This window comes from Achromobacter spanius, from assembly GCF_029637605.1.
Classification (GTDB): domain Bacteria; phylum Pseudomonadota; class Gammaproteobacteria; order Burkholderiales; family Burkholderiaceae_B; genus Achromobacter; species Achromobacter spanius_E.
Genome location: NZ_CP121261.1, coordinates 1,711,692 through 1,942,377 on the forward strand (window position 1 = coordinate 1,711,692; position 230,686 = coordinate 1,942,377).

180 protein-coding genes (2 of these 180 only partly in view) are annotated in these 230,686 nt (G+C 64.1%); 68 read left to right on the forward strand and 112 right to left on the reverse strand.

Annotated features, from left to right (window positions below; genetic code table 11):
• Positions 1–85: the 5' end (the start) of a LysR family transcriptional regulator gene (locus P8T11_RS07515; protein WP_268077534.1), read on the reverse strand. 824 nt of this gene lie to the left of the window's left edge; the window shows 85 of its 909 coding nt (coding positions 1–85); the start codon lies at positions 83–85; the stop codon falls past the left edge of the window.
• Between the two features lie 190 nt (positions 86–275).
• On the opposite strand from P8T11_RS07515, the gene P8T11_RS07520 reads away from it, so the two are divergent.
• Together P8T11_RS07520 and P8T11_RS07525 are read left to right on the forward strand one after the other, a co-directional pair.
• Complete coding sequence (locus tag P8T11_RS07520; RefSeq protein ID WP_268077533.1) at positions 276–1,271, forward strand: Bug family tripartite tricarboxylate transporter substrate binding protein; 996 nt, start codon at positions 276–278, stop codon at positions 1,269–1,271.
• Positions 1,272–1,337: 66 nt separating this feature from the next.
• Positions 1,338–2,303, forward strand: a complete 966-nt coding sequence (locus tag P8T11_RS07525) for a 2-hydroxyacid dehydrogenase (protein WP_268077532.1) — start codon at positions 1,338–1,340, stop codon at positions 2,301–2,303.
• 54 nt (positions 2,304–2,357) lie between these two features.
• Here the strand turns inward: P8T11_RS07525 and P8T11_RS07530 are convergent, their stop codons facing one another.
• From P8T11_RS07530 to P8T11_RS07565, 8 genes are all read right to left on the reverse strand, one after another.
• The gene (locus tag P8T11_RS07530) at positions 2,358–2,759 is read right to left on the reverse strand and encodes a hypothetical protein (RefSeq protein ID WP_268077531.1); all 402 of its coding nucleotides are present in this window, start codon (positions 2,757–2,759) and stop codon (positions 2,358–2,360) included.
• A gap of 143 nt (positions 2,760–2,902) precedes the next feature.
• Positions 2,903–5,680: an efflux RND transporter periplasmic adaptor subunit gene (locus tag P8T11_RS07535; protein ID WP_278072166.1), complete on the reverse strand. Its 2,778-nt coding sequence runs from the start codon at positions 5,678–5,680 to the stop codon at positions 2,903–2,905.
• Between the two features lie 15 nt (positions 5,681–5,695).
• Positions 5,696–7,849 carry an efflux RND transporter periplasmic adaptor subunit gene (locus P8T11_RS07540; RefSeq protein WP_268077528.1) on the reverse strand — a complete coding sequence of 718 codons (2,154 nt, stop codon included), beginning with the start codon at positions 7,847–7,849 and terminating at the stop codon, positions 5,696–5,698.
• Between the two features lie 7 nt (positions 7,850–7,856).
• The gene (locus P8T11_RS07545; RefSeq protein WP_268077527.1) at positions 7,857–9,680 is read right to left on the reverse strand and encodes an efflux RND transporter periplasmic adaptor subunit; all 1,824 of its coding nucleotides are present in this window, start codon (positions 9,678–9,680) and stop codon (positions 7,857–7,859) included.
• On the reverse strand, positions 9,673–41,979 hold the full coding sequence (locus tag P8T11_RS07550; RefSeq protein ID WP_268077526.1) for a DUF4347 domain-containing protein: 32,307 nt from the start codon (positions 41,977–41,979) through the stop codon (positions 9,673–9,675). Before P8T11_RS07550 ends, P8T11_RS07545 begins: the two co-directional genes overlap by 8 nt.
• 100 nt (positions 41,980–42,079) lie before the next feature.
• Positions 42,080–43,771: a TolC family outer membrane protein gene (locus tag P8T11_RS07555; RefSeq protein WP_268077525.1), complete on the reverse strand. Its 1,692-nt coding sequence runs from the start codon at positions 43,769–43,771 to the stop codon at positions 42,080–42,082.
• Positions 43,764–44,633, reverse strand: a complete 870-nt coding sequence (locus P8T11_RS07560) for a hypothetical protein (RefSeq protein ID WP_268077524.1) — start codon at positions 44,631–44,633, stop codon at positions 43,764–43,766. The genes P8T11_RS07555 and P8T11_RS07560 overlap by 8 nt, the downstream gene beginning before the upstream one ends.
• Before the next feature lie 16 nt (positions 44,634–44,649).
• Positions 44,650–45,456 (reverse strand): SapC family protein, encoded by an 807-nt coding sequence (locus P8T11_RS07565; RefSeq protein WP_268077523.1) that lies wholly within the window; start codon positions 45,454–45,456, stop codon positions 44,650–44,652.
• A gap of 599 nt (positions 45,457–46,055) precedes the next feature.
• Here P8T11_RS07565 and P8T11_RS07570 point away from each other — a divergent pair.
• On the forward strand, positions 46,056–46,592 hold the full coding sequence (locus P8T11_RS07570; RefSeq protein WP_268077522.1) for a hypothetical protein: 537 nt from the start codon (positions 46,056–46,058) through the stop codon (positions 46,590–46,592).
• Positions 46,593–46,595: 3 nt separating this feature from the next.
• On the opposite strand, the gene P8T11_RS07575 is transcribed toward P8T11_RS07570, so the two are convergent.
• A complete protein-coding gene (locus P8T11_RS07575) occupies positions 46,596–46,832 on the reverse strand; it encodes a hypothetical protein (RefSeq protein WP_268077521.1) in 237 nt (78 codons plus the stop codon).
• Positions 46,833–47,176: 344 nt separating this feature from the next.
• The gene (locus tag P8T11_RS07580) at positions 47,177–47,356 is read right to left on the reverse strand and encodes a hypothetical protein (protein WP_268077520.1); all 180 of its coding nucleotides are present in this window, start codon (positions 47,354–47,356) and stop codon (positions 47,177–47,179) included.
• A 253-nt stretch (positions 47,357–47,609) separates the two neighbouring features.
• Between P8T11_RS07580 and P8T11_RS07585 the strand changes: the two genes are divergently transcribed.
• Entirely contained in the window at positions 47,610–47,834 is a 225-nt protein-coding gene (locus P8T11_RS07585) for a hypothetical protein (protein ID WP_268077519.1), read from the forward strand.
• A 32-nt stretch (positions 47,835–47,866) separates the two neighbouring features.
• Here P8T11_RS07585 and fdx read toward each other — a convergent pair whose 3' ends face one another.
• Positions 47,867–48,205, reverse strand: coding sequence for an ISC system 2Fe-2S type ferredoxin (fdx, locus tag P8T11_RS07590; RefSeq protein WP_268077518.1), 339 nt, complete (start codon positions 48,203–48,205; stop codon positions 47,867–47,869).
• Positions 48,206–48,404: 199 nt separating this feature from the next.
• Between fdx and P8T11_RS07595 the strand changes: the two genes are divergently transcribed.
• On the forward strand, positions 48,405–49,130 hold the full coding sequence (locus tag P8T11_RS07595) for a carbonic anhydrase (RefSeq protein WP_278072167.1): 726 nt from the start codon (positions 48,405–48,407) through the stop codon (positions 49,128–49,130).
• A 142-nt stretch (positions 49,131–49,272) separates the two neighbouring features.
• Here the strand turns inward: P8T11_RS07595 and P8T11_RS07600 are convergent, their stop codons facing one another.
• Genes P8T11_RS07600 through P8T11_RS07610 form a run of 3 tightly spaced genes read right to left on the reverse strand, consistent with a single transcriptional unit; the run spans position 49,273 to position 51,380 of the window.
• Positions 49,273–50,421, reverse strand: a complete 1,149-nt coding sequence (locus P8T11_RS07600; protein WP_268077516.1) for an extracellular catalytic domain type 1 short-chain-length polyhydroxyalkanoate depolymerase — start codon at positions 50,419–50,421, stop codon at positions 49,273–49,275.
• Between the two features lie 29 nt (positions 50,422–50,450).
• Positions 50,451–50,873, reverse strand: a complete 423-nt coding sequence (locus P8T11_RS07605; protein WP_050449717.1) for a CopG family transcriptional regulator — start codon at positions 50,871–50,873, stop codon at positions 50,451–50,453.
• A gap of 33 nt (positions 50,874–50,906) precedes the next feature.
• Entirely contained in the window at positions 50,907–51,380 is a 474-nt protein-coding gene (locus P8T11_RS07610) for a hypothetical protein (RefSeq protein WP_268077515.1), read from the reverse strand.
• Positions 51,381–51,638: 258 nt separating this feature from the next.
• Between P8T11_RS07610 and P8T11_RS07615 the strand changes: the two genes are divergently transcribed.
• From P8T11_RS07615 to P8T11_RS07665, 11 genes are all read left to right on the forward strand, one after another.
• Complete coding sequence (locus tag P8T11_RS07615) at positions 51,639–52,628, forward strand: LysR family transcriptional regulator (protein ID WP_268077514.1); 990 nt, start codon at positions 51,639–51,641, stop codon at positions 52,626–52,628.
• Positions 52,625–54,106, forward strand: a complete 1,482-nt coding sequence (locus tag P8T11_RS07620) for a flavin-containing monooxygenase (protein WP_268077513.1) — start codon at positions 52,625–52,627, stop codon at positions 54,104–54,106. The genes P8T11_RS07615 and P8T11_RS07620 overlap by 4 nt, the downstream gene beginning before the upstream one ends.
• Entirely contained in the window at positions 54,103–55,077 is a 975-nt protein-coding gene (locus P8T11_RS07625) for an ABC transporter permease (protein WP_268077512.1), read from the forward strand. The genes P8T11_RS07620 and P8T11_RS07625 overlap by 4 nt, the downstream gene beginning before the upstream one ends.
• Positions 55,074–55,991, forward strand: coding sequence for an ABC transporter permease (locus P8T11_RS07630; protein WP_050449686.1), 918 nt, complete (start codon positions 55,074–55,076; stop codon positions 55,989–55,991). The genes P8T11_RS07625 and P8T11_RS07630 overlap by 4 nt, the downstream gene beginning before the upstream one ends.
• Positions 55,988–56,998 carry an ABC transporter ATP-binding protein gene (locus P8T11_RS07635; protein WP_268077511.1) on the forward strand — a complete coding sequence of 337 codons (1,011 nt, stop codon included), beginning with the start codon at positions 55,988–55,990 and terminating at the stop codon, positions 56,996–56,998. The genes P8T11_RS07630 and P8T11_RS07635 overlap by 4 nt, the downstream gene beginning before the upstream one ends.
• A complete protein-coding gene (locus tag P8T11_RS07640) occupies positions 56,995–58,011 on the forward strand; it encodes an ABC transporter ATP-binding protein (protein WP_268077510.1) in 1,017 nt (338 codons plus the stop codon). Before P8T11_RS07635 ends, P8T11_RS07640 begins: the two co-directional genes overlap by 4 nt.
• 109 nt (positions 58,012–58,120) lie before the next feature.
• Entirely contained in the window at positions 58,121–59,704 is a 1,584-nt protein-coding gene (locus P8T11_RS07645; RefSeq protein ID WP_127184850.1) for an ABC transporter substrate-binding protein, read from the forward strand.
• A 3-nt stretch (positions 59,705–59,707) separates the two neighbouring features.
• On the forward strand, positions 59,708–61,123 hold the full coding sequence (locus tag P8T11_RS07650) for an acyl-CoA thioester hydrolase/BAAT C-terminal domain-containing protein (RefSeq protein WP_268077509.1): 1,416 nt from the start codon (positions 59,708–59,710) through the stop codon (positions 61,121–61,123).
• A gap of 24 nt (positions 61,124–61,147) precedes the next feature.
• Positions 61,148–62,323, forward strand: a complete 1,176-nt coding sequence (locus P8T11_RS07655) for a CMD domain protein (protein WP_268077508.1) — start codon at positions 61,148–61,150, stop codon at positions 62,321–62,323.
• A 106-nt stretch (positions 62,324–62,429) separates the two neighbouring features.
• Positions 62,430–63,293 (forward strand): class I SAM-dependent methyltransferase, encoded by an 864-nt coding sequence (locus P8T11_RS07660; RefSeq protein WP_268077507.1) that lies wholly within the window; start codon positions 62,430–62,432, stop codon positions 63,291–63,293.
• A gap of 272 nt (positions 63,294–63,565) precedes the next feature.
• On the forward strand, positions 63,566–63,877 hold the full coding sequence (locus P8T11_RS07665; RefSeq protein WP_268077506.1) for a hypothetical protein: 312 nt from the start codon (positions 63,566–63,568) through the stop codon (positions 63,875–63,877).
• Between the two features lie 212 nt (positions 63,878–64,089).
• On the opposite strand, the gene P8T11_RS07670 is transcribed toward P8T11_RS07665, so the two are convergent.
• The 10 genes from P8T11_RS07670 to P8T11_RS07715 all read right to left on the reverse strand — a co-directional run bounded on the left by P8T11_RS07670 (position 64,090) and on the right by P8T11_RS07715 (position 76,892).
• Complete coding sequence (locus tag P8T11_RS07670) at positions 64,090–65,070, reverse strand: DUF4917 family protein (protein ID WP_268077505.1); 981 nt, start codon at positions 65,068–65,070, stop codon at positions 64,090–64,092.
• A 110-nt stretch (positions 65,071–65,180) separates the two neighbouring features.
• The gene (locus P8T11_RS07675) at positions 65,181–66,005 is read right to left on the reverse strand and encodes a hypothetical protein (protein ID WP_268077504.1); all 825 of its coding nucleotides are present in this window, start codon (positions 66,003–66,005) and stop codon (positions 65,181–65,183) included.
• On the reverse strand, positions 65,998–67,620 hold the full coding sequence (locus tag P8T11_RS07680; protein WP_268077503.1) for an AAA family ATPase: 1,623 nt from the start codon (positions 67,618–67,620) through the stop codon (positions 65,998–66,000). Before P8T11_RS07680 ends, P8T11_RS07675 begins: the two co-directional genes overlap by 8 nt.
• A gap of 216 nt (positions 67,621–67,836) precedes the next feature.
• On the reverse strand, positions 67,837–68,451 hold the full coding sequence (locus P8T11_RS07685) for a hypothetical protein (RefSeq protein WP_268077502.1): 615 nt from the start codon (positions 68,449–68,451) through the stop codon (positions 67,837–67,839).
• A 356-nt stretch (positions 68,452–68,807) separates the two neighbouring features.
• Positions 68,808–70,778 carry a DUF3732 domain-containing protein gene (locus P8T11_RS07690; protein WP_268077501.1) on the reverse strand — a complete coding sequence of 657 codons (1,971 nt, stop codon included), beginning with the start codon at positions 70,776–70,778 and terminating at the stop codon, positions 68,808–68,810.
• Entirely contained in the window at positions 70,778–71,287 is a 510-nt protein-coding gene (locus tag P8T11_RS07695; RefSeq protein ID WP_268077500.1) for a three component ABC system middle component, read from the reverse strand. Before P8T11_RS07695 ends, P8T11_RS07690 begins: the two co-directional genes overlap by 1 nt.
• Positions 71,284–72,342 (reverse strand): ABC-three component system protein, encoded by a 1,059-nt coding sequence (locus P8T11_RS07700; protein WP_268077499.1) that lies wholly within the window; start codon positions 72,340–72,342, stop codon positions 71,284–71,286. Before P8T11_RS07700 ends, P8T11_RS07695 begins: the two co-directional genes overlap by 4 nt.
• Before the next feature lie 229 nt (positions 72,343–72,571).
• Positions 72,572–75,010 (reverse strand): hypothetical protein, encoded by a 2,439-nt coding sequence (locus P8T11_RS07705; RefSeq protein WP_268077498.1) that lies wholly within the window; start codon positions 75,008–75,010, stop codon positions 72,572–72,574.
• A 464-nt stretch (positions 75,011–75,474) separates the two neighbouring features.
• Complete coding sequence (locus tag P8T11_RS07710) at positions 75,475–76,263, reverse strand: IclR family transcriptional regulator (RefSeq protein ID WP_268077497.1); 789 nt, start codon at positions 76,261–76,263, stop codon at positions 75,475–75,477.
• Entirely contained in the window at positions 76,260–76,892 is a 633-nt protein-coding gene (locus P8T11_RS07715) for a flavin reductase family protein (RefSeq protein WP_268077496.1), read from the reverse strand. The genes P8T11_RS07710 and P8T11_RS07715 overlap by 4 nt, the downstream gene beginning before the upstream one ends.
• 248 nt (positions 76,893–77,140) lie before the next feature.
• Between P8T11_RS07715 and P8T11_RS07720 the strand changes: the two genes are divergently transcribed.
• From P8T11_RS07720 to P8T11_RS07750, 7 genes are all read left to right on the forward strand, one after another.
• Positions 77,141–78,109: a Bug family tripartite tricarboxylate transporter substrate binding protein gene (locus P8T11_RS07720; protein WP_268077495.1), complete on the forward strand. Its 969-nt coding sequence runs from the start codon at positions 77,141–77,143 to the stop codon at positions 78,107–78,109.
• Positions 78,110–78,244: 135 nt separating this feature from the next.
• Complete coding sequence (locus tag P8T11_RS07725; RefSeq protein WP_050449544.1) at positions 78,245–78,625, forward strand: RidA family protein; 381 nt, start codon at positions 78,245–78,247, stop codon at positions 78,623–78,625.
• A gap of 12 nt (positions 78,626–78,637) precedes the next feature.
• Entirely contained in the window at positions 78,638–79,570 is a 933-nt protein-coding gene (locus P8T11_RS07730) for an amidohydrolase family protein (protein WP_268077494.1), read from the forward strand.
• Positions 79,567–80,430: a fumarylacetoacetate hydrolase family protein gene (locus P8T11_RS07735; protein WP_268077493.1), complete on the forward strand. Its 864-nt coding sequence runs from the start codon at positions 79,567–79,569 to the stop codon at positions 80,428–80,430. The genes P8T11_RS07730 and P8T11_RS07735 overlap by 4 nt, the downstream gene beginning before the upstream one ends.
• 13 nt (positions 80,431–80,443) lie before the next feature.
• Positions 80,444–81,226: a 2-oxo-hept-4-ene-1,7-dioate hydratase gene (gene hpaH / locus P8T11_RS07740; RefSeq protein WP_268077492.1), complete on the forward strand. Its 783-nt coding sequence runs from the start codon at positions 80,444–80,446 to the stop codon at positions 81,224–81,226.
• A gap of 10 nt (positions 81,227–81,236) precedes the next feature.
• A complete protein-coding gene (locus P8T11_RS07745) occupies positions 81,237–82,004 on the forward strand; it encodes an aldolase/citrate lyase family protein (RefSeq protein ID WP_268077491.1) in 768 nt (255 codons plus the stop codon).
• Positions 82,005–82,191: 187 nt separating this feature from the next.
• Positions 82,192–82,980 (forward strand): DUF899 domain-containing protein, encoded by a 789-nt coding sequence (locus tag P8T11_RS07750; RefSeq protein ID WP_268077490.1) that lies wholly within the window; start codon positions 82,192–82,194, stop codon positions 82,978–82,980.
• A 542-nt stretch (positions 82,981–83,522) separates the two neighbouring features.
• Here P8T11_RS07750 and P8T11_RS07755 read toward each other — a convergent pair.
• Positions 83,523–84,323 carry a hypothetical protein gene (locus tag P8T11_RS07755; RefSeq protein ID WP_268077489.1) on the reverse strand — a complete coding sequence of 267 codons (801 nt, stop codon included), beginning with the start codon at positions 84,321–84,323 and terminating at the stop codon, positions 83,523–83,525.
• Between the two features lie 214 nt (positions 84,324–84,537).
• Between P8T11_RS07755 and P8T11_RS07760 the strand changes: the two genes are divergently transcribed.
• Positions 84,538–84,876 carry a hypothetical protein gene (locus P8T11_RS07760; RefSeq protein WP_268077488.1) on the forward strand — a complete coding sequence of 113 codons (339 nt, stop codon included), beginning with the start codon at positions 84,538–84,540 and terminating at the stop codon, positions 84,874–84,876.
• A 68-nt stretch (positions 84,877–84,944) separates the two neighbouring features.
• On the opposite strand, the gene P8T11_RS07765 is transcribed toward P8T11_RS07760, so the two are convergent.
• From P8T11_RS07765 to P8T11_RS07840, 16 genes are all read right to left on the reverse strand, one after another.
• Positions 84,945–85,586, reverse strand: a complete 642-nt coding sequence (locus P8T11_RS07765; protein ID WP_259246541.1) for a GntR family transcriptional regulator — start codon at positions 85,584–85,586, stop codon at positions 84,945–84,947.
• Positions 85,587–85,694: 108 nt separating this feature from the next.
• Positions 85,695–86,507 carry an HpcH/HpaI aldolase/citrate lyase family protein gene (locus P8T11_RS07770; protein WP_268077487.1) on the reverse strand — a complete coding sequence of 271 codons (813 nt, stop codon included), beginning with the start codon at positions 86,505–86,507 and terminating at the stop codon, positions 85,695–85,697.
• A gap of 7 nt (positions 86,508–86,514) precedes the next feature.
• Positions 86,515–87,096: a cysteine hydrolase gene (locus P8T11_RS07775; protein WP_259246537.1), complete on the reverse strand. Its 582-nt coding sequence runs from the start codon at positions 87,094–87,096 to the stop codon at positions 86,515–86,517.
• A gap of 69 nt (positions 87,097–87,165) precedes the next feature.
• On the reverse strand, positions 87,166–88,437 hold the full coding sequence (locus P8T11_RS07780) for a CaiB/BaiF CoA transferase family protein (protein WP_268077486.1): 1,272 nt from the start codon (positions 88,435–88,437) through the stop codon (positions 87,166–87,168).
• The gene (locus P8T11_RS07785) at positions 88,434–89,600 is read right to left on the reverse strand and encodes a CaiB/BaiF CoA transferase family protein (RefSeq protein ID WP_268077485.1); all 1,167 of its coding nucleotides are present in this window, start codon (positions 89,598–89,600) and stop codon (positions 88,434–88,436) included. Before P8T11_RS07785 ends, P8T11_RS07780 begins: the two co-directional genes overlap by 4 nt.
• Before the next feature lie 81 nt (positions 89,601–89,681).
• Entirely contained in the window at positions 89,682–90,884 is a 1,203-nt protein-coding gene (locus tag P8T11_RS07790; protein ID WP_259246531.1) for an FAS1-like dehydratase domain-containing protein, read from the reverse strand.
• 105 nt (positions 90,885–90,989) lie between these two features.
• Positions 90,990–91,907, reverse strand: coding sequence for a Bug family tripartite tricarboxylate transporter substrate binding protein (locus P8T11_RS07795; RefSeq protein WP_268077484.1), 918 nt, complete (start codon positions 91,905–91,907; stop codon positions 90,990–90,992).
• 200 nt (positions 91,908–92,107) lie between these two features.
• Positions 92,108–93,046 (reverse strand): SMP-30/gluconolactonase/LRE family protein, encoded by a 939-nt coding sequence (locus P8T11_RS07800; protein ID WP_268077483.1) that lies wholly within the window; start codon positions 93,044–93,046, stop codon positions 92,108–92,110.
• Between the two features lie 13 nt (positions 93,047–93,059).
• Positions 93,060–93,854, reverse strand: a complete 795-nt coding sequence (locus tag P8T11_RS07805; RefSeq protein WP_268077482.1) for an ABC transporter ATP-binding protein — start codon at positions 93,852–93,854, stop codon at positions 93,060–93,062.
• On the reverse strand, positions 93,847–94,635 hold the full coding sequence (locus P8T11_RS07810) for an ABC transporter ATP-binding protein (protein ID WP_268077481.1): 789 nt from the start codon (positions 94,633–94,635) through the stop codon (positions 93,847–93,849). The genes P8T11_RS07805 and P8T11_RS07810 overlap by 8 nt, the downstream gene beginning before the upstream one ends.
• Positions 94,632–95,630, reverse strand: a complete 999-nt coding sequence (locus P8T11_RS07815; protein WP_268077480.1) for a branched-chain amino acid ABC transporter permease — start codon at positions 95,628–95,630, stop codon at positions 94,632–94,634. Before P8T11_RS07815 ends, P8T11_RS07810 begins: the two co-directional genes overlap by 4 nt.
• Positions 95,623–96,501: a branched-chain amino acid ABC transporter permease gene (locus P8T11_RS07820; protein WP_268077479.1), complete on the reverse strand. Its 879-nt coding sequence runs from the start codon at positions 96,499–96,501 to the stop codon at positions 95,623–95,625. The genes P8T11_RS07815 and P8T11_RS07820 overlap by 8 nt, the downstream gene beginning before the upstream one ends.
• Positions 96,494–97,483, reverse strand: a complete 990-nt coding sequence (locus P8T11_RS07825) for an NAD(P)-dependent oxidoreductase (protein ID WP_268077478.1) — start codon at positions 97,481–97,483, stop codon at positions 96,494–96,496. Before P8T11_RS07825 ends, P8T11_RS07820 begins: the two co-directional genes overlap by 8 nt.
• A gap of 15 nt (positions 97,484–97,498) precedes the next feature.
• Positions 97,499–98,242, reverse strand: a complete 744-nt coding sequence (locus P8T11_RS07830) for an SDR family NAD(P)-dependent oxidoreductase (RefSeq protein WP_268077477.1) — start codon at positions 98,240–98,242, stop codon at positions 97,499–97,501.
• Positions 98,243–98,286: 44 nt separating this feature from the next.
• Entirely contained in the window at positions 98,287–99,129 is an 843-nt protein-coding gene (locus tag P8T11_RS07835; protein WP_268077476.1) for an FAS1-like dehydratase domain-containing protein, read from the reverse strand.
• A 10-nt stretch (positions 99,130–99,139) separates the two neighbouring features.
• Entirely contained in the window at positions 99,140–100,357 is a 1,218-nt protein-coding gene (locus tag P8T11_RS07840) for an ABC transporter substrate-binding protein (RefSeq protein ID WP_268077475.1), read from the reverse strand.
• Between the two features lie 172 nt (positions 100,358–100,529).
• On the opposite strand from P8T11_RS07840, the gene P8T11_RS07845 reads away from it, so the two are divergent.
• Positions 100,530–101,759 carry a CaiB/BaiF CoA transferase family protein gene (locus P8T11_RS07845; RefSeq protein ID WP_268077474.1) on the forward strand — a complete coding sequence of 410 codons (1,230 nt, stop codon included), beginning with the start codon at positions 100,530–100,532 and terminating at the stop codon, positions 101,757–101,759.
• A gap of 75 nt (positions 101,760–101,834) precedes the next feature.
• Positions 101,835–102,821, forward strand: a complete 987-nt coding sequence (locus P8T11_RS07850; protein WP_268077473.1) for a Bug family tripartite tricarboxylate transporter substrate binding protein — start codon at positions 101,835–101,837, stop codon at positions 102,819–102,821.
• Here the strand turns inward: P8T11_RS07850 and P8T11_RS07855 are convergent.
• Positions 102,818–103,087 (reverse strand): hypothetical protein, encoded by a 270-nt coding sequence (locus tag P8T11_RS07855; RefSeq protein ID WP_268077472.1) that lies wholly within the window; start codon positions 103,085–103,087, stop codon positions 102,818–102,820. The genes P8T11_RS07850 and P8T11_RS07855 overlap by 4 nt on opposite strands.
• A gap of 172 nt (positions 103,088–103,259) precedes the next feature.
• Here P8T11_RS07855 and P8T11_RS07860 point away from each other — a divergent pair, with 172 nt between their 5' ends.
• On the forward strand, positions 103,260–103,850 hold the full coding sequence (locus P8T11_RS07860; protein ID WP_268077471.1) for a BPSL1445 family SYLF domain-containing lipoprotein: 591 nt from the start codon (positions 103,260–103,262) through the stop codon (positions 103,848–103,850).
• Between the two features lie 90 nt (positions 103,851–103,940).
• On the opposite strand, the gene P8T11_RS07865 is transcribed toward P8T11_RS07860, so the two are convergent.
• The gene (locus P8T11_RS07865; protein WP_268077470.1) at positions 103,941–104,582 is read right to left on the reverse strand and encodes a glutathione S-transferase family protein; all 642 of its coding nucleotides are present in this window, start codon (positions 104,580–104,582) and stop codon (positions 103,941–103,943) included.
• Positions 104,583–104,805: 223 nt separating this feature from the next.
• On the opposite strand from P8T11_RS07865, the gene P8T11_RS07870 reads away from it, so the two are divergent.
• On the forward strand, positions 104,806–105,435 hold the full coding sequence (locus P8T11_RS07870) for a hypothetical protein (RefSeq protein ID WP_268077469.1): 630 nt from the start codon (positions 104,806–104,808) through the stop codon (positions 105,433–105,435).
• A 42-nt stretch (positions 105,436–105,477) separates the two neighbouring features.
• On the opposite strand, the gene P8T11_RS07875 is transcribed toward P8T11_RS07870, so the two are convergent.
• Complete coding sequence (locus P8T11_RS07875) at positions 105,478–105,669, reverse strand: hypothetical protein (RefSeq protein ID WP_268077468.1); 192 nt, start codon at positions 105,667–105,669, stop codon at positions 105,478–105,480.
• Positions 105,670–105,842: 173 nt separating this feature from the next.
• Between P8T11_RS07875 and P8T11_RS07880 the strand changes: the two genes are divergently transcribed.
• The 4 genes from P8T11_RS07880 to P8T11_RS07895 all read left to right on the forward strand — a co-directional run bounded on the left by P8T11_RS07880 (position 105,843) and on the right by P8T11_RS07895 (position 110,583).
• Positions 105,843–106,325, forward strand: a complete 483-nt coding sequence (locus P8T11_RS07880) for a nucleoside deaminase (RefSeq protein WP_268077467.1) — start codon at positions 105,843–105,845, stop codon at positions 106,323–106,325.
• 63 nt (positions 106,326–106,388) lie between these two features.
• Positions 106,389–106,859 (forward strand): hypothetical protein, encoded by a 471-nt coding sequence (locus tag P8T11_RS07885; protein ID WP_268077466.1) that lies wholly within the window; start codon positions 106,389–106,391, stop codon positions 106,857–106,859.
• Positions 106,860–106,955: 96 nt separating this feature from the next.
• A complete protein-coding gene (locus tag P8T11_RS07890; protein ID WP_268077465.1) occupies positions 106,956–109,076 on the forward strand; it encodes a DUF4034 domain-containing protein in 2,121 nt (706 codons plus the stop codon).
• 205 nt (positions 109,077–109,281) lie between these two features.
• Positions 109,282–110,583 carry a UDP-N-acetylglucosamine 1-carboxyvinyltransferase gene (locus P8T11_RS07895; RefSeq protein ID WP_268077464.1) on the forward strand — a complete coding sequence of 434 codons (1,302 nt, stop codon included), beginning with the start codon at positions 109,282–109,284 and terminating at the stop codon, positions 110,581–110,583.
• Between the two features lie 62 nt (positions 110,584–110,645).
• Here P8T11_RS07895 and P8T11_RS07900 read toward each other — a convergent pair whose 3' ends face one another.
• The 11 genes from P8T11_RS07900 to P8T11_RS07950 form a co-directional block, all read right to left on the reverse strand.
• The gene (locus P8T11_RS07900) at positions 110,646–112,307 is read right to left on the reverse strand and encodes a TRAP transporter large permease (protein WP_268077463.1); all 1,662 of its coding nucleotides are present in this window, start codon (positions 112,305–112,307) and stop codon (positions 110,646–110,648) included.
• Positions 112,308–112,309: 2 nt separating this feature from the next.
• A complete protein-coding gene (locus tag P8T11_RS07905) occupies positions 112,310–112,972 on the reverse strand; it encodes a TRAP transporter small permease subunit (RefSeq protein ID WP_268077462.1) in 663 nt (220 codons plus the stop codon).
• Between the two features lie 122 nt (positions 112,973–113,094).
• Complete coding sequence (locus P8T11_RS07910) at positions 113,095–114,189, reverse strand: TRAP transporter substrate-binding protein (RefSeq protein WP_268077461.1); 1,095 nt, start codon at positions 114,187–114,189, stop codon at positions 113,095–113,097.
• 320 nt (positions 114,190–114,509) lie between these two features.
• Positions 114,510–115,097: a lipocalin family protein gene (locus P8T11_RS07915; protein WP_268077460.1), complete on the reverse strand. Its 588-nt coding sequence runs from the start codon at positions 115,095–115,097 to the stop codon at positions 114,510–114,512.
• A gap of 63 nt (positions 115,098–115,160) precedes the next feature.
• Positions 115,161–116,246: an SAM-dependent methyltransferase gene (locus tag P8T11_RS07920; protein WP_268082422.1), complete on the reverse strand. Its 1,086-nt coding sequence runs from the start codon at positions 116,244–116,246 to the stop codon at positions 115,161–115,163.
• Positions 116,246–117,061: a DUF1295 domain-containing protein gene (locus tag P8T11_RS07925; protein WP_268077459.1), complete on the reverse strand. Its 816-nt coding sequence runs from the start codon at positions 117,059–117,061 to the stop codon at positions 116,246–116,248. Before P8T11_RS07925 ends, P8T11_RS07920 begins: the two co-directional genes overlap by 1 nt.
• The gene (locus P8T11_RS07930) at positions 117,058–118,401 is read right to left on the reverse strand and encodes an SAM-dependent methyltransferase (protein WP_268077458.1); all 1,344 of its coding nucleotides are present in this window, start codon (positions 118,399–118,401) and stop codon (positions 117,058–117,060) included. Before P8T11_RS07930 ends, P8T11_RS07925 begins: the two co-directional genes overlap by 4 nt.
• A gap of 214 nt (positions 118,402–118,615) precedes the next feature.
• Positions 118,616–119,497: an alpha/beta hydrolase gene (locus P8T11_RS07935; RefSeq protein WP_268077457.1), complete on the reverse strand. Its 882-nt coding sequence runs from the start codon at positions 119,495–119,497 to the stop codon at positions 118,616–118,618.
• Positions 119,498–119,690: 193 nt separating this feature from the next.
• A complete protein-coding gene (locus P8T11_RS07940) occupies positions 119,691–120,248 on the reverse strand; it encodes a DUF1415 domain-containing protein (RefSeq protein ID WP_268077456.1) in 558 nt (185 codons plus the stop codon).
• The gene (locus tag P8T11_RS07945; RefSeq protein WP_268077455.1) at positions 120,245–121,714 is read right to left on the reverse strand and encodes a M20 family metallopeptidase; all 1,470 of its coding nucleotides are present in this window, start codon (positions 121,712–121,714) and stop codon (positions 120,245–120,247) included. The genes P8T11_RS07940 and P8T11_RS07945 overlap by 4 nt, the downstream gene beginning before the upstream one ends.
• A 159-nt stretch (positions 121,715–121,873) precedes the next feature.
• Positions 121,874–122,791 (reverse strand): LysR family transcriptional regulator, encoded by a 918-nt coding sequence (locus P8T11_RS07950; RefSeq protein WP_268077454.1) that lies wholly within the window; start codon positions 122,789–122,791, stop codon positions 121,874–121,876.
• Between the two features lie 138 nt (positions 122,792–122,929).
• Between P8T11_RS07950 and P8T11_RS07955 the strand changes: the two genes are divergently transcribed.
• Positions 122,930–123,883: an alpha/beta fold hydrolase gene (locus P8T11_RS07955; RefSeq protein ID WP_268077453.1), complete on the forward strand. Its 954-nt coding sequence runs from the start codon at positions 122,930–122,932 to the stop codon at positions 123,881–123,883.
• 19 nt (positions 123,884–123,902) lie between these two features.
• Positions 123,903–124,886 (forward strand): Bug family tripartite tricarboxylate transporter substrate binding protein, encoded by a 984-nt coding sequence (locus P8T11_RS07960; protein ID WP_268077452.1) that lies wholly within the window; start codon positions 123,903–123,905, stop codon positions 124,884–124,886.
• Between the two features lie 272 nt (positions 124,887–125,158).
• Here P8T11_RS07960 and P8T11_RS07965 read toward each other — a convergent pair whose 3' ends face one another.
• Positions 125,159–126,802: a methyl-accepting chemotaxis protein gene (locus tag P8T11_RS07965; protein WP_268077451.1), complete on the reverse strand. Its 1,644-nt coding sequence runs from the start codon at positions 126,800–126,802 to the stop codon at positions 125,159–125,161.
• A gap of 291 nt (positions 126,803–127,093) precedes the next feature.
• Between P8T11_RS07965 and P8T11_RS07970 the strand changes: the two genes are divergently transcribed.
• Complete coding sequence (locus P8T11_RS07970) at positions 127,094–128,002, forward strand: LysR substrate-binding domain-containing protein (RefSeq protein WP_268077450.1); 909 nt, start codon at positions 127,094–127,096, stop codon at positions 128,000–128,002.
• Positions 128,003–128,035: 33 nt separating this feature from the next.
• Here the strand turns inward: P8T11_RS07970 and purL are convergent, their stop codons facing one another.
• Complete coding sequence (gene purL / locus P8T11_RS07975) at positions 128,036–132,085, reverse strand: phosphoribosylformylglycinamidine synthase (RefSeq protein WP_268077449.1); 4,050 nt, start codon at positions 132,083–132,085, stop codon at positions 128,036–128,038.
• Between the two features lie 353 nt (positions 132,086–132,438).
• Between purL and P8T11_RS07980 the strand changes: the two genes are divergently transcribed.
• The 3 genes from P8T11_RS07980 to P8T11_RS07990 all read left to right on the forward strand — a co-directional run bounded on the left by P8T11_RS07980 (position 132,439) and on the right by P8T11_RS07990 (position 135,386).
• Complete coding sequence (locus tag P8T11_RS07980; protein ID WP_268077448.1) at positions 132,439–132,972, forward strand: TRAP transporter small permease; 534 nt, start codon at positions 132,439–132,441, stop codon at positions 132,970–132,972.
• Positions 132,969–134,267, forward strand: coding sequence for a TRAP transporter large permease (locus P8T11_RS07985; protein WP_268077447.1), 1,299 nt, complete (start codon positions 132,969–132,971; stop codon positions 134,265–134,267). The genes P8T11_RS07980 and P8T11_RS07985 overlap by 4 nt, the downstream gene beginning before the upstream one ends.
• A gap of 90 nt (positions 134,268–134,357) precedes the next feature.
• Positions 134,358–135,386, forward strand: coding sequence for a DctP family TRAP transporter solute-binding subunit (locus tag P8T11_RS07990; RefSeq protein WP_268077446.1), 1,029 nt, complete (start codon positions 134,358–134,360; stop codon positions 135,384–135,386).
• Between the two features lie 389 nt (positions 135,387–135,775).
• Here the strand turns inward: P8T11_RS07990 and greB are convergent, their stop codons facing one another.
• The 3 genes from greB to P8T11_RS08005 form a co-directional block, all read right to left on the reverse strand.
• The gene (gene greB / locus P8T11_RS07995) at positions 135,776–136,324 is read right to left on the reverse strand and encodes a transcription elongation factor GreB (RefSeq protein ID WP_127184898.1); all 549 of its coding nucleotides are present in this window, start codon (positions 136,322–136,324) and stop codon (positions 135,776–135,778) included.
• Positions 136,325–136,394: 70 nt separating this feature from the next.
• Complete coding sequence (locus tag P8T11_RS08000) at positions 136,395–137,240, reverse strand: 3',5'-nucleoside bisphosphate phosphatase (RefSeq protein WP_268077445.1); 846 nt, start codon at positions 137,238–137,240, stop codon at positions 136,395–136,397.
• Positions 137,241–137,309: 69 nt separating this feature from the next.
• Entirely contained in the window at positions 137,310–138,242 is a 933-nt protein-coding gene (locus P8T11_RS08005; RefSeq protein ID WP_418910338.1) for an alpha/beta fold hydrolase, read from the reverse strand.
• A gap of 323 nt (positions 138,243–138,565) precedes the next feature.
• On the opposite strand from P8T11_RS08005, the gene cfa reads away from it, so the two are divergent.
• Entirely contained in the window at positions 138,566–139,753 is a 1,188-nt protein-coding gene (gene cfa / locus P8T11_RS08010; RefSeq protein ID WP_268077444.1) for a cyclopropane fatty acyl phospholipid synthase, read from the forward strand.
• Between the two features lie 97 nt (positions 139,754–139,850).
• On the opposite strand, the gene P8T11_RS08015 is transcribed toward cfa, so the two are convergent.
• Positions 139,851–141,494: a GMC family oxidoreductase gene (locus tag P8T11_RS08015; RefSeq protein WP_268077443.1), complete on the reverse strand. Its 1,644-nt coding sequence runs from the start codon at positions 141,492–141,494 to the stop codon at positions 139,851–139,853.
• Between the two features lie 187 nt (positions 141,495–141,681).
• Here P8T11_RS08015 and P8T11_RS08020 point away from each other — a divergent pair, with 187 nt between their 5' ends.
• Positions 141,682–142,569, forward strand: coding sequence for a LysR family transcriptional regulator (locus tag P8T11_RS08020; RefSeq protein WP_268077442.1), 888 nt, complete (start codon positions 141,682–141,684; stop codon positions 142,567–142,569).
• A 61-nt stretch (positions 142,570–142,630) separates the two neighbouring features.
• Here the strand turns inward: P8T11_RS08020 and P8T11_RS08025 are convergent, their stop codons facing one another.
• Together P8T11_RS08025 and P8T11_RS08030 are read right to left on the reverse strand one after the other, a co-directional pair.
• Positions 142,631–143,611 carry a Bug family tripartite tricarboxylate transporter substrate binding protein gene (locus P8T11_RS08025; RefSeq protein ID WP_268077441.1) on the reverse strand — a complete coding sequence of 327 codons (981 nt, stop codon included), beginning with the start codon at positions 143,609–143,611 and terminating at the stop codon, positions 142,631–142,633.
• 86 nt (positions 143,612–143,697) lie between these two features.
• A complete protein-coding gene (locus P8T11_RS08030; RefSeq protein ID WP_268077440.1) occupies positions 143,698–144,846 on the reverse strand; it encodes an NAD(P)/FAD-dependent oxidoreductase in 1,149 nt (382 codons plus the stop codon).
• Between the two features lie 112 nt (positions 144,847–144,958).
• Here P8T11_RS08030 and P8T11_RS08035 point away from each other — a divergent pair, with 112 nt between their 5' ends.
• The 9 genes from P8T11_RS08035 to P8T11_RS08075 all read left to right on the forward strand — a co-directional run bounded on the left by P8T11_RS08035 (position 144,959) and on the right by P8T11_RS08075 (position 155,458).
• Complete coding sequence (locus tag P8T11_RS08035; RefSeq protein ID WP_268077439.1) at positions 144,959–145,573, forward strand: helix-turn-helix domain-containing protein; 615 nt, start codon at positions 144,959–144,961, stop codon at positions 145,571–145,573.
• Between the two features lie 52 nt (positions 145,574–145,625).
• A complete protein-coding gene (locus P8T11_RS08040; RefSeq protein WP_268077438.1) occupies positions 145,626–146,708 on the forward strand; it encodes a flavodoxin family protein in 1,083 nt (360 codons plus the stop codon).
• Between the two features lie 62 nt (positions 146,709–146,770).
• The gene (locus tag P8T11_RS08045) at positions 146,771–147,358 is read left to right on the forward strand and encodes a low affinity iron permease family protein (RefSeq protein WP_268077437.1); all 588 of its coding nucleotides are present in this window, start codon (positions 146,771–146,773) and stop codon (positions 147,356–147,358) included.
• Positions 147,359–147,698: 340 nt separating this feature from the next.
• Complete coding sequence (gene nirB, locus P8T11_RS08050; RefSeq protein ID WP_268077436.1) at positions 147,699–150,272, forward strand: nitrite reductase large subunit NirB; 2,574 nt, start codon at positions 147,699–147,701, stop codon at positions 150,270–150,272.
• Entirely contained in the window at positions 150,272–150,640 is a 369-nt protein-coding gene (gene nirD, locus P8T11_RS08055; RefSeq protein WP_268077435.1) for a nitrite reductase small subunit NirD, read from the forward strand. Before nirB ends, nirD begins: the two co-directional genes overlap by 1 nt.
• Before the next feature lie 44 nt (positions 150,641–150,684).
• Positions 150,685–151,497, forward strand: coding sequence for a formate/nitrite transporter family protein (locus P8T11_RS08060; RefSeq protein WP_050450013.1), 813 nt, complete (start codon positions 150,685–150,687; stop codon positions 151,495–151,497).
• A 24-nt stretch (positions 151,498–151,521) separates the two neighbouring features.
• Positions 151,522–153,306, forward strand: coding sequence for a bifunctional protein-serine/threonine kinase/phosphatase (locus P8T11_RS08065; protein WP_268082420.1), 1,785 nt, complete (start codon positions 151,522–151,524; stop codon positions 153,304–153,306).
• A 16-nt stretch (positions 153,307–153,322) separates the two neighbouring features.
• A complete protein-coding gene (gene cobA / locus P8T11_RS08070) occupies positions 153,323–154,174 on the forward strand; it encodes a uroporphyrinogen-III C-methyltransferase (RefSeq protein WP_268077434.1) in 852 nt (283 codons plus the stop codon).
• 21 nt (positions 154,175–154,195) lie between these two features.
• Positions 154,196–155,458, forward strand: a complete 1,263-nt coding sequence (locus P8T11_RS08075) for a nitrate- and nitrite sensing domain-containing protein (RefSeq protein WP_268077433.1) — start codon at positions 154,196–154,198, stop codon at positions 155,456–155,458.
• A 54-nt stretch (positions 155,459–155,512) separates the two neighbouring features.
• On the opposite strand, the gene P8T11_RS08080 is transcribed toward P8T11_RS08075, so the two are convergent.
• From P8T11_RS08080 to P8T11_RS08090, 3 genes are all read right to left on the reverse strand, one after another.
• Positions 155,513–157,057, reverse strand: a complete 1,545-nt coding sequence (locus P8T11_RS08080; RefSeq protein ID WP_268077432.1) for an MFS transporter — start codon at positions 157,055–157,057, stop codon at positions 155,513–155,515.
• Positions 157,058–157,157: 100 nt separating this feature from the next.
• On the reverse strand, positions 157,158–157,625 hold the full coding sequence (locus P8T11_RS08085; protein ID WP_230696022.1) for a MarR family winged helix-turn-helix transcriptional regulator: 468 nt from the start codon (positions 157,623–157,625) through the stop codon (positions 157,158–157,160).
• A gap of 172 nt (positions 157,626–157,797) precedes the next feature.
• The gene (locus tag P8T11_RS08090; RefSeq protein WP_268082419.1) at positions 157,798–158,859 is read right to left on the reverse strand and encodes a LacI family DNA-binding transcriptional regulator; all 1,062 of its coding nucleotides are present in this window, start codon (positions 158,857–158,859) and stop codon (positions 157,798–157,800) included.
• Between the two features lie 112 nt (positions 158,860–158,971).
• Between P8T11_RS08090 and P8T11_RS08095 the strand changes: the two genes are divergently transcribed.
• The 5 genes from P8T11_RS08095 to P8T11_RS08115 all read left to right on the forward strand — a co-directional run bounded on the left by P8T11_RS08095 (position 158,972) and on the right by P8T11_RS08115 (position 165,281).
• Positions 158,972–159,991, forward strand: coding sequence for a TRAP transporter substrate-binding protein (locus P8T11_RS08095; protein ID WP_259246422.1), 1,020 nt, complete (start codon positions 158,972–158,974; stop codon positions 159,989–159,991).
• A 9-nt stretch (positions 159,992–160,000) separates the two neighbouring features.
• Positions 160,001–161,881 carry a TRAP transporter large permease subunit gene (locus P8T11_RS08100; RefSeq protein ID WP_268077431.1) on the forward strand — a complete coding sequence of 627 codons (1,881 nt, stop codon included), beginning with the start codon at positions 160,001–160,003 and terminating at the stop codon, positions 161,879–161,881.
• Between the two features lie 72 nt (positions 161,882–161,953).
• Positions 161,954–162,493, forward strand: coding sequence for a VOC family protein (locus P8T11_RS08105; RefSeq protein WP_268077430.1), 540 nt, complete (start codon positions 161,954–161,956; stop codon positions 162,491–162,493).
• A 128-nt stretch (positions 162,494–162,621) separates the two neighbouring features.
• Positions 162,622–163,899 carry a ribulose-bisphosphate carboxylase large subunit family protein gene (locus tag P8T11_RS08110; RefSeq protein WP_268077429.1) on the forward strand — a complete coding sequence of 426 codons (1,278 nt, stop codon included), beginning with the start codon at positions 162,622–162,624 and terminating at the stop codon, positions 163,897–163,899.
• On the forward strand, positions 163,896–165,281 hold the full coding sequence (locus P8T11_RS08115) for a four-carbon acid sugar kinase family protein (RefSeq protein WP_268077428.1): 1,386 nt from the start codon (positions 163,896–163,898) through the stop codon (positions 165,279–165,281). The genes P8T11_RS08110 and P8T11_RS08115 overlap by 4 nt, the downstream gene beginning before the upstream one ends.
• A gap of 77 nt (positions 165,282–165,358) precedes the next feature.
• Here the strand turns inward: P8T11_RS08115 and P8T11_RS08120 are convergent, their stop codons facing one another.
• The 9 genes from P8T11_RS08120 to P8T11_RS08160 all read right to left on the reverse strand — a co-directional run bounded on the left by P8T11_RS08120 (position 165,359) and on the right by P8T11_RS08160 (position 177,350).
• Positions 165,359–167,755 (reverse strand): DNA internalization-related competence protein ComEC/Rec2, encoded by a 2,397-nt coding sequence (locus P8T11_RS08120; RefSeq protein ID WP_268077427.1) that lies wholly within the window; start codon positions 167,753–167,755, stop codon positions 165,359–165,361.
• A gap of 251 nt (positions 167,756–168,006) precedes the next feature.
• Positions 168,007–169,005: a serine hydrolase domain-containing protein gene (locus P8T11_RS08125; RefSeq protein ID WP_268077426.1), complete on the reverse strand. Its 999-nt coding sequence runs from the start codon at positions 169,003–169,005 to the stop codon at positions 168,007–168,009.
• A 9-nt stretch (positions 169,006–169,014) separates the two neighbouring features.
• Positions 169,015–170,616 carry an ABC transporter substrate-binding protein gene (locus P8T11_RS08130; protein WP_268077425.1) on the reverse strand — a complete coding sequence of 534 codons (1,602 nt, stop codon included), beginning with the start codon at positions 170,614–170,616 and terminating at the stop codon, positions 169,015–169,017.
• A gap of 38 nt (positions 170,617–170,654) precedes the next feature.
• Complete coding sequence (locus tag P8T11_RS08135) at positions 170,655–172,481, reverse strand: prolyl oligopeptidase family serine peptidase (protein ID WP_268077424.1); 1,827 nt, start codon at positions 172,479–172,481, stop codon at positions 170,655–170,657.
• Between the two features lie 10 nt (positions 172,482–172,491).
• Positions 172,492–173,256 carry an ABC transporter ATP-binding protein gene (locus tag P8T11_RS08140; RefSeq protein ID WP_268077423.1) on the reverse strand — a complete coding sequence of 255 codons (765 nt, stop codon included), beginning with the start codon at positions 173,254–173,256 and terminating at the stop codon, positions 172,492–172,494.
• Positions 173,253–174,110, reverse strand: a complete 858-nt coding sequence (locus P8T11_RS08145) for an ABC transporter ATP-binding protein (RefSeq protein ID WP_268077422.1) — start codon at positions 174,108–174,110, stop codon at positions 173,253–173,255. The genes P8T11_RS08140 and P8T11_RS08145 overlap by 4 nt, the downstream gene beginning before the upstream one ends.
• A 7-nt stretch (positions 174,111–174,117) precedes the next feature.
• On the reverse strand, positions 174,118–174,936 hold the full coding sequence (locus P8T11_RS08150; RefSeq protein ID WP_268077421.1) for an ABC transporter permease: 819 nt from the start codon (positions 174,934–174,936) through the stop codon (positions 174,118–174,120).
• A gap of 93 nt (positions 174,937–175,029) precedes the next feature.
• The gene (locus P8T11_RS08155; protein ID WP_268077420.1) at positions 175,030–176,103 is read right to left on the reverse strand and encodes an ABC transporter permease; all 1,074 of its coding nucleotides are present in this window, start codon (positions 176,101–176,103) and stop codon (positions 175,030–175,032) included.
• 356 nt (positions 176,104–176,459) lie between these two features.
• Positions 176,460–177,350, reverse strand: a complete 891-nt coding sequence (locus P8T11_RS08160) for a LysR family transcriptional regulator (RefSeq protein ID WP_268077419.1) — start codon at positions 177,348–177,350, stop codon at positions 176,460–176,462.
• A gap of 237 nt (positions 177,351–177,587) precedes the next feature.
• Between P8T11_RS08160 and P8T11_RS08165 the strand changes: the two genes are divergently transcribed.
• Together P8T11_RS08165 and P8T11_RS08170 are read left to right on the forward strand one after the other, a co-directional pair.
• The gene (locus P8T11_RS08165; RefSeq protein ID WP_268077418.1) at positions 177,588–179,108 is read left to right on the forward strand and encodes a M81 family metallopeptidase; all 1,521 of its coding nucleotides are present in this window, start codon (positions 177,588–177,590) and stop codon (positions 179,106–179,108) included.
• Between the two features lie 325 nt (positions 179,109–179,433).
• Positions 179,434–181,524: a TonB-dependent siderophore receptor gene (locus P8T11_RS08170; protein ID WP_268077417.1), complete on the forward strand. Its 2,091-nt coding sequence runs from the start codon at positions 179,434–179,436 to the stop codon at positions 181,522–181,524.
• A gap of 60 nt (positions 181,525–181,584) precedes the next feature.
• Here the strand turns inward: P8T11_RS08170 and P8T11_RS08175 are convergent, their stop codons facing one another.
• The 25 genes from P8T11_RS08175 to P8T11_RS08295 form a co-directional block, all read right to left on the reverse strand.
• Positions 181,585–182,379, reverse strand: a complete 795-nt coding sequence (locus P8T11_RS08175; RefSeq protein WP_268077416.1) for an SDR family NAD(P)-dependent oxidoreductase — start codon at positions 182,377–182,379, stop codon at positions 181,585–181,587.
• 18 nt (positions 182,380–182,397) lie between these two features.
• Positions 182,398–182,904: a 2,4'-dihydroxyacetophenone dioxygenase family protein gene (locus P8T11_RS08180; protein WP_050445352.1), complete on the reverse strand. Its 507-nt coding sequence runs from the start codon at positions 182,902–182,904 to the stop codon at positions 182,398–182,400.
• A 25-nt stretch (positions 182,905–182,929) separates the two neighbouring features.
• Positions 182,930–183,958 carry a LacI family DNA-binding transcriptional regulator gene (locus P8T11_RS08185; protein ID WP_268077415.1) on the reverse strand — a complete coding sequence of 343 codons (1,029 nt, stop codon included), beginning with the start codon at positions 183,956–183,958 and terminating at the stop codon, positions 182,930–182,932.
• Between the two features lie 60 nt (positions 183,959–184,018).
• On the reverse strand, positions 184,019–184,549 hold the full coding sequence (locus P8T11_RS08190) for a VOC family protein (protein ID WP_268077413.1): 531 nt from the start codon (positions 184,547–184,549) through the stop codon (positions 184,019–184,021).
• Between the two features lie 9 nt (positions 184,550–184,558).
• Entirely contained in the window at positions 184,559–185,323 is a 765-nt protein-coding gene (locus P8T11_RS08195) for an SDR family NAD(P)-dependent oxidoreductase (protein WP_268077412.1), read from the reverse strand.
• 60 nt (positions 185,324–185,383) lie between these two features.
• Positions 185,384–186,343, reverse strand: coding sequence for a Bug family tripartite tricarboxylate transporter substrate binding protein (locus tag P8T11_RS08200; protein WP_268077411.1), 960 nt, complete (start codon positions 186,341–186,343; stop codon positions 185,384–185,386).
• Between the two features lie 73 nt (positions 186,344–186,416).
• A complete protein-coding gene (locus P8T11_RS08205; RefSeq protein WP_268077410.1) occupies positions 186,417–186,857 on the reverse strand; it encodes a nuclear transport factor 2 family protein in 441 nt (146 codons plus the stop codon).
• A 218-nt stretch (positions 186,858–187,075) separates the two neighbouring features.
• Positions 187,076–187,879 carry an N-acyl homoserine lactonase family protein gene (locus P8T11_RS08210; RefSeq protein WP_268077409.1) on the reverse strand — a complete coding sequence of 268 codons (804 nt, stop codon included), beginning with the start codon at positions 187,877–187,879 and terminating at the stop codon, positions 187,076–187,078.
• A 13-nt stretch (positions 187,880–187,892) separates the two neighbouring features.
• Positions 187,893–188,606, reverse strand: coding sequence for an ABC transporter ATP-binding protein (locus P8T11_RS08215; protein WP_268077408.1), 714 nt, complete (start codon positions 188,604–188,606; stop codon positions 187,893–187,895).
• On the reverse strand, positions 188,593–189,375 hold the full coding sequence (locus P8T11_RS08220) for an ABC transporter ATP-binding protein (RefSeq protein WP_268077407.1): 783 nt from the start codon (positions 189,373–189,375) through the stop codon (positions 188,593–188,595). Before P8T11_RS08220 ends, P8T11_RS08215 begins: the two co-directional genes overlap by 14 nt.
• Complete coding sequence (locus P8T11_RS08225; protein ID WP_268077406.1) at positions 189,372–190,346, reverse strand: branched-chain amino acid ABC transporter permease; 975 nt, start codon at positions 190,344–190,346, stop codon at positions 189,372–189,374. The genes P8T11_RS08220 and P8T11_RS08225 overlap by 4 nt, the downstream gene beginning before the upstream one ends.
• Positions 190,347–190,349: 3 nt before the next feature.
• Complete coding sequence (locus tag P8T11_RS08230) at positions 190,350–191,219, reverse strand: branched-chain amino acid ABC transporter permease (RefSeq protein WP_050445339.1); 870 nt, start codon at positions 191,217–191,219, stop codon at positions 190,350–190,352.
• An 18-nt stretch (positions 191,220–191,237) separates the two neighbouring features.
• Positions 191,238–192,401 carry an ABC transporter substrate-binding protein gene (locus tag P8T11_RS08235; RefSeq protein WP_268077405.1) on the reverse strand — a complete coding sequence of 388 codons (1,164 nt, stop codon included), beginning with the start codon at positions 192,399–192,401 and terminating at the stop codon, positions 191,238–191,240.
• Positions 192,402–192,452: 51 nt separating this feature from the next.
• On the reverse strand, positions 192,453–193,301 hold the full coding sequence (locus tag P8T11_RS08240) for an alpha/beta fold hydrolase (protein ID WP_268077404.1): 849 nt from the start codon (positions 193,299–193,301) through the stop codon (positions 192,453–192,455).
• The gene (locus tag P8T11_RS08245; protein WP_268077403.1) at positions 193,298–193,693 is read right to left on the reverse strand and encodes a hypothetical protein; all 396 of its coding nucleotides are present in this window, start codon (positions 193,691–193,693) and stop codon (positions 193,298–193,300) included. Before P8T11_RS08245 ends, P8T11_RS08240 begins: the two co-directional genes overlap by 4 nt.
• A gap of 135 nt (positions 193,694–193,828) precedes the next feature.
• On the reverse strand, positions 193,829–194,500 hold the full coding sequence (locus tag P8T11_RS08250; RefSeq protein ID WP_268077402.1) for a 3-oxoacid CoA-transferase subunit B: 672 nt from the start codon (positions 194,498–194,500) through the stop codon (positions 193,829–193,831).
• Positions 194,490–195,182 carry a 3-oxoacid CoA-transferase subunit A gene (locus tag P8T11_RS08255; protein WP_268077401.1) on the reverse strand — a complete coding sequence of 231 codons (693 nt, stop codon included), beginning with the start codon at positions 195,180–195,182 and terminating at the stop codon, positions 194,490–194,492. The genes P8T11_RS08250 and P8T11_RS08255 overlap by 11 nt, the downstream gene beginning before the upstream one ends.
• A 34-nt stretch (positions 195,183–195,216) precedes the next feature.
• A complete protein-coding gene (locus tag P8T11_RS08260) occupies positions 195,217–196,389 on the reverse strand; it encodes a thiolase (protein WP_268082418.1) in 1,173 nt (390 codons plus the stop codon).
• A complete protein-coding gene (locus tag P8T11_RS08265; RefSeq protein ID WP_268077400.1) occupies positions 196,389–196,787 on the reverse strand; it encodes a Zn-ribbon domain-containing OB-fold protein in 399 nt (132 codons plus the stop codon). The genes P8T11_RS08260 and P8T11_RS08265 overlap by 1 nt, the downstream gene beginning before the upstream one ends.
• Before the next feature lie 54 nt (positions 196,788–196,841).
• Entirely contained in the window at positions 196,842–198,929 is a 2,088-nt protein-coding gene (locus P8T11_RS08270) for a 3-hydroxyacyl-CoA dehydrogenase NAD-binding domain-containing protein (protein WP_268077399.1), read from the reverse strand.
• 7 nt (positions 198,930–198,936) lie between these two features.
• On the reverse strand, positions 198,937–199,149 hold the full coding sequence (locus P8T11_RS08275) for a biotin/lipoyl-containing protein (protein WP_268077398.1): 213 nt from the start codon (positions 199,147–199,149) through the stop codon (positions 198,937–198,939).
• Between the two features lie 62 nt (positions 199,150–199,211).
• Entirely contained in the window at positions 199,212–200,594 is a 1,383-nt protein-coding gene (locus tag P8T11_RS08280) for an acetyl-CoA carboxylase biotin carboxylase subunit (protein WP_268077397.1), read from the reverse strand.
• 20 nt (positions 200,595–200,614) lie between these two features.
• Positions 200,615–202,162: an acyl-CoA carboxylase subunit beta gene (locus tag P8T11_RS08285; RefSeq protein ID WP_268077396.1), complete on the reverse strand. Its 1,548-nt coding sequence runs from the start codon at positions 202,160–202,162 to the stop codon at positions 200,615–200,617.
• Between the two features lie 61 nt (positions 202,163–202,223).
• A complete protein-coding gene (locus P8T11_RS08290; RefSeq protein WP_268077395.1) occupies positions 202,224–203,204 on the reverse strand; it encodes a Bug family tripartite tricarboxylate transporter substrate binding protein in 981 nt (326 codons plus the stop codon).
• A gap of 84 nt (positions 203,205–203,288) precedes the next feature.
• Positions 203,289–204,257 carry a Bug family tripartite tricarboxylate transporter substrate binding protein gene (locus tag P8T11_RS08295; RefSeq protein ID WP_268077394.1) on the reverse strand — a complete coding sequence of 323 codons (969 nt, stop codon included), beginning with the start codon at positions 204,255–204,257 and terminating at the stop codon, positions 203,289–203,291.
• Between the two features lie 171 nt (positions 204,258–204,428).
• On the opposite strand from P8T11_RS08295, the gene P8T11_RS08300 reads away from it, so the two are divergent.
• The 3 genes from P8T11_RS08300 to P8T11_RS08310 are packed head-to-tail and all read left to right on the forward strand — an operon-like array spanning position 204,429 to position 207,595.
• On the forward strand, positions 204,429–205,883 hold the full coding sequence (locus tag P8T11_RS08300) for an aldehyde dehydrogenase (RefSeq protein WP_418910242.1): 1,455 nt from the start codon (positions 204,429–204,431) through the stop codon (positions 205,881–205,883).
• Between the two features lie 21 nt (positions 205,884–205,904).
• A complete protein-coding gene (locus tag P8T11_RS08305; RefSeq protein WP_268082416.1) occupies positions 205,905–206,861 on the forward strand; it encodes an NAD(P)-dependent oxidoreductase in 957 nt (318 codons plus the stop codon).
• Between the two features lie 17 nt (positions 206,862–206,878).
• Complete coding sequence (locus P8T11_RS08310; RefSeq protein ID WP_268077393.1) at positions 206,879–207,595, forward strand: IclR family transcriptional regulator; 717 nt, start codon at positions 206,879–206,881, stop codon at positions 207,593–207,595.
• Between the two features lie 46 nt (positions 207,596–207,641).
• Here the strand turns inward: P8T11_RS08310 and P8T11_RS08315 are convergent, their stop codons facing one another.
• On the reverse strand, positions 207,642–208,547 hold the full coding sequence (locus P8T11_RS08315; protein ID WP_268077392.1) for a LysR substrate-binding domain-containing protein: 906 nt from the start codon (positions 208,545–208,547) through the stop codon (positions 207,642–207,644).
• Between the two features lie 104 nt (positions 208,548–208,651).
• Here P8T11_RS08315 and P8T11_RS08320 point away from each other — a divergent pair, with 104 nt between their 5' ends.
• The 3 genes from P8T11_RS08320 to P8T11_RS08330 are packed head-to-tail and all read left to right on the forward strand — an operon-like array spanning position 208,652 to position 211,082.
• The gene (locus P8T11_RS08320) at positions 208,652–209,635 is read left to right on the forward strand and encodes a Bug family tripartite tricarboxylate transporter substrate binding protein (RefSeq protein WP_268077391.1); all 984 of its coding nucleotides are present in this window, start codon (positions 208,652–208,654) and stop codon (positions 209,633–209,635) included.
• 26 nt (positions 209,636–209,661) lie between these two features.
• Positions 209,662–210,384 (forward strand): PIG-L deacetylase family protein, encoded by a 723-nt coding sequence (locus P8T11_RS08325; RefSeq protein WP_268077390.1) that lies wholly within the window; start codon positions 209,662–209,664, stop codon positions 210,382–210,384.
• Positions 210,381–211,082 carry a 4-carboxy-4-hydroxy-2-oxoadipate aldolase/oxaloacetate decarboxylase gene (locus P8T11_RS08330; RefSeq protein WP_268077389.1) on the forward strand — a complete coding sequence of 234 codons (702 nt, stop codon included), beginning with the start codon at positions 210,381–210,383 and terminating at the stop codon, positions 211,080–211,082. Before P8T11_RS08325 ends, P8T11_RS08330 begins: the two co-directional genes overlap by 4 nt.
• A gap of 42 nt (positions 211,083–211,124) precedes the next feature.
• Here P8T11_RS08330 and P8T11_RS08335 read toward each other — a convergent pair whose 3' ends face one another.
• Entirely contained in the window at positions 211,125–212,387 is a 1,263-nt protein-coding gene (locus tag P8T11_RS08335; RefSeq protein ID WP_268077388.1) for an alpha/beta hydrolase, read from the reverse strand.
• A gap of 208 nt (positions 212,388–212,595) precedes the next feature.
• On the opposite strand from P8T11_RS08335, the gene thiM reads away from it, so the two are divergent.
• From thiM to P8T11_RS08350, 3 genes are all read left to right on the forward strand, one after another.
• Entirely contained in the window at positions 212,596–213,417 is an 822-nt protein-coding gene (gene thiM, locus P8T11_RS08340; protein WP_268077387.1) for a hydroxyethylthiazole kinase, read from the forward strand.
• 101 nt (positions 213,418–213,518) lie between these two features.
• The gene (locus tag P8T11_RS08345) at positions 213,519–215,645 is read left to right on the forward strand and encodes a 5'-nucleotidase C-terminal domain-containing protein (protein ID WP_278072168.1); all 2,127 of its coding nucleotides are present in this window, start codon (positions 213,519–213,521) and stop codon (positions 215,643–215,645) included.
• Between the two features lie 88 nt (positions 215,646–215,733).
• Positions 215,734–216,951 (forward strand): MFS transporter, encoded by a 1,218-nt coding sequence (locus tag P8T11_RS08350; RefSeq protein ID WP_268077385.1) that lies wholly within the window; start codon positions 215,734–215,736, stop codon positions 216,949–216,951.
• Between the two features lie 15 nt (positions 216,952–216,966).
• Here P8T11_RS08350 and P8T11_RS08355 read toward each other — a convergent pair whose 3' ends face one another.
• The 5 genes from P8T11_RS08355 to P8T11_RS08375 all read right to left on the reverse strand — a co-directional run bounded on the left by P8T11_RS08355 (position 216,967) and on the right by P8T11_RS08375 (position 222,802).
• Positions 216,967–217,725, reverse strand: a complete 759-nt coding sequence (locus P8T11_RS08355; RefSeq protein ID WP_268077384.1) for an iron ABC transporter ATP-binding protein — start codon at positions 217,723–217,725, stop codon at positions 216,967–216,969.
• A complete protein-coding gene (locus P8T11_RS08360) occupies positions 217,722–218,606 on the reverse strand; it encodes an iron chelate uptake ABC transporter family permease subunit (protein ID WP_268082415.1) in 885 nt (294 codons plus the stop codon). The genes P8T11_RS08355 and P8T11_RS08360 overlap by 4 nt, the downstream gene beginning before the upstream one ends.
• Positions 218,607–218,706: 100 nt before the next feature.
• Complete coding sequence (locus P8T11_RS08365; protein WP_268082414.1) at positions 218,707–219,648, reverse strand: ABC transporter permease; 942 nt, start codon at positions 219,646–219,648, stop codon at positions 218,707–218,709.
• Positions 219,649–219,775: 127 nt separating this feature from the next.
• Positions 219,776–220,726, reverse strand: coding sequence for a siderophore ABC transporter substrate-binding protein (locus P8T11_RS08370; protein WP_268077383.1), 951 nt, complete (start codon positions 220,724–220,726; stop codon positions 219,776–219,778).
• Between the two features lie 54 nt (positions 220,727–220,780).
• The gene (locus P8T11_RS08375) at positions 220,781–222,802 is read right to left on the reverse strand and encodes a ligand-gated channel protein (RefSeq protein WP_268077382.1); all 2,022 of its coding nucleotides are present in this window, start codon (positions 222,800–222,802) and stop codon (positions 220,781–220,783) included.
• Between the two features lie 210 nt (positions 222,803–223,012).
• On the opposite strand from P8T11_RS08375, the gene P8T11_RS08380 reads away from it, so the two are divergent.
• Both P8T11_RS08380 and P8T11_RS08385 read left to right on the forward strand, forming a co-directional pair.
• Positions 223,013–223,726, forward strand: coding sequence for a response regulator transcription factor (locus P8T11_RS08380; protein ID WP_268077381.1), 714 nt, complete (start codon positions 223,013–223,015; stop codon positions 223,724–223,726).
• Positions 223,726–225,159 (forward strand): HAMP domain-containing sensor histidine kinase, encoded by a 1,434-nt coding sequence (locus P8T11_RS08385; RefSeq protein WP_268077380.1) that lies wholly within the window; start codon positions 223,726–223,728, stop codon positions 225,157–225,159. The genes P8T11_RS08380 and P8T11_RS08385 overlap by 1 nt, the downstream gene beginning before the upstream one ends.
• On the opposite strand, the gene P8T11_RS08390 is transcribed toward P8T11_RS08385, so the two are convergent.
• From P8T11_RS08390 to P8T11_RS08405, 4 genes are all read right to left on the reverse strand, one after another.
• Positions 225,149–227,320, reverse strand: coding sequence for a TonB-dependent receptor domain-containing protein (locus tag P8T11_RS08390; protein WP_268077379.1), 2,172 nt, complete (start codon positions 227,318–227,320; stop codon positions 225,149–225,151). The genes P8T11_RS08385 and P8T11_RS08390 overlap by 11 nt on opposite strands.
• Before the next feature lie 290 nt (positions 227,321–227,610).
• A complete protein-coding gene (locus P8T11_RS08395) occupies positions 227,611–228,429 on the reverse strand; it encodes a TatD family hydrolase (protein WP_268077378.1) in 819 nt (272 codons plus the stop codon).
• A 41-nt stretch (positions 228,430–228,470) separates the two neighbouring features.
• A complete protein-coding gene (locus tag P8T11_RS08400) occupies positions 228,471–229,175 on the reverse strand; it encodes an ABC transporter ATP-binding protein (RefSeq protein WP_268077377.1) in 705 nt (234 codons plus the stop codon).
• A complete protein-coding gene (locus P8T11_RS08405; RefSeq protein ID WP_268082413.1) occupies positions 229,168–230,400 on the reverse strand; it encodes a lipoprotein-releasing ABC transporter permease subunit in 1,233 nt (410 codons plus the stop codon). Before P8T11_RS08405 ends, P8T11_RS08400 begins: the two co-directional genes overlap by 8 nt.
• A gap of 178 nt (positions 230,401–230,578) precedes the next feature.
• Here P8T11_RS08405 and P8T11_RS08410 point away from each other — a divergent pair, with 178 nt between their 5' ends.
• Positions 230,579–230,686, forward strand: the beginning of a protein-coding gene (locus P8T11_RS08410; protein WP_268077376.1) for a hypothetical protein. It continues 837 nt past the right edge of the window; only the first 108 of its 945 coding nucleotides appear in the window; its start codon is at positions 230,579–230,581; its stop codon lies beyond the right edge, outside the window.

The following is a 230,686-nucleotide window of genomic DNA, read 5'->3' on the forward strand; positions in this document are numbered from 1 at the left end:
GCGTCATGCATAGCCGTTCGGCGGCGCGGCCGAAGTGCAACTCTTCGGCCACCGCGATGAAACACTCCAGCTGACGGAATTCCATCGATTCAATCCTTGAATTGATCAATGCTATTTATAGCTCGAACGGCTATCCATCGAAAGCCGTTTCTATACTCCGAAAAAATGGCCGCGTACCGGCCAGCAAGACCCAAAGGAGCATCACCGCAGCACGTTGGTTTTTCGCGGCGCAAGCCGCTTGCCAACGCAAATTCACCCCAAAAAAGAGAAGAGACATGGAGACAACCCCCATCGCCCGACCGCGCGTCCGGCTCATCGCCGCGGCGCTGGCCCTGGCCGCCACCGCCGCATTGCCGTTCAGCACGCAGGCCGCCGGATACCCCGAGCGCCCCATCAACCTGATCGTGCCCTTCTCGCCGGGCGGCGGCACCGATATCTCGGCGCGCCTCTTGGCCGTGGCGCTCACCGAGAAACTGGCGGCGTCGGTGGTGGTGGACAACCGCCCCGGCGCGGGCGGGCAGATCGCCGCGGACCTGGTGGCGCGCTCGCCGGCCGACGGCTACACGCTGCTATTCGCCAATTCCGGCATGCTGGCGATCAACCCCTGGATCTACAAGCTGCATTCAGACCCGGCCACCGCGTTTGCGCCGGTGTCGCTGTTTTCGGATCTGCCCTTCGTGCTGGTCGTGCCCGCCACCCTGCCGGCCAAGAACGTGGCGGACCTGGTCACGCTGGCCAAAGCCGAGCCGGGCAAGCACACCTTTGCCAGCTCCGGCACAGGCGGCGCGCCGCATTTGTCGGGTGAGATCTTCCAGCAAGCAACCGGCGTCGACCTGATGCACGTGCCGTACAAAGGCGGCGGCCCCGCCATGACCGACCTGATGGCTGGCCGGGTCGACATGCTGTTTGCCTCCGTGCTGGAGACCATGCCCTATGTCACCGCGGGCAAGCTGCGCGCGCTGGCCGTCACGGGCGACAGTCGCTCGCCGGCCATGCCCAACGTGCCGACCATCGACGAAGCCGGCGTGAAGAACGCGCAATCCGGCTCCTGGACCGCGGTGCTGGCGCCGGCCGGCACGCCGCCCGCCGTGATCGAAAAACTATCGCAGGCCATCCGCGATGTTGCCAACGACCCGGCCATCAAGACCAAGCTGGAATCGCAAGGCGCCGTGGCGCACGGGTCCACCCCGCAGCAACTGCAGGCGCTGGCCGCCAGCGAACGCGCGCGCTACGGGCAGATCATCAAGGCCCGCAACATCCAGACCAACTGAGCTTGACCCGGCCCGGGTAACGCCGGGCCGTTTTCGATGAAACCTCCATCCCAATAAGCCGCACCCATGACCGATTCCCTGCCCTCCTCCGCCCCGCACCTGTTGATGGTCGGCCCTTTGCTGCCGGACCTGATTGCGGACCTTGAATCGCGCTATCACGTGCATCGCTTGTGGGAAGCGACCGACGCCGACGCGTTGCTGCGCGAACAGGGTGCGAACATACGCGGCATCGCCACCAGCGGCCGCTTTGGTGCGACCGCCGACTTGATCAACGCGCTGCCGGCACTGGAAGGTATCTTCAGTTTTGGCGTGGGCTACGACACCATAGCCGTAGCTGCCGCGAAGGCGCGCGGCGTGGTCGTCACCAACACACCGGGCGTGCTGGACGCCTGCGTGGCCGACACGGCGCTGGCCTTGATGCTGGCCGCGCCGCGCCGCATCGCCGAAGCCGACCGCTTCGTGCGCGCCGGCCGCTGGCCCAATGAAGGCTTTCCGCTGGGCACCCGCATGAGCGGCAAGCGCTGCGGCATCGTGGGCCTGGGCAATATCGGCTTGCAGATCGCCCGCCGCGCCGCGGCCTTCGACATGGAAATCCTGTACACCAACCGCAAGCCGCGCGCGGACGCGCCGGCGGAATATCGCTACGTGGCAGACATTGAAACGCTGGCCGCGCAGTGCGACTTCCTGGTGCTGGCCGTGCCGGGTGGCGGCGCCACGCAGCACATGGTGAACGCGCGGGTGCTGGACGCGCTGGGTCCGCAGGGCTGGCTGATCAACATTGCGCGCGGCACCGTGGTTGACGAAGCCGCGCTGGTCAGCGCTTTGGAGAACAAGCGCATCGCGGGCGCGGGGTTGGATGTGTTCGAGCACGAACCCGAGACCCCGGCCGCGCTGCACGCGATGGACAACGTGGTGCTGCTGCCGCACATCGCCAGCGGCACGCACGAAACCCGCCGCGCCATGGCCGATTTGATGGTGGCGAACCTGGACGGCTGGTTTCGGGATGAGAAAGTGCTGACGCGGGTCGTCTAGACCCTGGGCGTCAAGCCAACGGCGCCTGTCGAACAGGCAGCGCGCGCCGGCTGGCTATTCGCTGACCCACTTCAGCTCCGGCGACGGCGCGCCTTCTTGCTGAAAGTACAAAATCGCCGCCGCGGCCAGCTCGCGGCTCACGCACTGATACTGCTGATAGCTGCCCGACTGGCCGCCCACCACCACGTCTTCGTCATGGTCTTCCGACCGCGACGGATCGATCAGCGTATAGATGCGAGCGTCGTCGTCCAGCGTGATGGACACCACGAATGTATCCGCCCCGCCCCCAACCGCCATGACGGTCTCGTCTTCGGTCACAAACGCGATGGAGCTGAACTCCGCGCCGTCCAATTGGTCCAGCGCGGCAAGCGCTTCCGCGATGGACGGATCGGCGCGTTCGCTAACGGCTGCCCGGTCGCCCTGGCGACGTTCTTCAATGAGTTTTTTTATTTTCACGATCGTAAAAGCCCCTGATGATGCACGCCGGGCCTCCCGCGTGGGCCGGCGTCTGAGTGCGATCGCCCCCCGAAATTCAGAGCGATGACTTTTGCCAGTCTACCGGCTCTGCGCCGCGGGCGCTTTCGCGCCAGGAGTCGGCATCAGAACTTGACCGAGCACCGGATGCCCGAGGGGATGGCGTTGCCCTCGTTGGGCACACGCAGCAATACCGTGAAGGTCCCGCTGGCCGCGTCCATCACGCGGTCGATGCGCCACACCTTGCCTTGCAGCGGCTTGTCACTGATCGCCGTGTTCACCGTGACCTGCGCCGCCGCGTCCGCCTGGATCTGGCCGTACAAGCCTTCCGGCACCACCACCTTGACCAATAGTGGATTGATCTGCGCCAGCTTGACGATCTTGTTGTCGTTGACGCGATCGCCCGGTCCCGCATAACGCTCGGCCACAACGCCATCAAACGGACTCTTGATGCTGCGTTCAGCCAGAATCGCCTGTTGCAGGGCGACTTGCAACTGCGCCTGACGGCTGCGCGAGGTCATCTCGTCGTAGTCGCCCGCGGGCAGCAATTTGCGCTTGAAGAGATCTGCGTTGCGGTCCACGACGCGCCCCAGGTAGGCGGCTTCCGCGCGGCGCAACCCAAGCGTCGCTTCGTCGACGCTGGTGTTCAGTTCGGCCACCACCTGGCCTTTCTTCACGACGTCGCCGCGCTGAACCAGCACCTTGCTCAGCACGCCGGCCGACGCGCTGCCCAGCTCTGACACCTGAAAGGGTTCGATCAGGCAGGCCATCGGTGTTTGCAGGGTGTCGCCCTGCGAGGACAAGGCGGGTTCCGTCAGCACCGGCAGGCGCGCATCGGGCGGCAAGCCCTGCGCGGCGGCGCTGGCGATCAGGCCGCTGAATAGACCGAAGCAAAAGAAGCGTAGGCGATGTGTCATAGATTTTTGGAGATCAATCCCCTGCCCGGAAAAGGACAAGGAGTTTTCAAGTTCTTCATCCGCGGCCACCATGTGGCGGCGCTCGCGGGCCAGTTTCTTTTCCGTGCGGGCCTGGGCGTAGCGCAGCCAGCGGGCCGCCAAGCCGTGTCCGCCCATTGAACGCAGCAACTGCGCGGGCTTCGCCCACGCCTTGCCCGCCACGCTATCCAGCACCGCGTCTTCCCAAGACAGAATGGCTTCGACGTGGCCGGGGTCGCCCTGGCGGCCGCAGCGGCCTTCCAATTGGCGGTCGATGCGCGCCGACTCATGCCGTTCGGTCAGAATCACGTGCAGCCCGCCCGCCTCGCGCGCCGCATCCGACAGCGGAATATCGGTGCCGCGCCCGGCCATGTTGGTGGCGATCATGATGCTGCCGATCTGGCCGGCCTGCGCAATCATGTCGGCCTCGTCCGCGTCCTGTTTGGCGTTCAGGACCACCGCAGGCAACCCGGCCTGGAGCAATACTTGCGCCACCTGTTCCGACGCCGCCACCGAGCGCGTGCCGATCAGCACCGGCACGCCTTGCGCGTGCAACACGCGGGTGCGGTCGAGCACCGCGGCCCACTTTTCGTTCAAGGTGGCGTACACCGCATCGGGCGCATGACGACGGCGTGAGCGGCGATGCGTGGGAATGCGCACCACCGGCAGGTCATACACCCGCCCCAGTTCCGCACGGATTTCCGCCGCAGTACCCGTCATGCCCGACAAGAGCAGATAGTGTTTGAAGAAGCGCTGATAGCTGATGCTCTTTAACGTGGAACGCGGTTCGCTCAGCGCCAGCCCTTCCTTGTGTTCCAGCATCTGGTGCAAGCCCTGGCCCCAGGACCGGTCCGGCATGACGCGCCCGGTGAACTCGTCCACCACCATGATTTTCTCGTCGCGGATGATGTATTGCTCGTCCAGGCGGTACATGTGCAGCACCGTCAGCGCGCTAAGCACCAGTTCTTCACGGCGAAACGGAATGCTCCAGGGCGCGGGCAAATTGGCGCATTCGGCGCGCAGATGTTCACGGCCCAGCTCGGTCAGCGTCACCCGGCGTTCCCCGCGCAGCAGCCGGTAATGCGCGGGGTCCATCGCGCCGGCCAGGTCCATGGCCTGGCGCGTCACGTCGGTGCTGTCGTCTTCCTGCACACCGGAAATAATCAGCGGCGTGCGCGCCTCATCCACCAGCACGCTGTCGGCCTCGTCCACGATGGCAAAACACAGGCCACGCAGGTACAGCTGACTCAGCCGCCCCTGCTCGCCCCGCAGCCGCTCCAGCCGCAACGCGTCTTCGTCCTTGCCGCCGTCCAGCACAATCAGGTCACGCAGGTAGTCGAACACCAGCGTCTTGTTCGAGCAATACACCACGTTTGCCTGATACGCCTTGCGGCGCGTGGGGATGTCCATCTCCATGCTGACCCAGGCCACTGACAGGCCCAGCGCTTCGTAGATCGGCCCCATGATCTGCGCGTCGCGCTCAACCAGGTAGTCGTTGGTGGTGATCACATGCACGGGCAGCCCAGCCATGGCGACCGTGGCGGCGGGCAGCGTGGCGGTCAGCGTCTTGCCTTCGCCCGTGTTCATCTCGGCGACCATGCCTTGCAGCATGGCCCAGCCGCCCATCAACTGCACATCGAAGTGCGCCTTGCCCACCGTCAACCGCCCCGCCTGCCGGATCAGCGCAAACGCGCGCGCGGCGCTGGCGGGGGTGATGCCGTTGCAGCGCAGGTCATAGGCAATTTCATCCGCGCGCTGGCGCACGCCGGCCAAGTCGATGTCGCCCAGCGCTTTGGTCTCGCGGTGCACGCGGGCCACGATGCGGCGGGTGCGCGACAGCGGCTGGCGGCGCTTCCTGCCCAACCAGCGCAAGGCCGCCGTGCCCCAGGCTTCGAGCTTGTTCGGATGCCGCTCGCTCTCTTTTTCAGGATAGAGCGGGTCCGGGTTCAGGGTGGCAAAGGCGTGCATATCAGGGCGCGCGCATCAAAAGCGGAACTGGCGCAAGACCATCTGCCGGACGGCGTCATACGCTTGCAGCGCAATCGGCCGGGGCTCGTGAGAGAACTTCACGTAGACGCGCGCCCCCAGATACGCATGAGGCGCGTCCTCGGGCAAACGCAGGTCCATTACGAACAGGTTCTCGGACGACTTCGCCCGCCCTTCCTGGGACTTGCGCGGGTCCACGCCAATGCTGCCGCCCCCCTGCAAGCTCAGCGCCAGGCTGGGCAATTCGTCGGTGGCGGCCGGCACTTCACGCGAAATCCGCGCGGTGAATTCCTGCCCGCTGTCCTGCACCAGCCGCACGCGTACATCCTTCAGCGACCGGTGTATACGCTCCAGGCTAGACTGCGGCACCACCACGCGCACGGTCTCTGCGTCGGTCAGCACATAGCCCAGCAGCTCGCCGCGCTGCACATAGCGGCCGGTCATGTCCTCGGGCTGGGCCGACACATAGCGTCCGGCATGCGGGCTGCGCACCTGCTGCGCCTGCACCTGGTCCTGGATGGCGCGGCGCTCGGTCTGCAAGCTGGTCCATTGATGGCGCATGATGGCCGCCTGCACCTGGTTCTGCGCATAGGCCTGCACGTAACGCGCCTGGTATTCATCCACCTGCGCGGCCAGCATGGCGTCGCGACGGATCAGTTCGTCGTTTTCCAGCGCCATCAATGGCGCCCCTTGCCCCACCGGCGCATCGTCCGCCGCCTGCCGCGCGCGCACGAAACCCGCTACCGGCGCCCGCACCTGCGCCGTGGGCGGCACCCACACCACGCCTTCGGTATCGGTGGAAGACGGCATCGGCACCGCACCCACCAGCCCGACGATGCCCGCGATGCACAGCGCGCAGATGGCATAGGAACGCAAGCGATGCGCCTGAATCTGCGGGTCGGCATAGAACTGTCGGCCCAGCCGCCACAGCGGCATCACGATCGTGTTGAACAGCGCCCACATGGCCAGCAGGACGCCAAAGAAGAAGAACTGCCCCGCCATGATGAAGATGGCCAGGAACATGATGAACATGCGGTAGCAGAACGACAGCAGCGCATAGCCCACGAACCAGGCGCGTTCGCCCGGCGTGGCGCGCGGGGCTTCCACGCCGCGCAGCCCCAGCGCGTAGCGCTTGAAGAGATAGCCCAGATAGCCGTTGGCCCGCTGGCCCAGATTGGGAATTTCGATGCCGTCGGACAGCACGTAATAGCCGTCGTAGCGCAGCAACGGATTGCCGTTCATGAACAACGTCGACACCCCGCACAGGATGATGACGGTATAGGCCAGTGAGCGGCCCAGCCCTGGCTCCAGCTGCGTCCACGCGATCATCGCGACCGCCGCCAGGAACAGTTCCACCAGAATACCCGCGCCGCCCACCAGCATCCGCCAGCGCTTGTCGGCAAAGGCGGATGCCGCCGACGCATCCACATACGGAATGGGCACCAGCAGCAGGAACATCAGGCCAATCTCATGCACCTCGCCCCCGCGCGCCTTCACCGCGCAGGCGTGGCCTAGCTCGTGGATGGCCTTGACCACCGGATACACCAGCGCCATGGCCAGCACATTGCCCGTGGAAAACACCTGATCCCAGATGTTGTGGGTCAGCGTCTGCCAATGCATGGCGCCAAGCGCCGTGCCGGCCGCCACCACCGCCAGCCACAGCAGCCCGCCCACCCAGGTGAACAACCAGCGATACCAAGGCAGCGTCCGGGTCAGCCAGCGGTCGGGATCCACCAGCGGCATTTTCAGCGCGCTGGGGTTGCCGATGTATTGCTTGATCTTTTGCATGCGCTGGCGCTTGCGGCGTTCAACCAGATCACGCACGTCGGGCGCGCGGTCGGTCGTCAGCACGTCAGCGCGGTGCAGCTGCGCCATCAGCCGGATAACTTCATCTTGCGGCATGGCGTCGTCATCCAGCTGGCCGCAGGCAATCTCCCAGATCTCCTGCACCGTGCGGCGTCCGTCCATCAGGCTGATCAGCAGATTGGCCTCGGGCGTGTAACGGTGAAATTCGCCATTGCTCTGGTCCTGCATCACGTACCAGACTTCGCCGCGATACACGTGGCGATGAATATGGATGTGCGAACGCAGCCGCGGGCGCAGCGTGCTGACCCGGTGCCAGGAATTGCTATAGAGCGCGGTGCCAGACATCTTCTTATCAGCCGAACCAGCCCCACCACTTCAGGCGGAGCCAATCAAAAAACCCGTGCGTCCAGATCCAGACATAACGACGCTCGTCGATGTCGATCCGGCCCACGCCTTCCATGCCCGGTCGCAACGCCTGCGCCGCCTGCGGTTCCAGGCTGGCCTCCAGGCGGAACACGGTCTTGCCCTCCTGCACCTGTGCCAGCGGCACGATGCGCGTTACGGTAAACGGAATCTGCCGGTCCGGCATGGAGGCCAACGCCACCCGGCCGGTCTGGCCCACCGCCACGTCATCAATCAGGCGGTCTTCCACGTCCAGCCACAGCCGGTAGCCGTCGGGTGGTGACAGCTTGAACAGTTCCTGGCCGCGTTTGACGGCTTCGCCCAACTGCTGGCTCAGGTCGCCGCTGACGATGAGGCCGTCAAACGGCGCGCGCAACGTCGAACGCTGGATCTGTTCCCGATAGAACTGGATTTGCGCCATGGCCTGGCGGGCCTGGGCTTGCGCGATGGCGGAGGCCGCGCTGTCGCCACGCGCCGAGGCCTCTTCGGCTTGTCGGCGGTACTGCACTTCCAGATTGCCCGCGCGCAGCAATTCCAGTTCGGTCTCGCGCGTGTCCAAGGCGGCCAGGGCGTCGCCCTGTTTCACGGCATCGCCCGCGCGGCGCGAGGCATCGCTGATGTAGCCATCGAATGGCGCGGCCAACACACGCTGCACCACGCCTTGGACCGTGGCCGTCGCGCTGATGCGATACGGGCCGTGCGCGAAGACGGCAAACGCCACCGCTGCCACCAGGGCGACGGCCGCCAGCTTGCGGCCAATGTAACGGGGCCCAAGCAAACGGCCGGACTCACGCAATACCGCATCGCGCCACTTGCGCCAGAACGGGCGTTCCTGCTGCAAGCGCTGATGCAGCACGCGCCCGGCCAGCAGCACCACGCTTTGGCAAAGTTCGATGCTGGCTTTGTCGAACGGCAGGTCGTCCGGGCGCTCAAACACCAGCGCCCCGCGCGCATCGCCATCGGGTGCGAACGGGACCGTCAACACATTGCGGTTGCCGAATTCGCGCGCAAGCTTCTGGTGCGCGCGCAGCTGGATGGTGCGGTTTTCGTCCTGCGGCAAGCACAAGGTCGTGTTCTGGTCGATGGCTTCGTCCATGGCCTCGGCCACGCTGCGCACCAGGTTCATGTTCTGCACCAGCCGGCTGCTGTGCGACAGGGCATACACCTTGCTGCGGCCATCCTGCCTGAAACCGATGCTGACCCGGTCGCATTCCAGCCGCGTCGCCAGGTCGGTAACCAGCGTCAGCGCCACATCCTTGAACTGCCCTTCCTTCAATGAACGCGCCACGCAATTGATCACCACCATCAGGCGCTCGACCGTCTGCGCGCTATCGGTCTCCTGGCGCTGAACCAACCACAGTTCCAGCACACCCGCGCCCCAGCGCAGCGCCTGCACCAGCGGTTCGGGCGCCTGCATGGGGGTTTCGAATGCCGCCACGCCATGGATGCGGCCACCCAGCACGATGGGGTACGCCACCACCAGCCCGCTGGCATCCGCCGACACGGCCACTTCGCGGCCTTGCAAGGCTTCGTCCACGGCGCCATAGAACGCCGCCCCGGCACGGCTGCCCACCGGATACAGCGACACGGCTTCGAATGGCCCCGTGTCCGGCTCGCCCAGGATCAGCGCCGCATGGTGCACGCCCGGCAGTTGCCCCGCCTGTAAGGCAAGCCAGGCATCCAGGAAAGACTGGCGGTCGCTGGCGGTCGACAACGCCGACCACCAGGCCAGGTCCGCGCGCTTTACCTGCGCGGGCACGACAGCATCATTCATCCTTGCTTCCACTCTCCGTGAGCGCCGGCTGCCGCACGCTCAGTCCGCGCTTGCGGCTGGCCTTTGGCTCCCAGGTATTGGTTTTTGAATTGAACACGACCGTGGCGTTACCCGACTTGCCCAGCGCACCGCTCAAGCCCAGGATGCCCACCCCCGCCGCCAGGGCGACGTGCTCGGCCGTGGTGGCCTCGCGGGCGTTGTCGGCAGCCGCAACGTTGTCAGCCGCCTGATCCGCTTCCGACACCGCGTCCTGCGTTGCGGCTTCCTGGCCTGACGAATCGTCTGCCGGATTGGCCTCTTGCGGCTCCTGCTTCGGTGCCGGCTTCGGCTCCTGCTTCGATGCCGGCATCGCGCCGCTGGCGTATGCCTGGCCGCCACCATCCTGCAGCGTCTGATCCGTACGCATCGCCACCTCGTCCGGCGCGCCCGACGAAGCATAATCGGAAAGCCCGCCGTCGTGGCTTGCAATCACGATGTCCGGCACCGTCGGTCCCAGACGGATGCTGTTGACTGCATCCGACAGGCCCGGCACGTACCACGCGCCGGCGTTGGGCCGGGTCAGCAGCGGCTCGAATACCGGGCGCTGCCATTGGCCGAAATTGCCGCTCCAGGAATACAGATCCTCCAGTGCGCGGGTGATCAGGTCAGGCGTATTGCCGCCCATGCCGAAGCGGGTCAGGTTCACCACGCGGCCGCTCTCCGGTTCGATATAGATGGCGGCAAAGTCGCCCACCATCACATCTTTCGCGAAGCTGCCACGGAAGTTATCGGCCCCGATGCCGCCCAACATGTAGTTGCCGCCCGTGCCTGCCAGCAGAATGTCGTTGCCGCCAGAGGCGATATCAACCGTTTCGACTTGGCTCCAGCGGTCGTTGACGAACACCACGCGGCCGCTGTCGCCAAACATCACGTTGTTGCCCGCGCCGCTTTCCAACTGGTCGGCGCCCATGCCGCCGATCATCACGCCTTCGCCGTTGTTGTAGAGACTGTCCGAGCCACCCACCGACGGGTGGGTGGATTCGAACAAGGCGATCCGGCCGGCGGCGGTGAACACCGCCCGCGCGCCGTCGCCGGCGATCAGGTTGAAGCCACCCGCGCCCACGGCTCGGATGATGTCGTCGCCCATGCCGCCAAACAGCGCATTGCGGCCCGCGCCCACCGTGATGGTGTTCACGCCGCCCGACGGCAGGTTGATGGTTTCCAGCAGTTGCAGGCCAACGCCCGATAGATAGCGCGCGTCCGTGCCCGGCGCGGCGGCGTCAATGAAGTCGCCGCGATTGCGCAGGTAGTTGACCGGCTCCACGTTCACGATGCGGCCGAAGTTGGCGAACACGATGTTGTTGCCGTCGCCCGCCGTGATCGTGTTGGCGCCCGCCGACAAGCCATCAGCCGACGCACCCACCGCCAGCCCCGACGCCTGTTGCGGCGTCAGCACCAGCGTTAGCGCGGCCAGCGACTGCTGGTCGGCCACCGCGGCCACGCCCATGTTCATCGGCGTGTCCAGGTTGATGTTCATGCCGGCATTGCCGAACACGATGTTGTTGCCCTGGCCTGCATGGATGACGTTGTTGCCGCCGCCACCCGCGATCAGGTCATTGCCCAAGCCGCCCAGAATCACGTCGTTGCCCGCGCCGCCGTACAGGATGACGCCCTGCGTGGTGGTGCGTGCGTCCAGCACGTTGTTGCCACCGTTTCCAAAATGCAGTGCCTGGCCCGCCACGCGTTCACCGGGCAAGGCGGTGTAGTAAGCATCGTCCTGGCTGGTGGAACCAAACAACAGCACCGGCCGGTCCGTGCCGCCCACCGTGTTGCCTTCAGCCACCAGCAGGTTGTTGCCGCCGCCGCCCTGCACCAGGGTGACCGTGCCGACCGTGGCGTGGCGCACCGTGTAGGTGTCGTCGCCCTGGCCCAGCATCGTGTTCACCGACTGCACGCCGTGGAAGACGATGCCGCGGTCGAACACATGCGTGCCCGCCTGGCTCGTCTGCAAGACCGTGCCGCCGGCGCCACCCAGGCCCGGCGTCATGCCCAACCCGGTGATGCGGCCGAAGTCGCCGGCTTGCGCGTTGCTATACACGCGGTCCAGGCCACCCATGTTGTCGACCTGGTCCTGCATGCCGGTCTGGCCGGCCGTGGTGCCATCATTGAAAATGCGGATGCGGTCGTTGACGGGCGCGGTGGACGCCACCCCGTCATTGCGCGCAGCCAGCACGCCATCGGTTTCGCTTGGCAGGCCCACGCCCGCGTGCAGCGTGCCGTCGTAATCCGGGCGGTCCAGCGTATCGCCTTCGATCAGCAGCGTGCCTTGGATGCCCGAGACATCATGCGGCTGGTCGCCGTAGTTGGCGTGGCTGATGCCCGTTACCGGGTCCACCGTAATGATGGGCTGGTCGCTGGCGCGCGGGTTGCGCACCTTGCCCGGTTCGTTGGCGGGGCCGGCATAGGCCGGGTCCGCCACGCGCACCAGAATCGGCGGCAAGGCCACATCTTGCAAGCCGGGCATCGTCGTAAAGAGCGACGCCGACAAGTGCAGGTCAAGCCCAGCCAGGCTCAGCGGCGGCAGGCCTGCGCCCGCGCCGTCTTCCACCTTGACCAGCACCTGCTGCATGGCGTCCCACGCTTGCGCGCCAACACCGTTGGCGTCAAACGTCAGCACCACGCTTTGGTGCCACGTCAGCCCGCCGTCGGTCGACAGCAGCAGCCCGCGCCCTTGCAGGCTTTGCAGGGCGTCCGCCATGGAATCGGCGGCATTCAGGCCCACGCCTTGTGTCAACGAACCATACAAGGCGGATGCCACCATGGCGCTGCTCAGCGACACATAGGCCTGGCCCGAGGCCGGACGTGGCAACACGTTGGCATCCAGATTGATCGCCAGCGACAGCGTATTGCCGCCGTTGGCGTCCAACTGGCCCGGTTGCGCCGTGATGCTGACCGGCTGCGCGCCATCGAACACGTCGCGAGAACCGCCGCGGCCGGTCACGATGGTGTTGCCTGCCACATCGCCCGACAGATCGAAGGTATCGCTGTCGCGTCCGCCGATCAGGGTCGTGATGACGTTGCTGCGCGTGGACAGCACGTAGATGTGGTCGTTGCCTTCGCGTGCATCCAGATTGACGCGCTGGATGTTCTGGTAGCTGGTGTTCAGCCCCGCCCCACGGATTCCTTCCTGCGTCAGCACAAAGGCGTCGGCGTCTTCCGAGCCCAGCACGGTGTAGGTATTGATCCCGTCACCGCCATCCATCGACACCGCACCGTTGATAACGTAGTTACGATCGCCGTTGGGCTGTTGTTGCGCTTCCTTGAACGCGTAGACCATGAACTCGTCATCGCGCTTTCCGCCAAAGAGGGCCAGCGGCGCGGCGTTGCTGTAGACGCGGAAGACGTTGCTGCTGTTTTCCGCGCCGTACAGCGTCAGGCCGAAGCTGTTGCCGCGTGACAGATAGCCTTGCGTGGTCTGCACCGTATCGATCTGGTTGCCCGCGCCCACGTTCGGGAACTGGCGGTCCAGCGCGTACAACTGGCCTACCTGGTATTCGTTGTGCTTGGACGCATCGCTACCCAGGCCGCCGTCGATGACCACATACGTGCTGGTGTCATCAATATAGAAGCGGTTGCCACCGTCGACCGCATTCAGGCGCAAGCCGCCCGTCATGCTGCGGTCGTAGTTCACGCGCTGCACCTCATTCGCGTAGCCCGCGCCTTGCGGCGTGGTCTTCGCAACAAAGTGCTCGCGCACCAGGAAGGTCTCGTCCTGCGTGGTGCCGTTGATCGTCAGATGGTTCACGTCCGACAGGTTTTCAAGGCCGTTGTCGTCGGAATCGTGCACGTTGATCAAGATGGACGTCAGCGCTTCGGCCAGGTTCACGATGATGTGATCTGATCCCCGTCCACCGTCTACCTCCACGCGGTCCATCACACCGGCCACGCCTTGCTGGCTGGTCAGCGACGGCAGTTGATCCAGCACGATCAGGTCGTTGCCATCATTGCCGTGCAGCGACACGCCGCCGGCCAGCGCGCGCGCCGACAGGTAGATCGTGTCGTCACCCTCGCCCGCCAGCACGGTTGCACCGCCGCCCAACAGAATGCGCGCCATCCAGATCTTGTCATTGCCCGCGCCCGAGTCCACGGCCAGGCGGCCCAGGAAGTCCGAATCGGCCAAGGTGATCAGGTCGGCGCCCGCGCCGGTAGTGATGTCGGTGTTGCCGCCGACAAACACGGTATCCAGCAGCACAACGTTGTCGCCTTCGCCCGCGTTCACCCTCAGCAAGCCGATCAAGCCGCTGTCCTGCAACGTGATCTGGTCAGCGCTTGCGCCGGTGGTGATCGTGGAGTTGCCACCCACCGTCACCGTGTCCAGCAGCACGACGTTGTCGCCGTCACCCGCGTCTACGGTCAAGGCGCCCGTCAGAGCCGAGTCGACCAAGGCGATCTCGTCCACGCCCGACCCGGCCGTGATGGCGGTATCGCCGCCCACTGTCGCGGTTTGCAGCACGACGACGTTGTCGCCTTCGCCAGCGCTTACCGTCAGGGAGCCTGCCAAGCCGCTGTCCACCAACCCAATCAGGTCATCGCCCGATCCGGTAGTGATGAACGTATCGCCGCCCACCGTCACGGTTTGCAGCACGACGCCGTTGCCGCCGTTGCCCGCCACGACCGTCAGGTCGCCCGTCAGGCCGCTATCCACCAGCGCGATCACGTCATCGCCCGACCCGGTGGTGATAGACGTGTCGCTACCCACCGTCACAGTGTCCAACACCACGATGTTGTCGCCACTGCCTGCATTCACCGATACCGCGTCGCCAAAATCGCTGTGCGTCAACGTGATCAGGTCAGCGCCCGCGCCTGACAGCAGCGTCGCGCCGCCGCCCACGGTTACGGTATCCAGCAGCACGACGTTGTCACCGTCGCCTGCGTCCACCGTCAAGGTGCCCGTCAAATCGCTGTCCAGCAGCAAAATCGCATCCAGGCCGAAGCCGGTGGTGATGGCGGTATCGCCGCCCACTGTGGTCGTGTCCAGCAACAAGGTGTTGTCGCCATCGCCCGCCGTGATCGTCAGCGCGCCGGTCAGGCCGCTGTCTAGCACGGTGATCTGATCCGCGCCAGCGCCGGTGGTGATCGTCGTGCCGACACCCACCGTCACCGTATCCAGCAACACGATGTTGGCGCCTTCGCCGCCGTCCACCATGACCGAACCCGTCACGTCAGTGTTGCGCAGCGTGATCTGGTCGGCGCCAGAGCCGGTGGTGATCGTCGCGTCGACATCCACCGTCACCGCGTCCAGCAGCACGACGTTGGCGCCTTCGCCGCCGTCCACCGTCAGCGTGCCAGTGATAACGCTCTGCTGGAACGTGACGGCATCGTCGCCCGCCCCGGCCAGCACCGTCACATCGCCGCGCACGTCCGTGGCGTCGAACGTCACCGTATCGTCGCCGCCCAAGGCGCGCACCGTGGTCTGCTGCTGATTGATCAGCAGCGCGTTGACCAGAATCTGGTCTTGACCCGAACCGCCCGTGATATCCAGCAAGACGCCTTGCGTCAACGCGCCGTTGCCGTCCAGCGCGCCGCCAACGTCGGCGGTGTTGCTTAAGGTGATGGTGTTATTGCCGCTATCGCTGCCGTACACATAGATCTCGGGCGCCAAGAGGCGGCCGTTGATGTCCACCGCCGAGGCCTTGCCGTAGCCGGCCGTGCCACGGTCATCGCGGTCCACGCGCAGGTTCAGGCGCTGGCCAGCCTGGATCAAACCGCCTGCTTGCAAGCCGCTACGGCCCGCAACCGACAGGTTGTTGCCCGCCAGCAGGCTCAGCACGCCCAGGGTGCTGATCACCGAATCCGGCGCCAAAACAATATCGCCCGACGCGCCGGCCTGCGCGCCTTCGTGGCGCGCCACCAGCCACGCGTTGGCCGCGTTGATCTGGCCAACGTTCAAGGACAGCGCTTGCGACACGCCTTGCGCATCGGTGGCAGCGCCCAATTGCATCAGCGCCACGTCGCCGCCCGCCTGCACATTAATCGTCGACTGTGCGCCCACCGACGCCACGATCAGCGCGTCGTTGACCGCCGCGCCCACCGTGTCGGACTGCACGTAGCCGCCCACCGAACCACCCGCCACAAAGAACAGGCTGCCGCCGGTCACGACCGCATCGCTGCGCGCGTTGGACAGGCCCGGATGCGCGGTCTTGTCGTTGACGATGTTGGTGGCGCTGCTAAGGTGGACCTCATCGCGTGACCGCGACTCCACCCGCGCCAGCACCAGATCATGCGCGCCCTGTTGGCTGATCGACACCGAACCCAATGCCGACGCCACCAGGTAGCCCGACATATCCGTCAACAACGGCGTGCCCAGTTCACCAATGGTGCCGGACAGCGTTTCCAGCCACACGTTGCGCGCGGTGATCGCGGCCTGGCCCGAGGTCGTGCCGTTCAAGATTGCATCCAGCGCATAGATGCGCACATCGCCACGCGCCCCACCATCATCGACCACATCGATACCGCCCAGGCGCAAGCCATGCATGCCATACAGGTTGACGCCCTGCGTGGCCGACGCCCGCACCGTGGCCTGCATATCGGTCGCCGACACGCTGACCAAGAGTGGCGAGCCTTCCTGCGACACATCGGCTCCCAACTGGCCCACCGACTGCCCGGCAATCAGCGCGATTTCTCGCACATAGCCCAGGCCCGCCAGCTCGGCGGCGCTCAGGTCAGACAGCACCACGTTGGCGTACTGGCGCTGGCCTTCGGACGTGGCATTCAGAATGGACAAGCCCGCCTTCAATGTCACGCTGCCGGCCGACACCACCTGGCCCACGCGAAGGTTCGCATCGGTCTGGTAGGACGAGCCGCCCGCCGCCGTGCCCTTGGTATTGGCCAGCACCAGGTTCAAGTCCTGCGCGCCCAACTGCGACACACGCGCCACGCCGCCCGCCTCCACGTACAGCGCGTGGCCGGCGGACAGGCTCAGTTGCAGGTGCTTCGAGGCGTCGTACTGATAGATGCCATTGGCGTCCCGCGTACTGCCCACGATGTCCTGATCCGCCACCAGGCTGACCTGACCAGCGCTTTCCAGCGTGCCGGCATCGGTGCCGATGATGGAACCGCCCTGGGCGCTGACCGTGATGGTGATGCCGTCCTTGGCGTGGATATCGCCCAGGCGGATGCTGCCCTTCGGGGAATCCAGCCCGACCGTGGTGTCGCTGTAGGCGGACACCACGCCGTTCACGGCCTGCACCGCCAGCGAGCGCGTGAGCTTCAGCGTCAGGTAGCGCGGGTCGCGCATGTCGCCCACCAGCATGCCGCTGGCAAGCGCCTGCGGGCTGGCGCCGTCTTGCGCCATGTACGGCACGTTGACGGGCTTCCAGACCGGGTCCAGGAAGCCGCTGCCAATATCCACCACTTGCACGCCATTGGCGCGCGCGGCGGCCATATTGGCCTGCCATTGGCTGATTTCACCGGCCGACGCGCCTTCCAGCAGCTTGCTGTTGTAGATGAAGACCTCGCGGCTGTTCTCGTACAGGCCGAAGCGGTCGGCGAACAGGAACTGCACCGCGCTATTGGCCGACAAGGTCGTGCCCAGCTTCAGCGATGCGTCGTTGGAGAACACCGGTTCAAAGCGCTGCCACAGGCTCGTGTCGCTGAAATCCACGCTGGCGCGGTCCAGTGGCGTGGTGCCGGCCGGGCCGATGTAGCGATACAGCGTGTGGTACACGCCCGCCAGGTTGACGGCGTTGGCGCGCGACAAGATGGCCTTGTCGGCCTCTGGCAACGAGTCAAACACGTTGGCGCGTTCGTCATCCGACAAGCCGTCCAGGCTGGGCAGTTGCAAGGTGTAGTCGCCCAGCTCGGCGCCAATGGAACCCTGGCCCGAGGTGCGCAACACGATGCCGCCGCCCGCCTTCACGTTCAGGAAGCGGTCCGCGGGCGGTGCGCCATCCGCATCGCCGTCCACATCGAACACCTGTTCGTTGATGGCGGCCGACACCGGATACAGCAGGTTGTTCTCGATATTGCGCAACGTGGCCGTCGAGAAGTAGAAGAAGTGGCCCGCGTTGTAGGTCTGGCCGTACAGCGCGACATCGGCCGCCGTTTGCGTTGGCGCATCCGAACGCAGCGTGTAAGTGCGCGTGTAGGCTTCCACACCCGCGCCGTTCAGGCTGGACGCGTCAAACGCCAGCGTGATGGCCCCGCCCATATTGGGATACAGCGCCAGCAAGCCATCGTTCTGCCCTGCCCCCGTCTGGTACAGCATGGCGTCGGCCAGCGACGCCGCCAGGCGGATCGTGCCGTCCGCGCCCACGATGGCGTAGTACGCCGTGTCGGCCCGCACGTTGCCCACCGATTGGCGGAAATAGATCTCGTCGCCGGTACGCAGCGCCCGCAGCTGCCCCGTGCCATCGTCCACGATGTTCATGTTGGCCAGCTTGAAGCTGCCCGATCCCACCGCCGTCAGGCCGGAACTGACCGTGCCCACCGACGACTCCAGGCGGTCACGCCAGTAGTTGTGGTATTCGGCCGTCTGCGCCAGTTCCTTATCGACCACGTAGTCGTAGACGATCTGGTTGCGCGTGGACTTGACCAGGTTCTGCGCCGCCGTGATATCCAGCGCGGCAGGCAGGTAGTTGGGGTCGAAGCCCTGGTTCTTCAGCTGTTCGTGCAGCGCCTGCATCTGCGCGTTCAAGCCTGCCGTTGAACCGGCGGCCTGCGTCTGGAACAGGTGGGTCGATACGGTGAACATGCCGTTCACGTCGGCCGCGGCAAAGCCGCGCAGCAGCTCACCCGTGATGCCGGCGTCGGTGAACAGCGCCTTGACCAGTTCGCGGCCCTCGGGCGTCTGGTTCAGCAGTTCAATCTGCTGATGCAGCACCGCCTGTTCCTTGGACGCAAATAGCTGAACCGTGTTGTTGGCCCCCACCAGCACGTAGTACGCCACGTTGGTTTGCAGGCTGGCCGTCTTGCCGATCTGCACGCGCACGTCGTTCAGATAAACACGGTCGTAGTTCTGCAGGGCGCGGTAGCCCGTCACCTGGCCGTTGGCATCCGTGACCGGCACGATATTCATGTCGGTCAGCGTGATGACGTTGTCGGCCGACACGGTAGCGCCGCTGGCGGCGGCGTCCAGCAGCTTCACCGCGACCGCGCCCGGCGTGCTGCCCGCCACGCCGAAGATCTGCGCAATCGTCACCGCCGCCCCGTTATTGAAGGCGCCATCGACGCTGCTGGACAGCGTCACGACACGGCCGTTCACGCTCTGGATGTAATAGATGGCGGTCTGCGTGGAGTTCGCAAAACTCAGCTCCACGCGCTGGCCTTGCACCAGGCGGTCGTTGCCCGGCAAGGTCAGCGTGGCCACGCCGAACTGCGTCAGCGACTGCTGTGTAAAGCCGTTGTCCACCAGGCGGATGCCGGCGTTCACCGTCATGCCCTGCAAGGTCGGCGTATAGCTGCCCGACGTCGTGGTGTCGTGAACGTTGGTGTTCTGGTAGACGTTCAGGTCTTCCAACTGGGACTTCTGCGCATACACCTTGCCCGAGAACGTGATGCGGCCGGTCAGCCATGCGCTATCGGGGCTGGACGCCGTCAACGGGTTGCCGTTGGCGTCCACAATGGTCAGGATGTGCAGCGTGCCATTGTGATAGACACCCAGGTCATGGCCTTGCAAGCTGCCATTCTGGTTCGTCATGTAGAGCTCAAGCCCCGCCAGCGAGATTGACTGCCCGCTTTGCAGCAGCGCCTTGATGCTGTTGGCCAGTTGCGTGCGCGCAACGTCACTCACGTTGGCGTTGGTCAGGTCCCAGCTGAAACCATTCCCCATGTCGACGAAGTCGTCATAGCCGGCGCCCGCCGTTTCCGTATAGGTATAGAACGGCAGCAGGTTCGTGCCGAACCAGCCCCAATTGTTGTTCGGGGTATCCGAAGTCAGCACGCCCTGCTTCAGCGCCGCCGCGCCAAAGCCGCGCTGGATCGTGTAGGCCACGGCCGTGGAGCCGGTGCCCTTGCCCAAGCCCGTCAGGCCGTAAATCAGCTGGGACGGCAGCGTCGTGGAGGTGACCGCGTTCGCGCCATTGCGCACGAAGAAGCTCTTCAGTGACACGGCCGCGCCCGAGAACGTGATCGAAATCTGGTTCTGCGCGTTGTAGATGCCGGTTGCCGGCGTGCCGTCGGCCTGTACCAGGCTCAGCGATTCGATGCGGCGCGTATAGCTGACGCCGTCGATCGTGAACGTGATCTCGCTGCCCACCAAGCCATTGACGGCGCTGTTCATCCACTGGTTGTAGTCCTGCACCGAACTCACGGACGGCACCGACCAGCCCAGCGTATTGCCGGCCAGTTGAAGCTGGTTGCTGGTGATGGTGCGTTCAATGACCGACCAGGTGCTGCCCGGCGTCGTCGCCGTCAAGTTCGCGTACAGCGACCCGGCGCCGGTGTTGATCTGTCCCTGCGGATGGTCCAGGTTATATTGATCAATCGCCGCGATGATGTCGGCGGAAATGTTCTGATCGTTGGCGCCTAGCGCCGGTGCCGCCGTGCCAGCCCCTGGCACCGCGGGACGCGTGGCGTTCTCGGAACCGGTGATGTCGCCCCCGCCCTGCGTGCCGGCCGCATTGCCGAACACGATGCTCAGGTTGTGGTGGCCGGTGCTGTCCACGCTGGTCAGGTCGCCCACATACGGCGACTTCAGCGTGATCAGGATCGTGTCGAAACTGTTCGACCCCCACCACTGGCCCGTGGGGACGATCTGGTCAATTGTCAGTTGCTGGCCGTCCACCAGGATGTAGGTGTAGGTGCGCAACCCGGCAAGCGCGCGCTGATACAGGTCGCCCTGCGTCTGACCCGACTTGTCGGCCAGGGCGTTCAACTGCGCATTGCTCAATTGCAGGCGCAAGGCACTGGACCCCTGCTGTACCGACAACGCGCCAGACGGCAAGGTGAACGAAATCGGCAGATTGGCGTTGGACTGATCCGTGGCGTCGGCCAGCGCGTACGACGGACCGTACAGCACGCCCTGGCTGCCGGCCGTGTAACCCAGCGAGGCCAGCGACACCGGCCCCGCATTCGCGGTCGGGTTGAGGGGGTCGTACACGGTGAACGTGAACTGGTAGACGTTGTTCGTGCCGCTGCCGGCCACCAGGCCCAGATAACCCAGAATTTCCTTACGAACGTTGCCGTTCAGGCTGTCGTTGTAGGCCAGGCGCACCAGATGCTGGCCATCCACGGCCGCCTTGAGCGCCGCCGCGTACTGGTCCGCCGTCATCGTCAGCGCCAGATACTGGCCGCCTTCGGCCTGCGTGCTCAGGTAGGTGCCGACGCCGCCCAGCGTGATCGTGGCGGTCTGCAACGAGCGCACGCCCGACCAGTAGCTGTCGTACTGCGCCAATTGCGCGTTCAGGTCCGCCAGAATCTTGGCCGTGACCGTCGGGTACGCCTTCTCGGTGGCGGTGCGGGTATCGGCAAGCTCGCCATCCAGCAGCGAACCGCCGTTCAGCGTGATGTTGACGCTGCCCAGCTCTGCGTAGACGGATGCCTGTGGGTTCGTCCAGTTCACCGGCTTAACCAGCGTCAGGTCGGCGTTCAGCACGTTCTGCGCCAAGTAAATGCTCTTGTCGGCGCCGGCCGGGCCGCCCGCCAAGCCCGCCTGGGCGGCAAAGCCCTGGCGCGCGTTGATGGTCAGCGCCTTGGACGCCGTGCCGATCGCGCCATAGCCTGCGTTCAGCTCGATGCGGTTGCCAGACACGACTGTGTCGGTGCTGCTCGTTGACGCATGGGCGAAGATGCCGTTACGCGCCTCGATATACACCGTGCCCGCCGACGAGTTCACATTCTTAAGCGTCGCCCACGAGCTATTACCGCCGTCCGAGAAGTAGTTCAGGCGGATGTCGTTGCGCGCTTCCGCGCGGGTGTAGCCGTTGGAACCCATCACATTGAGCGTGATCGAACCGCCCAGCGCGATGGCATCAACGTTGACCTGCGCGCTGGCGCCAGTGGGCATCTGCCCGTTCACATCGCGCGCCATGATGCCGACTTCGCCCTGCATCGTGATGGACGTCGGCGTTGACGCCGACACCGCCTCGATGTGTACCGACTTTTCGTTGCCCACGATCAGGTTGCCCGCCAGCGTGATATCGCCATTGCTGCGGATGTAGATCGCGTTGTCGGCGTTGCTGGAGCCCATGAAGCTCAACGTGATCTCTTGCGAGGCCGGCATGTAGAAGGTGAACAGCTCTTGCTGCTTCTTCTCGACCACCTGCGTCAAGGTCGTCGTCTTGGTACGCAGCCAGCCACCGCCGCTGGTGTGCGGGCCGTCGTTACGCACGATGACGCCGGTATTGAACTTGCGGTAGGCCACGCTGAAAACAGAGGTATCCAGCGCCGTGCCACCCGAGGTATCCAGGCGGTAGTGCTTGCCGTCGGGGCCTTCGATGCTGCCGTTGGCGTCTTCCACCAGCGTTTGCGTGCCGCTGCCTTCGATGGTGGCCGGCAACAGCGCGTCGTCCAGCTTGCCGCTGGCGATCAGTTGCTGCTTCAGCGCGTCCGGCACCGAGTTGACGCCGTCATAGGCGACGACCGTCGACACCAGCACGGGGCGGGGCGTCTCGAAGACCGTCACGGGGCCAGACTTGCTGGTGTTCTTGTCGGTCAGCCAGCCCAGCGGATCGAAGTCGCCAAACAGGTTGAATTGCTTGGTGGTGTAGACGGTGGTGGTGGTTTCGCCCGAACTCCAGCCCATCACCCACACCATCATCTGGCCGGCCTGGGGCTTGTAGCTCAAGGTCAGCGTATTGCCGTCTTGCAACGTGCCGGCGGTGTTGCTGGAACCCGCCGCGTTCTGCTGACCATTGCCGTTGTCGTACACCCAGATCCAGCTCAGCGCGGTGGGGTCGGACGAATTCGGTGTGACCTGCACAAACTTGTTCCAGACGGTGTGGACGACGTTGTTCGTGCCTTGCAGCTCGTACAAGTCCTTCTGGCCACGCGCCGTGTCGATGATCTCGATGCGGCCACGGCGGTAGGTGCTGACGTCGATGTCGCCCGTCACCAGTGCATAGGTCGTCTGGTTGTCGATGTGCACCGACGCGTAGCCATTGGCCACGATCAGGTTGCCATTGCCCACCGACACGATCTGACCGGTTAGCGAAATGCTGCCGCCCGCCAGGCGGATCGGGTCCAGGATGATGGTCTGCGTGGCATAGTCAAAACGGCCGGTGATGGCGCCGTAACGGTTCAACGAGCCATCGGCGCTGAACGACACGCCGCTGATGGCGTAGCCGTTGCCGTCTTGCAGGGACTTGTCCTGGTCGCCACGGAACGAGCTGTCGATCTTGATGTAGGCGTCGGTCAGGCCGCTCTGGATCTTGCCGTCGATGTTCAGCGTCAAGGCCGAAATGCTGACCGCGCCCAGCGCGAAGATGCGCGAGTCGCGCGCCGCCAAGTTGTTGTTCAGGTACTGCGCGAACGAGTCCAGCTTGGTGTAGCCCCACTTCAGCAACACGTTCTGCATCGTGTCGCTGATACCGGTGCTGGTGCTGTTGCTCTTCAATGCGTTGATGACGTTCGTCCAACTGTCGTTGAGCAGCGTCGGGTTGGTGCCGGTGTTGAACCAGCCTTCGCTTTGCAGGCTGAAATTGCCCTTGGCCACGATGTCCAGGCTGACCGCCTGAATCGTGCCCGACACATTGATGCTGCCCAGCGCGTTGATGACCGACACCTTGCCCAGCGGGTTGACCACCGCGCCCAGCAGGCCCAGGTCCACCGGCGCGCTTGCAATCATCTTGGCCAGCGAGTCGTCCGTGCCTTCGTTCAGCGCACCGCCGAACGGGTCAGCCGCCCAGGTGTTCTTGATCTGGCTGATGTTGACTTCGGCCGTGTCGGCGCCTGATGCGCCCTTGACCGACACGTCGTTGATGTACAGGTGCCCGGTCTTGAAGACCTTCAACTGGCCGTCGGCGCCCGGCCGGATGATGGTGCCGTCCAGCACCACCGCGTCATACACGTTCATCAGCATCGGGGAATCGTTGACGATGTTGATCTGCGTGTTGGCGCGCGCGTCGATGCCCGACCGGTTCACGCCGCTGGTGTCCGTCGCGCTGACATACACCGAGCCGCCCGAGGCATACATGTCGGGAATTTCAACGTAAAACGTGCTGAACGAATCCAGATAGCGGATCTGCCCATCCACCACCGTCGCCATCTGGATGCTTTGCAGTTGGCGCTGCAAGGCGGCAATGTTGGCCTGGTAACGGGCCACCGCCTGCGGGTCGGACGCGTGTTCGGCCTGCATCTTGGTCAGCGTGCGAATCTGCTCGCTGATGATGTTCTGCTGGCTGGCGTAACGCAGCGTGGGCCTGCCCACGTCCACGGTCTTCAGCACGAAGTACAAGCTGCCCACCTGGGCGGCGGCGGTCGTGCCGAAGTCCGAGCCCAGCGCATCGTCCATCTGGGCTTGCGTCGGGTTGTTCAGGCGCAGCCAGTAGCTGTTGCCGTAGTTCTCCGCGGCCAGATCCAGGTCGCGGCTGTCCAGGCTGTTGTAGCGGTAGTAGTTGTTGCCGTCCTTGATGATCATGCCGGTCGTGACGTTGACCTTGATGTCGCTGGCGGTGAATGCCGTCAGCTCATAGTTCACGTCGATATTGACCGTGCCGGCCGCGCCGTCTGTGCTGGTCCTGCCCGCGCCCAGCAGCTTTTCCAGAATTGCCTTGACGACAGCCGAGTTCGAATCGAACTTCACCGCGCCGCCGGCCGCCTGCACGCCCAGGCCGGACAGGCCCAGTTCCTTCAGCAGTTCAGCCGGAATCACAAACAGGTTGGCCGCGTTGTTCACGCCCGCGATGATCTGCGTGGCCGCGCCCGTCGCCACCTTGCTGGACGTGCTGTCCACCACGCCATCGGCCAGATCCGCCGTGGGGTTCAGGTTCAGCCCGATGACCTGCACCGTGCCATTCACCTTGGCCTGGTCCAGCGTGGACGGGTTGGTTTCCAGGCGCACATTGCGCTGCGCCTTCAGCAGCGAGCCATTGGACGACACGCCGTCGATCAGCACCGTGTTGATCTGGCGCGCCTTCGCGCCGCTGTCCACGTCCGGAATCTGGGCAATGCCCACCAGCGTGAACGACACGTTGTCGTTGGCCAGCAGATAGCCGGTGGACAAGGGGTCGGACGCCTTGCCGCTGCCGGCCAGCGCCAGGATGCTGTCGGCCTCGATCGACGAATTGTCGATCTCGATGGCGTTGCGCACTGTCAGGTTGTTATTGCTGTCGGACTTGCTGAAGCTGGATACCGCCACCACCAGCAGGTCGCTGATGGTGGTCGTGACGCCGCGCGTGTTCGCCGCCATGACCACGTCGCCAAAGGCGTTGCGCAGGAAGGCGCCGTCCACCTTGACCTTGGACAAGGCGCCGTCGGTGCTCAGGTGGTTGGTCGACAGCGTGACCGATACGCCGGACACGCCGGTGATCTTGTTGCGCTGCGTGTAGATGATGTCGTTGGTGGTGACCAGGTCCAGCATGCCCGGCGTGCCGTAGTCGCCGCGCGCGCTCACCACCGTCATGCCTGCCGACGTGACGGTGTCGCCCGCCTGGCGCGAGCCGGTGATGGTGATCGTGGATTCCGGCTTTATCGTCACCGTGTGCTTGCTGACGTCGGCGCCCGCCACCTTGACGGAATAGCCGCTCAGCGTGGACGTGCCGCGCACCGTGTTGTTGCTGCGAATGTCCAGCTTGTTGCCCGTGACCTGTGCGCCGCCGCTGATGTCGATGGCCGACTTGCCGCCGACGTCCACGTCGATCTTGCCCTGGCGGCCCGCCACCAGCGCGATCGTGCCGGCGTCCATCTTCACGTCCACCGACTGCACCTGCCCCGCCGTGATGCTGAGCAAGGTGCCGTCCACGCGGGCGTTGTTGCCGATGGACACGCGCGCGTCCAGGTTCGTCGTCAGCGACGCGGAGTCAATCGACACCGTCACCCCGCCCACTTCCAGCGAACGCGCTTCGGCCAGCAAGCCGGCTTCGCCGTTGCGTTCGGTGGTGGCGCCCACCGTGATGCCGACGATATCGCCCTGCACCGTGGCATTGTCGATCGACGCCTTCAGCGATCCGCCCAAGCGCGTTTCGGCGCTCATCACGCCCACGCCGATCACGCCGCCCGTGATCGCCTTGGAATAGGCGCGGCCGTAGTAAGTACCTTGCGCATTGATGTTGACCATGCCGGGCGTCGTGCCCAGGCCGGGCGACGTCACCGACACACCGGTCAGCACCGCGCCGTTCCTGGCTTCGGCCAGCGTCGTCGTGGCAATGTCCACCAGTGCCTTGTTGACATTGACGGCCAGCCCCGTGGTGGCGGCCACGCCGGCCGTCTGGGTCTGGCCGAAATCCACGCTGACCAGCGCGTTCATGTCCACCACTGGCGCGGCCACATTGGCGCCGTCCACCGACGCCGTGGTGGTGTCGCGTGCGATGTTCTCGGCAATGCCCACGCCGACCGCCACACCCACCACGCCCACCGCCACGCTGACTTGGGTCAGGTCGATCTGCGCCGTGACCTGGGTGTCGGCCGTGATCTCGACCTTGCCCAATGCGCCGACCTTGCCGCCGCCCGTGATCTTGGCGCTGACGTTGTTGCGGGTGTTGTTCGTGACCCGAACGCCTGCGCCCGATGCCGCGATGCCGCCACCCACCGCAACCGATGCGGTCACGGCGTCCAGGCCCTTGAAGTCGGTCTGTTCCAGCGCCAGCACGGACACAGCGTCATACGCGCCCACGTTCTTGCCGCTGGCGGTATTGATATAGGCACTGACCTGGTTCTCGGCCACGCTGTCCACCAGCGTCACGGCCAAGGCCAGGTTCAGGCCGAAGCTGCCCGGCACCGGCAACGAAGCCGCCACGGCCACGCCGTACGCGCCGGACTTCAGGATGGTGCTGGTGTCTTGCGCCCGCACCGTCAACGAGCCCGCGCTGCCAGCCAGGCCCGCCGTCACCTCCGACCCCTGGATATAAGCCGACGTCGTCGTGGCAAAGCGGTTCGTGACTTGCACGCCCGACCCCGCTGCCGAGCCGCCGAAGCCCGCCACCGCCACGCTGCCGGCGAAGTTGACGCTGGTCAGCGTCTCGGTGGACGTCGCCAACACATCCACATTGCCCTTGGCGACCGTGATGGTGCTGTTATCGATATACGCCAGCGCGCGGTTGCTACGGCTGACGCCGTCGCCCGCGTACGCGCCAAACGTATTGTTGGCGATCGACACGCCGATGCTGGCCGCAAGGCCCGCACCCGTTGCGCTGACCGACACCGCGCCCGTCACCGCCGAAATGGTGGACGTATTGTCCGCCTTGACCGACACGCCCGTGCCTGCCGTGATGGTCGAACCGGTGATGTAACCGCCCACATCGTTGGCGATGATGTGCGTGCCTTCCGCGCCCGAGCCGGACACGGACACGCCCGAGAACCCGGCCGCAACCGATGCGGCCACCGAGACGCCATCCAGCTTGGCGGTTTCCTTGGCCGACACGGCCACCGAGTCAGACACGTTCAGCGTGGACGCCGACACGTAGGACTGCACGCTTGTGGCCGCCACGTTGCTGGCCACCGATGCGCCCACGGCGAGCGATCCGCCCGTCATGGCAAACGCCAACGATGCGCCAATGGCCTTGGCGTCCAGCGTTGTTGTGTCTTCGGCTGCGATGGACACGCGCGTCATCTGCGCGCCCGTGCCGACGTTCAGCACCGAATTCGCCACCGACGCTTCCACCGCGCCCAGCGCCTTGTTGCTGGCCAATGCCACGCCTACCGACAGGGCCAGGCCCTGCGACGTGCCCGACAGGCTGGCGCCCGCGGCCGTAGCCTTAAGCGTGGACGTATTCGTCGCCTTGACGGACAGGTTGTCCGCCCCGCGCACGTTGGCGTCAATCTGGGTCAGGCCGTCCACCTGCGCGCGCGTCACGGCGTGCGTGGTGTTCGAGGCGTTGGAGCCCGCTGCCGCCAGCGCGACGCCGTTGTACGCAATGCCCACCGCGCCCGCCACCACCACGGTTTCCAGCGTCTGGATCGTGTCGGCGGTGACATTGATGGCGCCCAGGTTCGACACCTGGGTGTTGGACAGCGTGGCGCGTGCGCCCGCATCCTGCGTAATGGTGTTCTCGGCCACCGACGCGCCGATAGCAAGCGAGCCGCCCGCCGCCGTGAAGGCCACGCTGGCAACCACCACCGTGGCCTTGATCGTGCCGCTCATGTCGGCATCGATGGTAAGCGCGTTGGCTCCATTGCCGTTGATGCGCGAGCCGTTCATCACCGCCGTTGCGGACGAACTGATCACGTTGCGTGCATCCGCGCCGCCGCCTGCCAGCGAAATGCCGCCCAAGCTCACGCCCACGGCAACCGACGCCGCAACCGACACGGTATGAATGCTGGCCTTGCTGTCCGCCTTGACGGTAATGGCGGGTGCGTTGACGAAGTTCACCCCGTCAACCTTGGCCACCGCCGCGTTGCCCACGTCGTTCTGCGCAAGCGATGCGGCCACCGACAAGGACGCCGTGGCGCCCAGCGACACCGCCACCGAGATCGCAACGGCGGCAATCGTGCTGTCGATGCGCGCCACGTCCATCGCCACGACCGATACACTGGCCGCGTTCCAGGCATGCGCCTGGTTCACATCCGTGATGCGAGCAGTGATGCCCGTCTTGATCTTGTTGACGGCCCGCGCGCCTGCGCCGGCCCCCGACACCGCCAGGCTGGCGCCGTCCACGATGGGCGGCGCGTAGGCCACCGACACCGCGACCGCGCCCGCCACCACCACGGCGTCGATGCTTTGCTGCTGGTCGACGCTGCCGTCGGCCTTGAACGTGGCGTTGCTGGCGTTCACGCTCACCGCGCCCGCCGTCACCGTGCTGCCGTCGATGGACGCCACGATCTCATTGACCGGACGGCCCGCGCCCAGCGCCACCACCTGGCCGGCGCTGTTGACGTCATAGCCGATGACGTTTTCGGCCATGGCCACGCCGATCGATGCCGAGGCCGCCGCGTAGTGGCTGACCGACACCGATGCCGACATGCCCAGCACTACCGCGTTGATCTGCGACAGGCCCAGCGCCAGCACATCCAGCGCGCCCAGCGTGTTGCCCGCGCCAGACGTGTTGATGATGGCGTCCGCAATGCCCGCCTGCACGCTGGCCGAAATCACGTTGCGCGCCAGCGCGCCACCGCCACCGATGGCGGCATTGGCGCTATCGCCCACCGACACCGCGACGGATGCGCCCAGCACCACCGAGGTGATGTCGGCCTGTTGCGTGGCGCTGACGGTCAGCGCCGCGCCGCCCGTTTCCACCGTGCCGCCCTGAATGTGGGCATGCACGGTGTTGAAAACCTTGTTGACCGCTACGCTCGTGCCCACCGCAATGGCCACGCCCGCGCTGCCGGCCTGCACGCTGACCGCCCCGCCAATGGCGATGGCGGTGATGGCCGCGCGGTCGCTGGCGGACACGGTCATGCCCTGGCTGCCGCCGCGCGTGCGAATGACGGAGTTGTCCACCAGCGCCTTGACGATGGTGCTGATGTCGCTGATGGCGACCGACACGCCCACGGACGCGCCCGCGCCCATGCCGCCTGCCGACACCGCCACGGCCAACGCACCGGCCACGGTGACGATGCTGCCGGTGTTCTCGGCGTTGACGCGCACGTCGCCGTCCATGACGCCGCCCGCCTTCGGGTCGACATTGCGCAGCGTCGCCTCGACCGAGCCGCCGATGGTGTTGCCGCTGCCCGCGCCCGCGCCGGCCCCGGCAAAGCCCTGGCCCACGGCCACCGCTGCCGCCACGCCGATCGACGCCGACACGATGCGCGAGTCATTGATTGCGTCTACGGCGATGCCGTTGGCCGAGCCGATCTGCGTGCGCAGGCCCGTGTCGTTGGCCGATGTGCCATCGATATAGGCGCGTGTGTTGTTGCGCACCGTGTTGTCGGTGGCCGACACGCCGGCCGCGATGCCCGCGCCGCTGCCCGGCGACACCGCCACGCCCAAGCCGCCCGCGACCGCCAGCACATAGCCGTCGTCGCGCGCCTGCACGGCCACGCCCGGCGCGCCGCCCGAGGACAAAGCCTCGACCAGACGCGCGTTGCGGATGCCGGCTTCATTCTTGCTGTTGACGCGGTTGATCGACACCGCGCCGCCCACCGACACCGCCGCTGTGCCGACGGCCACGCTGCCGGCCACCGTCACGTTGTGGATCTGGCCGGTAAACAGCGATGCCACCTGCACGTGCGCGCCGCGCACGGCACCCTGCGTGTCGCGAATCAAGGCCGACACCGAATGCTCGCGGGCCGTGCCCGCGGGCGCGCCGCCCACGTAGTTGTAGGACAGGCTGGCGCCCACCGCCACGCCCGCGCCTTGCGAGCCCAGGCCCAGCGCCACGGCGCCAGCCAAGCTGTTGATGGTGGACGCATCATTGGCTTGCACCACGATGTCGCCGTCCGCCACGACGTCCTGGCCGCTGACGGTGTCGCCGATTTCTGCGGTGATGGTGTTGGCAATCCAATTCAACACCGCCGACCCGCCAAAGCCCACGTTGGCGCCAGAGCCACCCGCCGCGACCGCGCCGCTGACCGCCATGGCGGAGATCTGCGCGTTCAAGCCCGGCGACAAATCATCGGGCTTGGCGAAGGTGGCCTGCACCACGATGTCGCCCGCCGCCGACAGCGACGAGCGCACCGCACCCGCATACACCGTGTCGAAAATCTGGTTCACGGCAAACGCCATGCCGGCCGCCACGCGGCCCCCCACCGACACCGACACATTGCCGGCCAGCGCCGAAATGCTGGCCATGTCGCGCGCGGCGATACGGATATCCCCCGTGGTCGCGGTGACCGCGGCGTCGAGAATCTGCGCGTGTACCGTGTTCTGAATCGTGTTGACGGCCACCGAGCCGCTGACTGCCACGCCCGCGCCACCCGCCAAGCCCACCGACACGTTGTAGATGCTGGCACGCTCTTCGGCGCGTACCTGGACGGATTCTGCCGTCACCGTCGCCGAGGCAATAGCGGCGCGCACGTTGTTGCGCATGTCCGCCACGCCTACCGATGCGCCAATAGCCGCGGACGCGCCTTGCGTCAACGAAATGCCCAAGGCGCCCGTGGCGGTAACGATGCGGCTGGCGTCTTGCGCCGATACCGACACCGCGCCGCTGTCCGCCAGCACCTTCGTGCCGGCCGCCGCGCCCGTGTTGTCGATGATGGCGGTAACGTCCGCGCGCGACAGGTTCACGCCGATGGCGCCCGCGCCACCCAGGGACTTGCCGCCCGCGCCAGCCACGGTAATGCTCAGCATGCTGTTGGTCAGGCCATGGCCCTGCGTCAGCGAACCGATGTCCAGCGAAATCAAGCCGCCGGAGGTAACGCGATCCACCGCCTTCTGCAAGCTGATGCCGCCCGTGCCGGTCGTGGCGCCCAACTGCATGGCGATGCCGTCTTGGGCATTTTCCAGCGAGCTGGCCAGTTGGTAGCGAAACGTGCCGCCCTGCGAGGCGTTGATCACGTAGTAGCGCTGGCCGTCGACCAGGCCAGCGATGTTCGTGCCTAGGCTGCGGTAGATCACGGTGTCGCCCGTGGCCAGACCCGCGTCGGCGGCGAAGGTGAAACTGTTTTCGCCCGCCACCTGCGTCTTGCCGCTGCTGGCGGACAGGGTCGCATCCGTGGGCGTGCCTTGCGTGATGCTGGTGTTCTCGGTGCCGTCGCTGCCCGTGCTGGTCGTCGTTTGCGACGTCTGGCGTTGCAACTCCACTTGCGTGAACGCAATCATCGCGTCGGGGTTGACCGAGACCGGCTTGCTCTGCGCGTCCAGCACCTTGTTGCCCAAGGCGTCCGTCAGGAAATACTCGTAGCGCTTGGTGCCGGTATTGAACTCGGCCACATAGCCCAGGGCAGCCAGCGTCACGGCCGCGCCGTTCACGTCCTTGAAGCGCAGCGTGGTGCTGTCCACCACCTCAACCACGTACACGCCGTCATTCGCCAGGCCGGTCAGCACGCCATTGGCGCCCACGCTGACCACCACCTTGTCGCCCGTGGCCAGGCCGTGCGCCTTGGGCAAGGTCAGGCTGCCATCGGCGTTCAGCACCGCGCCCGCGGGGTTGTTCACACTGAAGCGCTGCAAGGCGCTGCCCACCGTCGCGCCGGACAGGTCGATCAGGTTGCCCTGGCCGTCGCGTAGCTGGAACGAGGTCTGGTCGGCGCTCAGGTTGACCACGTAATAGGTCACGCCCACCTTCAGCACGTCCTTGCCCTGGGCCAGGATGCGGTTGGCCAGCACGTCGTCGATCTGGCCGTTGCTGCCCACCGACCCGCTATACATGATGGCCGAGCCTTCCTGCACGCCCGCGAACGGCGCGTTCAGCGTCAGCGTGTTGGTGGCGGGGCTCAGCGTCACGCCCGCATCCACGCCGTGGAAGGGTTGCAGGTTGACGCTGGTGGAATTCTGCATGCGCACATAGGCAAAGCCCACGGCGCCAAGATTGCTCACGCTGGAGAATTGCAGCGCCTTGCCGCGCAAGGCGTCTTCCTGCGTGTCGGCCAGCTGGATAACGGCTTCGCCATTGGCGGCCTCGCGGCGGATCACGTAGTACACGCGATCGTTGCGCAGGCTGGAGCCATCGGCCAGCTTGATGTTGGCCGCGCCCGCGCTCAGGTAAATGCCGTCGCCGGTTTGCCAACCCGAGAATTCACCGCCCGTGCTGCCGGTCTGCCCCGGCATGCCGGCATTGCCGCTGGTGTCTTGCGTGCCGTTGATGACGGCCGCCGCGTCGCCCGTGAAGGTCAGCGTGCTGCCGCCCCGGTCCACCTTGATGTCGTTGCCGCCCACCGACAGCTGGTCGCCACCGTTGAGTTGCGCGTTGCCGCCCGCGGCCATCGGGTCCACCAGCCCGGCGAACACGTTGACGTTGCCGGCCACCGCCTGCACATCGCTGCGCAGGATGGCGGCCGAGACCTTCGGGTTGGGCGTTGCGCCCGCGTTGTCCGCCACATCCACGGTCGTGACCGCCGCGCCGGAGTCGGCCAGCGTGGTGTTGTTGAAGCCCAGCAGATTGCGGTCAAAGGCGGTGTTGCCGCCCATGATGTTGACCGCCACGGCCAGGCCCACCGCCGCGCCTTGCGTGGCGATGGAACCCGCGACCGTGATGGCGTACAGCGCCGACGCATCCGAGGCGTTGACGCGCACCGCGTCGCCCGTGAAGCCAGTCTGGCTGCCCGCCTTGATGGTGCTGCCGCTGATGCGCGCTTCGGTTGCGCCGCGCATCATGTTGACGTTGACCGCGCCGGCCAACGCCAGATTCTTGGACAAGGCGCCGGCCGCGCCCACCGACACCAGCAACGGCGACGAATGCGCCGACACATCCACCTTGCCGGCCACATCCACGTCGGCGTTTTCAATCAAGGCGCTGGCGCGCGAGCTGACTTCGTTGACGCTGACCGATGCGCCGGCCGCGATCGAACCGCCCGCCGCCACCGCCACGCCACCCGTCACCGCAACCAGCGTGTTGTTCTCGGTGGCCGTCACCGTCAACGCCGTGGCGTTGATGCTGCTGCGCGCCACCACCGCGCCATTGGCGTCGTAGCGCGGCAGCACATAGGCCGCCACGGCCGAGCTGACGCGGTTGACTTGTATCGAGCCCGCGCCCGCGAACTTGGCCGTGCCCATGCCCACGCCGACACCAACCGCGCCCCCGCCCAACGACGACGTGTCTTCCGCGCTGATGTTCACCGCCCCGTGGCCCTTGGTATCCACGGTCGACCCCTGGACGCCGGCCGTGACCGAGTTACCGATCTCGTTGTAGCTGATGGCGATGCCCACGCCCGCCTTCTTGCCCACCCCCGCCGCGCCGGTAATGGCGACGAGCGTGGTCTTGTCCCGCGCCGTGACGTTGACGTCGTGGTTGCCGGTGGCCGCGCCGTCATGCGTGACCTTGCTGTTGATCAGATAGCTTTCAATGCGGTTGGACACCACGTTGACGGACACCGAGCCGCCCACGCCCGCGCCATCGCGCGCCATGCCCAACGCGCCGGCAAAGCCGACGACGACCTGGGTGGATTCCGCCGACACATCGATGCGGCCCGTGTACAGCAGGTCCGTCACCTGGCGGATGCCCGCCTCGACATTGCTGGTGCTGACGTTGACCGCAATGGCCGCGCCCACGCCCGCCTTGCCGTCCGTCGTGGCGACAGCGCCGGCCACGGTGGCCAGTACGCTCAGGTCGCGCGCTTGCACCGTGATGTCGCGCGCCGATACCTTGGCCGCGTTGCTCAGCACCGCGATGTTGGCGTAGTCCGCCACGCCCACGGCGGCCGAACCCGCCACCGCGACGCCCTTCTGCCCCTTCGCCCCGGCCATGCCGGCCGCGATGGTGACCGCCACGCCGGTACGACGCGCGGCCAGGGCCAGATTGGCCGTCACCGCCGCCAATTCCCCCACCGCCATCACTTCGGCACGGGCTTCGCCGCCCAGCATGTTCATGCTGTAGGCGCCCGCGATGCCCACGTTCGACTTGGCGGAGTCCGACTGCGCCAGCGCCGCCGAGCCCGACAGGGCCAGCGCGTGCGTGTTGTTCAATGCCGTGATCGACGCATCGCCGCCAATCTTGATGACCATGCCCGCCGCGTTCACGTAGGCCTGGGCAAAGTCGCTGACCATGTTGACGGCCACCGCGCCCGAGATCGCCACGCCTGCCTTGGACGGCTGGCTGCCGGCCCCGCCACCTGCACCACCGCCAGTCGCCGCGCCCGCATCCTGGGTCAGTTCGCCGACCTTGCTGCTCAGTTCATCCAGCTTGGTCGAGACATCCGTGGACGACGACCCGTCGCCCTGGCTGCCCGGCAGCTTGATGGCCGACGTGTCGGTGCCACTGCCGCCGGTGCTGCCGCCACTGCTGCCGCCCGTGCCCGCACCGGTGCCCGTCCCCGCGCCCGCCACGGGGCTGGACACGCGCGAGCCTGCCACCGCGAAGTTGCCCACAAAGCCCTTGTTTTCCGCCCGCACCGATAGCGACGCGGCCGAGAACGAACCCGCCGGCAAGCCCGTGGGCGCGCCATCGGACACGCGCAGCGTGTCGCCGATCAGCGCCTGGGTCCAGCGGTTCACATCATTGATGGACACGCTCATGCCCACGCCCGCCGCCTGCGAGCTGGCGGCGGCACCTGCAATGGTGCCAACCCACGTGGCGTCCGTCGCCTGGATGATGGCCGCGCCGCTGGCGTCCACCGTTGCACCACGCCCAACCTGCGCCAAGGTTGTCGCGCTGGTCGAGTTGACCAGCACCACGCCGTTGACGGCCAACGTCTTCGCCTGGCCGCCCGAAGCGCCCAAGGTGACCGAGATCAATTCATTGTCGGCATTGACCGTCAGCTTGCCGGTGTTGATCACGGCCGTGTCGCTGACCACCGCGCGCGTGTCGTGCTTTGCGGCGTTCACATACACCGACACGCCAATCGCCGAGCCTTCCTTCGAGCTGCTGCCGTAGTCAAAGCCTTGGTACTTCGGCGTCAGGAAGCCCTTGGCCAGGTCCTTGCCGTAGCTCATGCGGCTTTGGCCGTCCGCCTTGGGATCGGCCTTTTGCAAGGACTTCGCCCCGCCGATGGATATCGACGGCAGGATGATGTTGCCGACCAGGTTCAAGCGCTGCGAGGAGTTCTCGGCGTCAACCGTGACATCCCCGGCGGCGCCGCTGGCCAGGCGCGTGTCGATCTTGCCCGCCACATTGGCCAGCGTCTTGGTGTCTTGCACCAAAACGGTGAAGGCGCCCGACAGCGCCAGCTTCTTGCTCTTGGCGGTGGCGCTGGCCCAACTGCTGAAGCTGGACGAAATGCCGCCCGTGCTGGTCAGCGTGGCCTGCAAGTTGTTCAGGAAGCTGGTGGCGGCGGCGCTGGCCACCGACATCTTGGCGCTTGTACCATCGGCCGCGTTCCACTTGGTGTCGATGCCATCGAACGGCGCGTACAGGTTCACCAGCCACAACTTGTTTGGGTCGATCTGGTTCAGCGAGCTGGCCGTGGCGGTCACATCGCCGCCATTCGTGGTGATGGTGGCCAGGTTGCTGATGCTGGCCTGCGTCTTGACGGTGTCAATCCCGATGATCACCGCGGCCGCCGCGCCAAAGTCGGAACCGTCCGGCCCCGCCGCGCGTTCCGGCTGGTTGGTGGTCAGGTTGTTTTTCTTGTTCAGAAAGGCCTGCTTGTCGGCGATGGCCTGATCATCCACCCCGCTCATGACGGTGAGCTTGGTGTTGTACTGCGTCACCGCATTGACGGTGACGTCGCCGCCCGCCGTGGTGACCGTGGCGGCGTTGATGCCGTTACCGATGCGGGCGGTCGTCGTGATATTACTCATCGACATGCCCAGCGCCGCGCCCACCTGGAACTCGGTGGACGGGTTGTCGATTTCCTTCTGGATGCCGGCATCGTATTTGGCGCGGTCCTCGAAGTCCTTTTCCTGCTTGATTTCCTTGACCTTGTCGCCGAACTTGCCGCCCCGGCTATCGGATACCAGCGCGCTGAAGAAGCTCTTCACGTACTGCGTGCCGGTGCCCAGGCCGCTGGTAACGCCGCCCACGGCGGGGGTAACCGTCTTGGAAATGGCCGCGCTCTTGGCCTCGGTCTGCACCGACGTCAGATAGTCGCTGCCCGTCGCGGCACGGCCGCCCAGAATGGTTTTGACCGAGATCGCGCTGCCCGTGTCCACCGCGCGGGCTTCAACGAGGACCTTGCCCGCGTTGCGCGTCACGACCGAGCCATCCATGAAGGCTTCGGTGCTGAGCTGGTTGTAGGCAAAGCCCACGGCCACGCCCACCTTGGCCACGCTGGCCTTGTACTTGCCGGTTTCTTTCGACGGGTCGATCTTGCCGTCCGCCCCGGTCACGGGCTGGGTGTCGTCGCTTTCCGCCATCGCGCCCTTGGCCGTGATGGAAATTGTGCTTTTGTGATTCGTGATGGCCTGGATGGTGACATCGCCGCCCACGCCGCTGACGGTGCCGGTCATGGGGTCGGCGGTGTGCTGCAAGCCGGTTTCCAGGCGCGCGGACGCACCGATATGCACCGTGGATTCGCTCAGCACAACCGCCACGCCCACGCCGATCACAGCCGGCACGGCACCCATCTGCCCTGGCAGCAGGGCAATGGACATCTCGTTCGTGACTTCGGACTTGATGGTGATGGCCTTGGAGGCCAGCACCGTGCCTTGCACGTCAATGTTCGAATAATTTTGCAGCACGCCGACCGCGATTCCAGCCACCTTGGCCACCAGCGGGCTTAGCGTGACCGTGGCCGACGAGGTGGACGTGATCGTCACATCGCTGTTGGACACCAGGCGGGCCTGCGTGCCGACATTGATGGACGACTTATAGGTAATGCCCGCCCACGACGCCATGGCGCTGGCGCCGTCCAGGAATGTCATGAGCGCATCGAACGCGGAGTTCACCCCGCCCGCCAAGGTGCCCAAGATGCCGCTCTGGTTCGCGCCGTTCTTGATCAGCGGGTCCAGGGCGTAGTCTTTGCTGTCGATCTTGGTCGTCAGGCTGACGCCCGAGCCGCCCGCGTCCTTGGCCCACAACGTGGCGTTGTTGATGGTGATGCGGGTTTCCAGCGTGTAGATCTGGGCGAAACCGCTGCGCCACGGTCGGTAGCGCTGCGCCGCCAATTCGACGGCGCCCGCCGCCAGCACGATGTTCGCGCCCGACGTGGCACCCACCGTGATCTTCTCGCCTTCCAGCCGCAGGGTATGGGCATTGTCCAGCGTGATGTCTGTGAGCACCGAGAACGATTGCCCACGGATGGTGACGTTGCGGCCCGTCACGGTGAGCGCCGTGTCGACCGTGCCGCTGCCGATGTCCAGCACATAGTCCAGCTTGTCGGTGTTGGCGCCCATCGTCACGCCGACAATTCCGCCGGTGTTCGAGATCAGGTTCGACAAGGCCGTGCCCGCGCCCAGCGCCATCACTTGCAGGCTGTTGCCTGAGCCCGTGTTTGACGCCAGCGACACCGTGACCGTGCCTGCCGTGGTGTCGGCGGGCTGCGTCACCACGAAGGAGACGTTGCTGGTGTTGCCCATCAACGTGTCGTAACCGCCACTGGTCGCCAGCGTGACGGGTTTGCTCCACGTGGATGCATCCAGCGTGGTCGCACCCGTGGTGTTGGTGGCGATGAGGGTGGCGTCAGAGAACGAATTGCCGCCAAAGTTCACGATCGACGTGCTGGCGCCGCCATTGTCGTAATGCACGTTTCCGTTGCTCAGCACCGCGCCCACGCTGGTGTTGACCACCAAGTGATTGCTTGCCGCGGCTTGCGTCTGGATGTTGTTGCCCGCGCCGGTGTTCAGCGCGGCTTGGCCATAGTTGACGACAAAGGTGTTGTCGCCGCCGCCCGAGCGGATGGTGGAATTCGTGCCTGCCAGCACGAACTCCGTCTGATGGCCAATCGCCAGCGCCGCGCCAGTCAGCACGCCGGCACTGTTGGAGCTGCTTTGCAACTGCCCCGCCGCGATCAGGCCCAGCTTGTAGGCCGCATCCGACAGGCTGACGGTGGAGTTCGAGACCGTGCCGTCCGCGTTCAGCGCCGCCTGCATGCCCGGCGCCAGCGAGAACACGCCCGAGAAACCGGCCGCAATCGCGTCCTGGCTGTAGGCCACCTGCAAACGCCCTTGGGCATCGAGGCTGGCCGTGAGCGCGTACAAATAGTCCCAAGGCGTGGTGGTGTCGGTATCCGGAATCAGCTTGCCCGTGTTCGGGCCGCTGACGGCAACACGCAACGGTTCGCCCGCCGCGTTCACCATGATGCCGGCGCCGATGGCGTCCAGCAGATCTTGAACCGTGCGCACGCCTTCCAGGCCGACATCGACCCGCGCGTTGGCATGGTTGGGAAACACGAACGCCAGCGCCGGGCCTTCGGCCGGCGTGTAGCCCGACGTCAGGTCGGACAGATAGGTTTGCGTGGTGACGCCGGTGAAGGCAGTCGTGTCCACCGTGTTGGCAGTTGCCCCGCCCTGCACCACGAAGCGGAAATCATTCACGTTGGTGAATGCGCTGTTGATCGTGACGCCGCCCGCACTGATCGCAACCTGGCTGTTGTTCAGCGCCACGTTCTTGCCGCCGGTGGACAGCTCGACGGTGTTCGAACCGGCCGAGCCGATCACCTGGGTGGCATAAGCGTTGCTGATGACGAAATAGTTCGACAGGCCGGCCACGCCGTCCAGCACCGCCGTGCCGGCAAAGCGCGAGGTGTCGATCCAGTTACCGTATTCGCCGCTGACGATGCGGGCGCTGGTGATGCCGGTGTAGGTGGAGGCCGTGGCCTGCGTTTCGCTGGCGGAACGCTTGATCCAGGTGGTGCCGCCCGTTTGCTCGAACGACACGTAGCCCACGCCGCCTGTCGCGGCCGTCTGCGCGACATAGTCCGCGCCGGCTATACCCGTCAGGCCATCGGCCGCCACGACCAGTTCGGTCGTGGCGTTGGCGCCCGTGCCGCCCGTGATCGCGTAGCGCCCACCCAGCAGCATGACCTGATGCTTGGTGTTGGCACCCGAACCGGACTTGATGACGCCGCCCGCCATCAGGCCGCTGACCAGCACCGTGTTGCCACTGAACGCCGACGCATCGATCAGCATCGAACCCAGGCCGCCGTTCAGGCGCGCGTCGCTGAAGACGCCATGCAGCGTGTTCGCCAGCACCGGCGCCGCCTGGCCCGCCGCCAGCGCGGTGCCGTCGGTTTGGTACGCGGCTGTCAACGCCGTGTTGGACAGCGTGAAATTCCACTCGCCGTTTTCGTCCAGCGTGTTGCTGAGCGACCCCGCCTGCGCCCAGAGCTCGTTGGCGCCCTGGTAGCCGGTAAACGTGTTGTGGCCCAAGCCGCCCTTCAGGACGTTGGCGCCCGCGCTACCGATCAGGGTGAGATCGCCGCGATAATTCGTGCCGTCCAGCGTGACGACGGTGCCCGCGTGCGCGGCCGTGCCCGCCGCTGCCGTCGGGTCAATGGTGCGATAGTCCTGCAAGGTCACGGCGTTCACGCCGCGCAGGGTCACCGTCGTGGCGGCTCCCGCGCCCACGGGCGTGTTCGTCAACGTGGCCGAGGTCTTGTCGCCGCTGAGCGTGGCGTTGCTGTCCACGCCCGCGATGTATTCGGTGGCGCCGCCCGTGGCCAGGTTGCCGATCACCAGATCGTTGCCGCCGCCCCCGCTGATGCGGTTCTGGGCAAGGCTGCTTGCCACGGTAATGATGTTGTCGCCCAGGCTGCCGACGATGTCGTTGCCATAGGTGCCGCCCGCGCCGATGACGTTGCTGATGTTCAGCACGCCGGCCATGCCGCTGGCGTCGTACAGGCCGGTGTTGCCGTCCTGGAAGTTCAGGTTGACGGTAACGTTGTCTTCATAGGCCGAGTAGTCCAGCGTGGTCTTTCCGGCCACGCCGAAGAACATCTGCACGTCAAGATTGCTGACCAGCGCGGTGGCGCCGTTCAGGTTGTTGACGCTGCCGTCGGCGGCCACGCCCGCGCCCAGGTACACGGAGATGCCGCCGCTGGTCTGCACACGGGCGGTAACGTCAACGCCATATTGGGAAAGGTCCAGGGTGTTGCCGCTTTGGCCAGCCTGCTGGGTCAGGGTAAAACCGATGGCGCCGCCTGCAACGATGTAGGTGTTGCCGCCGCCGCTGCCGCTGATGATGTCTTGCGAATTATTGATCGTGACGGTGGTGTCGCCCACCACCGTGATCTTGTTGCCGCCCTGCGTCGAACCTTTGACTCCGCTGATCGCGCGCACATAGCCGAATCCGGTCGGCGGCGGCGGCGGAACTTCCTCGCCATTGGCGTCGGCCGTGGGGCCGGACAGGTCCACCGTGATGCCGGTGGCGTATCCGCTGTAGTCCAGCAAGGTCTTGCCGTCCAGCGCGGTGCCGATCAGGTTGAAGGTCTTGCCGCCGATCTTCAGGCTTTGCGTGCCGTCGGCCGACTTGAACACCACGTTCACGGTGTGCTGCGTCCAGACGTTGGCGGCGTCCACCGTCGAATACTGAATCTGGTAGGCGTCGTCGTTGCTGATGATGGCGGTGACGTTGCCCTTGATGCCCGAGAAGTCCAGCGTGTTGTTGCTGTTCTCGTCGTCGTCGTTGCGCACCCAGACGCCGTTTTCCTGCTTCATGCCCTGGCGCACTTCAATCGTCGTCACGGCAGCGGTCGAGCTATTGTCGAAGACGAAGGTGTTGTTGCTGCCGTAGCCGATCAGGTGGTCATTGGTGGCCACGCCCTGCAAGGTCGAGCCGCCCGATTGCAGGCCGGTGGCGCTGGCCATTACGCCGTTCCAGCTGGCGACCGTGACCGAGTTGGTGTCGATCACGCCGTTGCGGTAGTCCAGCACCCAGTCGCCGCCCAGCGCGGCGCTGCCGACGGTGTGCGTGGCGGCCGCCACGTCCGCGCGCGTGATGGCGGACAGGCTGTCCACGAAGGCAATGCCGCCCTTGCCGGCGGCCACGTTGCAGCCGTACAGCAGCAGGTCGCCGTCGTCCGACAAGGCGTCGCCCCAGGCGCGCAGCTGTTCCTTGTAGGTGTCAAGCTGGCCTTCGCCCAGCGTCGCGGTGCCCAAGCTCAGCGAGCCGGCGCTGCCGTGACTCATGATCTGCACCGCCGCCAGATCCTTGTGCTGACCCAGAATCTGCGTGATCTGGTCCACGCCGTCGTAACGGCCATCCAGCACGATGATCTCGGTGTCGTGCGCGCGCAGCACCTGCGCTTGCGGGCCATCGCCCGTGGGCTTGATCAGGCCGTCCAGGCCTTCGGTCTTGCCGCTGATCAGGCCATACAAGCCTTGCACGATCTGCTCGGCGTTATCAACCGCCGGGTCCACGAAGATGATCTGGCGCACCGGCGTCTGTTCGGACTGCGTGGTGTAGCCGGCAACGTTCGCCGCCTGCGCCGACGGCTTGGCCGCGTTGGCTTCCTGCCCGGGCAACCACGCCTTGGCGTCGCCCTGGCGCGTGGCGTTGGCCTTCGCGTACTGGTCCAGCGTCAGCATGTCGCTGTGCTGCGCCACCGCCTTGAAGGCAGCGCGTTCCACCAGATACGGATGGGTGCCGGGCGCGGAGGGCTTCTTGCCTTGATGCGCGCCGGCTGCTGGATCGGCCGGCGCCACAACGGGCGCCTGGTCGCTCGTGGGCGGCGGCGGCGGCACAAGCAGGTCGGCCGACATGAGATAGCGGCGCTCCAGCGCCTCGAAGAGTGGCCGCCTGCGGAACAAGGATTGCTGCACCTCGCGGGAGGAACGGCCGGTCCACAGTTTGCGCGCCAGTTTCTTCATGCTCATATCGTCGCTCGACATTTGTTATTGCGGGCGCCGGACACGCCCAAAATTTTGAACTTTCCTACGTGCGCGCAAAGGGCCGCGCACGCCCTGCCTTTGCTGCTTACAGAATCTGCTGGCTGATCGCCGCGATATCCGCGGCGTTCAGCGTGCCTGCTGCTTGCTTGAGCTTCAGGCCGTCCAGCACAAAGTTGTAGCCAGCCTCGGCCTGCTGGCGCTTGGCGTTGTACAGATTGCGCGAGGCGTCCAGCACGCTCACGATGTCGTTCAGCCCTGCCGAGAAGCCCTCTTCCTTCAGCTTCAGCGCCAGCTCAAACGACTCCACCGAACTGTTCAGCGCGCGTATGCGATCCACGCCGATGACGATGTTCTGGAATGACGAGAACACCTGGCGCTGCACCTTGCGGCGCGTCAGGCTCAAGTCAGACGACGCGGCACTCAGGCGGCTAGCGGCGGCGTGGCTCATGCCGTACGTGTAGCCGCCCTGAAAAATCGGCACCGACAGATTCACCGTGAAGCGGGTATCGGCCACCGTGCTGCCGCCGCCAAACAAGCTGCCGCCGGTTTCGTTGCGGCCGGTGGACGCGCGCAGGTTCACGCTGGGGTAGTAGCCCGCCTTCTGCACCGCCACTTCCTTTTCCGCCACGGCCACGCCGGCCGACGCCGCGCGGATCGACCAGTTCTGGTCCAGCGCCGTGCGCAGCCAGGCTTGCGCGTCGTTGGGCGCGGGCAAGGTCATCGGCAGGTCTTTGCGGACCGGACGCAGCTTCAGGTTGCCGTAGCCGATGATTTCCTGAATGGCTTGTTGCTTGTCCAGGTAATCGTTTTGCGCCAGCAACGTGTTGGCGTCCTGGATGTCCAGACGCGCCTGCACTTCGCTGACACCCACGCGGGTTTCCTGGCCGCTCTGATAGCGTGCCTGCACCAGTTCCATCTGCTTTCTGGTGGTGCGGCGCTCGGCCTCGGTCAGCTCCACCTGATCTTGCGCGGCCAGCACGCTGAGATAGGCCGTGGCGGTACGCAGCATCAGGTCCTGTTGCGCGTAGGCGTAGCTGGCCACTTCCTTGCGTTCGGCGTCCTGCGCCTGGCGCCACTTGTGATAGGCGCCCAGTTCAAAGAGGGGCTGGTTCAAGGTCAGCGCCCAGCCGTTTTCGGCCCAGTTGGCGCGGCCCGTCTGGTACACGGCGTTTTCGCTATCCACCACGTTCTGCTTCACGCGGCTGCGGTTCACTTCGCCGGTAACGCTGGGCAAGAGGCCCGCGCGCGCGGACGTCACGCCGTAACCCACCGCTTGCAGTTCTTGATAGGCGCCCTGCAATTGCGGGTCGTTCTGAAGCGCCATCATGTAAACCTGGTCAAGCGTCATCGGATCGCTTTGATCCGGCAACTGCGCGCCGTTATAGGCCGGGTTGTCTTCCGGCAGGTACGACGCGGGCGCGGGCAAGACGGTGTTCTCGTCAAAACGCGGCGCAGGCGACGGCGCAACCTCGTCCATCTGCGCGCTGGGCGTGGTCTTGCCGAAACGCGAGTCCTGTTCCGGCGTGCGCTGGCCCATCATGAGCGTGCCACTTTCGGTCTGCACGCCGCTGGTTGCGGCGGTGGTTGTGGCGGTGGTTGTGGCGGTGGTTGTGGCGGTGGTTGTGGCGGGCGTGGCGTCGGTCTTTTCGGCATTTGCTGCCGGCGCGCCGCTGCGCGCGGCGCAGCCCGCCACGCCCATTGCCGTCAACACGGCCAGCGCGATCATGCCCGTGCGCGCATGCGCGGGGCGGAAGAGAAGCTTGTCGTTGTCAGTCATAGTAGACAGTCAGAAACTCGTGTCCGTCCCGCGCGGCGCCGGCAGCCAGGCTGTACAGGCTGCGTGGTTCGTCGGGCAAAAGAAAACCCAGGACCTCGCTTTCGGCCAGAGCCAGGCTGGCGGCCAAACGCAGAAGATCGGGAATGAAGGCTCGCAACGGCAGGTCTGCCCCGCGAAAAGTGACGGTGAACGAATCGCGGCGGGTATCCGCTTCGTCCACTTCCAGAAACATGAAACCGCTGGGATCGGCTTGTTCGCAGGCCTGGGCCACGATGCGCTCGGCCACCTGGCGCAACACGGGGTTGGCCAGCTTGGCCAGGCGCGGCGCCAGATGGGCGTCAAACGCGGCGCGATCGGCCAGGTAGCGCATGCGGTAGGCGGTGATGGCCGCTTCCTGCTGGGTTGCCGGATGCCACTTGTAACCGCAGCCCAAGGGCAACACGCCGTGCTGGCGCAGGGCGTCGGGTGCTGGCATGAATTCCAGATAGATGCGGTACGTGCCCGCAGCGCCGTCCGGCTCGTAGGCGAAGTACATGGCGCGCGCGTGCTCCATGTCTTGCTGCACACGCATCCAGAGCGATTGCGGGATGGCCAGCGCCTGCGACAGCGTGGCCATGTCCATCTGATGCCAATGTTCACGCTGGATGCCCAGCATGAAGCGGTTGCCGACGAGACCAGCAGCCGAAAACTTCATCGACCACTCGACCCCATCGATCTGCCTGCCCTTGAAGACGGTCAGCAGGCGGTCCGCCCAGAGCCGCCGTTCCCCCCGCAGCGTGTGCAGGGGGATGTGAATCTCCGGCTCAGCGCCGGTTTGGCTTGCGGCCGGGCCGATCGCGGGAGTCAGGGAGGCGGTCAGCATGGCCTGGGGCGAAGGCTCAGGCCGCGGACTCGGCGGACGCCGTGTCAGCGGGCGCGGCGTCGGTGCTTGAGGCCACGTCCTTTTGCTGCTGCGCCTTCAGACGGCGCTGTTCGTCCAGTTGCATGGCCAGGCGCTGGATGTTGCCCAGCGAGGCACGATGCAGTTCGATCAGACGCAAGATGCCCGAACGCTGAAGCTCAACCACGCGCGCGTCATCGATACCGGCAAACTTTTGTTCGTCCACGACCCAGAAGCCGCTCAGGTAACGGTCACCATCGGCTTGCGAAATCGTGATCGTCTTGGCCGACAGCAGGCCCAGCTCGTTCAAGCGCTTGGCCATGCTCTTGGTCAGTTCCATTTCGCCCTGGAACACGCGCAGGAATTCCATCATCTGCGTCAGGTAGCCGGTTTCCTTGCCGTCTTCAAACAAGGCCACGCCATCGGCCGTGTTGATGCCGGGGTAGGACTCGTCGATACACACGGCCAGGCGGTCGGCTTCGGAGGTCGTGCCCAGCACGAAGGGGTAGCGGCGGGCAAAGGCCGGCACGTAGGTGTCGGGCCGCCAGGTGCCCTGCTCGGTCACGAACAGGTTGGACTTGTCTTCCAGGCCGAGCAGCACGGCGACGTGGAAATTATCGGCTTCGTCGCCGACGAAAACGATAGGGTAATGACGGCTGGCATCGGCGAATTCGCTGGCGGCAATGGGCAGCGCATTCGTGTCCAGCGCAAACGCGTAATGATCCGGCTGGATTTGGATTTTGGTGTTCTGATGCGCCGCACGGTCCAGGGCAACAGCTCGCTCGTAAAACACAGTTGCTGACATTATTAAATTCTCCTTACCCGATGCTTGTTACTTTGTCCACGTTTTCGGTAAGGATTATGCGCAACTTCAGAATGAAGTTTTTCGGAAAATCCATCCGCCATAAGGGTGAACGAAGGAAAGAATTAGACGGGTTTTGTTAGATTTCGTCCATACCTGGAATTGGGCATTTTCCCCTATAGAGAAGACAATTCTGCTGCCGAATTCAGCCCTGCGTGGACATAAACCGATATATTTCAAATCACATCAAAAATGGCCTGCGTCTTGGAAAAAAATAAGCCGCCATTGAATAAGCCGCGCGCAAATGGCCAATGGGCGCCAAAAAGAATGAATATTCAGTTGACGCAGGTCGGGTAACTTAATGATTGAGTTGGCACTGAAAATTACGCCAAACGAATGATGGCGGCATCGGACTTCAGGCCTGGGACACCTGCTGGACAGACGACGCGGCCGCTCGATATTTCGTCGAGAGACAAGTCAAGGTTTGTTAATTTATTTCGAACTGTGTCGCGGCGCCCTTGGTAGCGCGGCGCGGCGGTCTGCTTGGAAAGCCGGCTTGGTCCCTGGTCTTGCGCGCAAGGGGTTTATGACAGAATGGCGCGATGCGCCTATTCATCACCGTTAGCATCCTGATTCTGGCCGCCCTGGCTTTCGTGGCTTATCGCTATGCCCTACGTGCGCCGGGCGATACGCCGCGCCGCATCGGCAGCGACGTCCTGGCCGGCGCCATCATGTTTGCCTTGTTTGCCCCGGCAATAGGCGGCGCCGCGGTCACGATCACCATCAGTGCCATCGCGATGGCCCCGAAGAACCTGATGATGTTGATCTTCGGCTTACCCTGGTTTTATATATTTGGCGCCGTGCCCGCCCTGTTGTGCGGCGTGGTGGCCGGCGCCTTGCGGCCTGCCCGGGCCACCTGGTGGTCATACGCCAAGGTCGCGCTCGTAGGCGGCGTTTTTGGCGTGGGCTTTGTACAAGGGTTCACGAGTCGCGAGTTTGAATGGCAAGAGCTCAACGGCGCCTTGGCCATCGGCGGCCCCGCCGGCGTGCTCAGCGCCTTTCTTTGCTCGATGTGGCTGTACGGCAAGCCCGGCAGCACCCGCCCGGCCAATGGCGATGCGGCGCGGGCAACGGGATAGCGCTCAGAAGCCCTTGGACCCCGACCTTTCTTCAGCCTTTTCCGCTTCTTCTTTCTCTTCGGCCTCGGTCTTCACCTCTTGCAGCTTCACCGTCTGCGTACAGCCATTGGCCGCCGCGCACTGGGCAGGCTGTTGCGAGCTTTTCACGCACTCGGCAAAGGCAAGCGCCGCATCCACCGTCGGGAAGTGGTACGACTGTCCATCCGTAAAAGCGACCTTTCCTTCGACTGAGCAATCCATGTCTGACTCCGTTAGCGACGCAATTCTTCGTCGGCATAGCCAAAAGGCCAGCGGCGCTTGTTCGGTTCAGGGGTCGGCTTTTCGTTATTCATGATGGACTCCAATATTCGAATATCGAAATCCTATCTGCGCAGTTGTAACAGCCACGTAAGGGTTCGCAAACAAGCCCTTCAAGCACGGTGACACCGTCCTGACGACCATTCGCCAAAACACGTTCAGGCGCTACTCAAGCTCTGCGTTTACCGTTGGCTTGTCATGCGCCAACCACACCGCGCTGAGAAAATCTGCGAATGCAGCGCCAGAATTTCATCGTGAATGGCGATGACAAACTGCGAATCGAGCACCTACCGATCCTTCAGCGCGATGAGCACTTCCCGATGGACAGCAATGACGCTCTTCGCCGCCGATGCCACCTTTTCTTTGTCTTTCTCGGTCATCACGGGCGGTAGGTCGCGCGCGGGTTGAATTTTTTCCCGCTGCACCAGTTTGTAGCCATACAACTTTTCACCGTAGGGGATTTCCATCGCCGCCTCATCTGCCAAATTACCGCTGCCCGGACTCCGGAGGCGCATTTCGCAACTATACAAGCCCGACTGAGAACCGGGGTTGGCTGGCCCAGCCTTTCCTGCGCGACGGCCATACGGCAATCGCCCACAAGGGCGATACTCCCCTCCCGCCTTCAGTGCTATCAATAAAACGCCAAGGGTGAAACCGCCGTCCGCAGGCACAACAACATCCCGCCCGATACGGATTGGCAATCTGAGGGAGGGCTTTGTCATGGCTTCAGGCTCACGTCTGTCTGACGTAATCGTCAAACTGCCGGACCGGTCGACCGTACGCATCGAACGTCGCCTGGTTATTACTCGCAGCGCCGACGCGCCGCCAGAACATCGCTATGTCTGCACGCTGGAATCAGGCGAACTCGTGACTTGGCTGGGCGATGGCAAGTACCGTTTGCCAGACGGCGCCGTCGCGGTGGCCGTGGCGCACAAGCGCCCGTAGTCACGACGGGCAGCGCAGCGTTGCCCTTCAATTCAGTGATTTTCCTTAGCATGGTTGACCGTGTATTTGGGGATGTCGACCGTCAGATCCTGTTCGCCGACGATGGCCTGACAACTTAAGCGCGACTGCGGCTCGACTCCCCACGCGCGGTCCAGCAGGTCTTCTTCGCCCTCTTCCACGTCATTCAGTGCATCAAAACCGCTGCGCACAATACAGTGGCAGGTTGTGCAGGCGCGGCTTTTTTCGCACGCGTGTTCAATGTCAATGCCGTGATGCAGCAACGCATCACAGAGGGAAGTGCCCGCGGACACGTCCAGCACCGCGCCGGCGGGTGCAAGATCGGGATGGGGAAGAACGGTGATTTTTGGCATATCGGGCCCACCTTATGTGTCGGTCCTGGAAGATTCAAACCAGTACCCCGAGACTAAAGATGCCCACGATGGCAAGGTCAAGCGCCCGCTACCGCAAATAATTGTCAAGTCCACACCAATTACCGCACCAAAACACTGTTATCGCCGCACAATCAATGCGCACGAATTCTCTGGACATCTCGTCCTTTGGGAGAACCATATGTGCGATTGCGCTGCTTGCGTTACCCCTTCCCCGGACTCCACCCCACGCCGTCGCCTGCTATTGGGCGCGGCAGGTCTTGCCGCTTTTGGCGCGACCGGCTGGGCGGAAACGGCCAATGCCGAAGTGCCGTCGAATGATATTGGCGGCGACGAAGCCTTGAAACGACTGATGGCCGGCAATGCCCGGTATGCGGCCAACAAACCCAACATGCGGGACTTTTCAGCGGGCCGGGCGGCTCGCGTCAAAACACAAAAGCCGATCGCCGCGATACTCAGTTGCTCGGATTCCCGGGTGGCGCCGGAATTGGCCTTCGACCAGAACCCGGGCGACGTCTTCATCGTTCGGGTCGCGGGAAACTTCATCAATGACGATGGCCTGGCCAGTTTCGAATTCGCCGCCAAGGTTTTGAACGCGCCGTTGATCCTGGTGCTGGGCCACAACAACTGCGGCGCGGTGGACGCCGCGATAAAGGTCCTGAAAGAAAACGCCGAGCTGCCCGGCCATCTGCCCCAACTGGTCAACGCGATCAAGCCCGCCGTCGAGCGCGCCAGCAAGGGCGACCCCAAGAACCTGCTGACCGCCTCCATCGCTGAAAACGTCCGCCAAGCCGTGCAGCGATTGCAGACGGCGCAGCCAGTGTTGCAAGGCATGGTGCAGGAAAAGAAGTTGATGGTGGCGGGCGGCGTGTACGACCTGGCCACGGGGAAGGTGACGTTGGTTTGATTGCTCGGGTTTGATTGCGCGGACGGATTGCGCTGGCTTGATCGCGCCGACCTGACCCGCGCTTGCACGGTCGCGGCCTTTCCTGGTGGAAGGCCGCGACCGGATTGCGAAAGCGGGCAGCCCCGCCCCGCTTGGTGTTTGCTTACTGCTTTACCGCCAAGGGATGTTCAAAGAAGAACCGCAACATCTCTTGCGTGGCATCCGGTCCGCTCAGGTCCGTGTACGACCCCTTGGGCGACCCGCCTGCCCAGGCATGGCCGGCGCCGTGCACCTCCCAATATTCCGCAACCACCTTGCCCTGCGCGTTCGTGTACACCCGCTTGGTGCTGTTACGCCCTTGGTTCGCCCCCGACACGCGCTGGCTTTGCACGCGCGAATCCGTTCCGGCACTGGCGGCGACGACCGCGCCGGCATTGGACGGGTGCACGGTGTTATCGCGGTCCCCATGAAAAACAATGGTCGGCACCGGCGTGCTGGACACCGCGCCCGGCCGTACCCCAATGCCCTTCATGGCCGACAAGGCGGACGGCAGGTCCTTGGCCGCGCCCGCTGCCAGGCCGGAATGCACGCCCGCCGCCGCATACAACTGCGGATAGGCATCGGCCAGAATCGCAGCCATCGCGCCGCCCGCCGACAAGCCCGCTACGTAGACGCGGCGCGTATCGATGCCGTATTCAGCGATGACGTGGCGCGTCATGTCCGCCAAAATCGACGGCTCGCCTTTGCCGGCCTGCTGGTGGTTGTGCTTGAACCAGTTCCAGCACTTTTGCGGATTGGTTTCGCGCGGCTGCACCGGATACAGCACATAGAAACCCTGCTCACGCGCCGCCTCGTTCATGGCGGTGCCGGCCGCGAAGTCGTCGGCGTCCTGCGTGCAACCGTGCAGCATCACCACCAGCGGCCTCGCTTGCCCGTTCACGCCCGGCGGCACATACAACTTGTAGGCGCGCTGACCGGCGCTATTGCGAAACGAACCCGCCGTGAAGAAATCACCCTTCGTCGTGGAGGAATCACCGGGCGCCCGATGGGTGGGCTTGGATGTCGGGGCGGCGCCATCGTCACGTGTCGGGGACGGTGCGGCGGCAGGGGATGATGCGCTCGGCGACCGCGCGGGAACCTCGCGCGCCTCGACATCAATCACATCGGCCTCGTCATAGCGCGGCGCGGCGGAGGCCGCCGTGGGCTGCACGCCCATCAACGCGGCTTGAATGGCGGCCGTGGCCGCGGCCAGGTTGCCGGAACGGGTAAGCCGCGTGGCTTGGCTCATCAGTTGCTGAAATTCTGGGTGCATAGGAAGACCTTGGAAGCGGCAATAAGGGGTCAGCGGATGCGCTGACGCAGGGCAGTCTTGACGGCGGGGCTGGCGTGCAAGGCCCCCAGTACCGTCACGGATTCAATCGTGGCCAACGCCAATTCGGGCGTCACGTCCGGCGCGATGGTCGCCAGGCCCAGAATCCGAATCTGCAGCATTTCACCCGCGGCCTGAACCGCGAGCAGATCGTCGACCGTGTAGTGCTGAATACCCAGCACCAAGGTCTTCCGGCTGACCGCCTGCCGCACCGCATCGCCGTGGGCGGCAAGCTGGTTGCGGATGGCGGTGCGGATCAGGTCGGTCCGGTTGGCGTAGAAGCCCTCTTGAACCAGAAGATCAATCTGGCCCAGGTCGACATAACCCAGGTTGATCGTGATCTTTTCGTCTGAGGGCTTGGGAGCGGAAGCGAGGCGTGGGGGACGTGGAGGCATGAAACGAAGCATAAAACCATCCAAGTGGATGGCCTATGGATGTTTCATCTTGATAGATTCCTCGGCATTGGCCTGACGCCGAGCCCGGGCGCTTTCAATACGGGCCAGCAAGGGCCCTTTGCGCTTGACGACGATTTCCAGGTAGCGCTCTCGCGACAAGGCCAAACGCACCAGCGTCGGCAGCGCCTCGTAGGCCCGTTCCAAAACCAACTGCACCGACGCCTCGTCCTTCAACTTGTCAGAGGCCACGTTCAACAGGCCATCCACCACCACCCGCTCGATTTTTGGCCAATGCTGGTCAATCAAGTCATGGCCCTTGTCACTGACCGCGCCCAACGCGGCACCCCCAGTGGCCTTGACCCTCACGGCTGAAGACGCAGTGTTTTCCACTGCACTGCTGACTGACCGGGACGCCTTGTCCGCCAAGTTCTTGGCGGTGCCAGACGCGCCCGAAGCCAGATCGGTGATTTTCTTGAACATGTCCTGATCCCGGTTGCGGCCATCCACCTTATTGGTGCTTTGGCCCCTGTTGGTCGAGCGCGCGCGCCGGCTCGATCTTCTGTGCGGCCATGGTACCAAGGCCACGCTACACGCCGCCGCTTGCACCCGGGAAATTCACGCTTCGAACCTAAGCCCTTGAAATAACTGGCAGTTATGAAACCGCATAAGGAAATGCCGAGTTAGGGAATTTACTTATGCCTTTTAACTATTTGCTGCGCGCATACTTGCCGGGTCAGAATTCGCGCTGAGCATAAAGCACCCCAGATGGAACTTCGCCAACTCGAGGCCTTCGCGGCCGTCATGTCTACAGGTAGCGTCACCGCTGCCGGGCGCCTGCTCGGGCGTTCGCAGCCCGCCATCAGCCGCCTGTTGCAAGAGCTTGAAGCTGAAATCGGCTATGCCCTGTTCAACCGCAGCGGCCCCCGTGTGACGCCCACCGAACAAGGCTTTCTGCTGTATGACGACGTGGAACGCGCGCTGGCCGGCTTGCAGCAGATTCGTAGCCGCGCCGAAGAAATTGCGCGTGGCCAAGCCAAGCCGCTGCTGCTGGCGGCAACGTCCGCGCTGGCTGCCGGCCTGGTGCCCGACGCCCTCAAACGCATCGAATCCCAAACCGGCGCGGCGCGCATTCAGGTGCGCAGCGCCTCCCCCGAACGCGTGGTGCATGCGGTGCTGAGCGGTGCCGCACAGCTAGGCGCCACCAGCTTGCCGCTGGAACATCGCGGGCTGACGGTGCATTGGATTGCCCAAGCGCCTTGCGTTGTGGCCCTGCCCGAAAACGATCCGCTGGCCGCGCACGACGTGGTGCCGGTGGCGCTTCTGGCCGGCCGCCGCCTGATCACCATGGCCAACCCTTACCGCCTGCGTCGCCGCCTGGACGCCGCGCTTGCCCCCGGCGGCAATGCGCCCGGCACCATCGAAACCAATTCGTCCGTCAACGCCCTGGCCGCCGTGCGCGCCGGCTTGGGCGTGTCGGTGCTGGAACCAATCACCGCTTACGGCGTCCCGATGCCGGGCGTGGCGATCCGGCCCATTGACCTGGACATCCCTTTTTTCTTTGGGGTCATCACCCCGCAGCCGCAACCGCAACCCCAACCGTTGACGCCCGCCTGCCAGGCCATGGCCGACGCGCTGGCCGAGGCCGCCGCCGCGCTGCTGCCCGGTTTTGTGCTGCACGACGCCAGCGAGCATGCCGCGCTGCTGCACTCTGTTTACGGTGATGACGCCCCTGTTTTGGACTCCCCCACAGTATGAATTTGCCCGTTGCCACCCCGCCGCAAGGCTTGGATGCGCTGGAAGCGCGTTTGCGGCAAGACCTGTCCTGGCTGGAAATACCCGCCAAGAACTGGGTTGCGCCCCGCTTGGTCGATGGCCAGCAGGTACTGGACGTTGTCGTCATCGGCGGCGGCATGGCCGGCTTGGCCGCGGCCGCGTCGTTGACGCATCTGGGCATTACCGCGCCCATCTTCGATCAAGCGCCCGAAGGCTACGAAGGCCCCTGGGCCACCACGGCCCGTATGGAAACGCTGCGCAGTCCCAAGCAACTGACCGGCCCTGCCCTGGGCTTGCCGGCGCTGACCTTCCGCGCCTGGTTCGAAGCGCAATTCGGCACGGCTGAATGGGACGCGCTGGACAAGATTCCGCGCCTGCAATGGATGGACTACCTGCGCTGGTATCGCCGCGTGCTGAACCTGGACGTGCGCAACAACCACCGCGTGTTGTCGGTGCAGCCGCGCGCCGACCGCCTGGTGCAGTTGGACATCGAATCCCCCGCCGGACGCAGCACCGTGCTGGCCCGCCGCGTGGTGCTGGCCACCGGCCGCGATGGCCTGGGCGGCGCCTATGTGCCTGACTTTGCCAAGAAACTGCCGCGCAACCGCTGGGCGCATTCGTCCGACGTGATGGACTACGCCACGCTGGCCGGCAAGCGCGTCGGCGTCGTGGGCGCGGGCGCGTCCGCCATGGACAGCGCCGGCACGGCGTTGGAAGCCGGCGCCGCCAGCGTCGACTTGCTGATCCGCCGCAACGACATCCCGCGCGTGAACAAAGGCAAAGGCGCGGGCAACCCCGGCCTGACCCACGGCCACCTGACCCTGCCCGACGAATGGAAGTGGAAGATCCGCCACTACATCAACGCCGCCCAAGTACCGCCCCCGCGCGGCAGCACCTTGCGCGTGTCGCGCTTCCCGAACGCCCGCTTCAACCTGGGCTGTGGCGTGCAAGACCTGGCGATGGTGGGCGACGACATCCACGTCACCACGCCCAAGGGCGTGTTCGTGCTGGACTTCCTGATCTTCTCCACGGGCTTTCGTATCGACTGGACCGTGCGCCCGGAATTCGCGCCGCTGGCGCCTCACGTGCGCAACTGGGGCGACCGTTTCACCCCGCCCCCCGGCGAAGAAGACCAGGAACTGCATGACTCGCCCGACCTGGGCGCCGTCTTCGAATTGCAGGAAAAAGTGCCCGGCGCCTGCCCGGGTCTGGACCGCGTGCACTGCTTCTCTTACCCCGCCGCGCTGACCCAAGGCACGATCTCGGGCGACATCCCCGCCATCAGCGACGGCGCCAAGCGCCTGGCGCAAGGCATCGCCGGCCTGTTCTACCGCGAAGACGTGGAAACGTACTACGCCAACATGGAAGCGTTTTCCGAACCCGAAGTGTTCGGCGATGAATGGACGCCCGCCCCGCCGCCCGCCCAGGCTGCGGCCTCCCAAGCGGAGACCGCGCAATGACCGGTTGGTTGATACGCCGCATTGCACAAGCCGCGGTGGTTGTATTTCTGATGACGCTGATCGTCTTCGTGGGCCTGCACGCCATCGGCAACCCCGTGGACATCTTGATCGGCCAGGACGTAGACCAAGTCGACCGCGCCCGCATCATCGCGGAACTCGGCCTGGACAGGCCGCTGTGGCAGCAATACCTGGCGTTCCTGAACGGCGCGCTGCACGGCAACCTGGGCAACAGCTTCGTCTACAACATTCCCGCGATTGAACTCGTCATCCAGCGCCTGCCCGCCACGCTGGAACTGGCGATCAGCGCCCTGGGCCTGGCCGTCATCATCGGCCTGCCGCTGGGCTTGATTGCCGGCCTGTACCCCGATAGCCGCTTTTCCAAAATGATCATGGCCGGCAGCATCGTCGGCTTCTCGTTGCCGACCTTCTGGGTGGCGCTGATGCTGATCATGACGTTCAGCGTGTCGCTGGGCTGGCTGCCCGCCAGCGGCCGCGGGCAGACGGTGGAATTCCTGGGCTTTCAGTGGTCGTGGTTGACCGCCGACGGCTGGCGCCATTTGATCTTGCCCGCGCTGAACCTGTCGCTGTTCAAGATTTCGCTAGTCATCCGCCTGACCCGAGCCGGCGTGCGCGACGTGATGCCGCTGGACTTCGTGAAGTTCGCGCGCGCCAAAGGCTTGTCGCCGTTTCGCGTGGTCTGTGTGCACGTGCTGCGCAACACGATGATCCCGCTGGTGACCGTGCTGGGCCTGGAGCTGGGTTCGACGATTGCGTTCGCCGTCATCACGGAAAGCATCTTCTCGTGGCCCGGCGCCGGCAAGCTGATCCTGGACAGCCTGAACGCGCTGGACCGCCCCGTGATCGTGGCCTACCTGATCGTGGTCGTGTGCCTGTTCGTGACGCTGAACCTGATCGTCGACATTCTTTATAAAGTGCTGGACCCCCGGGTACGGCTGGAGGGCTCGGCATGAGCACCACTGCAACCCCCGAGAAGGTTCCCGCCCTGCGCCGCGAATCGCCCTGGCGCCGCAACCTGACCGAATTCCTGTCGTCCAAGACGGCGGTGTTCGGCCTGGCCGTTGCCACCCTGCTGATCCTGGCCGCCATCTTCGCGCCGTGGATCTCGCCGCAGAACCCGTATGACCTGCTGCAAATCGACGTGCTGGATTCCCGCATGCCGCCGGGCTCCATGAACGGCCTGGACACCTTCCACTACTGGCTGGGCACCGACGGCCAGGGCCGCGACTTGCTGTCCGGCATTCTGTACGGCCTGCGCATCAGCTTGATGGTGGGCGTGGGCTCGGCCGTTATCGCCGGCATCGTCGGCACGCTGCTGGGCCTGCTTGCCGCCTACGCGGGCGGCAAGGTCGACGCCTTCATCATGCGTTTGGTCGACCTGATTCTGTCGTTCCCGTCCATTCTGGTTGCCATGATGATCCTGGCCTTTCTGGGCAAGGGCGTGGGCAACGTGGTGCTGACGCTGGTGATTCTGGAATGGGCCTATTACGCCCGTACCGCGCGCGGCCAGGCCCTGGTGGAACGCCGCCGTGAATACGTCGAAGCCGCCCGCTGCCTGGACATTCCCAACTGGCGGATCATGTTGAAGCACATTCTGCCCAACTGCCTGCCGCCGCTGATCGTCATCGGCACCTTGCAGATTGCGCGCGCCATCACACTGGAAGCCACCTTGAGCTTTCTGGGCCTGGGCGTACCCGTGACCGAACCGTCGCTGGGCCTGCTGATTTCCAACGGCTTTCAATACATGCTGTCCGGCGAATACTGGATCAGCTTCTACCCCGGCATCGCGCTGCTGATCACCATCGTCGCCATCAACCTGGTGGGCGACCGCCTGCGCGACGTGCTGAACCCAAGGACTCACAAATGACCGACCGCACCGCTACCGGCGCGCCGGCCACGCTTGAAGTGCGCAACCTGCGCACGCACTTTCATACCCGCGCGGGCGTGCTGCCCGCCGTGGACGACGTGTCGTTCACGCTAGAGCGCGGCAAGATTCTGGGCCTGGTCGGTGAATCCGGCTCGGGCAAATCCGTGACAGGCTTTTCCATCATGGGTCTGGTTGACGCCCCCGGCCGTATCGTTGGCGGAGAAATCCTGTTTCAGGGCCGCGACCTGACCAAGCTGGCCCCGCGTGAACTGCGCAAGTTGCAAGGCAACCGCATCGCCATGATCTTCCAAGATCCGATGATGACGCTGAACCCCGTCTTGCGCGTGGACGTGCAGATGATCGAAACGGTGCGCGCGCATAACAAGATGAGCAAGGCGCAGGCCCGCACGCTGGCCCGCGACACGCTCGGCATGATGGGCATCCCCAGCCCCGAAGAACGCTTGCTGGCCTACCCGCATCAGCTGTCTGGCGGCATGCGCCAGCGCGTGGCGATTGCCATCGCCATGCTGCACCGCCCTGACCTGATCATTGCCGACGAACCCACCACCGCGCTGGACGTCACCATCCAGGCGCAGATTCTGTCTGAAGTGCAGAAGCTGGCGCAGCAGCACGGCACCAGCCTGATCTGGATTACGCATGATCTGTCGGTCGTGGCAGGCTTGGCTGATGACGTGGCCGTGATGTACGCCAGCCGCATCGTCGAACACGGCAAGGTCGACGACGTGCTTGACCGCCCGCAGCACCCCTACACCGTCGGCCTGATCGACAGCCTGCCCAGCAATAACCTGCGGGGCCAGCGCCTGCGCCAGATTCCCGGCATGACGCCCAACCTGCTGCACCTGCCCGCCGGCTGCGCGTTTTCCGCGCGCTGCTCGCGCGCCACCGCCGCCTGTGGCCAGCAACCCGGCATCACTCAAGCCCTGCCCGAACACGACGTGCGCTGCTTCCATCCGACTATCCAGATCCACAACGAGGTGACGGCATGACTGTATCCGCCGCCCCCACTCCGCTGATTGACCTTTCTCAAGTCAGCAAGCGCTTTGGCGAAAGAAAGGTCGGCGCAGCCGGCCGCGCCATGCAGCGCATGGGCTTGTCCAAGCCGCCCGCCGTGACGCGCGCGGTCGACAACGTGGACCTGATCGTGAACCCCGGCGAAGTCGTCGGCCTGGTGGGTGAATCCGGCTGCGGCAAATCCACGCTGGGCCGCATCGCCGCCGGCTTGCTGACGCCATCGGGCGGTGAAGTGCGCATCAACGGCGTGCGCCCGTCGGACATGACGTCGGCCCAAGCCCACGCCGCGCGCCTGACCGTGCAGATGATTTTCCAGGACCCCTACGCCAGCCTTAACCCGCGCCTGCGCGTGGACGAGATCGTGGGCGAAGCGGCCCGCATCCATGGCCTGGTCGGCAATGGCGACTTTGACGACTACGTCAGCGCCCAGCTGGAACGCGCGGGGCTCGACCCTGCCCTGCGCCAACGCTACCCGCACCAATTCAGCGGCGGCCAGCGCCAGCGCATCGGCATCGCCCGCGCGCTGGCCGTGCAGCCGTCCATGCTGGTGTGCGATGAAGCCGTGGCCGCACTGGACGTGTCCATTCAAGCGCAGATCCTGAACCTGTTCATGGACCTGCGCGAAGAACTGAACCTGACGTACCTATTTATCAGCCATGACCTGGGCGTGGTGGAACACCTGTCTGACCGCGTCGTCATCATGTACCTGGGCCGCGTCGTGGAAACGGCCGCGGTGGACGAAGTGTTCCAGCGCCCCAACCACCCGTACACGCAAGCGCTGCTGGCGGAAATTCCCAGCCTGAAGTCGCGCCACAAGGTCTTTACCGCGATCAAAGGCGAGATTCCCAGCCCGCTGAACCCGCCCGGCGGCTGCCATTTTCATCCGCGATGTCCGCATGCGATGCCGCGCTGCAAGACCGAAGTTCCCACGTTGAAGGGAATCGCCATCAACCATTTAAGCGCCTGTCATTTGAACGACATGGCCTGAACCTAATTGGCCGCGTTGTCCTGAATGCCTTGAATTCCTTCAGTGGCCTGAATGACAACGCAGCCTTCGGAACACTTAACTCGTTCCCCCCCTACCAAGGACCCCGAACATGAAACGCTTGATTCTTTCGACCCTGACCGCCGCCATCCTGGGCGCCTCTGCCGCCGCGTCCGCCGACAACCTGTCGATCGGCTTTGCCGACCCGCTGTCGTCCCTGGACCCGCAGCTGAACAACCACGCCGGCGACCGCTCGGTGGCCCTGCACTTCTGGGACCTGCTGATCGAGAACAAGTGGAACAAGCTTCAACCCGGCCTGGCCGTCAGCTGGAAGCCGCTGGACCCCACCACCTGGGAATTCAAGCTGCGTGAAGGCGTCAAGTGGCAAGACGGCACGCCGTTTACCGCCGACGACCTGATCTATTCCTACACCCGCGCGCGCGCCGTGCCCGGCAGCGTGGCGACCTACGCCGGCTACCTGCGCACCATCGACACGATGACCGCCAAAGACCCGCTGACGCTCATCGTCAAGACCAAGGCGCCCAACCCCGACCTGCCGCTGAACCTGGCATCCGTGCACGTCGTCAGCAAGCACGTCGGTGAAAAGTCCACCACCGAAGACTACAACTCGGGCAAGGCCATGGTCGGCACCGGCCCGTACAAGTTCGTGTCCTACACCCCGGGCGACCGCGTCATCATGGAACGCAACGACGGCTACTGGGGCGAGAAGGCCACCTGGGACAAGGTCAACTACCGCTACATCAACAACGCCGCCTCGCGCACCGCTGCGCTGTTGGCCGGTGACGTGGACGTGATCGACAAGGTGTCGGTGTCGGACCTGGCCAAGCTGCAAAAGTCCGCCAACATCTCGGTGTACCCCTACGACGGCCTGCGCGTCATGCTGCTGCAACCCAGCTTCAACCCCGCGCCCAACCAATACATCACCGACAACAACGGCAAGCCGCTGGACAAGAACCCGCTGCTGGACCTGCGCGTGCGTCAGGCGCTGAACCTGGCCATCAACCGCAAGGCCATCGCCGACCGCATTCTGCAAGGCGCGGCCACCGAAGCCAACCAGTGGATGCCCAAGGGCACCTTCGGCTACAACCCCGACGTTAAAGACATCCCCAACGATGTCGCGCAAGCCAAGAAGCTGCTGGCCGAAGCGGGCTTTCCCGACGGCTTCAAGCTGACCATGCACGTGCCCAACGACCGCTACCCGCAAGGCCCGGAAACGGCCCAAGCCGTGGCGCAATTCTGGACCCGCGTGGGCGTGAAGACCCAGGTGGAAGTGGTGCCATGGGCCGTGTACTCGGGCCGCGCCAACAAGAACGAATTCGCCGTCAGCATGCTGGCGTGGGGCAACGGCACGGGTGAAGGCAGCTACGCGCTGGTCAACATCCTGGCGTCGGTCGACCCCAAGAAGGGCCTGGGCGCCTCCAACTGGGGCCACTACTCCAACCCCAAGGTGGACGCTGCCCTGGAACAGTCCACGTCGGAATTCGATGTGGCCAAGCGTGAAGCCATCCTGCGCGACTCGGTCAAGCTGGTGTCGGACGACGTCGGCATCTTCCCGCTGTTCCACTACAAGAACATCTGGGCCACCAAGAAGGGCTTGAAGGTTACGCCGATGACCAGCGACCGCACGGCCGCCATGATGGTCACCAAAGAACCCGCCGCCGCGGCCGGTAAATAAGCCATGGTGCCGACCCTGACCATCACCCCCGCGGACGCCTTGATCGACGTGCCGCGCCAGATCCGGGTGGAAAACGTTGCACCCGGCCAAACGGTCGAGATCAGCGCGCTAACCCGCCGCAACGGCGTGCTGTGGCAAGCCCACGCCGCCTACACGGCGGGCGAAGACGGCGCGGTCGACCTGACCCGCGACGCGCCTATCTCGGGCGACTACACCGGCCTGTCGCCCATGGGCCTGATCTGGTCGCAAGCCCCCGTGGACTCGCCCAGCCGCGAACACTTCAACCACCCGGTGACCGATGCTTTGGTCACCGATGTGGTTGCACGTGTGGGCGGTGCTGAAGGCGGCATGCAGGCGCAAGCCACCTTCACGCAGCGCTTGGCGCTGGACGGCGTCACGCGCCACGAGGTCCGCGAAGAAGGCCTGGTCGGCACGCTGTACCTGCCGGCAGGCAGCAAGCCCGGTTCGCACCCCGCCGTCATGATCCTGAACGGCTCGGGCGGCGGCATCAACGAACCGCGCGCGGCGCTGTATGCATCGCGCGGCTACGCCGCCTTTGCGCTGGCGTACTTCAAAGCGCCGGGCCTGTCCGACTACATCTCGAACACCCCGCTGGAATACTTCCAGACCGGCCTGCGCTGGCTGCGCAAAAAGGTTCAGCCCAAGCACGACTTCGTCGCCATCAGCGGCCAGTCGCGCGGCGGTGAACTGGTGTTGCTGCTGGGCGCAACCTTCCCCAAGGAAGTGTCCGCCGTCGTCGCCTACGTACCCGGCGCCGTCGTCCACAGCGGCCAGAACGCCTGCGACCCCAAGATCGGCCGCGAAGGCCCGACCTGGCTGCTGGGCGGCAAGCCCATCCCCCACGTCTGGGAAAACAACCGCACCGCCACCTGGGCGCCGTTTGATGAAGGCCCATCGCCGCATCGTCACGAGAAAGCCATCCTGACCGCACTGCAAGACCCCGACGCCGTCGCCCGCGCCCGCATTCGCGTGGAAGACATCGAAGGCCCAGTCATGCTGCTGTCCGGCACCGACGACGGATCATGGCCGTCCAGCCTGTATTCGAAGATGGTGCAGGACAAGCTGGTCGACGTGAAACACCCCTACCCCGTCGAATGGCTCGACTACGAGAACGGCGGCCACTCGATCCTGTTCCCGTACGTGCCCACCACCCAGCTCGTCTACGCCCACCCCGTGTCGGGCAAGATCAGCACCAGTGGCGGGAATCCGAAAGACAACGCTCGCGCCGACCAGGAATCGTGGGAAGGCGTGAAGAAGTTTCTGGACGCGGCGGTGAAAGCGCGGGCGGCTGCGGCTGCGGCTTCGGCTGCGACAGCGGCTAGTTCGACTGGCGCGGATTCCGCAAGCTCGCAGTCGGCTCCTGCCCATTCAGCAAGCACTTCCGGCGACGCCGGCTGATCAGACACCAAGGAGAACATCCCCATGGCACAACAACCCATCGTCTATGACGCCGTCAATGATCTGGTCGACAAACTCGTCGGCCTGACGCCCGGCAGCAAAACTTTTGAAGTCCGCCACCAACGCGAAAAAGTCGCCGCCGCCACGCAAGGCAGCTACGACGCCCTGTTCGACCCGGCACTGCCCGGCCTGTCGCTCGCCGAACGCCTGCTGGTCGCGCTGTACGCCACCCGCATCAGCCCGTCGCCGCTCTTGGCCTCGCACTACCGCGCCCGCTTGGCGGAAACGGACGCAGCCCCCGCCGACATCGCCGTCGCAGAATCCGGCAAGCCGTCAGACGTCTCCACCCCGCGCCTGGCTGCCGTGTTGGAATTCACGCGCAAGCTGATCGAAAACCCCGTCGAAGGCGACGAAGCCGCGCTGAAGACCCTGCCCGCAGCAGGCGTCACCACGCCCGCGGTGGTCACCCTGTCGCAACTGATCGCCTTCCTGTCGTACCAGACCCGTCTGGTCGCAGGCTTGATCGCGATGAAAGACCTGGAAGGCCAAGCCCCCCGCGCCGCCGCCGTCCCGCCCGCGCCCTTCGAACCCAACACCGCCGCCACCGAACCCGGCGCCGTCATCAAGGCCCACGGCTTCACCAACGAAGTGCTGGAGTGGAAGGCATGGCTCGACGTCGTCAACGTCGACACCGCCACCCCGGAACAAGTCGCCGTCCTGGAAGAAAGCCACCCCAAGGCCAAGGTCTCGGACTACTACCTGTTTCTGGTCCACCAACCGGAAATCCTGCGCCAGCGCTCCACCGCCTTCAACGCCATCATGTACGCCCCAGGCGGCCTGTCGCGCGCCGAACGCGAGCTGGGCTCCACGGTCGTCTCGCGTGTGAACGGCTGCGTGTACTGCGCCTCCGTCCACGCGCAGCGCTTCGAACAACTGGCCAAGCGTAATGAAGTGATCGCGCAAGTGTTCGAAGACCCCTACACCGCCGGCACCACTGCGCGTGAACTGGCGATTGCCCAGTTCTCGATCCAGATCACCGAAGCCCAGGCCGACGTCAACGCCAACAGCATCCAGGCATTGAAGGATGCAGGCTTGAGCGAAGGCGAAGTGCTGGACCTGCTGCACTCGGACGCGATCTTCGCCTGGGCAAATCGTTTGATGCTGAACCTGGGCGAACCGGTTTTTGCCACCGTAGGCTAAGACCCGCTTTTTGTACCGCCCAGCGGCCGCGTCAGCGTTTTCGTTAAACTGACGCTTTCCGCGCCACTACGCGCCCCGCCCCGTGCGGGGCGCTTTGCCTTCCCCCATGTCAGAAAAAACCCACGACATCCGCCCCGGCCAGTCCGTCGAACTCCTCAAAGCCCTGCACATCCTGACCCGCGACGGCAAGATGAACCAGGACAGCCGCCGTAAGCTGAAACAGGTCTATCACCTGTTTCAGTTCATCGAGCCGCTGCTGAAAGACGTCCAACAAGAACGCGGCGCGGTGACGCTCGCGGACCACGGGGCTGGGAAGTCTTATCTGGGGTTCATTCTGTATGACCTGTTCTTCAAGGAACAGAAGGATGCCGTCGGGAATGGGTCCCATATTTATGGGATTGAGACCCGTGAAGAACTGGTGAAGTCGTCAGAGGAACTGGCGAAGCGGCTCGGGTTTGGCGGGATGTCGTTCTTGAATCTCTCTGTGGCGGAATCGATTACGTCGGATAAGTTGCCGGCGACGATTGATGTGGTGACTGCGTTGCACGCTTGTAATACCGCGACCGATGACGCGATTCACTTTGCGTTGGAGAAGAAGGCGAAGTACATCGTGGTTGTGCCTTGCTGCCAGGCGGAAGTGGCTTCGGTGCTAAGGAAGAATAAGGGCAAGGCGCTGGCTGATCCGCTGGCAGAGATTTGGCGGCATCCGCTGCATACGCGGGAGTTTGGAAGCCAGATTACGAATGTGCTGCGGTGCTTGCAGCTTGAGGCGCATGGGTATCAGGTTAGCGTGACGGAATTGGTCGGGTGGGAGCATTCGATGAAGAATGAGCTGATCGTGGCGCAGTTTAAGGATTTGCCGACCAGGAAGCCTGCGGAGAGGCTGACGGAGATGTTGGAGAGAATTGGATTGCAGGAGTTGAAGGATCGGTTTTTTGTGCCGGTGGCTCCGGCGGCGGTAGCTGAGTAGGTATCTGCTTGGCTGATTGGCATGAACCAGAGATAGCTTTAGCTGGTGGTGGGCTGCTGATCTTTCTGTAATCAGTAGCCTGCGATTGCGCTTACGTAAGAGAAAGCGTGATCAATTTGGCACGGAACCGCATCGCGTCCGTCGCCTAACGGGGCATACTCGCCCCGTGGTCCAAAGGATCGCCCGGGTTGACAGCCGGAAAGACAGAACAAGTGGCCGCCGCAATGGCGGCCTCCTTTCTTTCATCGCGTCAATTACACCGGAGCGTCGATATGAGCGACCACCCTTTTACCTATGACCGTTGGGCCTTGCCGGATGATCCGGAGTTTGGTGTTGTGCGGGTTGATGATTTGAGAAAGATGGAGCGGGCTTGCTTAGGGATTTGGGCTATTGCGAGGATCGTGGGGAATAGTGTGAATGAGCCTGGAGCTCCGGGAGTCACGCCGCTGCATGGTTGGGTGGTATCGAATTTGATGGGCGGAGTGGAGAGCCTGTGCGATCAGATCGCCGATCTAGCGGCAAGCTCAATGGATGAGCCGCCGTTAGTTTCCTTATTCTCCAAGGCGAAGACTTCGACGCAATAGCGCAGTCCTGTCAGCAAGCGCAGAAGCCACTGTCAGTGAGTCGGCTTACGACCCGCTGCAGCCGGTCGCTCACCTTCGCTGGCATGCCGAGAAGCGGTCACTCAATGTTGAAGCCAAACGGCGGCATGCCTTTTCCCTTTGTGTGAACAATTAAGCGGTCAGAACATGGGCGACGAGGGGATACGCTAGCCCTATAATCGGCTTCGGCAGGCTCAGCCCCAGGCTGCGACGGTACTTGCATCGAAGAAGTCTATGTTCCTCAAAGGTCCTCCGAGATATGCATTTGCATTAGCGATTAATCGGCGATTCGCGTCGCTGTGCTCGTCGCCGAACACGCTAACGAAAATCTGCCGCGCAGCTGATGCGCGGATTGCTTCAAAGATATGCAAATCGTTCTCATCCATCGAGTGCCCGAGAATGAAAATTGGGGTGGAAATGGTCGTCAACTTACGCAGGCAGTAGGACAGGTATGGGCTACGATCTATCCGCTCCTTCTTCTTCTGGTGTGTCGGCTCGGCCACGAACAGCGGGAATCGTGGTGGCTGTAGGTTCAGGTTGTCTCGCACTTGACCGACGATTCCTCCGCCGACTTCGCCCGTGTACGCATGCTTCCGAACACCCATCGGAACTTCATAGAGGTGGATGCCCCCATGGAGGAAGTGAACCGCCTGATCGGTCCCGTATCCTTTCCAGAGCTGTGCCGCACGGAAACCATCGTCGGTTACCCACGCAGGCTCAATATTCTGATTTCGGGCCCAGTACATCAGCAAATCATAGTTGACCGTGAAGATATGGCTGAAGCGGCTGAGGAATTTACGCACGGCTTGATACTGCACTTCCGACAGCTCGTTCGGCAAGCTCGGATGATTTTCGGATATTGCAGTCAGAAGTGCCTCCTTGAGGATCGCTTGCTCACCCTTTATCGTGTCAATGATTTCTTGATCGAGTCCATGCACCTCGGCCACTAGTTCTGCCGAGAGCAGCGTGCGCATCACAGATTCAAAATCCCAAGTATTCAGACGCTCAAACAGTAACCTGATTTGAGCGTCACGATCGCCAAAATTAGCGACCTGAAACAAGCTTGCATAATTAAATATCTCCGCATTCCAGGCCTGAGAGAACCCATTCCCCAGCAAAATGGTCGGCAGAGTTCCGGCAGGAAGAGTCACTAGGGCTTCATTAAAGGTCAGCATGGAGGTTTTTACTTATGGTTAAGAACAGCAAAGAAGTTCGTAAGAGAATCGGCGCCACTCTGGAGATGCACACCAAAAGCATCCGCCATGCTTTTCCCGTTCAGTGCGTCTCAGGGATCTTTCCTATTCTTAAATAGCCAACTGACCGCGTCCGGCCGAGCCACAAGTCCGGCATAAAACGCGGTTCGCCAGCTGTTGATGCCGCTTGCCGACTGAGCATCATCAAGCCGATTCTTCAAACTCTTTTTCCACGCGGCCAAGGTCGTGAAACGCCGCACTTCTGTGCGAGCTTCGGACCAACGATTCACGCAGAACTGCTGATATTGATTCTCGTCAATCGAGTGACTCAGATGGTGCTCGACGCGAGGTCGATTCCTTGCGGAAACCGAAGCGAAGACTTCATACTCAAACTTCGGTGCCGCAAATGGGGGAGAAATCTTCGTTATATGAAGCCTCTTATCCAGCAACTTGTGATCGTAGTACGGATGCAGCGGACTCAAGGGCAGCCCAGGCTTATTCGCACGATTGCCACGCTTGGTGTTGCAGGGTCCGCAACTCGGCACCAGGTTGAGGGAAAAGAAAGAGAACTCCGCCCATGGCTTTCGCGGCAGGAAATGCTCTACAGTCCCATGCGTTTCTGATCCACACATCGGGCAATACCCATACTTTGTTGTTTTCGCGATTTTACCGATCCAGTCCAGGCTATTTTTCTTGGAACGCCCTTTGTATAACGCAGAAAATATCTGGGGCCACGAAGGCTGGAGGGCAAGTGCCGCGATGGAATTGCTTCCTTTTTTAGTACGATATGTATCGTAAGACGCAACCATCTTCTTGCGGATCGTAAGCGGCAAGGAAATGTCCGGAGCCAAGCCAACTAGGATCGCATCATCGTCAATCGTCGTTCCCACAATATCGTGCAGGTGAATACTACGCATCGTCGTCTACAGCCTCCTCGTCATTGACATTACGCTCCATCAAAAAACGGATCGTTGAGAGCATTTCGGCGTTTAGTTCGTCCCCAAAATTTTTCAGCAGCCAATTAACCCTTTTGGCCTTGTCATCCGAGATCTTTTTCCCCTCTTTGGACAATTTTTCCGCGACGATGCGGTGGAATTTCGTAGCTGCCGCGTCGCCGAACACAGCATCAGAGATGGAACTAATGCTCGCTCCCAGCGTTTTCAAATGCACGGAGCCAACTGTTGGGGCATTGCCTTCGCGCGCGACTACGTGAACGCAAACAGTCGGGACTTCGCGTACAACATAGGGTGAATGCGTGGCGACCACAGCGATCGAATTGGTCGCCGTCAGCAAATCATGGAGTAGCTTCATGAACTCAGAAATGAAGTTCGGATGAAGGTGCGTCTCCGGCTCGTCGAAGATGATCATTGAGCCTTGAGAGATGACTGAAAGCGCTAGTGTCGCAAAGCGCAGGTAAACCCGCTGACCACTGCTGGGGGGGAATATCTCCCGGCCTTCATCGATCAATGCGAGATCGCGGCTGGTGTCGATCGCGGCAGCCAGGTACAGCAGAGCTTGCTCACTAGAAGGAACCTTCTCTAAAGGTATCCACACCAGCCCTCCAAGATCATGGAAGCAGCCAGACACCTTCTTCGGAATTTTCTTCAACGGCAAGTGGATCAGCGACAACGGCAGGACCGGGTTCATGATGTTCCGGAAAATCTCGAACCGACGTTGCCCCTGCAGTTCCGACTCGTCTCGGATCAGGTCTCGAAGCGCGCGCCCGAGCGCCTGGGGCTCCTGCTGAAGTAACTGCGTCTGATCTCCTTTAGACGCAAGGCTAAAGTACCAGTAGTCCAAAGCCGCGTCGAATCGCGCCTTTCGGGGGAAGAGATTTTGGTCATCGGTGGAGAAAACCAGCACTGAATTCGGAACCGCCTGCCAGTCTGCGGCAGTAGCTGAGAATTGATCATTAGGTAAATCCTCAAACACTTCTGCGCCCGAGCCATCGGCGTGCAAAGCAAGCGAACCGATCATTTGATTGAGAAATTGACTCTTACCAGTTCCATTTTTCCCAATTAACACTTGGACGCGATCGGAAACCAATTTCGGCTTCCCTGCGAATATAAATTTCGCAACGTGTGATTCGTCGAAGCCTTTCAACTGGCAATGAATGTTGATGTCGAGACGGGCATCGTTAATCGAGGGCTGCACCTCCCTTAGAACGAACCTCGCACCTTTTGCAAAAGCTCGATAGGCAGAGTTATACCGCATGACCCCAAGCGCGAAAGTATCTTCCTGAATTATTTGATTAATCACATCGCTACTGCCTGAAGAGACGCGGGCAAGGTTAATGTCGTTGGTCGCTTCAAGAATACCGAGGCGTATTTCAAGGGAGCCGGCCCATAGCGCCAACTTTCGATAAGTCTCATCGTCATCGAGCAAAGTTAGAAATTCAGACGCGTGGAGATTCTCAGGGATCAGTGGCGAGGAGGCCCTCTTTTCCAGATCAACAACCCAGGAGTAAAAAGAGGTTTTGGCGCGGGGAACGGCATCCCCGCTCAGCGGAATGACAAAACCAATAAGTTCCAACTTTTCGGATTCTGAGACTTTAATACGAAATCCGCTAGAACCTGATTCCCAAAGTCATTCCAGCTTGGATTTCTTGGCGACAGGACGACGCTTGAACACGGTTGCTCATCCCAAGGCTGCATTCCGTTAGCAAGAAACGACTTAAATTTACTCACCGGCCGTCCATTTTTTAGTATTTTCATATATCTAGCAGCTGCTTTCCTCGCGGCTCGATGCTTAATTCACAACCAAGTACTTGTCTGCGCCAACCGCATACCGATATAGCGGCACATCCGCATTAGAAAAGACCTCCGCAGGAGGGTTTACACCATTAAGCGCAAGAAAATGAATGAGGTAAACACCTGGCTTTTCAATTTTCTGTACGAATGTAATCTCGTGACTCTCACCCGCACCAACATCAACGAAATTCAAGGGGATTCGAGCGAGCGATCCGGCATACCGACCAGATTGGAGGGTGGTTGAACTTTGATAGTTCGGTTTCCCTTCCACGAAAACAACTGGCACCAGCACCAACGAATGCTCATCCAGCGTAACCCTGCTTTCCTGGTTACCTAGATTAAATAGAGTGACCTTAATCGCAACAAGATTCCCCCCCTCCATAAGCTTCTGGACCGTCGTCTCAACCTTTGCCTGGATATGTGGCCTTTGCGCGGTTTTCTGCTCGAGTTCTTTGAGTGTGTACTCTGTGACCTCTCGTTCTTTTTTTACATATACCGTGGAGTAGTAACCCCAAACCGCGACCACGACTGCAGCGATGATCGTCATAGTGTGGGTGAGTATCTGAGTTCCGAGATGGATTTTTTCGATCTTGCTCAGTGAACCTTTTGGCACTTTTTACCTCTTGCTGGAATCGGCAAGGAAACAATTACTTCCCTCTATCAAACAGGCTTTCCAAAGCCGAATTGCCGATGGATACGAGACCGCTCTTGGCTAGAGGCCGATATCGACCAGCGACATCTGCCGACACGGAAATAGGCGTTAGGTTGCTATTTCGTCCCCCCCCTGGTGCGAGGCGCAGTCTCAACGCATAGATCAAACTGTGAATGAGCTCAGGTGCCAAAGCGGTGTCGCGCGCATGCGTGACCCCTGGGACCAGAAATTCGTCAATTGTGAGACGCTCTGAGACAGCATCGACGCCCGCGTAGAATAATCACAGCGGATCCAACGCGAGTCTCCAAGCTTACAAATCACTCGCCCGCTGCCTTTACCCACGCCTCCGGCACCAGGCCCTTGCCACGCCATTCTTCAACTAGATGAACGTTTTTAAGTCCTCCCCAAACCTCCTCGTTTGCATGGTCGAGAACAATAATTTGGAGGCGTCCATTTGTCTTCTCGATGATGTCGTCGAACAGCGCGAAGACCTTCCGGACCGCTATAACGTCTTCGTTCTCCCAAGGTGGATCAAGCTCCTTTTCTGCCTCCTTTCGGGCGCGACGGGCCGGAAAGTAGACTTGGCTCGGCTGATCGTAGATCAGTAGCGCGGGAACAGGATGCTGAGGCAACCGCAAGAAGAATCCTTGCAGCGCCAGACTGAGGGCAACGTGATATGCCAGCCAGTTTGCGCCGCTGCCAATCTCCCAAAGGAAGTCGTCGCGCGTTTCCCGGATCACTCTTACAGTTAGGTCTTGGATAACAAGTCGAATTGGTGCGTCAGGCCACTCACCGTCAAGCTGCGGGATTAGCCTGCCAGAGATGTTCTGAATGGTGGTGAGCGCGTTCTCTAGCTTCCGTCCAATCTCATGCTCGGAGACCAGCTTGGCCAGCCGTTCGACCTCCGCTCTTAGCGTTGAGATCTCTTGGTTGAGCTCCGAGGAAGTGTCAGCACCATCGTATAGCCTGAGAGCTTCTTGTAATCGCCCCAAAAACCGCGAAATCTCCTCACCTCGCGTGGTGACCTTCCGTGCCTCATCTGACTGCCCCTCCAACGTGCGAATCTCGGCCCGAACGCCTGCTAGGTCACTAAGCACTGTGTCGACTAACTCGCGCTGCCGCAACGTCTCCTTTCCGAGCGATTCCGCGACCTCCGGATAGGACCGCAGCCGCAACTCTATGCCCTCCAACGCGTGGCACAGCTGATCGACTCGCGCACGGCCAGCTTCACTGGGCTCGAGGATCGCCGCGGGATGCTGTGACGCGAGGTCTCGAATCCAGGCAGACAAGCCCAAACGGTCGCGCTGAATTCGAAGACCATCGCGGTATTCGTCGCTACTTTCGTCAAGACGGCGCAATTCATGAAGACGTTGACGGGATTGACTGAGGTTCATCGTCAGCTTCGACTCGACTGCGCGCAGCTCGGTGAGCCTGCTCAGGATGACATCCATCGCCGCCAAGGTGGGCGTCGCGGACCGAGCATCGCTGCGCAGAGCTTTTCGAAGCAGGTCAACTGTCGAAAGCCAGTCATCCGGCACCATGGTGTCGGGCGGTAGAAGCCCATATTCAATCGCCAGACGGGCCCAAGCAAATCCCTCGCGCTGCCATGCGGCGCCTGTGTCCTGACGTGCCTTAAGCTCGCCTTCCTTGCGACGTAGAAGTCGCGACAAGCGATCGAGGTCATGCCGCGTTTGGAGCAATTCAGGGCTTATCGCTCCCAGAACATAAGGGAATATAGTCTTCAGTTTCTCCCGATGTTCCGTGGTGTCTGCCTTGAAGAAGAGCACATCGGGATTTGCGACGATGTTCTGCGGCTGGAACAGGAAGGCCATCAAGTCGCGGAAGCTCACGCGCGACTTGAACCTCTCATCGGTTCCGGGCTCGAACTGCAGATTTGACAAACCCGCAAGCCTGTTCAAGACGGCCTTCACATTATCGACGTTCTGGTTCTTTCCCGTGATGACCACAGGAACCTCCACGACGGGCCCCTCAAGGAGCAGCATTTCGCCAGACGCTTTCAGGCCACCGGGTTCCCGTCGAGCCAGCAGCTTTTGTCCTTCAAGCGTGTCGACCAGAACGCCGAACCATGAGCACGTCTCTCTAATAACGCCCACGGGAATCGCACACTTTTCTGAACCCAGGCAGTAGTCAATGATGGGGATGACCGAAGACTTTCCAGTCTTGGAGGCACCACTGATGACGTTTACCTTGCCGGTCTCGAATTTGACTACCCTCGGCACACCGCCATCACGTGGCCACAAGATGACTTTCAACAGTTGGAAGTACATTAGAACGCTACTCGTAATGTGTGGGCGACCTGTTGGTCCGTCAGACTAGCGAACCAGTACCCGACTTTTTCGCAGGCCAGTGTGATCCGTCGGATTCGTTCAGGAAGCGTCGGAGCCAAAAGCTCATGGTGCGGGCTAAATGCTCGGATGGCTGCAGTAGTCGGTTCGATGCGAATCAGCCGCGACTGCTCGGCGACCATGAGAGATCTGAAAGTCAGTTTGCGGAGAGCTAAGGTGCGCCCATGTACCGCCAACAACTCTTCGCGCCGCTCACCAAGCTTGCCGGCTAACAGATGCAGGCCAGACGCCTTCTGCGTGCTCACCACCATAGCGAGGCTTGGCGCGTGAAAAACCAGCGGCAAGAGCAAGAACACTAGAGGCAGCGACACGGCCTGTTCCTCGCGTTCCTGGAAACCAAGACCGAATCGCCAGATGGCGTATGCTCCCAGCGCTTCGTTCTGAACAATTGCTGCCTCGCTAAGGCGCGCAACAGCAGCTCTGTTCGTCATTTCTTGTCCTCCTCATCAAGGAGAGTTTGGTGGTTCGGATGCCACCCCAGCTTTCGTCTGTCGGCTAAGTCGTTAAAGCCACCATGGGTAAAATGTCCAGGCACTGCGCGACTGTCCAACGGCACGTCCATAGCGGCACACCTGCTGTAAACAATTCTGCCTTGCGCCTCCTGGGCCTTTTCGGAAAAGGTATCTTGCACCTCGCTCAGCGCTACGTTGTGCTTGCGCAGCAAAGTGTCTTCCCAATCCTCGAAGGTACCGTCGAAGACGAGACCTTGGTCTGCCCACTTCACTTTGTCGCCAGACGTGCGCATCCAATCACTGGCTGCCCGAAGCTGCTGCTCTTCGGACGCCGCTATCAGCTGGAGTTGCCTCGCGAAGACTGGGCGGTTTGTCAATAACGCCATCGCGGCATCTTTCGATGGGGCTGTCGTGAAAGTTGGCAGATACCCCGCCATGTTGTTCTGCTGGACGAATGCATGAAAGTTCCTTCGGAATTCCTCAACACCGACCAGCGCTGGGACGCTCCGGCGAATGCACTTGTCGGCAGCCTCCTTGGCCTGGCCAATCGCCGAGGCGCAGATGACATCCAGTGACGCCTCTGGGACCGTGGGCCTCAATAGCTCACGAAGTGGCTCTAATGGGTCTGCATCAATAGCTGAGACGGAGGCTTTTCCGACAACGGCCAAAAGTAGCTCGTCAGTCGCATTTAGGAACCGCTCAACATGCGCAATACATACGGGAAAGGCACCCTTTCTTTTCAGTCGGTCTTTAACTTGCCTGAGAAGCGCTTCGATAGCATTGGCGTCAGTTGCGGCATTCATAGCGGCGCTTAGCTTTCCAGCCTTCTGCGGCGTCACGTAGAGCTGGAAGAAGGTCTTCCGGCCATCCACCTTCTGTGCCTCAACTACGTCCAGCCAATTGGCGAAGGTCTTCCAAAGGTCATCCGACCAATCGGAAATCGGGTTGTGCGCTAAAGCGCTTTTGCATTGTTCCAGTAGGAGTGTGCCGTCTGCATAATGGACTGCAACATCATCAAGGTATTCAAGCGACACGCTGGAATCCCTCGGGCTGCTCAGAAGGTAATAGCACAGCCTTACCGGCTGCAATGCAAACCCAAGGTAGGGTCCAGCGGCGGAGTGCTTGACATGCAAAGGAGCCGTCCCGCTCATAGGACCCGCTCTGGAATCATTTCCGGAGGCGACTCTTCTCTATTAATGATAGATTTCACTCCCCTTCCTCCTATTTGTTTTTGCCGACCAAAACTGAACTCGATCAAACGATTCAAGAAAGCCATCGACGCTCAAAGCGTGTGGCTTCTTCCGTAAAGCGCCCCAACTGGACTTTCGGCGCTGCTTTATATGCTGCGTGCAGGCAAGACCTCGCCTCTTTTAGATCTTGAGGAACAGAATAGACATGAGCATATGCTTTCTGAAGTTCGCAGAGATACTGTTCCTTTCCTAGTGACACTGCTTTATCCAAATCAATTAGGGCCTGCTTTGACTCACCTAGCCGCGCCTCGATCATGCCTTTCGTAAAATATACTTCAGCGGAATCAGGAAGTAGATGTGCGGCCTTCTCGGACTGTCTTAGCGCAAGAGGAAGATCCTTCTTCTTCATTAAAGTTCGCGCGTATCTGTCGAATAGGAGTCCGTTTTCTGAATCAATCAGCACGGCTGCTTCGTAATAACCAAGTGCATCGTCCAAACGATTCTCATCAAACGCCTTCCAAGCGGCGCGCGCTTCAGGAACCAGAAAAGCCGCCGGATTTCGGTCTCGAACCAGTGCACTAGCGCTCGTGAGAAATTCGGAATACCTTCTGCTCACCCAATCGACTTCTTCATTGGTGGGATACCGCACCCCATCAATAACCTCCACGCGTTCTATGCAGTAGTTATGAAATTCAGGACTGAAGGTGGTATGCACGGCCCCCTGAAATCTCGATATGGTGCCGATTCCCTTGCTTTCCTCTATTGCTTCACTTGCGGCAGCCACGGTAACCTTCGCGCGCTGACAACAAAGCTGCATAAGATACTGGTCGTGCGTATCTCCAAGTCTGCTCATCAACAGCAACACATGTCGTAACTCGGGTGTAAGACGTGCCCACGCGTCGTCGTACAGGAATTGCCCAAGATCCTGACGCTGCATTCGTTGAACCCTCTGAAAAGCAGTATCAAGGCTAGTATTTGGACCAGACGCTGCTTGAACGAACACTTCCAGGGCGATGGGCTTATTGTTCAATTGCCTAGAGTATTTGCGGAGAGTGGAATCGCCAGCCTGCTGTATCGAAATACAGTTTAGGGCTCCTCCTCTCTTTCGCAAGAATTCTGCGCCCACTTCGTCCGCCCAGACTTCTGTTTGCACGGGTAGGGCTTCAATATGTTCGCGACGTCTTGAAGTGAGAATTACCCGACCAACTCGCCGCGAAAGCTCGTTAATTTGCGAAGCTAGCGCCCCAATGTCCGCATCATTTTGGGCCATCGTCTCCGTATTATCTAAAACTATAAGATGCGAGTCTCTATTTACCTTCAAGGTTGCCATAAGCGAGCCAAGTTTTTGAATTACCTCAGCGGGCCTTTTATCGAACCATGAACGGTCAAGATTGGGCGAAGTGAGCATGCGAGCGATGTCCAACGCTACATCTGCAACGCCAATATCTTGTGCTGAGATATGCTCTAGCCCGTTTAACCCCCACCGTGTCTTCTTAGAAGTGTAAAAAGTTATTATTTCGGGACGCCATTGAATTGAAGTTCGTCCCTCAAGAAACCGATGAATAAGTTCGACTACCAAGGTGGTTTTTCCTACTCCACCATCTCCCCACACCATACATTTTCTTGAATCGAAATCATCCGCCCACGCCGCTAGGGCGTCCATTTCATCCGTGCGGCCCGTGAATACCTCAGTCGAAGCCAATCTAGTTGGTAGATGGACAAAAGGGTTCCACTTATCGACCCACGTCGGTTCATAGATCTCGTAACTCGGTGGGGCTGCGATGGGAAGACCGAGCAGAATATTCGGAACTTCATAACTTAGCGCATCCCGCGCCAGCAACGACTTTTGGACCTGTGCATCTACTTGAAGTTTTCCAGCCGTTGTCGGTTTAAGGCGGCGATAACAAATGGGATGCTCACCTGCCAAACGCAATGTAACAAGCTCTTTTGGCTCGTTACCTCCGAATGTGGGTAGAAACAACTTGTCACTGCCTTTTGTGACCGTGGGAAGAATATTTCCGATTGCGCGAAGCAGTATTCGGATGACCTCCAAGTCTGTTCGGGCGTCATTACCCCCGGCCAGACCATGCCCTTCAACGCCATTATTCCTGCTGCGTACAAATGCCAGAACAACGGCTTCCACGTTTCCACGGCTTGTGCCTGTAAGCTTCCGCAGCTCGTCGGACAATTCGTCCTGTTGCCAAAACTGTCGTCCCACCGATTTCCATCCGATATTTTCTGCCGCAACTAGAAGCTGCGATAAGAGATTTGCCAGAGAGCCATCAGCAGGTTGCCTAAACTGTGATATGTCAACTTCTGTGTATGAGGAAATCTTCGAAGGATCTTCACGGAGGTGACCAACGACCCACTCCCCTAATGCTACACATGCATGCTGCATAGCTATCCTAAATATTCCGAGCACGGCATTGCGCACGTGCACCGAGTCTTTAAGTGATTCAGCTGCTTTAACTCGTGCCAATAATAATTTCTGCATATTCGAGCCTTTTTTCAACAGGAAGGACGCGAAGCCATTAAACACTGCTAGAAAGCTTTTACTTCAATTCAGCCAACCACTCACTGCAAAATCGCGAAATTGCAGTCCAACACCTTATTTTCTAAACAACGCACCAAACACCTTCTGAATCGCGATCAAGCCCAATATATTTAGTGCAAGGTACACAGCAATCGTAATGACCGCTTGCAGGAGGCCATAAAGGATCATCATTTCCCTTCCTTTCAATCAAGAGTGCTGCGGTCGTTCATACCTTCAATCAAATCCTGAAATGCGATCCAGTATCTTCCAGAGGCGACATTTACGATTGAAAATTCTTGTCGAGGGCCAATGTAAGTTCGAGCACGAAGGCTTAGGTCGACGGCAAAGCTCCAAATGTTACTTTAGTTACTGAATTTACTCTATGAAAAAAATAACTCGGATGGGCCGATTACATAGATTCCATATTCAGAAGCTGAGGTTCTTCATTTCCCCTCCACCCTCCCCCACCTCCCCGCAATCCCCCCCGCCGCCGCCTTCATCCTCTCCACCACCATCCCAAACCTCTCCACCCCCAACCTCTCCGCCATCGCCGTCACCGTAATCGCCCCCAGCGCCACGCCTCCCTCCGTTAACACCGGCACCGCCACCGCACTAGTCCCCGGCATTAACCCCATTGCCGCATGCGCAATCCCCTCCCTCCGCGCCACCTCAACCCGCGCAATCACATCCTCCACTCGCTCCCCCATCACCTCCAGCCTGGCCGCGTTCCCCCGCACTAACTCCACACTCTCCTCCCTCCCCAAACTCGCCAACAACGCCACACCCGACACCCCCACGCCCAACGGCCGTCTAACCCCCACCTCAATCGACAGCACCTGTATCGGATGCCTTCCCGTCCGCCGCCCAATACATATCGAATCGTGCCCATGTCGAATACTCAAAAACACCGTATCCCCCACCTGATCGGCCAGCTCGCTCATATACGGGTCCGCCAGCGTCAGCAGCGGAAAGCGCCTTGTCCTGGCAAGCCCCAGCAAACTGATCTCCTGCCCGATCAAATACCGTCGCGTTTCTAAATCCTGTTCAACCGCGCCCTCTTGCACCAGCGTCTTCAGCAAGCGATGCACGGTGGGCCGATTCAAGCCAGACATGCGTTCCAGATCCACCAGCCTTACACCGCGCTCTTGTCCGCACGCAATCAGCCTCAGCAGCGCCAAGGCTCTGCGTACCGTCTGTGCGCCGGATGCGCTTTTGTCTTCTGGTTCGCTCACGCGGCCTCCGGTTTGATAATGGATTTGGGCGTCTGCTGAATACCGCGCTTGGTGACGATGGGGCCTAGCGATGCGTAGTTGGGGCCACCGATGCGGCAGATGGGGCGTAGTAATGCGGTATCGATCTTGCCGTCTTGCAGCAGGCCATCGCGTATATGGAACATCACCACTTCGCCCACGAAGAACTCCGCGCCGGTGTCGCCAAACGGGGTGACGCTATGAAAGCGGCATTCCAGGCTGATGGGCGCGGCGGCAAGTCTGGGGGTGTCGATAACCGCGCCGGGAAGCACGCTTAAACCCAGCACGTCGACTTCGCTGATTTCGGGCGGGAGTTCTTGGGCGCTGTCGTGCAGGGGATCAAGCAGGGTTTCGTCTCCAACGTTGACGACGAAGTGGCGGTTGGCCAGGATGTTCTCGGCGGTGTCTTTGCGTTTGCCGGCTTTGCGGCCGATGTTGACGCCGATCATGGGGGGTTTGTTTGAGACGAAGGTGTAGCAGCTGAACGGCGCCAGGTTGACGCCGCCGTGGGCGTTGACGCTGCTGATCCAGGCGATGGGCCGGGGCACGACGATGCCGCTCATCAGGCGGTAGGTTTGTTCGGGGTTCAGGTCGCTGGCGGGAAAGTGCATGATGGGTCTGGCTCCGTAGTCCGGATATTGAACATTCAACAATGAATAAAACCGCGTGCGCAATAGGCGCCCAGGGTAATTCTGCGGCGAAACGCGGTCATGCCAAAAGCCACCCGCAAAGCAACCTGCCAAAAGAGTCCAATATCCGGAACTTTTCTTGAAATTCGGATTGTTCAGCGGCGCGGGAATTTCTAGAGTGTCGTCAAACACAACAAACAAAACGTGATGACACGACCAGGAGACAAACCATGACTCGCAATACCCTTCGAGCCTGCGCCACGGTGGCGCTGACCGTTCTGACTTCCATGGCGCACGCCGCGTGGCCCGAGAAGCCCGTGAAGATCGTGGTGCCCTATCCGCCGGGCGGCAATGTGGATGTGGCGGCGCGGATGATTGCGCCGGGCTTGCAGGCAGCGTTTGGGCAGCCGTTTATTGTCGAGAACAAGCCGGGTGCGGGCGGCATGATTGCGGGCGAGCAGGTGGCGCGGTCCGAGCCGGATGGCTACACCTTGTTCATGGCGGCGAACGGGCCGCTGCTGTTCTCGCCGCTGATTTTCAAGCGGGATGCGTACAAGTGGGATCGGGACTTTGCGCCGATCAGTTCGGTGTCGTACACGCCGCTGGTGTTGCAGGTGAAGCCGAGCGTGCCGGCGAAGACGCTGGCGGAATTGCTGGCGCTGGCGAAGAAGGAACCCGGCAAGCTGAACATGGCGTCTCCGGGTGCGGGAACCACGAATCATCTGGTCAGCGAGCTGTTGCAGTCGTTGACGGGCGCGCGTTGGACGACGGCGCAGTACAAGGGCAACGCGCCGGCCACGACCGATCTGTTGGGCGGGCAGGTGGATTTCAACTTTGATCAGATTTCGGTGGCGCTGCCGTATGTGAAGGAAGGCCGTTTGCGCGCCTTGGCGGTGACGACGGCCAAGCGCGTGCCGTCGATGCCAGACGTGCCGACGTTTGCGGAAGCGGGTGTGCAGGGCATGGAGGCTGCCACGTTTACCGGGCTGCTGGCGCCGAAGGGCACGCCGCCGGATGTGCTGAAACAATTGAGCGAGGCGCTGACCAAGATCCTGGCGCAGCCCACGATTATTAAGCGATTTGATGACCTGGGTGCCGAGGCGCGCGGTAGTACGCCAGAGGAATTCACGCGCTATCTGGCGGCGGAAGACGCGCGCTGGACGCCGATCATCAAGCGTGCGGGCATCACGGCGAACTAAGGCCAGACCACAGCCGCCAGACCACAGCCTGGCCTGACCCGCCAGCAGCCACGCCCTGACAACCGAACGCATCGCGGCCTGCCTGGTCATGGCTGCGATGCCGCTCCACCCTCTTCTTTGCAAACGGAACCCGCCATGAGCAGACGCAGCATTTACGCCGAAGGCTTCAGCCACAAGAATCCCATTCCGGCCGCGTGCCGGATTGGGCCGATGCTGTATTCGGGCAGCATCCAAGGCACCGACCCCGCCACGGGCGCGTATGGCGCGACGTTGGAACGCCAGTGCGAACTGATGTTCGACCACGTGCGCCGCATTGTGGAAGCGGGCGGCGGCACGCTGGATCACGTCGCCAAGATGACGGTGTGGATGCGCGACCGCAGCCAGCGCGCGGCGCTGAATGCGGTGTGGCTGCAAGCGTTTCCGGATGCGGAGAATCGTCCGGCGCGCCACACGATGCAGGCCGATCTGGATGGCGACAAGCTGATCGAATGCGACTTTGTGGCCGTGATCGGGTAAGGGAGACAGACGATGACTCAAAGCCAAAGTTCGCAGAATCAAGCGTCGCAGAAGCAAGCGCCGCAACATTCCCCCTCGCAGTACCAACCCTTCAATCCCCGCCCCACCGCCCCCGCCACCCGCCTACCGCCTAAGGCCTGCGACAGCCAGTTTCACGTATTCGGTTCCGCAGACCGTTACCCCGTGCGCCCCGGCGCGGCGTACGAGATGCCCAGCGCCACCATCGAGACCGCGCTGGGCCTGCACCGCCTGCTGGGCATCGAGCGCGGCGTGATCGTGCAGGCCACCACCTATGGTGCAGATCATCAAGTGGTGCTGGACGGCCTGGCCGCCGCCGGCCCGTCGTATCGCGGTTGCGCGAATGCGGTGGTGCTGGCCGAGCGAGACGACGCCTACATTCAGAAGCTGCACGATGCGGGCGTGCGCGGGGCGCGGTTCACACGTCAGGGCTTGGGCATCAGCATGGCGCCGGCCGTGTTTGACCGCGCCATTGCGCGCATTCGTGAACTGGGCTGGTACGCCAAGTTTCAGCCGGAGCCCGACGGGATGATGGCGCAGGCGGCGCAGTTTGAACGGCTGGATATTCCGGTGCTGCTGGATCACATGGGGCGTGCCGATCCCACTGCAGGCGCGGCAGATCCGACTCGGCAGTTGTTGGAGACGTTGCTACGTCGCGGCAACTTCTGGGTGATGTTGTCGTTGACGGAAAAGATCTCACGCAGCGGCCCGCCTTGGGACGACGTGACGCCGCTAGCGCAAGCGCTGATCGCCGCCAACCCCGACCGCGTGGTGTGGGGCAGCGACTGGCCACATCCCGTCTCCACCAAGCCCACGCCCGACGAGGGCCAGTTGGTGGACCAGTTGGCGCGCTATGCGGGCGACGCCGCGACGCTTAAGAAAATCCTGGTGGACAACCCCGCTCGCTTGTTTGGATTCGACGAATGAAACTGCTGACTTATACGCATCAAGGCCGCACGCACTTTGGCGCGCTGCGTGGCCAGGACCAGATCGTGGCGCTGGACGGAAATGGCTTTGCCAGCCTGCGCGCCGCACTGGAGGCCAACGCCTTGCCCGCGCTGGCCAAATTGGCGGACACACTTCCCGCCACGCACAAGCTGAACGACGTGCGGCTGTTGCCGCCAATACCCTCGCCTGAAAAAATCATCTGCGTCGGCGTGAACTACGGCAAGCGCAACGAGGAATATAAAGACGGCAGCGCGCCGCCCGCCTACCCCAGCGTGTTTCCGCGCTTTCCGGGTTCGTTCGTGGGCCATGGTGAACCCTTGCTGCGCCCGCCGGAGTCCGAACAACTGGATTACGAAGGCGAGATCGCCATCATCATCGGCAAGGCCGGCCGCCGCATTGCCGCCGAGGACGCCTGGAGCCACATCGCGGGCCTGACCTGCCTGAACGAAGGCACGGTGCGCGACTGGATCAAACACGGCAAGTTCAACGTGACGCAGGGCAAGAACTTTGACGCCAGCGGGTCCATGGGGCCGTGGATGGTGACGGCCGATGAGTTCGACCCCGACGCGCCGCTAACGGTGACCACGCGGGTCAACGGCGAACTGCGCCAGCAAGACGCTACCGACAACCTGATGTTTCCGTTCGCGGAACTGATCCGCTACATCTCCATCTGGACCACGCTGAAACCCGGCGATGTGATCTCCACCGGCACGCCCATCGGCGCAGGCGTGCGCTTCACGCCGCCGCGCTTCTTGAAGCCGGGCGACGTGGTCGAGGTGGAAGTCGCCGGCATTGGCGTGTTGTCCAACCCCGTGGCCGACGAAGTCGCCGCGCACTGATCAGGAGCTTGCAATGCTTAACGACGACGACCGCGCCCGCGCGGCCAGCCTGCTGCTTGAAGCCGAGCGCAGCGGCGTGCCCACCACGCAGTTGGACCAGGCGTTTCCCGGCATCGAGATTGCGGATGCGTATGCCATCCAGCAACGCAATATCGACCAGAAGATTGCCGACGGCGCCAAGCTGCGCGGCCACAAGATCGGCCTGACGTCCAAGGCGATGCAAAGCACCGTGGGCATTGACGAGCCCGACTACGGCCATTTGCTGGACACCATGTTCTTTCAAGATGGGCAGACCATTCCCACCGACAAGCTGATCGTGCCGCGCGTGGAGGTGGAGCTGGCGTTTGTGCTGGGCAAGCCCTTGCGCGGCCCAGATGTGAGCCTGTTCGATGTGCTGGACGCCACGGATTACGTGGTGCCGGCGCTGGAACTGATCGACGGCCGCAGCAAGTATCCGCGCCGCATCGTGGACAACATTGCCGATAACGCGGCGTGCGCCGGCATCGTGCTGGGCGGCCGGCCGGTGCGGCCGATGGATATTGATCTGCGCTGGGTCGGCGCCCTGCTTCTGAAGAATGGCGTGATCGAAGAATCGGGCGTGTCGGCGGCGGTGCTGGGACATCCGGCGTTGGGTATTGCGTGGCTGGCGAACAAGCTTGCGCAGCACGACGCCGGGTTGGAAGCCGGGCATGTTGTGCTGGCGGGGTCCTTCACCCGCACCGTCGCGGTGAAACGCGGCGATACGCTGCATGCTGACTACGGCAAGCTGGGCAGCATCTCGGTGCATTTTTCATAAGGCGGCGCGCATGGAACTCCCCATCAATACGTTTAAACGCGCGCTGCGTGAACAGCGCCATCAAACCGGGCTGTGGGTCACGCTTGGGCATGCGAACAGCACCGAACTGGTGGCGGCGAGCGGCTTTGATTGGCTGCTGCTGGATACCGAGCACACGCCCGTGGTGCTGCCCACCGTGATGGCGCAGTTGCAGGCGGCCGGCGCGTACAAAAGCCATCCGGTGGTGCGGCCGTCTTGGAATGACAAGGTGCAGATCAAGCAGTATCTGGATATCGGCGCGCAGACCTTGCTGCTGCCGTATGTGCAGAACGCGGATGAGGCGCAAAGCGCGGTGGCAGGTATGCGTTATGCACCGCGCGGGATAAGGGGCGTTAGCGGCACGATGCGCGCGACGCGGTATGGGCGCGTGCCGGACTATATGCGCCGGTGTGAAGAAGAACTGTGTTTGCTGGTGCAGGCCGAGACGGGCGAGGCGCTGGAGAATCTGGACGCCATGATTGCGGTGGATGGAGTCGATGGCGTGTTTATTGGGCCTGCGGATCTGGCTGCCAGCTTGGGATATCCCGGCGAGCCGCAGCATCCGAAGGTGGTGGCAGAGGTGGAAAGCGCCATCAAGCGCATCCGCGCGGCGGGCAAGGCGCCGGGGGTGCTGACGGGGGATGAGGCGCTGGCGCGGCGGTATATCGAGGCGGGCAGTTTGTTTACGGCGGTGGGCGTGGACGCGGCGATCTTGGTGCGGTACTGCGATCAATTGGCGGCGCGGTTCGCAAGGGTTTGACGGCTTTCGCCAGACGCTAGACGCGCGGCCGTCGCGGCTTAAGCCAAGGAAATAACGCCACGTTTGTTACTCCCGGCTCTCGGCACGCGGTGCAACACTATCCGTAAGCACCCTTAGACGGCGGGCTGCCACGCAACCCGCCGTTCATCCTGGCCAAGAAGGAATCACCACCGGAGGTATCACCGCCATGACCGCTGCCACTGAACCCACGGGCCGCATGCAGACGCCCCCCGTTGTCACCGCCGACGAATGGGAAGCCGCCCGCCAGCAGCTCCTGCTGAAAGAAAAAGCCCAAACCCGCGCCCGCGACGCCCTGGCCGCCGAGCGCCGCCGCATGCCCTGGACGCCTGTCGACAAGGCATACACGTTCGAAGGCCCCAATGGCAAGCTGACGCTGCGCGACCTGTTCGACAATCGCCGCCAGCTCATCATCTATCGCGCCTTCTTCGAACCCGGCGTCTACGGCTGGCCCGAGCACGCATGCCGAGGCTGCTCCATGGTGGCCGACCAAGTGGCGCACCTGGCCCACTTGAACGCCCGCGACACCACGCTGGTCTTTGTTTCGCGCGCCCCTCAAGCCGACATCGCCCGCCTGAAAGCTAGCATGGGCTGGACGATGCCGTGGTTCACGATCACCGACAGCTTCGACGCGGATTTTGGCGTGGACGAATGGCACGGGACGAACGTGTTCTTTCGCGATGGCGACCGCTTTTTCCGCACGTACTTTTTGAATAATCGTGGCGACGAGCAGATGGGCGGCACGTGGAACTACCTGGACATCACGCCGTTGGGCCGGCAGGAAGCCTGGGAGGATTCGCCTAAGGGGTATCCGCAGACGCCGGTGTACACCTGGTGGAACTGGCACGACAGCTATGTGCCAGGTGCGCCGCCAGATCAGGAGTGGGTCGAGGTGTCCGAGGCGACAAACAAAGCGCTCATGGAGCAATGCTGCAACAAGGGTAAGCCAGCGGCGTAGCGGTACCGCGTTACTTGGGAAGGGCGTTCAGCGTGAAGCGAGGACGCCCTTGGCCCACATGGATTCTTATTGTGAAGAGGCGACTTCCCGCTCGAGCGCGGCACGAACCGTCTTCAAACGATTTTGAATGGATATGCGCTGTATCGCCGCCGACGCAGGAATAGCCTCCAGCATTAGCTCCAACTCTCGGATTTCTGAAGCGAGAAATTCGTGGCACTTAATCATGGCTCAACTCCGGGATCGTCCTAGCACTGGCGTTTGAACGGCGACGACAACCATTCTGCCTTTAGGCCACATCAAAAGGTCAAATTGCTGTTCGATACGACCATCCATCATAGACCGTCGACACCCAAAAACACCCGCGATAACCGCCCCTAAAAGCCGTGAAAGAGTCCTACTTTTAGCGTCACGCCCGACTTCACCGACATCGCAACTGCCGTCCCGTCAATTTCCCCGTTCAGCACGCTACACGTACAAACTTCTTGCCAGTTATCTCGGCTATTGAACGCCCCAATGGCCGCAGCGATGCGCCCCACCCGCCATCACAAATGCCGATGGCTACACACCATCGCCTGCCCGGTCAGTTCGCCAATCAGCTTGGCGATGCCGCGCGCGCTTTCTTCATCCAGCCATTCCATGCGCACCATCCGAAATCCCATTGCCAGGCTATAGCGCCAGTCCAGTTCCAGGATGCGGTAGGCGCAACCATTTGCCTCGCAATGCCATTGCGCAGCCGGGTCCTCATATGCCGCGCCGATGAAATCCACGTGCGAATCAAATGGCGGTAGAGATTCCAAGGGTTCGTTGGAACCGGGCAGGCACGGCTCGGACAGGTTTTCTCCGACGGCCACGCTGGGGTTCGGGCCGTTGAACGCCAGCAGCATCAACGGAAAATTCCTGGGGTCTGCGTCATAGTCCTCTTGGACCTCGGCGCTTAGGTAGGGGCGCGCGGCGGGGCCAAGGCAGTATTGCGGGCTGTGCCAGTCACTGCTTTCGTTATCGTCGTAAAGCGGATCCGGGGTGATGCCATGTTGCGCCAGCAGGCTCAACGTTTCTTCCATGGTTGCGTCGTGCCGAATCGGCAGATCGGCAGGCAGATGGCCTGCCTGCACGTATCTCGCAAGCAAGTCGCCCGCTGTCCCGATGGGTTCGGGGTTTTGATAAGAGCCGTCGTTCAGGCCGGCCACGCCAAACCCCAGGTTGATGATGGCGCGATACGGCACTTGCCGGCCGCGCGGCTCAAGCACGTATCCGCCTTTCAGCAGTTGCGCTTCCAGGGCCTGCCAATCGGGCGGCGGCAGGTGAAAATCGCGTGGGCAAATGAATTGGTGGTGTTCAGACATGGGGGATGCGCTTGGCGAATTCCGGGGTTAACGGTTTGCAATTCGTGGGCAAACCGCGAAAGTCTAAATGAAAAATTCCAGGTGAACGATAGCGCCCTGTCCGCCTAAACTTGCCGACATGAGTAAATCGTCATCGCCCTCGTCCGACCTCTTCGCCCCGCCTCGCAAGCGCTCCCCTGCCCGCGTGAATTCGCTGTCATGGATTCTGGAGCCAATGGAACGTGACGCCGCCTACCAACGCCGCAAGATGTTCGGCTGCGATGCGGCGTATCTGGATGAGTCGCTGTATCTGGTGGTTGCTGACCGTGAACCGCCCTGGAACGGGGTCATGGTGTGTACGTCTCGCGAGCACCATGCAGCGCTGATGGCGGACGTGCCCGGGCTGTTGGTGCATCCGGAGTTGGGTAAATGGCTGTACCTGCCGCAGACCGACGAAGCGTTTGAGTCCCGCGCCGCTACGTTGGTAAGGCTGGCATTGGATCGGGACCCGCGCATGGGCGTGGCGCCCAAGCCGAAAGCCTCGCGGCGCAAGTCGTGGCGTGCTGCTGACTAGGCTGCTGCCCCCCTGACCGACCAAGCCGCTGACCAAGCCGCTGACTGCGTCGACGACAACGCCAGTGATCAGCCGCCCGGCTCGCTCAACGACTTCAACACCGTCCACCCCGACTCAATATGCTTGCGCATCGCCAGCATGGCCGCTGACGCATCCCCCGAGGCAAACGCTTGCAGGATCTCTTCGTGTTCCCGCACGGCATCCTGGCCGCGATTCGACGCGGAATTGATCAAATCAAACGGATAACGCGCCCACAGGATCTGCACGAAGTGCAAGGTTTGCGGCAACTGCGCAATGTCGTAGAGCTGGCGGTGGAAGCGGTAATTGATGCCGCGCGCAATGGCGCGGTCGCCGGTTTCGAAGGCTTTGGCGAAGTCATTGGCCAATACGCGCAGTTCGGTGATGTCTTGCGTGGTGATTCTTTCGACGGCGGCGCGCACCAGTTGCGATTCCAGCAACAGGCGCAGTTGCAGGATTTCAGCGGATGCGCCGGCATCGAAGGGCACGACGCGGGCGCCTCGATAGGAATCGCCGCTGATATAGCCTTCGGCTTCAAGCAGCTTGAGCGCCTCGCGCACCGGCGTGATGCTTAGCTTCAATTGTTCTGCGATCTCGGCCTGCTTCAAGCGCGACCCGCGCGGAAATACGCCCGAGATAATGCGCTCTCGCAAGTAATCCGCGACTTGTTCCTCTTTCGTACGGTATTCCATTTATTAAGCCTGAGTGGCCCGGACTTGCCGGTTAAACCTTGGATTAAACCCGCCTGGGTAAAACCCTGATTACAGGCCGCGAAGCCCCTATGGGGCAGATTCTAACCGTTAAGCCATGGCGGCACCCTGGGATTCCGCGGCGATACGGCGCGCGCGTTCGACGACGGGTTTGTCGATCATTTTTCCGTCCAGGGCGGTGGCGGCGCCGTGGCTGGCGTCGAAGGCGGCCAGCACGCGCCGGGCCCAGGCTTGTTCGTCGGCGGTGGGCAAATAGGCGGCATTGACGGCGGCGATCTGGCGCGGGTGGATGCACAGCTTGCCGCCGAACCCAAGCTGCCGCGCGCGCCGCGCATCGGCCAGCATCTGGTCGGCGTCGTTGAATTCCAGGCTGACGCCATCGATGGGCGGGGCCAGGTCGGCATGCCGGGAGGCCAGCACGATGTCGGTACGGATGGCGGTCATGGCGTCGGCCTCGTCGGCGATGCCGCTGTCCACGGCAAAGTCCACGCTGCCAAAGGCGATGCGTTCAACGCCCGCTTGCCGCGCCACGGCGTGCAGGTCCATATAGCCGCGCACCGTCTCCAGCAAGGCGATGATGGGCCTGCCCGGCAAGGCCAGCAAGGTGTGCGCCACCGTGTTGGCGTCGGCCTTGGGCAGCATGACGCCTACGCCGGGCGCGGCGCGAACGGCTTGCAGATCGTCCTGATACCAGTCGGTGTCGGCGGCGTTGATGCGGACGATGGCCTGGCCGCCTTGGGCCAGCCAGGCGGCCACGTCGATGCGCGCTTGTGCCTTGGCGGCGGGCGCGACGGCGTCTTCCAGGTCCAGGATGACCGCATGCGCGCCACTGGACGCGGCGCGGGCGTAACGGTCCGGGCGGTCACCCGGTACAAACAAGAGACTGCGCGGGGGAGCGTTCACAGGCGCCTCATTCGAAAACCACATCTTTGGAATTGGTGAGCCTGCAGAAGCGTTGCAGGCTTTTGATGGCGTTGTCGTGCTCTTCGGTGCTCAGGCCGCAGCAGCAGTCTTCCAGCACCACCATGTCGTAATCGCGGTCATGCCCTTCGCGCACGGTAGCCTGCACGACGGCGTTGGTGGAAATGCCCGAGCAGTAAATCCGCTTGATGCCGTGCGCGCGCAAGACGGCTTCCAGCGTGGTGCTGTAGAAGGGGCTGACGCGGTGTTTGATGATGTCGAAGTCGCCCGGCTGTTGCCCCAGGTCGGGATGCACCTGCGTGCCCCACTCGCCCAGCTTGAAGATGCCGTTCTTGCGCGCACCCGAGAAAATGGGGGAATGGGGCGGGCATTCGCGGTAGTCGGGCGAAAAGCCCACGCGCACGAAGCCGATGTGCAGGCCGGCGGCGCGGGCCTTGTCCAGCGCGTGGCGGGTGTTTTCCAGGATGGCGCGGCTGCGCACCTGCTCTCCGTAGGCGGCGCGGCCGTTGGGGCCGTCTGCGTGGACCAGATCATTTTCCATGTCCAGCACTAGGTAGATGGCGTCCTTCATTGATGACTCCTTTAAATCAGGGGTGTTTGTTCACGCTGCGTTGAATGGCGCAAAAAAGGTGTGGACTCGTTAAAGAATGACCTCGCGCCTTTCCAGGTCGGCGCGCTGCTGTGCACCAAGCCCCAGCAGTTCACCGAAAACATAATCCTCGTCCTGGCCCAGGGCGGGGGTCAAGCGCCGGATGCCGACCTGGTCCGCCCCACTGAAGCGGGCGGGTGCGCCAACCGCCAAACGGGCGGGGATGTCTGGCGCTTGCACGCTGGTGACGGCACCGCGCGCGCTCAGGTGCGGGTCGGACGCCACGTCCTGCATGGTCCACGACACGTGGGCGCAAACGCCGGCCTGCTGCAAGCGTTCGGCGGTGGCGTCCGCGTTGCAGGTCGACAGCCACCGTGTCAGCGTGTCGTCCAGTTCCTGGCTGTGCTGCCGACGCAGTGTGGCAGTGGCGTAGCGGGCATATCCGGCGCCGTTGCCGCTCCTGTTGCTGCTGCTATTGCCCTCGCTCTCGCCCTGCCCCAACGTGCGTACCAATGCCTGCCATTCGGCGTCGTTGCGGATGGCCAGTGTCAGCCAGCGGTCGGGCTGCGATGTGGGATACACGCCGTGCGGCGCCATGGCCAGGTCTGCATTGCCCGGGCGTTCGGGGGTGATGCCCAGGCTGGCCAGCACCAGCGCGTCGCCGATCATGGCGGAGGCCACTTCACGCGCGGCCAGGTCGACATGCTGGGCCAGGCCCGTGCGGCGGCGCTGGTGCAAAGCGGCCAGCGTGGCAAGCGCCGCGTGCACGCCGGCCGCGTGGTCCATGACGTGGCGCATTTCTACGGGCGGGCCGTCGCGGTATCCGCTCATCCAGCCCAAGCCGCCCCACGCGCCAAAGAGCGGTGCGTAGCCCGCGAAGTGCGAGTCGGGGCCGCTTTGGCCGCAGGACGACAGGGACAGCAGGACGAGGTCAGGCTTGGCCTCGCGCAGCGCGTCAAAGTTCAGGCCCAGGCGCTGCATCACGCCCGGACGGAAGCTTTCGGCGGCCACGTCCGAAAGAGCAACGATGCGCTTGGCCAGCGCCACGGCTTCGGGCTGCTTCAGGTTCAGCCGCACAGAAAGTTTGTTGGCCGACACCTGATCAAACGTGGCGGCTGACATGCGGCCATAGACCGCATGCGGCTTGCGAAACGCATCGGGCCGGGTGGCGCTTTCTATCTTGATGCACTCGGCGCCCAGTTGAGACAGCAGGTGCGTGCAGAACGGGCCGGCTGCGTGAATGGTGAAGTCCGCGATGCGCACGCCGGCCAGCGGCGCGCGCAGGCGATCGGTCTGCGGGGAACGTGCCTGGACCTGACTCATGCGGTGGCCTCCTGTGCCATCTCGTTCAAGGCGGGCACGGTGCCCGCGCGCGGCAATGGGGTACAGCGAAACTGAAACGGGGCGACCAGGATCTCGGCTTCGCGGCCGCTGGCCAATACGGCGGGAGCAAAGAGGCCGCGTGCGCGTTCCTGTTCGCCTTCTATTACTTCAGCGGGCAAGCGGTATTTAGCGGCGGGCACGCCCAATTCCTGCGCGCGCCGGACGATGTCTTCGACCGTGTGGCGCGCCATCCACTCACGGATATGGCCGTTGATTTCATCGCCGCGACGGCTGCGTTCCAGGGGATCGAGCAGGCCCGGGTCAGCCGCCCAGGACGGTTGACCCAGCAGTTGCACCAACGACCGCCACTGTCGGTCTTCCAGGGTCAGCAATTCGATGTAGCCGTCTTGCGCTTCAAACACGCCCCCGTAGCGGAAGCGGCGGCTTGCGCGGTGTTCCAACGACCCGTCGCCCAGGCGTTGCAAGGCGAACGCGCCCACGGAGAGGACCGCGTCTTGCACCGACACATCCACGTATTGACCGCCGCCGGACGGCACGGCCCACCACGCCGACAGCGCACACAACGCGGCCATCGCGCCGCCCTGGTAGCCGCCGAAGTGGCCGTAGATTTTCAAGGGTGGCCGATCGGGAAACAGCTCGTGCGACAAGCCATTGGGCAGCAGGAAGCCTTCGCCACCCGCGTGCAGCAGATTGACCTCTTCGCCGTCCCAATCGGCTTTGGGCCCAGTTGCGCCAAACGGCAGCACGCTGACGTGGACCAGGTCGGGCCAGTCGCGGGAGATCTGCTCGGGCGACAAGCCCTGGGATGCGCGCGCTTGCACGGGCGTGTCGTCGATGAGGATGTCTGCCCCGGCCAGTTCGCGCGTCAGCAATTCGCGGCCTTCGGCCTGCGTCAAATCGGCTTGCAGGCTGCGCTTGCCCACGGCCAGATAGGCGAACAGCGCACTCTCATCGCTGTCATCGATCAGCGGCGGCGCCTGCCGCAGCCGCGACCCGCCGGGCGGTTCCAGCATGACGACTTGCGCGCCCATCACGGCAAGCATTCGTCCGGCATAGGCGGCCGCGACCGTGTTCGAGCGCTCCAGAACCCGGCAGCCGGACAAGGGCAGCGTGGTGGTGTGTTGCGGTTCGTAGGACTGCATAAGGGCTGTCTCGCAAGGTTACGGCCGCGGACCGGTGAAGGAATCTCCGGTCCACGGTTCAACGGGTCACGGGTGAACGGATCAACGCGTCACGGGCAATTCAAGGTCCACGCCCGAGCCATCCAGGAAGGCCGGCAGGCGCACGTCGCGCGACGGCAGCGCCACCGTGGCGATCCCCGGCGTGGTCAGTTCGCCGCGCTGGTTCTCGGCGGCCAGTTCAATGTCGACCAGGCCGACGTTGTCCTTGACGTACTTGCGCAGCACCTTGCCCTTGCAGAACGTGGTGTCACCCATGATGTTGAAGCGCCGCATTTCGGTGCGCACGCGCTTGATGACGCCGGCGTCGCCCATCCAGTTGGTCACCAGCGAGCACATCCACGACGAGCGTTGCGGGCCGTAGTCATAGGTGCCCGGCACGCCCACTTCCTTCGCGACCGATTCGCGGTGATGGCCGATGCCGGTGTATTCCACGCCGCCGCCCGCTTCCGGATTGCGGAAGAAGTGGCCCGGGTGCTTCACCGCCGCCTGCAACACCACGCCGTGCGTGTGGCCGCGTCCGCATCCCACCAGGAAACCCATCGTGTCCATCAGCGACAAGGGGCCGCGAGCAATGGTGGGCAGTTCTTCGCCTTCCTGCACTTCCTCCCAATAGCGCACGTTGGCGCCACGGATGTTCTTCGGCTCGTCCAGCACCATCTGGTCGATGCGGTCGCGCTCTTCGTCGGCGTATTCGTGCTGGACGATTTCCTTGTACTTGCCGGTGTCGCGTGCCGCCTTGCGTTCATGGCGCGTGCACGTGCCCAGGGCGCGGGCAACCAGTTCACCGCGCTGGTTGTAGTAACTGGCCTCGACGTATTGCAGCACCAGGCGGCCCGAGAACTTGCTTTCTTTTTCCTCTACGCCCACTACCCGTTCGATGGCGGTGATGCGGTCGCCGGGGCGCACGTGGCGGAACAGTTCCCAGTCGTTGCCGGCATAGAAGCCATGCACGCCCGGCAGGCCCCAGCGGGTGCGGCCCAACCAGCCGAATGCCATCGGGAACATGGGGTGGCCCAGCAAGGTGCCGTAGCGCGTGCCCGCTGCGTAGCCCGCATCGCGATACAGCGGGTTCAGGTCGCCAATGCCGTTGCACCAGTTGCGCAAGGTGTCGGCCGTGGCGTCTTGCAGGTACGGCCCTTCGGGGCGCAGGTGCAAGCCGATCATGGCGCGCGCGGCGGCGATGGCTTCGTCGGTGATCAGGCCTTCGGCGGGGGCGTTGCCGACATCGGATTGGGGAAGGTTCATGACATTGCTCACGGTTGCGACTCCTTTACCTATCTCTAGAATGCAGAATGCATTCTTCAAGTACGTAAAAAAAGGGGTTGATAAGACGGGGGGTTATTCAAAGGTTCATTCAATGCGGATGCCAGCCGCCTTGATGATGGCGCCCCACTTCTGGCGCTCATCGTTGACGAAGGCATTCAACTGCGCGGGCGGCATCACCAAGGGTTCGACGCCGATGTCCAGCATCTTGCGGCGCATCTCGGGTTGCTCCAGCACCAGGCGGATCTGTTCGCTCATTTGTCGGATGATCGGCGCGGGTGTGCCGTGCGGGGCGAACAAGGCGTCCCAGGCCACAACGTCGAAGCCGGGCACGCCCTGCTCGGACACCGGCTGCACGCCGGGCAGCATGTCGCTGGCCTTGAGCGACGTGATGCCCACGGCGCGCAATTTGCCGCTGGCCAGATGCGGACGCGCGGCGGTAACGGTGTCGATCACCAACGGAATCTGCCCGCCCATGGCGTCGGTCAATGATTGGCTTGAGGCCTTGTACTTCACCGCGAACAGCGGCGCTTGCGCCGATTTCACGAACTCCGCGAACACCACCTGCGCCGTGGTGCTGGGCAAGCCGACGTTCAGCGTGTCGGGTCGGGCGCGGGCGCGCTGGATCAGTTCGCCCACGCTATTGGCGGGCAGGTCGGCGGCGGATGTGCAGATCACCATGGGCAGCAAACCGATCATGGCCACGCCGGTGAAGTCGGCGGTGGGGTCGTAGCCCTGGTTGGCATACAGAAATTCGTTGGCCGCGTTCGTGGCGTTGGTGCCCAGCAAGAAGGTGTAGCCGTCGTTGGCGGCGCGCGCGGCGGCGGCCGACCCGATGTTGCCGCCCGCCCCTGCGCGGTTCTCGACCACGATGGGTTGATTCAAGCGCTTGGCCAGGTCTTGCGACAACAGGCGCGCCAGCACGTCGGCGCCCTGCCCCGGCGCATACGGCACGATGATGCGGATGGGCTTGTCGGGCCAGCTTGCGGCCAGGGCTGTGGGCATGCTTGCCACGGCCGCCAAAGCGCAAATGCCGGTGATGGCCGTGCGCAGCCAGGTGCGGCGGCTAGGGGCGGCATCGCACCTTGCGCGACGGGCCGCATCGGACGATGAGCGAAGTGTCGCATGGGCCGTTGCGCGAGAAGTCGCGCGGGAACTCGGGCGGGATGTCATCAAGGCGTCCTTCTTGTGCAGGGTCATGGGAATCAGCCGTTCAGCGCCAGGCCGGCACGCGGCCAGCGCGCCGCAAAGAGTTGGCCATGGCCCGACAGCGTGATGTACGCCGTGCGCCGGTCGCTGCCGCCAAAGCAGATATTGGTGCAATAGCCTTCGGGCGCTTCGTGGAATTCCAGCGCTTCGCCATCGGCCGAAAACACGCTGATGCCGCCCCGCACCAAGGTGGCCACGCAGACATTGCCGCCCTCTTCCACCGCCAGGGAGTCAAAGCGCTGAAAGCCGGGCAAGCCGTGCACCAGTTGCCCGCCGTTGGGTGACGGCCAGGCCGCCAGTTGCAAGTGGCCAGGCGCCGACGCAGCGTCGGGAATGGGATACGACCACAGCCGGCTGGTCTCGGTTTCGGACACATACAGCCGGCTGCCGTCCGGCGACAGGCCCACGCCGTTGGGCGTCAGCACCGGATGCGCGGCACGGCGGATGCCGCTGCCATCAAGCCGCGCGTAATAGACGGCGCCGCGCAGCATCTTGTCTTCGAAGGTCTTGCCAAAGTCCGTGAACCAGAAGCCGCCATGCGCATCGAACACGATGTCGTTGGGGCCATGCAGCGGGATGCCGTCGCAATGGGTGTATAGCGTCTGGACCGCGCCAGTTTCCACATCCACGCGCTGGATGCAGCCGCCGTCGTAATCCTCAGCGGGGCCGGTGGGCCGCGTGAAGCCGTCATCGGTACGCCAACTGAAGCCGCCGTTGTTGCAGACATAGCAGTGCCCGTCCGGCCCCAGCGCCGCGCCATTGGGGCCGCCGCCCAGGTCCGCCACCTTGCGCAGTTCACCGTTGGGCAACACGCGGGTCAGCCGCCCGCCCGCGATCTCAACGACCAGCACGCTGCCGTCGGGCATCGCAACCGGCCCTTCGGGAAACGCCAGCCCGGTCGCCATGACTTCGCCTTGCAGCTTCAGTTGCTTCATGCCTGTTTCCTTCCTATGCGGGGTGGGTTTGCGACGGGCTTTGCGATGGGGTTTGGGCCGCCGCTTGCGCGGTCTGGCGCGCGCCCAGGTAAGCGTCGATGGCTTGTTGCCGGCCTTCGCGGCTGCGTAGCGCCTGTTCGTCCAGCGTGCCCACGATATGGCCGTGGCGCAGCACCCATGCGTGCACGGCCAACTTGGCCGCCACATGGAAACTCTGCTCGACCAGCAAGGCAGCAAGTTGTTGTTCGCGCTGGATCACGGCCAGCCGTTCGTATACCCGCGCCACCAACAAAGGCGCCAGGCCCAGCGACGGCTCGTCCAGTAACAGCAGGCGTGGGCCGGACATCAGCCCACGACCAATCGCCAGCATCTGCTGTTCGCCGCCGCTGAGCAGGCCGGCGGGCGCATTGCGCCGTCCGGCGATTTCGGGAAAGAAATCCATCACCATCTGTTCGCGGCGCGCCCGGGTGCGGGCGTCCACGAAGTACGAACCCAGGATCAGGTTTTCCGCCACGGTCAGGTCCGTAACGATGGCGCGCCCTTCCGGCACATACACGATGCCCCGCCGAAAACGCTGCGCGGCGGACAGACCCGAGATGTCCTGCCCGTCCAGCCGGATGCGGCCTTGCGCCGGCTCAAGGCCCGCGATGGCGCGCAGCGTGCTGGATTTGCCCGCGCCGTTGGCGCCCAGCAAGGCGACCACGGTGGCCGCCCCGACGGACAGGTCGATGCCATGCACCACCGGGCCCGCGCCGTAGCGCACCGTCAGGCCTTCGACCTCAAGCAAGCTTGCCGGCGTGTCATTCATCGTCGTCTCCCAGATAGACGCGCACCACATCCGGGTTCAGCCGGATCTGCGCCGGCTCGCCGGATGCCAGCAAACGGCCCACGTTCAACACATGAATGGTGTCGCAGACTTCCATGATCAGGTCCATGTCGTGCTCCACCACGACCAGCACCAGATCGGGCGCGCGCAAGCGTGTCAGCGCGGCGGACAGGTCGCTGGTCTCGATGGAATTCAGTCCGGCGGCCGGCTCATCCAGCAACAGCACGCGAGGCTTGCCGGCAATGGCCCGGGCAATCTCGGTCAGGCGCAACACACCGGGCGGCAACTGCGAGGGATAGGCATCGGCCACGTCCGCCACGCCCAGCCGCTCCAAGGCGGCCAAGGCGCGATCGCGGTTGTGGGCGCGTTCCGCCTTGCCGCGCGGCAAAGGCAGGAAGGCGTCGAGCCAACCGGCGGATGACTGCCTGTCCACCCCCACCATGACGTTCTCGGCCACGGTCAGTTCCGGGCACAGCGCCACGTGTTGAAAGCTGCGAGAAAAGCCCAGCGCGGCGCGCCCCGCGGGCGGTACGCCTTCCAAGCGCCGGCCCGCCAGACTGATGCTGCCCTGCTGCGGCGCATACAAGCCGGTCAGGCAATTGAAGAAACTGGTTTTGCCCGCACCGTTGGGGCCGATCAAACCCGTGATTTCACCGGCCTTCAGTTGCAGCCCGATGTGTTGCAGCACCTGGATGCCGCCGAACGACAGCGACAGGTCTTCAACGATCAGCGCCTCGCCGGACGCCATGGCGTGTGCGTTCATGGATTGCCTCCGTGCAGTCGGGCGCGCAGCTCGGCGGGCAAGGCATTGAATCCCAGCACCACGATCAGCAGCGCGGAACCATACAGAATCGGTACCCAGTCGCCCGCCCCCGCCAGCAGCAAGGGCATCATCGTCAGGAACAGACCGCCCAGCAAACTGCCCAGTACCGCCAGCGAATACAGGCTGACCACCGACCCGACCAGCAGGAAGATCGACGTCCATAGGGTGAAGCTGTTGGGCGACACCGTGGAAGAGCTGAACGACAGCATGGCGCCGGCGATGGCGGCAATGGCGCCGCTCAAGGCCATGCATGACAGCCGCGCCCAACTGCGGCGCACGCCGAACGATTCGGCCGCGTGCGGCGACGTGCGGATCAGCAGCAAGGCCATCGCCTGGCGCGAACGCCGGAACTGGCGCAGCAGCAGCGCCACCAACACCAGCCCCGCAAGCGGGAGGTAGTAGCGCTGGGTTTCCTTGGCCAGCCCAGGCAGCGCGTCCAGCTTCACGTACAGGCCTTCATAGCCGCCGGTCACCGATGAAAAGTGCAGCAGCACTTCTGGCAAGGCCAGGGCCAGCGCCATCGTGGCCACCGCCAGATAGATGCCCGACAGAAAGCGCGATGGAAAGGCGAAGGCCAGGCCCAGCACGGCCCCGGCTATCGCCGCCACCGGCAGGCTGGCCAACAGCGACACGCCCAGGTATTTCTCCATCAAGGCCACCGTGTAAGCACCCGCCGCCACGAAGACGCCATGGCCGATGGAGACCTCGCCGGCATAGCGCACCAGAAAGCTCACCGACATGATCGCGATGGCATTGGCGAAGCACAGCCCCAGCGTGTAGGTCCAGTATCCGCCCGCGGCCAGGGGCAAGAGCGCCAGCGCAAGCAGGCCCGCCACGCCAATCACCGAAGACCAACGCCGCATCGCGGATACCGGCTGACTGCCCTGCGCCACCGACGCCGGCAAGGAACGGGTAGATAGCATCACACTAGACACGGGCGCCTCCGCGTATGGCCAGCACGCCCTTGGGGAAGACGTTGAGCACCAGCAGGATGGTCAGCAGCAGATAGCTGTTGTTGAATTCGGCGGCCACGTAGAACGACAGCAGGTTCATGATGACGCCGATGAAGATGCCGCCCAGCACGGCGCCCGGCAGGCTGTTGAATCCGCCTACGACAGCCGCCGCAAAGGCTTGCAGCATGAATGAGGACACGCTGGTCGAAGACAAAAACGTGGTGGGCACGATCAGCAAGGACGCAACCAGGCCAAGCAAGCCCGCCACCACCCACGAAAACAAATGCACGCGGCGCAGGTTCAAGCCGCACACGCGGCTGGCGAATGGGTTGGCCGACACCGCCCGGAACGCGATGCCGATGCGCGTGCGTTCGATCAGCAGGTACAGCAGGCCGATCGCGATCGCGGTGGTGCCCAGCACGGCCAGGTCATAAGCCGTGACGTGAACCGGGCCCATCTGCCCGCGCCAGGCAGGCAGCGGCAAATCCAGCGACACCACGTTCGAGCCGAACAGCAGCTGGGTTGCGCCCTGGGCGATCAGCCCCACGCCCAGGGTGGCGATGGTGCTGGTCAAGTCCGATTTGAAAACCAGCGGCGCAATCAGGAAGTAACTGACCGCCATCACCGCCACCATGATGGCCAGCGTCAGCAGCACGGCGGCGCCCCAGGCCATGTTCGCGAATAGCCCGGCCGTGAAACCGAACACCAGGAACGCGGCCAGCCCCGCCAGGTTGCCATGCGCGAAGTTCACCACGTTGGAGCTTTTGTAGATCAGCACAATGCCGATCGCGCCCATGGCGTACAGGCAGCCGCTGACCATGCCCGCCCAGGTCAAGCCGATCAGGTCATCCATGAGCGCGGCTCCTTGGCGGCAAGGCAACGGCTGACGCTGCTTGGGAGGCTTGAGATGCTTGGGAGGCTTGAGATTCGGCCTTGGCCGGGCCTCCGCCCTGGTCGATCAGTTCAATCACCGATGGGAAGTACCGCCCCGAATACCCCCCGCTGACGGCGGCGGCGTAATACTGCCGGGCCAGCTCGGCCACATGAGCCGCCAGGCCCGATTGCGCGGCCAGTTCCAGCACATAGCCCAGGTCCTTCAAGACGTATTCGGGCGGAAACGCCTTGTCGGGAAACTGGCGCGGCAACATCGCCTTGCGGCCATGGTTGCGCAGCACGAAGCTGTCGCCGGAACCCTTGGACACGGCGTCCAGCAGCACTTCCGGCTGCACGCCGGCACGTTCGCCCAACACCATCATTTCAGCCAACGCCACGGTGTGTTCGAACACCAGCGCGTTGTTGATCAGCTTCACCACCTGGCCGCAGCCCACCTCGCCACATCGCGTCACGTCTGAACCGATATAACGCAGCAGCGGTTCAACGCGTGCGTACAGCGCCTGGTCGGCGCCCACCATGATGCTGAGCTCGCCGCGCTGCGCCGCTTCGCGGGTACGGGCCACCGGGGCATCCACAAAGGCCACGCCGCGCGCGGCAAGCTGCTCGGCCGTGCCCCGGGCGGACGCCACGGTGGTGGTGCTCAAGTCGACGATCACGGCGGGCCGGCGCACGCCGTCGGTCAGGCCGCCGGGCGCCACGCACACCTGCTCTACCTGGGGGCCGCCCGGCAGGGACAGGAACACCACGTCCGCCTGCGCCGCCACCGTGGCAACCGAATCCGCGCGACGCGCGCCGGTGCCTTCCAGCAACTGAAACGCCTCGGCGTTCATGTCAAACGCGATGACTTCACCCGGGTGCTTCAGCGCCATGTTGCGGCACATCGGGCCGCCCATCACGCCTAGCCCGATAAAGCCGATCACGGGGTGCTTGTCTGTAGTCATGGTGGCGTCCTTGCCTTAGTCCATCCACATGCCGCCGCTGATATCCAGCGACGTGCCCGTGATCCAGTTGGAAGCCGGCGAACACAGGAACAGCGCCGCCTGCGCGATATCGTCGGGGTTGCCGTAGCGGCCCAGCGGCACCGTGCCGTTGGCCGACGGCGCGCCGCCCCCTGTAACGCTGGCCCACATGGCGGTCTCGACCGGGCCGGGCGCCAGCGTATTGGCGTACACGCCGTGGGGCGCGCCGGCCTTGGCAATCCAGCGCATCATGCCGTGCACGGCGGCCTTGGACGCCACGTAGGCCGGGCCCGAGGCCACGCCGCCGTTCTTGGCAGCAATCGACCCCGCCGCCAGGATCTTGCCGAAGCCCTGCTTGCACATCAGCGGGAACAGTTTGCGCGCCGGGTTCACCACGCCGCGCACGTTGACGGACATCACCGCGTCCCATTCATCGTCCGTGCTGTCCGCCAGCGAGGTGCGGGCGATGATGCCGGCGCACAGCACCAGGATGTCCACCTTGCCGTAGTCCGCGATGATCTTGTCGATGACCAGGTCGGTTTCGGCGCGCGAGGTGACGTCGTAGCGGCGGTAGTCGATGCCGCTGCCGATTTCTTCCTGCTCGATCCGGTCCGTGGCGATGACCCGCGCGCCGGCATCCCGGAACGCCTTGGATATTGCCCGCCCCATGGCGCCCGCGCCGCCCGTGATCAATGCCACCTGGCCTTCAAGACTTGCGGGGCCGCTCATATGCTGTGCCATCTTCTCTTGTCTCCTGATCGTTTTTTTAGGAATCGCGCTGGCCGTCAGCGCAGCGTCGCGGTGGCGGACATCGCCAATTCTCCATCTGGCCCGCGCGCCCACAACGCCAGCGAGCCGTCTTCATTCGTATGCCCTTCCACGCGAAACGAGCGCGACACGAACAAGGGGCTGACGCCACGGAATTCAAAGCTGGCCAGCGCCCGACCTTCGCCATGCGCAAGCGCCAGTTGCTGCAATAGCGTGGCCGTCAGCGGGCCATGCACCACCAGGTCGGGATAGCCCTCTTCGTTGCGTGCATAGGCCTGGTCGTAATGAATGCGATGGCCATTGAAGGTCAGCGCCGAATAGCGAAACAGCAGCGTCGTGTCGGGGATTACGTCATGGCCCCAGCGTGCCTGGCCCGCATAGGGTTCGGGGGTAGCGGCCGGAGTCGCGCCGACGGGCGTGGCCTCGCGGTAGACGATGTCCTGCTCTTCCACGATGCAGGCCGTGCCGTCGCAAACCGTGGTGTGCTCAACGGTCACGAACCACAGCGACCCACGCTTGCCCACCTTGTTCTCGACTTTCAGGATGCGACTGTGCCGCGTCGCTTCCGCGCCGATCGGCAGGTCCGCCAGGTAGCGCACGCGGCTGCCCGCCCACATGCGGCGCGGCAATTCAATGGGCGGCAGAAAGCCGCCGCGCTGGGGATGGCCGTCCGTACCCAGGCCGCTGCGCCGCGCCGTCGGGTTGAAGTACAGCCACTGCCAGCCCGGCGGCAGCGGCGCGCCGTCGCCGGGCGCACTGTCCAGATCCAGCGTGGCCGCCATGGCCTGCACCACCGTCGCGTCCAGGCGCTGCGTGCGCGCCTCTACACGGCCTACCCACTCTTCGTATGCGTTGGTCACGCCTGCACTCCTATGCTGGTTTTGCGTCAAAGACATCCGCCGGATAAGGCTTGAAGTCCCGCACCAGCTTGAAGCTGCCACCGGACACCGCCTGAATGATCCCTTCCTGGCGCGCGCCCCGGTGATCGCCCGCTTTAAAGGTGACCTGGCGCGCCCCGCCCACGGTTTCATTCGTCATCGTTTCCATGACGTCGACCAGGCTGGCGCGCGTCAAGGGCTTGCCGCTGGCCAAGAGCATCTGAAACCCCTTGGCGAACAAGGCGCCGTTGCTCCAGCCATTCAGGCCGAACACGCCAATGGGGTCGTTCGGGTACAGCTTGGCCACGGTCTCGCGGTAGGCCTTGATATTGGCGTCGTCGGCGTCAACGGGCATCAACCACGATGAAAAATAAGCGCCATCCAGCAAGCGGCCGGCCAGCTTGTAGGTGGTGGGGTCGGCGGTGAAAAAGGGTGCCATCCATTTGGCCTGGAACCCAAGACGGTCAGCGGTCTTCAGGGCAGCGGCCAGATTGGCGTTGGAACCGAACAGGATCACCACATCCGCTTTCGCGTTGGCGATGCGGCGGATATGCGGCGTGAAGTCGGTGCTGCGCACTTCAAACGGAATCGATTCGGCCGCCTGCTTCTTGTTCGCCGCCATCAACAGGTCAAAGCCGCGCTTGGCCGAGCGGCCCAGTTCGTCGTTTTCCCAAAGCAGCGCAACGCGGCTGGCGCCCAGCCCGTTGAACGCATAGTCCAGGTTGGACGCGGCCGACCAGCCGTAGTCCGGCAACAGCGGAAACACCAACCGTTCCGCGAACAGCGCGGTCGCCCCGCCAATGGGGCCGATCATCGGCAGACCCACTTCCTTGGCATAGGGAATGACCGCCACGGACTGCGCCGTGCCCACCGGCGCGGCCAGGGCGAAGATCTTGTTCTCTTCCACCAGGCGACGGGTCACGGCCACGCTGCGGGCCGGTTCATAACCGTCGTCATAAGTGACCGACTTGATCTTCCAGCCGTTCAACATGTCGGTGTCGTTGACCCACTTGAAGCAGGCGTCGGCCGCGCGGGAAAGAATCGCGTAGAACGGCACCGGCCCGGTAATGGGCGTGAAGGCCCCGACCGTGACCGTCTTGCTGGCCACGTCGATACCCGGGGAAACCGATTGGGATTGCGCGCGCGCCCAGCCTGGAAGCGAGATCGAGGCTGCCGCGGCGCAGCCGGAAAGAAAAGTCCTTCTGAGCACGGTGATGTCTCCTGGTTGTTCTTCGATTGCCGCTGTCTGCTGCGCGACTAAGAATGCATTCTATATCTTTGACCAATCGACAAAATACGGGCTTTCCCTAGGCAAAATAGATTTATTGCTCAAACTTTACACATATAGAATGCATTCTTTTAGCAAAACAGCCGGAGACACCATGCCTACCCCCCCTCTTGCGGGCCGCAGAGTCATCGAACTGGGCACCATGCTTGCCGCGCCCTTCGCTTCCCACATCCTGGCGCAGTTGGGCGCCGAGGTCATCAAGGTGGAACCGCCGCGCGGCGACCCTACGCGCAGCCTGGTTCGCGGCGGGCCCAGCGGCACCTTCATCGCTTATAGCCATGGCAAGAAAAGCGTCTGCATCGACCTGGCCCATCCTGACGGCCATGCCGCCTTCCTGAAAATCCTGCGGACGGCCGATGCGCTGGTCCATAACCTGGCGCCCAAGGCCGCGCGCAAACTGAAGCTGACACTCGCCGACTGCCAGGCCGTCAACCCGCAATTGATCTACTGCCATATCCGTGGCTACGCGCACGGCCCCCAGGAAGACGATTTGGCGTCGAACCCCGTCGCCGAAGCATCAACCGGCGTCATGGAAGCCAACCGCGTCAACGGCCGCCCCAGCCGCCTGGGCCCCTCGTACCACGACCAGTTTGCAGGCGCCTATGCCGTCATCGGCATGCTGGCGGCCATGCTGCAACCCAAGACGGCAAGCGAAGGCGGCCATGTCGAAATCGGTTTGTATGAAACCGGCCTGCATGTGGCGTCGCGCGATCTTTGCGGGGTGCAACTGAAGACGCAGTTGCTGGGCCGACCGGAACGGGAGCCGCATGGTGAATTCAGCATGCCGGGCTATGGGGCGTACCAGACGTCGGACGAACGCTGGATGTACCTGTTGATGCTTACGGATGCACATTGGCTGAAGTTCTGCCAGGCCTTGGCATTGCCGCAGGCCGACGATGCATCGCTGGCTGCGTTGAAAGACAGGAAGAAGGCGCGAGAACAGGTGGAAGACATCGTCAAGACTGCCGTGGGCGCGCTTCGCTTCGATGAACTGGCGGCCCGATTGAAGGCCGCGGGCGTGGGCTGCACGGAAGTGCTGCCCTTGGAGCGCGTGCTGGATGCCGAGCAGGCGCGCCAGCCGGGCAAGCTGCGTGACGTCCGCTACCGCGACCTGAGCTTCGACGTGCCTGAATTTCCGCGACTCGACAGCAGTGATGATGGTGTCCAGACCCTGCCCCCGCCCGACCTGGGGGAGCACACGCTGGACGTGCTCTCAACGGCCGGCTTGTCGCCGGAAGAATGCAAGACCTTGTTGGAAAGCGGCGCGGTGTCCACCATCCGCGCCGGTGATTTCGCCTGGGCGCCGGTGCGTCGACAGGCGTGAACAAAACAGGGCGCACAAAACGTACAACGCGCACAACGCGCACAACGCGCCCGACAATAACCAAGGAGACGAAAAATGCAACGGATCAATAGGATGTCGGGCCTGATCAAGGCCATGTTGGCGGGCTTGATGTGCGCGGCCGTGGGATCGGCCGCCGCCGCTTACCCGGATAAACCCATCCGTCTGGTGGTGGGTTTTCCGCCAGGCGGCGGCGCGGACTTCGTGGCGCGCGAAGTGGCGCAGCGCTTGGGCCAGGCCCTGAACACCAGCGTGGTGGTCGATAACAAGGCAGGCGCCAACGGCACCATCGCCGCCGCCGAAGTCGCCCGCGCCCCCGCGGACGGCTATACGCTGCTGCTGGGCGTCACGGCGTCTCAGTCCATCAGCCCCGCCCTGTCGCCCAAGCTACCTTACGACCCGCAGCGCGATTTCACGCCCATCACCGAAATCGGCTACACGCCCCTGGTGCTGGTTGTGAATCCGAAACTGCCCGTCAAGACGCTCAAGGAATTCCTGAGCTATGCCAAGGCCAGCAAAACACCCGTGCCTTACGGGTCCGCCGGCATCGGCAACATTACCCACATGACGGCCGAACTGTTCGTGCAATCGTCTGGCGTATCCAACTTCCAGCACGTGCCCTACAAGGGCAGCAGCCAAGTCATGACCGACCTGATCGGCGGGCGCGTCGATGCCTATTTCGACACCCTGCCTTCGTCCCTGCCCTTGATTCAAAGTGGCCAGGTGCGGGCACTGGCGGTTACCAGCGCGGTGCGCGCCGGCTCAGCCAAGGACATACCGACGGTGCAGGAGGCAGGCGTGCCGGGCTTTCAAACCACCACGTGGTTCGGCGTGCTGGCCCCGCCCAACTTGAACGCCGATCTGACCAAGCGCTTGTACGACGCGCTGCGCAATGGCATGAACAAGCCCGACGCCCGGCAGGCGCTGGTGGCGCGCGGCGTGGAGCCGGTGCTGGATTCCCCCGCACAGTTCACGGCGGAACTGCACGCCGATCTTCAACGCTGGCGCGACGTTGCCCGCAAGGCCAACATCAAGCTGGACTAAGCCGATACTGCAGCGCCGCAATGCCGGCACACCCGCGCCTCGCGCAATATACGTCCGGCGCAGTGCGGGCATTCCGTATGGGTCGGCAGTACCGGTTCGCGCGCATGGGCGGACCGGTCGGCAATGGCGTATAGAAACGCCCCGGCCAAGGGCGGGCTGATCAGGCAGGCCAGTATCGTCCAGCCGATGCGCTTGCGGCCCCGGCCGGCGGCCAAGCCGCCCACCACCAGGGCCAGCACGATCCAAAAGAGGATAAGCAGAAACATTGCGCGATGGTAAACCGCGATGGCCAGTTGCGTAGCCCTATCCGGGGCTACATCTCACCGATCCGAGTCGGCCCCCGCCCAAATTTTTCCCAAAACCCTCTTCGTTACCCCTCTAAAACGCCATCAACAAGAGTAATCTGCAAATTCGCCTGCAACCAAAAAGGAAGCGCATATGAATAAGATCTCTTCGACATGGCGTAGGACCACGGTGGCGGTGACGCTGGGCGTGGCGAGTGTGATGTTCGCGGGTTGCACAACAACCAGCCCCAGCGACAAGGCCACGCCGGCCGAGAAGCGGCAAGAGCTGAATTCCGCCGCCAACGCCACGCTGACCAAGCTGTACGAGGGCTCGCCGCAATCCAGGCAGTTGGTGGAACGCGCGCGCGGCGTGCTGGTATTTCCGGACGTGCTTAGCGCCAGCTTCATCGTCGGTGCGGAGCACGGGGCGGGGGTGCTGCGGGTGAATGGGCAAGACTCGGGCTACTACACCGTCACTGGCGGGTCGATCGGCTTCCAGGCCGGCGCCCAATCCAAGGCGATGGTGCTGTTGTTCATGACGGATGACGCCCTGGCCAAGTTCCGCGCCAGCAGCGGCTGGACGATTGGGGCCGACGCCACTGTCGCCGTGGCCAATGTGGGCGCCAATGGCAGTATTGATTCCAATACCGCCAAGCAGCCTATCGTGGGCTTTGTGCTGAACAACGCCGGCTTGATGGCCGGCGTGTCGGTGGACGGCAACAAGATCTCGCCATCGACGCTGTAATCCTCTGCCCCCTCGGGACCGACCGGCCGCTGCTTCACAGCATGGGCCGGTCCCCACATCCTGACTGCGGCGCGGCGCTGCCGCCCGCGGTCAGGACAACATAGGCGCCATATCCGGGTCGCCTTTTTTCATGGCGTGCAGATACGCATCGCGCGCGCCGATGCGCTGTAGATAAGCCAGGATGTTCGGATACGGCGACAAGTCGTAGGGATAAAACAGGCGCATCGTGGTCAGCGAAAACACAACAATGATGTCGGCGGCGGTCAAGACATTGCCGGCCAGGTAATCGGTTTTTCCCAATTGTTTGTCGACCAGCGCCAAGGCTTGCTGGCGCCGCGCATCGGCGAACTGCACGGCGGGTTTGTCGGCGGGCACCTCGGCGCGGGCCAGCACCATGCAACGCATCAGGCTGGGTTGCAGCGAGCCGTTGGCGAAGTGGAACCAATACAGGTAGTTGGCATAGTCCGGGCTGGTGGGCGGCACCGTCAGGCGGCCGTCGCCGTAGCGGGTCAACAGGTATTCCACGATGGCGGTGGACTCGGCCAACACCACGTCGCCGTCGGTAATGATGGGCGCCGTGCCCAGCGGGTGCAGCGCCTTGTATTCAGGCGGGGCCAGCCGCGTGACCGGATCGCGGTCATAGACCTTCAGGTTGTACGGGATGGCAAGTTCCTCGCACAGCCACACGATGCGTTCGGATTGCGATTTTCCAAGATGATGCACGGTCAGCATGAGCTTCCTTTATAGGTGCGCCGGCGTGGGTACGCCTGCGCGTCGACTTCGCCACTCTACGCCGCTTTGCCGCATCGGATAGCGCACGGTGTCCACTCGGACACCGCCCTTTACGGATAGATACATAACGCCGGTAATCAGCAATTACCAAATGCAATCCGCGTGCTAATTTAAGCGCCCGTGGCCGCCCTTGCCCGTGGCGGACGTTCTTAGCCAACCACTCATGACCATGCAAAACACGCCTGATCGCGACTTGAACACCGCCGCTCCGCACAGCACGCAAAGCACGCGCACGCGGCTTTCCCGGATACTTCCCCTGGCGTTCGGGCTGGCGTTGGCCGCGACTTCGCCGATGCAGGTGGCGCACGCTGAAACCGTCCGCGCCCACGGACCCGCGCAGCAAGCCGCGCCGCAGCAGGCGGCCCCGCAGCAAGCAACCCAGACAACCCCGCAAGCGGGTTCAACGGGCCTGGCCCCGGTCACCAAGACCGAAATCAAAAGCCAGACCGCCTACGAACGCTTGATGAACAACAGCGGCGTCAGCGTGCAGTGGCTCTGGTCGGCCGAACGCGGCCACCTGAACGCAAAGGACGTGAACGACGTCGTGCGCATCGATGGCACGCAGGCCAATTTTGAAGGCACACTGAAAATCAACGGTGAAATCGTGTCGATCGACAAAGACCGCTTCACCTTTCGCGGCACGATCCTGATTCTTGACGCCCCCGACAAAGGCCGCCGCTGCGAACGCACCGGCGACTACGAGTTTCGTGCCACCGGCAAGCGCAAGTACTGGCGCCTGCAGCAAATGGAAAGCTGCGACCGCCTGACGGATTACGTGGATATTTTTTATTGATTGGTGTGTGACTCGCACGAGAAGGCTTCGCATGGCGGAGCCTTAAACTTTAGCCACCGCATCATTTGCACGGTTTTCTTTTAATGCTGGCACGGCAGGTGTGCACAGGTCGTCATATTCGCGCATCGTGTTTTGATCGATGCCGCCGACCGCGTACAAATTCCGGGCAAGGTCGCGGATTACGCCAAACGGCGACGAATCACGCAACTGACATACGGCGGCATCTTTATCCAATTCAAGACTCTCCACTAAGTTCCATTAGCAAGCAGTGCGGCGGACGCCTCCTCTGCCTGCGCTGCGAACATAGCATCAAGTGCTGCACCTAATACAAGCCTTGGATCGGAATCAGACGAAGTTACCGCCAGCCAATCAACTAACTGCGCACCGCAAGCACAAGGAGACACAACATGATCAACGACCTAGACAAAAAGCACCTTACCCGCTGCATCGAGCTGGCCAAGCGCGCGTTGGAGCTGGGCGATCAGCCCTTTGGCTCCGTGCTGGTGTCCGCCAATGGCGAGGTGCTGTTCGAAGACCATAACCACGTCTCGGGCGGCGATCACACCCAGCATCCGGAATTTGAAATTGCCCGTTGGGCGGCCAACCACGTGCCGGCAGCCGAGCGCGCGTCGTGCACCGTCTATACCTCGGGTGAGCACTGCGCGATGTGTTCGGCGGCGCATGGCTGGGTGGGGCTGGGGCGCATTGTGTATGCGGCGTCTTCGAAGCAGTATGCGCAGTGGATGAAGGAATGGGGCGTGCCGCCGTCGCGCGTAAAAACCTTGGCGATTCAAGACGTTATTGAGGGGGTGACGGTGGATGGCCCCGTGTCGGAGTTCGCGGAGCAGATCAAGCTGGTGCATCAAGAGAACGTGCGGCGCCGGGCGTAGACCCTGCCGTGGTGTTTCTCCCGGCACAGAATCGCTATCCGAACCACGACAGGACCTCCCGGCATGCCCTCGAACACCGTTAAATGGATTGTCAGCATCGTCTTCGGACTGATCATCGGCAGAGTCAGCTATGGCGTGCTGCTGCCAGTTTTCATGGCCTTGAGCCCGGGTGAGCAAAGCGCCGCCTCGGCGGATTCCAACACGATGATCGTGTCCGGTCTGGCCGTCTGGCTTGTCATCACCGTCATCACCAGCCTCATGCTGGCGCGCATTCCCAACCTGCGCCGCTTGATCGGTTGGGGTTGCGTCGTGCTGGGCGTGGCCTTGGTGCTGACCATTCCCGCCACCTTGCTGACCATGGACCTCGGCGCAAACCACGCTTCCGCCGCGGATACGCGCGATGCCAACACCGCCCTCTTCTTCTGGGCGCTTATTTTTGGCCTGCCTTATGTCGGCGGCGGGTTGGCGCTGACGATTCTGGGCACGGTGCTGGTGCGCAAGAATCCGGCCACCAAAGATCCTGTCCTTAACTAATCCGCCAATCTGCCGTTGTTAGAACATTGCGGCCCCCGCATGCGCGATGCGCAGCCGGCATGGGTTCGCCTTTCCTTGAACCCACCTGCGTAGCGCATGACTGCATCCCCCAACACCATCGACACCCATCTCGCGCGTCGCGCGGAAATTCGGCAACTGCTGCAAAGCGGCCAGTTTGATGAACTGGACGCCATTCTGGAACCCGCCGCCTTGCGGTGGCTGGACAGCAAGGGCGAGTCCTTCGGATACCGGTGGTTGCTCGATGAAATTCGCGCCCCGCAATTATCAGCGGCTGACAACCTTGCCCACCTGCGCGCGTGGCGTGACGCGCGCCCCGCGTCGTATCACGCGCATCTTGCCTATGGTAACCAGTGGGAGACCATAGCCGGCAAGATCCGCAGCAGCAACACCGCCGACTACGTGGACGATGAGCAATGGGTGGGCGCAATGATGGCGCGCGACCATGCCGTGGCGGCATTCCTGCAAGCCATGGCCTTGCATGAGCGGCCGGCGGTGGCCGTGCAGCGGACCATGCGCGTCTGCGCGTACCTGGGCGAACCTGAATGGCTGGCGGGGCTGGCGACCGCCGCACCGGCCACGCCCCAGACCTCGCTTCAACTTGCACCCCAGCCGTCGCACGACGCGCTACAGGCGCACTGGCCCGCCGAGGTTTGGGAACAAGGCCTGAGCCTGCTGGCCGAACACAGCGGCATGGGCCTGGCCGAGCTGCCCGCCTCGTTGCCACCTGGCCTGCCCGCGCGCCAGGCCGGCGACAACGACGATCCCAAAACCTATTGGCTGCGCACCGCGCTTGCCCTGCGTCCGAATGACGTGGGTGCGCTGAGCGCGTACCTGTACTTCCTGTACCCACGCTGGGGCGGCAGCCACGCCGCGATGGACGCGTTCATCAACGGCCCCGTGTGCGCCGGCCTGACCGAGGCCGAGCGCGATGAGCTTCGATTCCATAAGGAATTCGATTACCTGGGCTACACCGCCTTTCATCCGGAGCCGGACGACGACGAGCAGATCGAGGTCTTCCTCAAGGCGTTCGAGCAATGGCTGACCTTGCAGCTTCCCGCCGAGCAACGCGCCGTGGCCCTGTGTCACTACGCCAACTTCGAAACCATGCGCGCGCGCCGTGTCGATGAAGACGGTGAGGTGCATTGGGATGCCGCGCTGCTGCAACACGCCTACGCATTGCTGACGCAAGCCTGCGCGACGGCCCCCGCCGATATCGACCTGACGGACGAGGCCTACCCCGGCACGTTGTTCACCTTGCAGGCGTGCCTGTGGTTCAAGGGCATGCCCGACACGCAGGGCCTGTTCCGCCAGATCCTGTTGCGCGGTGCGCACTGGGGAGATGATGTGGAAGCCGTGCTGCTGGCGGCCGTGGGCAGCCAGTTTGGCCTGTTCGGTTTGCAGGCTGGCGAGCTCGACACCCAGGCGCTGCTGGAACGCGGCTTTGCGCTGGACCGCGAGGCCCGCGAGTTCAATCTGCCGCAGTTGGGCCGCAACCTGTGGGGCGACGTATCGCCCGACGCCGCGTTGTTCCTGTGGCAGGAAGGCGCGGCGCGTGGGCGCTCGGATGCGCTGATGTCGCTAAGCGAGTTGTATGCGGGCAAGATCGACGCCGACTACGCCGACATCGACAAAACCGCCGCGCGCGATTGGCTGACGCGCGCCGCCGAAGCCGGTCATCTGGTGGCCCGCAACAACCTGGCCTATGCCGCCATCGACGAAGGCCGCGACATTCCAACGGGCGAATACCAAACGTACCGGCTCTGGCTGGAGAACAACTGGCACGTAGCCGATCGCGGCTCCCGCATGGAAGCGATGGCCGCCCGCAACCTGAGCTGGCTGATGCTGATGCACAGCGGGTCGGATGAAGACCAACGCACCGCCCTGGACCGCGTATTGCCCTGGTTGTGGGACCAAAGCGATGACGGCGACCGCGAAACCGCCGCGCGCAGCTACGCCATCGCGTTCATGGAAGGCCGCGGCTGCGAGCCCAATGCGTATCTGGCCAAGGTGTGGATTGCGCGCGCCTGCGCGCTGTCGCCCGACAACGAATACTTGCAGCGCTTAAGCGGCGAAATCAATGACGCCAGCGGTTGGTTTGGCGGCTGGCGCTTGCGGCGGCGCATGGAACAGGCCCGCGCGCGCGTGGATGCGCGGGGCCGCGAGCTGACCTTTGGACGGGGCGAAGCGGACGCCTGACAAGACCGCGCCGCCCCTGAATATTTGAACTTCAGGGGCGGCGCCGTTTTCACAGGCGCCTGAATCACACGCGCCCGCGGCGTCAGACCGCCAAGCCACTTGCAGTTTGAAACGTTTCATCACCGCGGCGTCCGTCCCCGTCAGGCGACAACAGTACAATTCTCGCCACTTCCCGCTACCCGTACGCAACCCGTCCGCCTTTTCCATGTCCAGCCTCATCGTCCACGGTGGCACGCCCCTGCGCGGCCGCATCATTCCTTCGGCCAACAAGAACGCCGTGCTGCCCATTCTGTGCGCCACGCTCTTGACCGACCAGCCCTTGACGCTGCACGGCGTGCCGGACATTACCGATGTGCGGAAGATTCTCGACATCTTCCGCACGCTGGGCAGTGACGTGAAGCTGGACGAATCCACGCGCACGCTGAACCTGCATCACCGCAACACCACGTTCGACGCCACGCAGCACCGGCTGCCCGAAGAGATGCGGTCGTCGATCATGCTGGTGCCGCCGCTCTTGGCGCGCTTTGGGGTGGCGCGGCTGGAAGACAACGTCAAGGGCTGCACGCTGGGCGTGCGCGAGATTGATCCGCACGTGGACATCTTCCGCTCGTTCGGCGGCGAAGTGGAACGCGCCAGCGGGTCTTTGCTGGTGCGCAGCAGCGGCACGCTGAAAGCCACGCATCACTGGCTGGATTACGCGTCAGTCACCACTACCGAAAACTTCGTGCTGTGCGCGGCGGCGGCCATTGGGGAATCTTCTTTGACCAATGCGGCGTCCGAGCCGCACGTGCAGGAGTTCTGCCGCTTCATGGCGATGATGGGCGCCGATATTGATGGCATCGGCACATCGCGCCTGACGGTGCGCGGCGGTGCGCGGCTGGGCGGCGGTGAATTCACCTTTGAAGAAGACTTCCACGAGATCACGACGTTTCTCGCGCTGGGCGCGATCACGGGCGGTGACGTCGTGGTGCGCAACCGCACCCCGGGCAACTTCCCGCTGATCGACCGCACCTTCGCCAAGTTCGGGGTCACGATCGAGCACAAGGATGGCTGGTCGCGGGCGCTGCGCTCGGACCCGCTGAAGGTGCAGACGCCCTTCACCAGCAACGTGCTGACCAAGGTGGAAGCCGCACCCTGGCCGTACTTTCCGGTGGACCTGCTGCCGATCTTCATTGCGCTGGGCGTGTGCGCCGAGGGCAATGCGATGTTCTGGAACAAGGTCTATGACGGCGCGCTGGGCTGGACGGGCGAGCTGACGAAGTTCGGCGCGCACGTGTTCTCGTCAGACCCGCACCGTGTGGTGACCTTCGGCGGCATGCCGCTGACGCCGGCCGTGGTGGAAAGCCCCTACATCATCCGCGTGGCGATCGCCCTGTTCATGGTGGCCAGCAGCATCAAGGGCCGCTCGGAAATCCGCAATGCGACGCCGATCCGCCGCGCGCATCCGCAGTTTGTGGAAAACCTGCGCAGCCTGGGCGTGCAGGTGGAATGGGCTAGCGAAGAATAAAAAATGCCGGCATCGCTGCCGGCATTTCCTTCTTGCGTTTCCTGCGTGTCCCGCGGGTCGCGCTACTTGAAGTCCGCCCCCGGATCACCACCGCCATAGGTGCTGGTGCCGTAGGACGTATCCACCTCGATCTTCACCTTGCTGGCGTCAACCTTGGCTTCATCGCTCTTGTAGTGCATGACCAAGCCGGGGAACGCCAGCACCGCCGCCACCATGGTCAGCTGGATGATGATGAACGGGATGGAACCGCGGTAGATCTGGCCCGTGGTGACGGGTTCGATCATCTTGCCCGTGACCTTGTCCTTGTACCTGTCCTTGGGCGCGACCGATCTTAAGTAGAACAGCGCAAAGCCGAAGGGCGGATGCATGAACGAAGTCTGCATGTTCACCGCCAGCAGCACGCCAAACCAGATCAGGTCGATGCCCAGCTTGTCGGCCACCGGACCCAGCAGCGGCACGATGATGAAGGCCAGCTCAAAGAAGTCCAGGAAGAAGGCCAGCACGAAGGTCAGCACGCTGACGGCAATCAGGAAGCCCATTTCGCCGCCGGGCAGGCTGACCAGCAGGTGTTCCACCCACAGGTCGCCGTTGACGCCACGGAAGGTCAGGCCGAACACCGTGGAGCCCACCAGGATGAACACCACGAAGGTGGACAGCTTGGTAGTGGTATCCATGGCCTGCTTCATCAGCTTCAGCGTCAGCCGGCCCCGGATCATGGCCATCAGGATGGCGCCCACGGCACCCATGGCACCGCCTTCGGTGGGCGTTGCCACGCCGATGAAGATCGTGCCCAGCACCAGGAAGATCAGGAACAGCGGCGGGATCATCACGAACGTGACGCGCTCGGCCAGGGCCGACAGCATGCCGATCTTGAAGACCTTGTTGACGCCCGCAATGATGAAGGCGGTCAGCCCCCAGATCAGCAGCGACAGCACGATCTGCTCGTCCACCGGCGCCGTATCGGCTTCGATGTACTGGCCAACGAAGTACGCGGACAGCGCCGAGATCACCATCAGCACCAGCAGCGAACGCCCGCCGCGCGTGCCGTTGGCTTCGCGGAACGAACGCGCCTCTTCCGGCAGCGCGGGCGCCGAGTCGGGCTTCAGGTACGACTTGATGATGACGAACGCCACATAGGTGCCCGCCAGCAGGAAGCCGGGCACGATGGCGCCACGGTACATGTCGCCGATGGAACGGCCCAACTGGTCGGCCAGGATGATCAGCACCAGCGACGGCGGGATGATCTGCGACAGCGTGCCGGACGCGGCGATGATGCCGCTGGCCAGCCTGCGGTCGTAGCCGTAACGCAGCATGATGGGCAAGGAAATCAGGCCCATCGAGATCACCGATGCCGACACCACGCCGGTGGTGGCGGCCAGCATGGCGCCCACGAAGACCACGGCAATCGCCAGGCCGCCGCGCACGGTGCCGAACAATTGGCCGATGGTTTCCAGCAGGTCCTCGGCCATGCCTGATCTTTCAAGCACCAACCCCATCAAGGTAAAGAATGGCACCGCCAACAAAGTGTCGTTGGAGATGATGCCGAAGATGCGTTGCGGCAGCGCCTGGAACAGCGCGGCGTTCAAGAGGCCCAGTTCAATGCCGATCAGTGCGAAAAGTATGCCGTTGGCCGCCAGCGCGAAGGCCACGGGAAAGCCCATCAGCAGGAACACCACCAAGGTGGCGAACATGATGGGGGCCATGTTTGCAGTCAAGAATTCCATGGTCAGCGTCCGTCCTGTCCGTTCTGGCCGCGGGCGCCGTCTGGCTGCTTCCCGCCTTGCGCCGCCAGGGCGCGTTCTTCGCGCAGGCGCGCCTCTTCGGCGATTTCCAGCGCCAGGGCTTCTTCAGCGGAAATTTCGGAGGGTCGCGCGCCGGGGTCGGGGCACTTGCCCATCAGGAAACCCACGCACTTGATCAGGTGTGACAAGCCGGCCAGCACCAGCAAGGCGAAGCCGACCGGAATCAGCAGCTTGACGGGCCAGCGCACCAGGCCGCCGGTATTGGACGACTGCTCATTGGTCAGGAACGAATCCATGAACACCGGCCACGACAGGTAGGTGATGAGCAGGCAGGCGGGCATCAGGAAGAAGATGACGCCGAAGATGTCGATGTAGATCTGCTTGCGGCGCGGCAGGCGCGACGACAGCACGTCCACGCGCACGTGTTCGTTGCGCAGCAGCGTGTAGCCGGCCGCCAGAAGGAAGATGGCGCCGAACAAGTACCACTGCAATTCCAGCCAGCCGTTGGAGCTGACCTGGAAGACCTTGCGCACAATGGCGTTGCCGGCGCTGACCACGACGACGACCAGCGTCAGCCACGTCACGCACCGGCCAACCACCGTATTGATCGAGTCGATCAAACGGGATAGGGCTAATAGGGCATTCATGTTGGATATCCGGACTGGCGCGGGGCTTGGCGCGCAGTCAATGTGCAACGTAAAGAGAGGAGAAAACCAGCTGGCGCGCGCGGATGCGGCACATCCACGCGCGCCGGCACAATCAGGGCCGCTTACTTGCCGCGGTTGATCGTGCCCATGTAGCTGTCATAGCTGCCTTCAGCAACACGGAACCAGGGCAGTTCGTTGTCGCGGAAGTTCTTCATGCTTTCGTAGACCTTCTTGAACACCGGGCTCTTGGCGCTCATTTCGTCGTACAGCTTGACCGATTCGGCAAAGCACGCGTCCATGACGGGCTTGGGGAACGATTGCAGCTTGGCGCCCTGGGCGATCAGGCGGCGCAGCGCGGCGGGGTTCTCGGCGTCGTACTTGGCGATCATGTCGTTGGTCGCCGCGGCCGAGGCTTGCGCCAGGATGGCCTGGTATTGCTTGGGCAGCTTGTTGTAGGCGTCCTGGTTGACGTACAGCGACACTTGCAGCGTGCCTTCCCACCAGCCCGGGTAGTAGTAGTGCGGGGCCACTTTGTTGAAGCCCAGCTTTTCATCATCGTAGGGGCCGATCCATTCGGCCGCGTCGATGGTGCCCTTTTCCAGTGCCGGGTAGATGTCGCCGCCAGCGATTTGCTGCGGCACCACGCCCAGGCGCGACAACACGGCGCCCGCGAAGGCGCTGACGCGGAACTTCAGGCCCTTCAGGTCGTCCACCGTCTTGATTTCCTTGCGGAACCAGCCACCCATCTGCGTACCGGTATAGCCGCAGGGGAAGTTGACGATGTTGTAGGCCTTGAAGACGTCGCGCAGCAGCGCCAGGCCGTCGCCGTGGCGCATCCAGGAATTCATCTGGCGGGTGTTCAGGCCAAACGGCACGGCGGCGTCAAAGCTCAGGACCGGGTCCTTGCCGTAGTAGTAGTACGACGCGCTGTGGCCGCATTCGATCGTGCCGTTCTGCACGCCGTCCAGCACTTGCAGCGCCGGGACGATTTCACCTGCCGGGAACACGCGGATGGAGAATTTGCCGCCGGTGGCTTCGGACACATACTTGGCGACGCTTTCGCCGCCGGAATAGATGGCGTCGGCGCTACGGGGGAAGCTGGACGCCAGGCGCCAGTTCAGAGTGGGGGCCTCCTGGGCGATGGCGGGCGCCGCCAGGGTGGCGCCGCCTGCAGCGGCCCCCAAGGTGGCTTTCTTCAAAAAGGAACGGCGTTGCATGCAAGTCTCCCAACTTGGATAAAGTTTTTTTTCCGGGTCCCGGGGCGAATTGGTGGAGCCCCCAGGCGCGATCCTGTGGGTAACAAATGGTCGCGCTCATGAATTTGGCTGCGATGCTATCGGCAAATGATGCAGGGGGCGTAGCGGGAAAACCCTTGCCGTAAGCTTCGTGAAATCTTTCGTCTTCGTATAGCTGGTATGACCAGCGGCGGCCTTGATGGCGCGCGCGGTCTTTCTGCACTGGTATGTGGGCCGGATCAGACCTTGGACGCTTGCCGGGCGCTGAAATAAGCCGCCGCCGCTATATAACCAAAAAATATTTAGCGTGTGGCGTCGGCAGCATCTGGATACGTGCGCGGGTCGGGCCCCTGCTCTGGCCATTGCTGCGGCACCTGGCGCAATTCCGCCGTGTCATAGCCCAGTTCGCGCACCTTCTCCACCAGGCGAGCGTAGTCGGCCGGCGGCAAGCTGGGCGTGCGCGCCATGATCCAGACGTAGTCGCGCTTGCTGCGGCCGATGATGGTTTGCTGATAGTCGTCGTCCAGATACGCGATGACGTATTCCGCCTGGATGGGCCAGATGAACTGCATGCCCCAGATGGCGTTACCCGTGTCCGGCTCCACGGTGCCCACCGGGCGCATGGTTTTCACCTTGGCGTCGAAGCCGCCGTGGCGGTAGCGGAAGGTGGTCTGGATGCGGCCATCGGGCAGCAAGGCGTAGGACTCGACGGCGTTGTACGACTGGCGTTCGGGCCAGGTGGGAATGCCGGCGATCACGTACCAGTCGCCCATGAAGCGCTTGATGTCGACGTTATCCACGGCTGGCATGGGCGGCGGGCTGCTGCAACCTGCCAGCGCGGCAAGCACTGCAAGTACGGTCAACCCGGCAAAGCGTTTGGATTTCGGCATGGCGCCCTCCTCTCAGTCTGGTCGCATGGTTGGGTTCGACCTTAGTCTGGCCTTGGTCAGACCCTATTCCGGTCGCTCGAAGCGGTAATGCGCCACCATCCACGCTTGCCCGTCCTGGTAGCCGAACAGTTCGGCGCAGGCCATCCAGAACATGCGCCAGCGGTGGAACCACAAGCCAGCAAGCGACGCGCCATAGGCTTGTTCCAGCACCTGCATGACGTCGGCCCGATGCGCATCCTGGTTGGCCAGCCAATGGTTGGCGGTACGCTCGTAATGACGGCCGTCGACCAGCCAGCGCGCCTGGATGCGCAAGTCGCGCTGGAACCACAGCAAGGTGTCCACCGACGGCATGATGCCGCCCGTGAAGAAATGCCGGCCCAGCCAATTGTCGGCGCCCTCGGTTTCGAAGGGGTACATCAGGCTGCGGTGCGCGAACAGGTGCACGAACAGCTTGCCGCCCGGGCGCAACCACGAGCCGATGCGCGCCAGCAGGTCTTGGTAGTTGCGCATGTGCTCGAACATCTCCACCGACACGCAGCGGTCGAAGGCGGACGGCGGCAGGTCCAGCGTGTTGACGTCGCAGGTGATTACCTCGACGTTCAGCAGCCCCCGCGCGCGGCATTGCGCCTGGATGTGCTGCCGCTGCGAGGCGGAATTCGAGACCGCCGTAATGCGCGCCGAGGGATAGCGTTCGGCCATCCACAGCGTCAGGGATCCCCAGCCGCAGCCCAGTTCCAGGATGCGCTGGCCGTCCATCAGTTCGGCGCGCAGGCCGGTCAGTTCCAGCATGGCGGCTTCGGCCTGGTCCAGGGTTTCGCGGCCCGTGGGGTAATAGCAGCCGGAATACTTCAACTGCCGGCCCAGGCACAGCTTGAAGAAGTCGGCCGGCAGCTCGTAGTGCTGGGTGTTGGCGGCGTCGGTGTGGATGGCGACGGGGCTGGTGCGCAGTTCATCAATCAGTTGCTGGTAGCGCCGCGCCTGGCCCGCGGGGCCATCCGCCTGTTCCTCCCGCAGACGCTGCGCGCACAAGCGGCGGATGCCGTGGCGCATCAGCGCGTCGGGCACCAGGCCGCGTTCGGCCAGGCCCAATAAGCCGGGCGCCGGCCGGTCGGAAGCCAGGCGGGAATCGTTGAGAGTTGCGGTCGTCATCATTCGCCCTTTGCATTGGCATGCGTTGAGTCCGCCGATTCCCGCTTGGGAAACCAGGGGAACAGCATCGGCGTGGTGCGTTGGTACTGGCGGTAGTCGTCACCCCGGGTGCGCAGCGCCTGCGCTTCGGTGTAGGGGATGCCACTGATCCAGCGCAGGAAAATGAACATGGCGATGGGGCCCAGCCAAGCCAGCCAGGCCAGGTCGGCGCCCACCGCCAACGCCACATAGCTGAACCAGTGCAGCCATTCGAAAAAGTAATTGGGATGCCGGGAGTAACGCCACAGGCCCTGGCGGCAGGTGCGGCCACGGTTGGCCGGGTTGTCGCGGAAAGCGTCCAACTGCCGGTCGGCAATCGTTTCACCCGCCACGGACACGATCCAAACCAGCAGGCCCAGCCACAACCACGGCGTCATGCGCGGCTCGGGGTTGGCGGCCACCGCGATGAAGGGCAGCGACATGAACACGACCAGCCCCGCTTGCGCCAGGAAGAACAGCGCAAACTTGCCCTGGTGCCCGTTCCAATGCGCGCGCAAGGCGCGGTAGCGGCCGTCTTCCTCGCCGTGGCGCACGCGCCGCCAGATGTGCCACGCCAGCCGGCCCGCCCACACGCCGCCCAGCACGGCCAGCAACACGCGCGGGATGGCCGCGCCGGGGCCGGTCAGCGCCAGCAACACGGCGGCCAGCGCCATGCCCGACGCCCACATCGCGTCCACAATGCCCGCGTTGTGATGGCGCCGCTGCCAGCGCCAGCCCACGGTCATCAGCCCCACGGCCACGACCGCCACCATCAGCGCCTGCATGCCGGGCGTCATGACGTAGCCCAGCGCGCCGTCGTGGGCATGGCCCCCGGCCGCGCCAATAGCAGATGCGACACGCCGATGGCGCGTTCACGAAAGCCGCCTTCGCAATACGCCAGGTAGAACTCCCACAGGCGAATAAAGCGTTCGTCAAAACCCTGCGCACGCACCGCATCCAGGCGGGCCATGAACCGATCGCGCCACGCTTCCAGGGTGCGCGCATAAGACAGGCCGAAGTCTTCCAGGTGCACCAGGCTTAGGTCGCTGGCGCGCGTCTTGGCTTGCAGCATGGCCTGGATGGACGGCATGAAGCTGCCGGGGAATATATGCCGCTTGATGAAGTCCACCGCTTTCAACGCCTGCGCGTAGCGATGGTCTTCAATGGTGATGGCCTGGATCAGCGCCACGCCGTCGGGCTTGAGCAGGTCGCCCACCTTGGCGAAGTACGCCGGCAGGTAGGCGGCGCCGATGGCCTCGATCATTTCAATGGACACCAGCTTGTCGAACTGGCCGTTCAGGTCGCGATAGTCTTGCAGCAGCACGTCCACGCGGTATTGCAGGCCGGCGCGGCGGATGCGCTCGGTGGCCAGCGCGTGCTGTTCGCGCGAGATCGTGGTGGTGGTGACGTGGCAGCCGTAGTGGCGCGCCGCGTGCAGCGCAAAGCCGCCCCAGCCCGTGCCGATCTCGACCACGCGCTGGCCGGGCCGCAGGTCCAGCTTGCGGCAGATCACGTCCAGCTTGCGGGTGGAGGCCTGCTCCAGCGTGTCGTCGTCGCCTGCCCATAGCGCTGACGAATACATCATGTCGTCTGACAGGAACAGGCGGAAAAATTCATTGCCCAGGTCGTAGTGCGCGGCAATGTTGCGGCGGCTGCCCGCGCGCGTGTTGCGTCGGCAGGCGTGCAGCGCCCGCATCGCCATGCCACCCAGCCGCGCCATGCCGCGTTCCATCCCGTCGAGCAGGTCGCGGTTGCGCACCAGCAGGCGGATCAGGCCGACAAGATCATTGCAGTGCCAATGGCCGTCGCCATAGGATTCGCCGCCGCCCACGCTGCCGTGGCGGGCGATCGCGCCGTAGAACGCCGGGTCTTGCACTCGCAGCCGCAGGGGCCGGCCGGCTGTTGCGCCCTGCTCGCCTGGTTCGGCGCTGCCCGTGTCGACGTTGCCCAGTTCGGCGCTACCCAGTTCGACGCTGCCCATTGCGTCGTCAATCAGCAGCCGCCCGCCCTGCAAATGCCCCAGTTGGTCCAGCAAGCGCCGACGCAGCAGGCGTTCGGTCAGAGACAGGGCCTGCGCGGCCTCGGGCACGCAGGCATCGTTGAGCGCCAGGCGTTCGGAATCGGAGGGGGATCTCATCAGTCTTCTCCCGGTTAGGCGAATTAAGCGCGCGGGGTTCTATGGGCGACAGAATTCCCGCGTGCGCGTGTGGATGCCCTATATACGTAGGCCCCGGCGAATTGGATTCACCAGGGAAAACCCGTAGGTTCTTGCCGTGCCCGCGTGACCGATTCGCGTGCCCTACTTGCATGCGCGAATCGGATGCGCGACGCGATTGCGCTACTTGAACGCGCTACTTGTCCGATCGGCGCTGCGCATCCGACGGATCCAAGACAAAACCCGCCAAGTCATCCAGCACCGGCGCGCGCCATCGCAGCGGACGCGCCAGCGCCCCAGCCAGCAGCGCATGCCCCAGGCCGTCGTAACGCACCAGCGTCACGGGCACCCGAGCGGCCTGCAAGGCGGCGGCCAGCCCTTCGGTGTTGCGATGGGGGTCAACGGTGGTGTCGGCCATGCCCGCCATCAGCAAGGCGGGCGGCGCGTTGGGCGTGACGTGGGCAATGGGCTGGGAGTCGGGTGGCGTGCCCGGGAAATGGAACACGGGCTTCAGGCTGCTGGCCACAATGGGCAGGAAGTCGTACGGGCCGGCCATGCCGATCCAGCCGCGCAGCATGGATGGCGACGCGCCATGGCGTTCTAGCCAGCGCGGGTCCAGCGCGACCATGGCGGCGTTGTAGCCGCCCGCGCTATGGCCGGCCACGAAGACCCGGCCGGGGTCGCCGCCGTATTCGGCCACGTGTTGCAGCGTCCAGGCGACGGCACGGGCGCAATCGTCCAGGAAGTCCGGGTAGGCCACGTCGGGGTACAAACGGTAGTCCGCGATCACGGCCAGGATGCCGCGCGAGGCCAGCGCGTCGCCCACAAACTTGTAGTCGGCGCGTGAGCCATTGCGCCAACTGCCGCCGTAGAAGAACACGACCACGGGCGGCTGTTGCACGCCGGGCGGCGCGTAGATATCCAGGCGCTGGCGGGGATCGGCGCCATAGGCCACGTCCGCCACCACGCGGTTGGCGTTGTCGGGCACCGCGCCGTTCAACACGGCCAGCGGCGAACAGGCAGTCAGGGTCAGCAGCAGCAAGGCCGCCAGCACGGCCACCGTGGCCGCGCTACGCATGGCGCGCCTGGGCAGAGAGGGAAACGAAGGGGAAAACGCAGAGTAAAAAATCGGGCACCGCCGTCTCCTGTCGCATCAAGGGTGATTAACCCTCTATACGAAGCAGACGGCGAAATGGATGCCCTTGGATGAACGCCCTGAAGGGGATGCCCTGGATGAACACCCCGAAGCTGACGCCCGGGGATCGGAACCCTTAAGCCTTGGTCATCAGCTTCTTCCAGCCTTCCAGGCCCAGCTTCTTCATCGTGTCGATGTTCTTCTCATAGATTTCCGAGGCGTCCGGAAACGACTCCACCGCGCGGTCGATGCTGTCTTCCCGCAGCAGGTGCAGGATGGGGTACGGCGCACGGTTGGTGTAGTTTTCGATATCGTCGGCCTGCGTGTCGGCAAACTGGAATTGCGGGTGGAACGTGGCCACCTGCAATTCGCCCACCAGCCGCATGCGTTTAAGCAGGCGGTCGGACAGTTCTTCGAAATCGTTGAAATCCAGAAAATCGTCCAGCGCGTCGGGAATGATCAACAAGGTGGTGTCGATCTTTTCGGGGTCGGTCTCGGCCAGCAGGGCAAGTTCGTCCTGCAAGTCGGTCAGCACCCCTTCGGCGTCGGTGGCGTCGCTGACGGCAAAGCGGATCTGGTCCTTGACCTGAACCGCCTTGGCGAACGGGCAAAGATTCAGGCCGATCACGGCCTGAGTCAGCCAGTGGCGGGTTTCAGCCACCACATTGGCATAAGCATCGGAAGTCGAAATCATGCCGGCATGGCCGCCATGGTTTGCGCAACCGCCGCCGTCAGCTTCTTGCCATACGGCACGTGCAGGAATTCATTGGGGCCGTGCGCGTTGGACTTCGGGCCCAACACGCCGCACACCATGAATTGCGCCTTCGGGAAGCCCTTTTGCAGGATGCTCATCAGCGGAATCGTGCCGCCCTGGCCGATGTAGCCGCAAGGCTGGCCGTAGTACTGCTGCGAGGCGGCGTCCAGCGCCTGGGTCAGCCAGGGCACGGATGCCGGCGCGTTCCAGCCGGTGGCGGCGCCTTCGTTGGCCTTGAAGATGACCTTGGCGTTATAGGGCGCGTCGGCTTCCAGCAGTTCCTTGATTTCCTGCGAGGCGGCCACGGCGTCAATCAGCGGCGGCAGGCGCAACGACAGCTTGAACGCGGTGCGCGGGCGCAGCACGTTGCCGGCGCTGGACAACGGCGGCAGGCCTTCGGCGCCGGTCACCGACAAGGTCGGGCGCCACGTGCGGTTCAGCAGCGCCTCTTCGGGCTCGGTCGTCATCGGCAGCACAAAACCGCCTTCCGCGCCGCAGCTCCAGGGGAAACGGCGCCACACTTCGTCACCCAGAATACGCGCGGTGGCGGTCACTTGTTCGACGCGGTCAGCGGGAATTTCGCAATGCAGGCTTTGCGGCAGCAGACGGCCGGTGGCGCTGTCTTCCAGGCGGTCCAGCAGATGGCGCAAGATGCGGAACGACGACGGCACCACGCCGCTGGAGTCGCCCGAGTGCACGCCTTCGTCCAGCACCTGCACTTCCAGCGTGCCGGCCACCATGCCGCGCAGCGAGGTCGTCATCCAGAGCTGGTCGTAGTTGCCGGCGCCCGAATCCAGGCACACCACCAGGGCCACGTTGCCCAGGCGGTCGCGCAGCGCATCCACATAGGGCAGCAGGTCGTAGCTGCCCGACTCTTCACAGGTTTCCACGATGCCCACGCAGCGCGGACGGGGCACGCCCTGCTTGTCCAGCGCCATGATGGCGGTCAGCGAGGCGTACACGGCGTAGCCGTCGTCCGCGCCGCCACGGCCGTAGAGCTTGCCGTCTTCGTACTTGGGGGTCCAGGGGCCAAGACCTGCGCGCCAGCCCGAGAATTCCGGCTGCTTGTCCAGGTGGCCGTACAGCAGCACGGTGTCGCCGTTGTCGCTGCGGGTGGCGGGCGCGTCAAAGAAAATGACGGGCGTGCGGCCCGGCAGGCGCACCACTTCCAGCGTCAGGCCCGAGACCTTCTGCGCTTCAACCCAGGCGGCGGCATCGCGCACCACGCGCTCGATGAACGCGTTCTTTTCCCAGTCGGCGTCAAACGCGGGGCTTTTGGCGGGAATGGCGATGTAGTCGGTCAGCGCGGGGATGATTTCGTTGTCCCACTTGTCGTCGACAAAGGCCTGGAGGGCGTCGGGATCAAGGGTGGGCGGCAGTGCGTCGTCGGGGATACGGGCGTTCATGGCGCGGAATCCTTTAGGGGTGCGTGGGGGGTGCGGGATTTGGGTAATTCGGTATTTTATGCCTGCCGTCGGCAGAGCGGGGCGAGCGGGATGGCGAACCCGGGCAGCGCGCGATACAGATCGAGGTCCAAATCAAGGCTCAGACCCGGCTCGGACGGGTCACCGCGCCGCGTACGCCTCGATGCGCGCCCACACGTCTCGCGCCAGCGACTTGGCGTTATCCACCGACTGATAGATGCGGATTTCCATGTGGATGTCGTTGCGGGCGCTGTCGGCGCGCACGAGTGTACCGGCGCGTAAGTCGGCTTCGATCAGCGTGTGCGGCAACCAGGCCAGGCCGAAGCCTTGGCGCGCCATGGCGTGCAACGCGTCGGCAAGGTCCGACTCGTACATCGTCTGCAACTGCCCGATCAGGCACAGGCCGCGCAGCTTATCGTCCAGGATGCGGCCCAGCGACATGCTGTCGGCATACGCCAGGAACGGCACGGGCGGGTCCGACGGCAGCTTGGGCACCGCGTAGTGGGGATGGCGCCCGCCCGGCGACACCGGTGCGCTGACGGCCACCAGCTTATCGGCCCCCACCCGGCGCCAGCGGTAGCCGGGGTTGTCGATCTTGGCGTACAGCGGCTCGTGCGCGTGGCATAGCAAAAAATCCACCTCGCCATCCGCCAGCATGTCCACGCCGAAATTCAAGGTGGTGGTGACCACCTTGAGCTGAAACGCGGGCATGCCCTGCTGCACCCGCGCCATGACGCCGGGCAGCACCGAATGCGCCAGGGTCTTGCCCGACGCGATGGTGATTTTCCGGTTGCGTTCCTGTTCAGGCTTTTGCAGCGCCTGGCGGGTGTCGCGCAGGATGTCCAGCACGTCGATGGCGGCGGCCAGCATGCTGCGCCCCGCCGCATTCAAGCTGGACACCTGATGGCCGCGCTCAACCAAGGGCACCCCGGCCCACTCCTCCAGCGCCTTGATGCGGCGTCCGAAAGCCGGATGCGTCACGTTGCGCGCCTCGGCCGCCTGAAACATGTTGCGCGACTTGGACAGCGCAACGAAGTCCTCAAGCCATTTGGTGTCCATGGGATCTCTTTCAGGGGAAGGCGCGCCCGGGCGGGCGGTGATGGGTCTGTGCCGATTCGGCACAGGGGCCGCTCATTTTGCACAAGGCTGATACATCTGGCAACTAACATTCCAGCATCGTTTTTCTGGAAGGCGCCGATGTCCGACACCCCCGTCCTGCTCAAATCCATCCGCAGCCATTTCGTGGGCGGCGCCGAGGCCGTGGCGGGCGGCGTGCCCATGCAGCAAAAGCAAGTGGTGGGCAACGCGCCCCGCCTGATCGACATGAATGGCGGCTACAGCGTCGGCCAGCTTTATGTGCAGGAATACCGGCTGGCCCAGCCGCGCCACCCCTACCCCGTGCTGCTGTGGCACGGCGGCGGCATGACGGGCGCGCAATGGGAAAGCACGCCGGACGGCCGCCAAGGCTGGCTGTGGCGTCTGCTGCAGGAGGGCTATGACGTGTTCGTGTCCGATGCGCCCGAACGTGGCCGCGCGTCGTGGGCGATGTACCCGCAGGTTTACGACAGCGCCCCCATCTTCCGGTCCAAGGAAGAAGCCTGGCGCTTGTTCCGCATCGGGCCGGCCACGGGCTATGCCTCCGCCGGCCAGCCGCGCCAGGCCTATCCCGCGCAACAGTTCCCCGTCGACGCCTTCGACACCTTCGCCAAGCAGTTCGTGCCGCGCTGGCTGACCCATGGCGAGATGGCGCTGGATGCCTACCGGCAACTGCTGGACCTGGCCGGCCCTTGCATCGTCATCGGCCACAGTCAGGGCGGCGGCTACGCCACGCTGCTGGCGCAGGAATACGCCAGCACGGTGCGCGCCGTGGTGGCGCTGGAACCCACCGGCACCCCGGCCACGGCCCACGACGCCCTGCCCCCGCAACTGTTGGTCTGGGGCGACCACTTTGCCGCGGACGACACCTGGCAGCGCTACCGCGCGCAGACGGACGCCTATTGGGCCGCCCTGCGCGCGGCCGGACAGCACGCCGACGTGCTGGACCTGCCTGCCACCGGCATCGCCGGCAATTCCCATTTCTGCATGCTGGATCGCAATAGCGACCAGATCGCCGAATTGATCGTCGATTGGCTCAATCGCAGCCTCGACTAACCTTCGCCTGGAGACACAGATGACATTCAAGAAAACCACCATCGCCCTGGCGCTGCTGACCGGCGCCACGCTGGCCGCCGGCGCCGCGTCGGCGCAACAAGCCGCCTACCCCAACAAGCCCGTGCGCCTGATCGTGCCGTTTGCCCCGGGCGGCACCGCCGACATCATCGGCCGCGTGTTCGCGGCGCAATTGGGCACCGAGCTGGGCGCCACCGTGGTCGTTGAAAACAAGGCCGGCGCCGGCGGCTCGATCGGCACCCGCTACGTGGCGGATGCCGCGCCCGACGGCTATGTGCTGCTGCTGGCGTCGTCCAGCACGCACGGCACCAACCCGGCGGTGTACAAGACGCTGACGTATGACGCCGTGCAGGACTTCACGCCGATCACGCAGTTGGTGACGGTGCCGGGCGTGCTGAGCGTCACCAAGGACTTCCCCGCCACCGACCTGAACGCGCTGATCGCGACGTCGAAGGCAAACCCCGACAAATACACCTACGCCTCGTCCGGCGCGGGCGGCCTGGGCAACCTGGCGATGGAATTGATGAAGTCGATGACGGGCGCCAAGCTGATGCACATTGCGTACCGTGGCGCGGGCCCCGCGTTCACCTATGTGATCAGCGGCCAGGTGTCGATGATCTGGGAACCCGTGCCGGCCTCGCTGCCGTATATCAAGAGCGGTCAGATCCGCCCCATCGCCATCGCGGCGGATGTGCGTTCGCCCGAATTGCCCGATACGCCGACCTTCAAGGAAGCCGGCCTGCCGCGCTACGAAGCCAACGCCTGGAACGGCCTGCTGGCGCCCAAGGGCCTGCCGGACGATGTGAAGAAGGCGCTGCACGACGCCTCGGTCAAGGCCCTGAACACCCCCGAAGTCAAAGCCAAGCTGGCCAACCTGGGCGGCACGGTCGTCGCCGGTACACCTGAAGCCTTCCAGCAAGTCATCGCCAGCGACGTCAAGAAGTGGAAGCACGTCGCGGCGGACGCAAACATCCGCCTTGAGTAGGATGGGTGAAGCGCGGGAAAGTGGACAGAAGAACCCAAACGTCGAACGCGCGCAACCCATCAAGCAGCGGTGATTAATCCATCATTCCGGCCATATCATCACGGCCCAACGATGGGTTTCGCGCGATCGGGGTTTTCTTTCTTTTAGACGCCATCGCGCGCTGCACCCATCCTACGAGGTAACACCGTAGGATGGGTGCAGCGCGCGGAAAACGACAAAAGAACATCGACGCCAAACGCGCAAACCCATCAAGTGCCCGTATCCGAGGCGCTTCATGAAGGGACCCAATCACCCCCAATCATCACCGGCTCAACACCCCGCCCCAACGCCGGCGCATCCGCATCAATCACCTGCCCACCGGCTTGCAACTTAAACACCGCCACCGCCTCACGCAACTGCTGCGCCTGCGCCTCCAATGACGCCGCCGACGCCGCGGCCTGCTCGACCAGCGCCGCGTTTTGCTGCGTCACGCTGTCCATCTGCGACACCGCCTGATTCACCTGCTGAATGCCCTGCGACTGCTCTTCCGACGCGCTGGAAATTTCGTTGATGATGTCCGTCACGCGGCGCACCGACGTCACGATTTCCTGCATCGTCGCACCCGCGGCTTCCACCTGATCCGACCCGATCGACACCTTTTGCACCGACTCGTCGATCAGCCCCTTGATCTCTTTGGCGGCCTGCCCGCTGCGTTGCGCCAGGGCGCGCACTTCGCTGGCCACCACCGCAAAGCCCTTGCCTTGCTCGCCGGCCCGCGCCGCTTCCACGGCCGCGTTCAGCGCCAGGATGTTGGTCTGGAATGCAATCCCGTCGATCACGCCCACAATATCGGCGATGCGCTTGGAGCTATCCGCGATGCCGCGCATGGTGCCCACCACGTCGCCCACGGCCTTGCCGCCGCGCGTGGCCACTTCGGACGCCGCCGATGCCAACTGCGAGGCACTGCGCGAACTATCGGCGTTGTTCTTCACCGTGGACGACAGCTCGTCCATGCTGGCGGCGGTTTCTTCCAAAGACGCGGCCTGCTGCTCGGTGCGCGATGACAGATCGATGTTGCCCGCCGCGATTTCGCGCGAACCGGTGTGGATCTCTTCCACGCCCAGGCGCACGGCCGACACGGTACGGCTCAAGCTGTCCTGCATGCGCTTGACGGCGGCGTACAGCACGCCGATTTCGTTGTTGCCGCGCTGCTCGATGCGATTGCTGAGGTCGCCACCCGCGATGCGGTCGAACAAGCGGCCCGCCTCGTGCAGCGGACGGAACACGGACCGCGCAAAGATCGCGTACAAGCTCACCACCAACACCGCCACCACCGCCAACAGACAGAGCAGCAAGACGATTGCGCCATTGATGCTGGTGGACGCATCGCGCGCCACGCGCTGGCCCACGTCATCGGCGTAGTCCACGTAGCTCTTGATGGCCTGCGTGAACGCGGTGCCCAGCGGCGTGACTTTTTCAAGGTTCAGACGGCTGGCATCTTGCGGCTTGCCCGCGCGAATGGCCGCCACCATCGGCGTGATCGCATCGCGCTGATAAACGTCGTAGGCGGCCAACGCGGCGTCGAACAGCGGCTTACCTTGTGTCGACGTCTCGGGCAGCTTGCGCGCCATCTCTATCAAATCAGACGCCCTTTTCGTATAGCCATCCAGGCGCTGCATGCTGGTCAGGCTGTCGATGGACTTTCCTTCCAGCAGCGCGCTTTGCGCGGCCAGCAATACCAGACGCGCGCGCAGCAGTTCGGCGCCGGCGCCATCCACGGCATTGGCGCGAACCAGATTGGTGTCCAGCAGCACTTCGATGGACGTGCGATTGGACGTCAGTTGCTGATGCACGGCGACGCCGGTCAACAGGAAAAGCGCAAAGAAGACGCCCAAGGCGGTCGTCAGAATTGCGCGGATACTTAAATTCTTGAACATGAAAAGGCCACTCCCGGGGATTGCAGTACGCTCCCCCGGTTAACGGCATCTTGCAACTAAAAGTTAAATATCTCAGACCGTTACAAAAGTTTGACAACGTGCTTCACGGCGCGACGTCAATCGCCCCGCAAGGCGCGCCGTTGCTGGATGTGCGCGATCCGCAGCCCCCACTCCCCACCACCGCTGCTTGCGGCCATGAAAAGTATGAACTACGGTCGGTCGGCAATTCAGATGCGAGCAGCCGGGGACCTTTCAGTTGGATCGACTGAGCAATTACGGGGAGGCATCAACATGAAGTTGCAGCAAGTATTCGACTTTCTTGCCGTCACGCAACATGGCAGCGTGCACGCGGCAGCCCGGGCCACCGGGCAAACCCAACCAGCATTAACCAAGTCCTTGCGGCGGCTTGAACGCACGCTGGGACTGCCGTTATTCGACCGGCACGCCAAAGGCATGCGGCCCAACGACTACGGCAAACGCTTTCTGCCCCACGCCCAACACCTGGTTCACGAGACCAAGCGCGCCCGCGACACCATGTCGCAAATGCGCGGTGAACGGCTGGGCACCGTGCAGTACGGCATCTCGGCGGCGGCATCCGTCCTGCTGTCCACGTCCGCCATCCACCGTTTTCGGCAACGCTACCCCGAGGTAGAACTCAGTTGCCGCAGCGGCCTTTACCACACCCTGACACCGCTGCTGCGCGAAGGCCAACTGGATTTCGCCATTTGCTCGCTGAACGCGGACGACACCGACCCGCAGCTCAAGGCGCGCGTGCTGCTGACCAGCCCGTTGGTGATGGCCGCCCGTCGCGACCACCCCTTGGGGCAGGCGCGCAGCCTGCATGAACTTAGTGAGGCGGTGTTCGCGGTGGCGGGGCCGCCGGGCCAACCGGGCGCATCCGTCTACCCCGTGTTCAGCCAAGCGGGCCTGGGCATCCCACGGGTGGACATGCAGACGGATGGCTTGATCGACACGGCCGCGCTGGTGGCCAACAGCGACCGCATGGCCCTGCTGCCCACGGCGTTGATCACTACCGGCCTGTTACGCGAGCAACTGGACATCGTGCCCATAGTCGAGCCGCTGCCCAGCTATGTGATCGGCTTGATCCAACGCACCGCGCAGCCCTTGACGCCGGCGGCGGAAGAACTGTCGACTCAGTTTGAACGCGAAGCCGCCGACCTGCGCACGGCTTCGCCTTGACGGGCTAACTTACCGCCCGCGTGTCTGGATGATTTACTTCAGCCAGGCGCGCGCGTTGCGGAAGATGCGCATCCAGGGGCTGTACGCGCCGCCCTTGTCCGCATTGCCCCATTTCTCGGGCGCCCAAGACATCATGACGTTGCGGGTCACGCGCTCGGGGTGCGGCATCAAGACCGTGAAGCGGCCATCGGCCGTGGTGACGGAAGTCAGGCCGCCGGGGCTGCCGTTCGGGTTGAACGGATAGGCTTCGGTGGCTAGTCCACGGTTGTCGATGTAGCGCGCGGCAGCCAGCACGCGGCTGGCGTCGCCCTGCTGCGAAAAGTCGGCATAGCCTTCGCCGTGGGCCACGGCCACCGGAATACGGGCGCCTTCCATGCCGGCAAAGAAGATGGACGGCGACTTGGCCACTTCCACCATCGACAGGCGCGCTTCGTATTTTTCGGACTGGTTGCGCGTGAAGCGCGGCCAGTGCTCGGCGCCCGGAATCATCGGGGCCAAGGCCGCCATCATCTGGCAGCCGTTGCACACGCCCAGCGCGAACGTATCCGGACGCGCAAAGTACGCGGCGAACTGATCCGACAACTGGCTGTTGAAGCGGATGGTGCGCGCCCAGCCTTCGCCGGCGCCCAGCACGTCGCCGTAGCTGAAACCGCCCACGGCCACCAGGCCTTGCATCTGCGCCAGGTCCACGCGGCCGGCCAAGAGGTCGGTCATGTGCACGTCGATGGCTTCAAAGCCCGACGTATCGAAGGCCCAGGCCATTTCCACCTGGCTGTTGCAACCCTGCTCGCGCAGGATGGCCACGCGCGGACGCTTGCCGGTGTTGATGAAGGGCGCGGCAATGTCTTCTTGCGGGTCGAAGGACACGTTCGGGCTCATGCCGGGGTCGGTCGTATCGTTCCAGACGTCAAGTTCCGCTTGCGCGCACGCCGGGTTGTCGCGTCGGGCCATGATGCGGTAGGACACTTCGCTCCAGGCGCGGCCGAGTTCAGCGCGCGGCTGGCCCCAGACCTTCTTGCCATCGCGATAGAACTCGACTTCGTCGGCGCCATTCAGGCCGCCGATGACGTGCGAGTGGGCCGACAGGCCCGCGCCGCGCAGCACTTGCATGACGGCGTCGCGTTGCGAGGCCGGCACCTGGATGACGGCGCCCGCTTCTTCCGAGAACAGCGCCTTCAGCGTCAGCTCTTCGCGTTGCACCTTCACTTGATCCGGGCGGATCTTGTAGTCGCCCCAATCCGCCGATTGCGGATCGAAGGTCAGCATGTCCAGGTTCACGGACACGCCGGTGCGGCCGGCGAAGGCCATTTCGGTCAGCGTGGCGAACAAGCCGCCGTCGGAACGGTCGTGGTAGGCCAGGATGGTGCCGGCTTCGGCCAGCGTGCGGATCGTGATGAAGAACGCGCGCAGGTCTTGCGGCGCGTCGATGTCCGGCACGGTTTCGCCGATCTGGTTGTACGTCTGCGCCAGGATGGAACCACCCATGCGGTGACGGCCACGGCCCAGGTCAATCAAAATCAGCACGCTGTCGCCCGCGTCGGTGCGCAGTTGCGGGGTCAGGCTGGCGCGCACGTCGGCAACGGGCGCAAACGCCGTCACCACCAGCGACACCGGCGCCACCACCTGGCGCTGCTCGCCGTCCTGTTCCCAGGACGTCTTCATGGACAGGGAATCCTTGCCCACCGGAATGGACAGGCCGGTGGCCTGGCACAGTTCGCTGACGGCGGACACGGTGTCATACAGCGCGGCGTCCTGGCCGTCGACGCCGCAAGCGGCCATCCAGTTGGCGGACAGCTTGATGTCTTCCAGGCGCGCCACGTCGGCGGCGGCCAGGTTGGTCAGCGCTTCGGCCACGGCCATGCGGCCGGACGCCGGGGCGTCGAGCATGGCGATGGGGGTGCGTTCGCCCATCGACATGGCTTCGCCACGGAAGCCTTCATAGTCGGCCAAGGTAACCGCGCAATCGGCCACCGGCACTTGCCACGGGCCGACCATCTGGTCGCGGCTGGACAGCCCGCCCACGGTGCGGTCGCCGATGGTGATCAGGAAGGACTTGTTGGCGACCGTGGGGTGACGCAGCACGCGGTAGGCGGCTTCGGTCAGGTCGATGCCGGCCAGGTCCAGCGGCGCGGACACGCCCGGCAGGCGGCGCACGTCGCGCGTCATGCGCGGCGGCTTGCCCAGGATGACGTCGATCGGCACGTCCACGGGACGCACTTCGGCGTCGCCTTGCGGGCGGATCGTGTCCAGGCCCGGCAGACCCTCGCCGTCCACCACGCGCAGTTGGCGCTCTTCGGTGGCCACACCCACCACCGCGTACGGGCAGCGTTCGCGGCGGGCGATGGCGTCAAAGCGTTCCAGGTCTTTCGGCAGAATCGACAGAACATAGCGTTCCTGCGACTCATTGCTCCAGATTTCAGCGGGCGACAAGCCCGACTCTTCCAGCGGCACGCGCTTCAAGTCAAAGATGGCGCCACGGCCGGCGTCGTTGACCAATTCCGGGAAGGCATTGGACAAGCCGCCCGCGCCCACGTCGTGGATGGCGATGATGGGGTTGTTCTCGGCCTGCTGCCAGCAGCGGTCAATGACTTCTTGCGCACGGCGTTCGATTTCCGGGTTGCCGCGCTGGACGGAATCAAAGTCCAGTTCGGCCGAGTTGCTGCCCATGCTGATGCTGGAGGCGGCGCCGCCGCCCATGCCGATACGGAAGCCCGGGCCGCCCAGTTGGATCAGCAGCGCGCCGGGGGGAATCACGTCTTTGTGGGTCAGACCCGCGTCGATGCTGCCCAGGCCGCCCGCGATCATGATGGGCTTGTGATAGCCCCAGCGCGTGCCGCCAGCGGTTTGCTCAAACGAACGGAAGTAGCCCAGCAGGTTGGGCCGGCCGAATTCATTGTTGAACGCGGCGCCGCCGATGGGGCCGTCGATCATGATGGACAAGGGCGAGGCGATGCGCTCGGGCAGGCCGTGGTGGTCGGCTTCCCAGGGTTGCAGCGCGTCGTCGAAACGCAGGTGCGACACGGTGAAGCCGGTCAGGCCGGCCTTGGGCTTGGAGCCCCGGCCGGTGGCGCCTTCGTCGCGGATTTCGCCGCCCGCGCCGGTGGACGCGCCCGGGAACGGGGCAATGGCGGTCGGGTGGTTGTGGGTTTCCACCTTCATCAAGGTGTGCACGGTGGTGTCGCGGCGGATGTACTTGGCGCCGTCGGCGCCCTCGCCCGTCACGCCCGGTACGCCTGCCTGGAAGCGCTGCGCGGGGCCGCCTTCCATGATGGCGGCGTTGTCCGAATACGCCACGACCGTGCCTTCCGGCTGCGCCTTGTGCGTGGCGCGGATCATGCCGAACAGCGTGTTGGGCTGCGACTGGCCGTCGATGACCCATTCAGCGTTGAAGATCTTGTGGCGGCAGTGTTCGCTATTGGCCTGCGCGAACATCATCAGTTCCACGTCGGTGGGGTCGCGCCCCAGGTCGGTGAAGGACTTGGCCAGGTATTCGATTTCGTCTTCGGACAGGGCCAGGCCCAGCGAGACGTTGGCCTCGGCCAGCGCCTTGACGCCTTCGGCTTGAACGCCGACGGTGCGCATGGGCTTGCCGGCCAGCGTCTGGAACAGCGCCTGGCCGTCAAAGCTGGCGTCAACCACGGTTTCGGTCATGCGGTCGTGCAGGCAGTCGGCCGCGCGCGCCAGCATGGCGTCGTCAAACGACTTGGTGCCCAGCAGGCCGCGTTCTGGGGTGATCACATAGCGCACGCCGCGTTCAATGCGGTGCACCGACGACAAGCCACAGTTGTGGGCGATGTCGGTGGCCTTGCTGGCCCAGGGGGAAATGGTGCCCAGGCGCGGAATGACCAGCAGCGACAGGCTCTTGGCCGGCGCGGCGGCCGTGCTGGGCGTGCCGTAATCCAGCAACTGGGTCAGGTGTTGCTGCTGTTCGGCCGTCAAGGCGACGTCGGTGCTGACGAAGTGCTCGTAGCGAGCGGAGATGTCGGCCACCGGCAGGCCGGCTTCCTTTAGTTGCGCCAACAGGCGATCGCGACGAAAGGAGGACAGGACGGAGGAACCAGGCAGATGCTGAACTAGGGACACGATGCGGGCGCCGTATAAGGATGGGAGCAAAACGGGATTTTACCTGTTTAGGGGGTTTTCCCGGAGCCGTTATTCAAGAAGCTTGCAAAGCCCTTGTTTTCCCTAGTGTTACAAAAGAATTCCGACGACGATGAACCAGGATGGTGCATAGCAATATCGGGGTGAAGCCCTGTCGTCATCGCGGAATTCCTGAGGTCTTGCCGCCCCGCTATCTAATCGTCTGACGCGATGCAGCATGTTGTTGTCGCCCCGCACCACGGGAAAACACGAACACCCTAGCCCCGAGGGCAACGGTAGGATGCAGCGACCCAATTCATAAAGCGGGCCCCAGCGCCCAAGCCGTCGCCGCACCCATGTCCCGCCCTGAAGCCCCCGTCGAGCCCGTCGAACCGATCATCCCCGTTGAACCCGATCCCGCCGTAAAGGTGCCGCTGGCCATCGAAGAATGGCTGGCCGTGATTCTGCTGGCCACGCTAGCGCTGATCACTTTCGCCAACGTGCTGGTGCGCTATTTCACGGACCAGTCGTTCGCCTGGACCGAAGAAATCTCGGTGTTCCTGCTGATCGTGCTGACCATGGCGGGCGGCAGCGTGGCCTTTGTGCGCAACCACCATATCCGTATTGAGATCCTGGCGGATTCGGGTTCCCCGCGCCGCCAGCGCATCATGGCCTTGATTGCCAACGGCTGCGTGCTGGCCTTCTTCGTGCTGCTGACCGTGCTGTCGGTGAAGCTGGTGGCGGACGAGTACATCTACGAAGAAACGTCTCCCGCCATCGGCGTGCCGACCTGGTGGTATTCGATCTGGCTGCCTGTCATGGCTGCGGCCATCTCGCTGCGCACCCTGGGCATCATCCGACGCCTTCTGCAAAGCGCGGGCAAGCCATGATCGTATCGCTGCTATTCATTGTCTTTGTCGTCCTGATGTTGATTGGGGTGCCGGTGGGCGTGGCGCTGGGCATCGGCGGCACCATCGCCATCGTGTTGTCCAACCTGGACACGCCCTGGTATGGCTTGTTGGCCGTGCCGCAGAACTTCTACGCGGGGCTGGCCAAGTACCCGCTGCTGGCCATCCCCATGTTCGTGCTGGTCGGCTCCATCTTTGACCGGTCCGGCGTGGCCAAGCGCCTGGTGGATTTCGCGATTGCCATTGTGGGCCGTGGCCCGGGCATGCTGCCGCTGGTGTCGATTGCGGTGGCCATGTTCCTGGGCGGCATCTCGGGTTCCGGCCCGGCCTGCGCGGCGGCGGTGGGCGCGGTGATGATCACCGCCATGTCGCGCGCGGGCTACCCGGGTTCGTTCTCGGCGTCGGTGGTGGCCGCGGGCGCCGCTACCGATATTCTGATTCCGCCGTCGGTGGCGTTCATCATCTATTCGGTGCTGGTGCCCGGCGCGTCCGTGCCGGCGCTGTTTGCCGCCGGCATGATTCCGGGCCTGCTGGCAGGCTTTGCACTGATCATTCCCGCCGTGTGGCTATCGCGCAAATACAAGATGGGCGCGCTGGAATCCCACCTGCCGCGCCCGCCCTTCTGGGCAAGCCTGCGCGATGCTTCATGGGGCCTGGCGGCGCCGGTGCTGATCCTGGGCGGCATGCGCCTGGGCTGGTTCACGCCTACCGAGGCGGCGGTGGTGGCGGTGTTTTATGGCTTGTTCGTGGGCGGTTTCATCCACCGCACCATCAAGCTGCGCGACCTTTACACCATATTGCGCGAAGCGGCCGAACTGTCCGCCGTGATCATGCTGGTGGTGACGCTGGCCGGCATCTTTGCGTGGGCGCTGTCCACGCTGAGCGTGATTGACCCGATCACCAACGCCATCGTCAATTCCGGCTTGGGCGAATGGGGCGTGCTGTCGCTGTTGGTTCTGCTGTTGATGACGGTGGGCATGTTCCTGGACGGCATTTCGATCTTCCTGATTTTCGTGCCGCTGCTGATGCCGATTGCCAATGCCTACGGCTGGGATCCGGTGTGGTTCGGCGTGGTGCTGACCTTGAAGGTGGCGCTGGGCCAATTCACGCCGCCGCTGGCCGTGAACCTGATGGTGTCGTGCCGCATTGCGCGGGTGCCCATGGAGTCCACGGTGCGGTGGGTAGTGTGGCTGCTGGGCTCCATGTTTTTGGTGCTGGTGGCGGTGCTGCTGTTCCCGCAACTGGCGCTGTGGCTGCCGGGAAAGTTGGGTTATTGATTTGGGCTATCGAAGCAAAAGCAAGTACTGCAAGTCCGTAGCGATCTTGATTACAACAACAGACACACTCGCAAAGAGAGGAGACATCACATGAACTTCCGCAACCTGATCGGCGCCGCGCTGTGCGCCGCCGCCGTGGTCGGCATGACGCCGGCGCACGCGCAGAACTACAAGTCTGAATACAAGCTGTCCATCGTGGTGGGCACGACGTTCCCGTGGGGCCAGGGCGCGGAAATCTGGTCCAAGCTGGTGCGCGAACGCACCGACGGCCGCATCAACATCAAGGTGTACCCGGGCACGTCGCTGGTCCAGGGCGACCAGACGCGCGAATTCACCGCCATCCGCCAGGGTGTGATCGACATGGCCGTGGGGTCCACCATCAACTGGTCGCCGCAGGTCAAGCAGTTGAACCTGTTTTCGCTGCCCTTCCTGATGCCCGACTACGCCGCCATCGACGCGCTGGTGCAAGGCGACGTGGGCCGCGAAATGTTCAAGCTGATCGAAAAAGCCGGCGTGGTGCCGCTGGCCTGGGGTGAAAACGGCTATCGCCAACTGAGCAATTCCAAGCGCGAAGTGAAATCGCCCGCCGACATGAAGGGCATGAAGCTGCGCGTGGTGGGTTCGCCGCTGTACATCGACACGTTCACGGCCCTGGGCGCCAACCCCACGCAGATGAGCTGGGCCGATGCGCAGCCGGCGCTGGCCAGCGGCGCGGTGGATGGGCAGGAGAATCCGCTGTCGATCTATACGGGCTCCAAGCTGTATACGGTGGGCCAGAAGTATTTGACGCTGTGGAATTATGTGGCGGATCCGCTGATCTTCGTGGTGAACCGCGAGGTGTGGAATTCCTGGTCGGAAAAGGACCGCGACATCGTCCGCCAGGCCGCGCTGGATGCCGGCAAGCAGCAGATCGTGATTGCACGTAAAGGCGTCACACCCAACGACCCGTCGCTGCTGAAGGAAATCGAAGGCCACGGCGTGACAGTCACGTCCTTGTCGAAAGCGGAACACGACGCTTTTGTGAAGACCACGAAGCCGGTTTACGACAAGTGGAAGAAGCAGATCGGCGAAGACCTGGTCAACATGGCCGAAAAATCCATCGCTGCGCGCAAGCAGTGAAGAAGGTCGTTGAAAAGATATTGATTTAGCAGCAAGCCCCAGGGGAACGACGGCGCAAGCCGCCAAACCGAGGCAGGGACGTCAGATCCCTCCCAACCAAACAGGCGCCAGCCAAAAGCTGGCGCCTGTTTCCTTTTGGGTGGCCGCCTTTAGGGCGGGAACGCCGGCGCGGGATGTGATGTGGCCAAATTGTAGGATGGGTGAAGCGCGGGACGCTTACCAAAAGAAATTGAATGGGGATCGCGCGTAACCCATCTGACAAAGGCTGCGTTATGGCTGAACCCGTTTAGAACTCCGCCGCTGCTTGATGGGTTGCGCGCGTTGTACAGCTTTGTTCTTGTTTAAGGATTCTCGCGCTTCACCCATCCTACGGGTATGCCTCGGGCATCCTACGGGTATCGCACTTCCATGATGTCCAGCTCTTCTATTCCACCGGGGGTGCGTAGCACCACCGTGTCGCCTTCCCTGGCTTTGATCAAGGCGCGGGCAACGGGGGAAATCCAGCTGATTTTGCCGGCCAGGGGCTCGGCTTCATCGACGCCGACGATGGTGACGGTGTGGTCTTCGCCGGCCTTGTCGCTGTACAACACCGTGGCGCCGAAGAAGACCTGATCGCGGTTGGGTTGCAGGGCCGGGTCAACCACTTCGGCGATGTCCAGGCGCTTGGTCAAAAAGCGCATGCGGCGGTCGATTTCGCGCAGGCGTTTCTTGCCGTATAGGTAGTCGCCGTTCTCGGAACGGTCGCCGTTGGACGCCGCCCACGACACCACTTGCACTACCGACGGGCGCTCTACGTTCATCAGGTGCGTCAGTTCGGCGCGCAGGCGTTCGTAGCCTTCGGGGGTCATGTAGTTCTTGGTGCCCGCGGGCAAGGCTTGGGCTTGCGGCAGGTCGTCGTCGTCCTCGTTGTCGGACTCTTTAACAAAGGCTTTGTTCATAGCGGCTGCGCCGCAGTGGCGCGATCCCAATATCAATGGCTTGCAGGATGGGCGGCGTTGGCCGCCCGCGTCAGAACCAGTCGTGCCAGACCGGCTTCAGGTCGGACGGCAGCGACGGCAGGCGGCCCAGGTCGATGCGGCTTTCCTTGGGGCTGTGGAAGTCAGACCCGCGCGACGCCAGGAAACCGTAGCGGCGCGCCACCTCGGCATATTGGCGGGCTTCTTCCACGGTGTGGCTGCCGGTGGTGACTTCGATGCCCTCGCCGCCCAACTGCAAGAATTCATCGAACAGCGCGGCGAATTGCAGTGGCGTGTACTTATAGCGGCCCGGGTGCGCGATGACGGCGCGGCCGCCCGCGCCACGGATCCAGCCCACGGCTTCGGCCAGCGAGGCCCATTGCATGGGCACATGGCCGGGGCGGTCGTCGCCCAGATGCTTGGTGAATACGGTTTGCACGTCGGGGCAGTAACCGGCCTCGACAAGATAACGCGCAAAGTGGGTGCGGCTGATCAATTCGGGGTTGCCGGCGAAGGGCAGCGCGCCTTCGTAGGCGCCGGGCATGCCCATTTCCGCAAGACGATCACCGATGCGCTTGGCGCGTTCGGCGCGGCCCGAGCGCGTCTTGCGCAAGCCCGCGACCAAGTCGGCGTTCCCCGGATCAAATTGCAGGCCCACGATGTGTACCGTCAGGCCCGCCCACGTCACGGAAATTTCAACGCCGGTGGAAAACTGCATGCCCAGCTCTTGCGCCGCGCTGGCGGCTTCGGCCAGGCCGCCCACTTCGTCGTGATCCGTCAATGCCCAGACGTCGACGCCGTTGGCGTGCGCGCGCTGCGCCACGTCGCGAGGCGCCAGCGCGCCGTCGGACACGGTGGAATGGCAGTGCAGATCGATGTTCAGGGTGGGCGATTTCATCGGGCTATTGTAGAGAAGCCCCGGCACCCTGAATAGCGCCGTGGCGTCCCCTAATCGCCCCGCGGACGCTCAACCCAGCAGAAACGCCGCCACGGGGTCCACCTGGCTGTCGGCGATCAAGGTTGGCGCGTGTCCCACCCCAGGCACTTCCAGCGCTTGGGCGCGTGGATTGCGTTTCAGCATCTCGTCCACGGTGGCGGGGGTCAGCAGGTCGGACTTTTCACCGCGCACGATCAGAATCGGGCACGGCACGGCGTCGTAGGAGCGCCACAGAATCTGTTCGCCCGCCGCCAGTTCCTCGGGCGTTTGCGCGGCCAGCGCCTGGGCCAGCGCCAGGTCATAGTGCTTGACCCACTTGCCGCCGAATTCCGGGTACAGGTATTGGGCCAGATCTTTCCATTGCGCGTCGGTATGCGGCCCGAAGGTTTCGGAGTTGGCGCGCATGGTGGCCACCGCTTCCTCAAACGAGGCGAACTCGCCCGGCTGGCCCACGTATTGGCCGATGCGCGACAAGGCGCCGGTTTCCAGGCGCGGCCCCACGTCGTTCAACACCAGCTTGTCCAGCCGGATGCCGTGGCCGGGGGGCAGCATGCCCGCGTGCGGGCGCATGGCCTGCATGGCGGTGGCGAACACCGCCGCGCCCGACAGCGCCATGGCAATCAAGCCACCCATGGACGTGCCCACCCAGGCCAGCGTGGCGGGCCGCAAGCGCGCAATCAGCGTCACCATGTCGGACACGTATTGCGGCACCGTGTAGAAAGCGGGGTTGGCGAGCCAGTCGGAGCGGCCGCGGCCAACCACGTCGGGGCAGACCACGCGGTAGCGGCCTGCCAGGCGGCGCGCCAGTACGTCGAAATCGCGCCCGCTTCGGGTCAGGCCGTGTACGCACAGCAGCACCTGCTCGTTGGCGGGGTCGCCCCATTCCCAGTAAGCCATCCGGTGCAAGCCGGCTGGGCTGGCGCAGGTGACGAATTCCAAGCGGGGTTGCAGGCTGGCGTCCAATCTAAACACTCCACGTATCGGCGGGCGCCGCAACGGCGGCCCACCAGGGCGCACTAGTGTAATCGCGTCAGCCGGACAATCGCATGACGGCGGCGGCGCGGCCGGGTGCAATTCAGACACCGCGCCCCGTGCTGGACACTGCGCCCGCGCCTCGCTACGATCACCCCATTCTCATCGGCGCCCCCTTGTCGCGGCGGTACGGAATTGCCGTTAGCTATCAGGCCGATCCAATCATTAAATTGGAATCGGCCGCCGGTTGGGGCGAGAGTTATGAGCTTCAGGCATTGCCAGATCAGTCATCCCAAAATTGATATGGAGTCCGTATGCAGCAAAGCAGTCCTGTCTCTCCGCTAACCGCTGACCACTCATCCCCTGATGTCAGCCCCCCTCCCCCCGAACCGCCGAAAGTGCTCCAAGACGTGCTGTCCCGCGCCGACGTGCAGATCAACGGCACGCGCCCCTGGGACATTCAGGTGCATGACAGCCACATGTACGAGCGCGTCTTCGCCAGTTGGTCGCTGGGCCTGGGCGAGTCCTATATGGACGGGGAATGGGATTGCGAACAACTGGACGAGCTCTTCACCCGCCTGCTGCGCGCCGACATGGGCTCGGCCGCGCTGGGCGTGGCGCGCATCAAGCTGATAGCCGAGCACCTGCGCCACAAACTGTTCAACCTGCAGTCCAAGCACCGCGCCTTTGAAGTGGGCGAACAGCATTACGATGCCGGCAATGACGTGTTCGAAGCCATGCTGGACAGCCGCATGATCTATTCCTGCGCCTACTGGGAAAACGCCCAGACCCTGGAAGACGCCCAACTGGCCAAGCTGGACATGATCTGCCGCAAGCTGCAGCTCAAGCCTGGCGAGACGCTGCTGGACATCGGCTGCGGCTGGGGCGGGTTGGCCAAGTTCGCGGCCGAGAACTACGGCGTATCGGTCACGGGCGTGACGGTGTCCAAGGAACAGTTGGCGCTGGCGCAGGAACGGGTCAAGGGCCTGCCCGTGCAACTGCTGCTGCAAGACTATCGCGACCTGCAAGGCAGCTTCGACAAGGTCGTGTCGGTGGGCATGTTTGAACACGTGGGGCCCAAAAACTACGACACCTACTTCAGCAACGTACAGCGCCTGATGGCGCCGGACGGCATCTTCCTCTTGCACACGATCGGCATCGCGGCCACCAGCCAAAGCACGGACCCGTGGATCGACCGCTATGTGTTCCCGAACGGCAAGCTACCGTCCGCGCGCGAAATCGCATCCGCTGTCGAACACCGCTTCATCATCGAAGACTGGCACAACTTCGGCACCGACTACGACCGCACGCTGATGGCCTGGTGGGACCGCTTTGAGCGCGCCTGGCCTGCGCTGCAAGCCCGCTACGGCACGCGCTTTTACCGCATGTGGAAATACTATCTGATGTGTTGCGCGGGCTTTTTCCGGTCACGCGAGGGCCAGCTCTGGCAAGTGATCCTGACGCACCCGCAACGCCCCGAGGTCTACCGCTCGCTGCGCTGAGCGCGCCGATTCAACGGCATTTCCATCACGGGGCGCGTCCAAGAGACATCAAGGGCGCGCCCCGCTTTAGGCGCGCCCCGCTTAGGCGCGCCCCGCTTTAGTTTTGCAGCGCGTCTTCCAGGATCATGTCGGCGGCGCGCTCCGCAATCATGATGGTGGGCGAATTGGTGTTGCCTGACGTGATCAGCGGCATCACCGAGGCATCCGCAATGCGCAGCCCCTCCAGCCCGAAGACCCGCAGGCGCGCGTCCACCACCGCGCCGCTGTCCGCGTTCTTGCCCATGGCGCAGGTGCCCACCGGATGGAAGATGGTGGTGCCGATCTTGCCGGCCGCCTCGCGCAATTGCTCGTCCGTCTGGTAGTCCGGACCGGGCAACCATTCCTCTGGTTGGTAACGCTGCAAGGCGGGCGCGGCGGCAATGCGCCGCACCAGCCGGATGGAATCCGCCGCCACCTGGATGTCGGCTTCCGTGCTCAGGTAATTGGCCGCGATGACGGGCGTCGCGCCATCGGGCGTGCCCGCCGCCCCTTGGGCGTGTACGCTGCCGCGCGAGGTCGGCCGCAGGTTGCACACGCTGGCCGTGAAGGCGTCGAAGGCATGCAGCGGTTCGCCAAACGCCCCCAGCGACAACGGCTGCACATGGAATTCCACATTGGCCCGCGCCTGGCCGGGGTCCGACTTGGCAAACGCCCCCAACTGCGACGGCGCCATGCTCATCGGCCCGCGTCGGCGCAACAGGTATTCCAGGCCGATGCCCGCCTTGCCCAGCCACGACCCGGCGATACGGTTCAGCGTCTTCACGCCATTCACCTTCAGGATCACCCGCAGTTGCAGATGATCTTGCAGGTTCTCGCCCACGCCGGGCAAGGCATGGCGCAAACCAATGCCGCTTTCCCGAAGACGCGCGGGTTCGCCGATGCCGGACAGTTCAAGCAGATGGGGGGTGTTCACGGCGCCGGCCGCCATCACCACTTCGCGACGGGCGCGCACGGTGATCGTCCGCGGCTTGCCCCGCTCTTTGCCCTTGCCGTCAAGCCGCACCTGCACGCCCACGCACCGCTTGCCCTCGAACACCAGTTGCTCGGCTTGCGCGCCGGTCATCACGTGCAGATTGGGCCGCTTCATCACCGGCCGCAAAAATGCCTTGGCCGTGTTCCAGCGCCAACCGCTACGCTGGTTCACTTCAAAATAGCCGCTGCCGAAGTTGTCTCCCCGGTTGAAGTCCTGAACCCGGGGGATGCCTTCCTGTTCGGCGGCGGCGGCAAAGGCTTCCAGGATGTCCCAGCGCAGCCGTTGCGCCTCGACCCGCCATTCCCCGCCCGCGCCATGGAATTCGTCGGCGCCACGGTGATAGTCTTCGCTGCGCTTGAAGACAGGCAGCACCTGGTCCCAGCCCCAGCCCGGGTCGCCCGACAGCGCGGCCCAGTTCTCGTAGTCTTCACGCTGGCCGCGCATGTAGATCATGCCGTTGATGGACGAGCATCCGCCCAGCACTCGGCCGCGCGGATAGATCAGGGAACGCCCGCCCAGCCCGGCTTCCTTGACCGTGCGGTACATCCAGTCGGTACGGGGGTTGCCAATGCAATACAGGTAACCCACCGGGATGTGGATCCAGTGGTAGTTGTCGCGGCCGCCGGCTTCCAGCAGCAGCACTTTCGTGTTCGGGTCCTGGCTTAAGCGGTTGGCCAGCACGCAGCCGGCCGAGCCGGCACCCACGATGACGATGTCGTATGTCTCCATCAACCGTATGTCTCCATAAGCGCTTGTTATCTGCTTTTTATCGGTTTGCGACGCAGGGTTTGCCCAGCATTCGCGCGCATCTGCCATGACTCTGGCGCAGCCGCCCCCAACTGTCCAATGAAAAGTTGAAATTCGGTTTATAAGCATCTTTAATAATGCTCACCCCCATTTCGGGACGGACAGCGCCATGGACTTGAAGCACATCCGCACCTTCGCCGCCGTGGCGCGGGAAGGCAACCTGACGCGCGCGGCGGAACACCTGCACGTGACCCAGCCCGCGCTAAGCCTGCAACTGAAAAACTTTCAGGAATCGCTGGACCTGACGCTCTTCGCGCGCACGGCACAGGGGCTGGCGCCCAACGCGGATGGCCGGGCACTGCTGCCGTCCGCACTGCGCATCCTGGACGCCCTGGAAGATTTCCAACGCGCCATCGGCGCCCTGCGCGACACGGTGCAAGGCGAACTGCGCATCGGCACCATCCTGGACCCAGAATTCCTGCGCCTGGGCGCCACGCTGCAATACCTGGTGGAGCACTATCCGAAAATCCGGCCCACGCTGCGCCATGGCATGTCGGGGTCCGTTGGCCGGCAGGTGCGGGCGGGCGAGCTGGACGTGGGTTTCTATTTGGGGCCGGCCGGCGCAACGGGGGGCGTGCCCCTGCTGGAAGTCTTGCCCCTGGCGTCGTTTACCTATTACGTGGTGGCGCCCAAGGGTTGGGGCGCGCAGGTGGCCGGCCGAGGCTGGCAGGAAATTGCCGCGCTGCCCTGGATCTGGACACCGCCGGATTCCGTGCACCACCGCTTGCTTGCCACCAAGTTCGACGCGCTGGGCATCGCGCCCAACGCGGTGGCCGAAGTGGATCAGGAAGCGTCCATGCTGGACCTGGTGCGCTCGGGCGTGGGGCTATCCCTGGTGCGCGATTCCATTGCGCTGCGCGAATCGCAGGCGAATGGCTTATTGCTGCTGCCCGGCCTGACCATCCCGGCCGAGCTGTCTTTCATCACGCAAGCCGCCCGCCAAGGCGACCCCTTGGTGGCGGCCGCCTTTGCCGCGGTCAGGGCGGCGTTCGGCTAAGGGCATCCGGCCAAGCACGTTTGGCTTGGGCGCGTTTGGCCAAGCGGGTTCAAGCACGCGATTACTGCGCCTTGATCCCCGCGCGCTTGGCAATCTCCGCGAAGCGCGGCGTTTCTTCCTCGATGACCCGGGCCACGCTTGCGGCGTCCATCGGCGTGGGGTCGAATCCACTGGCGCGCAACTGCTTTTGCGTCTCGGGGTCCTTCAGGGCCTTGGTCAAGGCGGCGTTCAGCGTGGCGACCACGTCTGCCGGCACCCGCTTGGGTGCAAACACCGCAATCCAGGTGTCCATGCTGACGCTGGGATAACCGGCTTCGGCCACCGTCGGCACGTCGGGCAGGAAGGCCGAGCGCTGCGGCGTGGTCACGGCAATGGCCTTGATCTTGCCCGACTTGATCTGCGGCATCGCCGACACCACCGTGTCGAACAAAATGGGAATTTGCCCGCCGATCAGGTCGGTCATGGCGGGGCCGCTGCCCTTGTACGGAATGTGCGTCATGTGCGTGCCGGCCGCGGCCTGGAACATCTCGCCCGCAAAGTGCGACACCGTGCCGATGCCGAACGAGCCATAGGAAAACTTGTCGCCTTCCTTGCGGGCGGCGGCCACCAGCCCCTTCACGTCTGAATACGGGGTTTGCTCGTTGGCCACGATGATCAGCGCCGCGCGGCCCACCATGCCCACGGGTTGAAAGTCTTGCGACGGGCTATAGGGCAGCTTGGCGTACACAGCCGGGTTCACCGTGAAGGTGGTGCCCGAACTGAGCAGCAGCGTGTAGCCGTCGGGTGCCGCCTTGGCTACGGTCTGCGCGCCCAGGATGGTGCCCGCGCCGGCCTTGTTCTCGACGATGATGGATTGCTTGAGTTCTTCGCCCAGGCGCTTGGCGATGATGCGGCCCAGCACATCGCCCGCGCCGCCGGGCGGATACGGAACGACCAATTGGATAGGCCGTTGCGGATAATCGGCGGCCTGCGCCGCCCCCGCACCAGCCGCCAGGGTAATGGCGGCGCACGCCGCGACAAACTTCCTGCGTTGCATGAACATGGTTGTCCCCTTGTTGTTCGATGAGTCTTAGGCAGAAGTCACTACATTCAGGTATCCATCAGGGCATGGCCGTCAGCACGTATCACTCAACGCAGCCTGAGCGGCGTCATCAAGGACGGCGCCACGCCCTGGTCGATCAGTTCCACCGGCAAGGCTTGGCCGGTGACGAGCGCCGCCGCCAAGGCCGACACCCCGGCCGCCGATTGAATTCCATAACCGCCCTGCGCCGCCAACCAGAAAAAGCCGCGCTGGGTATCGTCAAACCCCACCACCATGTCGCCGTCGGGCACGAACGAACGCAGCCCGGCCCACACGTGCGACGGCCGCCGAATGCTCAGCGTGGTGGCCGTTTCGATGTGATAAATGCCGGTGGCCACGTCCAGCTCTTCGGCCACCACGTCGTGCGCGGCCACCGGGTCCGCGTTGGCGGGCGAACCCAGCAACTGGCCCGCATCGGGCTTGAAATAGAAAGACTCGTCAATGCCGACCACGGCCGGCCAGGCACTGCAATCCACGCCTTCCGGCGCGGAAAACGTGAAGGCGCTGCGCCGGCAAGGCTGCAAGCCCACGGGGACTACGCCGCAACGCTCGGCTACAGCGTCGGCCCAGGCGCCCGCGGCGTTGACGACGATGCCCGCTTCCAGCTGCGTGCCATCTTTCAGGCGCAGCGTCCAGGTATCGCCGGATTTTTCGCCCGACTCCAGTTCGGCGTTGCACCGCAGCACCACGCCCTGCCGTCGCGCCCCCGCCAGAAAGCCTTGATGCAGCGCGTGCACGTCCAGGTCGCGAGCATCGGGTTCCAACATGGCGCCGCCCGCCGCCGCCTCGGGACGAATGCACGGCACACGGGACAAGGCCTGCGCCGCGTCCAGCAACTGCACGTTGCCGGCCAACGCCCGCGCGCCTTCGTAGGCTTCCATCAGCGTATCGCGCTGGTCCGCGCTGGCGATGTACAGGCAGCCGCGCTCATGCAGCAGCGGATGCTCGGTGAAGCCTTCGGGCGGCTGCTCATAAAACGCGCGGCTGGCGCGCGTCAGCGCCTGGATCTGGGGCGTACCATAGGTTTCCATGAACATTGCGGCAGAGCGGCCGGTTGAGTGATAACCGGGTTGCGCTTCGCGTTCCAGCAGCAGGACGCGCATCGGCGACGACGACTCCGCCGTCAAGCGATAGGCCAGCGACGCACCAGCAATGCCGGCCCCTATGATGACAACGTCAAACTGCTGCGCATTCATGGTGTTTCCATAATTCTCGAATCAGAGAATTCTCGGATATGACAAAATATCCGTCAACGAAAAAAGGCGGGCTGGGTTGCGCCAGCCCGTGCCGCTAAGGGAAAGCACCAACATGCCGATCATCCGCCCCCCCTCGCCCGCCACCAACATCCTGGCCGACCGCAGCAGCCTGGGCATGCGGCTGCGCGCGCTGCGCCGCGCCCGCTCCATGACGCTGAAGGAACTGTCGGCGCTGACCGGCGTGGCGCTGTCCACCTTGTCGAAGATGGAGCTGGGCCAGGTCTCCATCAGCTATGCCAAGTTCGCCGCCGTGGCGCGCGCGCTGGACGTGGATATCGCCGCCTTGTTCGGGCCGGTCACGGCCCCGGAAACCGACGGCCCCGCCCCCTCGGCCCTGCGCTGCACGCTGGCCGAATCGCCCGGCTATCTGACCGGCACCTACGACTACAAGCTGTTGGCCGGCCAGTACCCGCAGCGCAGCATGACGCCCATGTATGGCCGCATCCTGGCCCGCGACGAGTCGGAGTTCGACGACTACATGCGCCACGCCGGCCAGGAATTCCTGGTGGTGTTGGAAGGCGAACTGGAAATCCGCTTTGAAAACGGCGAATCGCTGGTGCTGGCCAAGCACGAGACGGCTTACTTCGACAGCGGCGTGGGGCATATCTATTTGTCGCGCAGTGCCAAGCCGGCCGAAGTCATGGTGGTGATGACGGGCGGACAGTAGTGGGTACGCGGCTTGCTGGTTGCGAGGTGTCACCGTACTCGATCAGCCTGCCATGACCGCATCCAAGCCCGATGTGCGCAAAGGCCAATACACTGGCCCGCTTGCGCGCGACACCTTCAGGCAGCGCTTCATGCGCCGCTTTTACGACCCCGCCTTCCAGGTGGAACAGGACGCGCTGAACCGCCTGGAAGCCATCGCCTGGGATGCCTACCAGGACGGCCGCAAAGCGCCCATCACCGTGAAGGCCGGCGCGGCCTACGCCGACCCGGACTACGACCTGTCGGTGGAATGGAAAGAAGCGCACGACCGCCTGGCGCAAGCCGCCATCACGCAACGTAACCCCGCCACCCGCTCGCGCGTGCTGGTGGTGGTGGGCTCGGCGCGCAACGATGGCACCTGTCCGGGCGAGGTATCCAAAACCTGGCGCCTGGCCCAGATCGTCAACGAAGAACTCGACCGCGCCAACGTGCAAACCGACCTGCTGGACCTGAGCCGGCTGACCTCCGAATACCAGTATCAGATCCATCCCTGTAAAGGCTGCGCATCCACCGCCATGCCGCTGTGCCATTGGCCATGCAGTTGCTATCCCAACCACTCGCTGGGTCAGGACAACGACGCCATGAACGACATCTACGAACAGTGGGTGGCGGCGCATGGGGTGATCTTGCTGGCGCCCACCTATTGGTACCAATCGCCCAGCCCGTTAAAGCTGATGATCGACCGCCTGGTGTGCGCCGATGGCGGCAACCCCGACCCCACCACCACCTCGGGCAAAGATCCGGCCAAGGCCAAGCGCATTGAACTGGACGGCTGGCCCTACCCCAAGCATCTGGCGGGGCGGGCTTACGGTCTGGTCGTGCATGGCGACGTGGCCGGTATTGAAGGCCAGCGGCGCGCCTTGAGCGACTGGCTGGACTGGATGGGTCTGATCGACGCCGGTGCGATGTCCCGGCTGGACCGCTACATCGGCTATTACCAGCCTTACGCTACCAGCCACGCCGATTTGGATCGCGACCAGGCCGTGCAGGAAGAAGTGCGCAACGTGGCGCGCGCGATGGCGCAATGCCTGCCGCGCCTGCGCGCGGGGGAACTGGCGCCGCCCGACCAAGGCTTGCGCGAGCCGCGTCCCAAGTAACCGTCACGTTGCTTATCCGGCGACATGGATCAAACCGCAATGAGGATTGGCAGGTGATGCTCATGCAAGAAAAGCCAGAACCGACGACGTTGGCCAAAAACACCGCGCGGACACCCCCAAGATCGAACGCCGTCACCAAGTTCTTTGACCATTTCGCGGCGCATGTCACGCATTGGGCGGGGTCGCCCATCGCGTTTGGCACGGCCTTGTGCGCTGTCGTGCTGTGGGCCGTCAGCGGCCCCGTCTTCGGCTATTCCGAAACCTGGCAACTGGTGGTCAACACCGGCACCACCATCATCACGTTCTTGATGGTGTTCCTGATCCAGCAAAACCAGAACAAGGACAGCCGCGCGCTGCACCTGAAGCTGGACGAACTGCTGCTGGCCATGAAAGGCGCCGACGAACAATTCGTGGATGCCGAGCAACTGGACGAAGACAAGCTGCTGGCCTTGGCCGCCGTCTGCACGGCGCGCGCCCGGGCCCAGGCGCGCAGTGGCCGTCGCAAGGGCGGCAACGGCAGCAAGGGCCACGGCAACACCGGCGCTCAAGCTCACCGCCCCAAATCCGTCAGGGGTCCGAAGCGCACTGTGCGCGCCAGCCTGCGCGTGCGGCGCGGCGCGCTGCGCGTAGGCAAGGCCGCTCGCGACTGAATCAGCCCTACCGCGCCATGTTGCGCTGCGCCAAACCAGTGCGGCGCGCACAACGGCTTGCACCGCTTTGAAGCATTCAGCGCCAGCCCCCCCGCATCGCGGGGCCGGCTTGATCAGCGCTTGAATTCCTCCCTTCGCCGCCCTTTTCCCTATGACGCCGCAGGCGTAACCCGCACTCACCGCTCCCTGACAGCAAGCTGGCATGGTCTTTGCTTAAGTTGTTCATGCAGGCCGCAAGGCCCGCAACACAATTCAAGCAGTACCGGCAAAGGCGCCCCGACCGAAAGGTCCAGGGCGCTTTTTGTCTTTTGAAACCCAAACCAGAAGCCTGGGGATATTCATGAAAGCAGCGGCCACTCCCGCATCCTTGCAGACCTTGGTGGTGATCGGCAACGGCATGGTGGGCCACCATTGCGTTGAACAGCTGATCGCCCAAGGCGCGCTTGAGCGCTATCGCATCCACGTTTATGGCGAGGAAACGCGCCGCGCCTACGACCGCGTCCACCTGTCCGAATATCTGAATGGCCGCGACGCCGAATCCATGTCGATGAGCGATGCCGCCTTCTATGAACGCGACGGGCTCACGCTGCATCTGGGCGAGCCGGTGCTGGACATCGACCGCCACGCGCAGGAAGTCATTACCGCCAACGGCCGCGTCGGTTACGACAAGCTGGTGCTGGCCACCGGCTCTTACCCCTTCGTGCCGCCCATCGCGGGCGCCGAGGGGGCGTCGCGCCTGGTGTATCGCAGCATCGACGACCTGGACCTGATCCGCGAGGCTGCCCAAGGGGCGCGCCGGGGCGTAGTGGTGGGCGGCGGCCTGTTGGGGCTGGAAGCCGCCAATGCCTTGAAGTCGCTGAACCTGGAAGCGCATGTGGTGGAATTCGCGCCGCGCCTGATGCCGGTGCAGTTGGACGAGGAAGGCGGCGCCGCCTTGAAGGCGCGCATTGAAGCGCTGGGCGTGGGCGTGCACCTGTCGCGCGCCACGCAGGACATCAAGCCCGGCACGCAGTATCGCTACCGCATGCGCTTTGCCGAAGGCGCGCCGCTGGAAACCGACCTGATTGTGTTTTCCGCCGGCATCCGCCCGCAGGTGGCGTTGGCGCGCAAGGCGGGCCTGACGCTGGCCGAACGCGGCGGCGTGGCCATTGACGACCATTGCCGCACCAGCGACGAACACATCTATGCCATCGGCGAATGCGCCGCCTGGAACGGCAGCGTGTTCGGCCTGGTGGCCCCCGGCTACCAGATGGCGCGCATCGCCGCGGCCGAACTGTGCGGCGCATCGGAACACACGTTCACCGGCGCCGACATGTCCACCAAGCTCAAGCTGCTGGGCGTGGACGTGGGCTCGATTGGCGATGCGCATGGCAAGACGCCGGGCGCGCGCAGCTACCGCTTTATCGACGAAGCCGGCGCGAGCTATCGCCGCCTGGTCGTGTCGGCCGACGGCAAGCGTGTGCTGGGCGCGGTGCTGGTGGGCGACAACCGCTACTACGACACGCTGCTGCAATACGCGCAGAACGGCATCGCGCCGCCCGCCGACCCCGCCAGCCTGATCCTGCCCGCCAGCAGCGCCGCGCCCGCGCTGGGCGTGGATGCGCTTCCCGCCACCGCCACCATCTGCTCCTGTCACAACGTCAGCAAGGGCGCCGTCAGCGCCGCCATCGACGGCGGCTGCACGGACCTTGCCGGCGTCAAAAGCTGCACCAAGGCGGCCTCGGGCTGCGGCGGTTGCGCTGCCTTGCTCAAGCAGGTGGTGGAACACGAACTGTCCAGCCGAGGCGTGGCCGTGGACAAGAGCCTGTGCGAACACTTCGCCTACACGCGCCAGGAGCTCTACGCCATCGTGCGCGTGGGCGGCATCGAAACGTTCGAGGAGTTGCTGGCCAGCCATGGCAAGGGCCACGTCGGCTGCGACATCTGCAAGCCAGCCGTCGGTTCCATCCTGGCCTCGTGCTGGAACCGCCCCATCCAGGAACCGCGCCTGGTGCCGCTGCAAGACACCAACGACACCTTCATGGCCAACATGCAGAAGAACGGCACCTATTCGGTGGTGCCGCGCATTCCGGCCGGCGAGATCACGCCCGACGGCCTGATCGCCATCGGCGCCGTCGCCAAGAAATACAAGCTGTACACGAAGATCACGGGCGGTCAGCGCATTGACCTGTTCGGCGCGCAACTGCATGAGCTGCCCGACATCTGGAGCGAGCTAATCGCCGCCGGTTTTGAAACGGGGCACGCCTACGGCAAGTCGACCCGCACCGTGAAGTCGTGCGTGGGCAGCACCTGGTGCCGCTATGGCGTGCAGGACAGCGTGCGCATGGCGCTGGACATCGAACACCGCTACAAGGGCCTGCGTTCGCCGCACAAGCTGAAGTTTGCCGTGTCGGGCTGCACCCGCGAATGCGCCGAGGCGCAAAGCAAAGACATTGGCGTCATCGCCACCGAGAACGGCTGGAACCTGTACGTGTGCGGCAACGGCGGCATGCGCCCGCGCCACGCCGAACTGTTCGCCACTGACCTGGACGACGCCACGCTGATCCGCCTCATCGACCGCGTGCTGATGTTCTACATCCGCACCGCCGACAAGCTGCAACGCACCTCGGTGTGGCGCGAATCGCTGGAAGGCGGGCTGGACTATCTGAAAGACGTGGTGCTGAACGACAGCCTGGGCCTGGCCGCCGAGCTGGAAGCGCAGATGCAACTGGTGGTGGACCGCTATGAATGCGAATGGGCCAACACCGTCAGCAACCCCGAAAAACTCAAGCGCTTTCGCACCTTCGTCAACGAGCGTGGCGGCGACCCGGACATTCAATTCGTGCAGGAACGCGGCCAGCCCCGCCCCGCGCGGGCAGCCGAGCTTGATCGCAAGCCCGCGCGCGTCATTCCCATTGCCGAGGAGATCGTCTGATGAATGCTTCAGCCCCCGCGTCCGTTGTCGCTACCCCCACGCTGGCCTGGCGTGCCGTCTGCACCCGCGATGACCTGGTGGCCGACTCCGGTGTGGTCGTCTTGCTGGACGGCCAGCAGATTGCCTTGTTCTACGTGCCCGGCGCCGACGGCAACCCGCTCTACGCCATTGAAAACCGCGACCCGAAATCCGGCGCCAACGTCATCGGGCGCGGCCTGGTCGGCCACCTGGGCGGCAGCCTGGTCGTGGCCTCGCCGCTCTACAAGCAACACTTCCGGTTGGCGGATGGAAGTTGCGTGCAGTACCCCGAACAGTCATTGCGCATTTGGCAGGCCCGGTTCAACGGCGACACCGTTGAAATCGCCTGACCGCGCGTTTCCCTTTTCACAATCATCAACACGATAGGTAAATCATGTCCTACCTGGTCCCTTCCGAATTCGTCACCAAGATGGTGGACGCCGGCGAATCCAAAATCTACATGGCCACGCGCGACGTGCTGATCCGCGCCTTCATGGCGGGCGCCATCCTGGCGATTGCCGCCGTATTCGCCGTGACCGTCACCGTGCAGACCGGCTCGCCCATCCTGGGCGCCGCGCTATTCCCGGTGGGCTTCTGCATCCTGTACCTGATGGGCTTCGACCTGTTGACCGGCGTGTTCGTGCTGACGCCACTGGCGCTGTTCGACAAGCGGCCGGGCGTGACCTTCAAAGGCATCCTCAAGCACTGGGGCTTTGTCTTTGTCGGCAACTTCCTGGGTGCATTGACGGTGGCCGTGCTGATGTCGATTGTGTTCACCTACGGCTTTTCGGTGCCGCCTAACAAGGTCGGCGAAGTCATTTCGCACATCGGTGAAAACCGCACGCTGGGCTACAAGGAATACGGCGCGGGCGGCATGCTGACGATCTTCATCCGGGGCGTGCTGTGCAACTGGATGGTGTCGCTGGGCGTGGTCGGCGCCATGATTTCCACGTCGGTCAGCGGCAAGGTGATTGCCATGTGGATGCCCGTGATGCTGTTCTTCGCGATGGGCTTCGAGCATTCCATCGTCAACATGTTCCTGTTCCCGTCGGCGATGATCATGGGCGGCAATTTTTCCATCATGGACTACATGATCTGGAACGAGATCCCCGTGGTGCTGGGCAACCTGATCGGCGGCCTCTCGCTGACCGGGCTGACCTTGTACACCACGCACATGAAGACGGCCCCCAAGCGCCGCTTCAACTGATCACGCGCCAGGACGCCCGCCGTGATGGACCGCCGCGCGCCCGAGCCCGGGTTTAAGCCCGGGTTTAAGCCCAACGCCGCCTCTTTGCAGGTGGCGGTGGGCCAGCACACCGAAGCCGGCAGAAAGCCCGTCAACCAGGACTTTCACGGCCTGTGCGTGCCGGGCGAACCCCTGCTGGGTGCCAAGGGTGTGGCGGTGGCGTTGGCCGACGGCATCAGCAGCAGCCAGGTCAGCCACATTGCCAGCGAGACCGCCGTGGCGAGCTTCCTGGAAGACTATTACTGCACGCCCGAAACCTGGTCGGTAAAGAAGTCGGCCCACAAGGTGCTGAGCGCGGCCAATAGCTGGTTGCACGCGCAAACGCGCCAGCGCCATCACCCCGACCAGCCGCGCGACGCCGACCGGGGCTACGTCTGCACCATGACGGTGATGGTGCTGAAGGCCACCACCGCGCACATCCTGCATATTGGTGACGCGCGCATCTACCGGCTGCGCGCGGGCACGATGGAACAACTGACCGACGACCACCGCGTCTGGATCTCGCAAGACAAAAGCTATCTGGGGCGCGCGCTGGGCCTGACGCCCCATCTTGAAATCGACTATCACACGCAGCCGCTGGAAGCGGGCGACGTCTTTCTGCTGGCCACCGACGGCGTGTATGAACACATCAACGCCGACGACGTGGCACAAGCCATCGCCGCGCATCCGGACACGCTGGACGCGGCGGCGCACAGCCTGGCCCGCCTGGCATTCGATCGCGGCAGCGACGACAACCTGACCGTGCAGATCGTCCGCGTGGAGGCGCTGCCCGCGCGCCGCGCCGATGAAATCGCGCGCTATAGCCTGAACCTGCCCTGTCCGCCGCTGCTGGCGGCCGGCATGGAATTCGAAGGCTTTCGCATTCAGGACGAATTACAGGCCAGCCACCGCAGCCACGTCTACCTGGCAGAGGACATCGACAGCGGCGATAAGGTGGTCATCAAGATCCCATCGCTGGACCTGCGCCACGACCCCGCCTATCTGGAACGGCTGCTGACCGAGGAATGGATTGCCCGCCGCATCGACAGCCGCCACGTGGTGCGCGCCTGGCCGATGCCGCGCACGCGGCGCACCCTCTACACCGTCAGCGAGTACCTGCCGGGCCGCACACTGACGCGCTGGATGGCCGAGCATCCGCGCCCCACGCTGGACCAGGCGGTGACGTTGATCGAGCAGATTGCACGGGGCCTGCAAGCCTTTCACCGGCTGGAGATCGTGCATCAGGACCTGCGGCCCGACAACATTTTGATCGACGACGACGGCGTGGCCCGCATCATCGACCTGGGCTCCACGCAAGCGGCCGGCTTGTGGGACGGCGCCACCCAAGACGACGACGCGCCGTCCATGCTGGGCACCGCGCAATATGCCGCGCCCGAGTACTTCCTGGGCGAAGCCGGCACCTCGCGGTCGGACCTGTATTCCCTGGCCGCGATGCTGTACCAGATGCTGTCCGGGCGCCTGCCCTACGGCGCGGACGTGGCGCGCGCCCGCAGCCGTGCCGCGCAGATGCGGTTGACCTATGTATCGGTGCTGGACCGCGACCGCGAATTGCCGGCTTGGATCGACGGCGTGCTTAGCCCCGCCCTGCATCCCGACCCGGCCCTGCGCACGGCCGAATTATCGGAATTCACGCATGCACTGCGCCATCCGCCCGAGGCCACGCGCCGGGGCGAACGCCTGCCGCTGCTGGAACGCAACCCTTTGGCATTCTGGAAAGGCCTGAGCCTGGTCCTGTTTGCCATCGTCATCTTTCTTTTGCTTGATCGCTGAATTCAGGAGCACCACCATGAAACCCTCTGTCTGGCTGATTGGCGCCGGTCCCGGCGACCCCGAATTGCTCACCCTGAAAGCCGTGCGCGTGCTGGGCCAGGCCGACGTCGTCCTGGTGGACGACCTGGTCAATCCGCAAGTGCTGGACTACTGCCCGCAGGCACGGCTGGTGTATGTGGGCAAGCGCGGCGGCTGCCGCTCGACCCCGCAGGAATTCATTCAGCGGCTGATGCTGCGCTACGCCCGCCAGGGCCTGCGCGTGGCGCGCTTGAAGGGCGGCGACCCCTGCATTTTTGGGCGCGGCGGCGAAGAAGCCCAATGGCTGAGCGACCACGGCGTGGCCTGTGAAATCATCAACGGCATCACGGCCGGGCTTGCCGCCGCCACCGCTTGCGGCATCCCCCTGACCCAACGCGGCATGGCCCAGGGCGTTACACTGATCACCGCCCATTCCCAGGACGGCGCCACGCCGGATTGGACGGGGCTGGCAAAGAGCGGCACGACGCTGGTGGTCTACATGGGGGTAGCCAAATTGCAGGACATGAGCAGCCAATTGCTGAACGCCGGCATGGCCCCCGACATGCCCGTGGCGATGATCGAACGCGCTTCGCTGGCGGATCAGCGCGAATGCCGCTCAACGCTTGCCAGCATGGCCCAGGACGCCGCCGCCTTCCAGCTACGCAGCCCCGCCGTGCTGGTCATCGGCCAGGTGGCGGCGTGCCAGGTGCTGGATGCGGCCGGCGCGGTTGGTGTGGCCTACCCCGCCAGCCCCGCCGACGCCACCGACCTTGCCACCCCCGCGGTCCCCTTCGTCCAGCCCCGCTTTCCCCTGCCGTCCGCCGAACCGCTGCTGCGCCGCAGCGCTTGACCCCCTCCCTGATTCCTTCTTATGGTCGAACGCCACATCCCGCCGCCCCTGCGCTTTCTGCTTGCCGCGCGGCGCAGTGAACTCCACGGCCTGGAAAGCCTGGCCGTCACCTGCGAGCTGGCGGTACACCTCAGCGCGCTGGTGCATGCCTTGCAGAAGGAACGCGGGTATTCGAACCTGACGCTGTGCAACGCGCCCGACAGCCAGCAAGAAACCCTGGCGGGGCTGGTTCAAGACGCGGCCCGCGTTGAAACCGACGTGCGCGGATTTCTTGATGGCATTGCCGCCAAGACCCCGCACGGCAGCGACAAGGCGCGCCTGCTCAACTGCATTGCCTTTGCGCTATTCCGCCTGGACGAATTGCAGGGCCTGCGCCGCCAGGTGCGCGACCACGCCGTGCCCGCCGACGACGCAGACGCGCGCTTCACGCAGATCATCAGCAGCCTGCTGGCCGTGGTGTTCGAAGCCGCCGATTCCGCGCTGGATCCCGGCGTCACCCGCATCCTGGTGGCCCTGCTGAACTTCATGCAGGGCAAGGAACTCAGCGGCCAGGAACGCGCGGCGGGCGTCATCGGCTTTACGGCCGGCTTCTTCACCGACGCGCAAAAGGCGCGCATGCTGGGCTTGGCCGCCCACCAGGCCCGCAGCTTCGACATCTATGCGCAATACGCGCAAGACGCCGCGCTGCAATGTTGGGAACGCATCCAGCAACAAGGCCAGCCGGTTGAACGCATGCGCGACATGGCGCAACGCACCTCTGCCGAGCAGCGCGTGGACGGCACCCTGGCCGAACTGTGGTTCGACCTGTACACGGCGCGCATCGACGCCATGCGCGAAGTGGAAAGCCTGTTGGCCCAGGCGCTGGCACAGCAATGCGAACGCCGCATCGCCGAAACCCGCCAGGAACTCGACGACCGCCAACTGCTGTTGGCGCGCTATGCCGACCACGCCAGCGGCCGTGCGCCCAGCATGGTGTTCAGCGTGCAAAGCCGCATCGTGGACACGCCGCCCGCGGACGGCGTGGGCAGTGTGCTGGAACGCTCGGTGCTGGAGATGATGCGCGAACAGACGCTGCGCATGCAGCGCACCGACGACGCTTTGAACACCGTGCGCGGCGCGCTGGAAGAAAGAAAGCGCATCGACCGCGCCAAGCGGCTGCTGATCAGCCAATACGGCCTGACCGAACAGGCCGCGCATGAACGCCTGCAACGCGCCGCCATGGACGGTGGCTTGTCGCTGGCGGATGTCGCAAGGCAGGTGATCGGGCAGTTGGGTGGGAATTGAAAGCCAGGGCTACGGAATCCATGGCTGACGGGTCCAGCGCGACGGGATCCAACCCTAACGAAACACCCGCTGCGTCCAGCTGACCAGCGCGCCCATCAAGGCCAGCACCGCCAGCGCGCGGAAGTGATCCAGGTTGGCCAGCAGCACCGACTGCTGATCCAGCATCTGCGCAATCCGCGCCATCGCCATCCGCTGCGCCTGGGCGGGATCGGCCACCGCCGCATACACGTTGCTGAGCTGCGCCTTGGCCGCTTCAAAATTGGCATTGCCCTCGGCAATGCTCTCCTTCAGCACGTTGTAGTGCTTGCTGGTCAGCCACTGCTGGCTGACCGTGGCCGCCATGATGCCCAACGCCTGCCCCACCTGCGCCAGCATGTTCTTGAGCTGCTGCGCGTGCGCGAACACCGCCGCGTCATGGGTCAGCCCCGAAAAGGCATTCATGGCCGTGGCCGGCATGATGATCATGATGAACACGCCATAGCAGGCCAGCGCGGGCAAGACGTCGGTCCAGGGGTCGGCCGTGGGCGTCAGCCCGGACATCAACACGCCAAACGTCGCCAGCGCCACAAAGCCCGCCACGAAGAACTTGCGCGGCGACGGCCAGCGCGCAATCACCTGCGCCATCACCACAAAGGTCAGCACCCCCGCCCCCAGACCCATCGAGAAGAACATGCCGGTGTTGGACCACGACAGCCCTAACGCGCGTTGCAGCATCTGGGGCACCAGATAGCCGTTGGCGCCCAGCATCAAATAACTGAACATGAAGAGTGCCAAGCCGCTTAGAAAGCGCACTTCTTTCATGCCGCCCAGCTTGAGCAACGGCGCGCCGGTGCGCGTTTCGGATCGTACGAAGTACGCCAGTGCCGCCACCCCCGCCACGGCGAACAGCAGCAACTGATGGCGGTCACTGAAGAAATCGTAATAGGACCGCTGCAAAGCATGCAGCAACAGGAAGCTGCCCAGGCCCAATGCCGCGATGGGCGCCAGCCGCGCCTGCCCGGCAACGGTGGCCTGCCCTTGCTTGCCCGGCATGGAGAGCGCCACCGGCACCATGGCCAGCACCGACAACCCCGCCACCAGCCAGAACATCAGCGGCCAGCCATCGTGATCCACCGCCGCCGAGGCCAGCAAGGGCCCCAGCGCCGTGCCGGTACACAGCCCCGTGGCCAAGGCCTTGATGCCATGAAAGCGCCCCGGGCCGGGTGGAATCAAATTCACCGTCAACCGCGACGACGTCAGCATGGCCGCGCAGCCAATCGCCATCAGCACCCGACCGGCCAGAAAACCCGCCTGGCCCACGGACAACGCGCACACCACCGCCCCCACCGCCGCCGCGCCCAGGGAAGCCAGCAGATAGTGGCGCTGGCCCAGGTGATGCACCAGCCAACCTTGCAAGGCAATCATCACCACCGCCACGCAGGCGTAGATGACGGCGATGGCGGTGTATTCCTCGGGGCTGGCCCCGATCTCGCCCATGATGGGCGTGGCGGCAAAGGTGACCATGCCGTTCTGCAGGAAGTCGATGAAGGTGAGTGCACCGATGGTCGCCAGCAGAGCCGGCGGCGGGAATGTTGCGGGGGAAGCAGCAGCAGCTTGCATGGCTGTGATCCATATCTATGCCCAGGCTGTATATGCCTAGGCAGGTAAATGCTTATAAAAAAACGGCGCCGAAAAAACGGCTCCGTCTGCTCAGTTCGTCTCAGTCGGTTTTCTGCCCGTGTTGCGCATTGGCCAGCAAGCGCGACAACAACAGGTGCAAGGTTTGCGCATCGTCTTCCGAAAACCCCGCCAGCAGGCGACGCATCACCACGTCCGTCGCCGCGAAGGCTTGCGGCAAGGCGGCTTGACCCAGTTCGGTGAGTTCGATCAGGTGGCTACGGCGGTCGGCTTCGTTTTCAACGCGGCGGATGAAGCCCTTTGCCACGATGCGGTCCAGCAGCCGGGTCATCGCGCCCGAGTCATACGCCAGCACCCGGCAGAAATCGCTGGGCGTGCGGCCCCAGCCCCGGGCCAAGCAGTTCAACACCACGTACTGCGGCGTGGTCAGCTCGAACGGCGCCAGCTCGCGCTCCAGCGCATCGTGGATGCCGTTGCGCACGGACGTGACCATGAAGCCGAGTTCACCGGTGTAGAACTTGTCCAGCACGGAAGGGGTAGCAGCAGCCATGGTGTCTCGTTACGGGGTGGCGCGAGGATGGCGATGGCATCAGGCAACATGCCCTGTGGATCGCGGTTGAGTGATTTTATCTGCCTAGGCAGTTAAATTGCAAGCGCTGCATGTTGGCGCGGGCATCAAGATTGGAACCACTGCGGCCATCAAGACAGCCACCCAGCCTGCATCAAGGCAAATTCTCCCGGAAGATCACCTGACTGCGCGCCAGTTCCACCCCGTTCATCGCGCTGCGCTTGTCGCGCAGGTTGCTGAAAATGCGCACGCAGCTCATCAGCGCTTCCATCGGGCTTTGCGTGATGACGGCGTCCATGGTGCCGTCGATCAGCAGCGCGCGCGTGTCCGGCGTCAGCCCGTGGCCGATGAACACCACGCGGTGCTGCAAGCCGGCCTCTTTCAAGGCCCGCGCCACGCCGTCGGACGCGCCGCCGATGTTGTAGATGCCCGCCAGGTTGGGATATTGCTCAAGCAGTTGCCGCGTCTGCTCGTAGTTGCGCTGCGCGTCGTCATAGCCTTCGCGCAAATCCACCACCTGCATCGCCTGAAACTGCTCGGCGTACAGCTGCAGGAAACCGCTTTCGCGTTCCTCGTGCGCGCGGTAATGGCGCGAGCCCGCAATCAAGGCCACATGGGCGGCGCGCGGGCCGATGAAGCGTGCGATCAGGTAGCCCGCCGTACGGCCGGCGGCGCGGTTGTCCAGCCCCACATAGGCCGTGCGCGCGCTGTTGGCCAGGTCTGAAATCAAGGTCACCGTGGGCACGCCCTGCTGCGCCAGCGTGTTGACCGCTTCACGCACCACGGGGTGTTCAAGCGCCATGAACGCAATGCCGTCGGCGCGCTTGCCGTGCTTGGCCAAGGCCTGGGCCAGCGCGTCGGGGTTGAAACTTTCCACGTATTCAATCTGGCACTTGGCATTCAGCGGCGCGAAGTGCTCGTGCGCGTAGCTGACGGTATCGCCCAACATGCGCAGGTAGCGGTTGCTGCCGCGCGGCAGCAGGAACACCAGCCGCATCGGCTCGGCGGGCACGGCGGCGGCCAGTTCCTGTTCGGGCAGATAGTCCAGTTCAATGGCGGCCTTGAAGACCTTCTGCGCGGTGTTGGCGCGCACGCCGGGGCGGCGGTTCAACACGCGGTCGGCCGTGGCCGTGGACACGCCGGCGCGCGCCGCCACATCGGCCAATCGGGCAAGCTTACGGTCGGGCGAAGGTCTATTCACATCAAAAACCATCATGAAAGAAGTTTGACGATGATAGCGGCAATTCACTATTGTCCAGTCTGCCGCATGGGTTTGGCGCTGTTGTGGCACATCAAAAACCATCATAAAACCAAATTTGGAGACAAGCATGAAGCTGCTGACACGCCGTAGTGCCTTGCGTCGCCTTTGCGCGGTGCCCGCTGTTGCCCTGGCTGGCGGATTCCCGCTGATCGCCCGCGCGGCCGACTACACGCTCAAGTACGGCAACAACCTGCCGGTGACGCATCCGCTGAACATCCGCGCGCAAGAAGCCGCCGAACGCATCCTCAAGGAAAGCAACGGCCGCGTCGACATCAAGATTTTCCCGAACAACCAATTGGGCGGCGACACCGACATGCTGGCGCAAGTGCGCTCGGGCGGTATCGACTTCTTCACCCCGTCGGCACTGGTTATCGCCACGCTGGTGCCGGTGGCCGCCATCAACGCCGTGGGCTTTGCCTTCAAGGACTACAGCCAGGTCTGGGGCGCCATGGACGGTGCACTGGGTGCACACGTGCGCGCCGCCATCGCGCAGCGCAAGCTCTACGCCTTTGAAAAAATGTGGGACAACGGCTTTCGCCAGACCACCAGCAGCAAGGCGCCCGTGACAACGGCCGCCGACATGGACGGCTTGAAGATTCGCGTGCCGGTCAGCTCGCTGCCCATCTCCATGTTCAAGGGCCTGGGCGCCGCGCCCGCCAGCTTGCAGTTCAGCGAGGTGTATTCGTCCTTGCAGACCAAGGTGGTGGACGCGCAGGAAAACCCATTGCCCATCATCCAGGTAGCCAAGCTGTACGAAGTGCAGAAGTATTGCTCGCTGACCAACCACATCTGGGACGGCTACTGGTTCATCGCCAACGGCCGCATGTGGGAAGGCCTGCCGCAAGACCTGAAGACCATCGTGGCGCGCGGCATCAACGAAGCCGGCCTGGCCCAGCGCGAAGACATCAAGAAGCTGAACGCGTCGGTGCAGTCGGACCTGGAATCCAAGGGCCTGCAATTCAACCAGCCGGCGCCGGACACCTTCCGCCAGGCGCTGCGCACGGCGGGCTTCTACAAGGAATGGCAGGGCCGCTTCGGCAACGAAGCCTGGTCCTTGCTGGAACAAAGCGTCGGCAAGCTGGCCTGAGGTCGCGTCATGTCTTCCCTGTCCGCTTCCCACGCCGCCGCCCCGACGCTGCCGGCCAACCCCTTGCGGCGCGCCGCCAACGCGCTGGACAGCGTGCTGGGCGGCGTGGTCGAACACGTAGCGGCCGCGATCGTGCTGGTCGAAATCTGCGTGCTGTTCGCGGGGGTGGTCGCGCGCTACGTCTTCCATAGCCCGCTGGTCTGGTCCGACGAACTGGCCTCCATCCTGTTCCTGTGGCTGTCGATGCTGGGCGCCGTGGTTGCCTTGCGGCGCGGCGAGCACATGCGGATGACGGCCCTGGTCAACAACGTCAGCCCCGCGCGGCGCGCGCAGCTGGAAACCGCCGCGCTGGCCGCGTCGCTGGCGTTTCTGGTGCTGATCCTGGCGCCCGCCATCGAATACGCGCACGAAGAACACTTCATCACCACGCCCGCGCTGGAACTCAGCAATGCGTGGCGCGCCGCCGCCATTCCCGTGGGCATGGCGCTGATGGCCGTGGTGGCCATGCTGCGCCTGTTGCGCACCACACCGGTACGCCAGGTGCTGGTGGCCTTGGTGGGCGTGGCGGCGGTGGTCGCCCTGTTCTGGTTGGCCCAACCCCTGTTCCAGGGCCTGGGCAAACTGAACCTGGTGATCTTCTTTGTGGGCATCGTGGCGGCCACCGTGTTTTCTGGGGTGCCGATTGCGTTTTCCTTCGCGCTGGCCACCTTCTCGTATCTGGCGCTGACCACCAACACGCCCATGGAAGTGATGGTGGGCCGCTTGGACGAAGGCATGTCGCACTTGATGCTGCTGGCCGTGCCGCTGTTCATCTTCCTTGGTTCCCTGATTGAGATGACCGGCATGGCGCGCGCCATGATCCAGTTCCTGGCCAGCCTCTTGGGCCACGTGCGCGGCGGGCTGTCGTACGTGCTGATCGGCGCCATGTATCTGGTGTCGGGCATTTCGGGTTCGAAGATCGCCGACATGGCGGCCATTGCGCCGGTGCTGTTCCCGGAAATGCGCAAACGCGGCGCCAAGCCCGGCGATCTGGTGGCGCTGCTGGCGGCCACCGGCGCGCAGACCGAGACCATTCCGCCCTCGATTGTGCTGATCACCATCGGTTCGGTCACGGGCGTGTCGATCGCCGCGCTGTTCACGGGCGGCTTGCTGCCCGCCGTGGTGCTGGGCCTAGCCCTGTGCTCGGTGGTGTGGTGGCGCTATCGCAAGGAAGACCTGAGCCTGGTGCAACGCTTCAGCCCCAAAGAGATCGGCCGTTTCTTCGTGATTGCGCTGCCCGCCGTAGCCCTGCCCTTTGTGATCCGCGCCGCGGTGGTCGAAGGCGTGGCGACCGCTACCGAGGTCTCCACCATCGGCATCGTGTATTCGGCGGTGATCGGCATCCTGATCTATCGCCGCTTCGACTGGGCGCGCCTGCGCCCCATGCTGATCGAGACCGCGTCGCTGTCCGGCGCCATCATGCTGATTGTCGGCTGCGCCACGGCCATGGCCTGGGCGCTGACGCAGTCCGGCTTCTCGGGCGACCTGGCGCAGTTGATGGCCGACATGCCCGGCGGCAGCTACGGCTTCCTGGCAGTGTCCATCGTGGCCTTCATCATCCTGGGCAGCGTGCTGGAAGGCATACCCGCCATTGTGCTGTTCGGCCCGCTGCTGTTCCCGATCGCGGTGCAGGCTGGCGTGCACGAAGTGCACTACGCCATGGTCGTCATCTTCGCCATGGGCATCGGCCTGTTCGCGCCGCCCTTCGGCGTGGGCTACTACGGCGCCTGCGCCATCAGCCGTGTCGATCCCAACGAGGGCATCGGCCCCATCTGGGGTTACGTCGCGGCGCTGCTGATCGGCCTGATCGTCGTCGCCGCCTTCCCCTGGTTCTCCATCGGCTTCCTGTGACCTGACGCGGCCCGCGCGTGAATTCGCGTCGGGCTGCCTCCCCTTCCGTCTCTCTCCTTATAAAGATCCATCATGAGTCGTTTTCTGGGCGAAATCCGCCAACTCGGTTATGTGGTGCACGACATCGAAGCCGCCATGGACTACTGGAGCACCACGCTGGGCGTGGGCCCCTGGTACTACAACCCGCGCGTGCCGATCGTCAATTATCAGTACGACGGTGAAAGCCACCAGCCGCACAACTCGGTTGCGCTGGCCAACTCCGGTTTCGTGCAGGTTGAACTGATCCAGACGCGCAACGACGTGCCGTCCATGTACCGCGACTTCCTGCAAGCCGGCCGCACCGGCCTGCAACACGTGGCCTACTGGACCGAAAGCTACGACGCCGACCTGGAACGCCTGCTGGCGCAGGGCTTCAAGCCCAAGATGAGCGGCGAAGTCGGCGAGAAAGGCCGCTTCATTTACTTCGATACCGAATACCACCCAGGCACCGTCATCGAACTGTCGGAAGTGGCCGGCCCCAAGGGCCGCCTGTTCGACCTGATCCGGGAAAGCGCCAACGGTTGGGACGGTAAGGATCCGGTCCGCCCGTTTCCGGATCTGTCCCGTCTTTGAAGACTGCTGACGTCGGTTGTGGCTTGCAGCCAGTTGATGCCTCTGTCGCTTGCTTATCCCTGCTGACGCCTGCTGTCCCTTGCTGACCCAACCTTGCCGCCTGCCGCCCCCTTTGAATTCCCAAGCTTATGAATTCCCAGTCCTTTAGCGCGACCTACCTGATCGAGACCCCGATGGACCCCGCGCGGGTCGCCGAAGTGATGGCGGGCGAGCAGTCCTGCGGCACCTTCACCCGCGTGCAAGGCGAAACCGATGAACTGCGCGCCCGCGCGCGCGCCCGCATCGAAGCCATCGACCTGCTGGACACCACCGACACGCCCAGCCTGCCCAACGCCTGGATGGCGCGCCAACCCGGCGGCATGCCGGCCAAGTACCAGCGCGCCCGCGTGCGCATCGCCTTTCCCGTGGCCAACGTGGGCGCCAACCTGCCCACGCTGGCGGCCACCGTCGGCGGCAACCTCTACGACCTGGGCGAAGTCACCGGCCTGCGCCTGGAAAGCATGGAACTGCCCGCCAACTACCGCGCGCAGTTCGACATGCCGCAAGTGGGCATCGCCGGCACGCGGCAATTGACCGGCGTGGCAAAGGGCCCGCTGGTGGGCACCATCATCAAGCCCAACGTGGGCCTGTCGCCCGAGCAGACCGCGCATCTGGTCGCCCAACTGTGCGCGGCGGGCGTGGACTTCATCAAGGACGACGAAGTCTGCGCCAACCCCGCGCACGCCCCGCTTGCGCAACGCGTCGCCGCCGTCATGGCGGTGGTGCGCGCCCACCGCGAACGCACCGGCCGCCAGGTGATGGTGGCCTTCAACATCAGCGACGAAACCGACGCCATGCGCCGCCATGCCGACCTGATCGAACGCGAAGGCGGCAGCTGCGTCATGGCCAGCCTGAACTGGTGCGGTTTCTCAGCCATCCAGACCCTGCGCCGCAGCACGCCGCTGGCTCTGCACGGGCACCGCAACGGCTTCGGCGCCCTGTCGCGCGCGCCGTTGTTGGGGATCGGCTTTCAGGCGTATCAGACGCTGTGGCGGCTGGCCGGCGTGGACCATATGCACGTGCATGGCCTGCAAGGCAAATTCGCGCAGGAAGACGGCGAAGTCGTGGAATCCGCGCGTGATTGCCTGGCGTCGCTCACGCCCGGCATCGACGACCCGGTCATGCCCGCGTTCTCATCCGGCCAATGGGCCGGCACCGTGCCCGCCACGTGGGCGGCGGTGCGCACTGACGATTTGATGTTCATGTCGGGCGGTGGGATTCTGGCGCATCCGGATGGGCCGGCTGCGGGCGTGCAGAGCATTCGGCAAGCGTGGCAGGCGGTGCGGGATGGCGAGGCGTTGGAGGACTTTGCGCGCAATGCGCCGGAGCTGAAGCGGGCGCTGGAGTTCTTTGGCGGGCGAGCATGACTGCGGGTGTCGGCTGCCTAGGCACGCCCCGCGTCTGCTGGTACGGCGACGATTTCACCGGCGCCACCGACACACTGGCCGAAGTCGCGCGCGCCGGCTTGCGCGGCTTGCTGTTCCTGGGCGTACCCACGCCCGAACAACTGCGCCGCGCCGGCCCGCTGGACGCCATCGGCATCGCGGGCGCCGCGCGCGCCATGTCCCCCGCCGATATGGAAACGGAACTGCGCGCCGTTGGCCACTTCATGGCCGGCACCGGCGCGCGCGTGCTGCACTACAAATGCTGTTCCACCTTCGACAGCGCCCCGCACGTCGGCAGCATCGGCGTCGCCATCCGCGAACTGCGCCGCCACATGCCCAACCGGCTGGTGCCGATTGTGGGCGGGCAACCCAGCATCGGACGCTATTGCAGCTTTGCGCAATTGTTCGCCCGCGCGGGGGCCGCGCCCGAGGTCTATCGCATAGACCGGCATCCGGTGATGAGCCAGCATCCGGTCACGCCGATGCATGAGGCTGACTTGCGCCGGCATCTGGCGGCGCAGGGGCTGGATGGGATTCGATCGGTGCCGCATATTGCGTATCCGCGTCTGCGGAATGCCGACGATGCCGCTGATGTGGACGGCTGGATTGACGAACTAATCAACACCTGTGACGGCCCGGTGTTGTTCGACCTGACCGACGACGAGCAACTAGCCATGATCGGCAGATTGATCTGGCGCGCGTCTGCGAGTGCACCGTTGCTGGCGGTTGGCCCCAGCAGCGTGCAACAGGCGCTGGCCCGTGCGGCGGTGTTCGAGCGTGATGGTGAGATTGCTGGGCGTGATGCCGCTGTTTCCGCAAGCAGTAGCGCGACTCCCCTGCCCGCCGCCACCGGCCCCGTACTGGTCATGGCCGGCAGCCTGTCGCCCGTCACCGCCCGGCAGATCGCCGCGAGCACGCGCTACACGCATCAGCCGCTGCAAGTGCAAGCGCTGCTGGAATCGCCCGCCTACGTGGCCGATCAAGTCCAGCTGGCAGCCCGCGCCTTGGCGCAAGGCCACAACGTGCTGGTACATACCGACCGCCCCGAACAAGCGGTGACCAGCGATCAGGCCGCCTCCACCGCCCGCGCCACCGCGCAACTTGCCGCCGCCATCATCACCGCCAGCGCGCAGGCGGGAACCCGGCTTGCACGAGTCGGCATCGCGGGCGGCGACACCTCAAGCCAAGCCACTTTGGCGCTGGGCCTGTGGGGCTTGGCGTTTCGCTGCGTACTGGCGCCCGGCGTGACTGTCAGCGTTGCTCGCAGCGACAACCCTGTGGTTGATGGTGTGGAGTTGATGCTTAAGGGCGGGCAGATGGGCGGGGATGATCTGTTCGATCGATTGGTGACGGGAACGCAATAACGAGGCGGCGACCGGGTCTCCCGCGGTCCTCGCCGAAGCTTCGTCTCAGCGCTTGCCCACAGCGCCCTATCCCGCCGTCATCGCCCATGCCAGTACCTCGCGCCTTCATCCCGCTGCGACCACACCCGCAGCCCGCGCGCGCTGGATTCCGCCATCACCGCGCCATCATGGTCGCTACGCCAGAACGTTGCTCCCGCGCGTAACCAGCGCCGTTCCACCGCCGGGGCGGGGTGACGGAAGCGGTTCAAATGGCCGGCCTGGGCGATCGCATGCGTAGCCCGCACCGCACGTACCAGATCCCGCCCGGATGACGACGCCGAACCATGGTGCGGGGCCAGCACCACGTCCGCCCGCTCCACCCCCCGCGCCACCAGTTCACGTTCCTGCGCCACGCCGATATCGCCCGTCAACAGCAGCGCATGGCTGGCGCCCTGCACGCGCAACACGCAACTGTCGGCGTTCTTGTCAGCCGGCGCGCCGCTGCCGCCGTTGGTGGGATGCAGAAATGTGAACCGCACGCCGTCCACCTCCCACGAGTCATCGCGTCGGCAACGCAACATGCGATCGGGCAGCGTGGACGGCGTGCCGGACGCGGCTTGGCCTGGAGCCGGCCACACCCGAGCATCGCGCCGCACAAACGCCGCCACATCAAACGACGCATAACTCAGCCGCACCGGCACCGCCGCCAGCACCGCGCGAGCGCCGCCCACGTGGTCCTGGTCGGCGTGCGACAGCACCAGCACGTCCAGCGCGGTAATGCCGCGCGCCAGCATGAACGGCGCCAGCACCCGCTCGCCGGCATCACTGCCGCCGTAATGGCGCGGCCCCGCATCGAACAGCAATGTCTGCGTCGCGGTCTCGACCAGGATTGCACTGCCCTGCCCCACGTCCAGCGCGCTCATGCGCCAATCGCCTGGCTCGGGCTTGTCCGGCCGCCAGCACAGCAAAGGCAGCATGCACACCCACCCCAACTGCCGCGCCGGCCATCCGCATGTCTGCAAGGCCCAGACCATACCCGCCACGGCCAACAACAGCCACGGCCAGGGCGCAGCCGCTACCGCAAAGCTCGCCCAGTCTGCATTGCCCACCCACACCACCGGCACCATCGTGGCGTCAAACGCGGCCAGCCCCACTTGCGCAGCCCGAGCCGCCGCCGCTTGCGCGCCCGGCACCACCGACAGCGCCGCGCACAACAAGGCCAAGGGCGTCACGATGAACGTTACCGACGGAATCGCCACCGCATTGGCCAGCGGCGAGCCCACCGACACCTGGTACACCAGAAACGCCAGCAAAGGCGTCAGCCCCAAGGTCACCAGCAACTGCAAGCGCGTCGCCTGCGCCAACCGGCTTGCCCAGCGCTGGCGCCACCCCGCCTCGGCATCAAACGGCAGGTCAGCAATGCGCAGCAGTATCGCCACCGCCCCGAACGACAACCAGAACCCCGCCGACAGCGGCGCCCACGGGTCCAACGCCACCACACCCGCCCCCGCGCACGCCAACACCCTGCCCGCCGTCAACGGCAGCCGCGACATCGCCGCCGCCAACACCACCGACAACATGAAGAACGTGCGCCGCGCAGGCACGCCCCAGCCCGCCAACAGGCAATACAGCAGCGCCACCACGGCCGCCGCCGCGCCACCCGCCACGCGCGACGGCGTGAATTCCGCCAAGCCCACGCCCCGCCATCGCGCCCGCCGCCAAGCCGCCGCCACCAGCACGCCCGCAATGCCCGCGATGGACGTCACGTGCATGCCGCTGATCGATACCAGATGCGTAATGCCGCTGCGGTTGAAGATGCGCCAATCATCGCGCGCCACCCCGGCCTGATCCCCAATCGCCAAGGCAATCAGCACCGGCGCGTAGCGATGGTCCCCCAAGGCCTTGCGCATGCCCACACGCACATGGTGCCGCGCCCGTTCAATGGCCACACCAGCCGACGCCCAAGGCCAATCATCCAACAACTGCGGCCGCCCTCGCACCGTACCCACCGCCCGCAAGCCACGCGCGAACATGCGCGCTTCCGCATCCGGCCCAGCTGGGTTCAGCACGCCATGTGGACGACGCAAGACCAGTGCCATCCGCCAGATCTGGCCGGGCAGCAACGCGGGCATGGGAGCGGTGGCACCGGGCGGCGCTTGCCAGGTGACCTGGATGCGAGACGGAATGCCCGGGCGCGCGGGCTCGGCCAGTTCGGCGATGAAGCGATGGTGTCGGTCGTCGCCGTCTGGCAATTCGGCCACGCGCAGGATCAGGCGCGAGACTTGGTCTTGGTGCAGGTCCGCCAGCGCGTCGTCCAGGCGGTGCTGTGCTTGCAGGCAGGCGTTAAGCGTGCCTACGCAAACGCCCAGCACCAGGGCGGACGCAATGCGAGCAACATCGCCGTGGCATCGCAGGCAAACAGCCGCGGCGATGCCGCCTGTCACGGCCACCAACGCCAGAACAAATGCACCCGGCAGCACCGCAAAGCACTGCACCCACGCCGCGCCACCAACAAAGGCCAGGCAAAAAGAACGACCGGTGATGTCCCTCTCCTAAAAGCAGGAGCGTAGGACGCGCGGGTAGTACTTCCATCACCGAATGAACGGTTTCATCCGCCTCGGGATGCCGCAGGCAAGGTCATTCGTGTCGCTGCTGCGGGAAAGCCTACAGGGCTGGGCCTTCCGTTAGCACGCGAGGCAGGCCGTGAGGCATGGCATGGCTTGCGAACACGCACGCCATGCAGGCATCACGCACAAGCGGCGGCGAATATCGCTTTCATCAGCCTGCCGACAGCCGGCTTGCTGATCGCGCGCCCCTTGATGTCGGTATCCACCCGGTGAATCACCACCATGTCGAGTTCTGGCACCACCATGCAGTAATGGCCGCCTGCCCCCATGGCGGCATAGCTGCCCTTGGGGGTGACGCAGCCCGGCAGGAAGACGCCGTCGCGCTCCAGCCACCACATGTAGCCATAGGCGCCCTGCTGGCCCGCGTGCGAATAAGGCATGACGTTTTCTTCGGCCCAGCCTTCGGGCAGCACCTGCTTGCCGGACCAGCGTCCGTTCTGCAGGAAGAGCTGTCCGAAGCGCGCCAGGTCCCGCGACGATACGCGGAAGGGATAGGCGTGGTGGCGGCTTTCCTCGAAAGTCTCGAGCCAGGCGTCTGGTTTCTCGCCTTCCAGGCTGAAATCTTCCATGCCCACGCGGCTGGCGATACGCTCCGAGAAGGCCTGCGCGACGGATTTTCCCGTCTGTTGGACAAAGATCGTGCCCAGGGCGTTGAAGTCCCAGTTGTTGTAGCACCAGAAGGTGCCGGGCGCGTGCGAATGGCGCTTTTCCTTGATCATCTTCATCCATTCGGTTTCATAACCGGCGGGATGGAAGATGCCCGAGCGCGCGGTAAGCAGGTCATGCACGTCCGCGCGTTTCTCGATGACGGACAGGCCTTCGTTGTCGTCGATGCCCAGCTCTTCCAGCGTGGCTTCCAGCCGGATGGCGCCGGACGCGATGTCTTCGCCCATCATGGCCGCCAGGAATGATTTGCGCATCGAATGGCACAGGTACTTGTGCGTGATGTCGCCCCAGGACCAGACGATTTTTCCGCCCTGGACGATCAGCAGGCAATCGGTCTCTTGCGTTTCGCAGAGGGTCTGTACGGCATCCAGACCGCCAGCCTTCCAGCCTGCCGCGATGGGGTCGGCGGTTTGCCAGGCACCCTCGGGATTGGTGCAATCAAGTTGAGTCATGTCAAAGCCTTATTTGGTGGCATCGCCGTAGTAGACGCGGAAGCCGTTCCATTTCCAGTTGTGCACCGTCTTCAGCATGGCGGCGTTGTGCTGGATCTGCATGATGTAGGCCATCGGCCCCTTTTGCATGATGTCGCGCTGCAAGTCTTGGTACATCTGCTGGCGCTTGGCAGGGTCGCGCTCGAAGAGCGCCGCGTCGACTCGCTTGTTCATTTCTTCGCTGTAGTAAGACGAACGCCAGCTGGGATACTGCGTAAGCTTGGCCTCAAGCGCGTTGTCGGGGTTGGCGACAAAGCGCGATGCCATGCTGTTCGAGTCCGCGACCGACGCCTTGAAGCCCAGCAGCGCGCCTTGAAAGTCGCGTGCGCGGGTCTTGGCATAGAGCTGGGCGTTGGCCATTCTTTCGATGCTCATCGTGATGCCTGCCTTGGCCGCGGCTTGCTGCAAGGTCTGTGCGATCGGGTCGGCATAAGGGTCCGAACCGACGATCACCTTGAAGCTGAAGCCGTTCGGGTACCCCGCCTCGGCCAGCAGTTGCTTGGCTTTTTCGATGTCCAGCTTGAAAGGCTGGCCTTCTTTCTCGTCGAGCGCACCGAAGGCGCCAAGCTGTACAAAGCTTGCGCGGGGCACGCCGATGTCCTTCATCACACTGGACGCAAGGCCCTGGTAATCGATCAGGTAGCGCATCGCCAGACGCACTTTCTCTTTGGCGAAGATCGGGTCCGACAGACTCATGCCCAGGTAGTACATCGTCGGCTGTAGCGAGCTGGATACCTGGAGCTTGTCGTTCGACGCGATGGCTTTCAGATCGTTGGGATTCAGGTTGCGGGCGACGTCGATGTCGCCTTTCTCCAGCAAGAGGCGCTGTGTGCCGGCCTCGGCCACGTGGCGGATGATGATCCGCTTGAGCTTGTGAGCGGACGGACCGTTGTAGTGGTCGTTGGCCTGCAGGACCACGGATTCGCCCTGGTTCCAGCGCACAAGGCTGTAGGGGCCGACGCAAGACGTGTTCGAATTCAGCCAGCCGTTGCCCATGTCGTCACCCTTGGCGTGGGATTCGACCACCTTGCGGTTGAGCATATAGGCCACCCGGCTTTCAGCGACGGAACCCACGACGAGGTCCACCGGATAGGGCCTGTCAAGCTTGAGCACGATGGTCTTGTCATCGGGCGCCGTGATGGTTTGCGCCATGTTCTGCTTGTCGAAGCCGAACTCGGTCAGCGTCGAGGCATTGCCGAAGCCTTGGGACAGCACACGGTGCATCGACCAGACCAGGTCGCCTGCCTTTGCGGGGCTGCCGTCTGGAAAGACAATGTTGTCCTGCAGGTGGAACGTGATGGTCTTGCCGTCTTCAGAGGCATTCCATTTTTTGGCCAGGGCCGGAATGTACTTCGACGGATTCTGTGGGTCGGATGCCACCAGCGCGTCACAGACGTTCGCCAGGATCTCGGAGGTAAGCGCTTCGGCCACCTGGGCGGGATCGAAGGTCGAGATCGCATCGATATTGTTGGCAATGACCAGCGCGTTGCCGGGGGTGGCGCCCACGGCTGGCAGAGCGAATGCGCTCAGCGTAGACAGCAGGGCAATATTGCGTTTGACAGCGTTTTTCACGGTTTCAACTCCTGAGCAAAAAGGGATGACTGCTGCGGTTAAAGGGTGCGGGCCAGCCATGCGGCGACCTTGCCGTAGGCTTGCGTCTTGCTGCTGATGCGCGAGAATCCGTGGCCTTCGTGTTGCACGCGCAGGATTTCGACCGGATGGCCGAAACCCCTTAGACGCGAGTACACCTGTTCGCCCTGCTCCGGCGGCACGCGCGGATCGTCGGTGCAATGCACGACCAGCAAGGGCGCGGTCACCTTGCGCAGCGCGTGGACGGGCGAAATGCTTGCCAGAAAGTCGGCATCGCGTACCGGGTCGCCGTATTCGGCGGCGCGCATCGCCCGCCGCCAGGGGCCGGTCGTTTCCATCAGCGTGGTGAAGTTGGAAATGCCGTAGATATCGACGCCGGTCCGCCACAGTTCCGGTGCCGTGGTCAGCGCCGCCAGCACCATGAATCCACCATAGGATTGGCCCATCACGCCCAGCCGGGAGGCGTCCACGTCGGGCCACGCGGCGACGGCGCGGGCAAGCGCCAGCAGGTCGCTCACCGCGTCCATGCGTTTGCCCAGGTCATCCGCCTGGTGATACGGACGTCCGTAGCCCGTGGATCCGCGCACATTCGGGGCGATGACCATGATTCCGCGCGACAGATAATGCTGCAACTCGGCGCGGAAGGTCGGCAGCCATTGCATCTCTGGTCCGCCATGAACGATGAAGAGCACGGGCCAGCCTGCCGCGGGCTTTTCGCCTCGCGGCGGGTACACCTGATAAGGCACCTCGGTGCCGTCAAAACTGGCCAGCCGCGCAGGCTGCGGCATGGCCAGCGAGCGCAGGTCCACCTTGCCCGGCACCGGTGGCGTCACGCGGATCCAACGGCCGGTTGCCGGGTTGCAGCGCCAGATGGCGGCGGGTTGCACCGGGCTCTCGAGCGTGGCCAGAAGATCGCCATCCGGGGCGCAAACCAGAGAGGTCGCCACGCCTGGAAACGGCAGCGTGATCTGGCGTGGCTCGAGCGCGGAGCATCCGGTCAGCATCAGGTTTGTGTAGCCGTCCTGATTGACGGCCAACGCCATACCGTCATGGTCAGGCGTCAGCGCGAAGGCGTCGATGTCGTGCCCTTCAACCGAGGCCAGCGTGCTGACGCGCTGCTCCGCGAAATCCAGCCAGAACACCGCATGGAAGTCGCGGCCCAGATCGCACAGCACGAAGGCTCCGGTTCCGTTCTTGTGCAGCCTGACCGAACGGAACATCGTGCGCCCCACTTGCGGCAGGAATGGCCGGACCTCCCCGGTTTGCAGCGACAACAGCAGCAGGTCCTGGTCGGCGGTTCCACGGGTCGAGTCGCGCAGGATCAGGCTGCCGCCGTCCGGCGTCCAGGCCAGCACCTCCTGGAAGCCGGTGCCCTTGCGGACCCTCTCGGTTTGCCGGGTGGCCAGGTCCATGACCATGACATCCATCAGATAGGGGTCCCGGTCATTGGCCGTCCAGGCGATCTGGGTGCCGCAGGGTTTCCAGGCGCCCCACTTGTGGACTACCCCAGGCGCCGAGGTCAGCGGATACGCCCGCCCCGATGCCTCCGGCAGCAGCCAGAGCTGGAAGCGCTCATCCATCCCGACGTCGGTGGTGAACAGCAAGTCGCGGCTTTTTGGCGAGAACGCGATCTGGTCCACCCGTTCCGGCAGATCGCTGACCTGGCGCATGTTCCCGCCATCCGGGTCGCAGAACCAGATCTGGGGCAGGCCCGAGCGGTTTGAAATACAGGCGATTAGCCCGCCATCGGGCGCAAGCGCCTGGGACCGGGTTTCGCGCAGATCGATCAGGTCTTCAATGGGAATGCCCGTGCCGGCATCGGTTTGCTTAGTGCAGAAGTCGGTCATGGCGCCCTGCCTAGCTGCGGGCCAGCGCGGGTACGCTGGCCGCCAGAAATTCCCTGGTGTAGTCGGCCGTCATCCGGCCGGCGCGAAGGTCGTCGCCCGTCAGCTCTTCCAGAATCCGGCCGTGCTGCATGATGGCGACGCGGTCGCACATGTGCGCGACCACGGCCAGGTCATGGCTGACCATCAGATAGGTCAGCCCTAGCTCGCGCCGCAGCCGGGTCAGCAGATTCAGGATCTCGGCCTGCACCGAGACATCAAGCGCCGAGGTCGGCTCGTCCAGCAGCAGCAGATTCGGTTCAACGATCAAGGCCCGCGCAATGGCGACCCGCTGGCGCTGGCCGCCCGAGAGCTCGTGCGGATACCGGAACTTGAATTGCGGCCCCAGGCCCACATTGCCCAGCACCTCGTCGATGCGGCGCTCCACATTGCCCAGGCCCATCAGCTTGACGGGTTCGGCCAACACATTACGCACCATCTTGTAGGGGTGCAGCGACCCGTAGGGGTCCTGGAAGACCATCTGCATGACGCGATAGTGTTCGCGCTTTCGCGCGCGCGGGAGTTCTCGCCCGGCGTGCAGAATGCGCCCCTCGTAGTTCGGGTTCAGCCCGGCGACGGTCCTGAGTATGGTCGACTTGCCGCAGCCTGACTCGCCGATCAAGCCGTAGGACTCGCCTCTTGCGATGCGGAAATCCGTTTCGTGAACCACGGTGATAGCAGCGGGACCCAGTCCGTAGGAAATCTCCAGGTTCGCCGCCTCAAGCAAGATATCGTTCATGGCATGCCCCTCAGCGTTTCGGTAAGCCAGGCGGGATCACGGCGCAGCACCGGCAGCTCATTGCAGGGTTTGTCCAGCCGCGGCAGGCTGTCCAGCAGCCCGCGGGTGTAGGGATGCCTGGCCTTGCCCAGGTCTTTCGCGGGCAGGTCTTCCAGCACCCTCCCCGCATACATCACCAGCACCCGGTCGCAGAAATCCGCGACCAGGTTCAGGTCGTGGCTGATAAAGATCAGGCTGGCCCCGGTGCGGTCCACAAGCTCATCAAGCACGTTCAGGACCTGCCGGCGCACCGTGACGTCCAGCGCCGAGGTCGGCTCGTCGGCAATGATCACCTTGGGTTCCGGAATCAGCATCATGGCGATCATGATCCGCTGCCCCATGCCGCCGGACACCTCATGCGGCAATACGCCGTAGACCCGTTTCGGGTCGCGGATGTGCACGCTGTCCAGCATCGCCAATGCCCTTTCGCGGGCCTCGGCCCTCGAGGTCTTGTGGTGGGTCAGGTAGGCTTCCGCGATCTGGTCCCCCACCTTCATCAGCGGGTTCAGCGAGAACTTCGGATCCTGCAGAATCATCGCGATGTCGCGACCGCGTATGGCGCACATCTGCTTCTCGGAGGCCTGCAGCAGGTCCACATCGCCAAAGCTCATGCGGTCCGCGGTCACCTTGGCGGTATTGGCGGAAAGCCGCATGATGGCGCGGCCGGTCTGGCTCTTGCCCGAGCCGGATTCGCCCACGATGCCCAGCTTTTCATGACCCAGGTCGAAATTAACGCCGCGCACGGCGTGGGTCGTGCGCAGCACGCCCTTGAAATGGATATTGAGATTACGGACGGAGATGATGGGATTCGTCACGGTGTCCTCACTCCTGGCGCGGGTTGAGCACGTCGCGCAAGCCGTCGCCGACAAGATTGAACGCGATGGATGTCAGCAGGATCATGATCCCGGGCGCGGCGGCGATGTGGCCATTGGAAAGAATGAATTGGCGGGCGGAGGAAAGCATGGCGCCCCATTCCGGCGAGGGAGGCTGCGCCCCCAGCCCCAGGAACCCAAGGCCGGCCGCCGACAGGATGATCGACGTGATGTTGAGCGTCAGCCGCACGATCACCGACGGAATGCAGGTGGGCACGATGTGATGCAGCAGGATATGCCAGGACGACGCTCCCTGCAGCCGCACAGCGGCGATGTAGTCGGCCTTGCGTATCATCATCGTCTCGGTCCGCGCCAGCCGCGCAATCGGCGGCCACGACGCCAGCGAGATCGCGATGATCGCGTTCTCGATGCTGGGGCCCAGCGCCGCCACGAACGCCAGCGCAAGAATCAGTGAAGGCAATGCCAGAAAGATGTCGGTGATGCGCATCAGGATCATGTCGATCCAACCGCCGAAGTAACCCGACATCACGCCGACCACCAAGCCGATGGGCGCGGAGATCAGCGCGGTGAGGCAGGCGATGTAGAGCGTGATGCGCCCGCCATAGAGCAGTCGCGAGTAGATGTCCCGGCCCAGTTCATCGGTGCCGAGCCAATGCGCCGCGGAAGGCATGGCCAAGCGGTTCGCCAGGTCCTGCGCGGTGTAGTCGTGCGTAGCCAGCCAGGGCGCGAAGATCGCTGCCGAGAAGATAAGAACCAGCAGCACAAGTCCGATCATCGCGGACGTGTTCCGGCGCATCTTCAAGGCCATCACCTTGAGCTGCTGCGCGCGGGCCTCGCGCGTGGTGGCTGCCCCGTGCACCGAAGCCGGCGCAAGCGTCGTGTTTTCTAGCATGCAGTGTCCTTAGCGGGTGCGCGGATCAAGCGTCCAGTACAGCAGGTCGCAGATGAGGTTGAGCGTCACGAAAATCACGCCTATCAGCAGCGTGCAAGCAACGACGGAATTCATATCACCCGCGAGCAGCGAGTTCGTCAGGTAGCGGCCAAAGCCCGGCCAGGCGAACACCGTTTCCGTCAGCACCGCACCCTCCAGCAGGAAGGCATAAGACAGCGCGACGACGGTGATGACCTGGATGGCAATGTTGCGGAATACATGCACCCAGATCACTCGCCATTTGCTGAGCCCCTTGGTGCGGGCGGTGATCACGTATTCCTGCTCAAGCTGTTCGATCATGAACGAGCGCGTCATGCGGCTGATGTACGCCATCGAGCCAAGGCCAAGAATCGACGCGGGCAGGATGAGGTGCGAAAACACGTTGCGGAACACTTCCATGTTTCCGGACAGGAGCGAGTCGACCAGGAAGAATCCCGTCACCGGATCCAGATCGAATTCGTAGGCCATATCGATACGGCCCGGGCCGCCGACCCAGCCCAGCGTGGAATAGAACAGGACCAGGCCCATCAGTCCCAGCCAGAAGTTCGGTGCGGAGTACGTCACCAGCGACATCACGCGCGCGGCGTGATCGACCCAGCTGTTGCGGTAGACGGCGGCGGCCACTCCCAGCGGCACGCCCAGACAGGTGCCGATCAGCATGGCGACGGTGGCAAGCTCGATGGTTGCCGGAAAGGTGCGCGCGATCTCGACGCTGACCGGGCGGCCCGACAGCAGCGCATTGCCGAAATCGAAATGCAAGATGTTCCACAGGTAGTTTCCGAACTGGACGATGAGCGGCTGGTCCAGGCCCATCTGCACATACATCCGGTCGTAGGCTTCCTTGGTGGCGTTGTCGCCCAGCACGGCAAGAATCGGGTCCAGCGGCAGCAGTCTTCCTATGAAGAAAGTCAGCGCCGCCAGGCCGACCAGCGTTACGGCCATGGACCCGAGCCGGGCGAGAATCGCGGCGGCTTTCGGGGATAGCAGGGTGTTGCGCCGACGGCGCGCGGCTGCCGCGCCTGAGGCAGGAGATGCCACATTCATATCGAAACCTCATTGCAATAGATGCGGGACGAAAACGGAGCCAGATCGTCGACAAGGTGATGGATGGCGGCGACGCGCGCGCGTCGACGCACGGCCGCCACACCGCGGTGTGCGTGCCCTTGTCTAGTCGGATTTTGAGCGTTGCCCCGAACGCAAGGGGCATGGACGATATGGCAATGAGATGAGTACTGAAGGGGCAGGCGGGTCGATATTTCAAAAATAGCCGTGACGTAATCCCAGGCGGGATTCGTGCCCATACGCATACATTCCCCAAATACAATCGACGACGTGAGACCGTCGTGCGTCAGTTCTTTTTTTTAGAATGGCGCAAACATGGGGTTTTGTCCAGGGCCGCTTTAGGGGCTTGCCATCTGGATGAGCAACTCTGCAAATGCCTCGACAGAGCGAGGCAGTTGCCTGCCCTGCATGGTGTAGATCTGCACCATACGATCGTAGATATCCGAATCCGTCAGCGGAATGGCAACGACGTCGCCGCGTTCCACGGCAAACCACACCGCAAGCTTGCCCGCCAGGGTGATCGCCTGGAAGTCGCGGATGTAATGCTGCAGCGCGCCCGAATAGTCGGAAATGAAGACGTAGTTCAGCTCGATGCGCGCGCGCATGCAGCAGTAGTCGACCAGGGTACGGGTGCTGCTGTCCGCGCCCGACATGACCACGTCGTGGGCGGCGATGTCCTGCAGCGACAGGATCTCGCGGTTGGCGAGCGGATGTGTTGGGGACATCACCGCGTACAGTGGGGCGCTCTTGGAAAAAATGACGTCCACGCCATCGGTGGGCAGCATGCTGTAGGCCATGCCGAGATCCACCTCGCCCAGCATGACCACCTTGCGCACCTCGGTGCGCCTGACGAGGCGCATGTCGAAGGTCACCTCCGGCGATATCTTGCGGAATTCGCCGATGGCGTGCGGGATCAGTTCCCGCCCGAAACCCTCGTTGGCGGCGATGCGGATGGTGGACCTGCCCAGGCGCGACCTGGCCGAGATTTCCTCGCTGACGCGTTCGGATTCAAGAATGGCCCGGCGCGCATAGACCGCAAGCAGCTCCCCGGTTTCAGTCAGGCGCATGCCGCGCGCATTGCGCTCGAACAGCGCGGTGCCGTGCTTCTGTTCCAGGCTTTGTATCTGCCTGCTGACCGCTGAAGGAGCGACGTGCAGAATTTCGGCAGCCGATGTGACCGAGCCGCAATTGGCAACTTGAAGAAAATATCGAAGGGCCGAGCTGATCATGGGAACTGGTGTGATCCATTGCGGCCCGCATCCGATATACACGAGCGCGGGCGGGTAAAAAGACGAATGTGAGAACCTCGAGAACGACCTGCAAAACAGGCTTGGATTTTATCTTGCCAGGCCGCGACACGGGAGCTTTCAATTATTCGCAATGGCCCTTCGACAATCGGTAATGGACCGCCGCTGCCCGGTGCGCGAGACTGACGGCCATCTCAATACCACCAGACCGCTCCCTTCATGGACCTTGAAAAGAAAATCCGCGTCGCCGTGCTGCATTTCATGCACGAGACCGTTACCTTCCTGAGCAACGACACCACGCTTGCAGACTTCGTCTATGAAGGCTCGCCCGCCCGAGGCGAAGACCTGCTGACCGGCGACACGCGCGGTTATATCGGGGGATTCGTGAAAGTGGCGCGCGAGTACCCCAACGTGGAAGTGGTGGGCATCGAGTCACCGCTGTTTCCCAAGACAGGCACCGGATCGGGCTGGGTTACCCATGAAGCCTTCGAACACTTCGTGGGCATCATGATCCGCGAACTGCGCGAGCAAGGCCCGTTCGACGGCGTCTATCTGGCCGTGCATGGTGCGATGGCGGTGCGCGGCATTGCGCGCCCCGAGGCCGAGCTCGCGCGGCGCGTACGCGAAGTGATCGGTTCGGACGCCTTTATTTCGGCGACGTTCGATCCTCATGCCAACGAGGACGAGGCCTTCCTGAAGTCCGCCGACATGGCGTTCTCGGTCAAGTACTTTCCCCACTACGACTGCCACCTGCAGGGCCAGCGCGCCGCGCGGATGCTGGTGCGCGCCATACGCGGCGATTTCAAGCCGGCCAGCTTTCAGCGCAAGGTGCCCATCATTTCAGCCACCGTGCTGCAATGGACCGGCGCTTCACCATGGATGGACATGATTCAACGTGCCCTCGTCTGGGAGGCTCGCGAACCGGATCTCTTCGTCAACGTGCTGTTCGGCTTTCCGTGGGCAGACGTGCCGGACACCGGCATGACCGTCCAGGCGCTCAGCAACGGCAACCCCGAACTGGCGCGCAAGGTGGTCGACGATATGTGCGACTGGATCTGGCGCCGGCGCGATGATCTGCTCAACACGACGAAAATTCTGTCCATCGCCAACGGCGTGAAGCAGGCAAAGGAGCTTGCCACCGAAGGACGCAAGCCTGTTGTGCTGGCCGATCATAGCGACCGTTCGGGTTATGCCACCTGGATCCTTGCGCAAGTGCTGGCACAAAACCTGTCGCGCACCTTGATCGCCACGATCGCGGACGAGCAAGCCATCCAGACGCTGCAGGAAGCCGGTGTGCAAGTCGGGCAGGATTTCGACATGGCGGTGGGCGGACGCGTGGATCCCTCCTCGGGCGAGCCGGTGCGCATCATCGGCAAAATCGTTCATGTCGGCGAGAAAGGCGCTGGCCAGGACCGCTACCTGAACAACGTGAATATCGCGTTTGGCGATGGAAACCTGCTGGTGCTCAGCCGCTATCTAGTGCAGGCCAAGGAGCTGGAAGAGATCAAGCAACTGCACGCCGACCCGCAAGACTTTGACATCCTGGCCATCAAATCGCGCGTGCACTTTCGGCGCGGCTTTGACGACAGCGGTTTCGCCCAAGCCATTCTTGTGGTCGAGCCCGACGAGCCCTTTTTAGGAACGGTGCGCCTGGACGGTCTGAAGTACGAAAACGTCGACCTTCGGAACTTCTATCCGTATGGATCGCCCGAGTGGCCGAAGGCAGCGCCAGACCAGTGAACTTCACGATTTCAACGCGCAAGGCCTTGAAATCGCCCCCTTGTTGTTAACCCGGATCGCCGATACCCGTGCGAGAGCATGGCAAAGGCGCAGGCAGGCGGCTTGCGTCTTCGGCACCTCAAGCTCGATAGCTTGCGTTGGGTCCGCTCTCCACCTCTACATGCCGCAGCACCCGTCTTGCCGATCCGGCGCACAGACATTAATATTAATGCGTTTTATTATCATTCAATAATTTAAAGCGCCGCTTTCGGGCAGCCCTCAGGTGCATGGCGTTGCGCCTCACAGCCACCGCAAAGCCCCCTCTTCCAGCCGCCCTCCCCCCTTGATGTCGCCCCTTCACGCACCCGCCCTATTCGCCGGCCTGGCATTACTTGCCCCCGGCGCGCTACACGCACAGTCTCCAGACGTCGTCCAACTCCCCTCGGTCCGCGTCACCGCGGATCCAGAAGCCGACGACAGTTTCAATCCCGTCCAGCCGCCCTCCGTCAACAAATCCTCCGTGCCGCTGTCACAGACGCCACAGTCAATCACCGTGGTCCCACGGGCGGTACTCGACAGCCAACAAGCGCAAACCCTGGCCGACGCCTTGCACAATGTGCCGGGCGTGGTGGCCAATCAGTTTGGGCGGCGGGGGTGGGATGACCTGATCATCCGTGGGCAAGTCGCTTCCGACTCTTTGTTCCTGGACGGCCTGCGTACGGCGGCATCCAACCGTGTGGCCGAGCAGTTGTTTGGGCTTGAACAAGTGGAAGTGCTGAAGGGCCCGGCTTCTCTGCTTTACGGTCTGGTGCTGCCCGGCGGCCTGGTCAACATGGTCAGCAAGCGACCGCAGCCCGAGGCATTTGCCAACGCCGAAACCACAATCGGCAGCCACGATTTCTATCAGGGCACCCTGGACATGGGCACCCCGCTGTCAGAGAACGGCAAGGCCGCTTTCCGCTTGAACGCGCTGGCGATGAACTCGCATGACGCCACCGACTACGTGTGGTTCAAGAATCGATGGATTGCGCCTTCTCTGTCGTTGGACCTTGGAACGCGAACGGACTTCACCATCCTTACCAGCTATCAGGAACGCCGTTATGTGCGGCAGCAAGGCTTGCCGGTGATAGGGTCCGTGCTTCAAAACCCGAATGGCAGCATCCCTCGTGATCGCTTCATCGGCGAGCCGGATCAGGACCCGTATCGCGGATTCCAGAGCCGGGTGGGCTATGCCCTGACGCATCGTTTTGACAATGGCTGGACGGTCAACCAGAACCTGCGCTGGCAGGAATTCACGCTTGACGGCCAACTCGTGGCGGCCGGCACGCTTGCCGCAGGGGGCCGCAGCCTGAGGCGTACCGCCACCAACCAGCATTGGGATGGCGATACGTTCTCGATGGACACGAATGCGCAGCGCCGCTTCGATACCGCTTGGGGCAAGCACGAGATCACGGTGGGCATCGACTACCTGCGCACGCGCGAGAATGCGCTGCAAAAAAATTGCTCCGTCGGTGCGTTGGACATGTACGACCCGGTTTACGGAAGCCCGATCACCTGCCCCACGAATCCGCGCACCGACAGTCAAAGCACCGTGCGTTCCCTAGGCTTTTACTTTCGTGACCAGATCCAGCTTGGCGAGCGTTGGCGCCTGATTGCCGGCCTGCGGCGTGATGATGCCGCCAGCTATTCCACGGACAGGCTGACCGGCAACCGCCAGGACAACCCGGCACAGAAGACCACCGGTTCTGGCGCAATCATGTATGAAATTGCCCCAGGGATACGCCCCTACATCAGCTACGCCACCTCGTTCTATCCCAACGTAGGCACCGACGCCAACGGCCAGGGCTTTGAACCCGAGACCGGCCGCCAATGGGAAGCCGGCGTCAAGTTTGACCTGGATGACGGCAATACCAGCCTGACGGTGGCCGCCTTTGATCTGCGGCGGCGCCAGGTGCTTCAGTCCGACCCGATCAACGACGGCTATAGCATCGCCGTCGGCGAGCAACGTACCCGAGGCGCGGAGCTTGGCTTTGTGTCGGACCTGGGCAATGGGTTGAGCCTGATGGGCGGCTACGCCTACATTGCGGCCGTCATCACGGACGACGGCGGGCAGGCGGCCTCCACCGAAGATGGCTGGCTGGACAACGTGCCGCGCCATAGTTTCAACCTGACGGCACGCTACCGCTTGCGCGGCCCGGCGCAAGGTTGGGAACTAAACGGCGGAATGCGTGGCGAAAGCCCGCGCCACGCTTATGGATACGTCATCCCGGGTTACGCGGTGGCCGACGCGGGTGTCGCCTATAACGCGGAACGTTGGCGTGCAGCGTTGACCGTGCGCAACCTGTTCGACAAGGATTACTTTGCGGGCGGCCTGCGCAATGCGGTCGCGCTGGGTGACGGCCGCACAACGATGCTTACGCTGGGATATCGGTATTGAGTGAGTTGCCAAGCGGCCGGATCTTCCGGCCGTACCCGAGACAGCCCCGCTACAGACGCGCTACAAACTCGATCCCCCATCCACCACCATCAAACACCCCGTAACGTAAGCCGCCTCATCAGACGCCAGAAACAGCGCCGCATTGGCGATGTCCCAGGGGCTGCCCTGGCGCCCCATCGGGCACCTTGCGTCCCGCGTCTTGTGCCCTGCTTCCGCCGCCTCTGCACTTGCATACAGCGCATCGGCATGCGGCGTGCGGATCATGCCGGGGATGATGCAATTGCACCGCACCTGGTCCGGGGCATACTGCCGCGCGATGACCCGCGTCATGTGATTGACGGCTGCCTTGGCGGTGCTGTACGACAGGAATTGCATCGGGCTCCATTTCAGGCTTGCCGTTGACGATACGTTGATGATGGACCCGCCACCACGCGCTTTCATCTGCGGCAGGAAGGCGCGCGCCATCGCCATGGAACCGCGCACGTTGACCGTCATGACGCGATCCCACTCGTCGTCTTGCACGGCAAGCAGGTCGCCCTGGATTTCGATGCCGACGTTGTTGTGCAGGATATCGACGCCACCGAAACGCCTCGCCACGTCTTGCGAAGCCTGCTCTATCTGCGCCGAATCCGTGACGTCCAATTCAAGCGCTTCCGCAACGCCGCCCTCCGCGCGAATCATCTCCACGGTCTCTTCTGCGGCCGCCAGGGACCGATCGGTGCAGATGACGGTTGCGCCTTCACGCGCGAACCGGATCGCACAGGCGGCTCCGTTACCCACCTGATCAGCAGCAGAAAACGAGTTTCTTAACGTGCCGGCGCCTGCTACCAGGGCCACTTTCGATGCCAAGCGCATAGCTTGAAACCTCCCCGATCAATCGCGCGTGAATTCGGCGCCGCCCTTGGGGCGGATATAGCGCGGGATCGGCAGCCCGGCCTTCTTGGCCGCGTCAAGAATCGAATCTTCGATGGCGCCCGCGTCGCGGATATTGGCGAACTGGCCGTCGATGAAGTTGATGTTGGCGCCGAACACCACCATGAAACCTTCGGCCGGCTCCGTGGCGTCCTCGGGCACCGAAAACGTATGGACCGAGCCGCCCGGTTCGTACAGATAGCTGCCGGCCTTCTGCACGTCATCCGGGTACTCCAGATAGTTCCACTGGCCCTTGGTGGTGTAGAAGTGGACGACGCCGGTATGGAAGTGCGTGGGCAGGCGCGTGCCCGGGGCGAACTTGCCGTACAGCACCCACACACCGTTCTCCCGGTCCAGAAACAAGGGAATGATCGATGAGCCCGGGGCGGCGCCTGGCACTTCAACGCCGTCTTCAATGTTGACGGTCAGCAGGCGATCTTGATGGGTGATGGTGTACGGAAGTGTCATGAGCGTTCCTGATGTTGATGAAGGGTCAAGACGGCGCCGCGGGCGCGCACGATTCGCGCAATATCAGCTGCGTCTTGATAACGATGCGATCGCCTTGGGCAGACGCCGTCTGGCGATCCAGTTGCTTTAAAACCAGTTGTGCCGCGCACGTGCCCACCGCCTCAAGATCCCAACTGAGCGAGGTGATGGCGGGGCTGAATAGCTGCGACAGATCGGTGTCGCCGATGCTGATAACGCTGATGTCGTTGGGAACCGAGTCTCCGGTATGGCGCAGGGCTTGCAGCACGCCGGACAGGATTCTTGTTCCCAGGCAGACAAATGCCGTGGGGCGGTTCGCGTGCGACAGCAGTGACATCGCCTCGGTGAACGCGAACTGCATCGCGGACCGTTCCGCCCGGATCAACGCCGGGTCGGGAACCATGCCGCGTGCGTCGAATGCCTGGCGAAAGCCCGCGATACGTTCTTTACCGGTGCGCAGGTCCGTGCCCGGCGTCAGCAGCGCAATGCGCGTATGCCCCAGGTTCAGCAGATATTGCGTTGCCTGGAACGCGCCCGCCGCATGGTCGACGTGGATACCGACGGACGAGTCTCCGAACTCACGGTCCAGCGCCACCACGGGCAGCTCTTGCGACAGCTTGTCGATGAGGTCGGCGGATTCCTTTTCGCAGGGGCCAAGAATCAAGGCATCGACGCGCCGGCCGCGAAAGATATCCACCAAGGACGCTTCGCGCCGTCTTTCGTTGTGGGTGCTTGCCACCAGCAGCGAATAGCCTTCGGCCTGTAGCGCGGTCTCCGTCGCGGTGATGATGCGCGCGTACAGCGGGTTGGCAAGGTCGGACACCAGCAGCCCGATCACGCCGGATGACTTTGTGCGCAGGCTTCTTGCCACGGCGTCCGGCCGATAGTCCAGGCTGCGTACCGCCTGTTCGACCGCCGCGATGGCGGCTTCGCTGACGCGCCCGGTTCGGTTCAGCGCGCGCGACGCCGTGCCCAGGGAAACCCCGGCTTTCTTGGCGACGTCGCGTATGGTGATTCGGGCGATTGGGTCTTTCATGATTGTGGTTTTGTCTATGCCGAAAGTGGCTAACATACACCGTCTTCGGCACTCGGCCGGCTAGGTTCGCGGGCGTATCGGCGCGGACCCATCCCACGATGCGCAAGCTGCTCTGATCTCGTCGAAATATTCGCCTTTGCCGCCTTTCATTTCCGACACTTCGATCATGCCGCTGGGCAGGTCAGGATGAACGAAGTACGCAAAGCGGCCGCGCAAGCCCATTCGGCCGCCGTGCCCTTCCTGGTAGCCGCTGCTGAGCAATCGGCCACAGAACTCATCGAAATGATCCAGCGTCCAGAACGCCACGTGCTGCGCGCACTCGCCACCGGCGCGCAAGGAATCCAGATAGAGCGACGGCGCGTCATCGCGTTGCTGGATCAACTCGATTTGCAGGTCGCCTGAATTCGCCAAGGCAATGGACAGGCGCGGCGGTTGCGATACCTGGCCGCGATATCGGAATTCGGTGGTGCCGACCTCTTCCTTGTAGAACCAAGGGCCAACGCCAAGCACGTCGGACCAGTGCTTCATGGCTTTTTCTATGTCGCGGACTACATAGCCCACTTGCCGGACGCCACCAAAAATTCTGCTCATGAATGTTCCTTAGTTCATGTGGGCGCCGCCGTTGATATCCAACGTCGTGCCGGTGATGTAGCTGGAAAGATCGCTGGCCAGGAACAGGCAGCCACCGGCCACTTCGTGCGGGCGTCCGGCCCGGCGCAGCGGCCAGCCTTGGGCGGCGTCGTCCTTGCTTTCATCCGAGCGCCCGGTGCGCGAGAAATCGGTGGTGATCAGGCCCGGGGCAATCGCATTGACCCGGATCTTGTGCTCGCCGAATTCCTTGGCCATGGCGCGGGTCATGCCTTGCACGCCCGCTTTGGCCGCACAGTAGTGCGCGCCGCCGAAGATGCCGCCGCCGTTCTGCGCCGACAGCGATGAAATCGAGATGATGCTTCCCGCCGCGCGCTGAATCATCAATGGGATGACGGCTTGGCTCAGGTTGAAGACGCCGGTCAGGTTCACCCGCAGGATGCGTTCAAAATCCGCGGGGGTGATGTCGCGAAACGTGGCCTTCTGCGTGATCGCGGCATTGTTCACCAGCACGTCGACCACGCCGCCCGACCAGGCCGCGATCTGGTCGACGGCGGCGCGGCATTGCTGGTCGCTGCCGACGTCGCAGACCAGCGCCAGCAGTTGGGTGGGCGCCGCGCCCAGGTCCGCCGCGCTTTCCTGTATTCGGGCTTCATCCAGGTCAAGCATGGCCACGCGCGCGCCATGCTCCAGAAAGAGTCTTGCGGTGGCCTTGCCTATACCCTTGGGGTGCGCGGCCCCCGAAATGACGGCAACGCGGTCTTGTAGCAGTTTCATCAAGGTCTCGTGTCAGGAAGCTTGGCCGCAAGATCACTCGCCGCCAAGATGGGGAACCGCCTACTGCGGCTTGATGCCGGCATCTTGCGCAACCGCGCGCCAGGCTTCGATGTCGGCAAGATTCGCCTTTTCATGAGCGGGTCCGGGCACGTAGTTGGCCGAGATTCCCAACCCAAGCAGCTTGGCGATCACGTCCTGCTCTTTAAGCACCTTTTCCAGGGTGCTGGACAAGCGTTCGACGATGGGCTTGGGCGTGCCGGCGGGTACGTACATGGCCCAGTTCAGGTCGCGATCAAAGTTGATGCCCTGTTCCTTGTAGCTGCGCACGTCCGGCACGCTGGGGGAACGCTTGGTACAGACGGCCAGCCCTTTCACCTTATGCTGCGTCACCATCGGGGTGGCGGTCGCCATGTCGACAAAACCAATGTCAATATGGCCGCCCATGACGTCGGTCATGATCTGCGTGGTGCCCTTGTAGGGCACGTGCTGCATCTTCAGCTTGCCCTTCTGCACCAGGATCTCGCCGCAGAAGTGGCCGGTGGAGCCCACGCCCCAGCTTGCGTATTGCACTGGATTTTTACGGGATTCCGCCAGCTTCTTGAGCCCCTCGATGTCATTCGCGGGAAAGTTGTTATTGGCAACCACCATGATGGCGGAGTTGCCGATGGCGCCCAGCGACGTGAAACTCTTGATGGGGTCGTACGGCAGTTCCTTGTAGACCAGGGGCGAAAGAATGTGCGTGGTCATGCCGCCGATCGTGATTGTGTAGCCATCCGGCGCCGCCCGGGCAACCGTCGCGATGCCGATCGTGCCTCCCGCGCCTGGCTTGTTCTCGACGATGACGGGTTGCTTCAGTTCTACCGAAAACCGCTCCGCCAAGATACGGCCCAAGGTGTCGCCACCCCCGCCGGCAGAGAACGGCAACAGCATGCGGATGGGGCGGTTCGGGTAATCATCGGCGTGCGCGACACCCAAGCCGAACACGGCAAGCATCGCGGCTGCAACGGACAGCTTTTTCATTGTTGTCTCCTGGTATTTATCTAATAGGTATTTTTATGGCTACCCGCCTCCTGAACGGGATAGCCGGGTACCGCTACAGCAACCCGAGCGAACGCAGCTTGGCGTTCTGACAGGTGTACGGACGCTCGCAAATAATCTTGGCTGAGTCGGGCGCGAATTCGAACGTCGCTGCCATGCGGACGCGAAACTTGCGCCCCGTCGGTTCGTAGGTCTTGCCATCGACCGTGAACGGCCCGGCATGCGTGCCGGACAGCCAGAACTCCACCAGGACGATGTCCGTCCCGTCGGCCGCGCCCACCGCGATGATCTCGTTCTTCAGGTCGGGAAACGATGCGCGCGACGAATGGAAGTACCCCATCACTTCGCTTTCACCGTCAAAGACGGCGCCGCTTGAGTGCATCTCGTAGCGGGGGTGCTCAAAGGTATCAATGACCTTGCCCCATTCCTGGACGCACTCCAGCGCCATGTGGTCTACGACGGTTTTTACCCGTTCAGCCTGCAACTCGGTACTCATGGAAATCCTTTTGTGGAAACGTTTCCGCAAATTATGGACGCAAGGATTACCTGAAAAAAGCTAGGGATTACGATAATTAGTGGAAACGATAACGCAGCCAGGACAGCCGAGTCGATACTCGGCGTCTGGCTGCCTGAAGGATGGGTTGGGCGGGAAGGGTCTTATGCGGCTCGCCTTGCCGCGGGAGCACGCCGGGTCGACGCTTATTGCCGTTTCTGCTACCCGGAAACGCGCGGCTCTCGATGCAGCATCACCACATGCGACGAATCCTGCCAGTGCGGATACCGTTCCAGCACTGCCGGGTCGTGCCCCGGCACCACATGCTGCTCGGACTGCGCCGCGCCATACAGCTTCGCATAGCCCGACAGCATCTGCGCCGTGTTGTAGACGATCGGAAACGGCCTGCCCTGCCCCATGTTCTCGTAGTAGTGGCTGGCGTCCGACGCCAGCACCACCCAGCCGCGTTCGGTATGCACTCGCACCGCCTGCAAGCCTTTCGTGTGGCCACCGATATGCAGCAACTCGACGCCCGGCAGCAACTCGTCGTCGCCGTCATGGAATTGCACCCGGCCGTCGTAGACCCGCCTGACCAGCGTGACCACGTCTTCCACCGCATAGGCATGGCGCAGCGGTTCAAAGCACATGCAGCGGCCGGTGGCATAGTCCATTTCATCGTCCTGCACATGAAAGCGTGCCCGAGGCAGCCGATCCAGATTGCCCGCGTGGTCGTAATGCAAATGGGTCAGCACCACATGCTGCACGTCTTCGGGCTGCACGCCAAGCTGCGCCAGTGCGGCAATGGGACATTGGATCAGCTCGCGCCGCCGCGTGCGCGCCATGTCGGCGTTGAAACCGGTGTCGACCAGCACGACGCGGCCCGCGCCACGTATCAGCCACACGAAGAAATCCATGGGCATGTCGCCGTTGTGGGGGTCGCCGCCCAGGAAGTTGTCGCGCCGTTGGCGCGGCATGCGGGCGTAGCGGATGGCGTAGACCTCGTACTCGGGAAGCGTGTTTTGCATCGTCAGGCTCGCGTCAAATTCCCAGATATGCTTTCTGTACGAAGGGGTCGGCCAACAGGTCGGCGCCCTTGCCGCTGCGCACCACCTCGCCGTGCTCGAATGCATAAGCCTGATGCGCCAGGCGCAGCGCCAGCCGCGCGTTCTGCTCCACCAACACAATGGCGATGCCGCTGTCGCGGTTGATGCGCTGGATGGCGTCCGCGATCTCGGCCACGACCTTGGGCGCGATGCCCAGCGATGGCTCGTCCAGCATCAGCAAGCGGGGCTGCGCCATCAGCGCGCGCCCGATAGCCACCATCTGCTGTTCACCGCCAGACAAGGAACCCGCCAACTGCGCGCGCCGCTCCTGCACGCGCGGAAACAGCGCATAGATCTCATCCAGCCGCGAACGGACGCGGGCACGAGACCGGACGCCATGCGCGCCCGCCATCAGGTTGTCCAGCACGGTCATGCGGCCGAACAGCCGACGCCCCTCGGGCGACAAGGCCAAGCCGGCCGAGACGCGCGCCGCCGAACCCAGCCGCGCGATGTCGCGCCCGTCGAACAAGATGCGACCGCCCGCCGCCGGGGCCAGACCGATCAAGGCCTTCAGCGTGGAGCTCTTGCCCGCGCCATTGGAGCCGACCAGCGCCACGATCTGGTCCTGCTCAACCGTGAAGCTGATGCCGCGCACCGCTTCCAACGACCCGTAGCGGACCTTCAGGTCCTGGACTTCAAGCATGGGCATAGTCGGGGGCTCCCAGATAGGCTTCGATCACGGCGGGGTTGTCGCGGATGGCTTGCGGCGTGCCCTCGGCGATTTTTTCTCCTTGCACCAGCACCACGATGCGATGGCTAAGCTCCATGACCAGCGCCATGTGATGTTCCACCAGCAGCATCGTCAGCCCCTCTTCGGATTGCAGGCGGCGCAGCAAGCGACCCAGCTCATTGCATTCTTCGTGGTTCAGGCCGGCCGCCGGTTCATCCAGAAGCAGCATGCGCGGACGGCAGGCCAGCGCAACAGCGATGCCCAGTTTTTTCTGCAAGCCATAAGCCAACGACCCCGCTGCCGCGTCGCGCCAGGGCTGCAAGTCCAGCAGTGTTAGCAAGCGGTCTACTTCCTGCGTGACTTCGGAGGCAGACAGCAGATCCTGCTTGCGGCCCGCCAGGCGGCGCAGCCAGGAGTGCCGCACGCGCGACAGCATGCCGCGCCGGATATTTTCGGCAACAGTGACTTCGGGATACGTCGAGGTGGACTGGAATGTGCGCGCCAGGCCCAGCACCACTACCCGGCTGGGCGGGCCGCCGGAGATATCGCGGCCGTCGAAATGGACCGTGCCGGCGGACGGCGGCATGGTCCCACTGATGACGTTGAATGCCGTCGTCTTGCCCGCCCCGTTGGGGCCGATCAAGCCAACGATTTCACCTGGGGCAACGGCAAAGCTCACATCGCGCAAGGCCGCCAGGCCACCAAAGCTGCGCGACAGGCCCTGTACCTGCAATAGAGGCTGGCTCATTGGGACTCCTTGTGCCGACGCGCTTGCCACGGCCCCGGCAAGCCGGCAAGACCCGCCGGCAGAAAACGCAGGATGAGGATCAGCGCCGCGCCATAGAAGATGTGCTGCGTTTGCACCGCGCCACGAAACAGCTCGGGCAACGGCGTCAGCACCATGGCGCCGATCAAACCGCCCCATACCGAACGGCGGCCGCCGATGACCAGCATGATGATGAAGCCGATGGAGATGCTGACGTTGAACGATTCGGGCGACACATAGCCCACATAGCGTGCCTGCAACGCCCCACCCACGGCCGCCAGCGCGCAGCCGGCGACAAAGGCGCAAAGCTGGATCCGGCGCACGCTTAAGCCCGTGGACTCGGCCAGCGCCGGGTTCTCCGCGACCGCGTCGATGGCATGGCCGAAGGGCCGCCTGGCCACCGCGTTCAACAGCGCCACGGAGGCCAGCGCCACACATAGCGCCAGGCCATAGAAACCGGCGCGCGTGTCGAACACAAAGCCTGCCAGCGCGGCCGGCTGGATGCCGGCAATGCCATTGGCGCCGCCCGACCAGGACGAGCCATCCAGCAGGATCAAGCGCACCAGTTCGCCGAACGCGAACGTGACCAGCACGAAGTACACGCCCTTCAGGCGCAAGATGATTGCGCCCAGCACCAGCGCGACCAAGGCGGTCAGCACCACCCCGGCCAGCGTGGACGGCAGAAAGCTCCAGCCCAGCAGGCGCGCGGCCAACACCGAACCGTAAGCGCCCAGCGCGACGAAAGCGGCGTGTCCCAACGACAACTGCCCGCAGCGCGCAATCAGCGCCAGCCCGTTGACGATCAGCACGTTCAGGCAGGTCAACACCGCCAGATGCTGCACGAATGGCCCCGCGAACCAGGGTGCGACCGCTGCCACGGCCAGGGCGGCCCACAACAGCCAGCGCCAGGGCGCGGGCCGTGCCACGTCGGCTTGTAGAGAAAGTTCCGTCATGGCTTATGCCTCCCCTCGGCCAAGCAGCCCTTTGGGCCGCACCACCAGCATCACGATCACGACGGCAAAGATCAGCATGTCCGCCGTGCTGCTTTGAAACAGCAGGCTGCCGTAGCTTTCCGCCAGGCCCAGCGCCAGGCCCGCGACCGCCGCGCCCGGTATGCTGCCCAACCCACCCAGAATGACCACGATGAACGCTTTCAGCAGCGGCGTGGCGCCCACGAAGGGCGACACCGAGAACAGCGGCGCCATCAATGCGCCCGCCACCGCCGCCAACCCCACGCCCAGCCCGAAACCCAAGGGGTAATAGATGCGCGAACGGATCCCCTGGATGCCGGCGATTTCAAAGTCCTCGACCACCGCGCGCAAGGCGCGCCCCGGACGCGAATGGCGTAGAAAGCCATACAGCAAGGCCAGCGCCAGCAAGGCGAACACCACCACATACACACGCGACAGCGGGATGACCAGCTTGCCCATGCGCGCCGTGCCCTGCGCCACGGCGGGCATGGACAGGGGGTCGGGGCCGAAGAACATCAAGGCCAGGTTCTGCAGGATCATCGCCAGGCCGATGGTGGCGATCATGCCGTTCAGCTCATCCCGCCGAAACGGTTTGAGCACGCCCCATTCCAGCACCGCGCCGCCCGCCACCGCCAAAGCGAAGGTCAGCGCCACGGCGGGCAGGAAGGTGAAGCCCGCCTGCGTCGTCAGGTAATAGGCGCCGAATGCCCCCAGCATGTAGAACTCGCCATGGGCGAAGTTCACCATCCGCATGACGCCGAAAACCAGCGTGAAGCCCACGGCCATCAGCAGGTACAGCAGCCCCACGATCAAGCCGTTGATCGTGGCCTGCGTTAACAAAATGCTCCAATCCACGTGGCATCCCCCGCCGCGCTAGCGGCATCCTTCGACGGTGCAGCGCGCGCGGATCACCTCGCGCCCATCCTTGACCTCGGCCACGTAGAACGGCGCGTTCAACTGGTGGTTGATGCCGTACATGGCCTTGCCTGTCCAGCTCAGCTTGCCCAAGGACCCTTCAAAGCCATCCAGCTTTTCCAGTTCGGCCCGCACGCGATCAGTGTCTTCCACGGTGCCGGCGCGGCGCATGGCCTCGAACAGCATGTTGGTGCCGTCATAGAACGCCGGGCTGAAGCCGTTCATGGAATGCTTGTACTTCGCGGCGTAGCGCTCGGCGTAGGCCTTGGTGGCGGGCAGTTCCGGATCCATCGGCGTGTGCACCAGCATGCCTTCGGTGGCTGCCTTGCCGGCCACGTTCACGATCTCTTGCGTGGCGGGGCCGCCGGTGCGCACGATGCGCCCTTCGAAGCCCAGTTCGCGCGCCTGCTTGACGATCAAGCCCGCCGTGGTGGGCGAATTGCCGTCCAGTTCGATGGCGTCAATGCCGCGCGCCATCATGCGCGTCAGCACGGGCACGAAGTCGACACGGTCACGTTCAAAGAATTCCTTCACGGACAAGGCCGCGCCCGCCTTCTTGTACGCGGCTTCCAGGTCCAGCGCGATCTGCTGCCCGGTTTCGTCGTTGGGAAACAGTGCGCCGACCTTGCGCAGGCCCTGCGACTTGACCACCCAGTCGATCTGCGGCTGCGACACCTCGGCGGTGGTGACGTTGGGGCGGAACGTAAACGGCTTGTCGGCGGCCAAGGCCTTGGCGGTAAAGCCCAGTGTCATCACGATCACCTTGTTTTTCTCGGTCATCGGCTGAATGGCCAGCACGGGCGCCGATCCCACCGGGCCGATCACGTAGCGCACCTTGTCTTCGAACACCAGGCGGTTGGCCACGGTCACTGCTTCGTTGGCCTGGTACTTGTCGTCATAGGCCACGACCTCAACGCGGTACTTCTTGCCGCCCACTTCCAGCCCGCCGGCCTCGTTCACCTGATCCGCCGCAATTTCGGCGGCGTTCTTCATGCCCTGCCCCCAGGCGGCGCCCGCGCCGGAAAGCGTGACCAGGGCACCCAGCTTCAGCGTCTCTTGCGCCTGGGCGGCGGGAACTGCGGCCAAGGCAACGATGCCGGCCAGAATGATCGGATAACGCATGATGTCTCCTGAGGGGTCGCGGGCATGGGCTGCCCGTCGGTTATGCCTGCGCTACAGGCGGGCGATGGCGTCCAGCACCGGCAGGACATAGCCGCGAAACTGCTGGGGGTTTTCGCTCATGGGGAAATGTCCCAACTCGCGCATGACGGTGACCTGCGCGCCGGGAATGCTGGCGGCGGTGCGCAGAGTGTCTTCCGGCGTGCACGAGAAGTCGTATTCCCCCGTCAGCAGAAAGAGTGGACAGCGATCTGTGCGGATGCCATCCAGATGGCCCCGCAGATCACCATCCACGCGATAGAAATACAGATCGCCGCGAAACACGCCGGGGCCACCCTGCATGTACTGCCACAGGGTTTCGTGGCGATAGACCTCGGGCGACTGCGGCGCGACCAAACCGGACACCAGCGCGGCGCAGACCTCGCCGCCATGGACGTCGCCGCGATGCAGCCACGACGTGTCGTACCAGGGTTCCTGGAAGTCGGCCGCTTCCACCCCGATCAGCGCGCGAAAGCGATCGGCGTGCTGATGCGCAAGCTGCAACACGATGCGCCCGCCGATCGAACAACCGATCAGCGCCGGGCGGTCCAGCGCCAGGGCATCGCAGAACGCCATCACGGTTTCCACATAGCGTTCGGTGGACAAGCGGTATTCCTCGTCCTGCCAGCCGGCCGGCGGGTAAGACTTGCCGTGCCAGGGCATGTCGAAGGCAATCACGCGATAACGCGAGGTGATGTCCGTATCGCACATCATGTGGCGGTACTGGCGGCTGTCGGCGCCGGCGGTATGCAGGCAGACCAGCGGGATGCCTTCACCCGCTTCTTCAAAATAGACGCGGCAGGGCTGGCCCGCGATCTCAACCGACACGTAGCGGCCAACAATGGGTTCCAGCGCGGCGCTCATGCTTGCGCCTCGCGGCCGGTGGCCAACAGGTCCTTGACGAATTGCAGGTGCGCCATCAGGGGTTGAAGATTTCCTTCAATGGCCAGCTCGCCGCGCTTGCTCAGCGCGAAGATGTCGTGCCAGCCCGCGTCCGGCACGGCTTGCCAGAAACGTGACCAGGCGTTGACGGACGCGCGCAGCGACACGTCGCACGACGGCAGCGGCGCCGTGGGCGCGTCGACGGCGGCAACATGACCATCGCGGATCCGGACAAGCAGCGGGGCATCGCCGAAGCGCAGCAGCAGGTCCATATTGACCTGGCGCGGCCGCGAGAACGACAGCGCGCGGCTGCGGAATCGATGCACAAGCTGCGCGTCCAGGGCCTCTTGCGCTGGCATAGCGTTGGTTTCCATTGTCTCTTCCTGCCTATGCGGTTCTTGTATGGCCGTTTCATGTGTTCTTATACACAGAACGCTTATTCTTTCTATAAGAACATTCTAAGGATCGAAATCTCCCCGTGTCAACACGGGGAAAGTACGAGCCAAGCGCTATTGCGGATCCAGCACTCGGCAATCCTCCGCGAGTGTCAGCGGGCAGTCCGTCAGGTCCTGCAAGGTGGCAAAGCGCAGCCCCGCCACCATCGCAATCACCCGCATGCCCTCCGGCAGCACGTCGATGATCGCCAGGTCGGAATAGATGCGGTCCACCACCCCCGCACCGGTCAGCGGATAGGTGCATTCGCGCACGATCTTGGGCTGCCCGTCCTTGGTGACGTGCTCCATCGTGATGTAGACCTGGCGTGCGCCAGCCACCAGGTCCATCGCGCCGCCCACGGCCGGTATCGTGCCCGGCGCCCCGGTGTCCCAATTGGCCAGGTCACCGCGCGCCGACACCTGAAATGCGCCTAGCACCGTCAGGTCCAGGTGGCCGCCGCGCATCATGGCGAACGACACCACGTGGTCCGTGATGGACGCGCCCGGCAACAAGGTCACCGCTTCCTTGCTGGCGTTGATCAGGTCCAGGTCCAGCGGCGCGTCGGGGTCGCCCGGACCCATGCCGACAATGCCGTTTTCGGTATGCAGGATCACATCGCGGCCTGCCGGCAGAAAGGCCGACACCAAGGTCGGAATGCCGATGCCCAGGTTGACGTAGGCGCCGTCCGGAATGTCCGCCGCGACCAGCCGGGCAATCTGCCGCCGATTGAGCTTTTCATATTCCATGGTTGTCTCCCACCTGCACCACTCGCTTGACGAATATGCCCGGCGTCATCACCTGTTCGGGCGGGATGCCACCCAGTTCCACGATGCTGTCCACCTGCGCCACCGTGGTGGTGGCGGCCATGCACATCACCGGTGCGAAATTGCGGCCGGCGTAGCGGTACACCAGATTGCCCCAGCGGTCCGCCGTGCGCGCCTTGACGAAGGCGAAGTCCCCCTTCAGCGGCGACTCCAGCACGTAGCCCACGCCGTCGATCACGCGGGTTTCCTTGCCCTGAGCCAGCGGCGTGCCATAGGCGGTGGGCGTGAAGAACGGCCCCAGGCCCGCGCCGGCCGCGCGCATGCGCTCGGCCATCGTGCCCTGCGGCACGCATTCCAGTTCGACCTTGCCCGCTCGGTAAGCCTCGGCGAATGCGGCGGCGTTCGGGTTCTTGCGGTCGGACGAGCGTGCAAACGAGCAGATCATCTTGCGCACACGCCCGGCTTGCACCAACTGGCTCAGTCCCCGCTCGCCGTTGCCGGCGTTGTTGTTGACGATGGTGAGTTCGCGCGCGCCTTGCTGCAACAGCGCGCACACCAGCTCGGTGGGCACGCCCGAAGCGCCAAAGCCGCCGATCAGAATGACCGCGCCGTCCTGCACGTCCGCCACCGAGGCGGCCAGCGTATCGAATGTTTTATCCAGCATGGAATTCCTTTTTCCTGGATGGGAAGCGGCCCGCTCAGCGCGTGGACGGGCCGCCCAGAATGGCGGTGGACTGGCTGGACAAGGTGCCGCCGTTGCCATGCACCAGCGCGATGTCGGCGCCCGGCACCTGGCGTTCGCCCGCCTGCGCCCGCAATTGGCGCACGGCCTCGATCACCAGGAAGATGCCGTACATGCCGGGATGCACGCAGGACAAACCGCCGCCATTGGTGTTCACCGGCAAGCGGCCGCCCGGCGCGATGCCGCCGCCTTGCACATAGGCCCCGCCCTCGCCCTTCTTGCAGAATCCCAGGTCTTCCAGGAACAGCAGCGTGTTGATGGTGAAGGCGTCGTAAAGCTCCGCCACGTCCACGTCGGCCACGTTCAGGCCGGCCATGGCCAGCGCGCGCTTGCCCGATTCGGCCGCCGCCGTCACGGTCAGGTCTTCCATGGACGAGATCTGCCGGTTCCATACCGCCGTGGCACTGCCCAGCACGTAGACGGGCGGTTGCCGTAGTTGGCGGGCGCGGTCGGCGCGCACCATCACGTAGGCGCCGCCGCCATCGCTGACCAGGCAGCAGTCGCGCACCGTCAGCGGGTCCGACACGGGCCGCGAGCGCAGCACGTCGTCAATCGACAGGGGCTCGCGCATCGCGGCCTCGGGGTTCAGGGCCGCCCAGGCCCGCGCGGCCACGGCCACCTCGGCCAATTGCTCGCGCGTGGTGCCGTACTGGTGCATGTGACGCGCGGCGGCCAAAGCGTAGGACGTGACCGGCTGCAAGGGCGAATACGGGTGTTCGAACGGCTGCGGGTCCAGCAAGGTGCGTGCCTTGACGCCTTCCTTGCGGCCGAAGGTGGCCGTCTTCTGCGTGCTGCCGTAGCAGACCAGCACCGCATTGCATTGCCCGGACACCAGCGCCATCACCGAGGGCAGCAGGTGCGAGACAAAGCTCGACCCGCCCAGCATGGTGGCTTCGATATAGCGCGGGCGCAGGCCCAGGTACTCGGCAACCGGCATGCTCCACATCGTGGCGGACGAACTACATGTGGCCAGGCCGTCTATATCCCGCATGGTCAGGCCGGCGTCGGCGACCGCGCGCGACGCGGCCTGGGCCAGTACTTCCATCTCCGTGTAGCCGTGCGCTTCGCCCAGGCCCGCGTGTCCTACCCCGGCAATGGCGACTTGCCCGCGCATTGATTCCAGCGACATCATGCGGCCTCCACGGCGTCGAACACCACCAACGGCTGGGCCGAGTCGCGCAGCACCCGCGCCTTGACCGGCATGCCGATCCGCAACTGGTCCAGCGCCACGCCGTCCACGCGGCTCATCATGCGCACGCCTTCGTCCAGATCGATCAGCGCCACGTTGTAGTCGCCGCCCGCCTCGGGCTTGCGCCGCACGATGCTGAAGGAATAGACCGTGCCGGTGCCAACGGGGTCCGTCCACGCCAGATCCGTCGCGCCGCAGTGCATGCATAGCGTGCGCGGAAAGAACTGATGCCGGCTGCAAGCCTTGCAGTGCTGAATCTGGAAGCGGCCCTCGGCCAGGGCGGCAAAGTACTGTTCCTGCGGCCCCCGCGCGGTAGCGCCGGCCTGTTCCGTATGCATTGCTGTCTCCTCTATATTCTTAAGGACGCCACGCATGATGCGCAGCCCCTTGCTTTACAAGTCCGCGAAGCGCTTGCCTTCGGCCACCAGCCGTTCCAGCAGCGGCGCGGGTTGCCACAGTTCGCCGTGTGCTTCATGAAAGCGCCGGATGGTGGCCAGCACCGCCGGCAAGCCCTGCTCATCCGCGTAGAACAAGGGCCCGCCCCGATACGCCGGAAAGCCATAGCCGTTGACATAGATCACGTCGATGTCGGAGGCTCGGCGGGCAATACCCTCTTCCAGAATGCGCGCGCCCTCGTTGACCAGCGCATACATCGTGCGCTGCACGATTTCCTCGTCAGTGATGTCGCGTCGCGCAATGCCGTCCTGGCGGGCGCATTGTTCGATCAGCGCCAGCACCTGCGGGTCTTCGAGCGGTTCGCGGCTACCGGCCTCGTAACGGTAAAAGCCGCTGCCGGTCTTCTGGCCAAAGCGCCCCTGTTCGCACAGGCTGTCCGCCACGCGCGAATAGCGCAGGTGCGCAGGCCGCGTGGGCGCCATGCGCTTGCGGAAGGCCCAACTGATGTCCAGGCCCGCCATGTCCGCCATCCGCAACGGGCCCATGGCCAGACCGAAACGCTGCAAGGCGCCATCCACCTGCGCGGGCGACGCGCCTTCCTCCAACAAGAAATGTGCCTCGCGCGTGTAGGGGCTGACCATGCGGTTGCCCACGAAGCCATCGCACACGCCCACCAGCACCGGCAGCTTGCCCATCTGCCGCGCCAGCCGGAACACGGCGGCGATGACGTTGCCGTCCGTCTCGCGGCCTTGCACCACTTCCAGCAAGCGCATGACGTTGGCCGGGCTGAAGAAGTGCATGCCCAGCACCTGCGCCGGCCGGCGGGTGAAGCCGGCAATCTCGTCGATGTCCAGGCGCGACGTGTTCGACGCCAGGATGGCCTGCGGTTTGCAGACCGCGTCCAGCGCCGTGAAAATCTGCCGCTTCACGTCCATGTCCTCGAAGGCGGCCTCGATCACCAGATCGGCGTCGCGCAGGTCAGCCACGTCCAGGCTGGTGCGTATGCGCGCCTCGCGTGCCTCTACCTGCGCCGCCGTCAGCTTGCCCTTGGCCGCCGTCGCGGCGTAGTTCTTGCGGATGGCTGCCCAACCGCGCTCCAAGGCCTGCGCGTCGCGTTCAACCAGCACCACGGCAAGGCCGGCATTGGCCAGGCTCATCGCAATGCCCCCGCCCATCGTGCCCGCGCCCACCACGCCTACCGTGGCGATGGGGCTTTGGGCCTTCCACCCCTCGGGCAGCTTGACGGCGGCACGCTCGGCAAAGAACAGGTGGCGCTGCGCCTTGGACTGGCTGCCATTGACCAGCTCCAGAAAACGTTCGCGCTCAAACGCCAGGCCATCCTGCAGCGTGGTGTTGGCGGCGGTTTCCACGCAGGCCACGCAGGCCAGCGGCGCCACGCAACCGCGATAGCGGCGGGCAGCCTGTTCGCGAGCGCGGTCGTATATGCCCGGGTCAGCCGGAGCCGCCACCTTGCGCGCACCGACGTTGCGGCCGGCCAGCGGCCCATCGGCATGCGCCAGTGCATAGGCGGCGGCGCGTTGCGGCAGATCGTCAGCAAACACCTCGTCAAGCAGGCCCCAGTCCAAGGCCCTGGCCGTGTCGATGGCATCGCCTTGTGCAATCATCGTTAGCGCGCGTTCAACCCCAACGATGCGGGGCAGGCGCTGCGTGCCACCCGCGCCGGGCAGCACCCCCAGCGTCACTTCGGGCAGGCCCAGCGACGCGCCGTCCAGCGCCACGCGATAGTGGCAGCCCAGGGCAAGCTCCAGCCCGCCGCCCAAGGCCGCGCCGTGTATGGCCGCAACCACCGGCTTGGCCGCCCCTTCTATCAGCGCGATCACCGTACGCAGCGTGGGTTCGCGCGTGGACATCGGCGTATTGAATTCGCGGATCTCGGCACCGCAGCAAAAGAAGCCACCGTCACCCGCGAGCACCAGCGCGCGCACACCCTCATCCGCAAGCGCCGCTTGAATCGCTGCGTGCAGTTCAGCGCGCAGGGCCGCGCTCAGGCTGTTGACCGGGGGATTGCGCAATCGCAGCACCGCCACCTGGCCCGACTCCGTCCGTTCGGTATGGATCAGCATGGCAGCCTCACTCCAGTTCAACCACGATCTGGCCTTCGTCCACCTCGTCGCCCTCGCCCACCAGCACGCGCGCCACGATACCGCCGCGTTCAGCCTCGACGGGGATTTCCATCTTCATCGACTCGACCTTGATCACGCTGTCACCGGCGTCCACGCGCTGGCCCGGACGCACGCTGACGGCAACCACACGGCCCACCACGGGCGTTTCTACTTTGAACATGTCTTCTCCTTGGATGCGGGGTTTAGCCCTGCTGCTTTGATTGCTGGGTTGCTTGGCATTGCTTAGCTTGCTTGAGCCACCAGCTCCGCCCGCGCCGCCGCGCGCGGCGCTTCCAGAATGCGGCCCACCATGCCGGTGCAGACTTCGCCGGCGGCAAACGCCGGGTCGTTTAGCACTTGCAGGATGAATGGAATGTTGGTCTTGACGCCTTCGACGCGGAACCGCGCCAGCGCCTGTTTCAACAGCGCCAAGGCCTCGTTCCGCGTTGCTGCATGCGCAATCACCTTGGCCAGCATCGGGTCGTAGTGGCTGGACACACGGCAGCCTTCGGCGTAGCCCGTCTCCACGCGCACGCCGGGCAAGTCTGGCGGGTCAAACGTGCGCAGCACGCCCGGCGACGGCAGAAAGCGCACGGGGTCTTCTGCGTAGACGCGCGCTTCCAGCGCATGCCCGCGCAAGGGCGGCACCTGCGCCAGCACGCTATCCATGTGCTCGCCCGCCGCCAGCCTCAGCTGCGCGGCCACAATATCAACGCCGGTCACCGCTTCCGTCACGGCATGCTCGACCTGCAAGCGGGTATTGATTTCCAGGAAGGAAAAGCCGGACTCGGGCGTGTACAGCATTTCAACGGTGCCGATCACGTCGTAACCCAGGCCGGCCAGCATGCCTTCCAGTCGGGCCGCCATGTCTTGCACGGCGGCCCGGTCCAGCCCCGGCGCGGGCGCCTCTTCCAGCACCTTCTGGTGCCGACGCTGCGTTGAGCAGTCACGTTCATACAGGCATCGCACTTGCCCGTGGCGGTCCGCCAGAAATTGGAATTCGATATGCCGGGGGTTGCTCAGCAGCTTTTCCAGATACAGGTCCGACCCGCCGAAACTGCGCTCGGCAATCTGCCGCGCCCGCCCCCATTCGGCATCGACGTCCTGCGGGCCATGCATGGGAATCATGCCGATGCCGCCGCCGCCAGAGGCCGGCTTGATCAACACCGGATAGCCCAATGCTTGCGCCGCCTGGCGCACCGCATCCAGGTCGCCGCCCAGCACCGCGCTGCTGGGCGCCATCGGCATGCCCAACGCGGCCATCGCGTCGCGCGCCTGCGTCTTGTGTCCCAGCATACGGATCCAGCGCGGCGACGGCCCCACGAAAATCATGCCCGCCTGTTCCACGGCCTGCGCAAAGTCCGCGTTTTCCGACAGGAAGCCATAGCCCGGGTGCAGCGCGTCCGCGCCGGTCTCGCGCGCCACACGCAGCAAGGTGTCACGGTTCAAATAGCTTTGCACGGCGGGCGCGGGGCCGATCGCAACCGCCGCATCCGCTTCACGCAGATAGGGAAGATCACGATCCGCCTCGGAATAGACGGCAACCGATTCCAGGCCCAGCGCACGCAGCGCCCGGATGACACGCCGGGCAACCGCGCCCCGGTTGGCAACAATCACTCTTTTCATCTGGCGCTCCCGATGCGGCGTCATGGCCGATAGCCAAAGGCGCGCGGGCCGGGTTCGCGCAAGGGCATCACCACTTCCACGAACTCTTCCAGCACCTGCCGCGTGGTGGCGGGGTCGATGATGTCTTCGACGACGAAGGCCTCGGCGCTGCGAAATGGCGAGGTCAGGCCGCGCACGCGGGCCTCGATCTCGCGCATCTTGGCTTCGGGGTCCGAAGCGGCTTCGATCTCGGACTTGTAGGCCACTTCCAGCCCGCCTTCCACCGGCAACGAGCCCCATTGGGCAGACGGCCAGGCATAGCGGAAATTGAAGCGGCCCGCGCTTTGATGACCGCCGGCCGCCACGCCAAAGGCCTTGCGCACGATGATCGAGCACCACGGCACGGTGGACTGCGCCACGGCAGTCAAGGCGCGCACGCCGTAGCGCATGGCGCCGGCCTTCTCGGCGTTCAGGCCAATCTGGAAACCGGGTACGTCCACCAGGTTCACGACCGGCAGGTGAAAGGTCTCTGCCAGATCCAGCAGGCGCGTGAATTTTTCGGCGGCTGGGCCGTCCCAACCGCCGCCGTAGTGATAGGGGTCGCTGGCGAATACCGCCACCGGCCAGCCATCGATACGCGCCAGGCCGGTGATGACCGCCCTGCCCCAGCGCTTGCCGATTTCCATGAACGATCCCTCGTCCATCAGCGCCGACACGATGGGCCGCATCTTGTAGACGGCGCGCGGGTCGCTGGGGATGGCGTCGCGCAGCCAGTCCTGGTCAGCGGCAGCACTGGCGGGGCTGGCGGCGCGCGGCGGCAATTCATGCACCGAGCGTGGCAGATATGACAGGAAGCGGCGCGCCATGGCAAAGGCCTCCGCTTCGGAATCGGCTTCGTCGTCCACGACGCCATTGCGGGTGTGGATGTCGCTGCCGCCCAATTCGTTCTTTTCCAGGTTCTGGCCGATACGCGCGACAACGGGCGGGCCTGCGATGAAAAGCTGCGAGGTCTCGCGCACCATCACGGCGTAATGGCTGGCGGCCACGCGCGCCGCGCCCAGGCCCGCCACCGAGCCCAGAGCCAGCGACACCACCGGCACGGTGGCCAGGTTTTGCGCCATCAAGGGCCACATGCGCAGCTTGGGCAGCAAGGTGTGGCCCTTGATTTCGATACTGCGTACCGACCCGCCGCCGCCCGTGCCGTCCACCAAGCGCAAGAGCGGCAGGCGCAGGTCATGCGCCATGCGTTCAGCCTCAACCAGCTTGTCGCCGACCGCGCCATCGTTGGCGCCGCCGCGCACCGTGAAATCGTCGGCGGCCACCACTACCGGCCGCCCTTCCACCTTGGCGCGGCCAATCAGCAGGTTCGACGGCGTCAGGTCCGTCAAACGCCCTTCGGCGTCGTACTCGCCGCTGCCCGTCAGCGCACCCACTTCGCGAAACGAATCTGCGTCAACCATGGTGGCAATGCGTTCGCGCACCGGCAGCTTGCCGCCTTCCCGATGCCGGCGCACCTTGGCCTCGCCGCCCATGCGCGCCGCCAGCTCTTTGCGTTGCGCCAGTTCTTGCAGTTCTTTATCCCAGGACACCTTGTGCTCCTCCCTGCCTGTTGCGATGGCGGCATGCGCCGCCGGTTCGGTCGATGCCGGATCAGTCGATCTTGATGTTGGCGCGCTTGATCAGCGCTTCGTTCTGCTTGAGCTCGTCGGCAATCTTTTGCCGGAAAGCCTGCGGAGACTGCGTGGACGGATTGCCCTGTGCCGCCAGGCGCGCGCGCACGACGGGGTCCTTGGCCACCGCCGCAATCTCGCGGTTCAGGCGGTCGACCACGTCGGGCGGCGTGCCGGCGGGCGCAAAGATGCCCACCCAGAACGAGATGTCGAAATCCGGATAGCCCAGCTCTGCCACGGCGGGCACGTCCGGCAGGTCATGCCAGCGGTTGGCGGTGGACACGGCCAGCGCGCGCAGCTTGCCGGCCTTGATGAGCGGCACGCCGGACAGCGTGTCGAAACCGAAGTCGACTTCCTTGGACAGCAAGCCCGCCTCCATCGGCGCCGCGCCCCGGTACGGCACGTGAAGCATCTGCACATCGGACATGGCGGCAAGCTGCGCGCCGGCCAGATGCATCAGATTGCCGTTGCCGGCCGAGCCATAGCTGATGGTGTTGGGCTTACTCTTGGCCAGCTCCACCAGCGACTTGACGTCGGTTACGCCCGCCACGCGCGGGTTGTCGGCGTTGATGGTCAGGATGAAAGGCACCGACACCACGGTTGTCACCGGTGCGAAATCCTTCAAGGGGTCGTACTGCAGATCCTTGTAGAGCAAGGGGTTGACGGTGATGGAACTGGAATTACTGACCAGGATGGTGTAGCCGTCGGGCTTGGCCTGCGCCACGGCGCGCGCGGCGATCATGCCGTTGGCCCCGGTCTTGTTGTCCACCACGAACGACTGCCCCATGCGCGTGGATAGCGCGTCACCGACGATGCGCGCCACCGTGTCGATGGTGCTGCCGGGGCTGAAGCCCACGACGAACTTCACCGGAGCATTGGGATAGTCCGCGGCGCTTGCCGCGAGGGGCGCGGCCGTGGACAACGCGATCGCACCTGCTGCCAGCCATGTTGAAACGGTCATGATGTGTCTCCTCCGAGGTTGCCTGATGCCGTGCCCCGCGCTACGTCGGCGAGGGGCTACGGACGCTTGCGTGCGCGGTTGCGCTTACTGCTGGGCGACGGCGCCAGACGCCTTGACGGCCTGGCCCCACTTCTTCTGTTCTTGCGCCATGAACGTGGCGAACGCCTGCGGCGTGCTGTTCACCACGTCGCCACCCATGGCCTCGATGCGCGTTTGCATGGCGGGCGTGGCGACGATCTTGGATACGTCCTCATAGATGCGTTGCGCCTGGGCCTGCGGCAGCGATGCCGGCGCCAGCAGGCCGAACCACGTCGCGGCCTCGAAGCCGGGCATGCCGGCTTCCGCGAAGGTCGGCACATTGCGCAGCGCCTGCACCCGCTTGCCGTTGGCGACCGCCAGCGCACGCAGCTTGCCGGATTCAATCAGGGGCAAGGCCGACGTGATCGTGGCCAGCATCATCTGCACCTGCCCGCCCGCCAGGTCCGTGAAAGCCGGTGCATCGCCTCGGTACGGCACGTGCGTAATGCGCGATTGCGTGGCGATCTTGAACAGTTCACCGCTAAGGTGCTGCGCCGTGCCATTGCCGGGCGACGCGAAATTGACCGACGCGCTGTTCTCCTTCAGGTACGCCAGAAATTCGGGCAACGTCTTGGCCGGAATGTCGGGGTTGACCACCAGCACCAGCGGCACCTTGGTCACCAAGGTGATGGGCCTGAAGTCCTTGACGGGGTCGTAGTTCAGCTTGCTGTACAGGTGGCCGCTGATGGTGTGCGCGGACGTGGTCATGAAGAGCGTGTAGCCGTCCCCCTTGGCACGCGCCACCGAACTGGCGCCAATGGTGGTGCCCGCGCCGGCGCGGTTTTCCACGATGACGCTCTGGCCCCAGGCCTGCGTGAGCTTTTCCGCCACGGCGCGCGCCACCACGTCGGTGGCCCCGCCCGCGGGATACGGCACCACCATCGTCACGGGTTTGGAGGGATAGGAATCGGCGACTGCCGTTCCCGCGAACAGCGTCGTGGCACATGCCAGGGCGCTCAACCAATTGCGTTGCATCGAGAGGTCTCCTCTTGTCATCGAATGACGGTTTGTATATTCTTATCGTTCCAGTAGACAGAACGCTTATTCTATTTTATATTTTTTCGCACGAAGCCTGTCAACGACTAAATGCATGCCGGACGGCGCCAGGCCAGTCCGGAATTTCCATCAAGAGAGGAACAACCCGTCATGTCCGAATCCTCGGAAACCCTGAAATCCATGCTGATTGGTGGTGAATGGATCGCCCAGGGCGATGCCGCGTTCGCGTCGGTCAACCCGGCCACCGGCGCCCACAATTACCTGATCAGCGCGGCCTCCGATGCGCAGGTGGACCAGGCCGTGGAGGCGGCCTGGCAAGCCCAGCGCCAGCCCGCCTGGCGCGACATGCTGCCGCACCAGCGCGCGGCGATTCTGCGCCGCATTGCCGACGGCATGGAGCAACACGCCGACCTGCTAGCGCGTTTGCAGATGATTGAAAACGGCAAGGTCTGGGCCGAATGCAAGACGCAGGTGGCCAGCGCCGCGGCCACCTTTCGCTACTACGCGGGCGTGTGCGAAACCTTGGCCGCGGAAGTCACGCCGGCGCGCGGCAACTACCTGTCCATGACGCACTACGACCCGTATGGCGTGGTGGTGGCGATCACCCCGTGGAATTCACCGCTGACGATGGAAGCGCAGAAGGTGGCGCCCGCGCTCGCGGCCGGCAACGCCGTCATCCTCAAGCCTTCGGAAGTGACGTCCTCGCCCGCGCTGGCGCTGGGCCGCATCGCCCTGGAAGCGGGCTTGCCGCCGGGCATTCTCAACGTGGTCACGGGCCTGGGGTCCACGGTGGGCCGCCGTCTGGTTGAACATCCCGGCGTGCGCATGGTGTCGTTCACGGGCGGCACCGCCAGCGGCCGAGCGATTGCCCACGCCGCCGCCGAAAAGCTGATGCCCGTGGCGCTGGAGCTGGGGGGAAAGTCGCCGCACATCGTGTTCGATGATGCTGATCAAGACGCCGCGATAGCCGGCGTGATCGGCGGCATTTTTGAAGGCAGCGGGCAGTCTTGCGTGGCGGGTTCGCGCTTGTATGTTCATCGGAGCATCGCGGAATCCTTCATCGCGAAACTGGTGGCGCGCGCGGGCGAACTGAAGGTGGACCTGCCCGATGCCGCCGGCGCGCAGATGGGTCCGATCGCATCATTTGCCCATCGCGAAAAGATCGAAGGCATGGTCGACGCCGCCAGGCGCGATGGCGCAGAAGTGCTGCTGGGCGGACAGCGACCGGACGGCGCCGCGCTCGAAGCCGGCGCGTTCTACCGGCCCACCATCCTGGGCGGACTGGCGCGAGACGCGCACGTGGTGCGCGAAGAAATCTTCGGCCCCGTGCTGTGCGCGCTGACCTTCGACGATGAAGACGATCTGGTCGAGCAGGCCAACGACAGCGTCTACGGCCTGGCCTCCGGCATCTGGACGGCGGACTACCGCCGCGCCTGGCGCGTGGCCAAGCGCCTGGAAGCGGGCAGCGTCTGGATCAACACCTACAAGCAGCTTTCCATTTCCACCCCGTTCGGCGGCTTCAAGCAAAGCGGCATCGGCCGAGAAAAAGGAGTGAGCGGGCTGCGCCTGTACCAGCAATCCAAGGGCATCTACTTCGGCATGTAGGCCGCGCGCCCCTTCGCTTTCATTCTTCATTCTTCTTTCAGGGCCGCGACGACGGCTTCCCCTTCTTCGGAGACTATCCACATGTCTGAATTTCAACGAGCCGGCTTCATCGGCCTGGGCGTCATGGGCGAACCCATCTGCCGCAACCTGGCCGCCAAGGGCGGGCTGCCCGTGCTGGGCTGCGACACCGATCCCGCCCCCTTGCAGCGCCTGGCCACGCATGGCGTGACGGCCGCGACCACCACGCAAATCATGCGCGAATGCGACGTGGTGTTCCTGTCGTTGCCGTCCGGCGAAATCGTGGCGCAGCTTGCCCGCCAGGCCGATGGCTTGCTGGCGAATACGCGCGCGGGCCAATTGATCGTGGACCTGAGCACCTCGCCGGTGGACGTCACGCGCGAACTCGCCGCCGAGTTCGCGGCCAAGGGCGCCATCTTCATGGACGGCCCTGTCGCGCGCACGCGCGCCGCCGCCGAAGCTGGCACGCTGTCCGTCATGATCGGCGGCGACGCCGAGACGTTTGCGCGCATCAAGCCGCTGGTGTCCACGTTCGCCAACGAGATCACCTATTGCGGCCCGGTGGGCAGCGGCCAGGTGGTGAAGATCCTGAACAACATGGTGTTGTTCGAGACCGTGGTGGCGCTGTCGGAAGCGCGCGCCATTGCACGCCGTTCGGGGGTGGATCCGCAGGTGCTGCTGGAGACCTTCACACGCGGTTCGGCCGATAGCTTCGCGTTGCGCAACCACGGCTTAAAGGCTATTCTGCCCGGTGAATTTCCCGAAAAAGCCTTCCCCGTGGACTATGCCCGCAAAGACCTGCGCTACGCGCTGGCACTGGCGGAACAGACCGGCGTAGAGGCACTGGGCGCCCGCAACGTAGACCACTGGTTTGACGCCGCGTTGGCCCAGGGCCATGGCAACCGCTATTTCCCGGTGATCAGCCGGGTCATTGATCCGGACCCGGGAACCAACGCCTAATCATCCCTATCATTCCAATGAGCCGTACCCCCACTCAGGACAATTCCAGTGATGGCGTCGCCGCCGTCGAACGCGCCCTGACGATCGTCGGCGCCGTGGCCGAACGCACCGAGCCCATCACGCTTGCCGACCTTTCCCGAGCCACGGGGTTCTACAAGAGCACGCTCTTGCGGCTCATCGCCTCGCTTGAAAAAGCAGCCCTGGTGGTGCGCCGCGCCGACGGCCGTTATTCCCTGGGGCCTTACGCCCACCACCTGGGACGCGCTTACGAAGCCACCTACCGGCTGACGGAAACCATCCTGCCGTTGCTGCAAGGCCTGGTCGACAAGGGCACGGAAAGCGCGTCGTTCCACGTCTACCACGACGCGCATTCCCGCGTGTGCGTGTTGCGCGTCGATTCGCACCACTCCACCTTGGACCGCATCCGCGTGGGCGATTTGCTGCCGCTGGACAAGGGCGCCGCCGGCAAGCTGCTGACGGCCTATCTGGTGCAAGGCAAGTCGCCCGCCGAAGTGGGCCTGATGCTGGCATCCATGGGCGAACGCGACCCGAACTGCGCCGCCGTGGCCAGCCCGGTGTTCGGCCCGGACGGCGACATCTGCGGAGCCATCTCGTTGTCGGGCCCCAAGGAACGCTACTCGCCCGCCGCCGTCAAGAAGATGGCCAAGCTGGTGCAGGAAGCCGCAGCCGACGCCACGCGGTCCCTGGGCGGACGCTGGCCGTCAGCAAAATAACAAGCAGCGCGGTCCCGATACTGCAGGCTGAAAAGCAGCGCAGTCCCTACACCGCCGTCCCCGCGTTCGGCGTGACCACATCCACAAACCGTTGCAGCAACGGGGCCGCGTCATCGCGCCGGTACGCCAGCAGCAGGCGGCTGGTGGCGTCGGGCGTATCCAGACTGCGATACACCACGCCGGGAATGCCGGTGCGCGCATAGGTGTCGGGCAGCACCGAAATGCCCATGCCGGCCGCTACCAGCCCGACGATCGTCGCGCCTTCGCGAGCCTCTTGCATCAGGCGCGGCGCGAAGCCCGCGCGGCTGGCCAGCACCATCACGTGCTCGAACAAGCCGCAGCCCAGGCCGCGCGGAAACAGAATGAAGGGTTCGTCGGCCAGCGCCGCCATCGGCAAGGGGCTTTGCGTGTCGGCCAGCGCATGCCAGGCCGGCAGCACCGCCACCAGGCGGTCCGTCCACAGGTCCAGCGTCTGGATGTTGGGCGGTGGGCAAAACAGCAGCGACGGGCGCAAGAATCCCACGTCGATACTCTTGTCGGCCAGGGCTTGAAGCTGCTGCCCGGTAGACATATGGATCAGGTCCGCGCGCGCGGCGGGGTGGGTGCTGCGAAATGTCTGCACCACGCGCGGGAACGCTTCGGCCATCGGTACCGAGGCCGTGAACGCAATCCGGATCTCACCGGCCTCGCCTTGCGAGGCCAGCCGCACCACTTCGGCGGCGCGGTCCAGATTGCCCAGCGCGCGGCGCGCCTGTTCCAAGAACAAGGCGCCCGCCGTGGTCAGGGCGACGTTGCGTTTATCGCGTTCCAACAGCACCGCGCCCAGTTCGGTTTCCAGGGCCTTGACCTGCAGGCTCAAGGGCGGTTGGCTCACGTGCAGGCGCCGCGCGGCGGCGCTGAAGCTCAGCTCCTCGGCCACGGCGACGAAATAGCGAAGTTGGCGGAAGTCCAATTTATTTAAAAACCAAATAAGTCGTTGGCGGAAAAAGTATTGGACGATATTAGTCCTGCCCCAGCACCATGTCGACACGAGAACAAAGCACACAGGAGACATTGATGCAGAAGACTTACCTCGCTCGTTTTGGCGTAATGCTGGGTTTGGTTGCCGGGCTGGCGGCGCCCTTGGGCGCGTATGCCGCCGACACCTATCCCGACAAGCCGATACGCATCGTGGTGCCGTACGCGGCGGGTGGCGGTGTGGACATCGTGACGCGGCTGATCACGCAGAAAATGGCCGAAGAACTCAAGCAGCCGGTCATCGTCGACAACCGCCCCGGCGCCGCCACCAATATCGGCATGGAGCACGTGGCGCGCGCCGAGCCGGACGGCTACACCTTGCTGACCGCCTCGAACACGCTGGCCAGCAATGCGGCGCTGTTCCCGAAACTGAACTTCAATCCCGCCAAGGACTTCGCCCCCATCGGCGCCATCGGCTTCGCGCCCCTGGTCGTGGTGGTGCGCAGCGACGCCAGCGCCAAGACCTTGAAAGACCTGGTCGCGCAGGGCCGCGCCAACCCCGACAAGCTGACCTATGGCTCGGCGGGCAATGGCAGTTCGGGCCACCTGGCCAGTGAACTGCTCAAGTCCGAAGGCGGCTTCAAGGCGCTGCACATTCCGTACAAGGGCGGCTCGCCCGCCGTCACGGATTTGTTGGGCGGCCGGCTGTCCTTCATGTCGATCAACCCGCTGGAAGTGGCTTCGCACGTCAAGGCCGGCAAGCTGCGCGCCCTGGCCGTGCTGAACCCGCATCCGGCCAAGCTGCTGCCCGATGTGCCCACTGCCGAGTCTCAAGGCCTGTCGGGCGTGGATGCCACGGTGTGGTGGGGCCTGGTCGGCCCGGCCGGCATGCCCGAGCCCGTGGTCAAGCGCTTGAACAAGGCCCTGCAAGCCGCGTTGGTGGACCCGGCCTTCCAGCAACGCATGAGCGAAATCGGCGCCGAAGTCACGCCGGGCAGCGCCGCGGACTTTGGCCGCTTCGTCGCCGATGAATCGGTGAAGTGGACCAAGGTGATCCGCGCAGCCGGCATCAGCGCGGACTGAATGGTCTTTATTTTCAGGAAGAAAGCATGAGCAGCACTACTCAAAACGGCCTGATCGTCAGCGCCCATTCGGCGGATTTCGTCTGGCGCGCGGGCGGCGCCATTGCGCTGTACGCCCAGCGCGGCTTCAACATGACCGTGGTGTGCCTGTCGTTCGGCGAACGCGGCGAATCGGCCAAGCTCTGGCGCGAGCCGGGCATGACGCTGGAACGGGTAAAGACGGCACGGCGCGAAGAAGCCACGCGCGCCGCATCGATCCTGGGCGCCTCGGTGCGCTTTCTGGATTGCGGCGATTACCCGCTGCGCGTCAGCGACGACGCCTTGTTCCAACTGGCCGACATCTATCGTGAATTGCGGCCGGCCTTCGTGCTGACGCACTCGCTGAAAGACCCCTACAACTTCGACCACCCGCTTGCCACCCACGTGGCGCAAGAGGCGCGCATCATCGCCCAGGCACACGGGCATCGGCCGGACCAGCCCGTGCTGGGCGCGCCGCCCGTGTTTCTGTTCGAGCCGCATCAGCCCGAGCAATGCGAATGGAAGCCCGAGGTGCTGCTGGACATTTCATCGGTGTGGGACGTGAAGCGCCGCGCGTTTGAATCCATGTCCGCGCAGGAACACTTGTGGGAGTACTACACCCGCGTGGCCTTGCAGCGCGGCGTGCAGGCATCGCGCAATTCCGACCTGAAGATCACGCATGCCGAGGGCTATCAGCGGATATTCCCGCAAGTGACGGGAGCCTTCGCATGAGCGCGCGCGCCATCGCCGTTCGAAACATTGCGCGTGCGGAACCCGCCGTGATCGATCGCTTGCAGGCGGCCGGCGTGTCCACGGTGCATGAAGCCCAGGGCCGCTCCGGCCTGCTGCAACCGTATCTGCGCCCCGTCTGGCGCGGCGCGGCGATTGCGGGCAGCGCCGTCACCGTACTGGCCCAACCGGGTGACAACTGGATGCTGCACGTGGCGGTGGAACTGTGCCAACCCGGCGACGTGCTGGTCGTGGCCTGCACCACCGAAAATCACGACGGCATGTTTGGCGAGCTGCTGGCCACGTCCTGCGCCGCGCGCGGCGTGCGTGGGCTGGTCATCGATGCCGGCTGCCGCGACGTCATGGCCTTGGAAGCCATGCGCTTTCCGGTCTGGTCACGCGCGGTGTCCGCCAAGGGCACCGTGAAGGCCACGCCGGGCAGCGTCAACGTGCCGGTGGTGTGCGCCGGCGCGCTGGTGCGGCCGGGTGACATCATCGTGGCCGATCAAGACGGCGTGGTGGTGGTGGAACGCCAGCACGCCTTGTCGGTGGCGGATGCCAGCGAGGCGCGGCTGAAGAAAGAAGACGCCACGCGCGCCAGGCTGGCCACGGGTGAGCTGGGCCTGGACATCTACGGCATGCGCGACAAGTTGCGCGCGGCGGGGCTGGTGTATGTGGATGGGCCGGATCAGGCCGAATAGCGGGGACGCCCCAGCCGCCAGGGCCGGGGGTTTCGGCGGAACTCACATCCCGTCGAACCAGGATTTCCATTGAGGCACGGCGTGCGCGTATGTGCCTCGATGCGTGGTGGCGCCGGTTGAAATCGCTTCGACCTTGGTGTTGCCCGCGCCCATGGCGTGCTGGTAGGTGGCCGCCAACTGGCCCAGGCCCGTGCTGATCGCTTCGTCGGTATCGCCGTAGTAATTGCGCACCGGCGTCTGGATTACCCAGCGATACGACTGCGCCTGGGCCACCAGCCGACCATAGGCGGATGCCGCGAAGAACTTCGGGTTGAAGTACTCGGCCTTGATCAGCTTGCGCACGTCAGTCGGCACGTCGGCGGCATTGAAGGGTTCGCGCGCGTAGGCCTTGCGCGACACCTCGTAATACGCTGGATTGATCAGCGAACGGGCCAAGCCGGGTTCACCGTAGTAATTCTCGAACGAGAACGACGACAGGATGAACAGGCTGGTCACCCAGCTTGCGTCATTGGCGCGCGGGAACTGCAAGAATCCGTTCAGCGCCACGAACACATCGACGGGCGCGCTGGCCGTGGCGGTGGCCTGCACCGCCACGCCGGCTGCTTCCAGTTTTTCCAGGAAGGCCATCGTCACGAAACCGCCTTGCGACCATCCCGCCAGGAACAGCTTGTTGCTGCTGCGTTTCAAGTCGGCCAGCACGGCGCGGGCGGCAAGCAGCATGTCGTAGCTGGCTTGTTGATGGCTGCCCTTGACCATGTAGCCTTCGGGCTCGGTCGAATCGCCCAGCCCGAAGTAATCAGCGCCGATTACCGCGTAGCCCTGCCCCGCGAACTGCGCAATCATCAACTGCGTTTCCGGCGACTGTTCGGGATACGAGGGCACCTCGTGTTTGCCGTAGACGGTGCCGTGCTGGTAGGACACCATCGGCAACACGGTTTGGGCCGTGTCCGGCACTGCGACCAGGCCCGTGGCAACCGTGGGCAGGTTGCCACGTTCGGGAATGACGGAGGCATAGCTGACGCGGTACAGGTTCACCGCATTGCGCGCGGGCGTGTAGGTGGCGCGCGTGCCGGCAAAGTTCGGGGTATCGGTTTTCAGGATGCGATTGAGGCGTTCGGTGTCCCAGCGCGCAAGGAATTCGTAGCGCACGCCCGAAGCCAGCACGGCGCCTTCGGTGATCTCCGCCTTGGCCTGAAGCTCGGCCGCATGCGCCGACCCGCCCACTACGCTTGCCAAGGCAAGCCCCAACGTCATGCAAAGGCTTGCCGCCAAACCGCTGACGCGGCTGCGTAAGACATGGCCCATTTGTGTCACCCCTTGGTGCTGCCGACCTGGCGCGCGGATGGCGCGCCGCATTGCTTCTTTTTTTGAAGGCGCGATTGTACTGCGGGGCCCTGGGCGCCTGGGTGTCGCTGTTCGGCCGGTCGGGCAACGGCGCGCCAACTTGACAGCGCGCCTTGCGACGCCAGAACATACGCCGACCCATCGATACGCGTTGCAAGGACCCTTAGGCATGGCTGAATCCCCCACCGACACCACCGCCCTGGCGCGGACGTGCCAGGACCTTTACACCGCGCTGCGGCAAGACGCGCCGCTGGTGCAATGCCTGACCAATTTCGTGTCCATGAACATCGCGGCGAACGTGCTGCTGGCGATGGGCGCGTCCCCCGCGATGGTGCACGCCACCGATGAAGCGCCCGAATTCGCACGCGTGGCGGGTGCGGTGGTCATCAACATCGGCACGCTGTCCGCGCCGTGGCTGGAAAGCATGCTGCTGACCGCCGCGTCGGCGCGCCAGGCCGGCATTCCCTGGCTGCTGGACCCCGTGGCCCATCACGCCACCGCCTTTCGGCGCGACGCCGTGCGGCAATTGCTGGCCTTGCAGCCGACTATCGTGCGCGGCAACGCATCAGAGATCATTGCCTTGGCGGGTGGCCAAAGCGCCGGCAAGGGCGTGGACGCGCGCGACGCCGTGGCGCAAGCGGAACAATCGGCGCGCGACATCGCCACCGCGCATCGCACCGTGGTGGCCGTAACTGGCGAAACCGATTACGTCACTGACGGCGGGCGTTCGGTGCGCGTCACAGGCGGGTCGCCGCTGATGCCGCGCGTTACCGCCACCGGCTGCGCGTTGACGGCGCTGGTCGGCGCCTTTGCGGCAGTGTCGAAGGACGACGCGTACCCGGCGGCCGTCGCGGCACTGTCCTGCTTTGCCATCGCGGGCCAGCGTGCGAGTGCGCTCGCCGAAGGGCCCGGGTCATTCGCATGGCGCTTCCTGGATGCGTTGGCATCGCTGGAAGCCGACAGCCTGACAAGGGAATCGCCGCTGCGTTAGTACGTACTGCTCACCAGAATACGCACGGCCCACAGCGCCACCCATGTCACGCCCAGGTCACACACCATCCCCACACTCGGATTCCTTCATGACACGGAGGAATGACGGTGAAGCCACACGTACGAAAACTGTTCGCGGTATCCGCCAGCGTTGCGCTCTTGGCGGGCCTGACCGCCTGCGGCGGCGATGACGACGATGACGATGACACCGGCGCGGTGACTCCGCCCGTTGCCAGCGTGCCGCAAGGCGCCGCGCTGGAAGTGGCGATTCTGGCCACGACCGACCTACATGCCAACGTGCTGGGCTACGACTACTACAAGCTGGCCGAAGACAAGAGCTACGGCGTGGACCGCAGCGCGACGCTGATCGCCAACGCCCGCAAGCAGCATGCCAACACGCTGCTGTTCGACAATGGCGACACCATCCAGGGCACTGCGCTGTCCGACTACCAGGCGCTGGTGGCGCCGGTGCAGTGTTCGGGCATGATCGCCATCTACAAGCAGATGAACCTGCTGGCCTACGACGCGGGCACGATGGGCAATCACGAATTCAACTACGGCCTGCCCTATCTGTCGCAGATCACGAACGTGGACTTCGGCTTGGCGGGCATCGGCAAGGGCACGGCCCAGACCAACCCTGCTGGCGCCAAGAACTGCGCCGCGCCGGCCTTCCCCTTTGTGTCGGCCAACGTGGTGTCGGCCGCCAGCAAGCAACCGATCTTCAAGCCCTGGGTGCTGCTGGACAAGAGCTTCAAGGCCACGGACGCCGCCGGCAACGCGATCGACGTGCCGTTCAAGGTGGGCGTGATCGGGTTTGCCCCGCCGCCGATCCTGCAATGGGACAAGGCCAACCTGGAAGGCCATGTGCAGGTCACGGGCTGGAAGGAAACCGCGCAACGCTACGTGCCCGACATGAAGGCAGCGGGCGCCGACATCATCGTGGCGCTGGCGCATGGCGGCATCGACATGAAGACCGCCTACGACCCGGCGATGGAGAACGGCGCGGGCTACTTGAGCCAGGTGGCCGGCATCGACGCGCTGATCACCGGCCACCAGCACCTGCTGTTTCCGGACACCAGCGCCACGTCGCCATTCATCGGCCAGCCCGGCGTGGATCCGGTGCGCGGCCTGGTCAACGGCGTGCCCGCGGTGCAGGCGGGCCAATGGGGCAACAACCTGGGCCAGATCACGTTGAAGCTGGCCTACGACAAGGGCTGGCGCGTGCAACAGGACGCGACCACGGTGCAGCGCATTTCCACGCGCCTGACCGCACAAAGCGGCTCGACACCGGCCACCTATGTTGCCCCCGACGCTGCCGTGCAGCAGTTGGTGCAAGGCGAACACGCCGCCACCATCGACTACGTGAAGACGCCGATCGGCCAAAGCCAGTTCGACATGGCGACCTATTACGCGCTGACGGGTGACGTGTCGGCGCTGCAAATCGTCAACATGGCGCAGATCGACTACCTGACGGACTACATCGCCAAGAACAACCCGGCCTACGCTGCCCTGCCCATCCTGTCGGCCGCCGCGCCGTTCAAGGGCGGGCGCAATGGCCCGGGCGACTTCACCTTCGTCAAGCAAGGCAATGTGGCCATCAACAACGCGGCCGACCTGTACCTGTACCCGAACACCTTGCAGGTGGTGCGCGTCACGGGCGAGACCGTGCGCCTGTGGCTGGAGAAGACGGCCGAGCAGTTCAAGCAGATCGACCCCGCCCAGGTCGCGCCGCAAGACTTGGTCGACACAAGCTTCCCCACGTTCAATTTCGACGTGCTGTACGCACCGGGCAATGCGCTGAAATACGAGATCGACGTGAGCCAGCCCAAGGGCTCACGCATCTCGGGCCTGACCTACCAGGGCGCGCCCTTGGATCCGGCGGCAGAGTTCCTGGTGGTCACCAACAACTACCGCGCCAGCGGCGGCGGCGACTTTCCCGGCCTGGCGGGCGGCAAGGGCGACATCGTGCTGCAAGCCCCGGATGCCAGCCGCGATGTGCTGATCAGCTTCATCAAGAAGAACCCGACGCTGGACCTGGCCACCTTTGGCCTGGACCGCAGTTGGCGCTTCAAGCCGTTGAGCGCCTTGGCGGGCCCCGTGGTGTTCTGGTCGGTGCCGGGCACCCTGCCGATGGCGGTGGCGCACGGCGTGACCAATGTCAGTGTGTACGACGCCACCCCGGACGCAACGACGCAGTTGTCGCGCTACGCGGTGGACCTCAGCCAGTAAGCGCGGCAGACATGTGGATGACAGCTTGGGCTGCTTACAATAGCGCTGTTGCGTCGCAACATTTCTCGAATCACCCCTAGCCATCCCCATGTCTCACCCTGCTTCCCCGCAGCACCGGCCCGCGCTGGTGCTGCTTGCCCTTGCTGTCGGCAGCTTCGCCATCGGAACCACCGAGTTCGCCACGATGAGCCTGCTGCCTTATTTTTCGCAGTCGCTGGGCATCGACGCGCCCACGGCCGGCCACGTCATCAGCGCCTACGCGCTGGGCGTGGTGGTTGGGGCGCCGATCCTGGCCGTGCTGGGCGCGAAGATGCCCCGCCGCCGCCTGTTGATCGCCCTGATGGGGCTGTTCGCCGTGGGCAACGGCCTGAGCGCCATCGCGCCCGACTATCACTGGATGCTGTTCTTCCGCTTTCTCAGCGGGCTGCCGCATGGCGCGTACTTCGGCATTGCGTCGCTGGTGGCCAGTTCGCTGGTGCCGGCCAACCGCCGCACCATGGCCGTGGGCCGCGTGTTTCTGGGCTTGACGGTCGCCACCATCATCGGCGTGCCAATGGCCAACTGGCTGGGTCAAGTGGTCGGCTGGCGCTGGAGCTTCGGCCTGGTGTCGCTGTTGGCCGTGCTGACCATGATCAGCGTGGCCGTCTACGCCCCCGACACGCCCGCCGATCACAAGGCCAGCCCGCTGCGCGAGCTAAGCGCGCTGGGCCGGGGGCAGGTCTGGATCACGCTGGCGATCGGCGCGGTGGGCTTTGGCGGTTTGTTCTCGGTGTACACGTATCTGGCCGACACGCTGACCGCCGTCACGCAAGTCGCGCCCAGCACCGTGCCCTTCGTGCTCAGCGCGTTCGGCGTGGGGCTGACGGTGGGCAACATGGTGGTGCCGATCTTCGCGGACCGCGCCGTCATGCGCACGGCGGGCTTGCTGCTGGTGTGGTCGGCCGTGGTGCTGGCGCTGTTTCCGCTGATGGCGCACAACGTCTGGCTGATCACGTTGAACGTCTTTCTGGTGGGCGTGGGCGGCGCGCTGGGCACGGTGCTGCAAACCCGCTTGATGGATGTGGCGGGTGACGCCCAAGGCTTGGCCGCCGCGCTGAACCATTCCGCGTTCAACACCGCCAATGCGCTGGGTCCCCTGCTGGGCGGCCTGGCGATTGCCGCCGGTTATGGCTGGACGTCGACCGGCTGGGTGGGCAGCTTGTTGGCCCTGGGCAGCATGCCCTTGTGGCTGTGGGCCGTCCTGCTGGAACGCCGTCACCGCGCCGCGCGCCAGGCCCGACTGGTCGCCAACGCGGAATCGGCATAACAGGCCCGGCCCCGCCTAGCGGTAATACACGCAGATGCGCTTGCCGCCGATGTCATGCACATCAATCGGCAGTTCATACAGGGGGCTCAGCACCTCGGGCCGGATCAGTTCCGCCGGGGTGCCCTGGTGGGCCACGCGGCCCTGGCGCATCGCCACGATGCGGTCCGCGTAGCTGGACGCAAAATTGATGTCGTGCAGCACCAGCACCACCGTCTTGCCCAGCTCATCCGCCGCACGGCGCAAGGTGATCATCATGGCCACCGCGTGCTTCATGTCCAGGCTGTTCAAGGGCTCGTCCAGCAACACGTAGCGCGTGTCCTGGCACAGCACCATCGCCACAAAGGCGCGCTGGCGCTGTCCGCCCGACATCTCGTCCAGATAGCGGTCGGCAAGCGGCTCCAGGTTCAGGTAAGACAGCGCGCGGTCGATGTGGGCCTTGTCGTCCAGCGTCAGCCGGCCGCCCGTGTGCGGATAGCGGCCGAACGCCACCAGGTCCCTGACGGTCAGACGCAGCGGCAGGTGGTTATCCTGCCGCAGGATGGCCAGGCGGCGCGCCAGTTCGCGACTGTCGGCCCGGGTCACGTCCAGCCCGTCCACCCGGATCTGCCCGGCGGACATGGGCAGCAGCCGGCTCACCATGGAAAGCAAGGTGGACTTGCCGGCGCCGTTGGGGCCGATGATGGCGGTAACGCCCTGGGCCGGCAGTTGCAGGGTGACGTCATCCACCACCACGCTATCGCCGTATTGCCTGCTGACTTCTGCTATTTCAATCATCTGCGCCCCTTGCGCAAGATCAGGGCAAGGAACATCACGCCGCCCACGAATTCAATGACCACGCTGACGGTGGTGTTCAAGCCCAGCACGCGTTCCAGCAAGGTTTGGCCGCCCACCAGGAAGATGACGCCCAACAGCGTCGCGGCGGGCACGGTGTACTTGTGCTTGTCGGACCCCATGGCCTGGTAAGCCAGGTTGCTGACCAAGAGGCCGAAGAACGTCACCGGGCCAACCAGCGCCGTGGAAACCGACACCAGCACCGCAATAGCCGCCAGCGTCAGCATCAGGCTGCGGCGATAGTCCACGCCCAGGTTCACGGCAATGTCGCGCCCCAGCGCCAGCACGTCATAGCGATGGCGCAAGCGCCACACCACCAGCGTCGCCACGCAAACGGCGGCCAGCGCAATCGGCAAGAGCGACACGCGCACCGTGTTGAAGCTGGCGAACATGCGGTCTTGCAGCACCAGGAATTCGTTGGGGTCGATCAGGCGCACCACAAAATTGGACAGGCTGCGAAACAGCAGCCCGAAGATAATGCCCACCAGCATCATCAGATGCAGGCTGCGCACCGCATCCGAAAACAGCCAGCGAAACAGCAGGCAGGCAAACGCGGTCATCGCGCAGACTTCCAGCAGGAACGCGGCCACGGGATGCTCGGCGGCCACCGCGGCCTGACCGAAGCCAAACACCACCACCGCCTGGATCAACAGGTACAGCGCGTCAAAGCCCATGATGGCGGGCGTCAGGATGCGGTTGTGCGTGACGGTCTGGAACAGCACCGACGACACCGCCACCGCATACGCCACCAGCAGCATCGCCACCAACTTGCCACCGCGAAAGGGAATCACGAACGACCACTGGCCGTTGGCGCCCAAGGTCATGAACGCCACCACGCAGAGCAGCGCGGCGGCGGCCAGCCACAGCAGGCGCGCGGGTTGCGGCGTGCGTGGAACAGCGCGAGTAGCGCCTAAGAAAGCGGTATCAGCCAAGGCGATTCCTCCGCAGGCGCAGCAAGCCCAGAAACAGGATGCTGCCGACCACGCCGACCACGGTGCCAATCGGGATTTCGTAGGGGTGAATCACCAGGCGGCCGATGATGTCGCAGGCCAGCACGAACACGCCGCCCAGCGCCGCCACCCAAGGAATCGAGCGCCGCATGTTGTCACCCAGCACCAGGCTGACGGCGTTGGGCACGATCAGCCCCAAAAACGGAATGCCGCCTGCCGTCACCACCACCACCGCCGAAATGGCCGACACAATCAGCAGGCCCACGAAGGTCAGGCGCGCGTGGTTCAGGCCCAGGTTGGACGCGAACTCGCGCCCCATGCCCGCCACCGTGTAGCGGTCGGCGGCGGCGTAGGCGGCGCACGCCAGCGCAAAGCCGATCCACAGCAATTCATAGCGGCCGCGCAACACGCCCGAGAAATCGCCCGTGGTCCAGGCGTGCAGCGATTGCAGCAGGTCAAAACGGAAGGCCAGGAAGGTGGTTGCCGCGTGGATGACGCCGCCCAGAATCAAACCGATCAGCGGCACGATGAAGGGCGTGCGCAGCGGCACGCGGCGCAGCAACGCCAGGAACAGCAAGGTGCCCGCCAGGGCGAAGGCCGTGGCGGTGAGCATCTTGCCGATCACTGGCGTATCGGGCGCCAGCAAGGTGATGACCAGGATGCCCAGCGTGGCGGATTCCACGGTGCCGGCGGTGGTGGGTTCAACAAAGCGGTTGCGCACCAGCATCTGCATGATCAGGCCCGCCACCGCCAGCGCCATGCCGGCCAGCAGCAAGGCCAGCGTGCGCGGCACGCGGCTGACCATCAGCAGGCGCCAGGCTCGCTCGGCCTCTTCGCCCCCACCCCATAGCGCCGTGATGGACAGCGTGCCCGCGCCCAGGCTGATGCTGGCCACGCACAGCGCCATCAACAGCATCAACACCGCGGCCAGGCCGCCCCAACCGCTTAGCACCCGCCGCCAATTCACAAACGCCCTTCTTGTACTGCCGCCATGTTGCTGACTTTCATACCGCTGACTTTCATTCCAATCACTTTCCTGATATTTACTTGCCCGCCGCCAACGCCGCCGCGATGTCGTCCACGTTCTGCTGCATCGCCGTCAAGCCGGCGCTGCCCAGCAAATACCAGTTGAAGCCATTCAGATACACCACGTGCTTGTTCTTCCACGCCTTGGTGGGACGCATCAGCTCGTTGTCCAGCATGCGCTGCGCCGACACGCCTTCACGGCCGATCGCGGCATCGCGGTCAATCACAAAGAGCCAGTCCGGGTCCATCTCGGCAATGAACTCAAACGAGACGGCCTGGCCGTGGTTCGACACGTTCAAATCCTTGGAGGCCGGCTTGATGCCAAACGCATCGTGGATGACGCCAAAGCGCGAGCCCGGGCCATAGGCGCTCATCTTGCCGCCGGTGGTCAGCACGATCAGCGCCGTGCCGGCCGTGGCGGCCTGGCTTTGCAGCGCGGAGATGGACGCGCGCAAGGCATCCAACTGCTGCTTGGCCTGCGCCTCTTTGCCGTAGATGGCGGCCAGGGTTTCGGTGTTGCGCGTCACGCTGCCCACCAGGTCGCGCGGGTTGACGGTCAGGTCAACGGTGGGCGCCAGCTTGGACAGTTCATCGTATTTAGGCGCCGACCGGCCGGCCACGAATATCACCTGCGGCTGCGCGGCATGGATCACCTCGTAGTTGGGCTCAAACAGCGAACCGACTTTCAGGTAGCGATCGTCGGCGTACTGCGCCAATTGCGGCGGCAGCTTGGCGACGGTGGGCACGCCCGCCACTTCCACGCCCAGCGCATGCATCGTATCCAGCACCGCCATGTCCATGACGATGGTCTTGGTTGGATTGGCCGGCACATTGGTCTCGCCGCGCGCATGTTTGACGGGCACGGTGCCCTGCGCCGCGCACACGCCAACCGCCGCGCTCAGCGCCAACGCGGCGCCCGCCTGAAGCAACCAACGGCGGGCACAGCCCTTTTTTTCCAGCATCGTCATAGCACCCTCTGTGTATTGCCGGGGGACGAGAAGCGCCCCCCTTACTCATTGCGATCAGAATTTCACGCCCACGCCCAGCCAGTAACGGCGGCCGTCTTCCACGTACTCGTAATCGTCATACGTGACCTGCTTGTCGAACAGGTTGTAGATGCCGGCATACACCGACACGGTCTTGTTCACCGCGTACGACGCGCCCATGTCCACGAAGGTATAGGACGGCGCCACCACGGATGACGACGACGCGCCCGTGGTCGGCTGGCTTTCCTTGCCGCGGTAGTTCACGCGCGCCCAGGCTTCCAGCGCATCGGACGCCTGCCAGTTCACCGTGGTGGTGAACAAATGCTTGGGCAGTTGGTTCAGCGGCTCACCCTTGTACTGGCCCGATTTCTGTTCCGACTTGGTGAACGTGTAGCTGCTGGTCAAAGACCAATCCCGCGCCAACGGGAACTTCATGCTGGCTTCGACGCCGCGCGACACGGCCTTGTCCACGTTCATGTAGGTGGTGGGGTTGGAGCCGAACTGATTAGGGCCTTCCGTGCATTGCGACAAGGGGCAAGCCACGCGGGTGATCTTGTCCTTGAAGTCATTGTTGAACAGGGTCAGGCCGGCATTGAAGCCTTCGCCATCGTCATACAGGATGCCGATTTCCTCGGTGACCGACTTCTCGGGCGTCAGGTCGGGGTTGCCGTACATGTTGCCGCCCCGGCTGACCTGGCCCCAGCCCGCCACCGTCTGGCGCAGGTCGGGTGCACGGAAACCCGTGGACACGCCGCCCTTCAAGGTCCAGCGGTCAGCCATGTGCCACACGCCATACAGGCGCGGGCTGAAATGGGTGCCGAAGTTTTCGTCTTCGTCCATGCGCAGGCCGGTCGTGACGGCAAACGATTCGGTCAGGCGCCATTCGTCTTCGGCAAACAAGGCCCACTGATAGCGGTCGACCTTGCTGGGGCCGCCGGCCAGTTGGTTACCGGTCTGGTCGTTCAGGCGCTGGCTCAGGTAGGTGCCGCCCAAGGTCAGCATGTGCGAGCCCAGCGGCATGGTCCAGCTTGTTTGCAGATTCAGGTTCTTGACCTTCATCTGGCGCGAGCGGTTGTCGAATTCTTCCTGCTGCACATAGCTGTCCGACACGGCCCAGCCCCAGCGCCCGGTGTGCGACAGCGCCCACTTGTTGCTGCGATAGTCGTTCTGGCCCGACGCCGGGCAACCGGTGCGTGGGCACGCCACGCCCGGCGCCAGCGGGGCCACCGTCTTGCCCAGCGTTTCCTGCATTTTCTGGCGCATCGTGGTGGCTTCCAGCACGATGTCGTGATCGCGGTTGGGCGTCAGCGCCAGCTTGGCCGTGACGCTGTCCGAATTGCGCTTGCGAAAGCCGTTGACGATGTCGTCTTCGTCGCGTTGCGAGGCCTGGCCGTAGATCTGCAAACCCAGCAAATCGTTCTTGATGGGACCCGCCAGGTAGAAGTTGCCCTGGTAGATGTCGCCCGATTTATTGCTTTCCTGAATGGTCGTGTCCATGCGGATCTCGCCGCCCCATTCATCGGGCACCTTGCGGGTGATGATGTTGATCACCCCGCCCATGGCGTCGGAGCCATACAGCGACGACATCGGGCCGCGCACCACTTCGATGCGCTCGATGGCGGCCAGCGGCGGCGTCCAACCGCCTTCCACCCCGGCGGAATCCGAGTTGGTGCGGGTTTCGCGCGAGCTCTGGCGCTTGCCGTCGATCAAGATCAGCGTGTATTGCGGGCCCATGCCACGCAGGCTGATGTCCTGGCGGTCACCGCCACCGGTGATGATGACGCCCGGCACTTCCAGCAAGGCGTCATTCACGTCGCGGTAGAACTTCTTGTCCAGGTCTTCGCGGGTGATCACGCTGATGGACGCGGGCGCATCCTGAATCTGCTGTTCGTAGCCGCTGGCCGTTACCACGACGGTTTCCAGGGTCTTGGCCTCGCTGGCGTTTTGCGCCCACGCCGCCGCTGGGCCCATGCCCAAACCCGCTGCGCAAAGTGCCGCCGCCAACTGCGTGCGCGATGTCAAAACACGGCCGCCCAAGGCCAGATCGTTGCTGCTCATGATGGTCGCTTGCTCCCGTATCAGACCCTGCCGCGCCCCGTGCGCGGCCTCGGACCTGCCTCTTATTTCTTAATGAAAACTATTCTCATATTAGAATTGAGGCCTTCGGAACCGGGCAAACACCTTTCCGCAACTTTTATCTTCTTCGCACTTCTTGACACTCGGGGTGGTGGCCTTCAGCCACACTACCGGGTGCGGAACCCTCTACGAATGCTTTATTCCCAATCAGCGGTAGCGCGCCGCATCCTGCTTATCGACGACGACGTCGAACTGGCGCAGATGCTGCAGGAATACCTGGAACCCAATCATTGCCTGCTCAGCCTGGCTCACACTGGCGCCCACGGGCTGGCGCTGTTGGCGCAGCAAGACTACGACCTGATCCTGCTGGACCTGATGCTGCCGGACGGCAATGGCCTGGACCTGCTCAAGCAATACCGGCAACGTTCGCGGCGCCCGGTCATCATGTTCACGGCGCACGGCGGTGAAACCGACCGCGTACTGGGGCTGGAGTTCGGCGCCGACGATTATCTGGCCAAACCCTTCAGCCCGCGCGAGCTCAAGGCGCGCATGACGGCGGTGCTGCGGCGTTTTGAAGAAATGCCGGAGACCACCCGGCCCAACCTGACGGTGGGCGCCTTGTCGCTCGACCCCGCCACCGGCCGCGCGCGGCTGGACACCGAAGACGTGCCGCTGACGGGCGCCGAGCAGCGCATCCTGGAACTGCTGATGCGCGCCCCTGGCCAGGTGGTGGCACGCGAACAGATTGGCCTGTATGCGCTGGGCCGCCGGCCTGACCGCTACGACCGCAGCATCGACACCCACATCAGCGCCTTGCGCAAAAAGCTGCATCTGGACCAGGCCAACGGCACGCTATCGATCCGCAACCTGCGCGGCCTGGGCTATGTGCTGGCGGGTTCGGTCTGATGCCCTGGTTGTTGCCCACGCGGTCGCTGTTCTGGCGCGCGTTCCTGACGTTCTGGTCCGCCATGGCCATCATCCTGGTGTGCGGCATGCTGTTCACGGCGGCCGTCGCCTGGTATCGCATCAATTCGCTGGACGGCCTGAACCCCGCCAGCCTGACGCACGACGCGGAACAGGTGGCGCGCATTCATGGCGAAGGCGGCCTGCAACGCTGGGTTGAAGCGATGGACCAGCGCTATTCCGCGCTGAAGATCTACATCCTGGACGCGAACGACGCCGAAATCCTGGGCCGCACACTGCCCGCCCGCATGCACGATTGGCTCAGCGCCTATCGCGCCGCGTCGGACCGGCCTACGCAGGCTGAACTGCTTGCGCCCGAGGCCTCGGGTCAGCGCGTGTCCTGGTGGCAACCCCAGCTTCTGGTGCTGCCCGATGGCTCCGAACGGCTGATGCTGTTCCTGCCCTTCGATTCCTCGCATTGGGAAGTGCTGGGGTTGTCACCCGTGGCGCTGGCCTTGCTGCTGTTCGCGCTGGCGGTCACGGCGCCTTTCTGCTGGGCGCTGACGCGCCACGTCACCGCGCCCTTGACGCAGTTGCGCCACACCACACACGCCTTGGCGGCGGGTGACCTGGACGCCCATACGCCAGCCCAACTAGCCGGGCGCAAAGACGAACTTGGCCTGCTGGCGCGCGACTTCAACGCCATGGCGGACCGCTTGAAAGCGGTGGTGGATACGCGCGAACAATTGCTGCACAACATCGCGCACGAACTGCGTTCGCCGCTGGCTCGCCTGCGTCTTGCCAGCGAACTGGCACGCCGCAAGGACGAACGCCAGGACGTACAACTGGATCGCATCGAGCGCGAATGCGAGCGGCTGGACGCGCTGGTTGGCAGCACCTTGCGGCTGGCCCGCTTGGGCGCCCTGCCCGAACCGCGCGACGTGCTGGACCTGACCGACATCGTCAGCGCGGTGGTGGACGACGCCCGCTTTGAAGCCGGCGAACAGCAAGTGCGCATCGTGTGGGATCCGCCAGCGCCAGTGCCCATCATCGGCGACCGCGACAGCCTGTCCAGCGCCATCGAAAACGTCATGCGCAACGCGCTGCGCTTCGCGCCCGCCCACAGCGCCATCCGAGTGCGGCTGCTGGATAGCGCCGAGGCCGTTTGCGTAGAAATCGAAGACCGGGGTCCCGGCGTCGCACAGGAAGACCTGGAATCCCTGTTCGAGCCTTTTTTCCGCGCCGCCTCGGGCGCGAACACGCCCGGTTCCGGCGCGGGCCTGGGCCTGTCCATCGCCCAGGCCGCGGTGGCCGCGCACAAGGGCCGCATCCGGGCGCGCAACGTCTCGCCGCAAGGCTTGAGCGTGCGCATTGAGCTGCCCCGCGAGGCGCGGCCGCCCTTGCCCACCGGGCGGCCCGCCTGCATCAGAACGTGATGTTCGCCGATACCCACAAGCGACGGCCTTCCAGCACCTGGCGGTAAGAGTTGGTCCAGTTGGCGTTCGCGGCCGGAGTGGTGGTGCCCACCTTCGTGGGGCCGTAGTTCACGAAGTTCTTGTCGAACAGGTTGAACACCGACGCCGACAAGGTCACGTTCTTGTTGACGGTATACGAGCCGCCCGTGCTGGCCAGCCAGTACGGGTCGTAGAACACCTGCTCTTTTTCCCAGTTCATGTTGTTGAACTGCTTGGCGCGGTATTCGCCGCGCGCCCACACGTTGAACTGGTCGTTGATACGCCAGTTCAGGCCCAGGTTAAGGGCGTGGCGCGGTTGCGATCCCAGCGGTTGGCCTTCCTTGTCGCCCGAGGTCACTTCGCTGGCGGTCAGCGTGTAGTTGCCGTTGAACGAGACGCCGCCGCCCAGCGGCACGCGGCCGCCCAGTTCAAAGCCCTGGATGGTGGCGGTATCGACGTTCACGCGCTGCGAGAAGTCGGCCACGGGAATACCGTTGCGTTCCCACACGCCCAAGTCCAGGCATCCGGCCGCCGGGCCGCCCACGGCCAGGCAATTGGGCACGCTCTGGCTATCGATCTTGTCCTTGAACTTGGTGTGAAACGCCGTCAGGTTGCCGGACAGGCCCTCGCCATCGTCAAACAGCAGGCCCAATTCAGACGCGGTGCTGCTTTCCGGCTTCAGTTGCGAGTTGCCCAGCAAGGGCTTGGTGCCCTGCGCGCCCAGGCCGATGATGCCGTCCGTCATCAGGTTGATGTCGGGCGTCTTGTAGCCCTTGCTGACACCGCCCTTGACCGTCCACATCGGCGTGGCGTTCCACACCAGGTAGCCGCGCGGGCTCCACTTGCCGCCGAATTGCTCGTTGCGGTCGTATCGGGCGCCGGCCGTTAGCGCCAGGTCGTCGACAATGCGCCATTCGTCTTCAGCAAACAACGCCCATTGATACTGGCGCTGGTCCAGCGGCGCGGACACCAGCGTGTCCTTGAAATGCTGCTCGCGCCACTGCCCGCCCACAGTCAGGTTGTGGCGTTCGTTGTACAGCGGCGTCGTCCACTTGGTGTCGAACACCCAGTTGTCGTATTCCAGGTCGCGATTGTCGCCGTCGGCCGGGCGGCGCGGCCAGTTCATGGGGTTGGTGCGGCCGATGGTGTCGGTGGTGTCGTAAACAATGCTGGTGTCGGAACTGACCGAACCGCTGTAGCGGCCCAGGTGCGTCAGCGCATAACGCTGGCGGTTGAACTTCAATTCGGGCTCATAGCCGCCGCCCTGGCGCTTGGGCGCGATGCTGCTGTTCAGCGTGCCCAGTTCCTCGTTGCCGTTGTCATAGGTTTGCCAGTTGCTGTCCACGTCGAAGAGCACGTCGTGGTTGCGGTTGGGCGTGAGCGCCAGGCGCACGCCCACGTTCTGTTGCGTGCTGTCGCCCAGGCCGGTGAAGGCGGCGATGTTGCCGGTGTAGTTGCCGCTGTCGGCTTCCGCCTGGTTGGCGGGGTAGCTGCCGTGGGCGCTCAGGCGGCGATAGTGGCCGCCGCGCAGGGTCAGGCCCAGCTTGTCGGTCTTGATGGGGCCGCTGAGGTAAAACGCCGCGCCGTAGTTGTTGCCGTAGGTGTTGTCACCTTGCGCGGTGCCGTCCAGCGTGATCTGGCCGATCCATTCCTGGCTGGTCTTGCGGGTGATGATGTTGATCACGCCGCCCATGGCGTCCGAGCCGTACAGCGTGGACATCGGGCCGCGTACGACTTCAATGCGTTCGATGGCGGCCATGGGCGGGATGAAGTTGGTGTCTACGTCGCCAAAGCCGTTGGGCCGCGAGCCCGAACTGTTCTGGTTCAGCCGCTTGCCGTCAACCAGCACCAACGTGTAGTCACTGGGCAGGCCGCGAATGCTGATGTTCATGCCGCCCGCCTTGCCGCCCCGCTCAACCGTCACGCCTTCCACGTCGGCGACCGCATCGGCCAGGTTGTGGAACGGCTTGGTTTCAAGCTGTTCACGCGTGATGACGGAAATGGAAGCGGGCGCGTTCTTGATTTCCTGTTCGAAGCCGGCAGCGGTGACCACCACCGTATCCAGTTGCGCAACGCCCATGGTGTCTTCCATGGCGCGGTTGGGCGCCTGGGCGTGGGCCGCGCCGGTCATGGCGATGGTCATGGCCAAAGGCAGCAGGCGGAACGATGAAGGGGATGTGGGGGGAACTGCCCCGAGGCGGGTAACGCTTTTCTGAATGGACATAAGGAATCGCAGGGAACCACCCGGGCTGGGCGGCGCGCATCGCGCTGATTGGGATTTTTAACGAACGCCAATGATAGGCATTCCCAATAAGCGATTCATCTTTTCGTCAGTTTCTATTCAGTTTTTAGAAAGCTTTCAGAAATTTCTTAGATCTGTGATGCATCCCTGCCACAACTACTGTCATCTGCGTTAAACATTAAGGGACGGATTCAGTCGTCATCAGTCAGAATTGCGGCCGGCAGGCGCGGCAATACCCGCATCGCATTGGCCGTGGTGGCGTGCGCCACCTGCGCGGGCGTGATGCCACGCAGCTCAGCCAGAACGGCGGCGATACGCAGCAATTCCCCCGGCCGGTTGCGGCGCTGGGGCGGGTGCAGCCAGGCAGGCGGAATATCCGGCGCATCGGTTTCCAGCACCAGATGCGCCAGATCCACATCCACCGCATGGCGGCGAATCTGCAGGGCGCGTTCATACGTCATGGCGCCCCCCATGCCCAGGGCGAACCCGTGATCGATGAACGCCTGGGCTTGCTGTGCGCTGCCGTTGAAGGCGTGCGCGATGCCGCCAATGGGGCCATGGCGGCGCAGGTATTTCAGCAAGATGTCTTGCGACCGGCGCACATGCAGCAGCACCGGCAGCTTGAATTCCACGGCCATCGCCAGTTGCGCGGCATAGAACCGTTCCTGGCGCTCGCGGGCTTCACCGGAGGAAATCTCGGGCACAAAGAAGTCCAGGCCGATTTCGCCGATGGCAACAAAGCGGGGGTCGCCCAGGCACTGTTTGATGGTGTCGCGCAGCACGTCCAGGTCGGAATCCTGCGCGCGCTGCACGTAAAGCGGATGGATGCCCAGCGCATAGGCGCCGCCGGCGATCTGCCCGGCCAGCCGTTGCACCACTGAAAAGTTGGCGCGTTCGATGGCGGGGATGACGATGGACCGGACGCCGGCTTCGCAAGCGTGGTCGGCCACCTGCTGGCGGTCGGCGTCGAATTCCGCGGCGTCCAGATGGCAGTGGGTGTCGATCAGCATGGGCATGGCCTCCTTGGCAGGATTATGCACCCCTGCCCGGCTTACCCCGACACCAGCCTGCCGCTTTCCATCAACAATTGGCGGTCGGCGCGGGCGGCCAGTTCGGGGTCGTGCGTGACGATGGCAAACGCCGTGCCCGATTCCTGGTTCACACGCGTCAGCAGCTCGAACATCTTGTGCGCCGTGTTGCGGTCCAGGTTGCCGGTGGGTTCATCGGCCAGCACGCACACCGGGCGCGTCACCAGCGCGCGCGCCAAGGCGACCCGCTGACGCTCGCCACCCGACAATTGGCCCGGGAAGTGATCTTCGCGCGCGGCCAGGCCCACCAGCGCCAGCACCTCGCGCGCGGCCTCGCGGGCCTTGTCGCGGTTTTCGCGACGCACGATCAGCGGCATCGCCACGTTATCCAGCGCCGAAAATTCCGGCAGCAGATGGTGAAACTGGTACACAAAGCCCAGGCTGCTGTTGCGCACCGCGCTTTTTTTCGCTTCCGACAAGCCCACGGCCAATTTGCCGTCCACCGACACCGAGCCGCTGTTGGGCACGTCCAGCAAGCCCAAAATGTGCAGCAAGGTGCTTTTGCCCGAGCCCGACGCGCCCACGATGGCGACCATCTCGCCGCGCGCCACCGTCAGGCTGACATCGCTCAGCACGTCGATGCGGGCGGGGCCTTCGTCATAGAACTTGACGATGTTTTCGGCTTGCAACGCGGGGGTCAAGGCGTCTGCGTTGGGAATCTTAATCATGGCGCAGCACCTGTGCCGGTTGCAGGCGCGAAGCGCGCCAACTGGGATACAGCGTGGCCAGCAGCGACAGCACCAAGGACGTCAGGCCGATGGTGACGATGTCGCCCATTTGCGGGTCCGACGGCAACGCACTGATGAAATAGACTTCGCGCGGCAAGAAATGCACGCCCAGCAGGCGTTCGATGAACGGCACGATCACGTCCACGTTGTAGGCAATGACAATACCGCCCGCCACGCCCAGCAAGGTGCCGATCACGCCGATCATGGCGCCCTGCACCAGGAAGATGCGGGCCACTTCGCCCGGCCCGGCGCCCAGCGTGCGCAGGATGGCGATGTCCGACTGCTTGTCCTTCACGGCCATCACCAAGGACGACAGCAAATTGAACGCCGCCACGGCGACGATCAAGGCCAAAATCAGGAACATCATGCGCTTTTCGGTCTGCACGGCGGCGAACCAGGTGCGGTTGTTGCGCGACCAGTCGCTGGCCATCACGTAGGGCGGCAAGACCTTCTTCAGTTCGTTGGCGACTTCGGGCGCTTTCTGCATGTCGGCAATGCGCAGCCGCACGCCCGCCGTGCCGCTTTCGCGGAACACGCGCGCGGCGTCCTGGTTGTCCACGAACGCCAGCGACGAATCATATTCATAGTGGCCCGACGAGAACACGCCCACCACGGTGAACTGGCGCATGCGCGGCGCGAAGCCGGCCGGGCTGATCGAGCCCTGCGGCGCCATCATCAGCAGCGTGTCGCCCACTTTCACGCCCAGGCCATCGGCCAGTTCGTTGCCCAGCACCACGCCGAAGCCGCCGGCTTTCAGGTCGGTCAGCTTGCCCGTCACCATCTGGCGCGGCAGGTCCGACACGTTGCCTTCGGTGGCGGGGTCGATGCCCCGCACCTGCACGCCCCGCAGCGCCTGGCCGCGTACCAGCATGCCTTGCGCCGCCACGAAGGGCGCGCCGGCCTTGACCTCGGGGTTCTTCTCGGCCGCGGTGGCAAACTGCTGCCACTGCTCAAGCACCCGTTCGGGCAACGCGCCGGGAATGTAGAGTTCGATGTGCGGCAGCACCGACAACATGCGGTCGCGCACTTCTTTTTGAAAGCCGTTCATCACGGACAGCACCACGATCAGGGCAGCAACGCCCAGCGCGATGCCCGCCATGGAGCTGGCGGCGATGAAGGAGATGAAGCGATCGCGGCGCCCGCGTCGCTGGCGGATTCGGGCCATCCCGGCATAGCGGGCGCCTATCCATAGTTCGTAGGGTATTTTCAGCACGTGCGCATTATGGCATTAACGGCCTGGAAATCGCGCCGCGGATGTGCGGTTCCACGACCAGCCGTGTCAAGCTATGGCAGGCGCTACCCCCCCTTAGTTCCCGGCGCCCTGCCAGACTACAATCCCGCCCATGCTGATCGTCATTCCGGGCGCCCTGCCCGCCCTTCCCGTTGCCGCCGAACTGGCCAAACTGCTACCCGAGCGCGCCCCCACGCTGCACCACTGGCTGCTGGCCGGC

Coding starts and splice junctions, on each gene's coding strand:
- P8T11_RS07520 (WP_268077533.1), top strand. CDS start 276: ATGGAGACAACCCCCATCGCCCGACCGCGCGTCCGGCTCATCGCCGCG.
- P8T11_RS07525 (WP_268077532.1), top strand. CDS start 1,338: ATGACCGATTCCCTGCCCTCCTCCGCCCCGCACCTGTTGATGGTCGGC.
- P8T11_RS07535 (WP_278072166.1), bottom strand. CDS start 5,680: ATGCACGCCTTTGCCACCCTGAACCCGGACCCGCTCTATCCTGAAAAA.
- P8T11_RS07540 (WP_268077528.1), bottom strand. CDS start 7,849: ATGTCTGGCACCGCGCTCTATAGCAATTCCTGGCACCGGGTCAGCACG.
- P8T11_RS07545 (WP_268077527.1), bottom strand. CDS start 9,680: ATGAATGATGCTGTCGTGCCCGCGCAGGTAAAGCGCGCGGACCTGGCC.
- P8T11_RS07550 (WP_268077526.1), bottom strand. CDS start 41,979: ATGAGCATGAAGAAACTGGCGCGCAAACTGTGGACCGGCCGTTCCTCC.
- P8T11_RS07555 (WP_268077525.1), bottom strand. CDS start 43,771: ATGACTGACAACGACAAGCTTCTCTTCCGCCCCGCGCATGCGCGCACG.
- P8T11_RS07560 (WP_268077524.1), bottom strand. CDS start 44,633: ATGCTGACCGCCTCCCTGACTCCCGCGATCGGCCCGGCCGCAAGCCAA.
- P8T11_RS07565 (WP_268077523.1), bottom strand. CDS start 45,456: ATGTCAGCAACTGTGTTTTACGAGCGAGCTGTTGCCCTGGACCGTGCG.
- P8T11_RS07570 (WP_268077522.1), top strand. CDS start 46,056: ATGCGCCTATTCATCACCGTTAGCATCCTGATTCTGGCCGCCCTGGCT.
- P8T11_RS07575 (WP_268077521.1), bottom strand. CDS start 46,832: ATGGATTGCTCAGTCGAAGGAAAGGTCGCTTTTACGGATGGACAGTCG.
- P8T11_RS07580 (WP_268077520.1), bottom strand. CDS start 47,356: ATGGAAATCCCCTACGGTGAAAAGTTGTATGGCTACAAACTGGTGCAG.
- P8T11_RS07585 (WP_268077519.1), top strand. CDS start 47,610: ATGGCTTCAGGCTCACGTCTGTCTGACGTAATCGTCAAACTGCCGGAC.
- fdx (WP_268077518.1), bottom strand. CDS start 48,205: ATGCCAAAAATCACCGTTCTTCCCCATCCCGATCTTGCACCCGCCGGC.
- P8T11_RS07595 (WP_278072167.1), top strand. CDS start 48,405: ATGTGCGATTGCGCTGCTTGCGTTACCCCTTCCCCGGACTCCACCCCA.
- P8T11_RS07600 (WP_268077516.1), bottom strand. CDS start 50,421: ATGCACCCAGAATTTCAGCAACTGATGAGCCAAGCCACGCGGCTTACC.
- P8T11_RS07605 (WP_050449717.1), bottom strand. CDS start 50,873: ATGCCTCCACGTCCCCCACGCCTCGCTTCCGCTCCCAAGCCCTCAGAC.
- P8T11_RS07615 (WP_268077514.1), top strand. CDS start 51,639: ATGGAACTTCGCCAACTCGAGGCCTTCGCGGCCGTCATGTCTACAGGT.
- P8T11_RS07620 (WP_268077513.1), top strand. CDS start 52,625: ATGAATTTGCCCGTTGCCACCCCGCCGCAAGGCTTGGATGCGCTGGAA.
- P8T11_RS07625 (WP_268077512.1), top strand. CDS start 54,103: ATGACCGGTTGGTTGATACGCCGCATTGCACAAGCCGCGGTGGTTGTA.
- P8T11_RS07630 (WP_050449686.1), top strand. CDS start 55,074: ATGAGCACCACTGCAACCCCCGAGAAGGTTCCCGCCCTGCGCCGCGAA.
- P8T11_RS07635 (WP_268077511.1), top strand. CDS start 55,988: ATGACCGACCGCACCGCTACCGGCGCGCCGGCCACGCTTGAAGTGCGC.
- P8T11_RS07640 (WP_268077510.1), top strand. CDS start 56,995: ATGACTGTATCCGCCGCCCCCACTCCGCTGATTGACCTTTCTCAAGTC.
- P8T11_RS07645 (WP_127184850.1), top strand. CDS start 58,121: ATGAAACGCTTGATTCTTTCGACCCTGACCGCCGCCATCCTGGGCGCC.
- P8T11_RS07650 (WP_268077509.1), top strand. CDS start 59,708: ATGGTGCCGACCCTGACCATCACCCCCGCGGACGCCTTGATCGACGTG.
- P8T11_RS07655 (WP_268077508.1), top strand. CDS start 61,148: ATGGCACAACAACCCATCGTCTATGACGCCGTCAATGATCTGGTCGAC.
- P8T11_RS07660 (WP_268077507.1), top strand. CDS start 62,430: ATGTCAGAAAAAACCCACGACATCCGCCCCGGCCAGTCCGTCGAACTC.
- P8T11_RS07665 (WP_268077506.1), top strand. CDS start 63,566: ATGAGCGACCACCCTTTTACCTATGACCGTTGGGCCTTGCCGGATGAT.
- P8T11_RS07670 (WP_268077505.1), bottom strand. CDS start 65,070: ATGCTGACCTTTAATGAAGCCCTAGTGACTCTTCCTGCCGGAACTCTG.
- P8T11_RS07675 (WP_268077504.1), bottom strand. CDS start 66,005: ATGCGTAGTATTCACCTGCACGATATTGTGGGAACGACGATTGACGAT.
- P8T11_RS07690 (WP_268077501.1), bottom strand. CDS start 70,778: ATGTACTTCCAACTGTTGAAAGTCATCTTGTGGCCACGTGATGGCGGT.
- P8T11_RS07695 (WP_268077500.1), bottom strand. CDS start 71,287: ATGACGAACAGAGCTGCTGTTGCGCGCCTTAGCGAGGCAGCAATTGTT.
- P8T11_RS07715 (WP_268077496.1), bottom strand. CDS start 76,892: ATGCACTTTCCCGCCAGCGACCTGAACCCCGAACAAACCTACCGCCTG.
- P8T11_RS07720 (WP_268077495.1), top strand. CDS start 77,141: ATGACTCGCAATACCCTTCGAGCCTGCGCCACGGTGGCGCTGACCGTT.
- P8T11_RS07725 (WP_050449544.1), top strand. CDS start 78,245: ATGAGCAGACGCAGCATTTACGCCGAAGGCTTCAGCCACAAGAATCCC.
- P8T11_RS07730 (WP_268077494.1), top strand. CDS start 78,638: ATGACTCAAAGCCAAAGTTCGCAGAATCAAGCGTCGCAGAAGCAAGCG.
- P8T11_RS07735 (WP_268077493.1), top strand. CDS start 79,567: ATGAAACTGCTGACTTATACGCATCAAGGCCGCACGCACTTTGGCGCG.
- hpaH (WP_268077492.1), top strand. CDS start 80,444: ATGCTTAACGACGACGACCGCGCCCGCGCGGCCAGCCTGCTGCTTGAA.
- P8T11_RS07745 (WP_268077491.1), top strand. CDS start 81,237: ATGGAACTCCCCATCAATACGTTTAAACGCGCGCTGCGTGAACAGCGC.
- P8T11_RS07750 (WP_268077490.1), top strand. CDS start 82,192: ATGACCGCTGCCACTGAACCCACGGGCCGCATGCAGACGCCCCCCGTT.
- P8T11_RS07755 (WP_268077489.1), bottom strand. CDS start 84,323: ATGTCTGAACACCACCAATTCATTTGCCCACGCGATTTTCACCTGCCG.
- P8T11_RS07760 (WP_268077488.1), top strand. CDS start 84,538: ATGGAACGTGACGCCGCCTACCAACGCCGCAAGATGTTCGGCTGCGAT.
- P8T11_RS07765 (WP_259246541.1), bottom strand. CDS start 85,586: ATGGAATACCGTACGAAAGAGGAACAAGTCGCGGATTACTTGCGAGAG.
- P8T11_RS07775 (WP_259246537.1), bottom strand. CDS start 87,096: ATGAAGGACGCCATCTACCTAGTGCTGGACATGGAAAATGATCTGGTC.
- P8T11_RS07780 (WP_268077486.1), bottom strand. CDS start 88,437: ATGAGTCAGGTCCAGGCACGTTCCCCGCAGACCGATCGCCTGCGCGCG.
- P8T11_RS07785 (WP_268077485.1), bottom strand. CDS start 89,600: ATGCAGTCCTACGAACCGCAACACACCACCACGCTGCCCTTGTCCGGC.
- P8T11_RS07790 (WP_259246531.1), bottom strand. CDS start 90,884: ATGAACCTTCCCCAATCCGATGTCGGCAACGCCCCCGCCGAAGGCCTG.
- P8T11_RS07795 (WP_268077484.1), bottom strand. CDS start 91,907: ATGCCCACAGCCCTGGCCGCAAGCTGGCCCGACAAGCCCATCCGCATC.
- P8T11_RS07800 (WP_268077483.1), bottom strand. CDS start 93,046: ATGAAGCAACTGAAGCTGCAAGGCGAAGTCATGGCGACCGGGCTGGCG.
- P8T11_RS07805 (WP_268077482.1), bottom strand. CDS start 93,854: ATGAATGACACGCCGGCAAGCTTGCTTGAGGTCGAAGGCCTGACGGTG.
- P8T11_RS07810 (WP_268077481.1), bottom strand. CDS start 94,635: ATGAACGCACACGCCATGGCGTCCGGCGAGGCGCTGATCGTTGAAGAC.
- P8T11_RS07820 (WP_268077479.1), bottom strand. CDS start 96,501: ATGGATGACCTGATCGGCTTGACCTGGGCGGGCATGGTCAGCGGCTGC.
- P8T11_RS07825 (WP_268077478.1), bottom strand. CDS start 97,483: ATGACTACAGACAAGCACCCCGTGATCGGCTTTATCGGGCTAGGCGTG.
- P8T11_RS07830 (WP_268077477.1), bottom strand. CDS start 98,242: ATGGCACAGCATATGAGCGGCCCCGCAAGTCTTGAAGGCCAGGTGGCA.
- P8T11_RS07845 (WP_268077474.1), top strand. CDS start 100,530: ATGCCTACCCCCCCTCTTGCGGGCCGCAGAGTCATCGAACTGGGCACC.
- P8T11_RS07850 (WP_268077473.1), top strand. CDS start 101,835: ATGCAACGGATCAATAGGATGTCGGGCCTGATCAAGGCCATGTTGGCG.
- P8T11_RS07855 (WP_268077472.1), bottom strand. CDS start 103,087: ATGTTTCTGCTTATCCTCTTTTGGATCGTGCTGGCCCTGGTGGTGGGC.
- P8T11_RS07860 (WP_268077471.1), top strand. CDS start 103,260: ATGAATAAGATCTCTTCGACATGGCGTAGGACCACGGTGGCGGTGACG.
- P8T11_RS07865 (WP_268077470.1), bottom strand. CDS start 104,582: ATGCTGACCGTGCATCATCTTGGAAAATCGCAATCCGAACGCATCGTG.
- P8T11_RS07870 (WP_268077469.1), top strand. CDS start 104,806: ATGACCATGCAAAACACGCCTGATCGCGACTTGAACACCGCCGCTCCG.
- P8T11_RS07880 (WP_268077467.1), top strand. CDS start 105,843: ATGATCAACGACCTAGACAAAAAGCACCTTACCCGCTGCATCGAGCTG.
- P8T11_RS07885 (WP_268077466.1), top strand. CDS start 106,389: ATGCCCTCGAACACCGTTAAATGGATTGTCAGCATCGTCTTCGGACTG.
- P8T11_RS07890 (WP_268077465.1), top strand. CDS start 106,956: ATGACTGCATCCCCCAACACCATCGACACCCATCTCGCGCGTCGCGCG.
- P8T11_RS07895 (WP_268077464.1), top strand. CDS start 109,282: ATGTCCAGCCTCATCGTCCACGGTGGCACGCCCCTGCGCGGCCGCATC.
- P8T11_RS07900 (WP_268077463.1), bottom strand. CDS start 112,307: ATGGAATTCTTGACTGCAAACATGGCCCCCATCATGTTCGCCACCTTG.
- P8T11_RS07905 (WP_268077462.1), bottom strand. CDS start 112,972: ATGAATGCCCTATTAGCCCTATCCCGTTTGATCGACTCGATCAATACG.
- P8T11_RS07910 (WP_268077461.1), bottom strand. CDS start 114,189: ATGCAACGCCGTTCCTTTTTGAAGAAAGCCACCTTGGGGGCCGCTGCA.
- P8T11_RS07915 (WP_268077460.1), bottom strand. CDS start 115,097: ATGCCGAAATCCAAACGCTTTGCCGGGTTGACCGTACTTGCAGTGCTT.
- P8T11_RS07920 (WP_268082422.1), bottom strand. CDS start 116,246: ATGACGACCGCAACTCTCAACGATTCCCGCCTGGCTTCCGACCGGCCG.
- P8T11_RS07925 (WP_268077459.1), bottom strand. CDS start 117,061: ATGACGCCCGGCATGCAGGCGCTGATGGTGGCGGTCGTGGCCGTGGGG.
- P8T11_RS07930 (WP_268077458.1), bottom strand. CDS start 118,401: ATGAGATCCCCCTCCGATTCCGAACGCCTGGCGCTCAACGATGCCTGC.
- P8T11_RS07935 (WP_268077457.1), bottom strand. CDS start 119,497: ATGCGTAGCGCGGCCACGGTGGCCGTGCTGGCGGCCTTGCTGCTGCTG.
- P8T11_RS07940 (WP_268077456.1), bottom strand. CDS start 120,248: ATGATTTCGACTTCCGATGCTTATGCCAATGTGGTGGCTGAAACCCGC.
- P8T11_RS07945 (WP_268077455.1), bottom strand. CDS start 121,714: ATGAACGCCCGTATCCCCGACGACGCACTGCCGCCCACCCTTGATCCC.
- P8T11_RS07950 (WP_268077454.1), bottom strand. CDS start 122,791: ATGGACACCAAATGGCTTGAGGACTTCGTTGCGCTGTCCAAGTCGCGC.
- P8T11_RS07955 (WP_268077453.1), top strand. CDS start 122,930: ATGTCCGACACCCCCGTCCTGCTCAAATCCATCCGCAGCCATTTCGTG.
- P8T11_RS07960 (WP_268077452.1), top strand. CDS start 123,903: ATGACATTCAAGAAAACCACCATCGCCCTGGCGCTGCTGACCGGCGCC.
- P8T11_RS07965 (WP_268077451.1), bottom strand. CDS start 126,802: ATGTTCAAGAATTTAAGTATCCGCGCAATTCTGACGACCGCCTTGGGC.
- P8T11_RS07970 (WP_268077450.1), top strand. CDS start 127,094: ATGAAGTTGCAGCAAGTATTCGACTTTCTTGCCGTCACGCAACATGGC.
- P8T11_RS07980 (WP_268077448.1), top strand. CDS start 132,439: ATGTCCCGCCCTGAAGCCCCCGTCGAGCCCGTCGAACCGATCATCCCC.
- P8T11_RS07985 (WP_268077447.1), top strand. CDS start 132,969: ATGATCGTATCGCTGCTATTCATTGTCTTTGTCGTCCTGATGTTGATT.
- P8T11_RS07990 (WP_268077446.1), top strand. CDS start 134,358: ATGAACTTCCGCAACCTGATCGGCGCCGCGCTGTGCGCCGCCGCCGTG.
- greB (WP_127184898.1), bottom strand. CDS start 136,324: ATGAACAAAGCCTTTGTTAAAGAGTCCGACAACGAGGACGACGACGAC.
- P8T11_RS08000 (WP_268077445.1), bottom strand. CDS start 137,240: ATGAAATCGCCCACCCTGAACATCGATCTGCACTGCCATTCCACCGTG.
- cfa (WP_268077444.1), top strand. CDS start 138,566: ATGCAGCAAAGCAGTCCTGTCTCTCCGCTAACCGCTGACCACTCATCC.
- P8T11_RS08015 (WP_268077443.1), bottom strand. CDS start 141,494: ATGGAGACATACGACATCGTCATCGTGGGTGCCGGCTCGGCCGGCTGC.
- P8T11_RS08020 (WP_268077442.1), top strand. CDS start 141,682: ATGGACTTGAAGCACATCCGCACCTTCGCCGCCGTGGCGCGGGAAGGC.
- P8T11_RS08025 (WP_268077441.1), bottom strand. CDS start 143,611: ATGTTCATGCAACGCAGGAAGTTTGTCGCGGCGTGCGCCGCCATTACC.
- P8T11_RS08030 (WP_268077440.1), bottom strand. CDS start 144,846: ATGAATGCGCAGCAGTTTGACGTTGTCATCATAGGGGCCGGCATTGCT.
- P8T11_RS08035 (WP_268077439.1), top strand. CDS start 144,959: ATGCCGATCATCCGCCCCCCCTCGCCCGCCACCAACATCCTGGCCGAC.
- P8T11_RS08040 (WP_268077438.1), top strand. CDS start 145,626: ATGACCGCATCCAAGCCCGATGTGCGCAAAGGCCAATACACTGGCCCG.
- P8T11_RS08045 (WP_268077437.1), top strand. CDS start 146,771: ATGCAAGAAAAGCCAGAACCGACGACGTTGGCCAAAAACACCGCGCGG.
- nirB (WP_268077436.1), top strand. CDS start 147,699: ATGAAAGCAGCGGCCACTCCCGCATCCTTGCAGACCTTGGTGGTGATC.
- nirD (WP_268077435.1), top strand. CDS start 150,272: ATGAATGCTTCAGCCCCCGCGTCCGTTGTCGCTACCCCCACGCTGGCC.
- P8T11_RS08060 (WP_050450013.1), top strand. CDS start 150,685: ATGTCCTACCTGGTCCCTTCCGAATTCGTCACCAAGATGGTGGACGCC.
- P8T11_RS08065 (WP_268082420.1), top strand. CDS start 151,522: ATGGACCGCCGCGCGCCCGAGCCCGGGTTTAAGCCCGGGTTTAAGCCC.
- cobA (WP_268077434.1), top strand. CDS start 153,323: ATGAAACCCTCTGTCTGGCTGATTGGCGCCGGTCCCGGCGACCCCGAA.
- P8T11_RS08075 (WP_268077433.1), top strand. CDS start 154,196: ATGGTCGAACGCCACATCCCGCCGCCCCTGCGCTTTCTGCTTGCCGCG.
- P8T11_RS08080 (WP_268077432.1), bottom strand. CDS start 157,057: ATGCAAGCTGCTGCTGCTTCCCCCGCAACATTCCCGCCGCCGGCTCTG.
- P8T11_RS08085 (WP_230696022.1), bottom strand. CDS start 157,625: ATGGCTGCTGCTACCCCTTCCGTGCTGGACAAGTTCTACACCGGTGAA.
- P8T11_RS08090 (WP_268082419.1), bottom strand. CDS start 158,859: ATGATGGTTTTTGATGTGAATAGACCTTCGCCCGACCGTAAGCTTGCC.
- P8T11_RS08095 (WP_259246422.1), top strand. CDS start 158,972: ATGAAGCTGCTGACACGCCGTAGTGCCTTGCGTCGCCTTTGCGCGGTG.
- P8T11_RS08100 (WP_268077431.1), top strand. CDS start 160,001: ATGTCTTCCCTGTCCGCTTCCCACGCCGCCGCCCCGACGCTGCCGGCC.
- P8T11_RS08105 (WP_268077430.1), top strand. CDS start 161,954: ATGAGTCGTTTTCTGGGCGAAATCCGCCAACTCGGTTATGTGGTGCAC.
- P8T11_RS08110 (WP_268077429.1), top strand. CDS start 162,622: ATGAATTCCCAGTCCTTTAGCGCGACCTACCTGATCGAGACCCCGATG.
- P8T11_RS08115 (WP_268077428.1), top strand. CDS start 163,896: ATGACTGCGGGTGTCGGCTGCCTAGGCACGCCCCGCGTCTGCTGGTAC.
- P8T11_RS08125 (WP_268077426.1), bottom strand. CDS start 169,005: ATGACTCAACTTGATTGCACCAATCCCGAGGGTGCCTGGCAAACCGCC.
- P8T11_RS08135 (WP_268077424.1), bottom strand. CDS start 172,481: ATGACCGACTTCTGCACTAAGCAAACCGATGCCGGCACGGGCATTCCC.
- P8T11_RS08140 (WP_268077423.1), bottom strand. CDS start 173,256: ATGAACGATATCTTGCTTGAGGCGGCGAACCTGGAGATTTCCTACGGA.
- P8T11_RS08150 (WP_268077421.1), bottom strand. CDS start 174,936: ATGGCCTTGAAGATGCGCCGGAACACGTCCGCGATGATCGGACTTGTG.
- P8T11_RS08155 (WP_268077420.1), bottom strand. CDS start 176,103: ATGAATGTGGCATCTCCTGCCTCAGGCGCGGCAGCCGCGCGCCGTCGG.
- P8T11_RS08160 (WP_268077419.1), bottom strand. CDS start 177,350: ATGATCAGCTCGGCCCTTCGATATTTTCTTCAAGTTGCCAATTGCGGC.
- P8T11_RS08165 (WP_268077418.1), top strand. CDS start 177,588: ATGGACCTTGAAAAGAAAATCCGCGTCGCCGTGCTGCATTTCATGCAC.
- P8T11_RS08170 (WP_268077417.1), top strand. CDS start 179,434: ATGTCGCCCCTTCACGCACCCGCCCTATTCGCCGGCCTGGCATTACTT.
- P8T11_RS08175 (WP_268077416.1), bottom strand. CDS start 182,379: ATGCGCTTGGCATCGAAAGTGGCCCTGGTAGCAGGCGCCGGCACGTTA.
- P8T11_RS08180 (WP_050445352.1), bottom strand. CDS start 182,904: ATGACACTTCCGTACACCATCACCCATCAAGATCGCCTGCTGACCGTC.
- P8T11_RS08185 (WP_268077415.1), bottom strand. CDS start 183,958: ATGAAAGACCCAATCGCCCGAATCACCATACGCGACGTCGCCAAGAAA.
- P8T11_RS08190 (WP_268077413.1), bottom strand. CDS start 184,549: ATGAGCAGAATTTTTGGTGGCGTCCGGCAAGTGGGCTATGTAGTCCGC.
- P8T11_RS08195 (WP_268077412.1), bottom strand. CDS start 185,323: ATGAAACTGCTACAAGACCGCGTTGCCGTCATTTCGGGGGCCGCGCAC.
- P8T11_RS08200 (WP_268077411.1), bottom strand. CDS start 186,343: ATGAAAAAGCTGTCCGTTGCAGCCGCGATGCTTGCCGTGTTCGGCTTG.
- P8T11_RS08205 (WP_268077410.1), bottom strand. CDS start 186,857: ATGAGTACCGAGTTGCAGGCTGAACGGGTAAAAACCGTCGTAGACCAC.
- P8T11_RS08210 (WP_268077409.1), bottom strand. CDS start 187,879: ATGCAAAACACGCTTCCCGAGTACGAGGTCTACGCCATCCGCTACGCC.
- P8T11_RS08215 (WP_268077408.1), bottom strand. CDS start 188,606: ATGCCCATGCTTGAAGTCCAGGACCTGAAGGTCCGCTACGGGTCGTTG.
- P8T11_RS08220 (WP_268077407.1), bottom strand. CDS start 189,375: ATGAGCCAGCCTCTATTGCAGGTACAGGGCCTGTCGCGCAGCTTTGGT.
- P8T11_RS08225 (WP_268077406.1), bottom strand. CDS start 190,346: ATGACGGAACTTTCTCTACAAGCCGACGTGGCACGGCCCGCGCCCTGG.
- P8T11_RS08235 (WP_268077405.1), bottom strand. CDS start 192,401: ATGCGTTATCCGATCATTCTGGCCGGCATCGTTGCCTTGGCCGCAGTT.
- P8T11_RS08240 (WP_268077404.1), bottom strand. CDS start 193,301: ATGAGCGCCGCGCTGGAACCCATTGTTGGCCGCTACGTGTCGGTTGAG.
- P8T11_RS08245 (WP_268077403.1), bottom strand. CDS start 193,693: ATGGAAACCAACGCTATGCCAGCGCAAGAGGCCCTGGACGCGCAGCTT.
- P8T11_RS08250 (WP_268077402.1), bottom strand. CDS start 194,500: ATGGAATATGAAAAGCTCAATCGGCGGCAGATTGCCCGGCTGGTCGCG.
- P8T11_RS08255 (WP_268077401.1), bottom strand. CDS start 195,182: ATGCTGGATAAAACATTCGATACGCTGGCCGCCTCGGTGGCGGACGTG.
- P8T11_RS08260 (WP_268082418.1), bottom strand. CDS start 196,389: ATGTCGCTGGAATCAATGCGCGGGCAAGTCGCCATTGCCGGGGTAGGA.
- P8T11_RS08265 (WP_268077400.1), bottom strand. CDS start 196,787: ATGCATACGGAACAGGCCGGCGCTACCGCGCGGGGGCCGCAGGAACAG.
- P8T11_RS08270 (WP_268077399.1), bottom strand. CDS start 198,929: ATGCTGATCCATACCGAACGGACGGAGTCGGGCCAGGTGGCGGTGCTG.
- P8T11_RS08275 (WP_268077398.1), bottom strand. CDS start 199,149: ATGTTCAAAGTAGAAACGCCCGTGGTGGGCCGTGTGGTTGCCGTCAGC.
- P8T11_RS08280 (WP_268077397.1), bottom strand. CDS start 200,594: ATGAAAAGAGTGATTGTTGCCAACCGGGGCGCGGTTGCCCGGCGTGTC.
- P8T11_RS08290 (WP_268077395.1), bottom strand. CDS start 203,204: ATGACCGTTTCAACATGGCTGGCAGCAGGTGCGATCGCGTTGTCCACG.
- P8T11_RS08295 (WP_268077394.1), bottom strand. CDS start 204,257: ATGCAACGCAATTGGTTGAGCGCCCTGGCATGTGCCACGACGCTGTTC.
- P8T11_RS08300 (WP_418910242.1), top strand. CDS start 204,429: ATGTCCGAATCCTCGGAAACCCTGAAATCCATGCTGATTGGTGGTGAA.
- P8T11_RS08310 (WP_268077393.1), top strand. CDS start 206,879: ATGAGCCGTACCCCCACTCAGGACAATTCCAGTGATGGCGTCGCCGCC.
- P8T11_RS08320 (WP_268077391.1), top strand. CDS start 208,652: ATGCAGAAGACTTACCTCGCTCGTTTTGGCGTAATGCTGGGTTTGGTT.
- P8T11_RS08325 (WP_268077390.1), top strand. CDS start 209,662: ATGAGCAGCACTACTCAAAACGGCCTGATCGTCAGCGCCCATTCGGCG.
- P8T11_RS08330 (WP_268077389.1), top strand. CDS start 210,381: ATGAGCGCGCGCGCCATCGCCGTTCGAAACATTGCGCGTGCGGAACCC.
- P8T11_RS08335 (WP_268077388.1), bottom strand. CDS start 212,387: ATGGGCCATGTCTTACGCAGCCGCGTCAGCGGTTTGGCGGCAAGCCTT.
- thiM (WP_268077387.1), top strand. CDS start 212,596: ATGGCTGAATCCCCCACCGACACCACCGCCCTGGCGCGGACGTGCCAG.
- P8T11_RS08345 (WP_278072168.1), top strand. CDS start 213,519: ATGACGGTGAAGCCACACGTACGAAAACTGTTCGCGGTATCCGCCAGC.
- P8T11_RS08350 (WP_268077385.1), top strand. CDS start 215,734: ATGTCTCACCCTGCTTCCCCGCAGCACCGGCCCGCGCTGGTGCTGCTT.
- P8T11_RS08355 (WP_268077384.1), bottom strand. CDS start 217,725: ATGATTGAAATAGCAGAAGTCAGCAGGCAATACGGCGATAGCGTGGTG.
- P8T11_RS08360 (WP_268082415.1), bottom strand. CDS start 218,606: ATGACCTTGGGCGCCAACGGCCAGTGGTCGTTCGTGATTCCCTTTCGC.
- P8T11_RS08365 (WP_268082414.1), bottom strand. CDS start 219,648: ATGCTGTTGATGGCGCTGTGCGTGGCCAGCATCAGCCTGGGCGCGGGC.
- P8T11_RS08370 (WP_268077383.1), bottom strand. CDS start 220,726: ATGACGATGCTGGAAAAAAAGGGCTGTGCCCGCCGTTGGTTGCTTCAG.
- P8T11_RS08375 (WP_268077382.1), bottom strand. CDS start 222,802: ATGAGCAGCAACGATCTGGCCTTGGGCGGCCGTGTTTTGACATCGCGC.
- P8T11_RS08380 (WP_268077381.1), top strand. CDS start 223,013: ATGCTTTATTCCCAATCAGCGGTAGCGCGCCGCATCCTGCTTATCGAC.
- P8T11_RS08385 (WP_268077380.1), top strand. CDS start 223,726: ATGCCCTGGTTGTTGCCCACGCGGTCGCTGTTCTGGCGCGCGTTCCTG.
- P8T11_RS08390 (WP_268077379.1), bottom strand. CDS start 227,320: ATGACCATCGCCATGACCGGCGCGGCCCACGCCCAGGCGCCCAACCGC.
- P8T11_RS08395 (WP_268077378.1), bottom strand. CDS start 228,429: ATGCTGATCGACACCCACTGCCATCTGGACGCCGCGGAATTCGACGCC.
- P8T11_RS08400 (WP_268077377.1), bottom strand. CDS start 229,175: ATGATTAAGATTCCCAACGCAGACGCCTTGACCCCCGCGTTGCAAGCC.
- P8T11_RS08405 (WP_268082413.1), bottom strand. CDS start 230,400: ATGGCCCGAATCCGCCAGCGACGCGGGCGCCGCGATCGCTTCATCTCC.